The sequence below is a fragment of the Allobosea sp. TBD101 genome (assembly GCF_059817965.1).
The window spans coordinates 4,721,938-4,947,040 of the sequence record NZ_CM187543.1 but is presented as its reverse complement, the minus strand read 5'-3'; the positions used below and the strand labels follow the sequence as shown (position 1 = coordinate 4,947,040).

Here is a 225,103-nt window from a genome sequence, read left to right as displayed (position 1 = left end):
GCCTGTGCGGGTTCGGCAGGATCTCCCGGCCGTCACGCCAATGCGGGATCGGCCAGCCATCCCAGCTCAGCACCGCGTCCCGCTTGTAGATATGGTCGAGCTTTTCGAGGATCGGCTCGCGCGGCGCGTGGGGGCGGGTGCGGAAATGCCATTGCAGATGGCCGATCCAGAGCACGAGGTCGGCGATGGCCACCGCCCGGCGATTGGTCTCCATGCCCAGGAACTGGTGCGGCCCGACCTGATGCGCGGCGAAACCGGAGAGCTCCTCGTTGCGGCCGAGTTCGCCGGCGGCATCGAGCACCTCGCCTTCCAGTTTCTTCATAAGCTCTTGTGAAACATGAAGGAAATTTCCCGTCCCGCAGGCAGGATCGAGAATCCGCGTCGTGCAAAGCGCCTCGTGAAAATCCTCGACCAGCGCCAGTGCCTTTCGCGCGTCGCCGCTGTCGCGGGCTTGCTGAGCGGCGCCCAGAACCGCGCGCCAGTCTTCGCGCAGCGGCCCGATCACCGTCTCGACGACGAGTTGCTCGACATAGGCGCGCGGCGTGTAATGCGCGCCAAGGCGTGCCCGTTCCTGCGGGTCGAGCGCCTGCTCCAGCAAGGTGCCGAAGATCGCCGGCTCGACCTCCTTCCAGTCATGCTCGGCCGCGGCCAGTAATTCGCCGATCTCCTCGCGCCCGAGCGGGAAGACCTGCGCATCCTCGTAGAGCTTGCCGTTGAAGCGTTTCATCCGCTCGCGCACGGAGGTGGAATAGGCGCCCTTGTCCATCGCCTGCCACAGTTCCGAGACCAGCGGCAGGAAGGAATCCGGCGCGTCGCGGCAGTCCCGCAGTAGGGCCTTGAAAGCATCCTTGCGGATCAGCCCGACATCCTCGGCGAACATCGTGAACAGGCAGCGCATCAGGAAAAGCGCCACCTCTTCGGGATCGTGTTCGCGCTCCAGCACCTTCGAGACCGCAGCCAGCCGCTCGGCGATGGCGCGGGTGACACGGGCCGCATGGCGGGCGGGATCGAGCGAGAACGGCTCGCTCCAGATCGTCGCGAGGCGCTGGCGCAAGGCGGCATCGCGCAGGTCGTCGAGATAGACGCGGTAGCTCTGGCGATCCGGAAACTGGACGTAGTTCTTACCCTGCCCGGTGAAGTCCGCGTAGAATTCGAAGCAATGCCCGACATCGCAGACGATCAGGAAGGGCGGCCAGCCATGGCTCGCCGGCAGCGCCTTGGCATAGTCCTCCGCCTGGCGGCGGGCATTGAGCATCAATACGTCCCAGGCGCGATCGGCCCCGCGCCGGCCGCGCGGTCCGGCCGGCTCCGCGAAGGGCAGGGCGCCCTGCGCCGGCAGTACCTCCTTGGCCTGTCCCTTGAGGCGGCTCTGCTTCGCTTCGAGGACGAAGGCGCCCTTCCGGTAGAGGTCGATGCGCCCGGTGCTGTGTCCGCCTTGCCCATCCGGAAAGCGCACGGGGTATTCGAAGCGATAGGTCACGGCGCCGGAATCGCTGGTCGGCGGCTGCGGCGGCTCGATGCCGATCAGCCGGCAGAATTCGCTGAGGAACTGCGCATAGGCCGCCCGCTCCGCACCTTCCGAGAGGCGCCAGCGGGCGATGAAGGCCTCGACCGCCGCCGCCTCGGACCCGCCCCCCGACATGGCCCATCTCCACAGGTTGTTTTGATCTAGTTTACACAACTTAAAGTTGCGTTACGTCACCCTGTCAACTCCTGTCACCAATCATGGCGGCAGAGCGCTGCGCCCCCTCGCATCGCGGCCCGTTCCGCCCCATATTGCGGCCATGCCGAAAAGCTCCGACACCACCGCGACCAGGCCGAAAGCGGCGAAGAAGCCCTCTTCGGCCCGTACGCCGAATTCCAAGGCGACCAAGCCCGAGCTGAAGCCGCTCGAAGGCTATCTCGCCGATCTGCTGAACCCCGCGATCAACCGCGGCACGGCGGTGCCCGGCGGCGCCTCCGGCTTCAGCGACCAGCCGCAGGCCGGCTACGAGGCCAAGCCGAGCTACGCACTGGAACGGCCGGGCGGCGAGGAGAGGCCGAAGCGCAAGCTCTCCAAGAAGGCGGATTCCGCCTTCATCGGCGCCGAGGGCGCGGCCGCCGCGACCGCGAGCTCGCTGCAGCATTTGCTCGAAACCGGCAGCCCCTTCATCCAGCCCGGCAAGCCCTGGACGCCGCACCGGCCCGAGCGCCCCGAGAAATCGGAAGGCGGCATCGCCTTCACGATGAAGTCGGACTTCTCCCCGTCAGGAGACCAGCCGACCGCGATCGCCGATCTCGTCGACGGCATCCGCCGGCAGGAGCGCGATCAGGTCCTGCTCGGCGTCACCGGCTCGGGCAAGACCTTCACCATGGCGAAGGTGATCGAGGAGACGCAGCGCCCGGCGCTGATCCTCGCGCCGAACAAGACGCTGGCCGCCCAATTGTACGGGGAATTCAAAAGCTTCTTCCCCGACAACGCGGTCGAGTACTTCGTCTCCTATTACGACTATTACCAGCCGGAGGCCTATGTCCCGCGCTCGGACACCTATATCGAGAAGGAATCCTCGATCAACGAGCAGATCGACCGCATGCGCCATTCGGCGACGCGCTCTCTGCTCGAACGCGACGACGTGATCATCGTCGCCTCGGTCTCCTGCATCTACGGTATCGGCTCGGTCGAGACCTATACGGCGATGACCTTCTCGGTGAAGCTCGGCGAGCGCATCGAGCAGCGCCAGCTCATCGCCGATCTCGTCGCGCTCCAGTACAAGCGCACCCAGCACGACTTCGCCCGCGGCACCTTCCGGGTCCGCGGCGACGTCATCGAGCTCTATCCGGCGCACTATGAGGACCGGGCCTGGCGCATCGGCCTGTTCGGCGACGAGGTCGAGTCGATCGCCGAGTTCGACCCGCTGACCGGCCAGAAGACCGGCGAGCTCGAATTCATCAAGGTCTACGGCAATTCGCACTACACCACACCGCGCCCGACGCTGACCCAGGCGGTGAAGTCTATCAAGGAGGAGCTGAAAGCCCGCCTCGACGAGCTCAACCGCATGGGCCGCTTCCTGGAGGCGCAGCGGCTCGACCAGCGCTGCACCTTCGACATCGAGATGATCGAGGCGACCGGCTCCTGCAACGGCATCGAGAACTATTCGCGCTATCTCACCGGCCGCAAGCCGGGCGAGCCGCCGCCGACGCTGTTTGAATACCTGCCCGACAACGCCCTCGTTTTCACCGACGAGAGTCACGTCTCCGTGCCGCAGATCGGCGGCATGTACCGGGGCGACTTCCGCCGCAAGGCGACGCTGGCCGAATACGGCTTCCGCCTGCCCTCCTGCATGGACAACCGGCCCTTGCGCTTCGAGGAATGGGACGCGATGCGGCCCCAGTCGGTGCATGTCTCGGCCACGCCCGGCGGCTGGGAGATGGAGCAGACCGGCGGCGTCTTCACCGAGCAGGTCATCCGCCCGACCGGGCTGATCGACCCGCCGGTCGAGATTCGCCCCGCCAAGCATCAGGTCGCGGACCTGCTCGACGAGGTCAAGGAGGTCACCGAGAAGGGCTATCGCACGCTGGTCACAGTGCTGACCAAGCGCATGGCCGAGGACCTGACCGAGTACCTGCACGAGAACGGCGTGCGCGTGCGCTACATGCACTCGGATATCGACACGATCGAGCGCATCGAGATCCTCAGAGACCTGCGCCTTGGCGCCTTCGACGTGCTGGTCGGCATCAACCTGCTGCGCGAGGGCCTCGACATTCCCGAATGCGGCTTCGTCGCCATCTTGGACGCCGACAAGGAGGGCTTCCTGCGCTCCGAGACGTCCTTGATCCAGACCATCGGCCGTGCCGCGCGAAACGTCGACGGCAAGGTCATCCTGTATGCCGACCACGTCACCGGCTCGATGGAGCGGGCGATGGCGGAGACCAACCGCCGCCGCGAGAAGCAGGTCGCCTATAACGCGGAACACGGCATCACGCCGCAGACGGTGAAGAAGAATATCGGCGACATTCTCGGCTCGGTCTATGAGCGCGACCATGTCACGGTCGACAAGGGGCTGGTGGCGCCGGCCTCGGGCCACAATCTCAAGGCCGCGATCGCCGATCTCGAGAAGCGCATGCGCGAGGCCGCGGCCGATCTCGAATTCGAGACGGCGGCCCGCCTGCGCGACGAGATCAAGCGCCTGCAGGCGACGGAGCTGGCGATTGCGGACGATCCGCTCGCCCGGCAGGGTGAGGTCGAGGCCTCCGCCGGCAAGTACAAGGGCGAGCGCAGCTACGGCTCCAGCGCCAACCTGCCGCCGACCCGCGCAAAAGCCTCGCCGGCAGGCGACGGCGTCTCTACCAGAGCCAGAAAGCCCACGGACGAGGATATGGGCCCGCATAACTGGGGCGGCGGCGAGGGCAAGCCGAAATCGTCGCGCGAACGGCCGCGCAAGCCGACGCTGGACGAGATGGGCCCGAGGCCGGATGTGCGGCCGAAGGGCGCTGGGGAAAGGCGGGGGCGGCGCGGTTGAGGGCTGTTTCCTTGACAGCCAAAGCGCGGGAAACCCCTCTCCCGCATCGAACTCGGCTGTTGCCGAGTTCGACACTTCAGGTGCTGATCTCGGGCAAGCCCGAGATCAGTGAGAGGGGCAGGGGTGAGGGATCGCCGCTGATCGTCAGGCCGCAACGACGCCGCGGCGCCTTATCTTGAACCGCACACCCTCATCCGGCGCTCCGCGCCACCTTCTCCCATCCGGGAGAAGGAAGAGGCGTTGCGGTTCCGACGCCTCGCGTCATGCTCGGCCTTGTGCCGAGCATCCACGTCTTGCGACGGTGCCGATGGGCGGCCTTATCGGGATTGGCTCGCGCAGACACGGCAAAGGCGTGGATGGTCGGGACAAGCCCGACCATGACGGCGGCGCCATCGCCTATCCTCGCAGCCATGACCGTCCCCTCCACCTTCGTCCATGCCTCACGCGACCTCGAACGCTTCCTGCTCGATGCGCGCGATGAACTCGGCCATGCCACCACGCATCAGACCTGGCAGTCGGTGCTGGCCGTGCTCGTCACCTTCCGAGCGCGCCTGACGCCGGCCGAGGGGCTCGCCTTCGCCGATGCTCTGCCGCCGCTACTCGCGACAATGATCCTGCAGGACTGGGACCTCGATCAGCCGTCCAAACCCTTCGCCGAACGGGTGGCGTTGGCGCGGGAGGCGATGGCCTTTCGCGGAGACCACAGCATCTTGCCGGAAAGCGGTATCGCCGATGTCGCCCGGGCGCTGCGCCGGCATGTCGAGCCGCAAGCCTTCGAGCGCGCGCTGGACAAGCTTCCGCCCGGCGCGCGGGAATTCTGGGCGGTCTGAGCCTCAAGCCCCGTCGAAAGCCGCGTGATAGCGCACCGTGCCGGCCGGCAGCTCCGCGCCGAAACCGAGGCGCATGAAGTACTCTGGCGGCACGCCCTCCAGCACCAGCGCCGGGTCGTTGGCGAAGCCGAAGCGGCCGTAATAGGCGGGGTCGCCGAGCAGGACGCAGCCACCGCCGCCATTCTCGCGCAGGCGCCGCAAACCATCGCGGATCAGGCCCGAGCCGATGCCGCCGCGCTGCCGGCCGGGCTGTACCGAGACCGGCCCGAGCCCGAACCAATCGCGCTCCGCCCCGTCGATCGTCACCGGCGAGAAGGCGACATGGCCGACGATCTCTTCGCCCTCGACGGCGACGAGCGAGAGCGTCAGCGCCCCGGCCGCGCGCAGGCCGTCGACGATCGCCGCTTCGGTGCCGCTGCTATGCGGCGCCGTCGCGAAGGCCTCCGTGGTCAGGGCGCGGATGGCGTCGGAATCGGCGGGCTGTTCGGGGCGGATGTGCATCCGGGGCTTATGCCATGCCGGTATCGCCGATGAAAACTAATCCCCGCCCGCGCGTCCCCGCCTATTCTCTGTTCACCTCACCCCGAGGGGCGGCCATCCGGAGGCATGCTGCATGGCGGGGCGGGGGCGGCGCCCTGCGGCCGGGTTTGCACCCCGGACTCGGGAGGCTGCGGGAACCGCCCTGGGGATAATACGGTCCCTGCGCGAGGAGCCTCGCTAGGAGAGGCGGCGCGGCGGTGGCGAGGCGGCAGGCGCGCGACGACCCGTTGAGGGAAGCTGGCACGCCCCGTCCGTCCGCGATCGACGCTCCGCCCAACGGAAGCGCGGCCCGCAGTTTTCAAGAACGCCGACAAGCGGAGCGCCACGGGGCGTGCGGATGGTGGCTCAATCCATCCGCGCCGCATCCTGGCTCAACGGAAGCGGCCGATACTCCGCGCCTCGCGGCGCTCCGCTGCCCCTCGTCATCCACGAACGCCCGCGCGCGAGCCGGGCGACTGAGGACCTATGAGCTTTCGCGCAGGCGCGCGATGCAGGAGCGGATCATGGCGAAGCTGGACTGGCAGACGCCGGAGCAGGCGCAGTGGCAGGCGGATTACGAGGCCCGGCGGGCGCGGCAGCATCGCAGCCTGGTGGACCGGCTGGAGATCTGGTCGTTCTGCCCGCGCAAGGGCTGCCAGCGGCAGAAGAGCTGCGGCCACGAGCAGCCGTCGCTCTGTTTGAATGCCTTCTTCGCGACGATGCCCGAGGAGGTGAAGCAGTATGTCCGGCTCGTGGTCGATGCCCGGACCGGCGGCGCGAGCCCGGCCGAGGCCGATCGGATCGCCTGCGAGCGCATGATCGCGGTCGACGGCCGCACGCCCTTCGACGATCTCTGATACGGAAAAGTCAGGCGGCGACGGCGAGCTGCGTGTCGAGCTTGCGGATGGCGGTGCTCAGCTCGGGCTCGTCGACGATGTCGGCGGCGTCGGCTAGCTTGAACCAGTGCAGGTCGCGCTGGTGCTGCTCGGCCCAGCTATCGAGCTGCTGCTCGACCTCGAGCAGGTAGAGCTTCACCTCGCAGAGCGCGAAATGGTCGTTCATCCGCTTCCAGTAGGTATAGCGCCCGGCGGGCTTCTCGCTGACGCGGCCGATCACGCCGGCCTCCTCATAGGCTTCGCGCGCGGCGGCGTCGCGGTCCTTCACGCCCTTCATCGGCCAGCCCTTGGGCACGATCCAGCGGCGCGTCGTGCGCGAGGTCACGAGCAGGATCTCCGTCGAGCCGTCGGCGGCGTGGCGGATCGGCATGGCGGCGATCTGCGACCGCTTCTCCCCCGGTTTCCGCTTGGCCTTCTTCATCGACGCTGAGAGCCCTTTCCTGGCTGCACATTCGTCCGGCTCCGAATCACAGATGTTCGCCGGAGCGAATAAATATTGCATCGATTCGCAGAAATGGAAGGGGCGTTCCGCTGAATCGCATCAGGCTTTCGATTCGTGCATGGCCTCCGGTTTGGCCAGCCGCAGCAGCAGCCAGCCGCAGATGCCCGATAGCAGCGATCCCGCGAGCACGCCGATCTTGGTCTGGTCCTGCAGGGCTTCCGAGGCGGGGAAGGCGAGCAGCCCGATGAAGAGGCTCATGGTGAAGCCGATGCCGCAGAGCAGGGCGATGCCGTAGAACTGCGCCCAGGACGCTCGGGCCGGCAGATCGGCGAGCCCGGCGCGGATCGCCAGCCAGCCAAAGCCGAAGACGCCGATCTGCTTGCCGAGGAACAGCCCGAGCATGATGCCGAGCGGAACGGCCTGGCCGAGCGTCGCAAGTCCCAGCCCGGCGAAGGAGACGCCGGCATTGGCGAAGCCGAAGATCGGGATGATCAGGAACGCAACCCAGGGGTGCAGCCCGTGCTCCAGCCGGTGCAGCGGCGAGGTGGTGCTGTCGGGCCTGGCCGGCGAGGGGGTGAGCGGGATGGTCAGCGCCAGCGCGACGCCGGCCAAGGTCGCATGCACGCCGGATTTGAGGGTGAAGTACCAGAGCGCCGCGCCGAGCAGGAGATAGGGCGCAAGCCGCATCACGCCGAGCCGGTTCAGCGCGACGAGCGCGACGAGCGTCGCCACCGCGAGCCCGAGATAGAGGCCCGAGAGCTCGGCGGTATAGAAGACCGCGATGATGATGACCGCGCCGAGATCGTCGAGGATCGCCAGCGCCGTCAGGAAGATCTTGAGCGAGGCTGGCACGCGCGAGCCCAGCAGCGACAGCACGCCGAGCGCGAAGGCGATATCGGTCGCGGCGGGGATCGCCCAGCCGCGCAGCGTGTCGGGCGAGCCGAGATTGAAGCCGACATAGACCAGCGCCGGCGCGATCATGCCGCCAAGCGCGGCGAAGCCGGGCAGCGCCCGGCGCGCCCAGCTCGAGAGCTGCCCGTCGAGCATCTCGCGCTTGATCTCGAGTCCGACGAGCAGGAAGAACACTGCCATCAGCGCGTCGTTGATCCAGTGCAGGACCGACAGGCCCAGCACATAGCTCTTCAGCACGCCGAAATAGAGCGGCGCCGCCGGCGAGTTGGCGACGACGAGGGCCAGCGCCGCGACGACCATCAGGACGATGCCGCCCGCTGCTTCGCTGTGCAGGAAGTCCCGCAAGGCGGAAAGGGGTTTCGTCCGGGTCGCGGGGGCGGCCATCAAGCTCTCCTTCGTCGATTAGACGAGAAGAGATACGACAGGTGGCCGTCGATGACCAAGTTTGCCGATGCCGCAGGCGGAATCAGGACTTCTTGCCGTCCTTGTCGAACTGCTTGAGGAAGGCGATCAGGTCCTTGATCTCCTTCTCGTTCTTGATGCCGACGAAGATCATCTTGGTGCCGGGGATCCTGGCCCTGGGGTCCTTGATGTACTCGGCGAAGGTCGCCTCGTCCCAGGTCAGGCCGGAATTCTTGTTGGCGTTCGAATAGCTGTAACCCTCGACCGCGCCGGAATGCCGGCCGATCAGCCCGTTCAGCTCGGGCCCGACGAGGTTGCGCGCGCCCTCGCCGACCTGATGGCAGGCCCGGCATTTGGCGAAGGAGCGCTCGCCGGCCGAGATGTCCTGTGCCATCGCGGCGTGGGTCAGGACGGGGAGGAGGAGAACAAGGCTGGAGAGAATGGCTCGCATGATCGCGTCTTTCGACTTGGAGGCATTCTCAGCTTAGCGCCGAGTCATCAGGCGATGGCATGAGCCATTTCGCCGCGCGTCGTGCTGTCCGCTCCGTCGATCGAACCGGACGGCCTTGCTCCGGGCTCAGAGTTCGCCGATCCACTCCGCCACGGTGGCGGTGAAGGCATCCGGCCGCGAGATCGGGAAGAGATGTCCGCCGGTTTCCATGATCGCCCGCCGACAGCCGGGCAGGGCGGCGGCGAGTTCTTCCTGATGATAGACCGGCACGACCATGTCGTCGCGCGTGCCGAGGACGAGCACCGGCATCATCAGCGAGTCGATATCGGCGGTGCCGTCGAAGGCGAGCAGCGCGTCGAGACGTTCGCGCGTCACCGTCCGGGCCTGCTCGCTGACCGGCGCGGCGGCGATCCCGGCGTCGTAGATATGCCAGTTCGCCTCGATCCAGCGCGGCTGGTAGGCGCTCAGCACCGAGGTGGCGGCATAGGCGTAGGGATCGCAGGCGAGGATGGCGCGCCGGGCGCCGAAGACGGCGTTCAGGTAGCGGCCGGACTTGAGCCAGCTCGCGCTCAGGATCAGGCCGTCGAGCCGGCCGGGCGCCTGCTTGGCGATGGCCTGCGCGATGCAGCCGCCGGTGGAATGGCCGAGCACCACGGCCCGCGCGACGCCGGCAGCGTCGAGAACGGCAAGGCTGTCCTGCGCCAAGAGGTCGATGGAGCACGGGGCTTCGCCGCGCGTGCTGGCGCCGATGCCGCGCTGGTCGAAGCGGATGACCTGGAAGGAGCGGGAGAGGGTCGCGGCGATGTCGCTCCAGAAGGCGGCGCTGCCGCTGAGCCCGCTGACGAGCAGCAGAGGCTGGCCATGCCCTTCCTTGAAAGCGTGCAGCGTTGCGCCGTCCGGCGTCTCGACCTTGAAGTCGATGATGTCCGTCGTTGCCGTCATGCGTCACCTCGCAGATGGAGATGCCGAAGGCTGCGCTGCCCGCGCATGATTTCGTCCATGGCCCCATCCTCCCTGGAATATTGGGTCGCCCACCCCGATCGCTCGGCCTTGATTTTGCCGATGGGATCGCTTCGTGGCAGGATGGCGCATCGGAACCGCCCCCGCCATGGCTTGAGCGCAGGGGGCGCAATGTCTTTGACGCAGATCAAATGGACCAAAGACTAATTGGCCTGCGTCTGATGCATGTCTTTGTGCGCGATGCGGCGGGCTCTTGGCATGTCGCCATGCTCGGTCACGGGGTCAGGACGGGTTGAGTCCCTCGCTCAGGGCGTAGGGCGCGAGCACGTCGCGGATGTCGCGCTCGATGCGCGGCGTCAGCAGTGCGCGGGTGACCACGGCTCGCAGGTGGTGATCCATCAGGTCTGCGGCCCGGGCGGCGTCGCCGGCGCGCAGCGCGTCGATCAATTGGCGATGCTCGGAGACGGCGCATTCGCTCGAATGCGGGCGCCCGTAGATCGCCAGGATCAGCGAGCAGCGCGAAGAGGCTTCCTGGACATAGCGCAGCAGCAGCGCGTTGCCGGTCATCTTGGCGAGCTTGATGTGGAACTCGCCGGAGAGGCGGATCGATTCCGGGCCGTCCTGCTCATGCGCCTTCTCTTCCTGGCGGACATGGGCTTCCAGCTCGGCGACCTGGGCGGGGGTGATGCGGCCGGCGAGGCTTTCGGCCACGAGCCGTTCGAGGCCGCGCCGCACCTCGAAGACGTCGCGTGCCTCTTCCAGCGTCGGGTAGGCGACCGAGGCGCCGCGATTGGGCTTGAGCTCGACGAGGCCCTCGACGGCGAGCCGTCCGAAGGCCTCGCGCACCAGGGTGCGGCTGACGCCGAGCTGCTCGCCGATCGAGTCCTCCGGCAGCTTCATGCCGGGTTTCAGTGCCTGCTCGATGATCGCCCGCCGCAGTGCCCGATAGACGGATTCGGCGCGCAGAACCGGGGCTCGCTTCTCGGCCATCGTGGCTTTCCCTCGTGCAGGAACGGTCTTGTCCGGGGGGTTCAATGTCACGATAGCGGGCTCCGCGCCAGTTTCCGCTTGTGTTCAATAATCGCATACAATACGCTTCTCATATCGTATGCAAGTATGCCTTATAATCGCACACGAAAATGACGCGCAAAGCGTCAGGTGCATAACGGGACGGCAGAAAGTGATCGAGACTCGGCGGAGCCGCAGGCGCGCCGACGCAAAAGGGGAGAAGTCGATGAAGAAGGCCTGGTTGCTGGCGGCCGTTGCCGCCTTTGCGCTCACCAGCGCGGCGGAAGCCAAGACGCTGAAATGGGGCGCCTCACGCGAGATCGCCTCGCTCGATCCCTATTCCTATGGCGAGACTTTCACACTGTCCGTGCTGAATCACGTCTATGAGGGGCTGGTGCGCTACACCGGCGATCTCAAGATCGAGCCGGCGCTGGCGGAATCCTGGGAGACGGTGTCGCCGACCGTCTGGCGCTTCAAGCTGCGCCAGGGCGTCAAGTTCCATAACGGCAACCCCTTCACGGCCGACGATGTTCTCGCCTCGCTGGCCCGCGTCACCCATGAGACCTCGCCGCTCAAGGGCAATCTGCCGGCCTATAAGAGCTCGAAGAAGATCGACGACTACACGATCGAGCTCGAGGTCAACGGCCCTTATCCGCTGCTGCTGAACGATCTCACCAACATCTTCATCTTCGACAAGGAGTGGATGGAGGCGAACAACTCGCTGCTCCCGACCGATTCCGGCAAGGGTGTGAAGGGCTACGCCACCGATAACGCCAACGGCACCGGCCCGTTCAAGGTCGAGAGCCGGCGCGCCGATTCCAAGACGGTCTTCGTCAAGAACGCCGGCTGGTGGGACAAGCCCAAGCACAATATCGACGTGATCGAGTTCTCGCCGATCACCTCGTCCTCGACCCGCGTCGCGGCGTTGCTCTCGGGTGAGATCGACTACACCAACGTCGCCCCGCTGCAGGACCTGCCCCGCCTTTCCGCCTCGCCGGACGTCAAGGTGCTGCAGACCAACGAACTGCGCTCGGTGTTCTTCGCGCTCAATCTCGGCGACAAGCTGATCGAGAGCGACGTCAAGGACAAAAACCCCTTCAAGGACATCCGGGTCCGCGAGGCGCTCTATCGCGCCATCGACATCGACGCGGTGCACAAGCGCGCCATGCGCGGCCTGTCGCGCAATACCGGCGCCCTCGTCGCCCCGGCGATCCCCGGCTACGAGCCCTCGCAGGACGAGCGCCTGCCCTTCGACCTGAACGGCGCCAAGAAGCTCCTGGCCGATGCCGGCTATCCCAACGGCTTCTCGTTCCAGATCAACTGCCAGAGCGACTCTCTCGTCAACGAGGAGGAGTTCTGCCAGGCGGTCGCGGCGATGTGGTCGCGCGCCGGCCTCAAGCCGAACCTCAGCATGGCCCCGCGCAGCCAGCAGACGCCGAAGCGCGTCAAGGGCGAGTTCGACGTCATCTCCTTCGGCTGGGCCAACGAGCCGATGATCGACGCCTACTCCCTGCTCGTGCAGGTGCTGCACTCGAAGAGCGGCACGAGTGGCGTCTTCAACTGGGGCAACTGGGGCGATCCGCGCATCGACGCGCTGATCGACAAGGCTGGTGTCGAGCTCGATACGCCCAAGCGCATCGAGATGATGAAGGAAGCGCTCAAGATCGCCAAGAAGGAGCAGCTCTTCATTCCGCTGCACCAGCAGCCGATGGCCTGGGCGATGCGCAACACCGTCGTCTCGACCGTGCAGGCCTCGGACAACAAGCCGCGGCTCTGGCTGACCATGATGAAGTGAGGCGGTCGCGGTCCAACCGTCATGGCCGGGTTTGATCCGGCCATCTCGGCAACCAGCGCCTTCTCCTGAAGTTCCCGGGTCTTCGCAGGACGAAGCCCGGGAATGACGCCGGAACGCAGGAGTTCCCATGCCGGCCTTTCTTTTCAAGCGACTGCTCAACGCCGCCGGCGTGATGCTGGCGGTGGCCTTTCTCGCCTTCCTGATCTTCCGCTTCGTCGGCGACCCCGTGGAGCTGATGCTGAACGAGCAGGCGAGCCAGCAGCAGCGCGACGAACTGCGCGTTCGCCTCGGCCTCGACAAGGGCTTCGTGCTGCAATACGCGACCTTCGTCGGCAATGCCGTGCGCGGCGATTTCGGCATCTCCTACCGCAACCAGCAGGATGTCTTCACGCTGATCTCGGAGCGCTTCCCGGCGACCTTCGAGCTGGTGCTGGTCGCGACCTTCCTGTCGCTCGCCGTCGGCGTTCCCCTGGGCGTCTACACCGCGATCCGACGAGACAGTTTTCTCGCCAAGACCCTGCAATTCGTCTCGGTGCTCGGGGTGTCCCTGCCGAGCTTCGCGCTCGGCATCCTCTTCATCCTGATCTTCTCGGTGACGCTGCAATGGCTCCCGGCCTTCGGGCGCGGCGAGGTCGTGCAGATCGGCTGGTGGAGCACCGGCTTCCTGACAGCCTCCGGCCGCAAGGCGCTGATCCTGCCCGGCATCACGCTCTCGCTCTTCCAGATCACGCTGGTGATGCGCCTTGTCCGCGCCGAGATGCTGGAGACCATGCGCACCGACTTCATCCGCTTCGCCCGGGCACGGGGCCTGCCGTCCCGCGCCGTCCATTTCGGCCATGCTTTGCGCAACTGCCTGATGCCGGTCATCACCGTCACCGGCCTGCAGATCGGCAACCTCATCGCCTTCGCGCTGGTCACCGAGACGGTCTTCCAGTGGCCGGGCATGGGCATGCTCTTCGTCCAGGCCGTGACCTTCGTCGATATCCCGGTGATGGCGGCCTATCTGATCGTCGTCTCCTTCATCTTCGTCACGCTCAACACGCTGGTGGACCTGACCTATGCCTGGGTCGACCCGCGCCTGCGCGAGGATGCGCTGACGGGAGGCGCAAATGCCCGCTGAGAAGAACCGGCCCGCTGACACCGTGACAAAGCCCGGCCGCCTGCGCCGTTTCCTCGACAGCGATATCGGCTGGAGCTTCTGCCACACGCCCGTCGCTTGGCTCTCGGCTCTGGTGCTGGCGCTGCTGGTGCTGAGCGCGCTCTTCGCCCCGCTGATCGCGCCGCAGAACCCGTACGACCTCGCGCAGATCTTCATCGACAAGGCCGAGATTCCGCCGATCTGGCAGGAGGGCGGCGAATGGCCCTTCCTGCTCGGCACCGACCCGCAGGGCCGCGACGTGCTCTCGGCCATCCTCTACGGCTCGCGCATCTCGCTGATCATCGGCTTCTCCGCCGTGGTCGTCTCGATGCTGATCGGCGTTTCGATCGGGCTGACGGCCGGCTTCTATGGCGGACGCATCGACAACCTGCTGATGCGGCTGGGCGACACCGTGCTCTCGATTCCGACGCTGCTGATGGCGATCCTGGTCTCGGCGATCTTCCGCGAGATGCTGCCGCCGGCCCTGCGCGAGCCCTTCTCCGCCGTGGTGCTGGTGCTCTCGATCGCGCTGACGAGCTGGGTGCAATACGCTCGCACCGTGCGCGCGCTGACCATGGTCGAGCGCCGCAAGGAATACGTGCTCGCCGCCCGCATCATCAAGGTGCCGGCGACGCGGATCATGGGCCGCCACATCCTGCCCAACACGATGACGCCGGTGCTGGTCTCGGCGACGCTGAGCCTCGGCCTCGCCATCCTCTCGGAGGCGACGCTCTCCTTCCTCGGCGTCGGCATGCCGATCACCCAGCCCTCGTTGGGCACGCTGATCCGCATCGGCAACCAGTACCTGTTCTCCGGCTCCTGGTGGCTCGTCGTCTTCCCCTCGCTGCAGCTCGGCCTGATCGTGCTCTCGGTCAACCTGCTCGGCGACTGGCTCCGCGACGCGCTGAACCCGAAGCTGCGCTGACCATCATAAGAAACCACGAGGATACGCCTGCGATGACTGCCTCACTCCTGATCCGCAATATCAGGCCGAATGCCGGGCCGGCTCTCGATATCCTCATCGAGAACGGCCGCATCATCCGGATCGCGAAGGACATCGTCGCGCCAGCCGGCGTGACGGTCGAGGATGGTCGCGGCGAGATCGCCATCCCCGGCCTGGTCGAGGCCCACGCCCATCTCGACAAGAGCCTCCTGGGCATGACCTGGTACGTCAACGAAGTCGGCCCGAAGCTGCTCGACAAGATCGACAACGAGCGCCTGAGCAAGAAGCGCCTCGATCTCGACCCGGCCCGCCAGTCGGCGCGCCAGACCGTGCAGTCCTCGGCGCTGGGCTCGACCCACACCCGCAGCCATGTCGATGTCGACACCGATCTCGGCCTCTGGGGCGTCGAGGGCATCATGAAGACCCGCGAGGATTACGCGGACATCATGGACATCGAACTCGTCGCCTTCCCGCAATCGGGGCTGCTGCGCCGGCCGGGCACGCTGGAGCTGATGCATGAGGCGATGAAGGCCGGCTGCGAGATCGTCGGCGGGCTCGACCCTTGCGCCATCGACCGCGATCCGAAGGGCCATCTCGATGCGATCTTCGGGCTCTGCCAGACCTATGGCCGGCCGCTCGACATCCATCTGCACGAGCCCGGCGAGATGGGCCTGTTCTCGCTCGACCTGATCATCGAGCGCACCCGCGCGCTCGGCATGAAGGGCAAGGTCACCGTCAGCCACGCCTTCTGCCTCGGCACCGCGCCGGAACTGGTCGACCCCGTGATCCCGCAGCTCGCCGATCTCGACATCGCGATCATGACGACGGCGCCGGCCCGCAACACCGCGCCGGCCGTCAAGAAGCTGCTCGATGCCGGCATCCGCGTCTGCTCGGGCTCGGACGGCATCCGCGACACCTGGGGCCCCTATGGCAATGCCGACATGGTCGAGCGCGCCATGTTCATCGGCCTGCGCAACAATTTCCGCCGCGACGACGAAGTCGAGCTGGGCCTCCATGTCTGCACGACCGGCGGCGCCCAGGTGATGGAGATCGCCGATTACGGCCTCGCCGAAGGCAAGATCGCCGATCTCGTGATCATGCCCGGCCAGAGCCTGACGGATATCGTCGTGACCCGTTCGCCCAAGCGCCGCGTGATCAAGCGCGGCAAGATCGTCGCCCGTGACGGCGTTTCGGTGAGGACTGCCCCGTGAGCCTGCAAGCCAAGAAGCGGCCCGAAGGCCGCATCCTGATGACCGCCCGCTGGGTGGTCGGCCACAAGGACGGCCGCCATCGCCTCTACGAGAACGGCGAGGTCGTGTTCGAGAACGGCGAGGTCGTCTTCGTCGGTTATGGCTTCCCCGGCGAAGTCGCACGCCGCATCGATTACGGCCATGCCCTGATCGGGCCGGGCTTCGTCGACTGCGACGCGCTCTCCGATCTCGACACCACCATCCTCGGCTATGACAACCAGCCGGCCTGGAAGAAGGGCCGTGTCTGGCCGCGCAGCTATCTCGAGGCTGGCCCCTACGAGATGTACACGCGCGAGGAACTGGCCTTTCAGAAGCGCTATGCCTTCTCCCAGTTGATCCGCAACGGCATCACCACCGCGCTGCCGATCGCCTCGCTGTTCTACCGCGCCTGGGGCGAGACGGTGCAGGAATTCGAGGACGCTGCGGTTGCCGCCGCCGATCTCGGCCTGCGCGCCTATCTCGGCCCGGCCTATCGCACCGGCAATCAGGTCGTCGAGAGCGACGGGCGCGTCGTCACCTATTACGAGGAAGAGCGCGGGCTCGCTGAGCTCGATGCCGCCATCGACTTCGCCAAGCGTCACGAAGGTGTGGCCGGCGGCCTGATCCGCGCGATGTTCGCGCCGGACCGGATCGAGACCTCGACGGCCGAACTGCTGCGCCGCACGGCGGCAGCCTCGCGCGAGCTCGATATCCCCGTCCGGCTCCATTGCTGCCAGTCGAAGATCGAATACGATCTCGTCCTCGCCCAGCACGGCATGAGCCCGCCGGAATGGCTGGAAAGCCTCGGCTTCCTCAACGAGCGTTGCCTGCTGCCGCATGGCACCGTCGTCTCCGGCAGCCGCCTGATCGACCGCCCCGGCCGCGATCTCGAGATCATCCGCGATTCCGGCGCCAGCATCGTGCATTGCCCGCTGGTCTCCGGCCGGCACGGCAACAGCATCAATCATTTCGGCAGCTATCGCGCCATGGGCCTGAACATCGCCATGGGTACCGATACCGCCCCGCCCGACATGATCATGAACATGCAGACCGGCATGATCCTCTCCCGCACCATGGCCGGCAATGTCGGCGCCGTGCGCTCCGAGGATTATTACGACGCCGCGACCATCGGCGGCGCGGATGCGTTGCAACGGCCCGATCTCGGCCGTCTCCAGCCCGGCGCCCGCGCCGACATCACTGTCTTCGCGTTCGACCGGCCGCATAGCGGACAGGTCATCGACCCCATCCAGACGATGATGCTGACCGGCCATGGCCGCGATTTCGCGACCGTGGTGATCGACGGCCGCTTCGTCATGGAGAACCGGGCCATTCCCGGCCAGGACGAGGCCGCCGACAATGCCCGCGCCCAGAAGCAGTTCGAGGGCGTGATGGCGCGCTATCCCGAGCGCACGCTCGGCCACCCGCCGATGAGCGAGATCTTCTCGTCGAGCTACCCGATCGAACGCAGCGAGGCCTCTGCATGACCGCAACCGCCGCCGCGCCTCTCCTGTCCGTCCGCGACCTGCGCATCGTCTTCGATGGCCGCCACGGCCCGTTGACCGCGCTGGACGGCGTTTCCTTCGATATCGCGCCGGGCGAGATCCTCGGCGTGGTCGGCGAGTCCGGGGCGGGCAAGTCCCTGACCGGCACGGCGGTGATCGGCCTGCTCGATCCGCCGGGCCGTGTCGCCGGCGGCGAGATCCATCTCTCCGGCCAGCGCATCGACAACCTGCCGGCCGAGCAGATGCGCAAGCTGCGCGGCCGGCGCATCGGCGCGATCTTCCAGGACCCGCTGACCTCGCTGCACCCGCTGCTCAAGGTCGGCGACCAGCTCGTCGAGACCATCCTGACCCATCTGCCGGTCAGCCGTACGGAGGCGCGCAAACGCGCGCTCGACCTGCTCAAGGAGGTCGGCATTCCCGCCGCCGAGACGCGGATCGACCATTTCCCGCACCAGTTCTCGGGCGGCATGCGCCAGCGCGTCGTCATCGCGCTCGCACTCTGCGCCGAGCCCTCTCTGATCATCGCCGACGAGCCGACGACGGCGCTCGACGTCTCCATCCAGGCCCAGATCACCACCTTGCTGAAGCGGCTCTGCCGCGAGCACGGCACCGCGATCATGCTGGTCACCCACGACATGGGCGTCATCGCCGAGACCGCCGACCGGGTCGCGGTGATGTATGCCGGCCGCATCGTCGAGATCGGCCCGGTCGCGGAGGTGACGCGCCGGCCGAGCCATCCCTATACCGCCGGGCTGATGGCCTCGATCCCCAGCGTCCATGTCCGCCACGAGCATCTCAACCAGATCGACGGCGCCATGCCGCGCCTCAACGCCATCCCGCCGGGCTGCGCCTTCAACCCGCGCTGTGGCCGGGCCGAAGCCTTCTGCCGCGAGAACAAGCCCGGCCTGCCTCTCTCTGGGCATGCCGCAGCCTGCCATTTCCCTCTGAAGGAGGCGGCCCATGCTTGAGCAAGCCACGATGCCCGCCCCAGCCCGAGCGGCTGGCGACGACATCATCCTCGATGTCGCCGCGGCCTGCTGCCGCTTCGATGTCTCGGCGCCGGCGCTCTCGCGCCTGTTTTCGCATGAGCCACGGCGCATCCTGCGCGCGGTCGAGAACGTCTCGTTCACGGTCAGGCGCGGCACCACCTTCAGCATCGTCGGCGAATCCGGTTGCGGAAAATCGACGCTCGCCCGCATGGTCGTCGGCCTGCAGCGGCCGACCGAGGGCCAGCTCAGCTTCCGCGACATCCGCCGCGCCGACGGCACCATCGGCCCGCCGCGCGTGCAGATGATCTTCCAGGACCCTTACGCCTCGCTCAATCCACGCTGGCGCGTTGGCGACATCATCGCCGAGCCGATCCGCGAGTTGGGCCTGCGCGCCGACGAGGTCGCGATCCAGCAGCGCGTCGGCGATCTCCTGGAGACCGTCGGCCTCTCGCGCACCGATGCGAGCCGTTACCCGCACGCCTTCTCGGGTGGCCAGCGCCAGCGCATCTCGATTGCGCGTGCGCTCGCGACCGAAGCCGATTTCCTCGTCTGCGACGAACCGACCTCGGCGCTCGACGTTTCCGTGCAGGCGCAGATCCTCAACCTGATGGTCCGGCTGCAGAAGGAATTCGGGCTGACCTATCTCTTCATCAGCCACAATCTCTCGGTCGTTCGGCACATGTCGGACGATATCGCGATCATGTATCTCGGCCGCTTCGTCGAGGCGGGTCCGGCCGAGCAGGTCTTCACCCGGCCGCAGCACCCCTATACGCGCCTGCTGCTCGACACGATCCCCGATGTCGAGCGGCCGAACCGGGAACGCCGGCCAATGTCCGGCGAGGTGCCGAGCCCGATCAGCCCGCCAGCCGGCTGCACCTTCAACCCGCGCTGCGCGCAAGCCGCCGACCGCTGCCGTGTCGAGCGGCCGGAGCTGCGGCAACTGGGTGGTGTCCGCGTTTCCTGCCACTTCGCCTGAGGTGTGGGCACCGCTGACCCGACCTCAGTGGCATCGAGCCACAGCCTTGTCATTCCGGGGCGCGCCGCAGGCGTGAACCCGGAACCCACGACCGGGTTAGATATCGGGTATGCTGTTGCCGGTAGCCCGCCCGGTCGTGGGTTCCGGGTTCTTCGCTCCGCGAAGCCCCGGAATGACAAAGGTGGTTCAGCCGCCCGCTCAGCTTAGCCGACCAGCGTCGCTTCCAGCGTGATCGGCGCCTTGAATAGCTTCGAGACCGGGCAGCCGGCTTTGGCCTTACCGGCCAGCGACTCGAAGGTTTCCTGGTCGGTGCCGGGCACCTTGCCTTTGAGCGTCAGGTGGATCGCGGTGATGGCGTAGCCGTCATCGAGCTTGTCGAGCGTCACCCGGGCCGAGGTGTCCAGTGCATCGGCCTTGAGCCCGGCTTCGCCGAGAATGAGCGAGAGCGCCATGGTGAAGCAGGCGGCATGCGCGGCGCCGATCAGCTCCTCGGGATTGCTGCCGGGCTTGCCTTCGAAGCGGCTGGCGAAGCCGTAAGGGTAGGCGTCGAGCGCCTTGGTCTCGGTCGAGATCGTGCCCTTGCCGTCCTTGATGCCGCCCTCCCAATGGGCCGCGCCGGTCTTGTTGATCGCCATGATGCTGTCTCCCGTTCTGGTTGGATCGGTATCCTGCGGCAGGAACGCTACCCTTCGACAACGGTCGAGCGCGAGTCCGGTTCACCGGCACGCGACCGCCAGAGGACAAATATGTCGAATTGCCCTAAGGTCATCATCCCGAACGCTGGAGGCTGCCATGACCGCATTCAATGCCGTTCGTTTCAAGGTGAAGCCGGGGATGGAGACCGCTTTTCTGGACGCCCATCGTCATGTCGCCGCCGATTGGCCCGGCCTGCGGCACGCGAACATCATCGCGGCCGGCGAGGGGCGTTATTGCATCATCGCGGAATGGGAGAGCATGGATGCGATGGCGGCGGCCCGCCCGCAGATGATCGCCACGCTCAACGGCTTCCGTCATACGCTCGATGATCTCGGCAACGGGCTCGGCGTCACCGATCCGATCGCCGGTACGGTGGCCCTGTCGCTGAAATAGAGCCCGCACCCGCGCGAGGCCGCGCCGGATGTCACAAGCGAAAGGCCCGCACCGATCGCTCGATGCGGGCCGTCTGATTGGCCGAAGATGTCGTCGCTCAGCGGAACAGGGCCAGCGACTTCGACAGCGTGATCCAGACGCCCCAGGCGATCGGCAGGCCGACCACGGCCCAGGCGAGGAGAGCGGTGCCGTCGAAGCCGCCCTTGCCGATGCCGTAGGAGCCGTAATGGGCCGTCGCGTCGACGCTCGCCGACCGCTTCTGGAGCGCTGCGACCTCGGCATCCTTCATGAACCATTTGGCCGCGACCGGACGGACCAGCAGGTTGCAGAGGAAGCCCAGCACCAGCATGCCGGCGAGGATGTACATGGTGCGGTCATAGACCTGCGCGCGCGGCACGCCGGCCGCGATCTGCGCTTCGCGGATATAGTTCACCACGACCGGGCCGATGATGCCGGCGGTCGACCACGCCGTCAGCAGGCGGCCATGGATGGCGCCGACGAACTGCGTGCCGAACATGTCGGCGAGATAGGCCGGCACCGTCGCGAAGCCGCCGCCATACATCGACAGGATGATGCAGAAGAAACCGACGAAGAGCGCCAGAGACCCGGCATGCGCCGCCCAGGGCGAGAGCGCATAGAGCAGGATGCCGAGCCCGAAGAAGGTGGCATAGGTCAGCTTGCGGCCGAGCTTGTCCGAAAGCGAGGCCCAGAAGAAGCGCCCGGCGATGTTGAACAGCGAGAGCAGGCCGACGAAGGCCGCCGCGATCGTGGCGATCTGCGTCTTCTGCGCGGCGTCGAGCGCGGAAAAGCCGATCTCCGGCTTGCCGATCAGCGAGCCCGCGAATATCTCCTGCAGCATCGGCGAGGCCATGCCGAGCACGCCGATGCCGGCCGAGACGTTGAGGGTCAGCACCGACCAGATCAGCCAGAACTGCTTGGTCTTGTGCGCGTTCTTCAGGTGGACATGGCCGGAGGTGATCATGGCGTTCTGCGTTGCCGGCGGCGTCCAGCCTTCCGGGCGCCAGTTCGCCGGCGGCACGCGATAGCCGAAGGTACCGGCCATCATGAAGACGAAATAGATCGCGGCCATGGCGACGAAGGTCTGCCAGACGCCGACCGATTGCGCCGTCTTGAAATGGTTCATCAGCATGTCCGCCAGCGGCGAGCCGATCATCGCGCCGCCGCCGAAGCCCATGATCGCCATGCCGGTCGCCATGCCGCGCCGGTCCGGGAACCATTTCACCAGCGTCGAGACCGGCGAGATATAGCCGAGACCGAGACCGATGCCGCCGATCACGCCGGAGCCCACCCACATCAGCCAGAGCTGGTGCCAGTAGACGCCGAGCGCCGAGATCAGCAGGCCGCCGCACCAGCACAAAGTCGAGACGAAGGCCGCCTTGCGCGGGCCGACCCGCTCGAGCCAGCCGCCCCAGATCGCGGCCGATGAGCCGAGCAGCACGAAGAACAGCGTGTACATCCAGCCGAGATCGGCGACCTTCCAGTCGCAGGATGTGGTGAACAGCGAGCCGATCAGGCCGACATCCGCCGCGCAGGCGACGGGCTTGGTGATGCCGATCGCCTGGCTCAGCGGCAGCCAGAACACCGAGAAGCCATAGGCCATGCCGATGCACAGATGGATGCAGAGCGCGGCCGGCGGCACGAGCCAGCGGTTGAAGCCCGGCTTGGCGATGGTCCGTTCGCGGTCGAGCAGGCCGATGCCGCCCCCGACCTGTCCGATATCCTGTGCGACACTCATTCCCCGGTTCCTTTCCCCATGGCTTCGCCGTTCGGGCCGGGTAGGGTCCCAGCTCGCTTGTGTCTTCTCATCGCCGGCAGAACCGGCGTCTGGCTGCTAACCTCCGCGCCCGGGCCTGATCTGCGGCAAGGCTTGCCGCAGCAGGGGCGTGAGGTCCTCCGGCCGGTTGGCGAAGGCGGCGAGGAAGTCCTCGCGCATGCGCCCGGTCCAGAACTGGTTGATATGGTCGGAGACGGAAGCGGCCGCTTCCGTCTCCGGATACGCCTTGAAGAAATCGGCGATCTGCCCGGCCATGCGCCGGAGCTTCTCGACGTTCTCAGCGTGGTGATCGGTGGTCAGGCCGGCCTCCGTCATCGGGCGATGGTCTCGGTTTCGGGCGCGAGAGCACCGGTGAAGACGATGCAGCCGTCGCGCCGCGCCACGGCGGCCAAGGTCAGGCCGAGATGTCGGGCGCGCTCGATCGCGAGCGAAGTCGGTGCGGAGATCGCGACCAGCGTACCGGCGCCGAAGATCGCGGCCTTCTCGACCATCTCGAACGAGGCGCGGCTGGTGACGAGCAGGAAGCCTTCGCTGGCATCCGCTCCGGCGCGGAGCCGCGCCCCGATCAGCTTGTCGAGCGCGTTGTGGCGGCCGACATCCTCGCGCACCGCCAGGATCGCGCCGGAGGCATCGCACCAGGCGGCGCCATGGACGGCGCGGGTGAGCTGGTTCAGCGGCTGATGCTTGTCGAGCGCGGCGAGTGCAGCCTCGATCGCTGCGGCAGATACGGCACGAGAAGCCCGCGTCGCCGCATCGGCCATCGGGATTTCCTCGATGGTCTCGACACCGCAGAGCCCGCAGGAGGTCCGGCCCGAGAGATTGCGCCGCCGCGCCAGATGCTCGCGGAAGCGCCCCGGCGCGAGCTCGACCGTGACGATGACGCCCTCGTCCTTCGGCTCGACGGCAATGGCGCGAATCTCGTCCGCGCCGCGCACGATGCCTTCGGTCAGGCTGAATCCGGCAACGAAATCCTCAAGATCCGACGGGCTCGCCATCATCACCGCATAGGGCATGTTGCCGTAGACGATGTTGATGGGAGTCTCGACCGCGACCTCGATCTCGCGCGCGCCCTCCTGCGCCGCGCCGAAACGCAGCGGCTCGGCCGTGACGGCGGCCGAGGCCGGCGGCTGGGCTTCGCGGTTATTCCGCGGCATCGGGCAGGCGCTCCGCGATCCGGCGCAAGGTCACGTCTTCCTCGAAATTCTTCTCCTGCCAGGCGGAATACGCGTTGGTGCGCCGGACCTCAACGGCGGTGACCTTGTATTCCGGGCAGTTCGTCGCCCAGTCCGAATAATCGGTGGTGATGACGTTGGCGCCGGTCTTGGCATGATGGAAGGTCGTGTAGACCACGCCCGGCTGCATCCGCTCGGAGATCACGGCACGGAGCGCGATATCGCCCGAGCGGCTGGCCAGCGCGACGAGGTCACCGTCGCGGATGCCGCGGCTCTCGGCGTCGAAGGCATGGATCTCCAGCACGTCCTCGTCATGCCAGGCGCCGTTCTCGGTGCGCCGCGTCTGCGCGCCGACATTGTATTGCGAGAGGATGCGGCCCGTCGTGAGCAGCAGCGGGAAGCGCGGTCCCGTGCGTTCGTCGGTCGGGATGTATTCGGTGATCATGAACTTGCCCTTGCCGCGCACGAAGCGGTCGACATGCATCAAGGGCGTGCCGGTCGGCGCTTTGTCGTTGCAGGGCCACTGCACCGAACCCAGCTTCTCCAGCTTGTCATAGGAGACCCCGGCGAATGAGGGCGTCAGCCGCGCGATCTCGTCCATGATCTCGCTGGGATGGCCGTAGGCCATCTCGTAGCCGAGGGCGCGGGCCAGATCGATCGTGACCTGCCACTCGTCCTTGCCGGCGAGCGGCGCCATCACCTGCCGGACGCGGTTGATGCGCCGCTCGGCATTGGTGAAGGTGCCGTCCTTCTCCAGGAAGGAGGCGCCCGGCAGGAAGACATGGGCGTATTTCGCCGTCTCGTTCAGGAAGATGTCCTGGATGACGACGCATTCCATCGAGGCGAGGCCCGCCGTGACATGCTTGGTGTTGGGGTCGGACTGGGCGATGTCCTCGCCCTGGACATAGAGGCCCTTGAACGTGCCCTCGACCGCCTCGTCCAGCATGTTGGTGATGCGCAGACCCTGTTCGGCATCGAGCGGCACGCCCCAGAGCATCTCGAAGACCTGCCGGGTCGAATCGTCGGAGACGTGGCGATAGCCCGAGAACTCGTGCGGGAACGAGCCCATGTCGCAGGAGCCCTGGACATTGTTCTGCCCACGCAGCGGATTGATGCCGACGCCGTCGCGCCCGATATTGCCGGTCGCCATGGCGAGGTTCGCCATCGCCATCACCGTGGTCGAGCCCTGGCTGTGCTCGGTGACGCCGAGCCCGTAATAGATCGCGCCATTGCCGCCGGTGGCATAGAGCCGCGCCGCCGCGCGTACATCGGCCGCCGGCACGCCGGTATAGGTCTCGCTCGCCTCCGGCGAGTTCTCCTCGCGGGCGACGAAGCGGGCCCAGTGCTCGAAATCTCCGAGATCGCAGCGCTCCCGCACATAGGCCTCGTCGATCAGCCCTTCGGTGACGACGACATGGCTGAGCGCATTGAGCAGCGCGACATTGGTGCCGGGCCTGAGCGGCAGGTGGTAATCCGCCTTCACATGCGGCGACTGCACCATGTCGATCTTGCGGGGATCGGCGACGATCAGGCGGGCGCCCTCACGGATGCGCTTCTTCATGCGCGAGGCGAAGACGGGGTGTCCGTCGGTCGGGTTGGCGCCGATGATCAGGATGACGTCGGATTTGGCGACGGACTTGAAGTCCTGCGTGCCGGCCGAGGTGCCGAGCGTCGTCCGCAGGCCGTAGCCGGTCGGCGAATGGCAGACGCGGGCGCAGGTATCGACATTGTTGTTGCGGAAGGCGGCGCGCACCAGCTTCTGGACGAGGAAGACCTCCTCGTTGGTGCAGCGCGACGAGGTGATGGCGCCGACCGATTCACGGCCGTACTTGCTCTGGATGCGCTTGAACTCGGAGGCGGCGTAGTTGATCGCCTCTTCCCACGACACTTCGCGCCACGGGTCGGTGATCTTCGCCCGGATCATCGGCTTGGTCATGCGGTCGGTATGGGTGGCATAGCCCCAGGCGAAGCGGCCCTTGACGCAGCTATGGCCCTCATTGGCCTTGCCGTCCTTGTAGGGCACCATGCGGATGACGCGGTCGCCCTGCATCTCCGCCTTGAACGAGCAGCCGACGCCGCAATAGGCGCAGGTCGTGACCACCGAATGCTCGGGCTGGCCATGCTCGATGACCTTGTTCTCCATCAGCGTTGCGGTCGGGCAGGCCTGCACGCAGGCACCGCAGGAGACGCATTCGGATCCCAGGAAATCGGTCGGTCCGGCCGCGACACGCGAGTCGAAGCCGCGGCCGGTGATCGTCAGCGCGAAGGTGCCCTGCACCTCCTCGCAGGCGCGCACGCAGCGATTGCAGACGATGCATTTCGACGGATCGTAGGTGAAATAGGGGTTCGACGTATCCTTCGCGAGCCAGTTCTCGTTGGCGAGCCCGTCTGAACCCTTGGCGAAGACGTGGTTCTCGCCCTCGTAGCCGTAGCGCACCTCGCGCAGGCCGACAGCGCCGGCCATGTCCTGCAATTCGCAATCGCCATTGGCCGAGCAGGTCAGGCAGTCCAGCGGATGGTCGGAGATGTAGAGCTCCATCACGCCCTTGCGTAAGGACGAGAGGTTCTCCGACTGAGTGCGGACGACCATGCCCTCTTCAGCGGGCGTCGTGCAGGAGGCGGGTGTGCCGCGCCGTCCCTCGATCTCGACGAGGCAGAGCCGGCAGGAGCCAAAGGGTTCGAGCGAGTCGGTGGCGCAGAGCTTCGGAATCGCCGTTCCCATGCTCATCGCCGCCGCCATCACCGAGGTGCCGGCCGGCACCGTGACGCTCTGGCCGTCGATGGTCAGCGTCACCGTCTTCTCGGAGAGACGGATCGGCGTGCCGTAGTCGATTTCCTTGATCAGGGCCATGGCGGCATCCTCATATCCGGCGCTCGGCGGTAGGCTCTCCTTCTCCCCTTGCGGGAGAAGGTGGCCGCGCAGCGGCCGGATGAGGGGGCGCGCTGCGGTCCCCGCTCTGCAATCTGGAAGGTGCAAGACGGGCGGCGTCGCGCGACCCCTCACCCCAACCCTCTCCCGCAAGGGGAGAGGGGGCAGGGCAGGGCCCCTCACGGTCGAAATCTTCGGGGAAATGGTTGAGCGCGCTCAGCACCGGCATGGGGGTGAGCCCGCCCATCGCGCAGAGCGACGCGTCGGTCATCAGCTTCGAGAGATCGCGCAGCACGGCGATGTTCTTGGGAACCTCAGTGCCGGCGATGATGCGGTCCATCGTCTCGACGCCGCGTGTCGCGCCGATCCGGCAGGGCGTGCACTTGCCGCAGCTTTCCTTGGCGCAGAAGGCGAAGGCGAAGCGGGCCTGCTTGGCCATGTCGACGCTGTCGTCGAACACGACGATGCCGCCATGGCCGAGCATCGCCCGCATGGCCGCCAATGCCTCGTAATCCATCTGCACGTCGAGCTGCCCGGCCGTCAGATAGGCGCCGAGCGGCCCGCCGACCTGCACGGCCCGGATCGGCCGGCCCGAGAGCGTGCCGCCGCCCATATCCTCGATGATCTCGCGCAGGCTGATGCCGAAGGCGAGCTCGATCAGCCCGCCGCGCTTGACGTTGCCGCCGAGCTGGATCGGCAGCGTGCCGCGCGAGCGCCCCATGCCGTAATCGGCATAGGCCTGCGCGCCGTGGTCCAGGATCCAGGGTACGGCGGCGAAGGAGAGCACGTTGTTGACGACGGTCGGCTTGCCGAAGAGGCCTTGCAAGGCCGGCAGCGGCGGCTTGGCCCGGACGATGGCGCGCTTGCCTTCGAGGCTTTCGAGCAGCGAGGTTTCCTCGCCGCAGATATAGGCGCCCGCGCCGAGCCGCACTTCCAGGTGGAACGCGTGCTCCGAGCCCAGCACCGAGGCGCCGATCAGCCCGGCGGCTTCGGCCTTCAGGATGGCGCGCTGCAAAGTGCGGTAGGCATGCGGATATTCGGAGCGCAGATAGATGTAGCCGCGCGTCGCCCCGACCGCGATCGCCGCGATCGTCATGCCCTCGATGGTGAGATAGGGGTCGCCTTCGAACAGCATCCGGTCGGCAAAGGTGCCGCTATCGCCCTCGTCGGCATTGCAGACGATGTATTTCTGCTCGGCTTTCGCGTCGTGGACGGTCTTCCACTTGATGCCGGTCGGAAAGCCGGCGCCGCCGCGTCCGCGCAGGCCGGAGGTCTTCACCGCCTCGACGATCTCGCCGCCGGTGAGCGCCAGCGCCTTCTCCAGTCCCTTGAAGCCGCCATGGGCGCGATAGTCCGCGATCGAGAGTGGGTCGATGACGCCGACGCGCTCGAAGGTGAGGCGCTGCTGGCGCTTCATCCAGTCGAGCTCCTCGGTCTTGCCGAGGCGCAAGCCATGCGCGCCGCCTGTGACGAGGCCGGCATCGAAAAGCGAGGGCACGTCCTTGGCCGCGACCGGCCCGTAGGCGATGCGGCCCTCGTTGGTCTCGACCTCGACCATGGGCTCCAGCCAGAGCATGCCGCGCGAGCCGTTGCGGACAACCTCGATGGCAAGCCCGCGCACCGCCGCTTCGCTGGCGATGGTCTGTGCGACGGCCTCCGCGCCGACTGAGAGGGCGGCAGCGTCGACGGGAACGAAAATCCGGACCGGGTTGGCGCTCATGAATGCGCACTTCCGTGCTGGCAGAGCCCGGCGATGCGGGCGGCATCGACGCGCCCGATCAATTCGCCATCGACCAGGGCGGAGGGCCCGAGCGCGCAATTGCCGAGACAATACACCGTTTCCACGACGGCGTCGCCGGCATGGTGGCCGTCGACCGTGATGCCGTGGTTCCGGGCGAGGTCATCGACGACGTGTTCGCAGCCCAACGACTGGCAGGCTTCGGCCCGGCAGAGCTTGATGACGCGCGTCGGCTGCGGGGTGGTCTTGAAGTCGTGGTAGAAGGAGATCGCGCCATGGACCTCGGCGCGCGACAGGTTCAGTACCTCGGCGATCAGAGGCACGGCTTGCGGGTCGACATAGCCGAACTCGTCCTGAAGGGCGTGCAGCATCGGCAGCGTGGCGCCTTCAAGCTGCGCCAGCCCTGCGACGATCATGCGCGCGCTGTCCTGATCCCAGGCCGGATAAGCCGCCATGTTTCCTCCATAGGCCCGGTTCGCCGGGCGCTCGTTAAGGGGAGGGTGGTTGAAACTGGAATGATTTCAAATCGTTTCTTTCGAAGGCGTGATAGGTTTTGACTATCAAAACGAGGCGATGGCAGCTGGTGTGGCGTGAAGGACCAGATTTCATGGCTTGAAAGTTTCGGAAAGCTGGGATTTTGCGCTGCACAATGCGGTGGTGGTTCTAAGACGATAGGCGAAGTCTATCGTACGATCGGGCGCCGCGGGAGCCCGGCATCGGCGACGGGCTTCGTCATCATCAGGAGGTTGCGCGCGAGAGGCGCGACGGGCTGCCGGTCGGCCACGATCAGCCCGATCGTGCGCTGCGCCTCGGGCTCGACCAGCGACAGCGCCCTTGTGCCGAGCGGCACGCCGAAGAACTCCAGCAATTGCAGAGAGACGATGCTGGCGACGCCCTGGATGCCGGCATGCGAACATAGGTTGAAGATCGAATTGGTCTCGATCATCGGCCGGGGCGCCGTGCCGACCGAGCGGAAGATGCCGTCGATGATGCGCCGGTTCTGCATGTCGCCGGTGAGCAGGCAGAGCTTCTGCTCGGCCGCTTCCGCCCAGGTGATCGTATCGCGCGCACCGAACGGCCCGTCCTCGCGCGTCAGCAGCACATAGGATTCCTGGTAGATCGGCTTCGAGATCACCCGGTCGAGCGGCTCGTTGTCGAGATAGGTCAGGCCGACATCGAGCTCGAAATCGTCGATGCCCTGCTGGATCTCCTGCGAGGTCAGCGAGAGCACGGTCAGCGACACCGCCGGGTAGCGTTCCGAGAAGGGCGCGGTGATATGGGCGATCATCGGCAGCGCGGTCGGGATCGCGCCCAGCCTGATCCGGCCGGAGACGCCCTCGCGCAGTTCGGCGATCGAATCCTTCATCACCTCGGCCTCGGCCAGGATGCGCCTGGCATGGGCAAGGACGACCTCGCCCTCCTTGGTGAAGCCCTGGAAGCGCCGCCCGCGCTCGACGATCATCACGCCGAGTTCCTCCTCGAGCTGCACGATCGCGGCCGAGAGTGTCGGCTGCGAGACATGGCAGGCCTCGGCCGCGCGGCGGAAATGCTTCTCGCGGGCGAGCGCGTCGAGATAAACCAGTTGGCGAATGATCATGATGTCGTGTCGGCCGCGGCACCGGTCGCCGCGGGCGCGAGCATCGGCATAGCCGCGCGCCGTTGCAAGGGCGGCGGTTGCATTCCTGCAAACAGCCTGTTGCTGCCGGGGCAACGCTCTGAGAATTGCGTTGCGGCAATCCCGCCCCTACCTCCCGGAGGCCGGGATGGCCGGCAGGCAAAGGGCTGCGTCGCGGCCTCAGGATGATCATGGCACAGGAACTGGAATTCGGGCTCGACACCTTCGGCGACGTCACCAACGGGGCGGATGGCAAGCCGCTGCCGCATGCGCAGGTGATCCGCAATCTGGTCGACGAAGCCGTCCTGGCCGATCAGGTCGGCATCGATTTCATCGGCGTCGGCGAGCATCACCGGGCCGATTTCGCGGTCTCCTCGCCGGAGACGGTGCTGGCCGGCATGGCGACGCGCACCAGCCGGATCAAGCTCGGCTCGGCCGTGACCGTGCTTTCCTCGGACGATCCGGTCCGCGTCTTCCAGCGCTTCGCGACGGTCGACGCACTCTCGAACGGGCGCGCCGAGGTCATCCTCGGCCGGGGCTCCTTCACCGAATCCTTCCCGCTCTTCGGCCTCGACCTGCGCGATTACGAGAAGCTGTTCGAGGAGAAGCTCGATCTCTTCGCCGGCCTGCTGCCGCAGGAGCCATTGACCTGGCAGGGCTCGATCCGTCCGCCGCTCAAGGACCAGCTGGTCTATCCGCCGGTCGAGAACGGCCCGCTCAAGACCTGGATCGGCGTCGGCGGCAGCCCGGAATCGGTGGTGCGCGCGGTGCGCTACGACCTGCCCTTGATGCTCGCCATCATCGGCGGCGACCCGTTGCGCTTCAAGCCGTTCGTGGACCTCTACCACCGCGCCTACGGCCAGATCGGCAAGCCGGCCAAGCCCGTCGGCGTGCATTCGCCGGGCTATGTCGCGGCGACCGACGAGCAGGCCAAGGAGGAGTTCTTCCCGGCCTTCAAGCAGATGCGCGACCGCATCGGCGCCGAGCGCGGCTGGCCGCCCATGGGCCGGGACGAGTTCGAGCAGGAGGTCGCGCGCGGCTCGCTCTATCTCGGATCGCCCGAGACGGTGGCCCGCAAGATCGCTGCGACCGCCAAGGGGCTGGGCATCGCCCGCTTCCAGCTCAAGTACAGCGCCGGGCCGCTGGAGCACGAGAAGGCGATGGAGTGCATCCGGCTCTACGGCGAGAAGGTCGTGCCGCTGGTGCGGGAGATGCTGGCCTGAAGGTCCAATGCCGCAGCGCTCCCTCCATGGTCATCCCGGGCGGAGCGCAGCGGAGACCCGGGATCCAGGCCTGAACCTTCTGCGGAAGCGCTCCGGAATGGATCCCGGATCGGCGCGGCTTCGCCGCTTGTCCGGGATGACCGCATACGGGATTGGGCCGGAGTGCTTAGGGCGCCTTCAACGGATCGACCGAGAGCGTCCGCTTCAGCGCTCTCAGGCCGAAGGTCGTCCGCGTCTGCCGGACACCCGGAATGCGGTAGATCGTTCCGCGCAGGAACCGCTCGTAATGGTCGGTGCCGCTGACCACGACCTTGGCGAGATAGTCGTACTCGCCGGTGACCAGATGCGCCTCGACCACCTCCGGCGCGCGGCTCAGCGCCTCGCCGCATTGGTCGAGCACCTGATCGTCATGCTTGTCGAGCGTGATCTCGACGAAGACGATGTTGTTGTAGCCGAGCGCCTTGTGGTCGAGCAGCGCGACGTATTTCTCGATCGCGCCGGATTCCTCCAAGCGCTTCACCCGCGTCCAGCAGGGCGAGGGGGAGAGCCCCACCTTCTCGGCCAGGGCCTGCGTGGTCAGGCGCCCGTCATCCCGCAACGCAGCGAGAATCTTGCGATCGATCAGATCGAGAGCAGGACCGTTCTGGCTCTTTTTATTCATCGGGTGATCATTCTGCAAACGAGGTAGATTGCGGCAATTTCTTCTGCCTGATTTCATCGTTTCCGGCAAATTCGGAATGAACCTCTGAGGCTCCCCCGCTAGCGTTGGTTGCAAGGGGAACGATCGCCGGCGGGCTGTGCGTCCTGCCGCATCACGAAGAGCGCGACAGGCGCTTGCGGGATGCGCGCGAAGGCGGAATGCTGGTGGCGTCAGGGATGGAGGCGCTCATGAGCAGCGACAAGTCAGGCCAGGCGCCGACAGCAACCCAGCCACTGCAGTTCCATGTCCCGAAACCAGCGAGCCGTCCGGGTGAGAAGCCGGATTTCTCCCATGTCGTGATCCCGAAGGCGGGCTCGGTCGCGCGCCCGCCCGTCGATGTCGATCCCAAGGACATCCGCGACCTCGCCTATTCGATCATTCGCGTGCTCAACCGCGAGGGCGAGGCGGTCGGCCCCTGGGTGCCCGATCTCTCGCATGACGACCTGATCCGGGGTCTGCGCCACATGATGACGCTGCGCACCTTCGACGGGCGCATGCAGATGGCGCAGCGCCAGGGCAAGACCTCGTTCTACATGCAGCACACCGGCGAGGAGGCGGTGAGCTGCGCCTTCCGCATCGCGCTCCAGCCCGGCGACATGAATTTCCCGACCTATCGCCAGGCGGGCCTGCTGATCGCCCACGACTACCCGCTCGTCGACATGATGTGCCAGATCTACTCGAACGAGCGCGACCCGATGAAGGGCCGGCAACTGCCGGTGATGTACTCCTCCAAGGAGCACGGCTTCTTCTCGATCTCCGGCAATCTCGCGACGCAATACGTGCAGGCCGTGGGCTGGGCGATGGCTTCGGCGATCAAGAACGACACCCGCATCGCCGCTGCCTGGATCGGCGACGGCTCGACGGCGGAATCGGATTTCCACGCCGCGCTCGTCTTCGCCTCGACCTACAAGGCGCCGGTCGTGCTCAACGTCGTCAATAACCAGTGGGCGATCTCGACCTTCCAAGGCATCGCGCGCGGCGGCTCCGGCACGTTTGCTGCGAGGGGGCTCGGCTTCGGCATCCCGGCCTTGCGCGTCGACGGCAACGACTACCTCGCGGTCTATGCGGTCGCGCAATGGGCGATCGAGCGCGCCCGCCGCAATCTCGGGCCGACGCTGGTCGAGTATGTCACCTATCGCGCCGGCGCCCATTCCACCTCGGACGACCCCTCCGCCTACCGCCCCAAGCACGAATCCGACGATTGGCCCTTGGGCGATCCGCTGATCCGCCTGAAGCAGCATCTGATCGCGGTCGGTGCCTGGTCGGAAGAGCGCCACAAGCAGGCGGAAGCCGAGATCCTCGCCACCGTCATCGCCGCGCAGAAGGAGGCCGAGAGCTTCGGCACGCTGCATTCCGGCGGAAAGCCCTCGGCGCGCGACATTTTCGAGGACGTCTATGCCGAGCTGCCGCCGCATCTGCGGCGCCAGCGCCAGCAGATCGGAGTGTGACGCCATGGCACGCATGACGATGATCGAGGCGATCCGCTCCGCCATGGACGTCTCCATGGGCCGCGACGACGATGTCGTGGTCTTCGGCGAGGATGTCGGCTTCTTTGGCGGCGTCTTCCGCTGCACCCATGGCCTCCAGCAGAAATACGGGGTGTCGCGCTGCTTCGACGCGCCGATCAGCGAGGCCGGCATCGTCGGCACCGCGATCGGCATGGCCTCCTATGGCCTGAAGCCCTGCATCGAAATCCAGTTCGCCGATTACATGTACCCGGCCTATGACCAGATCGTCTCGGAGGCCGCCCGCCTGCGCTACCGCTCGGCCGGCGACTTCACCTGCCCGCTGGTCATCCGCATGCCGACCGGCGGCGGCATCTTCGGCGGTCAGACCCATAGCCAGAGCCCGGAAGCGCTCTTCACCCATGTCTCGGGCCTGAAGACCATCGTCCCCTCGAACCCCTATGACGCCAAGGGCCTGCTGATCTCGGCGATCGAGGACCCCGACCCGGTGATCTTCCTCGAGCCGAAGCGACTCTATAACGGCCCCTTCGACGGTCATCACGAGCGCCCGGTGACGGCCTGGTCGAAGCACGAACTCGCCGACGTGCCGGAGGGCCATTACACCGTGCCGCTCGGCAAGGCGGTGACGCGGCGCGAGGGCTCGGCCGTCACCATCCTCGCCTATGGCACCATGGTCCATGTCGCACTGGCGGCGGCCGAGGACACCGGCATCGACGCCGAGGTGATCGACCTGCGCACCCTCGTCCCGCTCGACCTCGAAGCGATCGTCGCCTCGGTCCAGAAGACCGGCCGTTGCATCGTGCTGCACGAGGCGACGCTCACCTCAGGCTTCGGCGGCGAGCTTACGGCGCTGGTGCAGGAGCATTGCTTCTATCATCTGGAGGCGCCGGTGATGCGCGTCACCGGTTGGGACACGCCCTATCCGCATGCGCAGGAATGGGACTATTTCCCCGGCCCCGCCCGCCTCGGACAGGCGCTGCGCGACATCATGGAGGCACGCTGATGGCCGAGCGCATCATCAAGCTGCCGGATGTCGGCGAAGGCATCGCGGAAGCGGAACTCGTCGAGTGGCACGTCAAGGTCGGGGACATCGTCCGGGAGGACGACCTGCTCGCCGCCGTGATGACCGACAAGGCAACGGTAGAAATCCCGTCGCCTGTCGAGGGCGAGGTGACTTGGGTCGGCGCCGAGGTCGGCGACACCGTCGCGATCGGCTCGGCCATCGTGAAGCTGAAGGTCGCGGGCGAGGGTGCCGCGGCCGAGGAGCCGGCGATGGATAACCTCAGCCCTCATCCTGAGGAGCCGCGCAGCGGCGTCTCGAAGGATGCTCCAGCGGGTTCCGGAGCCTCTTCGGCCATCCTTCGAGACGCCGTTCCCAAGGGAACGGCTCCTCAGGATGAGGGCTCGCGGAGTGGGCAGCGCGCGCCGGCCAAGCCAGTCGCACCGCCGCCGCCGAAGCTCGCGCGTGCCGACGCAGCCCCGGCCCAGCGCCGCGCGCCGGGCGAGAAGCCGCTGGCTTCGCCGGCCGTGCGCCTGAAGGCGCGCGAGGCCGGGGTCGATCTGCGCCAGGTCCAGGGCACCGGCCCTGCCGGCCGCATCAGCCATCAGGATATCGACGCCTTCCTGCTGCGCGGCCCGGAGCCCACCCGCGGTGGCGGGCTCGTCGAGCAGAGCGCCGTCACCGAGGTCAAGATCGTCGGCCTGCGCCGCCGCATCGCCGAGAAGATGGCGCTGTCGAAGTCGCGCATCCCGCACATCACCATCGTCGAGGAGGTGAACGTCTCAGCCCTGGAGGACCTGCGCGCGACGCTGAACAAGAAGCCGACGCCGGAGCGGCCGAAGCTGACGCTGCTGCCCTTCCTGATGCGCGCCATGGTCAAGGCGCTCGCCGAGCAGCCGGCGCTGAACGCGCTCTATGACGACGAGACCGGGATCGTGCGCCAGCATGCCGCGATCAATATCGGCATCGCCACGCAGACGCCGACCGGCCTGATCGTGCCGGTGGTGAAGCATGCCGAGGCGCGCGATCTCTGGGGCTGCGGCATCGAGCTCGCCCGACTCGCCGAGCGCGGCCGCGACGGCACTGCGACGCGCGATGAGTTGACGGGTTCGACGATCACCATCACCTCGCTGGGCGCGCTCGGCGGGATCGCGACCACGCCGGTGATCAACTATCCGGAAGTCGCCATCGTCGGCGTCAACAAGATGGTCGTGCGCCCGGTCTGGGACGGCACCACCTTCGTGCCGCGCAAGATGATGAACCTCTCCTCCAGCTTCGACCATCGCGTCATCGACGGCTGGGACGCCGCCGTCTTCGTGCAGCGGCTGAAGGAGCTGCTGGAGAACCCGGCCACGCTCTTTGTGGATCTGTGACGTGATGGTTGTGGTGCCTGAACAGAACGGGTCATCCCGGACGCAGCGAAGCGAAGATCCGGGATCCATGCCTGAACCTTTCCTGGGAATGCTCCGGCATGGATCCCGGGTCGCCCTTCGGTCGCCCGGGATGACGGCGTGGTTCGGGCGAGACATTCTCCCCTGCGGTGGTGGAGCGAACGCATGACCGAAATCACCTGCAAGCTCCTCGTCATCGGCGCCGGCCCCGGCGGCTATGTCTGCGCTATCCGCGCCGGCCAGCTCGGCATCGACACCGTCATCGTCGAGAGCACCAAGCTCGGCGGTTCCTGCCTCAATGTCGGCTGCATCCCCTCCAAGGCGATGATCCATGTCGCCGAGGAGTTCGAGAAGGCGGCCGAGGCCGCCGCCGGCAAGACGCCTTTCGGCCTGACCGCGGCCGAGCCGAAGCTCGACCTGAAACAGGCCGTGGCCTGGAAGGACGGCATCGTCCAGCGCCTCAACAACGGCGTTGCCGGCCTGCTGCGCAAGGCCAAGGTCAAGATCGTCCATGGCAAGGCCCGCTTCCGCGACGGCAAGACCGTCGTGGTCGAGACCGAGACCGGCCCGAAGACGATCCAGGCCGAGGCCATTGTCATCGCGACCGGCTCGGCGCCGGTCGAGCTGCCCTTCCTGCCCTTCGGCGGGAACGTGATCTCCTCGACCGGTGCGCTGGCGCTGACCGAGGTGCCGAAGCGCCTCGTCGTGGTCGGCGGCGGCTATATCGGGCTGGAACTGGGCACCGCCTTCGCCAAGCTCGGCGCCAAGGTCACGGTCGTTGAGGCGCAGGACAAGATCCTGCCGCTCTACGATGCGGAACTGACCGGCCCGATCTCCAAGCGCCTGACCGCGCTCGGCGTCGAGGTGCTGCTAGGGGCCAAGGCGCTCGGTCCGATGCCCAAGAGCGACGCGCAGAAGGGCGACGGCCTGCGCATCGAGACGGCCGATGGCAAGGAGCGGAGCCTGCCGGCCGACAAGATCCTGGTCACGGTCGGCCGCAAACCGGTCACCGACGGCCTCGGCCTCGAAAACCTCGTGCTCGATATGGATGGCCGCTTCATCCGCATCGGCGAGCGCTGCGAGACCGCGATGCGCGGCATCTACGCCATCGGCGACGTCACCGGCGAGCCGATGCTGGCCCATCGCGCCATGGCGCAGGGCGAGATGGTGGCGGAGATCGTCGCCGGCCTGCCGCGGGCCTGGGACAAGCGCGGCATCGCGGCGATCTGCTTCACCGATCCCGAGATCGTCTCGGTCGGCCTGTCGCCCGAGGAGGCCAAGCGTGCCGGCCATGAGCTGAAGATCGGCCAGTTCCCCTTCGCCGCCAATGGCCGCGCCATGACCCGCCATGCCGAGGCCGGCTTCGTTCGCGTCGTCGCGCAGGCCGGCAGCGAGCTGGTGCTCGGCATCCAGGCGGTCGGGCAGGGCGTCTCGGAATTGTCGGCCGCCTTCGGGCTCGCCATCGAGATGGGCGCGACGCTGCAGGACATCGCCGGCACGATCCACGCTCATCCGACGCTGGGCGAGGCCTTCCCGGAAGCGGCGATGAAGGCGCTCGGCCACGCACTGCATATCTGAGCGGGCCCGGCGCTCTGCTCCAGGAAAAGGCGCGTGTCATCCCGGCCGTAGCGCAGCGAAGAGCCGGGATCCATTTCGGAGCGCTTCCGACAGAGGTTCAGGCATGGATCCCGGGTCTCCCTTCGGTCGCCCGGGATGACCCGCGTTCGGCTCTGGCAGGGGCACCACAACCCCCCGCGACCGATCCGCGCAGGCGGTCGGCTATGATGCATACAATCTTGACATTGTCTGTATCGAGCGCGATCTGAAGAGCGACGTCGAACGAACGGCGCCGCCCCGAGGAGATATTCCATGTCCGGCGAGCACTGGCCGCCACTCTCTCCGCTCCAGACCGGCCTGCGCGGCCGCTGCCCGCGTTGCGGGCAGGGCAAGATGTTCGAGAGCTTCCTGAAGCTGAAGCCGAAATGCGAGAATTGCGGCCTGGATTATGCCTTCGCCGATCCCGCGGATGGCCCGGCCTTCTTCGTGATGATGTTCGTCTGCATCCCGGCCGCGGCTTTCCCGCTTTGGCTGGAGCTGTCCTACAATCCGCCGACCTGGGTGCATCTGGTCACGACGCTGCCGCTGATCCTGCTGACCTGCATCCCGCCCTTGCAGCCGCTCAAGGGCTGGCTGATCGCCTCGCAATATTTCCACAGGGCCGAGGAAGGCCGGCTCGCGCGCCCGGTACCACAGGACAAGCCGGTCACTTCAAGCTGAGCTGATCGGCGCGCTCAGCCTCCGTCGCGGATCAATCCGGCGAGCAGGCTGAGTGCTTCCGCCAGTCGTGCTCGCTCAGGGATCGCGCCGAGCGCGATCCGGATGGCATCCGGCGCAACGCCGCCCGTGCTGAACGCATCGGCGGCCATGACGCCGAGCCCGGACTCGCGAGCGCGTTCGATCAATCGGTCGCGCGCCCAATGCGCTGGCAGGAGCTGCCAGACATGCAGTGCGTATGGGTGCGCTTGCATCGTCTCGGGCAAAATCTCGCGTGCCAGCGACTGCCGCTCGGCCGCCTCGCGCCGCACGCCCTCAAGCAAGTCTTTTGCCGCGCCGATCCGGATCCAGTGCGCGGCGAGCGCCGTCATCAGGGGCGCGGGCATCAGGGCAGTCGCGCGCAGGGCCGCAAGGAAGGAGGCACTGTCGGTGCCTTCTGGCATGACGACGAAGGCTGTGCGCAGGCCGGGCGTCAGCACCTTTGACAAGGTGGCGACATGCCATGTCCGCTCCGGCGCCAGCGCTGCGAGCGGCGTGGGCGCATCGCCTGCGAGCAGGCTGTAGGGATCGTCCTCGATCAGGATGAGATCGCGGCGGCGGGCGATGGCGACGAGGTCCTGCCGGCGCCGTTCCGGAATGGTGATGCAGGTGGGGTTCTGCAATGTCGGCGTCAGCGCGAACAGCTTCGCGCCATGCCGGTCGGCGGTTTCTTCGAGAGCGTCGGGCAGGGGGCCGGCATTGTCGCTTGCTACCGGCACGACTGAGAGCCCGCGCTGCCGCGCCGCGCCGATCAGCCCGGGATAGGTCAGCGGCTCCATCAGGATCGTGTCGACGGGCTGCGCCAGCAGCGAGAGCAGGGCGTTGAGCGCGGTCTGTGCACCGGGAACGACTGCAATACGCTGCGGCGGAACCGCGCCCATCAAAGGCGCGAGCCACGCGGCCCCGGCCGCGCGCTCGGCCAGAGAGCCTGCACCGCCATGGTAGTTCATCAGCTGGTCGGCATCGCTGCGCGCCAGGATCTCGGCGATGCCGCGTTGCATCAGCTCGCCCAGCCGCAGGCCCTTCGGCGCAGGCGGTATGGTCATGCTGAGATCGAGCGGCGGCCCTTCCTGCTCACGCCTGGCCGAGATGAAGGAACCGCGCCCCGTCACCGCGTCGATCAGCCCGCGCTCGCGCGCTTCGCCGAAGGCGCGCGTCACCGTGGTGAGATCGACCGCCAGATGCTCGGCGAGCCGGCGCTGTGGCGGCAAGCGGTCGCCCGGCCGCAGCAGCCCGTTCGCGACGGCCTGTTCGAGTTGCGCGACGATCTGCAGGTAGCGCGGTCCCGCAGCCGGATCGAGCCTGCCGATCCAGCGGATCGCATCGTCGGTTTCGGCCATCGCCAAGCTGGTTTCCATACATTCATTGGATTGTAGGTATCGCATAGCGCGCCTCGACCCCTCGCGCCAGTGGCATGCCGTCGCCGCCCTGTGCTTTCGCGGAGATGCCGGTGGTGGCGGGCTTCCTCTCCTGTCATAGAGCGATTTCAGCCGGGACCGGAGACAGGGTATGGCACGCCTGCGCCTCGATGCGCTCGACCGCAAGATCATAGGGGAATTGCAGATCAATTCGCGCCTCTCGGTGCAGGATCTGGCTGAGCGCGTGGGCCTGTCGGCCTCGCCCTGCGCGCGGCGCATCCGCATCCTGGAGGAGGCCGGCGTCATCACCGGCTATGCCGCGATCATCGACCAGACCAAGGTCGGCCTGCCGATCAGCGTCTTCGTCTCGATCAAGCTGGAGCGCCAGCGCGAGGACGAGCTCGACCGCTTCTCGCAGGCCGTGGCGCGCTGGCCCGAGGTGGTCGACTGCTACCTGATGACCGGTCAGCGCGATTACCTGCTGCGCATCGTCGTGCGCGATCTGCCGGCCTATGAGCGCTTCCTCAAGGACAAGCTCACCCGCCTCGACGGGGTCGCTTCAATCGAGTCGAGCTTTGCGCTCGGTCAGGTGAAGCGCTCCAGCGCGCTGCCGATCGCGGCGGTGCCGGAGGAGGATTAGGCGCAGCTCTCACCGGCCGTCATCCCGGACAAGCCGCGAAGCGGCGCCGATCCGGGATCCATGCCTGAACCGTTCCGGACTGGATCCCGGGTCTCCCTTCGGTCGCCCGGGATGACGGCGGAATGGTGGGAAGGCCTTCTACCGCTCCGCCGAAGCCGCCCAGATATTGATCCCGCCATCGACGGCATGCCGGTCGATCGCTGCCAGCTCTTCCGCCGAGAATTCGGGGTTCTTCAGCGCCGCGACGCAATCGCTCACCTGCTCCGGCCGGCTCGCGCCGATCAGAGCCGAGGTGACGCGGCCGCCACGCAGCACCCAGGCGATCGCCATCTGGGCGAGGCTCTGGCCGCGCGCCGCCGCGATCTCGTTCAGCGCGGCGATGCTCCTGAGATTGGCCTCGCTCAGGAAGCCGTCGCGGAAGGAGGGGGCCTTCTTGTCCGCGCGGCTGCCGGCCGGAACGCCCTTCAGGTACTTGTCGGTCAGCATGCCCTGCGCCAGCGGCGAGAACACGATCGAGCCGATGCCCTCGGCGTCAAGCGTGTCGAGCAAACCGTCCTGCTCGATCCAGCGATTGAGCATCGAATAGCTTGGCTGGTGGATCAGGCAGGGCGTGCCGAGCCGGCGCAGGATCGCCGCCGCCTCCTGCGTCCGCTTCGCGTTATAGGAGGACAGGCCGACATAGAGCGCCTTGCCCTGGCGCACGATCGAGTCGAGCGCACCCATCGTTTCTTCCAGCGGCGTGTTCGGGTCGAAGCGATGCGAATAGAAGATGTCGACATAGTCGAGCTTCATCCGCTTCAGGCTCTGATCGAGGCTGGAGATCAGGTATTTGCGGCTGCCCCATTCGCCATAGGGGCCGGGCCACATCCGGTAGCCGGCCTTGGTCGAGATCACCAGCTCGTCGCGATAACCCGCGAAATCCTGGCCGAGGATTTCGCCGAAGGCGGTCTCGGCCGAGCCGGGCGGGGGGCCGTAATTGTTGGCGAGGTCGAAATGGGTGATGCCGAGATCGAAAGCCGTGCGGCAGATCTCGCGCATATTGGCGTGGCTGCCGGTCTCGCCGAAATTCTGCCAGAGGCCGAGCGAGAGCGCCGGCAGTTGCAGCCCGCTGCGGCCGCAGCGGTTATAGCGCATCGCGTCATAGCGGTTCGGATTGACCATGGCCCAAGCCTCTCAATCGATTGAAACGAGCTTAAAATGAAGGCCCGGTGGCTTTGCGTCCACCGGGCCTCGTTGTCGTCAGATCGCTATCCGATCAGGCCGCGGCGTAACCGACCGTGCCCTTGATCTCGAGGAACTCCTCGAGGCCGAAATCGGCATATTCGCGGCCGTTGCCGGACTGCTTGTAGCCGCCGAAGGGCGCGCCGGCGTCCCAGGCCGGATAGTTGATGTAGACATTGCCAGAACGCATCTGCGCCGCGATGCCGCGAGCGCGCTCCTGCGAGCCGGACTGGACATAGGACGCCAGGCCGTAAGGCGTGTCGTTGGCGCGCTCGACCACTTCGTCGTCGCTCTTGTAGGGCAGGATCGACAGCACGGGGCCGAAGATCTCCTCGCGGGCGATCGTCATCTCGTCGGTCACGCCGCCGAACACCGTCGGGCGGACATAGTAGCCGCGGTTCAGGCCTTCCGGGCGGCCCGTGCCGCCGGTGACCAGCGTCGCGCCTTCCTTGATGCCGGCCTCGATCAGGCGCTGGATCTTCTCGTACTGGACCTCGCTGACGACGGGGCCGAGGAAGACGCCATCCGCCGAGGGAGCGCCGACCTTGAGAGGCTCGGCCACCTGCTTGGCGATGGCGAGCGCCTCCTCATGCAGCTTCTCCGGCACGAACATCCGGGTCGGCGCGTTGCAGGACTGGCCCGAGTTGCGCATCACGCTCTCGACGCCGAGCTTCACCGACTTCTTCAGGTCGGCATCATCAAGGATGATGTTGGCCGATTTGCCGCCGAGTTCCTGGTGCACGCGCTTGACGGTATCCGCCGCCGCCTTGGCGACGAGGATGCCGGCCCGCGTCGAGCCGGTGAAGGAGACCATGTCGACGCCCGAATGGCGCGAGATGGCTTCGCCCACGGTGGGGCCATCGCCGTTGACGAGGTTGAACACGCCCTTCGGCACGCCGGCCTCTTCCATCGCCTCGGCGAAGATGATGGCGTTGAGCGGCGCGATCTCGGAGGGCTTCAGCACCATGGTGCAGCCGGCGGCGAGCGCGGGTGCGACCTTGCACATGATCTGGTTGAGCGGCCAGTTCCACGGCGTGATCATGCCGACGACGCCGATCGGCTCCTTGGCGATCAAGGTGGTGCCGCGCAGCTCCTCGAACTCGAAGTTTTCGAGCGTCTCGATCATCTTGGCGAGATGGGCGGTGCCCATGGCGGCCTGCGCGCGGTGCGCCAGCTCCTTCGGCGCGCCCATTTCGCGCGACAGGATATTGGCGATGTCGTCGTAGCGCTTCTTGTAGGCCTCGGCGAGACGGCGCATCAGGGCGAGGCGCTCGGCCTTCGAGGTCTTGGCGAAAGCCGGGAACGCGGCGCGGGCCGCGGCGACGGCCTTGTCGACATCGGCCTGCTCGCCGAGCGCGATGGTGGCGAAGACCTCTTCGTTCGACGGATCGATCACGCCGAGCGTGCGGTTGCCCGACGGCTTCACCCACTGGCCATCGATGTAGAATTCGAGCTCATGCGCCATGGTCTGGTCTCCTGCCTCGTCTTGGCTCGGGAGCACGGACAACCTGCCGGAAGCGGCCGGATATCGATGCCCCGAGCGGGAACTGTGGGTGTCCGACGCGAGCGGGCGGCCTTGCGCGATCATGCATCGCCGGCCGCCACCAACGCTGTATCTGACAGGGCACAACGTTAGGGGGCGGATGCGCGCCTGTCACGGGGCGCCGCGTCGCGTTTGCGGATGGCCGCCATGCAGCGACGCTTCTTGTGGGCATGTGGTGGGGGCGACTTTCGCCTGATCCTCGGCGCCATCCCGGACAAGCCGCGTTAGCGGCGCCGATCCGGGATCCATTCCGGAACCCCATTTGGAAAGGCTCCGGAATGGATCCCGGGTCTACGCTTCGCTTCGCCCGGGATGACGATGGAGGTTGAGTCCGCTCAGAGCCGCGCCTTGACGCTGCGCGGCGTCGCCAAGAGCAGGCTGGTCTCGCTGTTGGTGACGCCGGGGATCATGCGGATGCGCCGGAGCACCTGGTCGAAGGCGATCAGGTCGGACGTGCCGAGTTCGACGACAAGGTCCCAGTTGCCGTTGGTGGTGTGGATGCTGGAGACCTCGGTGAAGCCCGAGAGCGCATCGATCACCGTATCCGCCGCTTGGCCGGCGATCTCGATCATGGTGATGCCGCGCACGGGCAGGTCGATCGCGTCCGAACGGAGGATCACCGTGAAGCCGATGATCTCGCCGGATTGCTCCAGCTTCTCCAGCCGCGCCCGCACCGTCGCCCGCGTCAGGCCGAGATCGGCGGCGAGGTCCGAGATGCTGCGCCGCCCGTCATGGCGCAGCAGGGTGATGAGCTTGCGGTCGAGATCGTCCATCGTCCGAAATGGATAGATGACTTTGCCATATCGATCAATCTTGGTCCCGATCTGGTCATTTTGGCTTCTATCGCCTGCCGCCGAAAACAGAGACAATCGCTCCTTCAACGAGAACAGCGCGGGGACCCATGATTCAGCAGCTCAACGTCGTGCCTTTCGTCAGCGTCGACCACATGATGAAGCTGGTCCATGCGATCGGTATCGAGCGGATGCTGTCCGAGATCGCGGGTTACATCGAGGATGATTTCCGGCGCTGGGAAATCTTCGACAAGACGCCGCGCATCGCCTCGCATAGCCTCGAAGGCGTGATCGAACTGATGCCGACCAGCGACGGCAAGCTCTACGGCTTCAAATACGTCAACGGCCACCCGAAGAACATGAAGGCCGGCCTGCAGACGGTCACGGCCTTCGGCCTGCTCTCGGATGTCGCGACCGGCTATCCCGTCCTGCTCTCCGAGATGACCATCCTGACCGCGCTACGCACGGCGGCAATGTCGGCGGTGGCGGCGAAGCATCTCGCCCCGAAGAACGCCGCGACCATGGCGATCATCGGCAATGGCGCGCAATCCGAGTTCCAGGCCTTCGCCTTCCGCGCGATCCTCGGCATCGAGAACCTGCGGCTCTATGACGTCGATCCCGCAGCGACCGAGAAATGCGCCCGCAATCTTGCCCGTCATGGCTTCAAGATCACCCGCTGCGCGACCGCGATGGAAGCGGTCGAGGGGGCCGAGATCGTCACCACCGTCACGGCCGACAAGCAGTACGCGACGATCCTGACCGACAACATGGTCGGCGCGGGTATCCATATCAACGCGGTCGGCGGCGACTGCCCCGGCAAGACCGAGATCCATCGCGACGTGCTGCTGCGCTCCTCGATCTTCGTCGAGTATCCCCCGCAGACCCGTATCGAGGGCGATATCCAGCAGCTCGACGCCGACCATCCGGTCGAGGAACTCTGGAAGGTTATCGCCGGCACCGCGCATGGTCGCACCGACGCACGTCAGATCACGATGTTCGACTCGGTCGGCTTCGCGATCGAGGATTTTTCGGCGCTGCGCTATGTTTATGAGCGCATCCGCGAGGCCGGCACCTATGTCGACCTCGACTTGATCGCCGACCCCGACGATTCCCGCGACCTGTTCGGCATGCTGATGCGCGCGGCGCCGGGCACTGCTGCTGCGGCCTGAGCGTCAGATTCGGTTGTCATTCCAGGTTCGTCGCTATGCGAAGCCCCGGAATGACAAAGGCGGCCGGCTATTGGCGTTTCCGATCAGTTGGCCTGACTGAGCGCGAGGAACGCCGCCGCCGCCTTGGCGAGGTAGCGTTCCTTGTGCCGAAGCGCGAGGAAGCGGCGTTTCGGCAGCGGCAGGGCCACGGTGGCGAGCCGCCCGGCGGCGATGGCATTGGCGGCGACGAGTCGCGAGATCGCGGTCGCCCCCGCGCCGGCCGCAACGGCGGCGCAGATCGCCTCGTTGGACGGCAATTCCATTGTCACCGTGAGATCGTCCGCGCCGAGGCCGAGCCCCGGCAGCGCCGCCTCGAACATCGCCCGCGTCCCCGAGCCCGACTCGCGCAGGACCCAGGCGCCTTGCTTCAGCTCGGCAGGTGAAGGCGGCGTCTGCGCCCACGAATGGCCGGTTGGTACGACGATGACGAGTTCGTCCTCGTCGACGGCCGTCATCGTCAGTGACGGATCGTCGATCTCGCCTTCGATGAAGCCGAGATCGGCCATGCCGTCACGGATCGCGGCGCTGACCGTCTCGGTATTGCCGATCGCGAGCGACACGGCGATGCCGGGATGGTCCCGGCGAAAGCGCTGGATCAGGGGCGGCAGCCAGTAGTTCGCGACGGTCTGGCTCGCCATCAGCGCGAGCGAGCCGCGCGCCAGTCCGGAAAGATCGGACAGCACCGCTTCGGCCGCCGCTGCGCGCGCCAGCACGGCACGGGCCTCGATCAGGAAGAGCTTGCCGGCTTCGGTCAGGGCGATGCGCCGGCCGATCCGGTCGAACAGCTTCGTCGCATAGCGCGCCTCCAGCGTGGTGATCGCGGAGCTTACCGCCGACTGCGTGAGATTGAGGACGCGGGCGCCTTGCGTCAGGTGCTCCCGTTCGGCGACGGCGACGAAGATGCGAAGCTGTTCGAGCGTCATGCTTCCATCCTACGCGGATTCACGGCGCCGGCATCTCCGCCAGGAACGAGAGATAGGCCGGGTTGTCGCTCTCGCTCCAATAGGGATAGCCGAGCGCATCGAGCCGCTTGGCGAGCTGGCCGCGCTGGGCCGGCGGGATCTGGATGCCGGCGAGGATGCGGCCGTAATCGGCGCCGTGGTTGCGGTAGTGGAACAGCGAGATGTTCCAGTCGGCCGAGAGGCTGTTGAGGAATTTCAGCAGCGCGCCCGGCCGCTCCGGGAACTGGAAGCGGAAGATCAGTTCGTCGCCGAGCCCCGGCGCCTTGCCGCCGACCATGTAGCGGATATGCAGCTTGGCAAGCTCGTTGTCGCTCATGTCGAGCACGGGATAGCCGTGTTCCGAGAGCATCGCGATGATCTGGCGCTTCTCGGCATCGCCCTCGGCAAGCTGGACGCCGACGAAGATGCGCGCCGCCTTGGGGTCGGAATAGCGGTAGTTGAACTCGGTGATCGCGCGCCGGCCGAGCAACTCGATGAAGGCACGATAGGCGCCGGGCTTCTCCGGGATGGTCACCGCCAGCAACGCCTCGCGATGCTCGCCGATCTCGGCCCGCTCGGCGATATGGCGCAGCCGGTCGAAATTCATGTTGGCGCCGCTGTTGATCGCGATCAGCGCGCCGGTGCGCTTCGCTTCGCGCACCGCATAGGCCTTGAGGCCCGCGAGGCTGACCGCGCCCGAAGGCTCGGCGATGGCGCGGGTATCCTCGAAGATGTCCTTCACCGCCGCGCAGATCTCGTCGGTCGAGACGGTGACGACTTCGTCGAGCAGTTCGCGGCAGAGCCTGAACGTCTCCTCGCCGGCCTGCCGCACCGCGACGCCGTCGGCGAAGAGCCCGACCTGATCGAGCACGACGCGCTCGCCCGCCGCGATGGCGCCGGCCATCGATGCGGCGTCCTCGGGCTCGACCCCGATCACCTTGATCTCGGGCCGCAGGAATTTTGCGTAGACCGCGACGCCGGCCGCGAGCCCGCCGCCGCCGATCGGCACGAAGATCGCCTCGATCGGCTCGGAATGCTGGCGCAGGATCTCCATGCCGACCGTGCCCTGGCCGGCGATGACGTCCGGATCGTCATAGGGGTGGACGAAGGTCAGCCCCTTCTCGGCTTCGAGCTTGCGGGCATGGCCGTAGGCCTCGTCGAAGCTCTCGCCATGCAGCACGACGCGCCCGCCGAGGCTGCGCACCGCCTGAACCTTGATGTCCGGCGTGGTGCGCGGCATCACGATGGTCGCCTTGATGCCGAGCTTCTTTGCCGCCAGCGCCACGCCCTGCGCATGATTGCCGGCGGAGGCGCAGATCACGCCGCGCTCGGCCTCGACCGTGGAGAGACCCGCGATCTTGTTGTAGGCGCCGCGCAGCTTGAACGAGAAGACGGGCTGCAGATCCTCGCGCTTGAGCAGGGCGCTGCCGCCGAGCCGGGCGGACAGGCGCGGCAGCGGATCGAGCGGGCTTTCGATCGCAACGTCATAGACGCGCGCCCCGATGATCTTGCGGATGTAGTCTTGCATGGCCGGCCCGTCCTTCGGACGCGGCGATAGTCCTCCATGCCGGGATGTCAACCGCGACAGTTGCGTGCGGCGAGGGGCAGCCGGCGTCGGCCATGCGCCGGGCGGGATTGCCAACCCCCCGGCCGGCGCGCCAAAGCGTTGGGTGAAACAAGGCGCCGCGCAGCGAAGGTGCCGCAGAGGTGGAGACGAGCATGAGCTGGGGCAATCGCGATTTCATGGTGCCGGGCCGGCCGGTGGCGGTCGGTGATCGCGGCATGGCAGCGACTTCGCATCCGGCCTCGACGCTGGCCGCAGTCGAAATCCTGCGCAATGGCGGCAACGCCATCGACGCCGCCATCGCGGCCGTAGCGGTCCAGGCCGTGGTCGATCCGCACATGACCGGCATCGGCGGCGACTGCTTCGCGATCTATGCCCCGGCCAATGGCAAGATGGTCGCGATCAACGGCTCGGGCCGCTCGGCCGCCAAGGCCGAGCTCGGCTGGTTCCTCGGTCAGGGCATGACCGCGATCGCGGCGGATTCGCCCCACGCCGTCACGGTGCCCGGCGCCATCGACGCCTGGTGCCGCCTTGTCGCCGACCATGGCAGCAAGAGCCTGGACGAGATCTTCGCGCCCGCGATCCGCGCCGCCGAGGAAGGCTTCGTGGTGACGCCGCGCGTCGCGCTCGACTGGGCCAAGGCGCGTGGCCGCATCGAGAAGCACGGCCTCGGCAATGCCGTCTATCTGCCGGGCGGCAATCCCCCGGCCGTCGGTGACAAGATGGTCCATCCCGCGCTCGGCAACATGCTGCGCCGCATCGCCCGTGAGGGCCGCTCGGCCTTCTACGAGGGCGAGCTGGCTCAGGACATGGTCTCCGTGCTGAACGCGGCCGGCAGCCTGATCAGCCTCGAGGATTTCGCCGCCTCGAAGCCGGACTATGTCGATCCGATCGGCGCCGATTATCGCGGCCACCGCCTCTGGGAATGCCCGCCGAACGGCCAGGGCATCGCGGCGCTGCTGATCGCGCGCATCCTCGAAGGTTTCGACATGAAGGACGGGAAGCTCGGCGAGGCCGACCGCATCCATCTGCTCGCCGAGGCCAGCAAGGCCGCCTATCGCCAGCGCGATGCGCTGGTCGCCGACCCGGCTGTCAGCCCCTTCGACACGGATGCCTTCCTCTCCGACCAGTTCGTCGGCCGCATCCGCCAGCAGATCAGCCTGGAGAAGGCGGCAGCGCCCGAAGTCTTCGACATGCCGCTGCACAAGGACACGATCTATCTCTGCGTCGTCGACGGCCAGGGCAACATGGTCTCCTTCATCAACTCGCTGTTCTCCGCCTTCGGCAGCGGCATCTATGCGGCCAAGGCCGGCGTCATGCTGCAGAACCGCGGCTCGGGCTTCCGCCTGATCGAGGGGCATCCCAACGCCATCGCCCCGCGCAAGCGCCCCTTCCACACGATCATTCCCGGCATGCTCGCCAAGGACGGCAAGCCGATCATGCCGTTCGGTGTGATGGGCGGCCAGTACCAGTCGACCGGCCATGCCCATTTCCTCTCCGGCATCCTCGACCGCGGCTTTGACCCGCAGCAGGCCTCGGATGCGCCGCGCAGCTTCGCCTATGACGGCAAGCTCTCGCTGGAGACGACGATCCCTGCGAGCATTGCCGCCGACCTGAAGGCGCGCGGCCATGACGTGGTCTGGTCCGAGGAACCGCTCGGCGGTTGCCAGGCGATCTGGGTCGACCACAAGCGCGGCGTGATGTTCGGCGCCTCCGACCATCGCAAGGACGGCTTCGCGCTCGCCGTCTGAGGAACCCGGCCTTAACGCCCCTCCGCTATCGCTCGTCATCAGCGAGGGAGGGGCGCTTGGCGCAGGACAAGCCATTCGGCTGGGGGATCATGGGCACCGGCGCCATTGCCGGGCTCTTCGCCGCCGATCTCGGCCTGCTGCCGCAGGCGCGTGTCGCCGCAGTGCACTCACGCTCCCTTGAGAAGGCGCGAGGCTTCGCCGCGCGTTTCGGCGAGGCGAGGGCCTATGACGACGAGGCCGCCTTCCTCGCCGATCCGGCGATCGAGGCGGTCTATATCGCGACGCCCAACCATCTCCATGCCGCGCAGGCGCTCAAAGCCCTCGCCGCCGGCAAGCCTGTGCTGATCGAGAAGCCGATCGCGCTTGCCAGCGCCGATGTCGAGGCGATCGCGCGGGCGGCAGGCGAGCATGGCGTCTTCGCGATGGAGGCGCTCTGGAGCCGCTTCCTGCCGGCGGTGCGTCGGGCGCGCGAGCAGATCGCCGCGGGCCGCATCGGCAAGGTCCGGCGCATCAGCGCCGATCTCTCCTATCTCCATCCCGAGGAGCCGGGCAGCCGCTTCTTCGATCCGGCCCTGGGCGGCGGCGCTGCCTTCGATCTCGGCGTCTATCCGCTGTCGTTGACGCTGCATCTGCTGGGTGAGCCAACGGCCGTAGACGGAAGCTGGCTTGCGGCCGGAACCGGTGTCGACCGGCGCAGCAGTTTCCGGCTGGATTATCCGGCTGCGATCGCAGAGCTGTCCTGCGGCTTCGACCGGGACGGCACGAACCGGCTGCTGGTCGAGGGCGAGCGCGGCGGAATGATCTTCGAGGCGCCGTTCCTGAAGGCCCAGCGATTGAGCTGGTATGCCGAAGCCGGCCGTGCAGTGGCAGCCTATGAGCGCGGAGCGGGGGGCGTGGCGCGCCTGCTAGACCGTATGCCTCGGTCAGGGCGGGTCAGCGAGGGCTACGCCTTCGCCGGCAACGGCCTTCAATTCCAGGCGGAAGCGGCGATGGCGGCGATTCGTGCAGGAAAAGTCGCTTGCGCGGAGATGCCTCTCGGCGAAAGCGCGGCCGTCCTGCGGATCATCGAAACAATACGGGCGCAGTCGGCGACGGCGCCCTGATCCGTCAGTTCAGTGCCGCGTGCCGCAGGTGAAGGCGCCGCAGCGGACCTTGTCGGCCAATGTCTCGGCGAAGGTCGCGGTCGCGTCCTCGCCATAGGTCGCGACCAGCGTGCGCAGGGCCGCGAACAGGGCGGCATGGGCCATGGCGTCGGGATCGAGCCCGTCCTGCTGCGCCTCGTTGAAGGCATCCTCGACATAGCCATAGGCCACGCGGCGGACGTCGCCATGGTCCTCGGCGAGATTCGGGTCGAGCATCGTGTCGTCTGGCTGGATCGGCATCGAAACGGGACTCTAGGCCTTCTGTCTGACGCGAATCGCGGCGCTTCTGCCCCGGATCGCGACGGTTGGGCGATACTCAAGACATAGGCCGTGCCAGAGCGGCACGCTACCGCGCAGTTTAAGAAAGGTTAACGCGACCGGGAAAATCCGGTGGAAGAAGCCTTAGGGCAACAGCTGTTGCCTATCCGCCATAGCGCCCGGCGAGCGCCCGCGACAGCGCCTCACCCTCGGCGGCGAGGCGCGAGGCGGCTTCCTGGCTCGCCTCGGTACAGGAGCGATGCGTCAGGGAATAGGCCTTGAAGCCGCGATTGAAGGCTGCGGTTAACCGGTCGCGGCGCTGCGGCGTCCGGCCTTCCGCCTCGATCAGCGCCGCCATCCGCGTGCGCCAGTCCTGTGCCTCGCGGCCACCGCAGAGCGTCCTGAGATAGGCGAGCGAGCCCATGATCTCGGAGAGTTGCAGGAGTTGCGGCTCATAGGGCGGGGCAGCAGGTTCAGCCGCCGGCTGCTCGGCGGGCTTGGTCGCGGGCGGCTTCGCGGCCGGCTGCTGGGGCCGCTGCTGCGCTTCCGCCGTGATCGGCAGCAGGAGCAGGGCGGCCAGAAGCGCCGGATAGCGAATCCGGGCGATCATGAGGAGGGCGCTCCGGCCGCGAAGAGCTGATGGGCGCGCCGCAGTACGTCGCCGAGTTCGCGCGTGGTCGCGAGGCCGCCGAGCTTGAGCGGATCGGCCCACATCACCGCTCCGGCTTCCGGCCCCGTGCGCGGTTCGCCGGAGAGCCATTCGCCGACGAAGGAGGCGACGACGAAATGATGCGTCACCGCGCCCTTGGCGTCGCGGCCGAAGATCTCGACATGACGGTTGAAGCCGAGGATGCGAGCGGCGACGCCGACCTCCTCCTCCAGCTCGCGCAGGGCCGCCTCTTCAAGCGTCTCGCCGGCTTCGACCTTGCCGCCGGGCAGCGACCAGAGTTGATCGGCTGGCGGTTTCGTCCTGGTAGCCAGCAGAACTTTCCCGTCGCGGAAGACGGCGACGGAGGCCGCCAGCACCGGCCGCGCCGCGGCCCGGCCGGGCGTGGGGAAGCGGATGACCTGGCCACCATCCTCGCTCATGCCAGCGGCTCACGCATCAAACGTGCTGCCCGCCATTGATGTGCAGCTCCGAGCCTGTGACGTAGCTCGAGGCGTCCGTGCACAGGAAGTAGATCGCCTTGGCGACCTCGTCGGGCCTGCCGAGGCGCTGCATCGGCAGGGTCGCGACGATCTTCTCGGTGCCGGGCGACAGGATCGAGGTGTCGATCTCGCCGGGCGAGATCGCGTTGACGCGCACGCCGAGCGGGCCGAAATCGGCGGCCATCTCGCGGGTCAGGCTGGCGAGCGCCGCCTTCGAGGTCGCATAGGCCGCGCCGGCGAAGGGATGGACGCGCGAGCCCGCGATCGAGGAGACGTTGACGATCGCACCCTTGGCGGCGGTGAGTTCGTCGAGCAGGCCGCGCGCCAGCATGATCGGCGCGAAGAAGTTGACCTGGAAGACCTTGTGCCAGTCGTTGAAGGAGGTGGTTGCGGCGCCGAGCCGCTCGCCGTTGCGCCCCTTCGGCGAGATGCCGGCATTGTTGACCAGCGCATGCAGCTTGCCGCCTTCGACGGCGAGCCGCTTCTTGATCTCGGCGATGCCGCGCATCGTGTCCTCGGGGTCGCCGAGGTCGATCTGGACATGGTCGTCGGCGCCCGACGGCCAGGGGCATTTGTCTGAGAAGGCCTGGCGCGAGCAGGACAGGATGCGCCAGCCCGCCATGGCGAACTGCATCACCGTGGCATGGCCGATGCCGCGGCTCGCCCCGGTCAGCAGCATGACCGGGCGCTTGCCCGGTTCGGTCTTCGGAAAATCGAACTTGGGCATCGCCATGGGGCAGGTGTCCTCAGGGGTAGAAGCGCGTCTTGGTCCATGCGTCGCCAGTAGCGGCGCGCCGGAAGACGATGCGGTCATGCAGGCGGAAGGCGCCGTCGCGCCAGAACTCGATATAGGTCGGGTTGATGCGGAAGCCGCGCCAGTAGGGCGGACGCGGAATCTCGCCGATGCCGAATTTCAGCGTGTAGCTCGCCACCGCCTTCTCCAGCGCGAAGCGGCTCTCCAGCGGGCGTGACTGCTGCGAGGCCCAGGCGCCGATGCGGCTGTCGCGCGGGCGGGACTGGAAATAGGCATCCGATTCAGCGTCGCTCACCAGCGCGACCGAACCACGGATGCGGATCTGCCGGCGCAGGCTCTTCCAGTGGAACAGCGCGGCCGCCTTGGGCTGGCCGAGCAGTTCCTGGCCCTTCTGGCTTTCGGTGTTGGTGTAGAACACGAAGCCATCGGGATCATGGCCCTTGAGCAGCACCATGCGGCTGTTCGGCATGCCCTCGGCATCGACCGTCGAGAGCGCCATGCCGGTCGGGTCGTTCGGCTCGGATTTCGTCGCTTCGTCCAACCACTTCTGGAACAAGGCGAAAGGCTCGTTTTCCTCGGTGAAGTCACCGCTCGTTAACGGTTGCACGTTCTAATCCTCGGGTAGTGAGAGTGGGCGTTGGGCGAGCGCAAAAGTGATCCGGGTTCAGTCGGCTGGTCTATATAGGGCAGGGGCGGGGGCGTTCCAAAGCCTCAACCGTTGCGCAGCCCCCATGCGCCCGCTGGCTGCCGCGATGCTGCTGGGGCTGATCAGCGCCGGCTGCTCGGTGTCCTTCCCGATTCTGAGCCTGTCGAGCAAGAGCGAGGACGAGGTCGCGGCCTCGGCGATGACGACCTCGGCGGTTCTGCCTGCGCGCGGTGGTGATCGCGCCGGCCCGTTCGCCAGCCTGGCATCGGAACTCGGGCCGGAAGACATGCGCCGTGCCGACGGCGCGATGGGCGTGGCGCTCGATCCGCAGGGCAATGGCGCCGCCGTCTCCTGGGATAATCCCCAGAGCGGTATCAAGGGTTCCTTCATCCCGGTCGGCGGCCCGTTCCTGCGCTCCGACGAGATTTGCCGGGCCTTCATCGCCAGCGTCCAGACGCAGGTCCGCCCGGTCAAGCTGCAGGGCACGGCCTGCCGTCCTTCGGGCGGCGAGTGGGCGGTCAAGGACATGGGGCCCTGGAAGGGGCTGAGCTGAGGCTTTTCACGCTGCTTGCCTTGTTGAAGCGCCGGGTGCAGAACGACCTCGAAGAGGTGTTGCGCACGCGCCACACCGCCCCCACATAGGGCGAGACGGGCGGCTGGCGGCTGAGGCGCCGGCCGTTCGATTTTGCGTGGAAACGAGGTTTTGGATGCGCGATCCCTATCAGGTTCTGGGCGTCGCCCGCGGCGCGAGCGATGCGGAACTCAAGAAGGCTTTCCGTCGCCGCGCCAAGGAGCTGCACCCGGACCGCAACCGGGAGGATCCGAAGGCGCAGGACAAGTTCTCCGAACTCAACACCGCCTATGAGATCCTGGGCGACGAGGCGAAGCGCAAGCAGTTCGACCGCGGCGAGATCGATGCGGAGGGCAAGCCGCGCTTCCAGGGTTTCGAGGGCATGGGCGCCGGCCGCGGCGGGCGCAGCGGCGGCTTCGAGTTCAATTTCGGCCAGGGCGGCGGCCATCCCTTCGGTGGTCGCGGCGGCCCGGGCGGCGCCAGCGGCGATGCCGGTTTCGACGCCTCCGACATCTTCTCCTCGCTCTTCGGCGAGGCCGGGCGGCGCGCCCGTGGCAAGCCCGAGCCGCAGAAGCCGCCGGAGCAGAGCTTCACGCTGGAAGTCACGCTGGCGCAGGCCGCGACCGGCGGCACGCGCCGGGTCAAGCTGCCCGGCGGTCGCGAGGTCGAGATCACCATTCCCGAGGGGGTGAGCGACGGCAAGGTGATGCGCCTGCGCGGGCTCGGCCAGACCGACCCGTTCTCGGGCGAGGTCGGCGACGTGATGATGACCATCAAGGTCAAGCCGGATTCCCGCTTCATCGTCGACGGCAACGACCTGCGCACCCGTGTCGCGGTGCCGCTTGCCAAGGCGGTGCTGGGCGGGCCGCTGCATGTGCCGACGCTGACCGGCGCCGTCGAGATGAACATCCCGGCGATGACCGGCACGGCCCGGCAGTTCCGCCTGCGCGGCAAGGGCCTCAAAGGCGAGAAGGGCGCGGTCGGCGATCTCTTCGTCGCCATCGACATCGAAATGCCGGCGAGCGACGCCGAGTTGACCGCCCTGATGAAGGCGCGCGACGAGGCGAACTGAGCCGGCTCGGGTGTCGGCGCGGCCGAAAACGGGTCGCGCGGGCCACGGATCGCGGCCTTATGCATGATTCAGCCGTGGAGGCGGGCATCAAAGCGGTTCCCGTTTTCCTACGACTGTTCTAAGAGACCTGCTCATCGTTCATCTGCGGGTCCCCCATGCCTGATTCCAACGCCGTTTCGCCGACCGCCAATCTCCTCAAGGGCAAGCGCGGGCTCGTGATGGGCGTCGCGAACAACCGCTCCATCGCCTGGGGCATTGCCAAGGCGGCAGCCGATGCCGGCGCGGAACTCGCTTTCACCTATCAGGGCGATGCGCTGAAGAAGCGGGTCGAGCCGCTCGCCAAGGAACTCGGCGGCCATGTCGTCGGCCATTGCGACGTCACCGACGGCGCCACGATCGACGCGGTCTTCGCCGAGGTCGAGAGGCTCTGGGGCAAGCTCGACTTCGTCGTCCACTGCATCGCCTTCTCCGACAAGGACGAGTTGACCGGCCGCTATGTCGAGACCAGCGAGGCGAACTTCACGAAGTCGCTGCTGATCTCCTGCTATTCCTTCACGGCGATCACCCAGCGCGCCGAGAAGCTGATGCCGGATGGCGGCGCCATGCTGACCCTGACCTATTACGGCGCCGAGAAGTGGATGCCGCATTACAACGTCATGGGCGTCGCCAAGGCCGCGCTGGAATCGAGCGTGCAGTACCTCGCCGCTGATCTCGGCCCTTCGAAGATCCGCGTCAACGCGATCTCGGCCGGTCCGATCAAGACGCTTGCGGCCTCCGGCATCGGTGATTTCCGCTACATCCTGCGCTGGAACGAGTACAACTCGCCGCTGCGCCGCACGGTCACCATCGAGGAGGTCGGCGAGACCGCGGTCTTCCTCGTCTCCGACATGTCGCGCGGCATCACCGGCGAGATCATGCATGTCGATGCCGGCTACCATGTCGTCGGCATGAAGGTGCCGACAGCGCCGGACATTTCCCTCGACAAGGGCGAGTGACGCCACGCATCGGATCGACCAGCGGCTTCCGCTCGATCGACCCGGTGTCGAAGTGGTGAGCTAGCCTGCCAGCAGAGCCTTCAACCGATCCGTCGCGGCATCGTCGCGGCGGATCGTTTCGTCGGTGGCGGCTGCCAGCAGCTCTGTGACGCTGCGCCCGCCGATCCGGCGCTGCGGCATGATCTCGGCCAGCGGCGTCAGCACGAAGGCGCGCTCGGGGATGCGCGGATGCGGGATCTGCAGGCGCGCCTGGTCGATGATCGCATCGCCATAGGTCAGGATGTCGATATCGAGCGTGCGCGGCCCCCAGCGCTCGCGGCGCTCGCGCCCGCCGGCGCGCTCCAGCTCGAGGCAGAAGGCGAGCAGATCCGCTGGTTGCAGCGAGGTCTTGACCAGCGCGGCCATGTTGAGGAATTCCGGCTGGTCGGTCTTGCCCCAGGGTGGCGTGCGATAGATCGAGGACAGGCGGCCGAGCGTCACGCTGGAATGCTCGCGCAGCCCCTTCAGCGCCGCGGCGAAGGCCGCGACGGGGTCGCCGATATTGCCGCCGAAGGCGAGTGCGGCTTCAACCTTCACGCTGGAACCTCAGCTGGATGCCGACCGAGCCGAGCGTCGCCGGGATCGGCGGCGCGGGCTTGCGCAGCGTGACCTCGACGCTCGTGACAGGGGGGAAGGCGTCGAAGATCGCCAGCGCCACGGCGCGCGCCGCGCCTTCCAGCAGGTGGTAGCGGCGGGCCGTGAAGGCTTCGGCGACGATGGCGACCGCACGGCCGTAATCGACGGTGTCGGCCAGGTGGTCGCTGGCGGCGGCGGCGCGCAGGTCGGCATCGAGCACGAGGTCGAGCACGAAGCGCTGGCCGAGTCGCTCCTCCTCCGAGAAGAAGCCGTGATAGGCGTAGATATCGAGTTTCTCGATCAGGATGCGGCCGGTTTCGCTCACAGGTCTGCTTTCATGCTGTCTTCGATGGCGGCCCAGGTCTTGAGCGCGTCAATATGCGGGGCGACGTCGTGGGCGCGGATGATGGCGGCGCCGCGGGACGCGCCATAGAGATGCGCGGCGATGCTGGCGGCGAGCCGCTCGGCCGGAACCTCGCGGCCGGTGATGCGCCCGAGCGTCGATTTCCGGGAGGCGCCGAGCAGGACCGGGCAGCCGAGCACGGCGAGGCGATCGAGATGGCGGATCAGGTCGAGGTTCTGCCTGATCGTCTTGCCGAAGCCGATGCCGGGATCGACCACGATCTGGCTCGGCGGCACGCCGGCCTCCGTCGCGATCGCGATCGAGCGTTCGAGGAAGCGCAGGACATCGTCGAAGATGTCGAGCGAGGCGTCGATGGTCTCGCGGTTGTGCATCAGGATGATCGGGGCGCCGGCCCGCGCCGCGACCTCGGCGATGCGCGGGTCGCGCTGGGCGCCCCACACGTCGTTGACGATCGAGGCCCCGGTCGCGAGCGCCGCTTCCGCCACCTCGGCCTTGTAGCTGTCGATCGAGATCGGAGTGTCGACCTCGGCCTTGAGCCCGGCGATCACCGGGAGCACGCGGCCCATCTCGGTCGCGGCGTCGACGGTGGCATGGCCGGGCCTTGTCGATTCGCCGCCGACATCGACGATGGCTGCGCCCTCAGCCGCGAGGCGCACGCCATGGGCGATCGCTGCCCCGGCATCTGCCAGCAACCCGCCATCCGAGAACGAATCGGGTGTCATGTTGACGATGCCCATGACGAGCGGCATCGCGGGAAGCGCGAGGCTGCGGCCGTCTGGCAAGGTGAGGGCAGGGGGCATGTGGTTCCGCTGGTGACGAGGCAAGGGCGCTATACACAGCCCGTGTAAATTCGGCCACAGAAAGCGGCCGATTGTCGCCATCGCCGGAAAGCGCCGGGAAGAGCTTTGACCGTGCCGGTGCCAGCGTGCAGAAACCCCGCATGGTCCCGCTCTCGCTGCCTCACCGTCTCATCCTCGTCCGTCATGGCGAAACCGACTGGAATCGGGAGGGCAGGCTGCAGGGCGCCCAGGATATTCCGCTGAACGATCTCGGCCGTCGCCAGGCCGCAGAGGCTGCCGACCGGCTGAAGGCGCTGGAGCCGGCCTATGCCGATCTCCCCTATATCGGCTCGCCGATGCAGCGGGCGCGCGAGACCATGGATATCCTCCGGCGCGAACTGGCCCTGCCGGTCGGCGAATACCGTATCGACGACCGCCTGCGCGAATTGACCTTCGGCGAGTGGGAAGGCTTCACCTGGCGCGACATCCGCAAGGCCGAGCGCGAGCAGGCGCATCTGCGCGAGCGCGACAAATGGGGCTTCGTGCCGCCGGGCGGCGAGAGCTACCGCATGCTGGCTGAGCGCGTCCGTCCGGTTCTGGAGGAACTCGAGCGCGAGACGGTGATCGTCAGCCATGGCGGCGTGGCGCGCGCCATTCTGGCGCTGGTCGGGGCGGTGGCGCCGCGCGAGGCTTCGATGGTCGAGATCTGGCAGGGCAAGCTGCTCGTCGTCAGCGGGAACAAGGCGGACTGGCTCTGAGTTTGCTCAGGGCTGGATCACGACGGGGCTGGCGGCATTCATGGCCGGTTCAGGCGTGATTCCGCAGGGAGAGTATGCTAGCGAGGAGGCGTGATGCGGCGGCCTGCCCGGCCGGGGACACACGCGGAAGTCGCGAGGCGAGGGCGACGATTCCGGTTTTCTTCACGAGGTGCGTGATAAGGCGCCATACGGCCGAAGGCAGGGGCTGCCGCGGTGTCAACGACGGGCCTTTCAGCGCAGCGGGGCGCGATGAACGATATGACGAAGCTGTCCGCGGCGTCTGACGCGGCTGCCGCCAACACCCTCGCCATTCTGGTCGGCGAGAAGCGGCCCGATCTGATTCGGGACGAGGTTCTGGCCGAGATTTTCGCGGCCACGGTCGCAGCGCGTCCCGATCATCCCGCCCTCACCGATCTCGAACGCCGGCTGAGCTACGCCGAGGCCTGGGCTGCCGCTGGCAAGCAGGCGCGCGGCCTGCAACTCGCTGGCATCGGGCCGGGCGACATGGTCGGCCTGTGGATGCCGCGCGGCATCGACCTGCTGGTCGCGCAGATCGCGATCACCCGGGTGGGCGCCGCCTGGATTCCCTTCGATGCCGAGGCGCCGGTCGAGCGCATCGCAACCTGTCTGGACGATGCCGATGCCAAGGGCATCGTCACCTGCACCGGCTGGGCGGGGCGGGCCGAGGCAACGGAGCGCGCCGTCTGGACGCCCGAGGGCCTCGCCGCCAATGCCGATGGAGTTGAACCGCCGGCGCGCCCCGCCGGGCTGACGGTCGAGCACCCCGCCTATCTGATCTATACCTCGGGCTCGACGGGCACGCCGAAGGCGATCGTCATCAGCCACCGCAACATCTGCCATTTCCTGCGCTCCGGGAACGCGCTCTACGGCTTCGGGCCGGACGATGTCGCCTTCCAGGGCGCCTCGGTCGCCTTCGACCTCTCGATGGAGGAGATCTGGACGCCCTATCTCGTCGGCGCGACCCTCTTCGTCGCCTCGCCCGAGATGATGGGCGATGCCGAGAAGCTGCCGGCGATCCTGAACGAGGCCGGCGTCACCATCATCGACACCGTGCCGACGCTGCTCGGCATCCTGCCCGCCGACGTGCCCTCGCTGAAGCTGATCCTGCTCGGCGGCGAGGCGCTGCCGCCCGCGATCGTGCAGAAATGGTCGAAGCCCGGCCGGCGCATCCTCAACACCTACGGTCCGACCGAGGCGACGGTGGTCGCGACCGCGGCCGAGGTCGTGCCCGGCGAGACCGTGACCATCGGCAAGCCGATCCCGAACTACACGGCTTACGTCGTCGGCGAGGACATGCACCTCGTCCAGCCGGGCGAGCAGGGCGAATTGCTGATCGGCGGCCCCGGTGTCGCCAAGGGCTATCACGGCCGGCCGGAGCTGACGGCCGAGAAGTTCATCGCCAATCCCTTCACGGGCGTCGCGGGCGAGGGCGATCCGATCCTCTACCGCTCCGGTGACGCGGTCAGCCTCGATGCCGACGGCAACATCGTCTTCCACGGCCGCATCGACGACCAGATCAAGATCCGCGGCTTCCGTGTCGAGCTCGGCGAGATCGAATCGAAACTCGCCGACGAGCCCGGCGTGGCGCAGGCCGCTGTTGTTCTGCGGACCGATGACGGCATCGAGCGTCTCGTCGCCTTCGTCGTGCCCGAGCCCGGCGTCGCGGTCGACGGGCCGGTGCTGCGGGCGGCGCTGCGCGAGCAGCTGCCGCCCTATATGGTGCCGGCGCATTTCGAGGCGGCAGGCTCCCTGCCGCGCATGGTCTCCGGCAAGGTCGACCGCAAGATGCTCAAGGCGGCGCCCCTGACGGCGCCCAGCGCCGATGGCGAGCAGGAGCCGCCGCGCAACGCGACCGAAGCTGCGCTGCTGGAGGCGGCCAAGCGCGTGCTCGGCACGGCGAGCCTGCCGCTGGAGGCCGATTTCTTCATCGATCTCGGCGGCCACTCGCTGTTGGCGGCGCGTTTCATCTCGATCGTACGCGAGACCCCGGCCTATGCCGGCATCACCTTGCAGGACGTCTATGCCGCCCGGACCTTGCGGGCGATGGCGGCGCTTCTCGACGAGCGCGGCGTCGCCGTGGCCGAGGACCTCTCCTTCACGCCGCCGCCCTTCCTGCGCCGCTTCCTCTGCGGTCTCGCCCAGGCCGTGGCGCTGCCGGTCATCATTGGCCTCGCGACCGCGCAATGGCTCGGCGTCTTCGTCACCTACATGCTCCTCTCGGGCGAGGACCTGCCGCTGCTCGGCCAGATCGCCGCGCTGCTCGGCGTCTATGTCGCGATCATCGTCGTGACCGGCCTCATCGCGATCGCGCTGAAATGGTTGGTGCTCGGCCGGACGAAACCGGGCGTCTACCCGCTCTGGGGCGTCTATTACTTCCGCTGGTGGTTTGCCGCCCGCGTCGCCGGGCTCGTCCATATCAAGTGGCTGCAAGGCACGCCGGTGATGCGCTTCTACTGGCGCCTGCTCGGCGCCAGGGTCGGGCGCGACGTCATCATCTCCGACTACGAGGCCGGCGCCATCGACCTGATCGAGATCGGCGACGGCACCAGCTTCGGCTCCAAGACCACTTTCGCCAATGGCGAGGCGATCGGTGACAAGCTGGTCATCGGCCGCATCACCATCGGCAAGGACGTCTCCGTCGGCGCCTCCGTCGTGCTCGGCCACGACTCGGTGATCGGCGACCACGCCGAAATCGGCGACCTGACCGCCATTCGACCCGGCGCCCATGTCGGCGAGGCCGAAATCTGGGACGGCACGCCCGCTCGCAAGATCGGCATGGTCGATGTCGCGGCCCTGCCGCCGCAGGCCGAGGCCTCCGCTGGCCGGCGCGCGCTGATGACCTGCTTCTACATCCTGATGCTCGTCGTGCTGCCGCCGGTCAGCCTGCTGCCGATCTTCCCGGCCTTCTGGCTGTTCGACAAGATCGACTACTTCATCGCCGGCTGGACCGATGTCAGCTATCTCTGGTTCCTGCCGCTCCTGACCTGGCCGACAGCGATTGGCCTGATCGCCTTCACCGTATTGCTGATGGCGGCCTTGCGCTGGGCGATCCTGCCGCGCGTGACCTCGGGCTCCTGGTCGATCCATTCCGGCTTCTACGCCCGCAAATGGACGGTGGCGCTGGCGACCGAGGTGACGCTGGAGACGCTCTCCTCGCTCTTCGCCACCATCTACATGCGCGCCTGGTACCGGCTGATGGGCGCCAGCATCGGCAAGGGCGCGGAGATCTCGACCAATCTCTCCGGCCGCTATGACCTGACCGGCATCGGCGCCGGCAACTTCATCGCCGACGAGGTCGTCTTCGGCGACGAGGACATGCGCCGCGGTTATATGCGCCTCGACGCGACGCGCACCGGCGAACAGGTCTTCGTCGGCAACGACGCCGTGGTCCCGCCGGGCGCCGTCATCCCCGACCGCGTCCTGATCGGCATCAAGTCGAAGCCCCCCGCCAATGACCGCATGCAGCCCGGCGACACCTGGTTCGGCTCGCCGCCGATCCGCCTGCCGACGCGGCAGAAGGTCGATCTCGGCGCCGACTGGACCTACAAGCCCTCCGCCGCCAAGCAGTTCGGGCGCGGCCTGTTCGAGGCGCTGCATACCTCCTTCCCGGCGATGCTGTTCATCACCTTCGGCACGATCGCTGTCGACCTGGTGCTGCAGCAGCGGATCAACGAGGGCGACTGGATCGGCCTTGTCCTCTCCTTCATGGCGGTCGCGGTCGCGATCGCCGTGGTGCAGGCGCTGATCTGCGCCGCCGTGAAATGGTTGATGATGGGCGTCTACAAGCCGGTCATGAAACCGATGTGGTCGTGGTGGGCGATGCGCACCGAAGCCGTGGCGGTGATGTATTGGGGCCTCGGCGGCAAGGTGCTGTTCGACTATCTGCGCGGCACGCCGTTCCTGCCCTGGTTCCTGGCGCTGTTCGGCGCGAAATACGGCAAGGGCGTCTGGCTCGACTCGACCGATATCACCGAGTTCGACTGCATCAAGGTCGGGGATTTCTGCACGGTCAACGCCCATTCGGCGCTGCAGACCCATCTCTACGAGGACCGGGTGATGAAGGTCGGCCGCGTGCGTCTCGGCAAGGGCGTCTGCGTCGGCGCCGGCGCGACCGTGCTCTACGACACCCATGTCGGCGACTACGCCCAGATCGGCCTGCTCACCGTCATCATGAAGGGCGAGAACCTGCCGGCGCATACGCGCTGGGAGGGCGCACCCGCTGCGCCGGCGAAGGGGCCGGCGCACTGATCCGCATCCTCTAGGCGGGATGGACCTTTGGCTCTCCGGGAGGGTATCCGGCGAGCGGCAATGCCGTCTCCTCGGACGGCAATTCGCGGACCGCACCCTTGGCGAGATCGCCGAGTTCGAGTTCGCCGATCCTGACCCGGACGAGGCGCAGCACCTCGGCGCCGGCCGCCTCGACGATCCGCCTGACCTGCCGGTTGCGGCCTTCGTCGATCACCATCTCGATCCAGGCATTGCGCTCTCCGCAGCGCAGCAGCGCGGCCGAGCGGATCGACAGCACTTCGTCTCCGTCGACCGCTCCCTGCCGCAACCGGGCCATGAAGGTCTCGTCCGGCACACGGTCGATCTGGACATGGTAGGTCTTGTCGACCCCGGAAGCGGGATCGAGGATGCGCTGTGCCCAGCGCGTATCGTTGGTCATCAGCAGCAGGCCCTCGCTCGCCATGTCGAGACGGCCGACCGGGGCGAGATGCGGCAGGTCGAGCCCCTCCAGGCAGGCATAGACGGTCCGGCGACCTTCCGGGTCGCTGGCCGTGGTCACCATGCCGCGCGGCTTGTTGAGCATCAGGTAGATGCGGCGCGCCGCCGTCACCGGCTGGCCATCGACCGCCAGCCGCGCCCGCTGCGGATCGAGGCGCAATTCGGGGTGGAGCGCGGCGCGACCGTCGACCGTGACGCGCCCCTCGCGCACCAGCTTCTCGGCCTGCGTCCGGGAGCAATAGCCGAGCTTCGACAGCGCGCGGGCAAGGCTGACGGTTGCCGTCGATGCGGGGGCGGTACGCTTGCGAAGAAATCTCATGATGAGTCTGGTATGGCTCGCGGCAGCGCGGGCAGGCGCGCCGGCCGCCCGCGCTTGAACGGCAACGGCCGGTCGCTGCCATGCTCGGCGGCGGATGGCTTCGATGCGGAAGCCTGTCGATGTCGGAAAACGCGTGGCTCGCCGCCTGCGGGCAGGCTGGTCGAAAGCCGGATCGACCCCGAAGCGGCCCTGCCGGGCGGCTCGGGGCTAGGCTCCCGCGATGATGGGGCTCCCGGGGCGCCAGGAGCGCGAAGGGCTGGGCGTCCGGCTCATGGCCGTGCTTGAAGCCGGTAGCGCCCGGCCTTGTCAATGACCATCGCGACCGTTGCGGGGTTTCGCCGCGCGCCGATCCGGCTTAAGAGCCGGTAGGAAACGCAATCGGGCTCCCATGTCGCATAACAGCTTCGGCCATCTCTTCCGCGTCACTACCTTCGGCGAGAGCCATGGGCCCGCCATCGGCTGCGTCGTCGATGGTTGCCCGCCGCTGCTGCCGCTGACCGCGGCCGACATCCAGGGCGATCTCGACCGCCGCCGGCCCGGCCAGTCGCGCTTCACCACGCAGCGCCAGGAGCCGGACGAGGTCCGTATCGTCTCCGGCGTCTTCGCCCGCGAGAGCGACGGCGTTCAGGTCACGACCGGCACCTCGATCGGGCTCCTGATCGACAATGTCGACCAGCGCTCGAAAGACTATTCCGACATCAAGGACAAGTACCGGCCCGGCCATGCCGACTACACCTATGACGTCAAATACGGCATCCGCGACTATCGCGGCGGCGGGCGTTCCTCGGCGCGCGAGACGGCGATGCGCGTCGCCGCCGGGGCCATCGCCCGCAAGGTCGTTCCCGGCATGATCGTGCGCGGCGCGCTCGTCCAGATGGGGCCGCACAAGATCGACCGCGCCAATTGGGACTGGGAGGAGGTCGGCCGCAACCCCTTCTTCTGCCCGGACGCCAAGGCCGCTGCCTTCTTCGAGGGCTATCTCGATGGTATCAGGAAGTCCGGCTCCTCGATCGGCGCCGTGCTGGAGATCGTCGCGGAAGGCGTGCCGCCGGGGCTGGGCGCCCCGATCTACGGCAAGCTCGATTCCGAGATCGCCGCCGCGCTGATGAGCATCAACGCGGTCAAGGGCGTCGAGATCGGCGAAGGCTTTGGCGCGGCCGAACTCTCCGGCGAGGAGAATGCCGACGAGATGCGCGCCGGCAATGACGGTAAGCCGCTGTTCCTCTCAAACCATGCTGGCGGCGTCCTTGGCGGCATTTCGACCGGCCAGCCGATCGTCGCGCGGTTTGCAGTCAAGCCGACCTCCTCGATCCTGGCGACGCGCGCGACCGTGACCCGCACCGGCGGCGAGGCAGAGATGTTCACCAAGGGCCGCCACGACCCCTGCGTCGGCATCCGCGCCGTGCCGGTCGGCGAGGCGATGGTCGCCTGCGTGCTGGCGGACCAGTATCTGCGCCATCGCGCGCAGGTCGGTGTCGTCGAGCCGCGCTGGCCGTTCCAGGAGTGACGGAAGGCGTCATGGTCGGGCTTGTCCCGACCATCCACGCCTTCGTTTATCGAAGGTGGTGGTCAAGACGTGGATGCTCGCCACAAGGGCGAGCATGACGGTTCAGCATCTTGCATTTAAGCAATACTGAAAATACATCGATCATTCATTGCGGATGAAGCGGCGCCGTATTAGCTTCACGGCATGAAGCTCGACGTCTGGCTCCGGCAGAACAAGATCGCGCGCAGCGCCTTCGCGAAACAGGTCGGCCTGTCGCCGGCCAGCGTGACCGCGCTTTGCAACGATCCCGCTGCCTGGATTTCCCGCGAAAGCGCCGAGCGCATCACCGCCGCCACCGGCGGCGCGGTCACCCCCAATGATTTCCTCGGCCTGTCCAGGCCGCGCGAGGCTGCCATGTCCAACAATGTCGCCGAGACCATCGATGCCTTCGCCCGCGGCGAGATCGTCATCGTCACCGATGACGACGATCGCGAGAACGAGGGCGATCTCATCGTCGCCGCCTCCCTCTGCACGCCGGAGAAGATGGCCTTCATCATCCGTAACACCTGCGGCATCGTCTGCGCGCCGCTGACAGCTGCCGAGGCACGGCGCCTGCGGCTCGACCCGATGGTCTCGTCGAACGACGCCCCGCTCGGCACCGCCTTCACCATCACGGTGGACGTCAAGCACGGGCTGACCACCGGCATTTCGGCCGAGCAGCGCACCAACACGGTCCGCGCGCTCGCCAACGGCAACATGGGTGCCGCCGATTTCGTCCGGCCCGGCCATGTCTTCCCGCTCATCGCCAAGGACGGCGGCGTTCTGATGCGCTCCGGCCATACAGAAGCGGCCGTCGACCTCTGCAAGCTCGCCGACCTGCCGCAGGTCGGCGTCATCTGCGAGCTCGCCAATGACGACGGCACGGTGATGAAGGGCGCGCAGATCACGGCCTTCGCCGAGAAGCATGGCTTGAAGCAGATCACTGTCGCCGACCTGATCGCCTATCGCCAGTCGCGCGAGAAGCTGGTCGAGCGGGTGCATTCCTTCCCAGTCAAGACCGAGTTCGGCGACGTGACCGGCCATGTCTATGTCACGCCCTTCGACAGCACCCAGCATTTCGCCTTCGTCATGGGCAAGCTCGGCGATGGCGAGAAGGTGCCGGCTCGTCTGCACCGTGCCGATGTCGTCGCCGACGTGCTCGGCGGCGCCGGCTCGATCCAGTGCGCGCTGCGTCGCTTCCAGCAGGAAGGCAAGGGCGTGCTGATCTATCTGCGCGACGGCAGCGCCGGCGTGCCGATCAAGGCTGTCGATGACGAGAACTCCGACGCGCTGCGCAGCCAGCAATGGCGCGAGGTCGGCTTGGGCGCGCAGATATTGCGCGATCTCGGCGTCCGCTCGATCGTGAACCTCGCCTCCTCGCCGCGTTCCTTCGTCGGCCTGGGCGGTTTCGGTATCGAGATCGCCGGGACGGCGCCGCTCGAATAGTCGCTAACAGAAAGCGCGGGTCATCCCGGGCGACCGAAGGGAGACCCGGGATCCATTCCGGAGCGTTTCCGATAAAGGCTCAGGCATGGATCCCGGATCGTCGCTTCGCTCCGTCCGGGATGACTCGTGCTTGTTGACGCGGAATGGGAGTTCGGCTGCGTTCAGCCTTCCATCAGCGCCGAGACATGGGCGGCTGTCGATTTCGCCAGCGCGTCGAGATCGTAGCCGCCCTCCAGCACCGAGACGATCCGGCCGCCGGCATGGCGGTCGGCGGTCTCCATCAGCTTTTGCGTCGCCCAGGCGAAATCGGTCTCGCGCAGGTTGAGGTCGGCGAGCGGGTCCCGCCAATGCGCGTCGAACCCGGCCGAGATCACCACGAGATCGGGGCGGAACGCATCGAGCCGCGGCAGGACCACCGTCTCGAAGGCTTCACGGAACTCGTCGGAACCGTCCCCGGCCCGCAAGGGGGCGTTGACGATCGTGCCCTGCGTGCCGCGCTCCATGGCAGAGCCTGTACCGGGATAGAGCGGCATCTCATGCACGGAGGCGTAGAGCACCGAGGCATCGTCCCAGAAGATGTCCTGCGTGCCGTTGCCGTGATGCACATCCCAGTCGATGATGGCGACGCGCTCCGCCCCATGCGCCTTCTGCGCGTGACGCGCCGCGATCGCGGCATGGTTGAAGAAGCAGAAGCCCATGGCGCGCTCGCGCTCGGCATGGTGGCCGGGCGGGCGCATCGCGACGAAGGCGTTGCGGGCCTTGCCGGTCATGACCTCATCGACGGCGGCGACCGCGCCGCCGACACCGCGCAGCGCCGCTTCGATCGTGCCGGGCGACATCAGCGTGTCCGCATCGACCTGGACGAAGCCGGCGGCAGGAGAGGATGCGATCAGCGCCCGTGCATAGGCTTCCGGATGGCAAAGCGCGACCTGATCGAGCGTGCCGAGCGGCGCCTCCAACCGAATCAGTGCTGCGAAACGCTCGGCTTCGAGCGCGTTCTCGACCGCCTTGATCCGGTCGGCGCATTCGGGATGGCCCGCTGGCATCGCATGCGCGAGGCTGGCCGGATGGGTGAAGAGCAAGGTCGTCAAAGCCGGCTATCCCTGTATGAGGGCAGGCTGCAACGCCATGCGTGGCCGCTTTGCCACGCCAAACGCCCTTCTGGACAGTGCGGCGGGAACCGGATTGCACCATCGCCGTTTGAGGCCTAGTGCTTCGCCGAGCCGCCGCTCGTGGGGAAGCGCTCTGGCGACACGAAGCGTTAACGTTCGATTCATCATAAAGGCTGCCTTAGGGTCGGCTGGGTGGAGGCTATGAAGAAGACCGCTTTCGTTGCACTGGCGCTGTCGGCCCTGTTGGGCGCCTGCCAGTATAAGAGCGTGGCTGCTCCGGAGCTGTCAGCCCGTGACGCGGAATATATCGCGCTCGTCCCCAAGTTCGACACCTACCTGCCCTATCTTCCCTACGAGATCGCCGATCCGACCGGGCAGCCGCCCGGCACGGTCTATGTCGATACGAAGGAGAAGTTCCTCTATCTCGTCCTGCCGAACAAGAAGGCCATCCGCTACGGCGTCGCCACCGGTGACGAGGCTTTCGGCTGGACCGGTGAAGCCGTCGTGCAGCGCAAGGCGGAATGGCCGCGCTGGACGCCGCCGGCCGAGATGGTCAAGCGCTGGCCGCATCTGAAGCCGGTTGCCGGCGGGATGAATGGCGGGCCGGAAAACCCGCTCGGCGCGCGCGCGCTCTATCTCTACCAGAACGGCCACGACACGCTCTACCGCATCCACGGCACCAACGAGCCGGAGACGATCGGCCGCTCGGCCTCGTCCGGCTGCATCCGGATGCGCAACATCGACGCGATCGACCTGTTCAACCGCGTGCCGGTTGGCGCGAAGGTCATCGTCGTCTGAGCGATCGGACGATCCGGAGAATTCGGCGGGCGGCCTCGGGCCGCCCGTTTTCGTTTGGGTATGCTTTTGGTTGAACCCCTTTGTCATTCCGGGGCTTCGCGCAGCGAAGAACCCGGAACCCACGACTGGGCGAGCGCTTGCCCGATCAGTGAAGCCGAGCGTTGCGCCCAGTCGTGGGTTCCGGGCTCATGCCCGCGGCATGCCCCGGAATGACAAATGGCTCGCTCTGGGGTGAACTTGGAGATAGCCCAAGAAAAAGGCCGGTGAGAGCAAGCTCCGCACCGGCCAAGTGAAGGGTCTCGAAGGGGAGGTTTCAGTCGTAGAAACCGTGGCGGAGAACGCCGGGCAACTCGGCCTTGCGCGCTTCACCGTGCTGCTTCAACGCAGGTGACATCTGTCGGGTTCCCGCGGCGACCGCCTGAAGTGCGATCGGGCGGAAGAAGGTCGCATAGATCACCCGCGCCGTGGCGTCGTGGAAACCCTTGCTGACCGGTGTCGGGGAATGGGCGTCGCGTTGAAGCATGGCTTCTACTCAAGCTGTGGACCTCGCGCCGGCGGCTCGCGCCTGCCGACTTCGCTTGTCTGACGCCGGATCGGGACGGCGCCGGGGCGCCTCTGTGATCTGTTCGTGGCGTTTTCGGGCGGTGATCCCGGATTTCGCCACATTGCCGGGCACGAAAAAGGCCGGGCGCTGCCGCCCGGCCTTGTGTCTTCTGGCGATGTCGGTGCGCTTAGGCCAGCAGGCCTTCGGCCTTCGCCCAGTTCAGGGTCTTGTCGAGGGCGCGCTCGCAGCGGTTGAACATTTCCTCGATCTCGGCCTCGTTGATCACGAGCGGCGGGCAGAAGGCGAGGCGGTCGCCCATGGCGCGGGTGATGAAGCCCTCTTCCAGCGCATAGGCCACGGCCTTGGCGCCGACGCCCTTCTTGGTCTCGAAGGAGGCCTTGGTCTGCTTGTCCTTGACCAGCTCGGCGCCGCCGATCAGGCCGACGCCCTTGGCTTCGCCGACGAGCGGATGCTCGTTCAGCTTGGTGAGGCGGCGCAGGAAGGTCGGCGAGACCTTCTCGACATGGTCGACGATCTTCTCGCGCTGGTAGATCTCCAGCGTCTTCACCGCGACGGCGCAGCCGACGGGATGGCCGGCATAGGTGTTGCCGTGGCCGAAGGTGCCGATCTTGCGGCTCTGGTCGACCAGAACGTCATAGATCTTGTCGTTCATCATCACGGCGCTGAGCGGGAAATAGGCCGAGGTGATCTGCTTGGCGAGCGAGATCGAGTCGGCGTTGAGCCCATAGGTCTCGGTGCCGAACATCTTGCCGGTGCGGCCGAATCCGGTGATGACCTCGTCCGAGATGAACAGGATGTCGTACTTGGCGAGCACGGCATTGATCTTCTCGAAATAGCCTGCCGGTGGGATGATCGCGCCGCCGGCGCCCATCACCGGCTCGGCGATGAAGGCGGCGACCGTGTCAGGCCCTTCGCGCAGGATCATCTCTTCCAGCTCGGCGGCGAGGCGCGACGAATAATCCTGCTCGCTCTCGCCCGGCTCCGCGAAGCGGTAATGGTGCGGGCAGGAGGTGTGCAGGATACCGGGCAGCGGCAGGTCGAAATCGATATGGTTGTTCGGCAGGCCGGTCAGCGAGGCCGATGCGACCGTAACGCCGTGATAGCCCTTCAGCCGCGAGATGATCTTCTTCTTCTGCGGCCGGCCGAGCGCGTTGTTGAGATACCAGACGATCTTGACCTGGGTGTCGTTCGCGTCGGAGCCGGAGGCGCCGTAGAACACTTTGGAGATCGGAACCGGGGCGATCTCCTTCAGCTTCTCGGCCAGCTCGATCGCCGGATCATGGCTGCGCCCGCCGAAGATATGGGTGAAGGGCAGCTTCTTCATCTGCTCATAGGCGGTCTCGACCAGTTCCTGGTTGGAATAGCCGAGCGAGGTGCACCAGAGCCCCGCCATGCCCTCGATATATTCCTTGCCGGCGGAGTCGTAGACATAGATGCCCTTGCCGCTTTCCAGCACGAGCGGGCCCGTCTGCCGATGCGTGGCGAGGTTGGTATAGGGATGGACGAGGGTCTCGATATCCCTGACGGCGACATTCGACAGCATGATGGGCTCCCGGTTCTGTTTAATATTCTTGCCAGTGTAATCTGAATTGACCGCAAATGTTGAGCGATTTTGATGCAAGGGACGGTAGACTCTGCCGCAGGGCGAGCGCAACGGAAAGGCTTCGCGCCAAACGGGCGAAGGGGCCGCTCACGCGGCCTGAAAACAAGCCGAGCCCCGGGGAAAGCGCGCGTCATCCCGGACGCAGCGAAGCGGAGATCCGGGATCCATCATTGAGTACGACGCCTTTCGATGGATCCCGGGGCAAGCCCGGGATGACGGTGTGGTTTCTCAGGAAATGACCTATGGTGCGACCGGCGGCGGGGCGAAACGCCCGCCCAGCTCCTCCAGCATGGCGCCGACGGCGATGGCGGTGCGGTCCTCGCCGAAGGGCGCGATGATCTGGACGCCGAGCGGCAGGCCGTCGCGCGTGCGCGTGACCGGCGCCGAGAGCGCCGGCAGGTCGGCTCCCGTCGCCAGCGCCGCCCAGAGCAGGAAATCGAGATAGGGCCGCGGCTCGCCGTTCACGATCAGGCGCCGCGCATGGATATCCGGGCCATGGTCGTGCGGGATCGCGGCGACGGGCGCCGGCGGGCAGAGCACCACGTCGTAACGCGCAAAGAAGCTCGCCCATTGCCGCTTCTGGGCGCGGCGGCGCTGGTCGATCTGCTGATAGAAGCCGGGTGTCATTCGCGCGCCGCGCGCCTGAAGAGCCTGATGCGACAGGTCGTTCGGGCTGAAGCGCGCGGCTTGCGCCTGGATGCGGGCGCGCACCTTCGGCGGCAGGCCATAGGCCACGACGGCATGGTTCAGCAGCGCATAAACCTCGAACGCGTCGGCGAAACGGATCGAGGGGCGGGCCGTCTCGTCGACGATTGCCCCCGCCTCGGCCAAGCGGTGGGCCGCTTCGCGCACGGCATCGGATACCTCCCGATTGACGGGCGCGAAGGGATCGTCGGCCCAAACAGCGACGCGCAGGCCTTTCGCGCCAGTCTGTCGCGGCTCCGGCAGGGCGGGACCGGGCAGGGCGGTGTCGCGCGGTCCCGCGATCACCGGCAGGGTCAGGTCGAGATCTTCAGTGGCGCGGGTGATCGGCCCGGCGACCATCAGGTCGACATTGCGCAGCGTGCGCCGCTCGGGCGGCGGCGGGATCGCACCCCAGGTCGAGACCAGCCCCCAGCTCGTCTTCAGGCCGAAGACGCCGCAGGCATGGGCCGGCCAGCGGATCGAGCTGCCAAGATCGGAGCCGAGCTCGAAGGCGCTCATGCCGGTCGCGACCGCGACCGCCGCGCCACCCGAGGAGCCGCCGGGCGAGCGCGTCTCGTCCCAGGGATTGTTGGTCACGCCATGGGCCGGATTGTAGCTCTGGAAATCGCCGGAGAAGACTGGGACGTTGGTCTTGCCGATGATCACCGCGCCGGCCGCCCGCAGCCTTGCGACTGCGGCAGCATCCTCAGTGGGGACACGCTCGCGATAGGCCGGCAGTCCACCCGATGAAGGCAGGCCGGCGACGTCGAAGGCATCCTTGATCGTGATCGGCAGCCCTTCGAGCGGGCGAGCCGTGCCGTTGGCGAGGCGCTCATCCGAGGCTTTCGCCATCGCACGGGCGGCCTCGCGATCCTGCGCAACGATCGCGTTGAGGCGCGGGTTCAGCGCATCGATACGGGCAAAGGTCGCCTCAAGGAGATCGGTGGCGCTGAAGCGGCGGGCGAGCAGCGCCGCGCGCAACGTGGTGGCGGAGGCGGTCAGATCGATGCCGTCGGCCATGCCCGCTCACTCGGCATCGACGGCGCGGGCGAGATCGCGCCAGAGCAGCACGAGCCGGTCGAGCTCGGCGAGGTCGTCCGGCTTCAGCTTGCCGAGCGTGCTTGCGACGAAATCGCGCTGGGCGGCAATGCCGGCCTCGGCGAGCCGGCGGCCTTCCGACGTCAGGTGCATCGCATAGGAGCGCCGGTCGCCGGCGATGGCGCGGCGCTCGACCAGACCGGCCTGCACCAGCCGGTCGACGAGGCCCGAGACATTGCCCTTGGTGACATAGAGCTTCTCGGCCAGCTCGCTCTGGCTGATGCCCTCCTGCTCGGTCAGGGTCGAGAGCAGGTCGAATTGCGGGATCGAGAGCCCGAGCGTGCGGATGCGCCCGGTCATCTGCATCAACATGCGCTGGTGCAGCCGCATGAAGCGGAACCAGACCCGGTCCGGTTCCGTCGCTGCCTGCGGCACGGCTTTCGCTGCGGTCATGGCGTTCCCCCCGCTTTTGACGGATTAGACCTAAACCATCTCGCGCGTGCAGGCGAGCCTTCGATGGGATGACTTCCCTTTCCCGGAAGCCCCTCGCTATCCTCTCGGCAAAACGGATCTGGGAGGACATGCGCATGCTCGGCCTGATGCAGGACTGGCCCCTTCTGCTCCACCGCATCATCGACCACGCCGCGATCCAGCACGGCACGCGCGAGGTCGTGAGCCGTGCCGTCGAGGATGGCGCCCTCAGGCGACGCAGCTATGTCGAGATCCGCAGCCGCGCCTTGAAGGTTGCGAAGCGGCTCCAGCGCCAGGGCATTGCGCTCGGCGACCGGGTCGCGACGCTCGCCTGGAACACCGACCGCCATCTCGAACTCTGGTACGGGATCAGCGGCATCGGCGCGATCACGCATACGGTGAATCCGCGGCTGTTCCCGGAGCAGATCGCCTGGATCGTCGATCACGCGCATGACCGGCTGCTCTTCCTCGACCTCACCTTCGTGCCGATGATCGAGGCGCTTCAGGACAAGCTATCGAGCGTCGAGCGCTATGTCGTCCTGACCGACGCTGCCCATCTGCAGCAATGCGGTCTCAAGAACGCCGTCGCCTATGAGGATTGGCTGGCGGAGGCGGACGACGATTTCGCCTGGGGTCGCTTCGACGAGAATACGGCGGCCGGGCTCTGCTACACCTCGGGCACGACCGGCGGGCCGAAGGGCGTGCTCTATTCGCATCGCTCGAACGTGCTGCATGCGCTCGCCTGCGCCGCGCCGGATTTCATGGGCCTGTCGGCGCGCGACACGGTGCTGCCTGTCGTGCCGCTCTTCCACGCCAATAGCTGGTCGCTGGCCTATTCGGCGCCGATGACCGGCGCCAAGCTGGTCATGCCTGGCGCGAAGCTCGACGGCCCCTCGCTGCACCAGTTGCTGGAGGAGGAGGGCGTGACCATGACGGCGGCGGTGCCGACCGTCTGGCTCGGCCTCCTCCAGCATCTGGAGGCGACGAACGGCACGCTCTCGACGCTGAAGCGCGTCGTCATCGGCGGCTCGGCCTGCCCGCGCGCGATGACCGAGACCTTTGAGCGCAAATACGGCGTCACTGTCGCCCATGCCTGGGGCATGACCGAGATGAGCCCGCTCGGCTCCTTCTGCTCGCTGAAGCCGGTCTATGAAGGGCTCTCGGGCGATGCGCTCTACGATCTCAAGGTCAAGCAGGGCCATCCTCCCTTCACCGTCGAGTTCCGGCTCACCGACGATGCCGGCGCGGACCTGCCCTGGGACGGCAAGACCTTCGGCCGGCTCAAGGTGCGCGGGCCGGCGGTCGCGGGCGCCTATTACCGCAGCGAGGACGGTATCCTCGACGATCACGGCTTCTTCGACACCGGCGACGTCGCGACCATCGATCCCGCCGGCTACATGCAGGTCACCGACCGCTCGAAGGACGTGATCAAGTCCGGCGGCGAGTGGATCTCCTCGATCGACCTCGAAAACCTCGCCGTCGGGCACCCCGATGTCGCGGAAGCCGCGGTGATCGGCGTCGCCCATCCGAAATGGGACGAGCGGCCGCTGCTGGTGATCGTGCCGAAGCCGGGGCGCAAGCCGGGCAAGGAAGAGATGCTCGCCTTCATGGCCGGCAAGATCGCGAAATGGTGGCTGCCGGACGATGTCGTGCTGGTCGAGGCCATCCCCCACACCGCGACCGGCAAGATCCAGAAGACGAAGCTGCGCGAGATGTTCAGGGATTATCGGCTGCCGGGGTGATCGGAGGGGGCTTCCCTCAGCATCCTCAAAAGGAGCACGTCATCCCGGACGGAGCGCAGCGGAGATCCGGGATCCATGCCGGAGCGCTTCCGATGAAGGTTCAGGCATGGATCCCGGGTCTCCCTGCGGTCGCCCGGGATGACCGTCGTGTTTCGATGCGTAGTCGAAGGGCACTGGCTGGCGCCTTGAAACGCAAACGGCGCCCTTTTGGGGCGCCGCACATGTCGTGTTCGAGGATGGTTCGGAGGCTGGTTGCTCTCAGAACTCCTCCCATCCGGAGTCGCTGGCCCGGCCGCTGCCGCCATTGGCGACCTTGCGCGGGGCGGGCATGGCCTTGGATTGGACGAAGGCGGCCTCGGCCAGCTGGCGCAGCCGCGCCGGCTCGCCGGAGTCGGACACGGCAACGGGAGCAGGCCGCGCCGCCCGCATCGGCGCCTTGACGGCGCGCGGTCCCGTCGCCGGCTGGGCGTAGGCCGTCTGGCCTGCAGCCTCACGGTTGGTCCGGAAGGTTGCGACCAGCGCGTTGAGCTGTTCGATCCGGCCCGAGAGCGAATTGGCGGAAGCGGCGCTCTGCTCGGACAGGGCCGCGTTCTGCTGGGTCATCTCGTCGAGATGCGCCACCGCCTGGCTCATCTCGTCGATGCCGTTGGCCTGCTCGCCCGAGGCTGCCGAGATGTCGGCGATCGTCGCCGCGACCTTCTGCGAGGCCGCGAGGATGCGGGCGAGCTGGTCGCCGGCCTGACGCACCAGCTTCACGCCCTCGCCGACCTCGGCATTGGACGAGGAGATCAGCCCGGAGATGTCCTTGGCCGCCTCGCCCGAGCGCTGCGCCAGGGTCCGCACCTCGGAGGCCACCACCGCGAAGCCCTTGCCGGCCTCGCCGGCGCGGGCCGCCTCGACCGCCGCGTTGAGCGCCAAGAGGTTGGTCTGGAAGGCGATGTCGTCGATCACCCGGATGATGTCGGAGATCTTCTGCGAGGCGGTCTCGATCCTTGCCATGGCGTCGACCGCCTGGCCGGCGATGGTGCCGCCGCTCTCGGCTGCCTGCATCGCCTCGTCGGCGATCCGGGCCGCGTCCTTCGAGGCCTGGGCCGAGGCCTTGACCGAGGCTGCGAGTTCCTCGGTCGTGGCGGCAGTCTCCTCCAGCGAGGAGGCCTGCTCCTCGGTGCGCTTCGACAGGTCGTCGGCGCCCATGTTGATCTCGCGCGCGGCGAGGCCGACATCCGCCGAGGTCGTCTGGATCGTCGCGACGGTGTCCGAGAGGCGGTCCACCGTCTCGTTGATCGCGCCCTTCAGGTCGGCGAAGCGGCCGCGATAGCCCGTCTCGATCCGGTTGGTCAGGTCGCCGCCCGCGATCGCCGAGAGCGCTTCCGCAAACTCCGTCGTCGCGCCGTCGACAACCGCGTTGATCTCGTTGATGCCCTCGACGAGTTCCTTCAGCGGGCCTTCCATGCCGCCGACCTGCGCCTTGCCGGAGAAATTGCCTTCGCGCGCATCGGCGACGATGTTGGCGACCTCGCCCAAGAGCTTCTGGACATGGGCGGCCTGCTCGGCATCGGCGAGCATGGCGAGCTCGCGGTCGCGCCGGTTCTGCTCGAGGGCGAGCGCGTTCTCGCGGTAGATTTCGAGCGCGCCGCTCAGCGCGCCGATCTCGTCCGGCGACGGGGCGGCCGGGATGGCCTGGGCGAAATTGCCCTGCTGCATCTCGTCGAGCGCGGATTTCAGCGAGACCAGCGGCCGCGCGATCCGGCGCTGCACGCCGCGCAGGCTCATCACGCAGATCGCGAGCAAGGAAGCCAGCAGCGCGCCGACGATGCCGAGCTTGATCCAGGCGGCGGTAAGCTTCTTGTCGGTCCGCACGACCATGTCGTCGAGCGACTGGGTGACGGCCGAGACGATGGCCGTGAACGGCGCGTTGCACTGCTTCGTCCACTCGTCGGCCGCGATGACGGGGCCGGCGCCCTGGCCGAGCTTGCCGATCAATTCGTCCATCTTGCGGTTCGAGGCCGCGACCTCGGCGGACATGACGCCGACCTTCCGGGCCAGCTCGCTGCCGACGCCGGGGCGGGACGCCAGCTGCTTCAGCGTCTCGCCGGAGGTGTTGGAGACGCCACGCAATTCGCCGAGCTTGCGGATCTGCGCGGTATCCAGCGCCTTGCCCGAGCCGAAGGCCGGGCGGAGCACCGAGCATTGCGTCCCGTAATTCGAGCGGACGTCCCAGCCGGCCGACTTGAAGCTCTGCAGGTCGGCGAGGATCGGGTCGGCGAGGCGGGCGGCGTTGGAGGTCTCGTCCGAGGCCTTGACGATCGCGGCTTCGATCGCGCCGATGCCGTTATACCAGGGCATGGTGGCGGCGAGGCTGCGCTGCGCCTTCGGTTTGGCGGCCTCGGCATAGAGATCGGCCATCCTGGCGTCGGTCAGCTTCTGCTGCTGCAGGATGCCGGCGATCAATTCCTTGCGGCCGGGCAGGCCGGTTTCGTCGAGCTGGGCGACGGCATCGGCGATGCGGTTGCGGTTGCTCTCCTCGATCTGCTTCAGCGTCGCCGCCGGGTCATCGGCGACCTGGATGCTGGTCTGTGCCTGTCCGCGCGCGGTGCGGATCGCATTGCCGGCGAGCAGCAGGGCCTTGTCGGCCTGGACCAGCTCGCCCAGCTCCATGTTGGTGCGCACATCCGAGATGGATTGATAAGCCATGTAGCCCAGCGCCCCGATGCCGGGCACGCACAGGCAGGCCATGGTGGCGACGAGATAGTTCTGGATCGACGAGGGGAAGAATTTCACGGCGGGACTCGGGGCGTGACATGCGGCGATAAGGCGGTGATGAAGGCCGGGAGGCAGGCAGCGGGCGAGCCTCGTCCTGCCGTCTTATGGCTGACTTGATTAAGATTGCGCTTCGCCCCGCTCCCCGACTTGCCTTCCGGGTCCGCCACGGGCACGAAAGGGCGATGCACCGCCGTCTCGTCTTCGAGGAACCGGTTTCGCGCGCCGCCATCTGGAGCCGGCGGCTGGCGTGGTTTTCCTGCGCGGTGCTGCTCCTGTCGCTGCTGCTGGTGCGCTTGCGGGAGCCGAGCATCGAGGGGCTGGCGCCGGTTCTCGGCGCTTACGCGCTCGTGCTCGCGGCGCTCGGCCTCGCCATCCTCGCCTTCATTCGCATCTGGTATTCCGGCCATCGCGGCGTCGGCATGGCGGCCGGCGCGATGCTGCTTTCGCTCATCCTGCTTGCGCCCGCCGGTTACATCGCCTTCAGGCTTGCGACCAGGCCGGCATTGGCCGACGTCTCGACCGATATCGACGATCCTCCCGCGTTCAGCCGCTCGCAGGCCGCGCTGACGGCCCGGGCCGGGCGGGTGCCGCCCGATATCCCTGCCGCGCGCCGGCGCCTGCAGCGGCAGGCCTATCCCAAGGCTGTGCCGATCCTGCTCGAACTGCCGGCCGATGCCGCTTTCGACCTCGCCAGGCGGGCGGCACTCGGTCTCGGCTGGCAGGTTCTGGAGACGGCGCGGCCCGGCGGGCGCAGCGGCGCGGGGCGGGTCGAGGCCGTCGCCCGCGGGCGCATCCTGCGCTTTTCCGAGGATATCACCATCCGCGTCAGGCCCCGCGTCGATGGCAGCCGCATCGACATCCGCTCGGCCTCGCGCCTCGGCAGCCACGACCTCGGAGCGAATGCGGCACGCGTCGCGGCCTTTGCCGGCGAGATCGAATTGCTGATGGACAGCCGCTGAGCGGCCAGCGTCAGGCGAGCCTGTAGCGACTCGCGAGCGCCGGAATGGTGTCGCTGGACTGGACAGCGCCGCGCAGCACAAGGTCCTCGAGCTGGGCCAGCACCGAGAGCGCGGCCGCGCCATGCAGGGCAGGGGCCAGGCCTTGGTAGATCACCGGCACCATCGCGGCGATCGTCTCGTCACCCTGACTGAGGCGGTTGAGCACGGCGGCCTCGCGTTGGCGGCGGTGTTGGACGAGCCCGCGCAGGAAACGCTGCGGCTCGTTCACCGGGCCGCCATGGCCCGGCCAGTAGCGGGCATGCTCCAGTCCGCGCAGCTTCTCGATCGAGGCCATATAGGCGGCCATCGAACCATCCGGCGGGGCGACCACCGAGGTCGACCAGGCCATGACATGGTCGCCGGAGAACAGGGTTTCTTCCTCGGCGAGCGTGAAGGCGAGATGGTTGGCGGTGTGGCCGGGCGTCGCGACGGCGGCCAGGCTCCAGCCGGGCCCGGAGACGGTATCGCCGTCGCCCATCTCCTGGTCCGGTACGAAATCGGTATCGGCAGCGGCATCGAGCACGCGGCCCTCGCCCGGCCCGAGCTCCCGCGACGGGCGATGCGGCCCGCAGCCGACCACCGTCGCGCCGGTCGCGGCTTTCAGGGCCGGCACCGCAGGCGAGTGGTCGCGATGGGTATGCGTGACGACGATATGGCTGACCGTCTCGCCGCGAACCGCCGCCAGCAGGCGCTCGACATGACCGGGGTCGTCCGGGCCGGGATCGATGATCGCGACCGTGCCGCGGCCGACGATATAGGAGCAGGTGCCGGTGAAGGTCATCGGCCCGCCATTGCCGGCGACGATCCGGCGCACCAGCGGGGACAGGCTCGCGACCGTGCCGGCTTCCGTTGTCGCGCTGCGGTCGAACTCGATCTCGTCGCTCATCGCTGCTGATGCGCGTCAGCTGTTCGACTTGCCGCTGCAGCTCTTGGTGTCATAGGGCCCGAACAACGGGTTGAAATTGCCGCATTTGTCGCAACCGGACAGAAACACGGCCAATCCGAGGATGCCGGCAAGGAGGGTGATGCGCTTCATGGCCCCGACCGTTCGATTCGATGAGACCGCACTTTAGAGGCTGTCTGGGCCCGGCGACAGAGGCGGGCAGCCGGGGATCGTGTTCAAAGGCCGAGGTCGGCGAGCCAGCCCAGGATGCAGATCGCCGAAAGGGCGATCAGGGCGAGCGTGGCTTTCGCATCGGTCGGGCAGTCGCGCAGCATGGTCGTCTCCGTTTCGGAGGCGACGCAATAGACATGCCATTTGACGGGTGCGTGACGGTGTCAGGCTAGGGGGAGGGCGAGAGCGACAAGAAAAAGGCCCCGAAGGGCCGTCGTCTCAACTGCTTGAACTATCTCGGGAAATTTTGGTCGGAGTGGCAGGATTTGAACCTGCGACCCCCTCGTCCCGAACGCTCGCCGGCTGAAAAAGGGTGCGCGGGATCGCCGTGTTTACTGGGCTTTCGTGGAAGGCCGTTCCCGCTCGGTTCTTTCGTTCCTGTCGGTATCTGTCGGTCGTTCGCGTTTCGGCCTCAACGCGATGGCAGCAGCCGCGGCCCTGTTATGGTCGGGGTGATGGTGGCCATAGACGTTCTGCAGCGTCTCCAGCGTCATGCCGAGCATGCCCGACAGGGCATAAGGGTCGGCGCGGTTCTGCATGCCCCAGGTCGCGGCTGTATGCCGGAGGATGTGCGGGGTCACGTCCGGACCGAGTCCTGCCGCCTCGCGCACCGCGCGGAAGGCCTTGTGGACGCGCTCGACCGGCTTGCCGTTCCACTCGACCACGAAGCTCTTCGACAGACCCTTGGCCTCCCAGCGGCGCAGATGAGCGAGCAGGCGGGCATCCAGCCCGACGGGTGGCGTGCGCTTCTTGGTTTCGCGAGTGCCGGGCGGGCGCCGGTAGAACACGCCCCGCTCCGTGTCGACGAAGCCATGGCCGACCGTCGGGCGAATGGCGGCCGAGCAGACGGCGCCGGCGCGCGTGCCGGTGTAGAGCGCAACCAGGATGAAGCGGGCGACGTGGCGGGCCGTGCGGCGATCGGTCTCCAGCGCGGGGCCGCCATTGTCACCGCGGCCGCGCTTCTGCTTCTCGCGCAGGCTCCAGGCTGCCCAGAGCAGGCGGGCCACTTCCGAGCGGGTCAACCAGCGCTCGCGTGGCGGGCCGGCCTGCGGCAGCTCGACAGGAATCGGGTTGGCCAGGATGCGCTCTTTCCAGCCGTGGCGGAGAGCGGCGCGCAGATCCTCGAGCTCGCGGCGGGCGGCGCCGTCGCCGCGTTCCTTGGCATAGGCCTGGCAGGTGCTTGGCCGAACCTCCGAGCAGCGCCGGATGCCCCACCATGCCAGAAGGCGCGCCACGCGGGCGCGCACCTCGGCCGGGCGCTTCTGCTTGTCCGCCTTGTGGTCGAGATAGATCGCGAGGATATCGGCGATCAGCGGATCGTCTGAGCGGGCCTTTGCGGCTGCTTCGGGATCGCGCTTTTGGACAAGATAATCCCGGAGGGCGTCTTCGGCTGCTGACAGCGCCTCAGCGCCGCAGCCAGTGCTAATCTTGCGTCCTCGGTCTCGGATGACCCAGACGGCTTCATTTCGCATGCCGCGTCGTTCGTCGAAGCGCTCGGGCTGGAGCCAGAGGCGCGGACCTTTCGAATGGCGCGGCATTGTTCCGTCATCTCCTCGATCGCGGCGAGCGAGGTATATTCCTTGCCCGCCGTGATCCAAGTTTCAAGGCGTCCCGCATCCCGCTCGCGACGCAGTCCGGAGACCTTCATCGAGCCGTCGGGGAAGGCGAGCGCAGCGGCTGCTTCCAGGCGAAGCGGCGTCGCGGTCGAGATCTGTGATTTGTCGGGGACGTGCATGGCCATTCAGAACGGGATGTCGTCATCCAGGTGGTCGGACGAGCTGCCGGTCGACGTGCGACCGAACGAGCCGCTGGCGCTGTCCTGGCTGGTCTCGCGAGTACGGGTGGTGCCGTAGCTATCCGGATCGGGCGCCTCTCGCTTCTGCGTGTCGAGGATCGTCAGCTCGCCTCGGAAGCGCTGGAGCACGACCTCGGTCGAGTATTTCTCGACGCCCTGCTGGTCGGTCCATTTCCGGGTCTGTAGCTGGCCCTCGATGAAGACCTTCGATCCCTTCTTCAGATACTGCTCCGCCACCTTGGCCAGCGCTTCGTTGAAGATGACGACGCTGTGCCATTCGGTGCGCTCCTTCCGCTCGCCCGACTGCTTGTCGCGCCAGGTCTCGGAGGTGGCGATGCGCAGGCTGGCGACAGGCTCGCCGCTGCCGAGGTGGCGGATCTCGGGATCGCGCCCGAGATTGCCGACGAGAATGACCTTGTTGACGCTGCCGGCCATGTCAGGCTCCGATCTGGCTAAAGAGGTCGCCGGTCTCGCGTCGCGCCGCCTGGGCGCGCAGGAGCGGGGCAGCGATACGGTGGTTGATCTCGGCCCGGATGATGGCGGCCGTGGCGCGGATGAAGTCGCGGCGGGCTTCGCCGCGGCCGCGCTTCTTTGGGCAGGCCTCGGCCTTCGCGAGCGCCAGCTTCGCGTCGAGGCGGCGCCGGTGGAGGGTTTCGAGCGTCGCCATCACGCCGCCCTCGGCATGGCGCTATGCTCGACCCCGTCAAGCAGGCGACCAGTGATGGCCTTGGTGGCGCGCAGGCGTGTGCCGCAGCCGGGCGACCAGACCTTGCCGTTGGCCATGGTCTGGCCGGCGGGAATGTGGCTGCCCCATTGCTTGAAGAAGAATGCCGTTCCGGCTGCTGCACATTGATCGCGGATCTGCTGCGCCCACTCGGCCAGCATCGGCCGGGGGCCGTTCTCGCCGCCGACGATGATCCAGTCGAGCCGGTTGGTGTCGCTGTGGTTGGTGAAGAACTTCTGTTCCTCGCCGGGCTGAGCTGGCCGAAAGAACGGCTTCTGCGACCACGACCCTGCCCTCAGCACGTCTTGATAGTGGATGCCGGTCTCGTATCGAATCGTGGGCATCGCGATGCGTAGGAAGTCGATCGGCCCGATCAGCGGCTCGGCCGAGACAAAGCGGACCGCAGCTGGCGTTTCGGTCAGATCAGGAACGCGCTCATCGGCTCGCCTCTGATCTTCGGCCGAGACACCGAGCCAGAGGTTGGGGAGGGGCCATCGCCCGCGACTGGAGCAATAAGCCCGCATTCGCGCCGCTCGCTTGGTCAGAACCTGAAAGGTGTGCTGCGGTGCCTGCGCCATGATCGCGAAGACGCGGTCGATCCATGCGTCGGGCACGTCTTCGTGGAAGAGGTCACCATGGGCGCAGGCGAAGACCATGCGCGGGCGCTTCCAGGCGAGAGGCTGCGTGAGCCATTCCTCGTTGAAGCGCACCGTGCCGTTCCAGACCGGGCCGGCCTTTGTCTCGCGGGTGAGGCCGGCTCGGCTGGGGTGATGCTGCAAGCGCGTGCCCGCCAGCTTCATGGCGTAGCAATGCGTGCAGCCGGGCGAGACGACGCTGCAGCCGGTGATCGGGTTCCAGGTCGCATCGGTCCATTCGATTTTGGTGCCGTCAGACACGGGCGGGCTCCTCGAATGTCGGGACGAAGAAGCCGAGCATGCCCTTGCAGGGGCGGAACGGCAGCGGTCGGGCACTCCGGAGCACGATGCCGAACGGGCCGACGAACCACGGATCGTCACTGCGCTCGACGCAGTCGACGATCTCGGCCTCCCCGACGATGCCGCCGAAGTCCAGGCCGAAGGGCGGGTCGATCTCCTTGGCCAAAGCTTCGCCAGTGACCGGGTGCCAGCCGATGCAGAGGTCTTGCCACGGCTCCTTGTCCAGCTTCTTGCCGGCGTGGATCAGGACCGGCCCGCGGTAGTGGCAGCGCCAGGTCCGGTTCTCGATCGACTTGTGGCCGCTGACGATTAGCCAGGCCCAGGGCTGCATGATGGAGAGCGCCTTCATGGCGTCGCCTCCAATGCCTTCGCTCCGACGATCTCGCGGGCGCGATTGATGGCTGGAGCCATCTCGTCGATCAGCCAGGCCTCGACGACTTTCATCGAGTAAAACTTGCCGCCTGGAAGGCTTTCCCAAGCCTCGATGAGCGCGGTCAGAGCATTGGAATGCATATCGAGCGCTGGAGCGGGCGGCAAGGCGCCGGCGGTGTCTGCCACCATCATCGCCATATTCGCTACATCAGCGGCTTCTTCGGCGCCGGCGGATCGAAGCGCGCTTTCGCTATGCGCGACGTGCCCCATCCAATTGACTGCAGCTAGGCGAAGTTCTTCCGCTTCCTCCTCGACGCGCTCCGCAAGAATATTGGGGTCGTCGCCCTTCCAGCCGCCCTTATGGTCGTTGGCTCGCAGCTCGCGTTCCATCAGCAGTGCGAACGATAGAACTTCGGGCCGGCAGTCATTCAGGCTCAGCGTTTTCATGTGAGGGACCTTCCGCTGTGAGCGTGAGCGAGCAGCGCGCTAGACGCGCATCGGCATGAGCACGACGAGGAGGCTGTCGCCTTCGCGCCGCTGGAGGATGGCGGGGGCGCCGGGTTCGGAGAGCTTGAGCTGGAGACTGTCGCCGCCAAGCACGCCGAGTACGTCAAGCAGGTATCGGGCGTTGAAGCCGATCTCGATCGGCGCGCCATCATAGTCCGGCGTCAGTTCCTCGGTGGCCGAGCCGCTGTCGGGATTGGTGACCGAGAGCGTGAGGCCGGCATCCGTCAGCGCCAGCTTCACGGCGCGGCCGCGCTCGCTGGAGATGGTGGCGACGCGGTCGATCGCCTGCTTGAAGGCATCGGCCTCCAGCGTGACCAGCTTGTCGTTCCCGCCTGGGATGACGCTCTGATAATCCGGGAAGGTGCCGTCGATCAGCTTCGAGGTCAGGGTGGTGGCGCCGGCAGTCACGCGGATCTTGGTTGGCGAGAGCTCGATCTGAAGCTCGCCGTCATGGTCCTTGGCGATCTTGCCGAGCTCGGCGACCGTCTTGCGGGGCACGATGACGGCCGGCATGCCCTCCGAACCGGAAGGCGCCGGCAGTTCGATGCGGGACAGCCGGTGGCCATCGGTCGCGACGGCGCGCAGCTTGGTAGCGCCTTCGATGGCCAGCGTGTGCATGTGGATGCCGTTGAGATAGTAGCGCGTCTCCTCGGTCGAGATGGCGAACTCGACCTGGCCGAAGGTCGTGGCGAGGTCCTTGGCCGGCAGGGCGAAGCGATGCGAAAACTCGCCAGACGTGATGTCGGGGAAATCCGATTCCGGCAGGCTCTGCACGGTGAAGCGCGAGCGGCCGGAGCGGAGCGCCATTGGCTTGTCGCCGGCGCCTTCCAGAGTGACCGAGGCCTCGGCCGGGAGCTTGCGAACGATATCGGAAAGGGTGTGCGCCGGCAGCGTGATGGCGCCGCCCTCCGCAACCTCGCAGGGGAGGCTCGTCTCGACCTGAATGTCGAGATCGGTGGCGCGGAGCGTCAGCCGATCGCCTGCGGCGCTCAGCAGGATGTTCGACAGAACCGGGATGGTGTTGCGGCGCTCGACCACGCGGCTGAGCGCGGCAAGGGCCGGGGCGAGCGTGTCGCGTGCGATGGTGAGCTTCATGGTCGAGCGCTTTCCGTGGGATCGGCGGTTGATCAGCGCGCCGGCGGCGCAGGACGCTGGGGCGCGGATCGATCCCCGCCCGGCAGGTTGGTGCGAGGCGTCGTTTCGAGGATATTCGGGCGATCGAGGACCACGAGCTGCTGCTCGTCGATTACGGCGCCTTCCGAAGGTTTGCCGTCCTTGTGATCACGCGGCTGCACCATGATCCGCGTGCAGCCAAAGAGGTATTCGAAGCGGCCGGTTGCGACGCCTTCGAGGCCGGAAATCGCGTCGCGAACGGTTTCGCCAAGCTTGACGGTTGCCATGTCATTTCTTTCTGCTGGGAGGGAAAGAGGCGGGGCCGAAGCCCCGCCAGGTGAGGCCGGGAGGTCAGGCCTCGGGAGAACCTTCGAAGGTCGGGAGCGCGGTCTTCTGCTTGACCGTGTCCAGATCGTTCTTGACCTGGTCGCGCAGCCAGAACTGCCAGCGATAGAGCTGGTAGAACCACATGATGCTGCCGCTCTGGATGCGGTATCGCAGCCGGGCCGGGATGCGGATCGTCTCACCGTCGACGAAGGCGGGCACGGCGACCATGAAGATGCCGGGAATATCGACCTTCTCGCCCTTGGTGTTGGTGTGTTCCTCGACGAATTCGACGGTCCGCTCGCCGCTCGCCAGACGCTCCTGGCGCTTGACGCGGGCGCCGACAAAGACTTCGAGGCTCCGCGAAAGCGCGATCAGATCGGCCGGAGTGGCGAACTTCTCCTTGAACAGCGTCTCGTATTCGGCCTGCTCGGGCCCGTAAGCAGCAGAGAGCTCGGCGGCGTGCTCCTCGAGGAATGCCGCGAAATCCGCCTGTTCCATCGCCTTGCCGTTCTTCTCGATCCAGACCTTGAATTCGTCCGTGACCGGGAAGGCGTAGCGGATCTTGTGCTCGGCCCAGCGCGGGGTGCCGGCCAGAGTGTGATAGTCGATGACGGCCGTCAGGGCCGGCTCGGGCCAAGCTGTCTTGGCGAAGACCGCGCTCCCTTCATCCTTGTGACGGTTGACCAGGTCGATGAAGCTCTGGAGCGTCGTGGTCTCCGCGCAGCCTTCCCGCGCTTCGGGCTGCAGCCGATAGCGCTCGACCAGCTCATTGAGATCGGTGGCCTTGCCGCCGGCGCGCTGGTCGATCAGAAGCGGGATCGTCTCCGGCAGGCCCGCACCGAGGCCCTTGGTCGGAAGCGACACGATCCTGATCTCGGTGGCAGACTGCGTCAGGCCGACGATAGCGTCGATACCTTCCCGGCGATCGGGCAAGGTGTTGCCGGACGTCGCATGCAGAGGCGCTGCGGTGGCTTCGAGAGTGAGGGTTTCGGCCGCATCGGCCGTCTTGCTTGCCATGAGAGGCTCCTGTGAAGTGAGGCGGAGGAGGTGAGACGGTCAGGCCATCTCGCGATCGCGACGTTCTCCGGCCTCGCGCGGCCCGGCGAACATGTCGATCTGGCTCGGGTGCTGGACGGAAAGGGCGCCGTCGAGCGTCCAGAACGGAGTGTCGGAGAAGGCCTTTTCCTTCGGCGGCTTGCCGTTGACCTTCGGTCGGATATCGAGCCGCCCGTTCTGGTAGTTGAGCGCCAGCGTGATCTCGATCGACGCAGACCCTTTCTCCTCGGGCAGGTTTTCGAGGGCGGCGATGCACTTCTCCAGCTCTTCGTCGAGCCGTTCGGAAAAGCGGCCGCGGCTGAGGATGCCGAGGATCTCTGTGACGCTGCGGATGGCACGGGCGGACATGGTTTCAGGCCTCCATGGGGATGCGGCGCGCGGCTTGGCGCGGGCCGGGCTTCGGTTTGGGACGGGACGGGCGGGCGCTGCAGAGATCGGGCAGGTAAGCCTTGATCCGCTCGCGGAACTCATCGGCGGCTTCCGGCCAGGGCCAGACGCGGAACTTGCCGACCAGGCGGATAGGCTGGGCGGCCTCGACGACCGGGTTCCACGGCTTCGGCGCGCGGCCGAGCAGATGGCGCCGCTCGGTCGCCAGCATCGCGAGGTCGACTTCCGCGACGATCGGCCGGTAGCGCAGCGGGCAGCCGTCATCACCGAGGCCTGCCGCGGCGTAGATCGCGAGATCGATGCGGCGCTTCATCGCCTTCTGCATGTCGCGGACGAGTTTGCCGCCGATGCCCGGCATCATCTGCTCGGCCAGCGCGACCTCGGCCTCGGCGATCGGCGTCGCCTTGTCGCCGAGGACATGCTCATGCGCGTCATGCAGGAGGAAGCAGGCGGCGGCCATCCGGTCGCCGGTCTTGCGATAGATCGCATCGGCGCCGTGCACGCTGTGCTGGGCGACCGAGAAGACGCCGCTGCGGGTGTGACCGGTGTAGCGGGTGATGCGCGCCAGCGCCTCGGGAATGGCGACATCGAAATCGACGCTCGCCAGCTCGGGTGTCAGAAGGTCGAAAGCACGATCGACCGGGCCATTGGAGCAGATCTGCAGCCAGGTCACTGCGGGAAATCCTCCGGGCAGAGGGTTTCCCGCTTGTCGAGCGCCAGCTCGGCTCCCTTCCGGGTGAGATAGAAGGCGAGCGACGCCGTCTTGTGACCGGGCTCGCCACCCTCGGCTTCGCCTGCCGCGACCATGCCCTGCCATTGCTCGGCGGCCGGGCCGCCGGCTCCGGCGAAGTAGCGATTGCGGTAGGAGCGGCGAGCCGAGTTCGGCAGGCCAAGCGCATGACGCGCCAGTTCGCGCTGGGCTGGCGTCACTTGAGCACCCCGCCGAAAGCGACGAGCAGTGCGAGGATGACCGGCGCGCAGGCGAGTGCGACGCCGCCGGTCAACAGGATCCAGAAGGCAATGACGATGCCGAGGGGAGGCGCGTTCTCGCCTTCCATCAGACGACACCCGCGATCAGGGCGCGTGCCCAAAGGGCCAGCGGGATGGCGAGCAGCGCGAGGGCCGCGGCTTCCTGGCGCCAGCCGGTGCGGCGAACGGTGGAACGGTTGCCGGTGACGCGGCGCCGCGGCTTGCGATGCGCAGCCTCGTAGAGCGCGAAGGCGCGGGCGCCGAAGAGACGGGTCTGCTCGGCCAGCCAGCCGGAGCGGGTGAGATCGTCGAGGGTGACGACGGCATCGGCGCCGCCATCGTTCACCAGCGCGCCGATATCCTCGACCATGCGCTCGGTGATGTGCTCGGCGACGACCATGCAGTCGCGCTTGAGCGGCCAGATAAAGCCGTCATGGACGGCCTGGCGGCCCTCGTTTCCGGCCTGAAGGGAGTGATCGGCAGATGCGCGCAAGGCGACCTCCATCGGTGTGCGATGAAAATCACCATATGCGGAAAATGAACCGCGTCAATCCCTAAAGCGGAAAATAAACCGCTCAGAAAGTGCGGGCGCGTTTTTCATTCCGCCTGTCTGGGGTGTTCTGCCTTCTGCTTGAGCGGCGATGGCGAGAGCTATTTGGCGTGTGTCTTCGGCGGCAAAAATTCAAGGAGGCCCCCGAAGACGGTTACCCTCTGAATTGAGCCATCAGGCGTATCGATCATTTCCAGAATCGATGCTGTTGGCTCGAACTCAACCGACATTGTGCATGCCGGCGATCCAAGATTCGCGGTGCCTTTGCAGTCACCGCTAAGAAGCTTCGCGATTGACGGTGCTGTACGCGGGCCCATGACGGCTCCGTCCACTAACAGCATCTGGCCACCGACGCGCTTCAGGCATTTGAAGCCCCTCGTTCCAGGGTCGACGCACGATATCCCATCGAGCCGTACCATCGTCCCATGGAACTTGCGTGGGTTGGCGACCAGCTGCCGCTCGGGAGTTGGTGGGATTGATTGGGCCGATGCTGGCGAGAACATGGCCGCCGCGAGTAAGGCGAAGACGTATCTAGCCTCGCGCGACCTTGCCTGTCTTGATCTGGCGAATGACATTGCGCCTCACTTGATCGGTGACCGTACGAACTTGGCTCGCTGGAATGACCGCGATGACCGAGCTGAATGATACAACGTGGACGTCCGGCATCAGGGGAGCATTGTAGCTTTCCAGATGGTAGAGCCCGGGCCTGGTGCCATTGAGAACGCGCTTGAGGTACCGGCTGCCGTCGATCGTCTCTACGCCCGCAGGGAAGCCGATCACTCCATCAGGATGCTCGCTGAAGCGAGAGCAGATAATGACGTCACCATCGTCGTAGCGCGGCCACATGCTGGGGCCCTTAACCTGGAATGCCAAGGCATCATCGGGCACGGGGAAGGGCACTTTGACCTCGAACAGAGGATCAGCGCGATTGATCTGTTCGCTCGATGTGTCGATCGATCCGCCGGCGGCAATGTAGCCGATTACGCCAACTGTCCCGCCTTGCGTCTCGGTCTCCGGTCCATCGCCGTGTCGATAGGCCAGCCATTCCGGTGAGACATCGAGCGCGAGCGCAATCTTGCGGATGGTCTCGACGGTTGGCGACGAGCCGGGATTGCGCAGGATGCCACGGATCGCATCGGGGCTCATTCCGGCGGCGATGGACACGGCGCGGGGGTTCGTTTCCCGCTCCTCAATTGCCTGCAAGATCCTGTCAGCAACTGTCTCCGTCATGTGCGGAATTCTATCCGCATCACGGTAAAGACGAGAGCGGAAAATAAACCGTTGACACATGCGGAAAATGAACCGCATATAATGTCACGATGATTACGCAGCTCCTCTCTCTGGTCGATGCTTTCTGCGCCGCACGGGGCATTTCCGAGGCCCGAGCGTCGACGCTGATATTCAACGGCGGCGCGCGGGTCGCGCAAATCCGTGGGGGCGCTGATATCGGAGTGCGGCGAACAACCGCCGCCATGTTCTGGCTTTCTGAGAACTGGCCAGAAGGTGCCGAATGGCCGGCCGACGTTCCCCGCCCTGACCCTGTGCGGGAGGACCCGTGATGTCAGTATGGCAGGCATTCGTGCGGTCAATTCTGCCGTGTTCGCGTTTGGGCGAGGGCCGCGAAGAAAGCGCGGAGTTCCTGCTTTGCAGCTGCGACGGCGGGTTCCACTTCGTATTGCGGAAATTCCTCCGCAGCCGCTGCGGCGCCACCCACCAGATCGATAGTGCGGCGCTCGATGACGGCGATGTCGGCATTACTCAGTCGGCTTTTCCAGGCTGCAGCGGCGAGGTCCGCATAGGCGCGGCCCATCGCAAGATTGAACAGGAAATTTCGCATTTCGTCCGGCGTCTTCGGCATCGGAAAGTCGCGTTGGGCCATCCGGTCTTCCTTGCTTTCGTGCTGGGCATGCTTTCGCCCGGCAAGCGCCGTCGCAGTGGCCCGGATCTCTACGCCGCCTATGTGCGCTGGTCGGCGGCGCAATCATGACGCGCGCGCTTTGCTTTCGCCAGCCCGATCAAGGCCTGTTTCAACGCCGCGCGGGCGGCGCCGCGTCGGAGTTTCCGCTCCGCCGCATCGCCGCCGCCACTGCGTTCCACCTGCCGGGAGACCACTGAGATGTCCGTCTCGTCTCCCGCCTTGTCCACGTCTTCCGTCTCCTGTTCGCCGCGGCATCAGCGCCGCGCATCCCCGATGGCTCAACCATCGGGGATATCCATGCACAGGTCTGCGGGAAAACACGCCAGCATAGGGGCAATCGACCACCGAGTCTGGTGCCGCCTCTTCAGGCATGCCCATCCGGTCAAGACGGCCGAAGCGGTGGCTGCGCGCCTCGGCGCGCCGGTTCGCACGGTCGAGAACTGGATGAGCGGCATATCCGCGCCTTCGCTCGGCTGGTTCGTCAAGATCCTCGACGTCTTCGGGCCCGGTGTCCTGGCCGAGGTGATGCCTGGACCGTGCGAGTGGCTGTCCGCCGCGGTGCGGGCCGAGCGGCGGGCGCAGCTCGAGGTCGAGCAGCGTCGGATCGAGCGCGAGATGGCTGCTCTCGACGCGGTGCACCCGTGACCGCCGTCGCCATCCTCCATCACGCGCTCTGGAGCGCCTGGCACCGCGCGCTGGCGCGGCGGCATCAGCGGCTCGCGAAGAAGCACATCGCCAGCGCCCGCCTGCATGACGAACGCGCAGCCGAGGCCGAAGCCGCCCTCAAGGAACGGGGACAGGGTTGATGAAGCGTCGGTTCCGCCTCGAAAAGGTCGGCAAGTGGCGCCGCTCGGCGGCACGCGGCATGGCGAAGGCCGGCATTCCGGCCGCCATCATCGCGCTCGTGCTCAAGCTCAAGCGCAGCACGGCCGATGACATCGTCGCCGGCAAGAATGCGCCCGGTGCCCTGTGGAGCGCGGCCGAGATCGCGCTGTTCCGGGACGCCGCCTGATGCGCGAGCGCGATCCCGATTTCGATCTCTGGGTGGAAGAGGCCCGCGCCGGCTCGTTCGCGCTGGCGATGCAGCTCTGCGGCTTCTCGCCGGCCAAGGGCAAGGACAAGGGCAACGATATTGCCGGGCCATGCCCGGCTTGCGGCGGGCGTGATCGCTTCGCCGTGCACTTGGTCAAGCGCAAGTTCAACTGCCGTCATTGCGAGGCGAAGGGCGGGGACGCGCTGGGGCTTGCCCTGGTCGGCGAGCGCGCCGCCTTCGTCGATGCCTGCGAGAAGCTGTCGGGCCGCGAACGGCCGAAGCGGGTTTCCGCCGAGAGCGAGACGGAAAAGGCCGAGCGTCAGGCACGGCGCGAGGCTCTCGACCAGCGCATCGCGGCCGAGCGGGCCGAGCGCGAGGAGGAGCAGAACCGCTACCGCGAGCGCAAACGCGCCGCCTGCCGCAGGATCTGGGAGGCCGGCCGCGCTCCGTCACCCGACAAGCTCGGGCGCTATCTCGACGCGCGCCACCTGATGCTGCCCGGTACTGCACTGATCCGCGAGGCCGACGATGTCGCCTTCTTCCATGGCGAGGAGATCGACGACCGCGGGATGAGGCATCCGCGCGTGATCTATCGCGGCCCGGCCCAGCTCGCGGCCATGCTGGACAATGCCGGCGAGATGGTCGGGCTGCACATCACCCATCTGAAGCGTGACTGGAGCGGCAAGGCCGAAATCTTCGACCCGGAAACCGGCGAGCTGCTCAACGCCAAGAAGATGCGCGGGTCGAAGAAGGGCTCGCATATCGTGCTGCGCACCCCGCCTTCGTCCGCGATCGAGGCGGCGCGGCAGGCTGGACAGCCGATCCGACTGTTCATCGGCGAGGGGATCGAAACGACCAGCCAGGTCGCGACCTCGCTCAAGGTTTCCCGCCGCTTCCTGCCCTGCGACATCTTCTGGGCCAGCGGCGATCTCGCCAATCTCGGCGGCGATGCCGTCGGCACGGTAGCGCATCCGAGCCTGAAGACGCCGAAGGGGCGTGCGCAGCGCCTGCCTTCCGCCGTACCGAATCTTGATGCTCCCGCGATCGCGATCCCGGCCTTCGTGACGCATCTCTGCCTGCTCGGAGACGGCGACAGCGAACCTTTCCTGACCCGCACCACGCTGGAGCGCGGCCGGGCCCGTTACGCGCGCCCAGGCCTGTCGATCGCCACGCCGATCGCGCCCGAGGGCGAGGATTTCAACAGCATGGCGAGGGCCGGCCAATGAGCGACGCCTATCTCGCCTTCCTCAAGGCCAAGGCCTGCATCGCCGTCGCCGGCGGCATCGAGGTCGCCGATCACGAGATCAATCCGATCCTGCTGCCGCATCAGCGCATCATGGTCCGGTGGGCGCTGCGTCTCGGCCGGGCCGGGCTGTTCGCCGCCTTCGGCCTCGGCAAGACCTTCATGCAGATCGAGTTCTGCCGACTGCTGGTCGAGAAGCTCGGCGAAAGCGCGCTGATCGTGATCCCGCTCGGGGTGCGGCAGGAGTTCATGCGCGACGCCCGCACGCTGGCGACGGGCGACCATCCGAAGATCTCGGACGAGACGCGAGACGCGCTGGCGGCCTGGCAGAAGGACCGGCCGGACCGGGTGCCGACACTCGCCTTCATCCGCAGCCTGGCGGATGCGGCCGCGCGCGGCATCTACCTGACCAATTACGAGACGATCCGCGACGGCAAGCTCGATCCGCGGGCCTTCGGCGCGACCTCGCTCGACGAGGCCTCGTGCCTGCGCGGGTTCGGCGGCTCGAAGACCTTCCGCGAGTTCATGCGGCTGTTCGACGCGGTGCGGTTCAAGCTTGTCGCCACCGCCACGCCCTCGCCGAACGAATATATCGAGCTGCTGGCCTATTCCGCCTTCCTCGAGGTGATGGATGTCGGCGAGGCGAAGACCCGGTTCTTCAAGCGCAACAGCGAGAAGGCGGACAGCCTCACCATCCATCCCCACAAGGAACGGGAATTCTGGCTGTGGGTGTCGAGCTGGGCGCTGTTCGTGCAACGCCCGAGCGATCTCGGCTGCGACGATACCGGCTATGACCTGCCTGAGCTCAAGGTGCATCACCATAGCGTCGCCTCCGACCTCGCCACCCGAGAGACCGAGCGCGACGGCCAGGGCATCCTGATCGCGAAGGACGCGCTCGGCGTCGTCGGCGCCTCCCGCGAGAAGCGGGCGAGCCTCCCGCGGCGCATCGCCAAGCTCGGAGAGATTCTCGCCGGCGCGCCGGCGGAGCACTTCCTGATCTGGCACGACCTGGAGGACGAGCGGCGGGCGATCGAGGCCGCGGTGCCGGGCGTGCGCTCGGTCTACGGCACACAGGACCTCGACAGCCGCGAAGAGACGATCATCGGCTTTTCCGACGGCGCGTTCCAGTACCTGGCGGCCAAGCCCGTCATCGCCGGCTCGGGCTGCAACTTCCAGCGCCATTGCCACCGGGCCGTGTTCCTCGGCATCGGCTTCAAGTTCAACGACTTCATCCAGGCCATTCACCGCATCCAGCGCTTCCAGCAGGAGCGGCCGGTCGAAATCCACATCATCGCGTCCGAAGGCGAGCAGGCGGTGCTGCGCACGCTTCTGACCAAGTGGGAGCAGCACAAGCACATGGTCGACCAGATGAGCCAGATCATCCGCGAATATGGCCTGAACGAGCAGGCCCTTGCCGCCTCGCTCTCCCGCTCGATCGGCGTCGAGCGCGTCGAGATCCGGGGCGCCAACCATCGCATCGTCAACAACGACACCGTGCTGGAAAGCGCTGCGTTGGCCGAGAACTCGCTCGGGCTGATCGTCACGTCGATTCCGTTCTCGACGCAGTACGAATACACGCCGAGCTATAACGACTTCGGCCATACCGACAGCGACCCGCATTTCTGGGCGCAGATGGATTTCCTGACGCCCTCGCTGCTGAAGGCGCTGATGCCCGGCCGCAACTGCGTCATCCATGTCAAGGACCGGATTATTCCAGGCGGCATCAACGGGCTCGGCTTCCAGACCGTCTCGACCTTCCATTGCGACGCGATCCAGCATTTCCGCCGTCACGGCTTCGCCTTCCTCGGGATGAAGACGATCACCACCGATGTCGTGCGGGAGAACAACCAGACCTATCGTCTTGGCTGGTCGGAGCAGTGCAAGGATGGGAGCAAGATGGGTGCCGGCTTGCCGGAATACCTGCTTATCTTCCGAAAGCCGCAGACCGATCGCTCGGTGTCCTATGCCGATACCCGTGTGGTGAAGGCGAAGAAGTGGTTCGGCGCCGCCGATCAGGAGGCCGGCGACGATCTGACCGATGATGCCGACCAGATCGAGGGCGGCTGGATCAATCCGGACGGCTACAGCCGCGCCCGCTGGCAGATCGATGCGCATGGCTATCTGCGTTCGGGTGGCGATCGGGCCCTGAAGGCGGACGATCTGCAGGGTGTCGACGCCGCCACGGTCTATCGCATGTGGAGGCGCTTCAACCTCTCCAGCGTCTACGATTTCGAGTATCACGTCGCGATCGCCGAGGCGCTGGAGACGCGCGGGCGCCTGCCGCCGACCTTCATGCTGCTGCCGCCGCATTCGCCCGACCAAGCCGTCTGGAGCGACGTCACGCGCATGCGGACGCTGAACGGCGTGCAGCAGGCGAAGGGCAAGGAGATGCATCTCTGCCCGCTGCAGTTCGACATCGTCGACCGCGTGATCGCGCAGATGTCGATGCCGGGTGAGACCGTCTTCGATCCGTTCGGCGGGCTGATGACCGTGCCCTATCGCGCGATCCTGCAAGGCCGCTTCGGCGTCGGGGTCGAGCTCAACCCCGGCTATTTCATGGACGGCGCCTTCCATTGCGCCGCCGCGGAGGAGCGCGTCGCGATCCCCTCCCTGTTCGACCTCATGGACGCCGAGCGAGCTGACGCTCCGGCGCTCGAAGCGGCGGAGTAATCCTCATGGACGGATTGATCATCGACAGCTTCGCCGGCGGCGGCGGGGCCTCGCTCGGGCTGGAATGGGCACTCGGCCGATCGCCCGACTTCGCTATCAATCACGATGATGACGCCCTGCTGATGCACGCGGCGAACCATCCGAACACGGTTCACCTGAAGGAGAACATCTGGAAGGTCGATCCCTATGCCGTGACGAAGGGAAAGCCCGTCTTCGTGCTCTGGGCCTCGCCGGACTGCCGGCACCATTCGAAGGCCAAGGGCGGCGCGCCGGTTTCAAAATCGGTGCGCGGGCTCGCCGATGTCGTGCTCGTCTGGGCCGAGACTGTTTCTCCGCAGATCATCATGCTGGAGAATGTCGAGGAATTCGCGCAGTGGGGTCCGCTCGGCGAAGACGGCAAGCCCTGCCCCTATCACAAGGGGGCGGAATTCGCCCGCTGGGTGCGGCATCTGGAGCGTCTCGGCTATGCCGTCGAATGGCGCGAGCTGCGGGCCTGCGACTATGGCGCGCCGACGATCCGCAAGCGCCTGTTCCTGGTGGCGCGGCGGGATCGCAAGCCGATCCTCTGGCCGAAACCGACCCATGCCAAGCCAAGCGACCCACGCGTCGTCGCGGGCGAGCTGAAGCCCTATCGCACCGCGGCCGAGATCATCGACTGGTCGCTGCCGTGCCCCTCTATCTTCCTGACCCGGGCCGATGCGAAGGCGCAGAAGCTCCAGGTCGTGCGCCCGCTCGCCGACAAAACGATGGCGCGGATCGCGCGTGGTTTCAAACGCCATGTGCTCGACCGGCCGGAGCCGTTTGTCGTTTCGTATTACGGGGAGGGGGCTGGCGGGCTGAACCGGAGCCAGCAGACGGCCGAGCCGCTCCGCACAGTTACGACTGAGAATCGTTTCGCGGCCGTGACCCCTTATCTTGCCGGGGTAGGTGGTCGCATGGGGCAGTCCGGCGAGCGGCCGGTCGACAAGCCGTACCACACCAACACCACGAAGGCGGACACGGTCGTCGTGACACCCTTCCTGTCCTATGCCCAGCAGGGCGGCGGCAACCGCCCTGCCGATGGGCCCCATCACACGATATGCGCCAACGCCAAGGACCAGAACCAGATCGTGACCGGCTTTCTCGTGCCACGCTATGGCGAGCGGCCGGGGCAGGAGCCGCGCTCGCGCAGCGTCGAAGAGCCGGCTCCGGTCGTCGTGCCGACCGGCAACGGCGGCAATCTGGCAGCCTGCTATCTGGCGCAGCACAATCTCAACGCCATTGGCCGGCCGGCCGATGAGCCGGTCGCGACGCTCGCGACGGCCGGCGCGCAGGTGCAGCCGGTCATGGGGTATCTTGCCACGCTGCGCCGGAATACCCGCTCCGTTGGGCCGGGAGAGCCGATAGGTACGATCTCGACGTCCGGGGCGCATCACGCGCTGATCGCCCCGCATCTCACGGCCTATTACGGGACCGGCGAGGGCGCATGCCATGACGAGCCGAGCCGCACCGTCACCACCCGTGACCGCTTCGCCCATGTCGAGGCGGCGATCGCTCTCCCGCCTCTCACGCCCGAGATGGCGGCTCGTGCCCGCGAGGTCGCGACTTTCTTGCGCGATCATGGCGTCTGGGATGGGCCGGGCGAGTTCGTCACCATCGGCGACTTCATCGTCTGGGATATCGGCATGCGAATGCTGGTGCCGCGCGAACTGGCGCGGGCGCAGGGCATGCCCGATTCCTATGACATCACCGCCGGCGGCCGCCTGACCGAGACGGCGCAACGCCACAAGATCGGCAACAGCGTCTCGCCGCCGCCGGCCGAGGCTCTCGCCTATGCCAACTGCGTCGAAGCGCTGTTGCAGCCCGACGTGAAGAAGCGCCGACGCGCCGCCGTGCCGACCTGGCCGGGGCTGCCGCGTGCCTCCCGCCAGCAAGACTTCCTGATCGCAGCGGAGTGATCGTGACCGACGACCCGCATTCCCGCATTGCCGATATCGTCGAGGGCGCGTTCGGTGCGATCCTCGAGCGCCCCGCAACCCCTGCGGCCGCGGTCCCGGCTTCCCAGCAACCGCGCCTGCCCGATCGTGGCCGGGACCATGTCGACCGGCTGGAGCGCGCCTGCGCGCTGCTGCAGAACGACACCGACAATGGCCGCCGCCTGATCATGTGGCGCGGCGACGACCTGATCTATGTGCGCGATGTCGGCTGGCATGTCTGGACCGGCCGCGTCTGGGACCCGCTCGGCGGCGCCGAGGCGGCGCAGCGGCTCGCCCAGCAGGCGGCGCGATGGATCTCGGCCGAGAGCTACGTCATGCGCCCTACCGAAACCGAGGAGCTGGCGATCGAAGCCGGTCGCGAGGCGCGCCGCATCCCGGAAAAGGAGCGCGAGAAGGCCGATCTGCTCGCGATCGAGGAGGGCATGAAAGCCATGTCGGCCTGGAAGAAGCGGCGCGGCAAGCGGCGCGACTTCTCGGTCTCCTGCGGCAATGGCGACAGACTGGCGCAGATGCTAAAGCAGGCAGCACCGCACCTGACCATCAGCGTCGAGCAGATGGATGCCGACCCGCTGCTGGTCAATGTCGAGAACGGCACGCTCGTCTTCGAGCGCGTGATCGACCAGGAGGCGCGCGCAGACGTCAAGACGCCGTATTACTGGCGCGTGCGGCTGCGGCAGCATGACCGGGCAGACCGGCTGGCGAAGCTGGCGCCGGCGATCTACGACCCCGATGCCGAATGCCCGCTCTGGCAGGCCTTCCTCGACCGCTTCCAGCCATCGACGGCCGTGCAGCAGTTCCTGCAGGCCTATTCCGGCTATTCGCTGCTCGGCGTCATCGGCGCGCAGAAGCTCGTCTTCCACTATGGCGAGGGCGCCAACGGCAAATCGACCTTCATCGAAGCGCTGGCGCGGCTGTTCGGGCCCTATGCCCGCACGCTCAATGCCGAGACGCTGACCGGCACGACGTCGCGCAGCGGCTCGCAGGCCTCGCCGGATCTCGCCCAGCTGCCGGGCGCGCGTATGGTGCGCATCTCGGAACTGGCGCGCGGGGAGCCGCTGCGCGAGGCGCTGGTGAAGCAGCTCACCGGCGGCGAGCCGATGATGGTGCGGCACAATTACGGGAATTTCTTCGAGTTCCGGCCGGCCTTCAAGGCCAGTATGTCTGGCAATGATCGCCCCCGAATCGACGGTGTCGACCACGGCATCTGGCGCCGCATCGCGCTCGTCGTCTGGGGGGTGACGATTGCCGACGAAGAGCGGCGCGAGATGGAGGCCGTGCTGGGCGAGTTCGCGGCCGAGCGCGCGGGCATCCTGAACTGGCTGATCAAGGGGGCGCTCGCCTATCTCGAGGGCGGGCTGATCGAGCCGCCCGAGGTGAAGGAGGCGACCCGGGCCTATCGCGCCGACATGGACCAGGTGCAGGGTTTCATCGACGCCTGCGTGACCAGGCTGCAGCCTTCGACGCCGCCGGACGAGCCGATCCAGTTGCCGTCGCGTGTGCTGTACGAGGCCTATGAAACCTGGTGTCTCGCCAACGCGATGAAGCCATGGAGCGAGAAGGCCTTCAGCCAGACGATGGTGAAGAAGGGCTTCGTCAAGATCGAAGGCCGCATTCGCTACTTCATCAACCTGAAGCTTCACGACCTGCCGGAGCGCCCTGCGCCCCGCAACCCCCATCGCGAGGACGACCGCTGATGCGTAACGGTCGCTTGTCCCATGCTGTCAGTGCGTCGCGAGCAGCGTTTCTCGCCGCCGTTATGCGTTTGACGCTGCGAGGGTCGCGAGGGTCGCGCGAGCATTTCCGGCAACCCTCGCGTGGCGATTATCGAAGCCAGATCAATGAGTTAAGCGATGGCTTGCGAGGGTTGCGAGGGTTTCTGCGCGCCATATGAAGATATGGGGGTTTCGGGGGAGCTTGGATCAATCGTTTCCATGCCTATACCCGACCTAAACCCTCGCTACCCTCGCATATTCTCAATCAAAGTATTGAAATAAAACAGAATTTTGCTTTGCGAGGGTTGGTTTTTACCCTCGCTCAACCCTCGCAACCCTCGCTGATCATCAGGAAGACAGGCCATGGCTGGGACGGAAACGATCGATATCGAGATGCTGCTCGATTGGGCCTATCGGGTTCAGGCTGTCGACAAGCAAGTGAAGGCGCTGGCGCCACGCGGCCCGGCCGGCTCCGCTTCGGGGTCGCTGGGGCAGTATGCTGAGCTGGGAACCAAGGTCGACAATAGCGGCGCGGCCTTGAAGGCGCTCGGGATGAAGGTGGCCGACGATGCCATGATCGTCCATGACGCGGTGCTGTCCGCCGGCGAGATGTGGATCGAGTGGAAGCGCGACGACGAGGTCGAGATCTGGGACCGGGAGCGCGCCGCGGCCGCCGGGCAGGACATCGGCAAGTATGAGGGCCAATGGCTGCGCCGTCCCATCACGCCGAACGGTCGCGTCGCCGCCTTCGGTGTCCGGCTGGAGCAGGCGGCGACCGTGGCGCTGCTGATCACGCATGCCAAGAACGGGACGCGGCCGGACTGGTTCGAAGGCTGGGCGGCGCCCGAAGGGCGCGCGGCGCAAGATGGTCTGCGCTCTGATCGTTGGGGGCGCGTCCGCAAGAAGACCGAGGCGGCATCGGTCGAGGACGTCATGCACGGTCGCGCGCTCTATGCCGTCTGGCGCGCTGCGCTGGTGCTTGTTGCGGTCGACCTGGCGGGCGCGCTGCGCCGTTACGAGGTCACTGGCCCGGCCGCGCCCGAGCATCCCTGGCTCAAGGCGCCGAAACGGGTGCTGGAAGGCTTTCGTTTGCAAAACTTGATTGGTGATAACCCGTTGAAATTGCTCGCTAAAAAATAGTTCTTGACGTTTTTCGGGCTTGCGGCTTACCTTCAACACGCTAAATCAGCTTCGAAACGCCTCGGCTTCGCGCCGGGGCGTTTTGCGTTTCGGGACTGCGATGCTCAAGATCACCTTCGATCTCTCGCAGTTCGAACGGCTCGCCAATCTCTACCAGGCGGCCGGCGAACAGGCGCCGCATGCGGTCCGACGCGGCCTGAACAAGGCTGGCGACAAGGCCCGCACGCAGATGAAGCGTGCCCTCGTCAAGCAGACCGGCCTCAAGGCTGGCGTGATCGAGAAGGCTTTGAAGGTGACGCGGGCCAACTATGGCTCGGCCGCCTATGTCATCCGCTCGCGTGGTGGTGATATCTCGCTCAAGCACTTCGGTGCGCGCGAGACCCGCAAGGGTGTGAGTGCTGCGCCGCGTGGCCAGCGCTCAGTGTTCGCAGGCACGTTCATCAAGGGCGGCCTGTTCCCCAACCGCGTGTCGCTCAAGATGGGCGATCATCTCTTCTCTCGGACCGGCAAGGGCCGCACCCCGATCGAGAAAGAGAAATCGGGTGTGTTCATCCCGGTCGAGATGGTGACCGGCGCCACAGCCGCGACGTTCTACGAGACGGCAGGCCGCAGCCTGGGCGACGATATCGCCCGCGAGCTGCTCGCCATCCTGACCGGCGCCGCCCCCCGAGGGCGGTGACCCCGGCGAGGGGTGGGGTCGCGGGTCCCTCCCGCACCCCCCGACCCCTGCGGCTCTAAAGAGGCGCGGGTTTTCTCTAGTGGCCGATCCGAAAACGGGTGCAACGGTCACCGTTTCCGCAACGATTGGCGCAACGATGGGCGATCGGGTCACCTTGCGCGACGCGGTCGGGATGCTCGCCCAGCGCGGCGACGTCGTCTCGAAATCCGCCCTGTCGCGATATCTGAAACAACATGCCGAGGCCTTGCCGGTCGAGCGCGAGGGTCGAGACCTGTTTCTCGACTTCGAGCTCCTGGCCCGCCATCGCGCCGAGAATATTCGACTGATCGACGCCACCCCGCGGGCGGCGCTCCCCTCGGCTGGCGCCAGCAGCAAGCTGCAGCGCTCGTCGACGCAGGCTGAAGGCGCCGCCCGCAAGGTGACGGCCGAGGCCGAAATCAAGGAGCTGCAGCTCGCGAAGGAGAAAGGCCTCCTCACGCCCACAGCGGAGGTCCAAGACGCGGCCCGCGAAGCGGTAACGCAGATGCGGGCCGCGCTCGATCTTGCCGTCAACCAAACCGCCGAACAGATCGCGGCCAAGCTGGGCGGCGAAGCACGGCTGGTGCGGCCTCTGCTGAAGAACATGGTCCGCTCCGGCTTCGAGGAATTCTCGCGGGCGATGACCGAGCTGATGGTTGCTGCAGAGGAGCCGCCCCCGACCTGAAAGACACCGCATGACGCCGGCAGAATTGCACGATCGGCTTCCGGGCCTGTCGAGCGGCCGGCGCGTGATGTTCACGACGCTGGCCGACCAGGCGAAGCCGGAGCAGGAGCTGACGGTCTCGGAATGGGCAGACCGCTTCCGCAAGGTGTCCGCAGAATCGGGATCGCGCTACCCTGGCGACTGGTCGACGGCGCGCACGCCCTATCTGCGCGAGCCGATGGATTGCCTGCATCCGGATCATCCCGCCCGCCGGGTGACCCTGAAGTTCTCCGCGCAGACCGGAAAATCGGAAATCCCGGTCAACTGGTTCGGTTTTATCGTCGATCGGGCGCCGGGCACCATCCTGATGGTGCTTCCCAGCCTGGACGAGGCGATCAAGTTCAACCGGGTCAAGATCCAGCCGACCGTCGACGCGAGCCCGCGGATTCGGCATCGCGTCAGGCCCGAAAATGCCCGCGATGAGGCCGCCTCAACGACCTCTTTCAAGCGATTTTCGGGTGGTTTCGCCCAGATCGTCACGGCAAGCAGCTCGAAAGGGCTGCAAATGGTCTCGATCCGGTATCTCGTCATGGACGAGGTCTCGGAATACCCGCTCGACACCGATGGCCGCGGTTCGCCGATCGACCAGGCGCGGGCCCGCCAGAAATCCTATGGCGACCTCGCCAAGGAATTCGCATCCTCGACGCCGGGGTTGGCCGGCACCTGCCGCATCAGCCTGATGTTCGAAGAGGGCGACCGTCGGCGCTATTATGTGCCTTGCCCGGATTGCGGCGAGTACCAGACGCTTCGCCGCGGCACCTTCGAGAAGCCCTCGGAGGCCTCTCGAAACCGCGTCACCTTCGCCTGCCAGGCCTGCGGCGTGCTGATCGACCAGATCAGCCGCGAGACCATGCTGGCGCAGGCACACTGGATCCCGACGCGGTCGAACGATCCGGGCCAGGATGTTCCCGGCGCGATACTTGAGCCGGTTCCGGAGCATTTCCCGCCCGAGGACCTCGTCAAATGGCGGTGCGACCCCTGTGAGGGCAGGTGCCGCGACTGGCAACCGTCCTACGCGCTCTGGTCGGCCTATTCGCCGATGGAGAGCTGGGGCGACATCTATGCTCGCAGCGTCGCCGCCAAGGGCGACCCGCTGAAAGAGAAGACGTATTGCCAGCAGGACGAGGGAGAACCTTACGATCCGACGTCTGACGCTCCCGACCATGAGCGTTTGATGAAGGAGCGGAAATTCTGGCCGCGCGGCACAGTGCCCTATCCGGCCGCCGCGCTGACCGGCTTCATCGACGTTCAGGAGGCGGGCACCTTCGAATGGGGCGTATGGGCCTGGGGACCCGGCTTCCGGGGCTGGCTGGTCGACGCCGGCATCATCATCCGCACTGGTGATATCGATGTGGATTTCGCGACGCTCGATGCGCTCGGCGCGCGCAGCTTCCCGACGGAGGCCGGCATCGAGCTCGATCCGATCGCCTGGGGCATCGATACCGGCAACGAGACGCAGCTGCTCTATGACAAGGTCGCCGGCCGCCCCTGGTTGCGCGCGACGAAGGGTGTCGCGAAGAGCAAGGCGCCACCGCTGGCGATGACGAAAGGCCAGCTGAAGGACGCCTTCGGGCGACCGATCGCCGGTCGGATCATCGATCTCGGCCTCATCGGCACCTTCGATCTCAAGGGTGCAGTCTACAAGGGCCTGAAGGCCTTGGTGGCCGGCGCGCGAGAAGATGGCAGCTTTGCCCATGGCACGCTGCATCTGCCCGACTGGATCGGCGAGGACTATTGCCGACAGCTGACGGCCGAAGTGCTGGTCGATCCGCAGGCCGAGGCCAAGGGCAAGGCTAAGCGGGCACTGCTCGAGCGTCCCGGCGACCATCGCGAATGGCGACGATTGCCGGGCCGCCCCAACGAGGCGCTCGACATCGTCGTCGGCGCCAAGGCGCTGGCTTGGCAGGAAGGCGCCGGACAGATCTCGGCCGCGCGCTGGGAGGAACTGGTCGCCGCGGCTCATCGGCCAGCAAAGCCCTCCGATCCAGACTTGTTCGCCCGGCCGGACCTCCTCGAGGCTCCGATCGCGCCGGCACCCAACGAACCGTCAGCCCCGGCAAAGCCGGCCGGCTGGCTGGCCAAGCCCCGCCGCGGCTGGCTGCAACGCTGACAGGATGCTCCATTGGCCTTTTCGCAGGACGATATCGACGCCCTGAAGGCGGCCATCGCGACCGGCGCCCGCAAGGTCGTCTATCGGTCGTCGGGCGAGGAGCGCGAGGTCACCTATCGCAACCAGGACGAGATGGAGCGCTCTCTCCAGATGATGGAGGACGCGCTCAATCCGACGGGCAAAACCCGGGTGACCGTCGCCCGTCACAACCGGTTCTGATCATGTCTCGCTGGCTCAAGGCTCTCGCAGTCGTGGCGCCGCGGGCTGCGCTTCGGCGCGCCCAGGCTCTGCAGGCTCTTCGCTACTACGACGGCGCGCGGCGCAGCCCCCGCGCCAATTCTCTCGCGAGCCGACCAGGCTCGGCGAACACGGCACTGGAAGGCGAACTTCAGCGGCTCACCGCGAGGGCGCACGACCTTGCGCGCAATACGCCCGAAGCCGCGCGTACGATCGAGGTCCTGTCGAGCCTCTCGGTCGGTACCGGCATTGGCGTGTCGTTCAAGACGGGCTCCGACCGTCGTGATCGCCAGCTCAACACGATGTGGAAGCGCTGGTGCAAGATCTCGGACATCGAGGGCGTTCTCGGCTTCGGTGGCCAGCAGCGCATGGCCGTCGGAGGCATGTTCGAAGGCGGCGACACGCTCACACGGCTGATCGACATCCGGCCACCCGAGAGGGGATCGCGCGGGTTTGGCCTTCCGCCGCTGCGCCTTCAGGTTCTCGAAGGCGAGCAGATCGACACGACGCGCGACAGCGCGCCGGCTTCCGAAGGCGGCACCCGGACGCGCTTCGGCATCGACCTCGACGAGTGGAATCGCCGCCTGGCCTTCCATGTCGGCGATGGCGATGGCCGCCGGGTCATGTCGAGCGTCAACTCGCATAAGTTGCCGGCTGCGGATGTTTGCCACCTGTTCCGGCCGCTGCGTCCGGGCCAGCTGCGCGGCGTCACGGTCTTCGCACCGGTGCTGCTGACGGCGCGAGACCATGCCGACCTTATCGAGGCCTTGACGGTCAAGGCTCGGATGGAGGCCTGCTTCGGCCTCGGGATCGAAAGCCCCGATGCGGGCAAGATGACCCTGGCACCGACCGATCCGAATGCGACGACGCCGGATGGCAAGCCGATCGAAGAAATGCATCCCGGCATGATGCTGTATCTTCGACCGGGCGAGAAAATCCAGCCGATTTCGCCGACTGGAGGCCTTGCGGCCGAGCCCATCATGCTCGCCAACCTGATGCGGTTTGCGAGCGGCGTGAACCTGTCGCATGACATCGTCACGGGTGATCTTCGGCAGGCGAATTACTCCAGCCTCAAGGCCGGTGATCGGTTCGTCCGCCTGTTCATCGAGCAGTTCCAGTGGCTCAACCTCGTACCCATGCTGATGGATCGGGTCGTCGAGCGTTGGCTCGACTGCGCGATCCAGACAAACCTCTTGGCCGACCGGCGCGAGGGCTATGGCTACGACTACGTGATGCCTGCGCGCCCGCCGGTCGATCCGAAGAAGGACCTCGAGGCCGATATTCTCGCTGTCCGTGCCGGCCGTATGACGCCGCAGGAGTTCATCGAGGAATGGGGCCGCCCCTGGCACGAGGTGATCGACGGTCTGGGCGAATTCCTCGCGGAGATCGATCGCAAGAAGATCGTGCTCGACATCGATCCGCGCCGAACGACCCAGATGGGGGCGGCGCAAGGCCGGCCAGATGGCCAGAAACCCGGAGACGAAAACTCATGACCGTGCGCACGCTGCCGATGCAGATTCGCCGCGGCGAGCTCGCGAGCGTGAATGTCGAGGCCCGGACGCTCGACGTCGTGTGGACGACCGGCGCCAGTGTCGACCGCATTCGCTGGGAGGGCTGGGACACGCCTGTCCCCTTCGTCGAGGAGCTCCTCGTTTCCGAACGAGCGATCGACCTGACCCGCATGAATGCCGGGGCGCCGGTCCTCGACAGTCATTCGACCTGGTCGACCCGATCGCAGGTCGCGGTGGTCGAGCGGGCCTGGATCGACGGTGGTCGCGGATTGGCGACCATTCGTTTTCCCAAGGCCGGTCTCGATGAGGCTGCCGATCGGCTCTTCGCCCTGGCGTCGGACAAGATCGTCCGGAACATCTCGGTCGGATATTCGATCGATCAGATTCGTGTCGTTCGTCCGGAGAAGCGTGACGAGAAGGAACGCCGTATCGTCGAACGCTGGACGCCGCACGAGATCAGCTTCGTGACGGTGCCGGCCGATCCCGGCGCGCAGGTTCGGGCCCAGGAGGATCGCAGCTTCCCCTTCGCTGTCGAGATTACCGGCGGGGCCTCGGCTGCCGCTGCCCGCATGCGGATGCGATCGCTGCAAGCCAGCCTCTGAAACTCTTCGCCACCTGCGCCAACCGGCATCGCAGGAGCGGCACTCCTTTGATGCCGGATCACCAACATCGGAGTTCAACCCATGAAGGGTCGTTTCCTTATGCTGGGCGCCGTCTGCGCCCTGGCGGCGCTTGCCGCCGTCATGCTTCTCGCCCCCGATGCCGCCCATGCCGCCACCGGCGGCCATGCTGCGGCTCACGCCTCCTGGGGACAGCTCGCGATCGAGGCCTCTCCTGCCCTGATTGCGCTGCGCGCCAAGCTGAAGGAGGTCTCGGACCATGCGACTGCCAAGATCGCCGAGCAGGTCGACGGACTTCCGGCCGAGCGCGTTTCCGCGATCGAAACCGAGCATCGGAGCCTTCTGGCCGAGGTCGAGAGCATTCAGGGGCAGATCGCGACGGAAGAGGCTCGCCTTGCCGCTCTGCCGCCGTCCGACCCCGCAGCGACCGCGACCGCGCGCGCCGCGGATATCCTCGCGGTGGGGCGTCGGGCCGGCTGGTCTCATGACGATATCGACGCCGCCATCCGCGGGGCCGAAACGGTCGACCAGGTCCGCCTGCGCGCCTTCGAGCAGCTGACCGGCCGCGAAGGGCAGCAGCCGATCGTGCCCCGTGCCCAGATCCAGCGCGATGAAGGGGACACCCTTCGCCGCGGCATCGAGACCGCCATCTTCCTGCGCGCCAACCCGGGTGCTGCGCTTGCCGGCGAGGTTGCCGAGCAGCGGGCCCAGCGCGAGCAGGCGCAGGCCTATCGCGGCATGAGCCTGCTGGAGACCTTCCGCGAGTTCCATGAGCGCTCGACGGGTCGGCGCCTGACGGGTCTCTCCCGCCGCGAGCTTGCGAGCCTCGCTCTCGGCCGGCCCGCGAGCTTCGCCCTGCGCGCCCAGTCGACGAGCGATTTCCCGATCATCCTCGCCAATGTCGCGAGCCGTCGCCTGCGCGACGCCTATGGCGTGGTGCAGCGCAGCTGGGTTGGCCTCGGCCGGCAGAGCAACGCCCCGGATCTCAAGAACAAGGATGTGATCGCCCTGTCCGGCCTGCCGAACTTCAAGCAGATCCAGGAAGGCGCCGAGTACACCTATGCCAGCTTCGGCGAGAGCAAGGAGACCTACGCGCTCGCCAAGTACGGCCGCGCGATCACCATCACCGAGGAGGCGCTGATCAATGACGATCTCGGCGCTTTCAACCGGCTGCCGGAGATGATCGGCCGTGCGGCCGCGGAGGTCCAGAACGACATCGTCTGGGGCATGCTCACCGATCCCTCGACGATGAGCGATGGCGTCGACCTGTTCCACGCCAACCACAAGAACCTCGGCACCGCCGGCGACATCAGCGAGGCCTCGCTGGCCGAGGCCGAGAAGCTGATGGGCGAGCAGCTCGACGCGTCCGGCAAGACGCCGCTCAATCTGCGGCCGCGGACGCTGGTGGTGACGCCGAAGCGCAAGGTGGCGGCGCAGAAGATGCTGGGTTCGATCGTCGCCACCAAGTCGGGCGACATCAATCCGTATCAGAACGCTTTCGATCTGATCGTCGAGGCCCGCCTGAAGCCGACGTCCGGCACCGAGCCGTGGTTCCTGTTCGGTGATCCCGCAGCCCTCGACACCTTCGAGTTCGCCTATCTCGACGGCGAGGATGGCGTGATCATCGAGACCCGCAACGGCTTCGACGTCGACGGCCTGCAGATCAAGGGCCGCATCTTCTTCGCGGCCAAGGCGATCGACCACCGCAACATGGTGAAGAACGCCGGCAACTGACGGCTGACGCACCACCACCGCGGCGCGCATGCCGCGGTGGCCTCGCGGATTTCCTCCAGCAAGGATCATCACCATGAAGAATTTCGTGCAGCCGGGCAGCACCGTCACCCTGACGGCACCGACCGGCGGTGTCGTCAGCGGCAATGCCTACCTGATCGGCGCGCTCTTCGTCATCGCCGTGTTCTCAGCAGCGGAAGGCAAGCCCTTCGCCGGCAAGACGGTCGGCGTCTACGAGCTGCCGAAGACCGCGGGTCAGGCCGTGACCGAAGCCGCGGCCCTCTATTGGGACAACACGAACAAGGTGCTCACGACGACCGTCGGCAGCAACACCAAGGTCGGCGCCGCGACCCAGGCCGCAGCCTCCGGCGACGCCACGGCCCTGATCCGCCTCAACGGCTCGATCTGACGCCATGCCGTCGCCGTTCGATCGGCTGGCGGCGGTGGCGGATCGGACCCTGGCGCGTGTCATGGCCGAGCGCCTGCGCCTGATCGCGCGGAGCGCGGCTGATCCGAACGGGCGCTCGGCCGACGACGACAGCCGGCCGCCCTTCGTCGTGTCGGGGGAGGTCAACCTTCCCTCGACCGCCGCCAAGCCGCAGGGCAGAGGCATCGCCAACAGCAACGCCCATGGAATGGTCAGGCCGAAGCCGACCATCACCTTGCACGGTGCGCTGCCCTGGCTTCCCCGCAAGGGCGATCGCGTTCAGCGGGTCGATACGGACGCCATCTTCGAAATCGCCGAGGCTCACGCGATCACTTATGCCATCACCCGCCTGGAGCTTGTCGCATGAGCGCCGCAGCTCGCCTCGGCCTTCGCCTCGCCGCAGTGCAGATGCTGCGCGAGGATCCGTTCATCGCCACCGGCACCGGCGGCCAGGTCCTCGATAGCAGCTCCGGCGCCACCGAGCCGGCAGAGCTGCCGATCATACTACTCCACACGGAATCGACCGTGGGTAAGGCATGGTCGGACAATAACGGCGGTCCGCCGTTCGGGCTCGACCAGGAGCTGGTCTTCGAGATCACGCATGTCGCGTCGATCGAGAACGATGGCGAGCTTGTGCTGTATCGGCCGGTCACCACGGCCGAGCTGGAGGCCGGGCTCGACCTGCTGGAATGGCGCATCGCCACCGTGGTCGCGCATGCCGAGACGCCGCTTGGCGCCGTCTGCAGGCGCAATCTGCTGAAGCGCATCACCGGCTATCAGTCGGAGCGCTTCGAGGATGACGAGGGTGTCCGGCGAGCGTCGCGCCTGCTCAAGCTGACCTGCGAACTGGTCGAAGACCTCGAAGAGAGCCTGGCCGATCCGCCGGCGACCGGGCCTTACGCCGCGCTGCCCTCTTGCCTGCGGCTGCTCGCGCCTCTGCTTCCGGCGGGCAGCTACGGCCGATCGGTTCTCGATCAGGCTGCGGCGGCCGTCGCGGGCCCTGTCGCCTCGCCGGGATACCTCGCCGGCATCGACATGACCATCAGGCCCGGCCCGAAGCCGCGCCCCGATCCGACAGACGGCGCCGAGTTCGGCGCGCGTGCCGATCTCAGCTGAGGCCCATCCATGGACAATTTCTACATCCGCCCGGCTTGCCCGGGTGCGGACATCCGCGACCCGTCGACGGGCGACCGCCTGCCGGATGGCGGCGATACCAAGCCGCGCGACCCCTACTGGATCGCCCTGCAGCTGCGCGGCGACGTCGTCATCGGCGAGCCCGACCCCGTCGCCGCGCCGGAACCGGAGGCTACTCCGGCGCCGCCGCCGAAGCCCGACAAGAAGCCCTGATCCCGCCCTCTCAAAAGGAGCTCCGACGCCATGGTCGTCGCCTTCAACGCCATTCCGGGCGGCCTCAAGGTGCCGCTGTTCTATGCCGAGTTCAACTCGGCCGGCTCGCCCTATGCCGGTCGCTCCCGCCAGGTCATCCCCGGGCACAAGCTGTCGGGTGGCATCGCCCCGGTCGGGATGCTGATCAATATCGGCGGCACCGATCCGCGGCTGCTCTTCGGCAACGGCTCGATGTTGTGCGACATGGCGGTCTACGCCCGCGAAATGGACCCCGTCGGCGAGCTCTATGCGCTTGTCGTCGCCGAGCCGGGGGCGGACGCGGCTGCGGCGGGTACGATTGTGTTTTCGGGCACCGCCACCAGCTCGGGCGCGTTCGCTCGCTGGATCGCCGGCGAGCTGGTCTCGATCCCCTACGCCGTCGGCGACACGGCTGCGCAGCTCGCGGCCCGCTTCGCCGCTGCCGTCTCGGCGGGCTACGTCAAGTTCAACAAGGTTTTGCTGTTCCCGGTGACCACGAGCGTCTCGACGGGCACCGTGACCCTGACGGCCCGCCACGGCGGCTCGCTCGGCAATTCGATCCGGATCGATGCCGATCTCGAGCCCGGCTTCTCGGATCCTGCGGGCATCACCGTCACCGCCGCGGCTGCGCTGACCGGCGGTTCCGGCGACGTCGATTTCGCGGCGGCCCTGGCTCAGTTCGGCTCCGCCCCGGCGGAATGGCTCGCGGCACCCTTCGCGACGGCGACGCAGCTCAATGCCGCGCGCGCCTTCCTGGCCGATACCGGCTCCGGCCGCTGGGCGCCGCTCCAGCAGCTCCACGGGCACTACACCACCGTCAAGGACGATACGCTCGCCAATCTGACGAGCTTCGGCGCCGGCCGGAACGACCGCCACACCACGATCGTCGGCGTGCGCAACGCGCCGCATCCGCCCTGGTGCTGGGCGGCCGCCGTCAATGGCGCCCTCGGCTTCTCGAAGAACCTGGGTCGTCCGCTTTCCGAGGCCGTCGAGATCGCCCGGCCGATGCAGACGATCGTCCTGTCGGGCCTGCGCGGACCCAAGCTGGAGACGGATCGCTGGTCGGTCCCCGATCGCCAGAGCCTCTACAGCAACGGCATCGGCGCCTGCTATGTCCGCCCTGACGGCCAGGTCGCGCTGGATCGTCTGGTCACGACCGAGCAGCTCAACGCCTTCGGCCAGCCCGACGCGACCTTCCTCGACGTCGAGACGTTGGCGCAGTCGGCCTATGTCGGGCGCTACATGCGCTATGTCGTCGAGACGACCTTCCCGCGCCATGTGCTGAAGGATGACAACCCGCGCAAGCTGCAGGGCGTGGTGACGCCGAAGGCGGCCCGCGACGTCATCATTCACGCCTACGGTCAGCTCTGCGACGAGGCCGGCATCTGCGAGGGCAAGGACCGCTTCTCGCGCGATATCATCGTCGAGCGCTCCTCCGATCCGAACCGGCTCAACGCCTATCTGCCGGTCGACACCGCCAACCAGCTGCGCGTCTTTGCCGCGAATATCGCGGTTTCGACCCAGCTCACCAACTGATCCCGCAGGAGCGCATCCATGGACAAGAAGGGGGGCCGGATCTCGATCGAGATCACCGGCCGCAATTTCACGGCGCGGTCGAGCGTTTCGATCTCGCCCACGACGGTCACCCGCACCAACGGCGCCAACCGGGATGGCAGTGGTTATTCCACTGTCGCCCCGAAGCTCGCCAAGGCGGATGTCAGCTTCGATCGCGGCGAGCGCAGCGGCATCGTCTTCAACGACGCTCTGCTCCTCGAGAACTTCAACGCCACGATCTACGAGGAGGATGTCGGTATCACGCATTTCTTCACGAATGCGAGCTGGAGCGGCGATCCGACGATCGACACGGAGAGCGGTGAGGTTTCCGGCATGTCGATCGAGACGGATCGCAACAACTATTCGTTCCGGGCGGAGTAATCGGACATGGCTGATCCCGTCATCGTCAAGGTGCCTCTGCCGGATCCGGTCGAGACGCATCAGGGGATGTGCACCGAGATTGAATTTCGCGAACCGACGGGGCGCGATTTCTTCAGCCTCGGCGAGCCCTTCCAGATCGTCCAGAACGGATCGAGCGGCGGCTTCCTGATCGAGCGCGACGAAACGATCCTCGCGTATATGGAGCGCTGCGTTCGCCCGCCCTTCAACCCGATCATCCTGGCCGGGCTTTCTCTCGCCAATGCGATGGTCTGCCGGGAGAAGTTCCTCGGTTTTTTCGAACAGGCGCGGGCTCGGATGTTGAGCACGCTTGCGATCTCCTCGTCTTCGACCTCCGGTTCCTGACACTGAACGAGTTCGGCGACATGAGCTTCTCCGAACTCGATTTCTGTCTGGAGCGCGGCTTCGCGCGAAAGCTCCTCACAAGGTAGGATCATGGCGAAGATCATCGAAGCCCGTGCGCTGCTCACGGCTGAAGATCAGGCCTCGGCCAAGATCCTCGCGATGGCCAAGAAGGTCGAACAGGTCACGAAGGCACAGCAGCAATTCGCACGCGCAGGCGGCGAGCAGCTGAGCGCCATGGCCAAGCGTGCGGACGAACTCAACGCCAAGCTCGGTAAAATCGACGGCTTCAAGAAGGTTTCGCGCGATCTCGACAAGGCATCCATCGCCAATCGTAGGGCTCAGCAAGAGGCCAACCGGCTGAAGGCTGCGCTCGACGCCGCTGGAGGTTCAGGGGGGCGTCTGGCTCGGGATTACGAGCGTGCCGCGCGCGCGGCCGATACGGCCCGCACGGCTTTCATGCTGCAGGGCAGGGCTGTTCGTCAGGCACGTTCAGACCTTGAGGCTGCCGGCATCCCGGTCAATCGACTTGCGCAACGCCAGCGAGAGCTGGAGCAGCGCGTCAAGGGAGCGACGGCTGCCTTGCAGCGTCAGCAGCAGGTCGCGGGCTCGGGGAAGATGGCGGCGGCCGCAAATGCGCCTATCCGCAAGCAGGCTGGCGAAGCGGCCCATGGCGTCGCGCACGCGATCGGTGGCGGATACCTCGCCCATAAGGGAAAAGAAGCTGGCCGCGTCATTCTTAACAAGTCGGGTGAGTTTGATTATGCCATTCGCCGTCAGCGCGCGTTTGCCGACATGTCCGCCGAGGAGCAGGCGCGTGTACTGATCCCCCAGGCCGAGCGCATCGGCGCCGATACCAAGTTCACCAACGCCGATATCGTCGAGGCGCAGACGACGGTCGCCAATCGCCTGCCGGCCCACATCAAGAACGCAAACACGATCGCGCCGCTCGTGGCGCAGATGAAGAATTACGCCCTCGCCATGAAGGGCACGACCATGGAGGACGCGGCGCAAGCCGTGACCGGCTTCCTGATGTCGACCGGCAAGGATATCAGCACGCCTGAGAAGGCCGATGCCGAGTCCCGCCGCGCTTCTAACTTGCTTCTCCGCATGTCGAAGCTGGCAAACATGTCGCACAACGACGTCATGCCTTTCGTCGAGCGCGGTGTTTCCGCTGGTCGCATTGCCGGTCTCTCTGACGAGACCATGGCGGCTCTCGCTGTTGGGCTCAAGCGGTCGAACATCAGCGGCGACCAGGCGGGCACAGCGCTACGTACCCTCGCGGCAAAGCTGGTAGCCCCGACCAACAAGGGAATGGCCGCACTCGCAACGGCCGGGATCAACTATAGCGATTTCACGAAGCTGCCCGGTGGCCTGTCCGTCGATAGCCTCGAAGGCAAGTTCAAGCAGGATTTCGGTAAGAGTTTCACGCCCTCCATTCGCGAAAAGCTATCGGAAACCCTGTCGGACGAGGAAATCATCGGCGACAGGGGGCGGTTTACCGAAGCCGTAACGGACGCCGTCAGCTCTCTCTTCACGCCCAAAAAGGACGGGAAGATGCGGGCATCCGACCGGCAAGCGCTCGCCAAGAAGATCGGAGAGTTCCACAAATTCAGTGTTGAGAATGTCGATACTGAAGGTCTTCTCGCCGCCATCCTTGGCAAGGATCCGACGCTCGGCGTTCTGAACGCCTTTGCAACCGACAAGCACGGCAACAAGCTGGGCGTCATTTCGAAGTCGTTCGAACAGTTTCAGCGTGATCGCGATGCGATCAAGAGCACGCCAGGGGACTTCGGCGACAAGATTTCAACGACCATCACCGGTGGCTTGGGTGGCGCGCTGGAGCGTCTGACGGGTGCGGTGGATACGGCGGCGAACAGGATCGGCCGCGCCAACGAAAGCTGGCTGACGCCGACCATTGACGCTATGGGCAATGCGATCGAGGCGATAGCATCGGCGCCGCCCAAGCTGATCGAGTTCACCACGCAGATCGGTCTGGCCGGCGCAGCGCTACTCGGTTTGCGTTCGGCTTCGCTTGTGGCGAGCGGCGCTGCGGCGGGAGCGTCCGCTCTCGGTGTTGGTGGGGCTGGCGTGGCAGCGTTGGCTACTTTGGGACGCTGGGGCGGTGTAGCATCGGGGATCGGCGCCCGTTTACTAGGTCCGATCGGCTTGGCTTATGGCGCCTATCAGGGCCTTGAGTATGCCAAAGAGAACGTCACGTCGCCGCAGGGCTGGCGGTATCGCAACGACCAGGTCATCGACCCGGCCGATTACGAGCGCAGTATGCGAGTTCAGCGAGAGCGTCAGCGCGATCCGGAAGCGGCTCGCGGCCGTGCCTTCAGCCGACTTGGCGATATCTCTTCGATCAAGGCCACGGTCGACCGCCCCATCGACGTGACAGGCAAACTGGAACCCGTCGAGCTGAAAGGGCAGGCCACGGTCAGCATCACCGTCAAGGCGGCGCCCGGTTCGCAGGTCTCCGGTCTTGGCGTCACATCGAGCGGCGACATCAAGGCTGAAGGCACGGCGATGATCGGCACTCCGGGAGCTTACTGATGCGCGATCCTCGCCCGCTGCTGAAGGCGTCCTTCAAGGGCATGACCTTCGAGGTCGACAAGGAAACGGCCGAGGGCGGGCGCTATGTGCCCGTCCATGAGTATGTCCGCTCGGAAGAGCACGATACCGAGGATACTGGCCGGAAGGCGATGACGGCGAGCCTCACCGCCTATCTGGCCTCCGATCTCGTCGACGTTGAGGCCTCCGCCCTGTTCGCCGTCTGCGGCAGCCCGGATCCGGGCATGCTGATGGTGCCGGGTATCCCGTTCGGGATGTATCGCTGCACCAAGGTGAAACGGTCCAGCGGCAAGGACGAGATGGGAAAGGTCGCCTTCGATCTCGATTTCGTCGCTGCCGGCGGCGGCGGCGATTTCGTCCAGACCATCTTCGATCTTGCGGCCTCGGCCGCCGCGGCCGCACTGACCGCGCTGGTCCGGCCCGCTCTCCAGGCTATCCAACGATGACCGATCGCTACCAGCTCTCGGCCCTGGCCTCGGCCGTGCCGCTCTTCGTCATGGCCTTGCAGCCGGTTGCGCTGCTTGCCGACGATGCGGCCGATCAGCTTGCGACGCTCGGGGCCCAGGTCCTCGCGACGCCAGAGCCGATCGACCAGGTCGCGGCGATCGTTGCCGGCATCCGCACGCTCGGTGCGAGCGGGGCCGGGTCGTTCTCCGACTGGGTGGCTGTTGCCGGCGCCATCGCACTGATCCCGCAGGCGACATTGTCGCCGGCTCTCACCCGGGCCCAGGACCTCGCGCAGGCGGCCTCGCGGCTGGTCGCTGCGGCGTGCTGGCAGGAAGCGGCCGTGACGGCCATCACCTCGCCGCCGGCCTTCCGCGACGATGTCGAGGTCATCCGCGCCACGTTGGCCACTGGGATCGAGCCGATCCTCGACGGGCTGGCGATCATGGGCGCGCTGGAGGCGCATGCCGCCGTCGGCAAGACGGTCGACCTCGCGATCGCGGGGCTCGACGAACTCGCGCTGACAGTCGCTCCGCTGGCCCAAGTCCAGACCGGACGCAGCTGGCCGGCGCCTGTCCTGTCCTGGCTGCTCTATGGCGATTGCTCGCGCGACGAGGATCTGGTCGCGCGCGCGGGCACACTGACGCCGCTCTTCATGCCGACCGATCTCACGGTACCGGCTCCGACCGCTATCTGACCGAGGCCGCCGATGCCCTTGACCGAAGATGTAGCCCTGAAGGTCGACGGCCAGAGGCTGCGTGGCTTCCAGGAAGTGAACATTACCCGGTCGATGAAGGATGCCGCGATCGCCTATGGCCTGCGCGTCACCAACCCGGACTGGTCGGCGGACGCCTTCGCAGTGCGCTTCGCCCGCGAGGTCGAGCTGATGACAGGGAGCGAACTGCTCTGCCGCGGCACGGTCGACGAGTACGAGAGCGAGCTCGATGAGGACAAGCGCGAGGTCCGCATCTCCGGCAAGTCCAAGGGCGTGCTTGCGGCCCGCCACCCGCCGGTGAAGCACAAGACAGGGCGGGTCGAAAACAAGGACCTGCTCGCCGTCGCGAAGGAGTTCACCGAGACTGGAGTGGAGTGGCGCAGCGACGTGAAGCTGCCGCCCATTGCGATGGTGCAGCGTCATCCGGCCGATACTGTGTTCGCCACGGTCGAGCGCTATGCCCGGCAACTCGGCGTCATGCTCGTCGGGCAGCCCGATGGGGCGATCCTGATCACGCGCGGCAGCGACAAGCGTCATACCGACCTGGCCGAGGGCCAGCGCCCGGTGACGGGATACAAGGTCAAGATCAGCCAGAAGAATAAGGCTTCGCCGAGCGTGGTGCGCAATCAGCGCCGTCTCGGCACGGCCTCGAAGGATCTGCGCGACGAGCAGACGGTCTACGATCCGAATGACGGGCGATTTCGGCCTGCGATCATCTTCGGCGAGACCGACCAGGACAAGCAGTCGGCGAAGAACCGGGGTGAATGGCAGCGGCTGCGGCAGGGATCGTTTGGCGGGCTTTCCGCCACGGTTGACGTAGCCGGCTGGCGCGACGGTGACGGCGTGCTTTGGGAGCCCGGGCGCCTGGTCTTCCTTTCCATCCCGAGCGAGCGGATCGAGCAAGAGATGCGGATCGAGAGCGTCACCTTCACGCAGAACCTGAAGGACGGCACGACAGCCGAGTTGACCTTGGTCGACCCTGTCACCACCGGCGCGAAGAGCAAAAGCGGGGCCGCCGGAGCCAAACGCAACAAGAGCGACCCCGGGTACGGCATCGCCGCGCCGGACTGGACCTTGGATCAGGGCCTTTGAGATGGATATCTTCCGCTTCGAGCTGACATCCACGACCGATGACGGCGATCAGCAGCAACTGGCGGGCAAGGGCCTGCCGGGCGAGGAATTCGCCAAGGTGGCGCGGGTCCAGCCCTTCGGCTTCGCCGGGAATGTGCCTGACGGCGCTCACGGAATCGGCGCTGCCTTGAATGGGCATCGCGACGAGGTCGTGGTGCTCGGCCTCGAGGCGCCGCAACATCGGCCGCGCAACCTGCCCAAGGGCGTTGCGGCCTTCTACAACGCCTTCGGCATGCTCTGGCGGCTGCTCACTGACAAGGCCGATCTCGACCATGGCGGCAAGAACCATCACGCCCGCAATGTCGGGAAATTCAAGGTCGAGGCCTCCGACTGGGTCCAGTTGGACGGCAAGGCGGTCTATCTCGGCAAGCCACCGCATTTTCCGGTCATGACCATGGCCGGGCCGTCCAAGCACGTCTTCGCAGGTATCGATCCGGCCGCTCCGGACACGCCGGAAGGAACGATCTAGGCATCATGCTCACCATCACGCTGCCGCAGCGGGCGACACCGAAAGGTCTCGCGCCTCCCGATGTCGCATGGGCATCGACCTCCGGCGATTTCGTCGCCGATCCCGTCTATGGGCTGACCTCCGACAATCCGATCCGCTCGGCGATCGTGCAGCTGCTGTTCTCGCACTGCGCCTGCGAGCGCTCGCAGCTGCGCTTCGAGCACGGTGGCGATCGTCGCGGCTGGGCCGGGGACAGCTTCGGTGTCGATCCGCGCCGCGGCGAGCAGGCTCTCGGCTCGACGCTCTGGCTCCTGAGGCGGGAAAAGCTCGATGCAAGGATCGCGCGGCAGGCGGAGATCGAGGCCGAGCGCGCCCTCCAGCCACTGATCGCGCAGAAGATCGCGGCGAGCGTCCACGCTGTCGGAACGATCGCCGGTCGCGGCGACCAGCTCCAACTCGCCATCACCCTTTCCGCCCGCGACGGGCGCCCGGTCTATTCGGACCGGTTCGACGTTCTGTGGAAGGCGCAGGCCTGATGGCACTCCCAACCGATACCGTCGACGGCTGGTTTTCGAAGTTCAAGGGCTTCTATCGCCCGATCGTCGGCGCGGTGGTCGACCTCTGGCCGAATAGCCATGCCGTCATGGCAAAGGTTCTGGCGCAGCTGGCGCGCACGATCGACCTTCGCTTGATCGTGCTCTATCGCCAGATCTTTGCATCCTCGGCCGATGCCACCTGGCTGCGCCGCCACGCCTTCGAATATGGCATCGTCAGCCTCGCGGCCGGTCGTGCCGGCGGTCAGGTCATCGTCCAAGCGCAGGGCTCGGGCACTTTCCCGGCCGGGCTCGCCTTCCAGCGTGACGACGGGGCATTGTTCCTGACAGTCGCCTCCGCGATCGCAGTGCCGGGCGCGGTCTCCCTGACAGTGCTGGCCGATCAGGCCGGTACGGCGGGCAATACAGCTGACGGTGCCATCCTGACGCTGATCTCGACGTCTCCCGTCGCCATTGCCGGCGGCACCGGCGCGGTCTCGGGCGGCCTTGGGGGCGGCTCGGCCGCCGAGGGCACCGAAGCGCTCCGGCAGCGCGTTCTCCAGCGCAAGCGCAATCCGCCGCAGGGCGGTTCTGCCGGCGACTGGGAGCGCTGGGCGAAGGAAGTCGCCGGCGTCGACCGCGTCTTTGTCGATTCCTACTCGAACACGGACCGGCGCGTCTGGCTCGCCGTCACCTTTGCCGACCGGGTCAACGGCATTCCGAATGGCGGGGACATCGCCGCGGTCCAGGCGCATCTCTCCGATCCGAACCTGCGACCGGTGACGGCGCGGGTCACGGTGGTCGCGCCGACGGCCGTGCCGGTGAACATCACTGCGACCGGGGTGGAGCCGCTCACGACGCAGGTGGAAGCCTCGATCGCGGCCGAACTCGATGCGCTCTTCGCCGAGCGGATGCTGGTCGCCCGGCCGAACCATCCGTTCGTGCTGCCGCGCGCATGGATCAGCGAGGCGGTATCCCGGGCCACCGGCGAGGATCGCCACACGCTGACTGTTCCGGCTGCGGACATCACCTACACGACGCCCGGTCAGCTGCCGGTGCGAGGCACCCTCACACTGAGCTGATCGATGGCGACGACCTGGCCCTGCGATGCCCTTCCGAGCGATCCTCCCTCGGTCGACGATATCCTGTCGAACCCGAGCGGCGAGCTGCTTCTGCCGCAGGTCCTGGCCTGCGCCCCGCGCGGCGAGGCCTGGGGCACGGATGAAGCCGACGATGGCCGCGGCGCAGCTCCCGAGCAGCGCAAGAGCTGGCTCGGCATCGCGACCTGCCTCGGCGAGATCTATCGCTGGGTCTTCGAGGTCACGACGCAGGTTTTCCCGACGGCCATCACCTTCAGTCTGGCCGATTGGGAGGAAGAGCTTGCCCTGCCGGATCCTTGCGGAACGGCCGATGCCGGTTTCGCGGCCCGCAAGGCTGCGGTTCGCGCCAAGCTGTCTGCCCATGGCGGAGCTTCGCCCGGTTACTTCATCTGTGTCGCGCGGGCCGGTGGCTACGACATCACCATCGACGAGCCGACCGGCTTCGAATGCGGCGCCTCCGAGATCGGCGGGCCCGATGAGCTGACGGCGACCGATCCCGAGACGATCTGGATCGTCCGGCCGGACGATTACCGCATGTACGAATTCGAGCTTGGCGCCGGCTGCGGCGAGCTTGGCCCGGGCGGTACGCGCCTCGTCAGCTACAGCGATATCGCCGGGCTGGAGTGCCTGCTGCGCGCGATCTCGCCCGTTCACACGCAACTCGTCTTCGCTTCAGCCTGAGAGGCATCCATGCAGTATATCCAGCCCGTCGGCGCGCAGGGCCCGGCGAATGCGTTCGGCAATGACTATGTCGACAAGAACGCCGGACTTGGCATCGCCGGCTCGTTTCTGGCGGCCGACATGCCGGAGCACGTCCAGATCGAGATCCTGAACGCGATTGCGAGTTCGGGGCAGACGCCGTCGGGCGCGAACCTCAAGCAGCTCGCCTATGCCATCCAGAAGGGCATGAACTATTCGGTTGCTACCGGCTCGGCGAACGCCTGGACGGTTGGCCTCTCGCTCGCGCCGATTGCCTATGGCGCCGGACTGAGCTTTGACATCATCGCCCCGGCGACGAACACGTCGACGACCGTCAACGCCAACATCGCCGGTCTGGGCAACCGCCGTATCAAGAAGCGGGATGGCTCCGACCCCGCGATCGGCGACCTCGTCTCGGGCGTGGCCTACACGACGATCGATGACGGGACGAATATTCGCATCCTGTCGATGCTGCCAAGCGACATAGGCGCTTCGCTGACTGCCGAGGGCGGTCGTATCCTCAACTACCGGGTCTACAGGACGACGGCCCGATCGGTTCTGACCGGCGCCTTCAACCCCGGCATCGTCCTGTGGTCTCAGACCTATCCGAAACTGAAGGCTTCGACGAAGCTGATATTCGAGGCGCTCCCGTCGCTTCGTCTGGCCGATACGTCGTCGACGACCTATGCGCGAGCGAGGCTGAACGGCTCGTCTGGAACCGACCAGTATCAGAACCACTACCTCCTCTATAACAATTCCGGCGTCAGTTTTCAGTCGCCGCAGGCCAACAAGTACTCTTGGGATGGCATCGCGGCCGGCGATGTCGCGATCGAGTATCGCGTCGGCCAGGCCCTTACCAATGTCAGCACGGTCGTGGTCAATCCGTCTTCGGCGGATGGCGCAGGCTGGGTCGACGGCTTCTCCTCCACATTCACCGTCTATGAGGTCGAAAACGGATGATGGGACTTGATCGAGCAGAGGTCCGCGCGTTGCTCGCGCTGGGCGCCGAGACTGTGACCGAGGGCGAGGGCGGTGCGATCTCGCACCTGCCAGCGGATCTCGATCTTGCCGGCTACGACGCCGCCCTCGTTGCGGCAGCCGCGGCCATCGCCGCAGAGGCGGCGGTCAAGCTGGTGGCCTATGCCGCCGATATCCGCTGGCGCCGGGAGGTTGGCGGCATCGTCGTCGCCGGCGTTCCGGTGGCGACCGATGATCGCTCCAAGGTGATGATCACCGGCGCCCGCGTCGCCGCGATGGCCGATCCGGACTGGTCGACCGTCTGGCATGGCGCGGATGGCGGCACCTATCCGGTGAATGCGCCCATCATGGTGTCGATCAGCGACGCGGTCCAGGCGCATGTGAACAGCGGCTTTGCCACCTTCGCCGCCGTCAAGGCGGCGATCGAGGCCGGGGCGATCACCACCGCCGCCGAGATCGACGCCGCCTTCGCAATCTAAAAGCCGCACCACCGCGACCCTTCGCGCTGAATTCTAGGAGGGGCTGATGCCCGCATCCGACCGCACGCCTATGGACAGAAACTCTTCGCAGGGTCCGGCCCGCAAGCTGCTGGCAGTCACGCCGCACGACACGAACGAACTCGATTTCCTGCCCAACGCGCTCAGCATCGGCGCCGATGGCACCGTTTCGATCATCGCCCAGGATGACACGGCGCCGGTCTCCATCACCGTGAAGGCAGGTCAGATCCTGCCCGTCCGCGCTCGCATCGTTCGTGCAACCGGCACGACCGCGACCGGCATCGTCGCCCTGATCTCCTGAGGTTTCGCCATGCTCGGACTGGGGTTGTCGATCCCGCAATGCGCGGTGCGCCTTGGTACGGGTGGTGGGTCCGGCCCTGTGCCTGCGGACTACGTCGTCAGCAATGATTCAGAGTTCACCGCAGCGCATTCGGCGGCGACGTCCGGGAAGATCATCGAATTGGCAGATGGGGGGGCTTTCTCGGACCTCACCGTCACGAAGGCCGGGCTCATCGTTCGAGGGGCATCCGTCGCGGGACACGTCCTGCGCTCGATCTATGTGAATGCGGCCCAGAATGTCTCCCTGCTCAAGCTGCGGGTGCAACCGAATACTGCCCCGCCCGCCTGGGGAAGCCAGCCGCCTCCACTGATCGCTGCGAACGGCAACGTCAACGGCCTCTTGGTCGACGGTTGCGACGTGCGCGGTGGAGACTGGACGCGCGGCTTCATCGCCTTCGATCCTACGTCCGATAGCGCGACATACTCTCAGTTTGGATCGTCGGGTAGCTTCTCGGCGCAGAACAACCTGTTCCAGGCGTGGTACGGCTTCGGCTCCGTGAAGGGGGCCGGCTCGACGATCACCGGCTCGATCACGATCCAGAACAGCACGTTCGCCGACATGTGGGGGCTGATCAAGTTCAACCATATCGGCAACGGCGGCTCGATCACGATCCGTAAGAACAAGCTCCTCCGCCCCTATGGCGACTTCATCTCGTTCGGCTACACCGCTGCCGCGACCTCGGCAAACGGTCCTGTCGACATTTCCGGCAATGTCTTCGCCGACATGTTCTGCCAGCCGCAGGACAACGCCAACCCGCACGGCGATATGGTCCAGATTTTCGCGGCGCAGCCTGGCTATAACTTTCCGATTGCGGGCCTCCTTCTGGCTGGCAATATCGCCCTCCAGCGGCCTGGGGCGCGCGGCCAGCCGCAGCGCGTCTTTATGTCGGACATCAATGGCGGATACCCGTTCCTCGCGCCGCGCCTCATCGACAACTTGCTGTCGTCGCGCATCACATCGAAGGGTATCCAGTTCCGCGAAGCCAACACGGGAGCGGCGTGGGCATACATCTTCCGCAACACCCTCCTAACCAACCCTCGCAACAACGCGCCGATCCAAAACGAACTCGTCACGAACTCCGTCTCCGGCGTTACCGCAGAGAACGGAACCGCCCTTTCAACGATCGACATCAACGGCGATACCACTTACCCGGATCACCAGTTCATTGATGGCAACTTCGCTGAGGCTTTGATCGCAGTCGGCGGCGCAGCGGGCGCGCTCGGCAACGTCATCACGGGGCGGGGTAATAATACCGCGTCCTACAGCACATGGTTCGATGCCAATGATGCGGTATGGGATGCCGCTGATACCGAGGACGAGATCGTCGCGGCCCTGCGCCCGAAGGTGGCCTTTGCCGCGCTTGGAGCTGTGCGCCCGGCTGATACTGCCGCCACTCTGCTGGACCGTTGGGGCGTGCCGGCTAACCGCCCGTGGCCGAGCTTGCCTAGCTTCGCTGCGTTTGCGCCCGTGACCGGGGCCACTGTTTCGACGGTCTACACGTCGGAGTGGAGTTTCGTTCACTGCTTTGAAAACCGCGCGATTTCGGTCCCTGCCGGCGTCAGGTATCGCACGGCTGACGACAAGAACGGGACGAATGCGACGGCTTGGACATCGACCGCAGGCACCATAGCGGACGGCCGATATCTACAGCTTGAAGTGACCAGCAGCGCGAGCGGGTCGACCGCCGTCAACGCCAATTTCACTATCGGCGGCGAAACGTTCACTTGGAGCGTCGCGACCGCATCGAGCGCTGTCTTCCCGGTCGTCTCCTTCGCACATACCGATCCTGACAGGTTCACGGTAGCATCGGCCGTAGCGCTGGATACGGTCGACAGCGCTACCGGCACGCTCTTTATCCCGAAGCTCAGGGTCGCGACCGCGCCTGCTGCCAATGTCGTTCTCTATGGTTCGGCTTCCGGCACGGCGGCGATCACCGTCCAAGTGCTCACAACTGGATTTCTGCGCGTCACCCTGCGCAACAACGCGGGGACGACGATTGGCATCATCAATTCCAGTGTTAGCGTCTCCGACAACGTTGAGCGCGATATCTACGTCGCCTGGGATACGTTGCAAGCCGTCGCGGCGAACGGCGTAAAGGTCTACCTCGATAGCACGGATCGAACTGGCTCCATCACGTCTTGGGTTGGCGCAAACTCGGTTGGATACACTCGCTCGGCAAGTATCGTGATGGGCTTCGGCGGCGTCGTCTCGGGATCTAGCGCGTCCAACTTCAGTGGCCAGTGGGGCGGCTTCGTCCTGAACACCCAGGTCCGCGCCGACATCACTGACCCGGCTGTTCGGACGCTCTTTACCGCCGATCACATCGGGTCTGACGGCAGTGGGCCGTTCGGTGCTCCGTCTCGCGTCTGTGCTATCGGAAACGCTGCACAGTGGAACGACGCAGGCGGGATCAATCGCGGGACTGGCGCGAAATACATCGCGATATCTCCGGCCGCCGTCACGGATGTCGGAGCGGGGACGCCATGGCCCTGATCTGAACCCACCACCCTTACTGCCGCAGCTAAGTGGAGGCCTCATGGCTGGGGAGACGTTTGCCGCCGCCGTCGCCAGCTATGAGGCGCTCGGCGGCGAGGTGAAGTATCTCGGCCGCGTCATCGCGCGGATCGGCGATAAGCCGGTCTCGGAGGTGACCGCCGGTGAGATCAAGTTTCTCGCGCTCGACATCTTTCCAAATGCGAAGAACTCGACGCGCAACCGTCATGTCATGACGCCGTGCCGGGCGGTGATGAACCACGCGCATGAGATGGGCTGGTGTGCCTATCTCAGGATCCGGGCATTGCGGGGCCAACCGCCGCGGCGATATCCGCCACCCGATCAGGAATGGATTTCGACCTTTGTCGAGTTCTGCGACCGGAACCGGCTGCAGAAGATCGCGGCGCTGATCCTGTTCATGAACCATACGGGCGCGCGGGTCTCGGAGGCTGTCGATCTCCGAGGGGAGCATGTCGATCTCGAAAGCCGTCGCGCTCTTCTGGTGAAGACAAAGACCGATCGAAATTCCGAGCGGCACCTGTCGCAGGAGCTGGTCCGTCGCATCCGCATGATCGGGTTGAAACAGGGCGAGCGCGTCTTCGGTCAGCGCTGCCGCCACAATGTCAATGACCGCCTCAAGAACATCTGCCGTCGTGCGGGCCTCGAATACAAATCGAGCCACGCCGTCGGCCGTGCGGCTTTCGCAACCAATGCGCTGAACATGGGCCTCGGCATTCGGACGGCCATGGATGCGGGCGGCTGGCGCACCGCCCGGGTGTTCCTCGAGGTCTATATCCATACTGCCGCGGCAGGCCGGACGGTTGCCGCCCAGATCGACCAGAATTTCCCGCCGCCTCGGCGCGACTATCTGCTGCTCGCCGCAGTCTGAGCTGCCGCCGCGCTCTCCGGAGATCCTCATGCACACTGTCATTCTGGTGCTCGGCCTGAGCGCCGGGCTCAATCGCGCGCGCGGTGATGCCCGCTGGATGCCGGCCTGGCTGCCGGGGCGGGCACTCTGGTATGTCGCGCCGGCTATCGGTCTCCTGGCCCTGCTGGCCCAGCCTCCGCTCGCAGCTCTGGCGATCGCTCTGGCCTATTTGCTCTGGGGCGTGCCGGCCTGGGCCGAATTCTACGATCTTGGTCGCTTGCCCGGAGCCCGCGGCGATCATCTTCGCTTCTTCCTGCGGATGATGCTCGCCGTGCCCGTCCTGCTCGTCTTCGGCTGTTGGGGCGCGCTGCTCGGCGTGCTCTTCGCCGCCCTCTCGCTGTCCGCCTATGAGCTTGCCTGGCGCTGGCGACCGGACAATCCGATCTGGCTTGCCGAGCTCGCCACCGGCGCGCTCTGGGGCGGCCTGATCCTCGCGCTCTGAGACCGGGATGACCCGCCTCATCGTCGCGGCCGTGCTGGCCGCGCTGCTCTCCGGCTGTGCCGGGGAGGCAGCCCTCATCCGCTGCGCGCTGGTGCAGCACGACATCAACCGCCGCTGTACCTGAGGCTCCGATGCGTCTCGTCCCGAACTGGCGGCGTGTGCTGCTCTATTCGACCAATTTCTGGCTGAACGTCTTCGCCGCGGGCCTGACCGGCGCGGAGTTCCTCTTCCAGGTCTTCATGGACAGTCCGCCCGTCCCGCGCGGCACCTTCGCCGCGGCCGGCTTCGTCACCACGGTGGCCGCCGCCATCGCCCGCTTCATCGCGCAGGAATCTGTTTCGGGGGAGCAGCCATGAGCCGCGTCAAGAAAAGCGGCGCGGTCGCTGCCCTGGTGATGACGACCTTCGTCAGCGTCGAGGGGCTCAAGCTCTATGCCTATCCCGATCCGGCGACGAAGGGCTATCCTTGGACGGTCTGCGTCGGAGAGACGCGGACAGCGGACGGCGCACCGATCCGGCCGGGCATGAGCTTCACGCTCGATCAGTGCAAGGCGATGCTGATCGCCCGCGCCGACCAGTTCGGCGATGCGATCGAGCGTTGCGTGCCGTCGCTGAAGGATGCGCCGGCGCCGCGTTACGTCGCGCATCTCTCGCTGGCCTACAACATCGGCACGGGCGCCTACTGCAAGTCGAGCGTCGCCCGCCTGCAGAATGCCGGACACACCCGGGCGAGCTGCGACGCCTTCCTGAAATGGAACAAGGCAGCCGGCATGGAAATGCGCGGCCTGACGCGCCGGCGCGAGCATGAGCGCGCCATGTGCCTGGAGGGCCTGTGATGCTGGCTGGCCTCTTTGCCTCCCGGGCGGCCAAGCCGCTCCTGATCGCCGGCGCGTTCGCCCTCGTCCTCCTGCTTGCCGGCTTCGCCTTCTGGCGCGGTTTCGCCGTGATCGAGCGTATGCAGGACAAGGCGGTCAAGGCCGCCGTCGCCCTTCGCGATGCAGAGTGGAAAGCCCAGATTGACGCCGCCAATGCCAAGGCCTCGGCGGCGCGGGAGGCGCAGGCTGTGAAGGCCGATGCGGCCTCGCGGGTCGCCGCCGCCGAAATCTCCCGCCTCTCCGACAGCCTTGCCGAAAAGGAAGCCCGCAATGCGGCTTTGCCGAATGCTGATGCTTGCGGCCTCGACCATGATCGTGTCCGCCTGCTCAACCAGGGACGATAAGCCGGTGGTGAAGGTCGAGTTCATCCGGCCGGTTCTCCCGGCCGAGGCGCGCGTCCCTTGCGCGAAGCCGGTGCAGACGCCCGATCGCGGGCTGACGGCAGGCGAGGTCAAAACCTACTGGGATCGAGACCGGTCCCATCTCGAAATCTGCGAGCAGCGTCGGAGCGCCGCCGTCAACGCGGTGGAGGCTGCGCGATGACCATAACCACCGAATTCGTCGGCTTCGTCGTCGGAATTCTCGGCTTCGTCACCACCGTCTGGGTGCGAATCGAATCGATCGTCAACCGGGCGCGGGCGGAAGCCATGGCCTCGGCCGCCTCGGCCAATGCCCGGGCTGAGATCCTTGGCAGCGAGCTTGCCGCGTACAAGCTGCATGTCTCTGAAACCTATGTCTCGAAGACCGGGCTGCGCGAGCAGATGGACCGGCTGATGGGCGCCATCGGCGGGCTGCATGATCAGCTCGGCAATATGAGCGATCGCATCGACCGCGTGATCGAGCGGCAGGAGCCGCCGCCGCGTCCTGCCCGCCGGGGGAGTGGCTCCTGATATGTCGGTCCAGCATCTGAACAAGCCGCTCGGCCGTGCCGAAGCGGAGGCCGCCGTGCGCGCCGTCGAGGCGGCGATCGCGAACGGCGCGATCTATCCCCTGAAGCGCGGCTATGCCGGGCGCTCGGCCCTCGGCGAAGCGGCCGCGGCGCTCCGGCTGGCGTCCAGCACCGTCGCCAACCGCTTGCGCCAGGCCTCGACCCTCTATGGGCTTTCGCCTAACGGCATTGCCCCGGCCGATCGTCAGCCCGCCAAGGGCAAGGCGGCCGAGCCGGACACCGCGCTCCAGCGCAAGCTGACGGGCCTACAGGACGAGGTCGTCGCCCTGCGCAAGCAGCTCAAGGCCGAGCAGCGCGCGGATCTCGACACCGAGGCCGTGCGCATCCTGCTCGGGCGGATTGCCGCCGCTTCGACCACCCCGCCGGCCTGGACGATCGAGCCCGGCGCCAAGCGCGGCCGCGGCACGCCCGAGGTGCCGGTGGCCGTGTGGTCCGACTGGCATATGGGCGAGGTCGTGTCGGCGGCTGAGACCGGCGGCAAGAACGCCTTCGACCCGACGATTGCTGAGGCGCGCGTGCGCCGGCTGGTCGCGGCGACGATCTCGCTCGCGCAGAAGCACGGCCCTGGCGACTATCCCGGCATCGTCGTCAACCTGCTTGGCGATTTCGTCTCCGGCGGCTTGCATCCCGAGCTCGCCAAGACTGATGCCGAAGAGGTGTTGCCGACGGTCCTGCGCTGCGTCGATCTGCTGATCTGGGGCCTGCGCCAGATCGCCGATGCCTTCGGACAGGTCTATGTGCCCTGCGCCTCCGGCAACCATGGCCGGGCGACGCAGAAGCCCGAGTTCAAGCGCTATATCTTCAAGAACTATGACTGGCTGATCTATCAGCTCGTCGCGCGCGCCTTCGAGGGTGACCGGCGCCTGCATTTCGACATTCCCGATACCAACGAAGTGCATTACCGGGTCTTCGGCCAGCGCTATCTGGCGATGCATGGTGACATGCTCGGCGTGAAGGGCGGCGACGGCATCATCGGCTCGCTCGGGCCGATCGCGCGCGGCGAGACCAAGGTCGGCAAGCAGGCCGCCGCGCTGGGGCTGGACTACGACGTCCTGGTCATCGGCCATTGGCACCAGATGATCTGGCTGCCGCGCGTCATCGTCTCCGGTACGCTGAAGGGCTGGGACGAATATGCCCGCTCGGCCCTGCGCGCTCCTCCGGCTGCGCCTTCGCAGCCGCTCTGGTTCGTCCATCCGCGCCGCGGCATCACCTCGCGCTGGGAAATCAAGCTCGAGGAGCCGGACACGGCGGCGGGCGAAGACTGGGTCAGTTTCAGGAGGGCGGCATAATGTCGATCGAACCGACCTGCGAATTCTGCGGCGTATCGGTCAAGCCGCGATGCCGGACGTTGGCCTCCGCCTCGGTCTGCTCTTCGTTCTCGGCCGAGCGGCAGACCGCCTATCTGGACCGGGTGACCGGCAAGAGCGAGGTTGCCGCTGACCATTCTGTTGACCCCAACAAAATGGTGAAGGCGACCAATCCGAAGGACCGGATCGCCAGCAACAGGCTGCCGCTCGACCTGGTGCCAGACAGCCTCGCCGTGTTCGCGGCGCTATCCTTTGCCGAAGGCGCCGCCAAATACGGCGCGTATAACTGGCGCGTGGCCGGGGTTCGCGCCTCCGTCTATCGGGGGGCGCTCGATCGGCATCTGAAAAGCTGGTGGAACGGCGAGGACAAGGACCCGAAGACCGGTGTGCCGCACCTGGCTTCGCTCATCGCCGGCGCGGCGATCCTGCTCGATGCCGATCTGGCGGGGAAACTGACGGATGATCGGCCGCCGACAGTCGCGCTCGGCGCGTTGATGCGCGACCTCGAGACCGAGGTGGCGCGCATCCGCAAGCTTTTCGAGGATCATAATCCGATCCATTGGACGGCGGAGAACGCTCTTGACGCGAGCGGGCGAGAGGGCGGCTGATAGTCGCGACATCGGCGCCTTTGCCGACACTCATGACGTCACAACTTGCCCCGTCGGCTCGCGCCGGCGGGGCTTTTCGCGTTTTGAGGGCTCGTTTTCGGGCGCCTTGACTCTCGCGGGGCTTGGTGTTTGTTCTCTTTCTGTTCACGTTGGAGAACGGCCATGCCCCCGACCAGAAGGTTCCGTTTCGAGGTTGTCACCGAGCGTCCCGATGGGCGTCGTCAGCTTGTTTCCCGGCATCACGCGCGTCGCCGCGCGGATCGCCGGCTGCTTCGCTTGCCGCTCTTGCCGGGGTATCGGGTTGATATTCTCGACAACGGGAAGGTCGTGCGCACAAGCTGGTGCCCGGGGCCGGCCGATCTTCCCGATATTCCGTTCTGAAGTGGGCCGCATGTCATCGTCGGGCGATTGGAAGCCCCCGACGGAGGCGACGATGCTGCGCGATTATCCGTGGGTTGTGGTCAGGATGCGCTGCCACTTTTGCCAGCGCGGCGGGGACGTGCGCCTGGCGGTTTATGCCGCGAAATACGGGCCTTACATCACCCTCGGTCGGCTCGTCGTCGAGTTCATCAAGGGTTGCCACTGGGCGCCCTGGAACCCGACGAGGCGACCGCAGAAGTACGGGATGAAATGCGGTGGCTTCTGCCCCGACCTGCGCCGGCCAGATCCTCCGGACCTGCCGCCGGGCATGCAGGGCTTGCAGATCATCGAGGGTGGGTTGAGCGAGAAGTTGCCAGCAGCGCCAGCCCAGATCGAGCGGCGGAAGCGTGTCGGCGGTGATTGAAACTGTCGGTATTTCTGTCGGTCAAAGAAAAAGGCCCCGAAGGGCCGTCGTCTCAACTGCTTGAACTATCTCGGGAAATTTTGGTCGGAGTGGCAGGATTTGAACCTGCGACCCCCTCGTCCCGAACGAGGTGCTCTACCAGGCTGAGCCACACTCCGATCCGCTGGTGGGCGGCTTATAGCCAGCACGCGGCTCCGGCGCAACAGGCTCTTTGCAGGTTGTGGAGGAATTCTTGCCGAGCGGGCAAAAGATGCGGTGGCTTGACGGTTGCGCGTCGCGCCGCCGCGTTCTAGAAGGCGCCGCACATTGGGGCGTCGCCAAGTGGTAAGGCAGCGGTTTTTGGTACCGCCATTCCCAGGTTCGAATCCTGGCGCCCCAGCCATGCATTCAGCTGAACCGTGCCCTCTGGGCGACTGAGCAGTTTCTGCGACCGTGTTTGTAGCCCGGCGCGATCCTTGGCGGAATCGCCAGTGCCGGTAGCGTCGGTCCATGGCACCCTTTGCTTCGCCGCTGCGGATACAGTCATGCCGCAGAGCGGGCTGAAGGTCGGGGGCAGCGAGCGCGCAGCAGGACTGTGCATGCGTCAGAGTCCGCGACAATGGGCCGTTGCTATGGCCCCTCGAAGGCCCCGAGGCTGACAACCTCCCCGTTCGAGGGCACGTTGGATGGCAGCCCGAGCGTGCTTCCTGCGCCGACCAGCCTGCTCCCCTTCGCCAGTCTCAAGAAGTCCGAGACCGGCAGGGAGCCGTCCGCCTGCCGGGGACCGCGCGCAATCGCATCGTCGATGGACTGAAAGTCGTTCAAAGACACTTTGAAATTCGTTGGCGAGAAGGACCTTAAGGCCGCACCGTTGCTTGCATTGTGCGATTGAGACGCAAGCTCAATGTCGAAGTCGTGCCTTCCGCCTTTTATGAAGACTATATTGTTCCGAAGCACCGTGCTCGCATTATGCTCAATGATGAAGGCGTAACCCACCTCGCTGCGCGCATCGTTGAACGAGACATTGTTGAAGATGGCCATCGGCAGCATTCCGCCATTATAGCTGTTGTCATCAAAACCGCTTGTCTTGTTGCTCCAAGAAAGGCACCGGGTCACCGTGTGGCCGCCATAGAGGCCGGTGGCGCCTGAGCGCCGCCCTCCCAGCTTGAAACCGCAGCCGTCGCCAGCCTCGGTAGGGTTGATCGAGCCGTCGGAGTTGTATCCGTTCTCGAAGGACCAGTTCTGATCGATAAGGCATGGTGAGGTGCTGAGGCTGTCCTTGGCCCGCGAGGTGTTGTAGAAGTCGAAGCCGTCGTCCGTGTTGCGCCAAGCGCGGTTACCGGTGACGATGGTGCCGGTGCTGTCGTTGAGCGAAACCGAGATCCCATCGGCATTTCCGCCCGTTGCGCCCGGCCCTCCGCCGTGATTGCCGAAGGAATCGCAATTGCGCACGATGTTGTGATCGCCTTTCCCGAGGATTCCCAGGCCGGTGCCATACTCGTCGTTGAGCCAGCCATTGTCGCGAAAGACGCAGCGCTCGATCAACAAGTTGTGATGTGTGCCGTTGACGAAGCACCCGCCCATCGGGCCATGGCGAACGGTAAGTCCGCGCAGGGTCAGGTGGGACGCATCCATGATAACAAGCGCAAACCCGCCGGCTGAATTGCGCGAAGGCCACGCCTGATACCGTTGTGTCGGGGGCCTCATTGCGGCTCCGTCGATCACGGGAACCTCGCCGGGATAGTTCTCGATGACGATCGGACGTCCCGGCTCTCCGCCGCGACCAGCGAGAAGCCATCCTTCGGCGGCGCCGTCGAAGCCGTATTCTCCCCCTCGCAGCAGGATCGTATCGCCGCCGTAGGCGTGGGCGAAGGCGCGAGGAAGCGTGGCGAACGGGCGCTGGACGGTGCCCCGCTCCGGGTCGTCGTCGTCCTCGCCGGTGGGGGCGACGTACAACCTACGGCCGGTTCCGGGCGCCTCGCTCTGGGTAGGCGCGCTTGAAGTCTTGCGGCTCAATGCCGAATCTTGGCCGAATGCCTCCAATCCATGAAGCCCTGAGGCTGCGAGGCTACCAGCGGCGAGGAGAAAACTGCGGCGAGACGCCATTGGGAAATCCTCCAGGGTCCAAAGCCGGGATCCACCGGCGGCGGCGCGTCAGGTCCCGCGTGGAACCAACCACGCAGTAGCGGGTTAACCTAACTGGCCCTTAGAATTGTTTTATTGACAGAAATCAGTTATTGTTGATTGCGGCGATGTCCATCAACCGAGGATTTCGCATGGACTCAGGTTCGTCTCGGGTTAAGTCGAAGTCTGCGATCGTAAAGAGGCAGTCATCATTAAGGATTCGCTCGAAATTTTCGGGTTTGAATACAAATTTGCTACGATCAAAACGTATTTTTCATTCATTTTCTATGTTTTATCAGGTTATTTCTAGTTTTAACGAAGAATTGATTAATTCTCATCCAAATTCTTTTGAAGATCTTATTGATAAATTCTATTTTCTTAATCTAAATAATAAAGAGCTTCGGCATCGTCTCGATAATTTCGTGCCTCTGGTGCTGTCGATCATCAAGTTGACAGCGGAGAGTAGCGCGACAGTGACGGAATTATGCGAGGCGTTGGAAGGGCGCCTTCGCGCTATCGCAAACGCTGACGTATCCACGCGAAAGGGCGTGGATCATTGCTCGTTGGAGGAGCTCGTCCGCCTTGAGCTTTCTCCATATTGCCGCTCCAATCAGTTCGACTTGATCGGGCCGTCGGTTGGGATCCGTAGCGAGCTTGCGCAGTCGTTCTCGATTATCATTCACGAACTCACGACAAATGCCGTCAAGTATGGAGCATTGAGCTGCCCAGCAGGCAGGGTGCTGGTCCGTTGGAGCGTCCAACCCATTGACAGAACCCGCGCGAGCCTGTGCCTGCAATGGCTTGAGCGGAACGGACCTCAGGCGACGGGAAGCTGCAAGCGCGGGTTCGGCACGTCAATTTTATGTGATAACGGTAAAGCGATCACCGGCGGGACCTCGACGCTGGGACTCTCGCCGGAAGGCTTGGAGTATGTCCTCACCACGACTCTGGAGCTGTAGGCTCAGTATTCCGTCGGAATAGGGGCTCCCGATCACGAACCTCACTCTTTTCTTTCAAGCCACTGCTGAGCATACAGCGCCGCGGAGGCCCTGTTCGTGGCTCCAAGCACACGGATGACCGCCGCCGCATGGATCTTGACAGTCGCCTCCGCGATGGCGAGTTCGCGCGCAATCTCCTTGTTGGACTTACCCCGCGCCAGGAGGGCGAGGACATCCCGTTGGCGGTTCGTCAGGCGGATAACTTGCGAGCGGCTGGACTCGGTCGCCTTTACCATCTCGCGCCATGAGGCAAGTCCCTTTGTAAGGGCCAAGCGCGGCGTGACGTAGATTTTCCCGGCAAGGACGTCCTCTATGCCCGCAATGATTTCCTCGTCAGTCTGAAGTTTCGAAATATAGCCGTGAAATCCGCAAGCAAGGCATTCCAGAATGTCAGTAGCGGCTTCGGACGCGGACAGCGCGACCAGATGGATGTTCCGGCAGTTTGCGCTGAGGTCGCAGAGGCCCTCGATCGGAATGCGGTGCGGCATATGCAGGTCGATGATCAGAAGATCGAGATCCGGATTTTCCTCGACTGTGGACAGGATTGTCGGAAGCGAGTCCGCTGTCAGGAGATCGGCATCGGGAAACGCGCGCTGAAGGGCCAAGTGAAGGCCCTTGCGATAAATCCCGTGGTCATCGGCTAACAGGATACGCCACATCGTCGTGCCTGGCTCCCTGGCGTCTGCGGCGCCGTCGGATCAGCACATGCCCCTCGGCCTATTATGTCGCTCATATATCACAAATTTTGGGAATTGTCGCAAGCGGACGGCCATGGCCTTAGGCTTCGGCATCTTCCCATTTGGGTGATTGAGCGACCCGAGCGAGCTGCGCCATGTCTCGGTAGCAAATGGTTTTCCGGGTCGGGAGATCGATCAAACCGCGCGCCCGGAACGCTGCCAGTGTTCGACACGCGGTTTCCATCGACATCCCCAGGTAGTCAGCGACGTCATTGCGGGGGATTGTGAAACGGAGCGCGTTTGCACGCCTGGGATCCTGCGGAAGGTGTTCGTAGATCTGAAGCAGGAACCACGCCATTCGGCTCGTGGCGCTCTTCTTGCCGGTGGCGGCAAGGAGGCAGATGGACGCCTGAAGCGCCTGGTCCGTGCCCGACGACTCGAAAGTGCTGACCTCCTCATGGCTGCGCGGCCTGAGCACACAGCGCGTGACGGCCTCCGCAGTGTAGCGTTGCAGAGCCGCAGCCTGGATAATGTCGCCAGGCCAAAAGAATGCCAGGATTTGGCGCGAACCATCGCTCCAGAGGCGCGCGGCCCGAACGGTACCCTCGACAATCTCGATGGCTTGCGGCTGTCGCTCGTCCTGCCAGAAGAGGACGGCGTTGCGAGCGAGCACTCTGTGCCGGACATCCCTCGCGCTTGGCGAGCGTTCCTCCAGCAGCGAATGAGAAGCTGTAGCGATCTGAAGCATGGTGCGACCCCTCGATCGCAACCACGGTATTCGTTCTCTCAACCCTGCCAATCGTGCAGAAGGACTACACCCAACGGTCTAGGCGTAAGCCTTCGGTCTAAGGCAAACGTCGTAGCTCGCCACTGGCGCGTTGATGAAGGGATCGCTGCCGGCGCTACCGCGAATCATGCAGGTGAAATCTTAACACAGTGTTAAACGGGGCAAACTCGCCTAAAGAGTGCGATCAAGGGGTCCCCAACAAGGGCCCGGAGGGAACCAAGCCCATAACTGAGGTGAAGCGTAGCCAACGCAACCGGGAGGAGCAGCAAATACGCGCCGCGTTCTTGTCCAGCCGCGAGGAGGGTGGCGACAGCCAGAACGCCCAGGTAGGCCAGCACAGAAATCAGGCCAAGAAGCCCCCCTGGCCACGCAATTGTGATCAGGGCGGAGCAGCCCAATGTGAGGACTAGCGCCAGCGGAGCGAAATGCCGCCAGCTAACGGCATCTGGCCTCTCCCGCGCAGCTCTGACCACCCCGATACCGTTGGCGAAATACTGCCTCCAGAGCGATCGCAGTGTCTGCCGCGGCAGGTACCAGGCCCGTATTGCCGGCGACAGGTAGAGGCCATACCCCAAGCCCTGGATGCGCGCGTTGAAGTCGTTGTCCTCCGCGCGATGCAGATCTTCCCGCAGCAGCCCCACGCGATCCACGATGTGCTTCCAGTAGCAACCGTTCCAGATCGCATCGGTCCAGCCTTCCGCGCCGTCTCGACGGAATTTCGCGACGCCTACTCCGAAAGGGCTCTTATGCGCGGCGACGATGGCACGGCCGATCAATGTCCTGCCGGCAGAAGGGCGTGCGATGGCGCCCACGCCTGCGGCGCCCGTTGCCAGCAGCGCCTCTACGCTGTTCGTCACGACATCGGGTTCATAGCGCGCATGCGCATCGAGCCGGTTTACGATGTCTCCCGTCGCCAGCTCCAGGGCCAGGTTGATGCCGGCGGCCGGTCCGCGTTTCGGGTTCCTGATCACACGGATCCTGTCATCCACTTCGCTGAGCCGCAGCAGAGCCTCGTAGGTTCCGTCTTGCGAGCAACCGTCCGCGAACCAGAATTCCACAATCCGTTCGTAATCCTGGGCGAGCAAGTCTGCCACGAGCCGGTCAAGGCAATCGATCTCGTTGTAGACGGGCACGATAACGCTGACCGTCGGGCGACACGGCGGAGGTGTGGTCGGAAGGTCGCCGATTGCGCAGCGATAGTTATGCTCGACGGCGAGCGATCTCATCATGAACACCCCCGAGGACACGGGCTCGATTCACTTCAAGGATGTTATCCTGCATCAGCGCTCGCCCATTTCGCCGCAGGCGCTCTCGAAGGTCGGGCGAGCGCACCAGCCGCTCGATCGCCCCGGCCAACGCAGGGACGTCCCGTGGAGGCACCAGCAGGGCGGTTTCTCCGTCCGTGAGAAACGAGGGAATTCCCCCTACGGTTGTCGCCACCGTTGGAAGGCCGATGGACAAGGCCTCATTGATGACCTGGGGGAGACCCTCGCTTGTGGAGGACAGGACCATCGCTCCCGCCTTCTCGTAGAGGTCGAATAGCGGTCGACCGTAGGGAACATAGCCGTGAAATGTTACCTGCGACGCAACGCCGAGTTTTGAAGCCAATCCCCGGAGTTCCTGGTCCATCGGGCCTGTGCCGACGAGATCGAGATGACAACCCAGGCCGCGCTGGTTGAGCTGCGCCAACGCCTCGAACAGGAAACGAAGGCCCTTCTCCGGTGACAGCCGGCCCACGTTGATGAGACGTTTGGGGTCGGCTCCGGCGCTGATCTTCGAGAACGTCTCGAACTGCGCCCGGTCGACGAGACAGGGAAAATGGCTGTGCACCCGGTCGCTGGATTGGCCGTAGACCTCTGTCATTTCCTTGCCGACGGTAAAGACCGTCCGGTCGCGGGCTATCCGCTTGAAGTCCCATTCGAGGAGGCGGGCAGCGAGCATCGCGGCCTGACGCTTCAGCCCGCGATGGGTGCCCATCTGCTCGACGAAGTTCTGGCGCACCATCGGGAGCACGGGGATGCCCAAAGCGATGCATTCCCGGGCGATGAGCTGGCCGATGGGGTGAGGCCCGCTGATCACGATCGCATCCCACTTGCCCGCCTCCCGACGCACAGCCGCGCGAATCCGGCGGTGCAGGCGTGGATACGTCCGCCAGAGGTGGTACAGGTTGGAGTAGAACGGCATCGCACAGAGCGAGATGGCCGATCCGTCCAGAACGTAAGGCGCACGCCCGGGGGCGGGCGCCTCCCGCCCAATGAACGTGATCTGATCGACGTGCCCGGCAAAGCTGGCCGGGAACAGGACGTACGACTCGTCAGTCGATAGCACGGGGCCGTCTCGCCAGAATACCTGGTCGAGAAAGAAGGCTAAGCGCATCGGTTTCGCCCCTCGGTTACTTCACTCGCAGAGTGACCAAAGCCTGTGAGCGATCTCGGTCGGACTTCGCGTGCGCCCGACAGCCCGCCGGGCCGCTTCGCCCACGCGTCGGCGCAGATCCGGATCGGCGACGAGACGGGAAACGTGCCGCGCCAGCTCCGACGCATCCGGCGTCGCGGTGAAGCCGGTTACGCCGTCCTCGATCAACTCACCGACTCCGTTGACACGGGTCGCCACACAAGGCCGCCCGGCGGCCATCGCCTCGAGGATGACATTGGGCGTGCCCTCGTGATCGGAGGTGAGAAGAAAGATGTCGGCGGCGCAGATCAGCTCGCGAGCATCCGGCACCGTGCCGATGAGGCGTACGATGTTATCAAGGCCCAGGCCTTCGATCTGGCGCTCGAGATCGCAACGGCAGCCGAGATCCGCGCCGGCGATGACAGCCTGCACCGGACCATCCGTTTTGACTTTGTCGATGATATCGAGAAAGCGGTCGAAGCGCTTCTGGCTCGCGAGCCGACCCACCCCTATGATGAGGACGGTGTCCTCCTGAAGACCAAGCCGGCTCCGCCACTGCGCGCGCAACGCAGCAACCTCGCTCGGGCTTGGCGCCTCGACCCCGTTCGGCACGTAAGTCGCTTTCGGCCTCAAAGCTCTGCGGCTCGAAAGCTGCTCGAAGGTGTCGTGCGAATTGCAGACGGCCGCGGAGATGCCGGCAAGGCTCGCCCAGGCCCAGACCGACCGCAAACGGGTCGGAAGATCCGCGAACATCGCATTGCGGTAGGATCCAACGCGCCGAATGCCAGTCCCTAGCAGAGCCAGACCGAAGGGGTTCGTGTAGGAAGACCAGGAGAAGAGGCAGGTCGCGCCCTGCGCCGCGCACGCGGCGCGCAGCTGCCGCATCTTGGCTACCCGATGCCCGACCAGCAGCACGACGGGAATGCCTAGGGCCCGGATGGGGCCTTCCCAGAAACCCAGTTGCCCGGAGACATAGACGGTCGGCGTCCAGCGCGTGCGGTCACAGTGGGCAAGGAACATGTAAAGCTGTCTTTCGCTGCCGCCTTGCGCAAGCTGCCCGATGAGGACCGCGACCGCCCTCGGGGCGCCGGGGCGTGCGGCAGCAGCGGTGCCGGTAAGGTCTGCAGCGTTGAGAAGGCTTCCCTGCATCATGAGAGGGCTTCCCTGGAATGTTCTGGGCGATCGGCGCCGGCTGTGGCGGGGGACCCGAAGACCGCCGGCGAGAGCGCGGCGCAGACAGCTTCGAGGCTGTGCCGGCCCCTGACATAGGCGAGCGCGCGGACGCCGATCTGATCATTCAGCGACGCACGGTGCGTCAGCAACCGCACGTCGTTGCACAGTTCGAGATCGCTTCCGCTGAGAAAGCCGATACCTTGCCGCTCGATGATGCCACCAGGATCCACTGAAAGCGAAACGACCGGCACTCCCAGACTCCACGCCTCCAGCATCGAATTCGGAAAGCCTTCTCCGCTCGAGGTGTTCACGAGGACTTTGCTGCGGGCGAGCAGCGACATCACGACATCCGCCGGCTGCGGCCCCCAATAGGTGACGTTGCTCAACAACTGTATCCGTTGCTCGAGTTCGGCACGGGCGGCTGCGGGCAGCGTCGGATCGAACCCGCCGACGACGCTGCATGAGAGGTCCGGCGCCGATGCCGCGAGATCGAGGAATCTCTCGAGACGTTTCTCCGGACGGATCTGAGCGACCCAAATGGCGTCGATCGACGCGCTCTCGAAATCTCTCGGGGCAGAGGCGAAGGACCGCACCAAATTCGGCACGCAGGTCGTCCGGCCCTGCAAGCGACGGGAAAGTCGGACCCGCTGCCCCTCGTGCTGCGCCAGGATCGCCTCGGCGCTATGAAGGCCCAAGGCGTAAAGCGGGGCGTGCAGCCAACGCTTGTAGGAATAGGCCTGCCACGGCCGGCAGTGGTCGTCGTGAGCGAGCGCGTAAATGAAGCGTGCTCGCCCGTGGAGACGGCCAAGCAGCCCTTGCAACGCCAGAAAGTCGCTCGGCAGCCGCGCATATATCACGTCTGGCGAAGCGTGCCTCAAGGCGCGCCAGAACGCTGCGATGCTCGAAGGTTTCCGCCATTGCGGCGCGGCGTCGATGCAGGTGACGGAGGCAAGTTCCCTTGGGGGACAGCGTTGGCTTCCGTCACCGTAGATCAGGCTCACCTGATGGCCGAGCTCTGCCATCGCAGCTGCGAGATGGGCCACCTGGGCCTCGGCCCCGCCAGAGGTCCGTGAATCGCCGCCGAGCACGTCGATCGAACGGCGGCCGGGCGAGAAGAAGCACCACCGCAGGCTCTGACCCTTTAACGAAGGTTGCATCGAGCACGTCTCCCGATCACATCCCGGACCCGGGTCCACTTCCCCGGCGCCATGCAGGAGGTTGTCCTCAGGCCTAAGCATGCTTCTTCATGCACCCTGCTGACCGCTGCTTCGGAGCACTCCGCTCCGTGATTGCGAGGCGGCTATCTGCGCGGGTCAGTTGATAGAGGAAGTACCTCTGAACCGAGTTGACGCGCGTCATATTCAGTTTGCTGCCGATGGCGCCTACTCGGTTGACGTCAGACAGGCTTGACCCGCTCGGGTCTGTGGCTGGCGTCGATGCGCTTCCATCCCGGAGGCGTGCAGGCGAGCAAGGCGAAGCAGAAACGATGTGCGGCATTTGCGGCTGGTTTGGACCGGCACAAGCGGCAGGCCCCGAGCTGACCGCCGCAATGACTGTGCCCCTGCAACATCGCGGCCCGGACGATCTTGGAATCGAGGGAGGAGACGGCTGGAGCCTCGGCTTCCGCCGCCTCAGCATCCTGGATCTCAGCCCCCTTGGGCATCAGCCGATGCGAAGCCCTGACGGGAGTTGCTGGCTGGCGTTCAACGGCGAGATCTACAACTATCTCGAGCTGCGCCGCGAGCTCGAGCGCGCAGGCGAGGCGTTCCAGAGCGGATCCGACACGGAGGTGCTGCTGCGATTGCTCATGCGCCTCGGGACGGGCGCGTTGCCGCTTCTGAACGGCATGTTCGCACTGGCCTTCGTCGACACGAAGCGGCGGAGCTTCCTGCTTGCCCGTGACCGGCTGGGCGTAAAGCCTCTCTACTACAGCGACCAGGACGGCCACCTGCGGTTCGCCTCGGAACTCAAGGGCTTGCTGGCTTGCCCTGACGCCCCCCGGGAGATCGACCGCTCCGCGGTGGCGCAGTACCTGGCGCTCGGCTACCTGCCGGGCGAAACCTGCATTTTCGAGGGATACCGGAAGCTGCCGCCGGGCCATGTCCTTGCAGGCTCGCTCGACCGGCCCCATGCGGCGTCGCCGGCACCATACTGGGACCTGACTCTCAACGACGATCCCGTTCGGCGACCCGCCAGCCCCGCCGAACTGGATGAACTCGAGAGTTTGCTCTTCGACGCGGTCCGCATTCGGCTCCGCAGCGACGTTCCCGTCGGTGTTTTCCTGTCGGGCGGAATCGATAGCGGCCTGGTCGCGGCCATGGCGGCGAAGACGGGACAAGCCCCGCTCGCGCTGACGGTCGGCTTCGCGGAAGAGAATTGGGACGAAAGCGCGCTCGCTCGCACAACCGCGGCCCATGCCGGGCTTGAGCACCGCGTGATCCCGCAACGCGCCGGCGGGCTCAGCGATATCGACCGGCTGGCCTGGCTCTTCGACGAACCCTTCGGCGATCCGTCCGCCTTGCCGAGCTTCACGCTCTGCGAGGCGGCAGCGAGCCATGCGACGGTGTTTCTCTCCGGAGACGGCGGCGACGAGGCGTTCGGTGGCTATCGCCGCTATGTCGAGAGCACTCGCCGGGAAGGCTTGATCCGGGCAGCCGGCCGTTTCGGCCCCGCGCTGGGTGCGGCGAGCCGCCTTTTGCCGCGGGCATCGCTCGCCCGCTACCAGCTTTCCAAGCTCAGCCTGCCGGACTGGGGGTGTGCGGCGGTTTTCGACGAGCTGCCCGACGATCCGGTGATGGACCATTATGTTCACCCGGATCTGCGGCCGCTTCTGCGGAACGCCAGCAGCCCGGTATGGGAGAGATGGCGGATGAGCCGCGGCGCTCCGCTGACGGCGCGACAGCAGAAGCTCGACTATGGCCTCTATCTTCCCGACGATGTGCTGGTGAAGGTCGATCGGGCATCGATGGCCCATTCGATCGAGGTTCGGTCGCCGCTGCTCGACGTCCGCATCGTCGAATGGGCCGCACGCCTGCCCCGCGCATGCCTGCTGGATCACGCCCAGGGGAAGCTGCCTCTAAGGGCTCTCGCCGCCCGATTTCTCCCGGAGGTTACTGGCCAGAGCCCGAAGCGAGGCTTCGGCGTTCCCCTGGGCGACTGGTTTCGTGAACCGGCCGGCCGCGCCATGGTCAGGGAAAGGCTTCTCGACCGCGGCAGCGAAGAGCTGGGGTTCTGGAGCCTGAATGGGGTGGAGCGGATACTTGATCTGCACAGCTCGGGGCGGGGCAGGGATTTTGGTCTGCTGCTGTGGCGCCTGCTCATGCTGGAAGCCTGGTGCCGCCATTATGCGGCAGCTCCAACTCAGCCTTGGCGAGCGCAGTCTCCTTTGCAGGGGGCTGTCGCGTAAGGGCATCAGGGCGTCACCTGTGCTGTGGCATCCCAAAAAACCGGCCGCTGTTCCATGAGTCCGCCTGCTCAGTGCGCTGCCGGGCGAGTGAAACGGCGGTCGGTTCTTGCCGGTGTCCAGCTGGCCGACCCCCAATCGCGATCAGGATCAAGAGAACCGCGCGAAGACAGTCTTTTTCAACGGCTCCAGATGCAGATCTGCATGATCTGGGTTGTCCGGGCGATCACCTTCTATGGTCGCTTTACGAGTGAAACGACGTAGCTGTGCTTTCCGGATTTCAGAGGGGGAATTTCCGGCAGCGTCTCGAAACTGATGTTGCATGACTGGCCCAGCAAAATCCGGAGCGAGACGGCGATCTCGTCCAAAGCGGATTGTGTCGGGGCCGTCTTCACGACCATCTTGACGACGACGTCGTCATAGTCGCGCTGGACGATCTGCGTCTTGAGAAGCCAACCGGCCTCGTGAACGACTGTGAGAAAATAGACGAAGAAGACTCCCGATACGGCCGTTCCATCCCTCAAGATAAACGCGTCCGTCTGGCGTCCCGACACCGTCTGCAATCGTTCGACAAACGGCAAGGGACCGTCCGCGGACTTGCCGACCACGGCGCGATCCCCAAGCCTGTACCTGATGAGCGGCATCGCGAAATTCGTGAGATTGGTGACGAGGACCTCACCCTCTTCTCCTTCCTCGCAGGGCTGGCCGTCTGCCTTCACGACCTCGACGAGGTTGCAGTAGTCAAACACCTCCAGGCCACCGTTCACTGTTCGCTCACCGGCAATGTCGCCAACTTCGCGGCACCCGTATCTGTTGAGCGTCGGACAGCCGAACGCGCGCGAAATCTCCTCCCTCATGAACGGGTGCAGCGTGCCCGCGCTGGTGATGACGTGTCTCACGCCGGAGACCCGGGTCTCGCGGGCATTCGCGAAGCGAGCAAGCTCGAAGGCGCTGTCCGCGTAGGCCTCGATGAGAACGGGACGATATTGCCGAATCCAATCCAGATAACGCAACATCGCCGTCTGGCTCATCTTGAAAGAGTTCGCCCATTTCTGATTGCGAACGAAGCCGCTGATCTTGTTGCGCCACCCCAAAGTACCGGTCAGCACGTCCCGATCGGACCCCCAAAGCCTGACCAGCGACTCGCCGACGTCCCTTCCGGTCCAGCCGTGATACGTCTCGGTCATGGCGATACCCATCGCGTTGTAATCCTGGTCCTGGATCACGGCGACGGGCTCTCCCGAACTTCCCCCGGAACTGTTCTTGTACCAATCCCGCGAACTCAAGTCGTCGCTCTTCAAACTCTCAGGGGAGTTCTGCAGGAAGCTCCTGGTGAGAGGCGGGACCTTCCCGAATTTCGTGAGATCGATGGCGTCACCACGCACGATCTCTTGATCGACCAGCAACTTTCGGTAGTGCGGCACGTGTCGCGCGGCGTGCCTGAGCAGTTGCGTCAGACGCTGATCCCGCAGGTTTCGCCGCGCTTCACCCGGCAGGGCATAAAACTCCGAGATCAGGGTGCGGCATCGCGGGATCGGGCGGTTCATGACGCGCTCGTCGTAGAACTTCAGCACGGGTTGACGCCAATTAATCATGTGCCCTCCGAAGTATGAGCCGCGAGATCAGCCTGCGATCGTCGGGGCGGATGATGAGGCCTATGAGTATGATCAGGTATAGTGCCGATATCGCACCAGCCATTGCCGCGAGGCCGATCCAATCGCGCGGTGGCCATAGGGCGGCAAGTGCCCTGCCAGCCAGCGCTATCCCGAGCACCGCCGCGGCTCCTCCCGCGAGCCGGGGCAGGAACGCCCACCAATCCAATCCGAGCACGCGTGCGGCGTATACCGGAAGGATGAGTGTGTTCTTCAAGGTCCAAACGATCGCCGCCGCCGCCGCGATGCCGAGCACGCCCCAGTTGGCCCAGAGGGCGAGCGCGACCGCCAGCACAATGTTCACGACGCCGAGCACTAGTGTCACCAAACCCTGCTGCTTCACTTTGTTATGCGCGGTGAGGAGGTAACCGATCGGGCGGCCCGCCAGATTCACCGCGAGGTGAGCCACGAGGACGATGAGGAGCGTGTCAAGTTCGGCGAAGTCCGGCCCGAGCCACAACGACAGGAGCGGCCGACCGAGTCCGCAGAGGAGCCCGACCGGCAGGGCCAGCCCGAAGGCGAGAAACCCGACGGCGGATTCCAGCAGTCCGCGCAGACCCGTGGAATCGCCGGTGGCGTAGCGGGCCATGATCATCGGGCTGAAAATCGGTATGACCACCTCGGCCAGCGTGTGCATGAGCACTGCGAAAGCCAGCAATGCGCCGTAACGACCGGTCATGGTCGAGCCGAACAATGCGTTCACGATGATCAGGTCGACCTGCATGAGCAGCAGCATCCCGGCCGTGTTCACCGCCGACCAGGCGCCGATATTCAAGAGCGGCCGGAAGTGGTGGGAATCCGCATCCGTGAGGCGCAGGCGCAACTGCGGCGTCAGCCGCCGCCACGCGATCACGCACCCGCCCAGGCCAAGGAGGGCGGAGGCGATCAGGCCGAGTCCGACGTGCATGAGGCTGGCCGGCCAGAAATAGAAGCACAGGGCCACGATCCCGACCCTGCTCAGGGCGACCGCGGACCGAATGGCGTTGCGGATATCGAACCGGTGAGTGATCAGGCTCGATGCGTCGAAAGGGCTGCCGACGAGGAATGTCAGGGCGGTGAAGAAGGAGCCCGCGAGCAGGAACCGCGCCGCGCCCTCGAGGTCCGGCGGCACCGCGAAGAGCTGGGGAAAGAGCCAGACCGCCGGGGCCATCGGAACCAGCAGGAAGCAACTGACCGCGACCGTCAGCATCACGGCACTGTTGAACGTTCTTTGCGCGGCGAAGAGCTCTCCACGGTTCAGATCGATCGCCAGGTTGCGGTAGATCGCACCGTTCACGCCCTCGCAGACGATCATCGCGAACATGACCAAGGAGGCCGACAGGGGGACCATCCCGTAGGCCGCCACCCCGAGATGCTTCAGCAGGAAGGGGATGTACCAGAACATGATGCCGGTATTCAGCACGACGTAAACGAGGCTGCTGCCGACATTGACGACGAACCGCCCGCTGGCCTCGTTACGCGGCAGGGCGGCTGCATGCGCGTTCATCGTCCCCTCGCTAGCCGCGGTCATGACGATGCTTCGACGGCCAGGGGCCGCGCTCCCGTGCGCTTCGATCGTCGGCCTCCTGCACCAAAGACGGGATCAGGAGCAGGGCGAACATCACGATGAGGCTGGTATGGTTTTCCAACCCTCCCCCCTTGATCCATGTGGCCCCGTACGCGGCCGCCACTCCAATCACGGTCAGATAGTATCCGTCCGGACAGGAAGGAGAGAGCAGCCAGCGGGAGCGGGATTGCACGAAACTCCATATCGCTGATCCGATCACGCAGACGTAGATGATCAATCCGACCAGACCTGTATCCACGCCGACTTCGAGAAAGGGCTGGTGGCTGGGCAGATCCATTCGATGGTTGGTCGCGCTCGTCAGCGACGCGATATAGGGGTGCAGCCTGAAGGGGCCGTTTCCGATGCCGGCGCCCAGCAGGTGGTCGCGCATGAACAGAAGGCTCGCTTCCCACAGGATGGGACGTCCGCCGAGCTCGCCCCCCTCTCCTTCGATGGCCCTTTGAATGAGTGTGTCGAAGAGGAACGGGGCGAAGAGGAACAGGCAAAGAATGACCGCGACGCCGCCGACGGCCCATTTCCGCGCGGGTCTGAAGAACAGCAGCATCAGCAACAGCAGACCGACGGAAATGGCGCCTCCTCGCGATCCGCTGAGCGCGATCAACGCCACGGCGCACAGCATGTAGGTTATCGCCAGGATGAGCATGGATCTCCGGCGAGGCCCGACGCTCCGCATGATCGGCCAAACGACCCCGGGAAGCGCCACAATCAGCATGACGCCCAGAGTGTTCTCATTCATGCCGAAACTCTTCAGGCGGGTTCCAAACACGAAACCGGTGAAGAGGAGCGTGTAGGTCCCGCACAAGATCATGAGCCAGCCCATCAAGCCCAGCATCCGCATGAAGCGGTCGACGGCCGGCAGCGACCTCACCTGATTGCAGATCAAGAACAGCAGGATAAAGCTGAAGGTCCAGGCGATCAGCTTACGGCGTCCTTCGACCAGATCTGGCGCCCAGAGCAGCGTCACGACCCCCCATGCGATGTAGAGCGCGAAGAGAAGGCAGGTGGGGTTCCATTTGATCGTTTCGTTCCCGCTCAGCACCCGGACGAGCCAGACCCCAAGAGCGGCCACGATCGCGCCGTTGCTGGCGGCCATGTAGATCCCCGCCACCTGAAGGTCCCCCGGTGGCAGCAGGAGCACGAACACGGCGAGCAGGGTTGCGGTGAGCGGGTTTCGCAGCAGCAGCAGGCCGATCGGGGCTACGACGGCCAAGCCTATGAGCATTACGGGCGCGGATGGGTTCTTCAGGATCAGGAGCGCGAGGGCAACGAGCAACAGGAGACCGGCACCGCCGATCCAGAGCGCGGCATGCACGAGCGATTGCCGCGCCGCGCGGGCCGTCATGGCGCAACCTCCCGAGGCGGCTCGCTGGTTCCGCGCGGTGTCCGACGGCGGGGCATGTCCATGGCGACGGGCAGGCTGTCGAGGGGAACCGCCAAGTCATGGTGGCGGGTCACAAGAGCGAGCGCGCGCTTGTCCGCTTTCCGGCTCATGGCGTTCCCGGCAAGTGCTCGCAGGTCGCATGCCAGCCGTGCTTCAGAGCCATTTGCGAGGCCCAGCCCATGCCGCTCGATCACGCCGCCGGGATCGACCGTCAGCGACGCGACAAGCACACCGACACTCCAAGCTTCGAGCATAGAGGTCGGAAGGCCTTCCGTATCCGAGCTTTTGACCAGGATCTCGTCGCCACGGAACATCGCTGACGCGTCGTCCGATCGGCGGAGATCAGTCAGGACGTCGCGGTTCAGCATTAGAAGCGTGCCTTCGATCTGGTCGCACGGGAGTGACTGCAGACCGGGATGCGAAGTGGTTTCAGCTCCTGCGCATGGATCATGGTACCCCATCGGCGGCCGTCGCTGCCGAAGCTGCGAATGAGATGATCGAGATCGCAGGCCGTGATGGAGACATTCTCGACGTTGCATCGTCGTAGCCAGCGCAGCAGGAACTCCAGCACAGGCTTGGCGCTGATGGGCATCGGCCGCTTATGCCGGGCACCTGCTTGGATGACAGCTTTCATCGCCGGCCTCCTCTTGCTGCGATCGGAACCCTACGTCGGTCGGGCCTGGCGGTCTTGATGAGGGTCAATTCGCCGAAACGTTCTGCCAATAGTGTCCGGGTGTGGGGCCGGGCTTTCGTTCGTCAGGGGGGCGAAGCTCGGGAACGCCGTGGGCAGTCGCCTCCCAGCTGCATACCCCAATCGGGGGACAGCGGGGGCATTCGGGGGGAGGTCATCAAACTCGGATCAGGCGTGCCGCGCGTCCCATTGCCCCGAGCAGATGACTTGGTCGAGCGTATCGTCGCGTTGAAGGCGGATGCTGAAGCTCGTGGCTTTGGCGCGCTGGCCTACTTCCTGGAAATGCCCGCATCGAAACACAGATCGAAGCCGACCGCATTGCCGAAGAGCACGAGACCGGAAAGCCCATCTCTGACGCAGTGTGGCGCCCCACGACGGTACGGGACCAATGGCGAAGAAGCCGATATTGTTGCCCGAGATTGACCTTGACGTCGTCGATGTCCAGGCGGTCGCGATAACGGCCACCCCTGAAGGCGAGACGATGGTCAGCCTTGAGATGGCCGGCGGCCAGATCATGAATTTGATCTTCTCGCCAGCGACGCTCGCCCAGCTTGAGGCAATGCTTGCCATGGCGAACGAGGCCCACGCCAGGGAACGCCCGATCCAGTAAAGGCAGACGCCCATATGCGTGCCGCCGGTCCAGCCACGCATACCTCTGGCAGGGGATCGTCGCGTTCAGCCAGCCGCTGGTGAACAAGCTGCCGGCTGAGGCGGGCAATCTGCAGCCGTCGCACAGTTGCTTGGCCTCAAACCCGGATGCGGCAAAGCCCCGTTCCTGAGACCCGCGATCAGCCTCAGATCACCTGACGACTGACGCTCCCCGGGCGGCGTCCCGGGACGGCCGGGGGGATCGTGTTCAGCCGGCCGAGTGCGCCGGCGATTTCGTGCTCAAGCTCGCTGACAATGCGCCGATGGCCGTCCCCGACTGCGACTGGCTCCGGCTTTGCCTTGCCGCACCAATGGATCGGTGCGGCTCAGGCCATATCGCTGGGTCTCCGGAGTGGGCTCACTGCACCGCTGCCGTCGAAGCATCTTCACGCCGGAATACGACTTCGACGGTGTCGCCCGGCATCAGCTCTGTGTCCTCCGACGCGGGAATACGATCCCAGTTCGCTTGAGCTTTGCGGATGATCGTGACGCCCGGCCGCACGGCGTTGCCGCTCGACTCGAGGACGACCATCTGCCCAAGCACACGGAGCTTCTCTGTCGCGCCGTCGAGGCGCGCTCTCAGTTCGGTCATGCGCAGCTGAGATTCTCTGCTTTCGCGTAGCGCGTCGAGGCGCCTCTGGGTGTCGACCTTGTCCAGGCGCCAAAGGAATTCATCCCGCTGTTGTTTGACCAGGGTTAGGTTGGCAATCGTCTGAAGGCGCCGCGTCGACGAAAGCAGGACGGCTCGGCGACTGTCCGTGACGCGCGGGCTCGGCAAGCTGCCAGTGCCGAAGAGCTTGTTCACGCGATCAAGCTCTTCCATGTCGGCCTGGAGGCCGCTTTGCTCCCCCTGCACTTGAAGGGTAAGAGTCGCGATCTGCTCGCCGGCCTGTCGCACCATGCTCTCCAAATAGGCCCGCTCGCTCTTGGCTTCCTTCAGGCGAACCTGCAGGTAACGGGTCTCGACGCGCAGAAAGTCGGCGAGCGAAGCGGCCGATATGGACAGGTACGCGAGGGGCTGTTCCTTGATCGTTTCGGAACCATCGAGTTCCGCGGCAAGCCGCCAGGAGACGACATGTTCTTTGGCCAGCGCGCTTGTGGCCGTTCGGTATTCGCGCTCCGCCTCCGCGGTGTCGACACCTGACTGCCCGGGACGACCCCGTACCGTGCTCGGGCCACCCGAGAGGGCAATGGCGTGGCGCGCCGTCATCTGTGGCCGGTAGGCGTACTGCCCCGGATTGAGTACGTCGCCGCTCACATAGATGGGCCGGTACTCGACGACGGCCGTGGTGACATCGCCAGGCTGAATCAACACGACCCGCTCGCGCCCGTCGGGCATGCGCTGGCGGAGGATTTTCGCTGCGAAGGCTGTCTCGACCCGGTCCTGCAGCGCCAGTGGGGTCGATCCTGCCGCCATCACTGCCCCTAGCATTGGGATGATGATGGTCCCATCGGGCTGCACCGGTATGCGCTGCCGCAGCTCCGGCATTGGCACGACGGCGATTTCGACCACGTCGCCGGGAGCGAGCTGGTATTCGGCTCGGCAAGCTCCATGCGCCCAGAGCAAGGTCATGCCGGCCATGAGCAGTGTCGCTGCCCAGCTCCTGCGCGCAGATGGATGTCCCATCGAGAGCCTCGTATCGGTTCTGGAGCCGGCGCCACGCGACGGTCCGGGCAGGGCGGTGAGATCAGGTCATGAAATTGCTCTGCGAGCGCACCCTGCCCATCGCAAGGCGAGCTCGCCACCATTCGGTTGTGCGCCCGATGCCCTCGCGGAGGCCGGTCCGCGGCCGCCAGCCCGTAACTGCCGCGAAACGGCTGCAGTCGGCCAGAAGCGCACGCACTTCCGAGTTGGCGGGGCGCATCCGGACGACCTCTTGGACCACCGGTTTGGAAGTGCCGGAGAGCTCGAGCACCAGGTCGATCAGGTCGGCCACTGTCACGCCCTGCTGACTGCCAGCATTGTAAGCGCGGCCGAACTCCAGATCCGGGCACGACCCTGCCATCATAAAGGCAGCTACGGTGTCTTCCACGAAGGTGAGGTCGCGCACCGGCGTCGTGTCGCCGACCCGTATGGCGTCGCAGTTCGGATCCAGAGCCTGTCGGATGAGCGTCGGAATGATCGCCCGCTCGCTCTGCCTGGGACCAAATGTATTGAAGGGACGGAGCGTCACTACAGGCAACCCGAAAGACCGGGCAAAAGCTTCCGCCATCATGTCGGCGCCGATTTTGGACGCCGAATAGGGAGATTGGCCCTGCAACGGGTGCTCTTCCGAGATCGGCATCTTCAACGCCGTTCCGTACACCTCGCTCGTCGAGGTGTGGACGATCCGATCCGTCCCGCTCTGACGGGCAGCCTCGAGGATGTTCAGGGTTCCGAGAATATTCGTTTCGACATAAGTCTGCGCGGCCGCGTAGGAGTGCGGGATCGCGATCAGCGCTGCGAGGTGGAGGATGATGTCCTGACCCGGCACGACGCGCGAGATGAAGGCCGCGTCGCGGACATCGCCGCGGACGAGATCGAGCCGGCCTTTGGTCGCCTCCGGGATTTCGTCCAGCCAGCCATGGCTGTCGAAGGAGTTGTAGAGGGTTAAAGCTGTGACCCTGGCGCCAGCATTGACGAGCGCCTCGGTGAGATGCGAGCCGATGAAGCCGTCGGCGCCAGTCACAAGCACCTTTGCACCATCATAGGACATGGCATGACCTCCTGGACTAGACATTGCAGGCGTGCACCGGCTCAGGCGCGGCGTTCGACTTGCCTGAGGCCCGCGCTCGCGGCTGAAGCCCAGCCGCAGATCGCCAGGAAGCTCCTGATCATGATCACGACATCCGATGCGAGGCTTCTGCTGCGGAAGTAATCAAGGTCGATGCGCGCCTTCAGCGGAAACACGACGGCGCGATAGAACTCGTCGACATCGACGCCTTTCGGGAAGGCGGCGGCCTCGTTCCGGAAGATGATTTGGCACGGGCCGACCAGGCCGGGCTTGTATCTGAGCAACTCTTCCCAGCCGTTATGGAAGCAATCCGCAAAAGCAAGGCTCTCCGGCCGTGGTCCGACGATCGCCATGTCGCCTTTGATCACGTTCCAGAACTGCGGCAACTCGTCGAGCTTCGTCTTCATCAGCAGGCGCCCGACCCGGGTCATCCGGGGGTCCTGTTCGAGCGTCAATGGGCAGCCCGCCTGGCCCGCGTCGACATGGAACTTCCTGAATTTGTACATGCGAAAACGCCTGCCATCCTGTCCAAGTCGCGTTTGACAGAAGAGCGTCGGCTGCCCGGATTCCAGCCATATGGCGATCGATATGAGCAGCATCAGCGGGGTCAGCAAAAACAGGGCAGTGCCGGCGATCAGAATATCGGCGGCTCGTCTGAGCCTGGTTTGCGCCGCTTCGGATACTGGCAGTCCCAGGAAGCCTCGTCCGTTCATGTGAAGGAACTCCTCAGCCACTTGCGAGGTTGGCGTGCTTGCTTTCGTCTCGCATTACGAACGCCGCGGGCGGAACGCGCTCGCCAAGCGCGTCGGCAAGTTCCGATACAACTCTTTCGACATCATCGAGCCCCATGCGCGGATGCAACGGCAGCGTCAGCTCGTGATCGGTGAAGGCCTCGGTCTGGGGAAGATCTACGTCCGGATAGAGGCCGCGATAGAAGGAAAGACGATGGATCGGTGGATAGTGGATCGTGGTCTGGATGCCCTTCCCACGTAAGTGATCGATCACGTCCTGACGGTCGCAGGAAGCCGGCAGCACAACTGGCATGATGTGATGGACGGAAGGTCGCCGCGTTTCGAAAGGAACGACGACGCTCGGGCAATGCTCACCAATGCGACGCCGATAGAGCTCCGCCAGGACCTTCCGTTTCGCATTCCACTCTTTAAGATGGCCGAGCTGAACGAGGCCGATGGCGGCCCTCAACTCGTCGAGCCGGTAGTTGAAGCCGAGCATCGTCACATCGTAGATCGGCGTCCGGCTGGAGCGCCGCTGGAAGGTGCCGCTCGTCAGCCCATGACCGCGCGCACGCCGGATGGTGTCGAGCAGGGAGGCATCGCGGGCGAGGACCACGCCACCTTCCGCCGTCGTCATGTTCTTGTTTCCGTAGAAGCTGAACGCCGCGGCGTCGCCGATTGCGCCTGCGCCCGGAAGCCCGGAGGCATGAGCGGCGTCCTCGATCAGCATCAGGCCCCGCTCACGTGCGAAGGCCTGCCACGGCTCGGGATCGACCATGTAACCTGCGAAATGAACGAGGATGACGGCTTTCGTCCGGGAGGTGCATTTGGCGGCAGCGTCCTGGATGGACATCAGCGGCTGCGCCGAAGACTCGATGTCCACGAAAATCGGCGTACCACCGACATAGAGCACGCAATTCGCCGTCGCCACGAAGGAGAGGGCCGGCACCAGCACCTCGTCGCCCGGGCCGATCCCAAGAGCATGCAGGATGAGATGCAGCCCGGCTGTGCAGGAATTCACTGAAACAGCATCGTCGGCTGCGTGCGCCTCGGCGAAAGCGCGCTCGAAGCTGCTCACCCGCTCACCCATTGTGATCCAGCCGCTGTCGATGACATCGGCGAGAGCCGCCTTTTCTTGCGGTCCGAGGATAGGCTCCGAGACGAGAAGCATGGGCTCAGCTTTCATGTCCTCTGCTTTCCTGACGAGTGTTTCGGGCGTCGTACGGAGGTGGGGTGCTAGCCGGCCACTGCGAGCAGCGAAGGCGCGCGCTCTTCCCACTTGATGTCCTGCGCGTTGTGGAAGTCCTCGACGCGTCCGATGTCGAGCCAAAGTCCCTGATGCTTGAAGACGTGGATGGGAACGTCTTTCTCGAGCAAGCAAAGCGCCAGATCATCGAGGCCGAAGGGGATGCCGGCCGGGATGTACTTGATGACATCGGGCTCCATGCAATAGACGCCCATGCTCACGCTGTTGGAGAGCGTAGGCTTCTCCGTGAAGCTTGTGATGCGGTTGTCCCGATCTTCGATGATTCCGAAATCCATGCGGGTGGATCGGACCGTCGTGGCGATCGTCAGCGGGCCGCCATGCTTGCGGTGCGCCAACCCGAAGGCTGGAAGGTTGAGGTCAGTCAGCACGTCACCGTTCAACATCAGAAAGGTGCCGTCCAGATGCTCCCGCAGCAGCGTCAGCGACCCGACGGTGCCCAGCGGTTCGACCTCTTGTGAGTAGGTGATCTTGAGGCCCCACTGCTGACCGTCGCCGCAGAAGCTGCGGATCAGGTGACCGAGGTAGCCCGTCGTGATGTAGACGTCCTCGATGTTGTTGCGGCGAAGCCACCGAAGCAGGAGCTCGAGAACCGGCCGCGCCCCGATCGGCATCAGCGGCTTCGGAAGAACGGATGTGTAGGGCATCAAGCGCGTGCCCTTGCCACCTGCCTGAATGACTGCCTTCATGCCAGCCTCCTTCGATGCTGCATGAAGGCTAAGCGCGCTGCCACAACTCGTCTTGATTTCGGTCAACTTGCAAATGACGGTGCCGCAATAGCGTTCGGTCGACAGCTGGCCCGCTTTGCGGCGCCAGTTCGATGAACGAAAGCAGAGTCGATCAGCATGAGCCAGAACCCAGGCGAGTTCATCCCGATCGCGAGATTGTCCAGTCGCGCGGCCCTCAGGGCCGACCCGGAGCCGTCTCCACAGCCAGAGCAGATGGTCTACGAGATCATCAATCTCGTTCGTCGACGCAGGCTTTTCATCGCGAAGTTTGTTTTGGCCGGCACGCTTCTGACCGGCGTCGCTGCCTTCGTTGTTCCCCCTGTTTATACGGCCACCGCGCAGTTCATGTTTGAGCCCACCCAAGCTCAGATGGCGGCCGGCCTGCTCGATTCCGTCGTGGACACGCACATCGCGACGATCACGTCGGACGCCCGCCTGCGCGACGTACTGAAGGCATTGCCTGACCTGCCGCAGTACAACGCGGTGTCAGCGCGTGCCTTGTTCGAGATGACGCACCCGACGCTGGGGGATCGGCTACGGGGCTCGCTTGTCGCGATCGGGAAAGGCCTCAAGAACGTCGTTCTTCCGAGTTCAGGTCCTCCGGAGCCCGCGCAGGCTCCCAACGGGCTGCCAAGCCTGGACAAGATGAAGGGCTCCCTGCTTGTGCGGCAGGAACGGCGCTCCAATGTGATCACCATCAGCTACAATGACGTCGATCCCGAAAGAGCATCGATCATCGTCAATCAGGCCGTGCAGACGCATGTCGAGCGCTTGACGGATAGGATGCAGCAGCAGGCGGACGCGCTTCGGACATGGCTCGATAATCGCCTGATCCAATCGCAGGCCGAACTCGAAGCCGCGGACGAGGCGCTCCGAGCGCACGTCTCGGCGCACGGAACGCCAAGTGCGGACGCAGCAGCGGGTGAGCTGACCGCTGAGACGTCCCGTCAGTTGGAGTTGGTGCGATCCGAGTTGCTGCGCCGGCAGGAACGACTCGAGCGGGTTCGACAGCTGCAGCTTTCGGGGGCGCCGCCGGAAACGATCGATGCGCTTCTGCGTGAACCCTGGACCGGCACTCAATTCCCGCGCCCCGCCGCGCCGATCACGACGCCCGAAGGCCAAGCCGATGTGAACTCCGGAACGATAGCGGCCAAGCCGACGGTGCCGCGCGCGGACTTCGAGCAGCGCTTGCAGCGTCTGGAGCATGATGTCGACGTCTTCCGCCTGCAGGAGCACTCCCTCGCCGAGCGCATCGCTTCGCTGCAGACCGCATCCGGCGCCGTCCTCGCTCAGCGCCGCGAGCGGCAGGCTCTCGAGCGGCGTGCTGCGACGGCCGCCGATGCCGTCCGGGATCTCCTTCGTCAGCAACAGCAGGTGAAGGATCCGACCTCGACGGGAGTTCAGATCCTGGCTCAAGCTTCGGTGCCGCAGCGCCCGAGTTCGCTCAGCCCGTTCCTCTACATCCCAGCCGCGATGATCGCGTTCGCGGCGCTCGGAGGGGGCGCGGCTTCTGCTTTGGAGCGCCTGGATCGCAGCTTGCGAAGCGAGCGTGAGCTCGCGACCACCTTGGGTATCGGCTGCATCGGCCTGGTCCCGGAGCCCCCGGGGGGGCAGTACAGTGGCCGCTGGCGGCTGCCTGAATGCCCGTCTCCGCCCTATGACCAGGCGATAGAGGCTGTCGCGGCGGTGGCGCTCGAGGTCATCCAGCATCGGGGCGATGGAAAGATCCTGGCCGTCACGTCCAGTGGACCGGACGAGGGAAAAACGGCGTTGGCGGTCGGCATCGCGACGTACGCGGCCCGCTTCCAACGACGGGTACTGCTGATATGTGCTGACGCTCCGCGCCAGGACGTGAAACTGGCCGGCCTCAGCTGCGAAACGAACCTGGATGGCGACGTTTCGGCCCAGCGCGCTACCTTGGAAATTCGTCGTGACCCGGCTCTCGGGTTCGACTGCCTCGCCCTCGATGAGATCGGAGATGCCAACACGGCTTCCCTTGTCGGCAGTCAGCTTGCAAACAGCCTCGACAAACTGCGTGACCGCTACGATTACATGATCATCGTCGCGCCGGGCGTTTTTGAATCCGCTGGTATCCGCATTCTCGCGACACGGGTGGACGGCGTTCTCTTTGCCGTCCGTTGGGGCAGCACCCGCCGCGATGTTGCTGCAAACGCACTCGAACTGCTGATGAAGCCCGCGCTGCTGAGCGGGGGGCCACGACCTAACGTCTTCGCCGTACTCACGCGTGTGAACCTGAAGGCTCATGCCGACTACCAACGGGGCGACACAGGAGAGTTCCTCGGGAAACGCCCGCAGCGCTCCGGCGGCTCACGCCTGCAGGTCTGATAAATGAGGTCTTCGTGATGTGCCGGCCTCGGTGAACGCATGTTTCATGTCATGTCCCAGATAGGCGGGCTGCTCGCACCCTCGAACGTAATGCCAGTGATGGGGCTTCTGGGCCTGATCGTCTTGGTGGCGACTCCTTGGCGACGGATGGGGCTGGCGCTTGCGGGGGGCGGCATTTGCGGGATCCTGGTGGCTGGCCTCCTGCCCGTCGGCAACTGGGCGATCTTTCCACTGGAGCAACGATTCCCTGCTTTCGTCGACGACGGCCGCCCCATCACCGGCATTATCGTGCTATCGGGCGCGCTCGAGTTGACGCGGACCGCGGCGCGACGCCAGTTCACGGTCAACGGCGCTGCGGAGCGCCTTTTCGCCTTTATGGATCTCGCCCGGCGTTATCCGGGTGCGCGGCTGGTCTACTCCGGTGGCAATTCCAGGATCGGATCGAGGTTGCCGCCGGAAGCATGGACGGCAACCGAGTACCTGAAGACTCTCGGACTGCCGGGAAGCCGTCTCACCATCGAGACTCGGTCCCATAACACCTGGGAGAATGCTCGCGAGACCCGGAATCTCGTGCGGCCTGGCCCAGGCGAGCGTTGGCTGCTGGTGACGTCCGCTTGGCATATGCCGCGAGCGATGGGCAGCTTCGAGCAGGCAGGTTTCCACGTGATCCCTTATCCCGTCGACTTTCAGACAAATGGAGCTCGGGATCTTTGGCAGCCGCTCACCGTCGTCGGTCAGGGCCTTGAGCGTCTGGATCTCGCCGCAAGGGAATGGCTGGGGCTGATCGGATATCGTCTGAGTGGTCGGACCGGCGCCTTATTCCCTGGTCCTCGTGCCGAACTGAAGTCCGGCGAAGCGAAACTCGCGACAGCGAAGTGATGAAACCTGTGTCGTCGACAGCCAGCCATTGTTCGGCGCGATAATATCCGGACGAGAACCAGAACCCGCCTCCCGCTTGGCGCGAAATCGCGACCGGGGGAAAATTCCGCCGCGTGGACCGGAGGCGGCAGGGATTCCGATGCGTCATTCTGTTTGACGAACGCTTCATCGCCGAGCCCCACGCGACTTGATACCGGTCAAGTGCTCCACGGGGGCGTTCTATTTAACTCAATCTCGGGTCGGAGATCCGCACAACCAGATGTCTGCCATCGGGTGGCTGGCCGGGACGGCGGAAGGGCTGGAAGCTTCAGCCCGGCTCGGACGGCAGACGACCTCTGTGCGGACGTGGCGGCTCTGTTGGCGATCACCGACGATCAGCCGGTGCGTAATCGTCCAGGAATCGTCGGCGACGACTGTTAACGCGCTTTGACGCAGCGCTGAGCGCGGAAGGATAGCTTCGGCCGCACGCAGCGGAGCTGGAGGCAGTCAAGGCGCGCTACGGGCGTTGCCGGAGTGAGCCTTCGAACGAAGCCGTGCCGATACGCATCTGTCCGTCAAAGTTAGGCCTGGCCTGCAATCTGGACTCGTCTGCTCCTCATTCGCCTGTATCGAGAAAGCCATGTTTCCGCTGCCCGGATCGTCGACAGAGCGCGGGCGTGAGCAGGCACCGACCACGGTCGGGGTGCTCACCAGGTTGGCCGCGGCTCAGCTTTCCGCTCAGGGCATCGATCCCGAGCCGCGGATGATCGAGGCCGGGCTATCTCCTTCGCTGTTGGGCAATCCCGACGAGCGCGTCCCCGTGCGTCGGCAAATCGCGTTCCTCAACATGGCGGCTGACGACCTGGGCGATGATCTCCTCGGCTTTCACCTCGCGCAGAGCTTTGATCTGCGGGCGCTTGGCTTCGTTCACTACATCATGGCCTCGGCCGAAACCCTCGCGGAGGCTCTGACGTACCAGGAGCTGTATGGGGTGTCCGTGAACGAGGCCTTGAAGATCCGCGAAGGCAGCGGGGAAGGGGCATCCCTTGAGCTTAGCTATGCCGGGGTTGAACGGCACCTCGATCGCCACCAAGCCGAATTCTGGCTGACAACCACGTTGCGACAATGCCGCTTGTTCACTGGCCGCGAACTCGTACCGATCTCGGCGTCGATGATTCACTCACGCCCGGGCCGGGTCGCTGAGATGGAACGCTACTTTGGACTTCAGATCGACTTTGGCGCGGAGCTGGACCTTCTGGCCTTCGCTCGGGACACGAAAGAACTGCCTCTGACGACCCGCGATCACTTCCTGAGGGAGCTCCTGGCAGGGCTGCATCAGAAGGCGTTTCCATATTCTGCCGGGGAGGCGAGCTCCCTGCGCACCCGGGTCGAGAATGCGATCATGCCGCGGCTACGACATGGGACGCCAAAGATCGAGGCAATCGCGCGAGACCTCGGCACGAGCGCCCGCACCTTGACCCGTCGGCTGGCTGATTTGGGCATCAGCTTCAGTGAGGTCCTCGACGAGTTGCGCTACCAACTCGCGGTGCAATATCTCCGGGACGGAACGTCGACGGTTTCGCAGGTGACATGGCTGCTTGGATACCGTGAGCCGAGCGCTTCCGTGCGGGCCTTCAAGCGATGGACAGGCAAGACGCCGACGGCGTTTCGCCGGGAGTTGAGGCGCGGCACCGGCAGGTGAATGGCGAGGCAGCGCACGGTCCGTATCGCACTTGGCTGGAAACTCAACGGATATGGCGGGCAAGGCCAAGACGGCTGCGCCTTCATGCCCTATGTTTGATTCGGCTGCCGGGAAATCGAGGCAGCCATAACTCCGCTCCCTGGAAACCATCCAGGGCATACCATGCCGATGGCTACCCAATAAATGGAATCGTAGTCGCGACTAGCGGCTGCTTTTTCGCCATGCGAGGGATGCTTGACGTCGTGGCGCATGCTCACTCGTCAGCATTCAACAATCAGCAAGCATGGCTTGTGAGTTTGCTGATGTTCGGTGTCGGGCAGCGTTCATCACCCGATGCCTCCTCGTCCGCTTAAGCGGGAGTCAATCCCATAACGCGGCTCACTGGCCCTGCATCTGCGGGGCGGCGAGCTTTTTACTGATCAGGGGCCGGAGGCACGTCGAAACGGCGCGGCGCCGGATGTTCCCCTGTTGAGAAAGGGCGCTATGACTATCTTCTACGTTTCACCCACGGGCTCCGATAGCCAGGCCGGCACTCTCGACCGGCCTTTTGCCTCCCTGCAGTATGCCCACGATATGGCAAAGCCGGGCGACACCATCTATCTGCGGGGTGGCGTCTATAACCTGAAAGAAGGCATCCAGCTGACGAACGACGGGGAAAGCGGCCGGCCGATCACGGTCACGAACTACCCGGGCGAGAAGCCGATCCTGGACGGGTCGCAGATGACGTCGAGCGAGTATTATGGCAGCTCAGGCGCCGGCGGCTGGGTGCTCGATGGGTCGAGCATTTCCTGGAACCACATTTCCGGACTGGAGATTCGCGGCGGGCCGATGGGCGGCATCGTGATCCGTGACGAGTCCCACTACAACATCATCGAGCGGCTCGACGTGCACGATAGCGGCCGGCTTTCCCAATGGGAAGGCAAGGGCGTCTCGCTCTTCGGGCCGGCCTCGAACAATCTCCTCCAGAACATCGACTCGCACGACAATCGTGACCTGAGCGGCGACAACGCCGACGGTTTCCAGATCAGCGTGAGCGGCGCCGGCAACGTCCTGCGCGGCAACCGCGCCTGGAACAACTCCGACGACGGCTTCGATTTCTACAATATCCAGAATGGCACGAAGGGCGCCGGTGTGCTCATCGACGGAAACTGGGCATTTCACAACGGCTACGACGCCTCGGGCAAGCCTGAGGGCGATGGCAACGGCTTCAAGCTTGGTGGCCAGCGGGCGGGGAGCGGCGGCGAATCCGGCGGCCACACCGTGATCAACAATGTCGCCTGGGGCAATCTGACGAACGGCTTCGACCAGAACGCAGCCAACATCGACAGCGTTCTCTACAATAATTCGGCCTACAACAACGGGTCGTATAACTACGCCTACGATTTTGGAGCCACCCACAACAGCTTCGTCAACAACGTCTCGGCGGGTAGCGGCAGGGTTGCGGTCTCAGGCGCCGGAACCGCGTCGAACAACTCCTGGAACTATGGCACCCCGACGAGCAGCGACTTCGTCTCCCTCAACGATGCGGGTGCGCGCGGCGCGCGTGCTGCCGACGGCTCGCTTCCCACGACGGACTTCCTTCACCTCTCATCCGGCAGCTCGCTGGTCGACAAGGGCAAGGATGTCGGGCTCTCCTATGCCGGGAAGGCTCCGGACCTCGGGAGCTTCGAGAGCGGCATGGCGACGGGTTCCAAGCCCCTGCCCGATAATCCCGGTACGGGAACCCAGCCCGACACCCCTGTAACCAACCCGGACACCCCCGTAACCCAGCCGGACAAGCCTGCCGAGGGAGTCAAGGTTTCCGGAACCGACAATGCCGACAAGTGGGTCGGCACGAGCGGAAATGACTGGTTCCACGGGAACATGGGTGCGGACGTCATCGACGGTGGTGCAGGAAACGATACGCTTCTCGGCGGCAGCGGAGCAGACAAGCTGATCGGGGGCCTGGGGGCCGATACGATGTCGGGAGGCGCCGGGCGCGACACGTTCATTTTCCGGTCGGTATCGGAGAGCCTTCCGGGAGCCGGAAACCGGGACATGATCCAGTGGTTCGAGCGCGGCGCGGACAAGATCGACCTCAGCCTGATCGATGCCAACACGGCTGTCAGGGGAGATCAAGTCTTCCAGTTCGCCGGCAAGACGAGCGCGGTCGAGGCAAACTCGGTGTCCTACTTCCATAGCGACAACCACACCATCGTCCAGGGCGATGTGGATGGGGATGGGAAGGCTGATTTCCAGATCGAGCTCAACCAGGTGATCAATCTCAGCCGAGATCATTTTATTCTCTGACGGGATCGACCATCACGATTATTCCGGCTCGCGCTCGCGCGAGCCGGTAAAAAAACAGCCTCCCGTGGTCTCTGGGCTCGGGATAGCGAAAACGCCCCGGGCGACGCGCAGCCTCGATCCGGGGCGTCCAAGTGCCTGAATGGCTGGTGCGGGGTGCCACCGCCAAGAATCTGTTTCGGTGGAGTCGCCGGTCTTGAGCGGCGCACCTTTTCCCTTGAACCGACGAGGTTCCATTGCTTCATCTCCTCCCGGCCCGCAATCTCCAGCATGCCGCTTCAACTCTTCTCGTTCACAGCGGCGGCGCGCTGAGGGCATGCGGACGTGCGCTTTTCGGGCGCCTTGCCAGCCTTTCGCATTCCGCCCAGGGCACGACGCGTGTGCCCGCAGGGCGAGAGATCATGGCTGCTTTCGGCATCAGACAAGGGCAGGCGCTCGCGCGGTCGCCGCTCACCGCAGCGATCTCCCAATGGCGCGGGGCACTTGTGGCGATCGCGGTCTTGAGTGGGGCCCTGAACCTGCTGACGCTCGCCAGCTCGCTTTACATGCTGGAGATCTACGACCGGGTCCTGCCGAGCCGCAGTGTCCCGACGCTCGTGGGCCTCACCCTGCTGATCGTCATGCTGTACCTGTTCTACGCGCTCTTTGACATCCTGCGCGGTCGCCTTCTGTTGCGGATCGGCAGCGCTCTTGACGAAGGGCTGAATGGCAGGGTCTTCCGGGCGATCCTCTCGGGGCCGCTCCAGGCCAAGAGCGCTGGCGAGGGCCTGCAGCCGATGCGCGACCTCGACCAGGTGCGCTCCTTCCTGTCAGGCAGCGGGCCGGGAGCGCTGTTCGATCTCCCCTGGATTCCGCTTTACCTGGGCCTGTGCTTTCTATTCCACTTCTGGATTGGCGCTACGGCTCTCATCGGCACCATCGTTCTGGTCGCGCTGACCATACTGACCGAGCGGCTCACCAAAAAGCCGTCGACGGCGGCGAGTGGGGCTGCCGCCCACCGGATTTCCATCGCAGAAGTCGGGCGGCGCAACGCCGAGGCGGTGCATGCGATGGGCATGGGCGGCGAGATGGGCGCGCTCTGGAAGGTGGTCAGCGACGAGCATCGGCGTCAACACCAGCGCGCTGCCGAAGTTGCAGGGGGCTTTTCCTCCACGTCCCGCGTGCTGCGCATGCTGTTGCAGTCGATCGTGCTCGGCGTCGGCGCCTACCTCGTCATTCAGCAGGAAGCGTCGGCTGGCGTCATCGTCGCGAGCTCGATCCTGACCGCTCGCGCGCTCGCTCCCGTCGATCTCGCCATCGGCAACTGGAAAGGATTTGTCAGGGCGCGCCAAGGGTGGGGCCGGCTGACGGAGATGTTCGAAGCCCAGTCGGCTCCGACGCCCGTGCTCTCGTTGCCCGCTCCGACGGAGCTGATCACCGTCGAGGCTGCGTCCGTCTCTCCGCCGGGGGGGCAGCGCCTGACGGCGTCCAATGTCAGCTTCGCGCTTCGGGCGGGGCAGGGGCTCGGCGTCATCGGGCATAGCGCGTCCGGGAAGTCCTCGCTGGCCCGTATGCTCGTCGGCGTCTGGCAGCCCATGACCGGCACAGTCCGCATGGATGGCTCTTCTCTGCGTCATTGGCGGCCGGAGGAGCTTGGGCATCATGTCGGCTATCTCCCTCAGGAGGTCGAGCTCTTTTCAGGCACCGTCGCCGCCAATATCGCCCGTTTCCGCAGCGACGCGACGGCCGAACGCATCATTGAAGCCGCCAAGGCGGCGGGCGTCCATGAGCTCATCCAGCGCCTGCCGGAAGGCTACCAGACCCAGATCGGCGAGCGCGGAACGGCTCTTTCGGCGGGGCAGCGGCAACGCATCGCCCTTGCGCGAGCCCTCTACGGGAACCCCTTCCTGGTTGTGCTCGACGAGCCGAATTCGAACCTTGATGCCGAAGGCGAGCAGGCCCTGACCGACGCGATCTTCCACGTTCGCCGAAGGGGCGGCGTCGTGGTGGTGATCGCCCACCGGCCGAGCGCCCTGACAGCTGTGGATCAGGTGCTCGTGATGGCGGAAGGACGCGCCCAGGCCTTCGGTCCCAAGGACGAGGTGTTGTCCACCAGCCTGAAGGCGGTGCCGAAATCCGCTGGCGTTTTCGATCGCGCCGCGAGCCGAATCTAATGGAGCTTAGAAATTTGGACGACGTCTCTCACCCCACCCGGCTTTCGATCCAACGCCATGTTCTTGCAGTCGGAATCAGCCTTGGAACCCTGCTGATCGGCGTGGGCGGATGGGCTGCGACAACCGAGTTTTCAGGCGCGGTCGTTGCGCATGGTTCGCTCGTTGTCGAGTCGGAAGTGAAGAAGGTGCAGCACCCCACCGGCGGGGTCATCAGCGAGTTGCGCGTCCGGGACGGTGACCGCGTCACGGCAGGCGACATCATCGTCCGCCTCGACGAAACCGTGACGCAGGCCAACCTCGCCGTCGTGCGCAAGGCTCTCAACGAAGCCCTCGCGCAGCAAGCTCGCCTCGAATCCGAGCGCGACGGAGCTACGGAAATTGTCTTTCCCCGCGAGCTGTCGACAGCAGCGGAAAGCTCGTCCGATGTCGCAGCGCTCCTGAGCGGAGAGCGCAAGCTCTTCGAGCTGCGAGGGGCAGCGCGGTCGGGCTTGAAGTCCCAGCACCTCGAGCGCATCGGCCAGATGCGGGATCAGATCCGGGCCTTTTCGGAGCAGATCGTCGCGAAGGATCGCGAAGCCGCCCTCATCGCGCAGGAACTCGAGGGTGTGCGTGACCTTCACAGCAAGAAGCTCGTTTCGATCACCCGATTGAACGCGCTGGAGCGGGATGCTGCACGTATCACCGGCGAGAAAGGCACCTTGGTCTCATCGGTGGCTCAAGCCAAAGGCAAGATCACCGAGACCGAGCTGCAGATCCTTCAGATCGATGAGGATCTTCGCACCGAAGTCGGCAAGACGCTCGCCGATCTTCGTGGCAAGATTTCCGAGCTGGTTGAACGGAAAGTCACAGCGGAGGACCAGCTCAAGCGTGTGGATATCCGGGCTCCCCAATCCGGCACCGTGCACCAGATGGCGGTTCACACGATTGGCGGCGTCGCCTCTCCGGGCGAAACCTTGATGCTGATCGTGCCTGCCTCTGATCGCCTGACGGTACAGGCGAGGGTGCGGCCTCAGGATATCGAGCAGGTGTACTCCGGGCAGCGCGCTGGGCTGCGTTTCTCGGCCCTCAATCAGCGGACCACGCCTGAGATCGAGGGCGAAGTGTCCCGCGTATCTCCCGATCTCACCGTCGATCAGCGAACGGGGCAAGATTTCTACACGCTTCGCGTCGCCATCCTGGACGGCGAGCTCGAACGGCTCCAGGGGGCAAAGGTCGGGCCGGGCATGCCTGTCGAGGTTTTCGTGCGTACGCAGCAGAGAACGGTTCTGTCCTATTTCGCCAAGCCGCTTTCGGACCAGATTGCGCGAGCATTCCGGGAGAGATAGGCGCCGGGGCCTCAGAGGCGAACGCGCGGTTCTTGGAGGCGGGCGGCTATTTCGGAGACGCCGCCCCAACTTCCCCCTCCCGGGTCAGCCATGGCCCCGGCCTCGAAAGGTCGGCCGGTTCACGATCGAACCGGTCATCCGTGTTCTTGCCAACCATCAAGAATTTTTTCTTGGGATCGGCTCGACTACGGACTTGGTCGCAATGGGCGCTGAGGTTGCCTCGGGACATGCTGGGAGACGCACATGCTAGGTGTGACAACCCTGTCGAATTTCGCGTGCGATAATTGTGGTAGCATCTCGGTCATTCTTCCTGCCGAGCTGATCGACTCGGCCCTTGTCAAGTGCAGCGGCTGCGGTCGCGAGTACGTTTGCTGGGGGGAGTTCAAGCAAGAGGTGGAGCAAACCCTCTCCGGAGAACCGCGTCGGATGAACGGCAACAATCATTACTTTCAGGTTCGGCCGGATTCTTAGGGCGACGGTTTCCGCGATGCATCACTGCAGTGAGATCGCCAGAACGCCATCCGGCGCCTTTGGAAGCTCCTATGCGCCGCCGAGTTTGCTGCTGGCTGGTTCGCGGTGGCGACAACCCGTCGAGGGGCGTTGCTTTGAACAACCGGCGCGAATATCTCGGTATTGGTCCGCATAGCCGCGCAGTTTCGGCCATTTCCCTGCATTTTCCCAGTGGGCAGGGAAATCGGCACAGACCGGTTCCGTCGAGACTGCGTCGTCAGCCATGCATTTCCGGTTCCTGCGGACACGGTCTGGCTTGACCGTCGTTGCGGCGGTGCCGCAGGCCGGGTGGATCTCGTGAGAGATCAAGCAGATGCTCGCGCGGCCGAGCATGCCACGCCCCCGCCCCAGTCCCGGGTTCAAAGCGACCTTGCAACACGTCGAGCCCCGCAGGGCATCCGGCGGTCAGGCCTTGATGAACGCTGGGCTTGATGAACATAAGCCAACAATGCGGTTCATGAACCGTTGGTGTGCTGGCGCGTTTAATGCGGTCAGCTCAAGGAGAAATATATGCGTAAATTCCTCATGCTCGCTGCTCTGGGTGCCGGCCTGTCGCTGGCGGCGCCGGCGATGGCCTCGGAGGAACTGCCGGCCTCGACCGCTCAGCGGCTGGACAAGCAGGCCGCGGAATACACATGGTCGGCGGCCGCCGAACGGCGCCACATGATCATGCGCGAGACGATGCGGCAGCAGCGCCATGGGCGGGGGGGCGGCTATGGCCGCGGCTACGGCTATGGTCCTCGCCCCGGCTATGGGCCGGGCTATGGCTATGGTTACGGCCCGCGCCGCGGATACGGCCCGCCTCCGGGCTATTACCGCCGTCATCGCGGCTGGTGAGCGGCTGCCACTGTCATTCGCTATCGATCAGCGGCCCGATATCGGGCCGCTTTTCATTGTCGAGATGCCTTTCAGAGGCGTGTGGCGCGAGCCGCCGCCTCTGTCGCATTTACGATAAGTTCACCATCTTGTTTCCGTAGCGTCATCTGCGCGCTAGACCTGCCCCATCGGTGATGGAGCAGGTCATAATCGCAATGGATTCAACGGCCGTCGGCACCACCAAGGGCGAGCGCAGCACGACTTTGATGCTCGCGCTGTTCCTGGGCGCGATACAGATCGGCTGGCTCGGCCTGCTCCTATGGGTGACGTGTCAGGTCGTCGGGGCGGTCTGATCCGCCCCGCAGGCCTGTACCGGGAAGCCGCGCCGTGCCGCCATGGCGGCGCAGGACATCGTGTTCCTGGCGGACGATCTCGCCGACCTGCACGAAATGCTCGGCCAGCGGGTTCGTCTTGCGCCAGACCAGGCCGATGCGGCGCCGCGGTCGCGGCTCCGCCAGTCGGGCGATGCTGACCTCAACGGCCGAGGTTTCCGCCGCGACCGCCATTTCCGGGACCAGCGTCACGCCCATGCCCGCGCCGACCATGCGCACCAGGGTGGCGAGCGAACTGCCCTCCATCGGGTCCTGCGACAGGCCTGACGTCATGTTGCAGAAGGCCAGCGCCTGATCGCGGAAGCAGTGTCCTTCTTCCAGCAGGAGCAGGCGCATCGCGCGCAGCTTCTCCACGCTGGGCGGCGGCTTGTGCCGGTCGGCCAGGGCGCGCACCAGGACGAACTCCTCGTCGAACAGCGGGTGATCCTGCAAGGAGGGTTCGGAGACGGGCAGGGCCATCACCGCGACATCGAGGCCGCCGGTGATGAGGTCTTCCGTCAGCTTGCCGGTCACCGCCTCGCGCGGGCGCAGGTCGACCGCCGGAAAGCGCTCCGTCAGGCGCCGGATCACCGCCGGCAGGAGATAGGGCGCGACCGTCGGGATCATGCCGATGCGCAGCCTTCCCCCCAATGACGGGCTCGAAGCCCGCGCCAGATCCGCCAGTTCGTCCACCGAGCGCAGGATATGCTGGGCTCGTCCGGCGAAGGCTTCGCCGAGGCTGGTCAGCCGGATCTGTCGGCGGTCGCGCTCGACCAGCTGCGCGCCGAGCAGATCCTCCAGATCCTTGATCTGCAGCGACAGGGCCGGCTGGCTGATGGCGCAGGCATCCGCGGCCCGGCCGAAATGGCGGTGCTGGGCCAGGGCCGCGAAGTAGCGGAGGTGTTTGATCGATATCATTTGAAAAAATTATCGTAGTGATTTGAAAATTCAAGTTCTCATTATGATGGCTTTTCCCTAGAACCATTCGAATGGAACGGCGCGGCATTGGCTTCGAGCGGGTGCGGGACGCGCCGCCTTCCGGCGCGAGGCGTCAGGCGCCTTCCGGAAAGACCCGATTCAGCAGGCTCCGAAGGGGGATATCATGGACGGCAACGACGTGAAGACGGCCGGCAAATGCCCGGTCATGCATGGCGGGGCGACCCAGTCCGGGGACACCGTCACCGGCTGGTGGCCCAATGCCCTGAACCTCGACATTCTCCACCAGCACGACGGCAAGACCAATCCGCTCGGTAAGGACTTCAACTATCGCGAGGAGCTGAAGAAGCTCGACGTCGCGGCGCTGAAGAACGACCTCCGCGCGCTGATGACCGACAGCCAGGACTGGTGGCCGGCCGACTGGGGCAGCTATGTCGGCACCATGGCCCGCATGACCTGGCATGCCGCCGGCACCTATCGCATCTCCGACGGCCGCGGCGGTGCGGGCACCGGCAACCAGCGCTTCGCCCCGCTGAACTCCTGGCCGGACAATGCCAATACCGACAAGCCGCGCCGCCTGCTCTGGCCGATCAAGAAGAAATACGGCAACCGCGTCAGCTGGGCCGACCTGATCGCGCTCGCCGGGACGATCGCCTATGAGGTCGCGGGCCTGAAGACCTTCGGCTTCGCCTTCGGCCGCGAGGACATCTGGCACCCCGAGAAGGATATCTACTGGGGCGAGGAGAAGGAGTGGCTGGCGCCGAGCGACAATCGCTATGGCAACGTTGCCGACGCCAAGACGCTGGCGAACCCGCTGGCGGCCGTCCAGATGGGCCTGATCTACGTCAATCCGGAAGGCGTCAACGGCAAGCCGGATCCGCTCAAGACCGCCGCGATGATGCGCGAGACCTTCGCGCGCATGGCGATGGACGATGAGGAAACCGTCGCGCTCACCGCCGGCGGCCACACCATCGGCAAGGGCCATGGCAACGGCGACGCAGCCAATCTCAGCCCGGCGCCGGAAGGCGGCGCCATCGAGGATCAGGGCCTCGGCTGGATGAACCGGAAGGGCCGTGGCATCGGCCGCGATCAGGTCGTCAGCGGCATCGAGGGTGCCTGGACCACCCATCCGACGCGCTGGGACAACGGCTTCTTCGAGATGCTGTTCCGCCATGACTGGGAGCTGCGCAAGTCGCCGGCCGGCGCCTGGCAGTACGAGCCGGTCTCGATCGCCGACGCGGACAGGCCGGCTGACGTGGAGGACGCCTCGATCCGCCACAACCCGATGATGACCGATGCCGACATGGCCCTGAAGGTCGATCCGGCTTATCGCGCGATCTCGGAGCGCTTCCTCAACGATTTCGACGCGTTCTCGGATGCCTTCGCCCGCGCCTGGTTCAAGCTGACCCATCGCGACCTTGGCCCGAGGTCGCGTTATCTCGGCCCGGACGTCCCGTCCGAGGAGCTGATCTGGCAGGACCCGGTCCCGGCCGGCCGCGTCGGTTACGATGTCGCCGCCGTGAAGGCGAAGATCGCCGCGAGCGGCCTGTCGACCGCTGATCTGGTCTCGACCGCCTGGGATAGCGCCCGCACCTTCCGCGGCTCCGACAAGCGCGGCGGCGCCAATGGCGCCCGCATCCGCCTGGCGCCCCAGAAGGACTGGGCCGGCAACGAGCCGGCGCGACTGTCGCGGGTTCTGGCTGCGCTGGAGCCGATCGCGGCTGCGAGCGGCGCGAGCGTCGCCGACGTCATCGTGCTCGCCGGCAATGTCGGCGTCGAGCAAGCTGCCAAGGCTGCCGGATTCGATGTGACGGTGCCCTTCGCGCCGGGCCGTGGCGATGCCACCGACGCGCAGACCGATGCGGCTTCCTTCGCGGTGCTGGAGCCGCTCGCCGACGGTTTCCGCAACTGGCAGAAGGAAGCCTATGTCGTCACCGGCGAGGAGATGCTGCTCGACCGCGCCCAGCTGCTCGGCCTGACGGCGGCGGAGATGACGGTGCTGCTCGGCGGCATGCGCGTGCTCGGCACCAACCATGGCGGCACGAAGCATGGCGTGTTCACCGACCGGGTCGGCGCGCTGACCAGCGACTTCTTCGTCAACCTCACCGACATGCACTACAGCTGGGTGCCGACCGCGAACGGCCTCTACGAGATCCGCGACCGCAAGACCGGCGCGGTGAAGTGGACCGCGACCCGCGTCGACCTCGTCTTCGGCTCGAATTCGGTGCTGCGCGCCTATGCCGAGGTCTATGCCCAGGACGACAACGCCCGGAAATTCGTCGACGACTTCGTCGCGGCCTGGGCCAAGGTCATGAACGCCGACCGCGCCGACGCGGCCTGATCCGTTCCAGCGCGAGCCTTGCTCTGCCACAAGCCCCGCCGGCCCAACCGGCGGGGCTTTTCGTTGGGATGGTGCATTTGGCCAGGCTTGGAGCCGCCCGGCGGGTGCGATAGACAGGGCGCATCCGCTGCGGAGGGCCTGGTCCTTGCGTATCATCGTCGAGCGTGCGCTGCGCCAGAACTGGGAGCGCCTGTTCTCCTATGCGCTGCGCCTGAGCGGCAGCCGCGACCGCGCGGCCGATCTGCTGCAATCCTGCGCGACCAAGGCGCTCGCCGCCGCGCCGCCGGATGAAGACGAGCGCGTTCGGGCCTGGCTCTTCGCGATCCTCCGCAATATCTGGATCGACGAACATCGCCGCGGCGAGGTCAGCGCTGTCGCAGCCGAGGAGGCGCTGGAAGACGAGCAATGGCGCCATGATGATCGGATGATCGCGGTCATCACCGTCCGGCAGGCGCTGGAGCGTCTCGAGCAGCCTTATCGCGAGATCGTCGAACTGGTCGATCTCGCCGGCTTCCGCTATGGCGAGGCGGCGGATATTCTGGGCGTGCCCGTGGGAACCGTGATGAGCCGCCTCAGCCGGGCGCGGCTTTTGCTTCTGAATGCGATCGAGGGTGGGAGTGTCCGCCCCTTCGCTGTGCAGCAGCGCAAACGAGCCAGCAATTAAGTGACCGGACGCGAACGCCTTTCCTGGACTACGCTCAACGCCTATGTCGACGGCGAGCTGGAGCCCGATCAAGCCGCCAGGGTCGCGGCGGCGCTCGCTCATGACCGCGAGGCTGCAGCGCAGGTCGCGACGCTGACGCGGCTGCGTGCGACCGTGAAAGCCGCATCGCCCATGCCCGCGCCACCGCCCCTGGCTCTGCCGCGAGCCCGCCCGCGCTGGGCGCCCTGGGCTGCGGCTGCCTGCCTCGCTCTGCTCGCCGGCGCGGCCTCGCTCGGCATCGGCCTGCGGACAGTGAATGATTCATCGCTCTCCGTTGCGATTGCCGCGCATCAGCTCTGGCTCACCCAGTCCCCTCCCGGCACGGCGCCGCGCCTCGGCGTCGAGCTCGCCGGTGCCGAAGCAGGAGCCTTGCCGGACCTGTCGCTCGCCGCGCTGCGCCTCGTCCACCTCTCGCTCGACCCCTCTGGGCGCCGGGGCGGTGGCATGCTCGCCGGCTATGTCGGGCCCAATGGCTGCCGCGTCGGGCTCTGGATTGCCCCGGTCGAGGCGGCGCTGCCGCCGCAGCCGGCGGTGCAGGACCGCGACGGCCTGCTGGTCCGCGCCTGGCGCGGCGAACGGGCGAGCTATGCCCTGCTCGGCCGCGGGATCGATCCGGCCCGTCTCGACGGCATCGCCGCGCTGGTGGCAAGGATCACGCGGGACGAGCCCGGCGTCCCGCGCGAGCAGGTCGCGGCGCTCGCCGAGGCCCGCAGCGTCGGGCCGGCCTGCGTCGGCTGAAAAAAGATTCTCTTGGGTTGGAATAAATCGAAGCCCTGATGCGTCGTCTCCAACGAGGAATATGTCCTCGGGAGAAACGCCATGCTCAACGAAGCAGACCTGCGCGAGGGCGCAGCTGATACCGATGCCGTGCCTGCTGCCGGCGCCACCGATACCCCCCGTACATCGCGACGTCTTCTGCTTGGTGGCAGCCTTGCTGCGCTGGGCCTCGCTGCCGGCGGCCTGCCGCGCTTGCCCATGATTTCACCAGCTGCCGCGCAAGGCGCTGCGCCGGCCGCGGCGCCGCCCAAGGGGCCGCAGCCTTTCGACTATCCCGGCAAGGACAAGGGCCTGACCCTGCTCGGCGACCGTCCCCTCGTCGCCGAGACGCCCGAGAACCTGCTCGACGACGACACCACGCCGATCGCCAAGTTCTTCATCCGCAACAACGGCCAGATCCCGGAGCCGATCAAGGATATCGATGGCTGGCAGCTCAAGATCGAGGGCGAGGTCGACAAGCCGCTGACGCTCACGGTCGCGGAGCTGAAATCCCGCTTCACCCCGCAGACCTTCCGCATGGTCCTGGAATGCGGCGGCAACGGCCGCTCCTTCTACACGCCGGCCGCCCGCGGCAACCAATGGACCAATGGCGGCGCCGGCTGCGCCGAGTGGACCGGCGTGCGTCTCGCCGACGTGTTGAAGGCGGCCGGCCTGAAGGCCTCCGCCAAGTTCACCGGCCATTACGGCGCCGATCCGCATCTCTCGGGCGACACCACCAAGGACGCGGTCTCGCGCGGGATGCCGATCGAGAAGGCGCTGGAGCCGCATTGCCTGATCGTCTGGGCGATGAATGGCGAGCCGCTGCCGCATATCCATGGCGGCCCACTGCGTCTCGTCGTGCCGGGCTGGCCGGCCTCGCTCTCGTCGAAATGGCTGAACCGGATCCTGGTCCGCGCGACGCCGCATGACGGGCAGGGCATGGGCGGCACCTCCTACCGCGTCCCGACGGTGCCGATCGTTCCCGGCTCGAACGCAGACGGCAAGACCAATTTCGCCGATCTGACCTCGATGCCGGTGCGCTCGATCATCAGCGCCCCCGCCAACGGCACGCGCCTGCCGGCGGCGACGCGCGAGGTCGCCCTGCGCGGCGCGGCCTGGGCCGGCGATCACGAGGTCGCGAAGGTGGAGGTGTCCTTCGATGCCGGCCAGCGCTGGCATGTCATGACGCTCGCCAAGCCGAAGAACCGCTATGACTGGGTGCGCTGGACCGGGAAGGTGACCTTGCCGAGCGAGGGCTATTTCGAGCTCTGGGCCCGCGCGACCGATTCCCGCGGCGTTGCCCAGCCGCATGTCGCGACGAACTGGAACCCGCAGGGCTACGGCTCCAATCCGCTCCATCGCATCGCGGTCCTGGTCGGCTGATGATGCGGTTTGCCTTTACACTCCGGATGGCCGCTCTCGCGGCCATCCTCCTCGCCCCCTCCGCCGGTTTCGCGCAGGAGGAAACCCCTGAAACGCTGCCCGATTTTCCCGGCCGCGAGGAGACTTTCGGCTATTGCATCGCCTGCCATTCGATGAAGGTCGTCGGCCGGCAGGGCATGGATCGCGCCCGCTGGGACGAGACGCTCAACTGGATGACCGAGAAGCACAGCATGCCGGAGCCCGATCCGGAGATGCGCAAGACCCTGCTCGACTATCTCGCGCAGGCCTTCCCGCCGAAGGCGCCGGCCCAGGGCGGCGGCTGGGTCAACCCCTTCGCTCCGAAGCCATAGGATTCTCCAAGATGAAACTCTCAATCCTCGCCGGCGCCGCCTTGCTCGCGGCCGCCATCCAGCCTGCCCATGCGCAGGACGCTGCCGCCGGCGAGAAGGTCTATGCCCAGTGCCGCGCCTGCCATCAGGTCGGCGAGAGCGCCAAGAATCTGGTCGGCCCCGCCCTCAACGGCGTCATCGGCCATAAGGCCGGAGCACGCGACGGCTACAGCTACAGCGCGGCGATGAAGGATTCCGGCCTCACCTGGAACGAGGCGACCTTCGCCGAATACATCCAGAACCCGCGCGCCAAGGTTCCGGGCACCAAGATGATCTATGCCGGCCTCAAGGACGAGAAGCGCATCGCCGACCTGCTTGCTTATCTCAAGCAGTTCGACGCCGCCGGCAAGAAGGCGGAGTGAGGCCTGCTCTCAGGCCATGACCAGCCCGCCATCGACATGGAGCATTTGGCCCGTGACGAAGCGACTCCAGTCGCTGGCGAGGAAGAGCACCGGGCCGGCGACATCCTCCGGCGTTGCGATCCGGCGCAAGGGCGTCTGCGCGATCAGCATCTCGCGGACCTCCTCCGGCGTCGTCGCGCTCGCCTGCGTCGGGTAGACCAGCCCCGGCGCGACGCAGTTCACGCGGATGCCGAGCGGGCCGAGCTCGGCTGCGAGATTGCGGCTGAAGCCCATCAGCGCCGCCTTGGCCGTGGTGTAGTCGTGATAGGGAATGCTCGGCCGCGTCACCAGATCGCTGGCGAGATTGACGATGCTCCCGCCGCTGCGGCGCTGGAGCAGCGGCAGCATCGCCCGGCTGACCGTATAGGCCGCCTTCACCGCACCTTCGAACTGCTGCTCGTAAGACTCCCACGGCGTCTCCCAGAAGCGGGCGCGGTTGCCCGGGTCGAAGCGATAGGGCGCGAAGGCATTGTTGACGACGACGTCGAGCCGGCCAACCTCCTCCGTGATGCGCGTCGCCATGGCGGAGACGGCCTCGGGCGAGGTGACATCGGCCGCAATAGTCAGCGCCTCGCCGCCGAGCGCGCGGCATTCCGCAGCGACGGCCTCGGCCGCCGCCTTGTTCGTGCGGTAATTGACGATGACGATTCCGCCCTCAGTGGCGAAAGCCTTTGCGATCGCGGCGCCGATGCCGCGACTCGCACCGGTGACGAGGATGGCCCGGTCGCGGAATTTCACGGCGCGCCGTCCTTCGCCGGGATCAGGTCGCTCTTCACGACGGCCTTCATGTCGATCCGGCTCTTGATCAGGCCGAGGCTGCGGAACGTGTCGGCGCCCTTCTGCAGGGCGTCGAGATCGAAGCGGCCGAGGCCCTCGCGTTCCGTCGTGGCCGAGACGCTCGACGCATTGCGCAGCCTGATGATCTCGAGATTCACAGCCTCGTCGCGTCCGTTGATGGCGCGGGTGACGGCGATGCGCGCGGCTTCCTCCGGCTTCGCGATCATCCAGGCAGCGGAATCGCGATAAGCGGCGAGGAAGCGCTTCAGCAGCGGCTTGTTCTGCTCGTAATAGCTTTCCTTCACGACGAAGATGTCGCTCGGCAGGTTGAGCTGGTCGCGGACCTCGATGACGTTGGCCTCGCCCAGTCCCTTGGCGCGGGCGACGAGCAGGCCGGTATCGGTCGCGGCGGTGGCATCGACCTGGCCCTGCATCAGCGGCGCGAAATTGAGCAGGCCGGTCGGCTGGATGGTGACATCCTTCTCGCCGAGACCGACCTGATGCAGCAGCACGAGCAGGTTCTGGTAGGTGCCGCTGGCGAGGCTGTAGACGCCGATGCGCTTGCCCTTGAGATCGGCGGCGGAGCGGATGCCGCTGCTCTTCAGCGCGACGACGTTGAAGACGTTCTGCGGATAGATGTTGTAGATCGCGACGAGCTTCTCGCCCTTGTCGAGCGCGAGATAGAGCGCGGCCGGATCTGTGAAGGCGATGTCCGCCTGCCCGGCGAGCATATTCTGCAGGGCCGCGCCGCCGCCATTGCCGGGGACATAGTCGAGCGCGATGCCCTTGGCCTTGAAGAAGCCCTTGTCCGGCTCGGCCAGCAGATTGGTGATCTCGCTGATCGGCTGGCTCCAGCCGGCGACGGTGACCTTGTCGAGGGGCTGCGCCTGAGCCGACGTCCAGGCGGACAGCAAGATCGCCGTCGCGACCGCCACGCTCGCCGTCATCCCGGACAAGCTGCGAAGCAGCGCCGATCCGGGATTCATCGCAGAGCGCGGCGCCCTATGATGGATCCCGGCGCTCCGCTTCGCTGCGGCCGGGATGACGAGCCCTGTTCTCAGGAGGCGAGCGAGCGTGATGAAAACGGACATGGTCTAGCCTTTCGAGAAGCGATGCAGGACGCGGCGCTCGATCAGGCGCACGGCCTCGTAGAGCAGCATTCCAAGGGCGGTGATGACGATGAAGAGCGCGAAGATCAGGCTCGAATCCATCACGCTCTGCGCGGCGATGATCGAGGCGCCGAGCCCGATGCGCCCGCCGATGAACTCGCCGACCACGGCGCCGACCAGCGCGAGCACGACCGCGACGCGCAAGCCGGCCATGATGACGGGGAGCGCCGATGGTAGCTTGAGCCGAAACAGGGTCTGGAGGCGGCCGGCGCCGAGCATGCGGAAGAGCTCGCGCCGGGAGGCATCGACCTCGCCGATGCCGGTCAGGGTATTCTCCATCAGCGGGAAGAAGCAGATCAGCGCGGTGATGACGACGGTCGGCGTCATGCCGAAGCCGAACCAGATGATGAAGAGCGGGCCGAGCGCGAGCTTGGGCACGAGCTGGCTCGCCAGCACGTAGGGTCGCAGCAGCCGGCTCAGCGCCGGGAACTCCGCGAGCAGGATGCCGACACCCAGCCCGACGACGGCGCCGATGCCGAGGCCCAGCGCCATCTCCGCGGCTGTCATCGCCAGATGCGGCCAGAGCCTGCCGGTCGCGATCTCGCTCCACAGCGTCGTGAGCACGGAGGAAGGCGGCGGCAGGACGAGCGGCGACAGGCCGCCGAGCCGGCACCAGGCTTCCCAGCCGGTGAGCAGGGCGACGAACAGCAGGAGTGAGGGCAGGCGGGCGATCATGCCGCCGGCCTCTGGCTGGCCGTGGCCGCACCGTCCATGGCGTCGCGCAAGGCGCGGCAGGCGGCGATGAAGCCGGGTGCATAGCGCATGTCGCGATGGCGCGGACGGGCCAGCTCGATCCGGCGCACCTGCGTCACCCGGCCGGCCGCCATCACCGCGACCGTATCGGCGAGATAGGCGGCCTCGCCGATATCATGGGTGACGAAGAGCGCGGTCGTGCCGTTGAGCGCGCAGAGTCGCAGCAGATCGTCCTGCAATTCCTCGCGCGTCAGGGCGTCGAGCGCCGCGAAGGGTTCGTCGAGCAGCAGCAGATCGGGGTTGCCGATCAGCGCGCGGGCAACCGCGACGCGGCTCTGCTGCCCCCCGGAGAGTTCGGCCGGCCGTCGCATCGCGAAATCGGCAAGGCCGACACGCTCCAGCAGGTCGAGCGCGGCATCCTTGTCGGCTGCGGTCGGGCGGCGCTTCAGCGAGACCGGCAGCAGGACGTTGTCGAGCGCGCTCAGCCAGTCGAGCAGGGTCGGCGCCTGGAAGACGAAGCCGGCGCGCGGGCTCGGACCGGTCAGCGCCTCGCCGCCGATGCGGATCGCGCCCTCGCGCGGCATCAGCAAACCGGCGGCGAGCTTGAGCAGCGTGGTCTTGCCGCAGCCGCTGCGACCGAGCAGGCAATGGATTTCGCCGCGCGGGATGGTCCAATCGACTGTATCGACCACGGCCGGGCCGCCCGCGCCGTAGCGATAGCTGGCGCGCTCGATGGTGACGAAGCCGGTCCTGGCAGGATCAGTCGACATAGGGAGCGAACCCTTCCGCCGCGGCTTCGGCCGATTGTTCGATCTCGGTGAAGGTGACGAGATCGAGCAGGCTGAAGCGCCCGTCATGATGCCAGCCGGCCTCCGGCGCGGTCATCCGGCCGAGCGGGGCGATGCGGCTGACGCCGACCTCGCCGAGCTGCCCCGAAAGCCGGAAAAGTCGCTCCGGCGCGGCGGCGATACCTACAGTCTGCAGGAAACTGCGATAGGGCGCGACGAGGGCAGGGACATCGTCGAGGCTCTCGACTGCGACCAGCTTGAGCGTTCGGTTCAGCCCGGTTGGGCTCAGGGCTTCCGGTGCCGCGACATGGACGACGCTCCAGGGATCGGAGGGTTCGCCGAGAAGCTCCGCGGCGCCGTCCATCGCGCGCGTCTCCTGCGCGCCGCGCCACGATGCGATCGAAGCCGCTTCGCCTTGCGAAAGCGCGCGGCGCGGATAGCGGGAGGCGAGGGCGGCAAGCTCCTGCGCTACGTAGCGCGCGAACTCCGAAGGACCGACCTTGCCGCCGCGCTCGACGAAGAGCATCTGCGGCGAGTAACAGCCCTGCTGTTCGTAGCGGGTGACGTCATGGGCCGCGAGCCGGGCGAGCGCCGGGGCCTTGCGGCTGTCGAGCGCCTCGCGTGCGATGACGCCGAAGCCGATCTTGTGGCCATGCGGCAGGAAGCGGGTGGTGATCGGCAGCTTCGCGCGCAGGGTCGTGAGCGTCTCGTTGCCGCCATAGGCCATGACGGTGTCAGCCGCGCGCAGGAAGACCGGCTCGGCCGCCGCTTCGCCGCCCTTCCACCAGGTGATGGCAAGGCATTCGCCGATCTCGGGATCGATCTCGGCGAGCAGGCTTGCGAACCAGCCCGCCGTCAGCGGCTCGGCCGAAGCGAGCTTGCCGATGCTGCCGGCCTTGACCAGCAGGCCGCAGATCAGGCTCCAGAGCGAGAGCGCGGGAACATTGCCGGCCCAGACATGGAGCAGCAAGTCTGGGCCATAGGCGCGCAGATAACCGCCCTTGGGCGTCGGCTGAAAACCGTCGAGCATGCCGGGATTGGCGAAATCCTCGGCCAGGAAGCGCAGCAACTGCGGCTTGCGGAAGGTCTTGAGATAGCCGGTGAGGCCGAGCCGGACCGTCTCGCGATCATAGCCGGTGACGATCGGCAGCAGGTGTTCCGCCTTGCGCCGCAGCGGGTGCTCACGGTCGAGCAGGCGCGCGATGGCTGCGTCGATCGCGGTGATGATGCGCGCGGTCTCCATCCGCTTCAGCCGGGCGCGGGCCTTTTCGCGCACATGCGCGCAGAGCGCAGCGGCTTGCGCCTCGTCCAGCTCCGGCAGCGCGATGGTAGCGCTTTCGCCCCAGGCGCTGTGGCTGACTTCGCGCCAGCGCAAAGTCCTGGCGTTCAGGCCCGGCAGATGGCCCGCATGCTCGATCACTGGCTTCAGCCTCGTGCCGCTGCGAGGAATTCGGCGACCGCGACCGAGCAGCCCTTCGAGGCCTCGCCGTCGACGCGGCCGAGCAGCTTGAAACCGCCCGGCACGATCTCGCCGGCATCCTCGGTCAGGATCGCCGCGACGCAGTTGAAATGGGCGAGGTCGTGATGGATGATCACGCCGCGCTGGCCCTCGGGCAGGTCGGTGCCCGTCAACGGATCGACGACGCGGCTGCGGATCCAGTGCGGCCCGGATTTGACCGACGGGCAGACGGCGTTGCCGTCGTCATAGAGCTGCGAGCTCAGCTCGGTCATCCCGTACATGTTGATGCAGGACGAGCGCGGCACTCCGAAGGCGGCACTGAGTCCGTCATAGAATTCGTCGGGTCCGAGTTCGCGCGACTGGCCCTTGAAGCCGCCGGTGTCGAGGATGCGGCTGCCTTCCGGCAGGGCGAAGCGCCGGCCGCTCGCGGCGAGTGCGTCCAGCACGGGAACGAAGGAGTAGCTCGCGCCGAGCAAGGCATAGGGTTCGCCGCTCTTCTCCGCCTGCTCCAGCGCCGACAGAAGACCGCCCAGATCGAGACCCGCCGCGTTGATGAAGGTTTGCGAGTCCGGCGTGCCGCATTCGCGCTTGGCGAGCGAGAGATAGGTGGCGAGCGAGGAGTTCGGCAGCTCCGCCTCGTCGGGGAAGAGGATGCCCATGCGGATGCGCTCGCGGCCCTGCATGAAGCGCGCGCGGAAATTCACCAGCATCGAGCGCCGCCAGACGTCGAGCGTCGGGTGATAGCTGCGCCCGCGGATGCCCTGAGTTGTGCCGCTCGTCATGAAGACATGGCTGGCCTTCTCCGGCGGGCTGCAGCTCAGCGTCAGGTCCTTGAAGGCGGTGATCGGCACGGCCGGAATATCGCGCCAGCGCCGGACGGAGAGCGGCGTGCGGCCGCGCTGCAGGCAGAAGCGCTTATAGGGCTCGTTGTTGCGGAACTGATAGGCGAAGACCTTCAGCGCCATCGCCTCGAACTCGGCTTCCGATGCATCGGGAAGCGCGATGAACGCCAGGAGCGCCGCGATGATCTCGGCTTGCGTCACTTGAAAGCCCACTCCGTTCCGGCGCCGACGGACAAGCCGGAAGCGTCGTTCGCAACAGGATCATCTGCGCAAGCTGGAATCAGGGCCTTGGGTGGCCGCATGTCCCGCATCCCTACGCCGGTATGATCCGGATCAGGTTCGGAGGGTCACCGCGTTGCTCGGGCTCGAAAGCCCGGCCGGCGGAATCTCAGCCTCCTAGCGAGGCCCCCCTGGGAACGGATGCAGATGACGAGCGGCAGTGCCTGCTGTCAAGCGATAACGGAGCGGGGCGGGTATCCCCGTGAACGGGGCGTCAGCCGGCGATGTCCTTGGCCATGCGCAGGAGATACTGGCCGTAATCGCCCTTGGCGAGTTTTTCGCCGAGTAAGGTGAGCTGCGCTGCGGAGATCCAGCCCTGTCGCGCCGCGATCTCCTCCGGGCAGGCGATGCGCAGGCCCTGGCGGCTTTCGAGCGTGCGGACGAACTCGCCCGCTTCCAGGAGGCTGTCGGGCGTGCCGGTATCGAGCCAGGCGAAGCCGCGGCCCATCGATTCAACCGAGAGCGCGCCGCGTTCGAGATAGATGCGATTGACGTCGGTGATCTCGAGTTCGCCGCGCGGCGAGGGCTTGAGGCTCCGGGCGATCTCCACGACCTCGGCATCGTAGAAATACAAGCCCGTGACGGCCCAGTTCGACTTCGGGACCTTCGGTTTCTCCTCGATCGAGATCGCCTTGCCGGCCTTGTCGAATTCGACGACGCCATAACGCTCGGGGTCGCGGACATGATAGGCGAAGACGGTCGCGCCACTGCTGCGGGCCGTCGCCCGGGCCATCATCCCCGGCAGGCTGTGGCCGTAATAGAGGTTGTCGCCGAGGATCAGCGCGGAGGATTCGCCGGCAACGAACCCGGCGCCGATCTGATAGGCCTGCGCCAGCCCGCCCGGATGCGGCTGCTCGGCATAGGTCAGGCTCATGCCCCAGTCCGAGCCGTCGCCGAGCAGGCGCCTGAAGTTCGGCAGGTCGTGGGGTGTCGAGATGATCAGCACCTCGCGGATGCCGGCGAGCATCAGCGTCGAGAGCGGGTAGTAGATCATCGGCTTGTCGTAGACAGGCAGGAGCTGCTTCGACATCGCCAGCGTCATCGGGTGCAGGCGCGTGCCGGAACCGCCGGCCAGGATGATGCCCTTCATCGTTACCTCTGATCCTTGGCCTGATCTTTGAGAAGCCGCGCGACGCAAGGCCGGAGCGAGCTTTGCCATTCGGGCAACCGCACGTCATGGGCAAGCGCAAGCTTGCCGCAATCGAGCCGGGAATTGGCGGGCCGGCGCGCTGGCGTCGGATAATCCGTCGTCGCGATGCGCTTGATCCGGACCGGCTTGCCGCCCTGCCGCTCGCGCTCGGCGAAGATCGCTTCGGCGACATCGGCCCAGACGGCCTCGCCCGCCGCGCTCATATGGAACACGCCGCGTAAGCCGGCCTCGTCTGTCCGCTGGGTCAGGTTGCGCGCGACGGTGAAGATCGCATCGGCGATGTCGAGCGCGCTGGTCGGGCATCCCGCCTGATCGGCGACGACGCCGACCTCGTCGCGCGTCTCGGCGAGGCGCAGCATCGTCTTGACGAAGTTCTTGCCGAAGGGGCTGTAGATCCAGGCCGTGCGCAGGATCGCATGGTTCCCGGTGGCCGCCGCGACCGTCTGCTCGCCGGCGAGCTTGCTCGCGCCATAGGCCGATATCGGGCCGGTCGGGTCGTCTTCGCGATAGGGCCGGTCGAGCGCGCCGTCGAAGACATAGTCGGTCGAAAGCTGGATCATGGGAATGCCCAGTGCCGCCGCGGCGCGTGCCGCTTCGCCGGCGGCCTCGCCATTGACGCGCATGGCGAGTTCCGGCTCGCTTTCGGCCTGATCCACGGCCGTATAGGCGGCGGTGTTGACGATGACGTCGGGCCTGGCTGAGCGGAGGGCCGGCGCGACCGTCTTCGGGATAGCGAGGTCGATATCCGGGCGGCGCAGCGCGATGACCTCGACGCCAACAGGCACGCGCTCCAGCATGGCGCAGACGACTTGGCCGGTCCAACCGGTGACGGCGATGCGGAGTGTCATCAGTCGAAATAACGCAGCATCTCGGCGAAACGCGGGTGCTTGCGGTCCTTGTCGGAGAGGGTGAGTTCGGAGAGCGGCAGGCGCCAGTCGATGCCGAGCGCCGGATCGTCAAAAGCGAGCCCGTGGTCGTTCTGGGGCGCGTAAGGAGCGGTGACCTTGTAGAGCACCTCGGTATCCGGCTCCAGCGTGACGAAGCCATGGGCGAAGCCGATGGGGACCAGCAGCTGTTTCCAGTTCTCGGCGGAAAGCTCGACCGCGACATGCTTGCCGAAAGTCGGGGACGAGGCGCGGATATCGACGGCGACATCGAGGATGCGCCCGCGCGTGACCCGCACCAGCTTGTCCTGAGCGAAGGGCGCCGACTGGAAATGCAGGCCGCGCAGCGTGCCGACGGGGGCCGACAGCGACTGGTTGTCCTGCACGAAATCGAGATCGAGCCCGGCGTCGGCAAAGGCCTTGCGGTTCCAGGTTTCCGAGAAGAAGCCGCGATGGTCGCCGAACTTCTTCGGCGTGACGATCTTGACGGCCGGGATCGCCGTTTCCTCGACGCTCAGCATGCTCCGGTCTCCGCTCAGGCCGCGCCGAGGCGTTCGCCACGATAGACGCCGGAACGGATATCGCCCCACCATCCGGGATTGGCGAGATACCATTCGACGGTGCGGCGCAAGCCCGTCTCGAAGGTTTCCTTCGGCGTCCAGCCGAGCTCGCGGCCGATCTTGCCGGCATCGATCGCATAGCGCGCATCATGGCCCGGCCGGTCGGTGACGTAAGCGATCAGGCGCTCGCGCGAGCCCTTGGGATCGGGCCGCAGCTCGTCGAGGAGGGCGCAGATGGTCTTGACCACCTCGATATTGGTCTTCTCGTTATGGCCGCCGATATTGTAGCTCTCGCCCAGCTTGCCGGCGGTCGCGACGGTCAGCAGCGCGTCGGCATGGTCGTCGACATAGAGCCAGTCGCGCACGTTGAGCCCGTTGCCATAGACCGGCAGCGGCTTGCCCTCGAGCGCGTTGATGATCATCAGCGGGATCAGCTTCTCGGGGAAGTGGTAGGGCCCGTAATTGTTCGAGCAATTGGTCATCACCACCGGCAGGCCATAGGTGTGGTGCCAGGCGCGGACGAGATGATCGGAGGCCGCCTTGGAGGCGGAGTAGGGCGAGTTCGGCTGATAGGCCGTGTCCTCGCGGAAGAAGCCGTCGCTGCCCAGCGAGCCGAAGACCTCGTCGGTCGAGATATGGTGGAAGCGGAAGAGCGCCTTGCGGTCCTCCGGCAGCGCGCGGAAATGGCGCAGTGCCTCCTGCAGCAGCGTGAACGAGCCGACGACATTGGTCTCGATGAAGGCGGCCGGGCCGTCGATCGAGCGGTCGACATGGCTCTCGGCGGCGAGATGCATGACGATATCGGGCTGGAAATCGGCGAAGATCGCCTTCATCCGCAGGGCGTCCCCGATATCGGCCTGCTCGAAGCGGTAGCGGTTGCTGCGGGAGACCGGCTCCAGCGAGGCGAGATTGCCGGCATAGGTCAGCTTGTCGACGACGCAGACCTCATGCTCCGTCTCGCCGATCAGCTTGCGCACCACCGCCGAGCCGATGAAGCCGGCGCCGCCGGTCACGAGAAATCTCAGGGACATCCGTAGCAATCCTGAAACGATACAGAGCAGAGATCGGGGCTTGAAACGGGCAAGGCAAGCAATCCCCTGCGAAACACAGAACGCCTGCCCGGATCGCTCGATATCACTGCCCGCGTCAACTCGTTTTCCTTGTTTACCTTACGACGCTTCCTGCGAAGCACTTCGGCGCGACAGCAGAACCACGGGATCGAGGCAAGAAGAGAGCCAATGCGTGGCCTTCAGGTGCTCATGCGCGTTCGAGCGCAATCGCGATACCCTGGCCGACGCCGATGCACATGGTGGCCAGCGCACGCTTCTGAGCCGTGAGCGACAGCTCCAGCGCGGCGGTGCCGGTGATGCGGGCGCCGGACATGCCGAGCGGATGGCCGAGCGCGATCGCCCCGCCATTCGGGTTCACATGCGCGCCGTCTTCCGCGATGCCGAGCTCGCGAAGCACGGCGATGCCCTGCGAGGCGAAGGCCTCGTTCAGCTCGACCACGTCGAAATCGGTGGGCTTTAGGCCCAGCCGCTCGCAGAGCTTGCGCGTCGCCGGGATCGGCCCGAGACCCATCACCCGCGGCGCGATGCCGCCGGTGGCCCCGCCGAGAATGCGGGCGATCGGCGTCAGCCCGTATTTCGCGGCCGCCTTCTCGGAGGCGATGATCAGTGCCGCCGCGCCGTCATTGACGCCCGAAGCATTGCCGGCGGTGACGGTGCCGCCTTCCCGACGGAAGGGCGTGCCGAGCTTGGCGAGCTTCTCCAGCGTGGTGTCGCCACGCGGATGCTCGTCGATCTCGACCCGGATCGGGTCGCCCTTGCGCTGCGGGATCAGGACCGGGACGATCTCCTTGGCGAGACGGCCGTTCTGCTGGGCGGCGACCGCCTTCAATTGCGAGCGCAGCGCGAAGGCGTCCTGGTCGGCACGGCTGATCTGGCAGTCGGCCGCGACGTTCTCGCCGGTCTCCGGCATCGAATCGACGCCGTACTGCGCCTTCATCAGCGGGTTGACGAAACGCCAGCCGATCGTGGTGTCGTGGATCTCGGCATGGCGCGAGAAGGCGCTGTCGGCCTTGGGCAGGACGAAGGGCGCGCGCGACATGCTCTCGACGCCGCCGGCGATCATCAATTCGGCCTCGCCCGCCTTGATGGCGCGCGCCGCGGCGATGACGGCATCCATGCCCGAGCCGCAGAGCCGGTTGATCGTCGTGCCCGGCACCTCCTTGGGCAGGCCGGCGAGCAGGAGCGACATGCGCGCGACATTGCGGTTGTCCTCGCCCGCCTGGTTTGCGCAGCCGAAGATCACATCGTCGACCGCGCCGAAATCGACGCCTGGGTTGCGCTCGACCAGCGCCTTCAGCGGAACGGCGCCGAGATCGTCCGCCCGCACGGACGACAGCGAGCCGCCGAAGCGGCCAATCGGCGTGCGGACATAGGCGCAGATGAAAGCTTCGGTCATGTCACGGGTCCTGCTGTCTCGAAGGCGACGCTGATCGGCTCAGATACGATAGAATTCGCGATACCAGGCGACGAAGCGAGCGATTCCTGTCTCGATCGGCGTATCCGGCCGGAAATCGACGCTGGCAGTCAGGTCAGCCACATCGGCATAGGTCGCCTGGACGTCGCCGGGCTGCGCGGGCAGGTGCCGCTTGATCGCCTTGCGGCCGCAAGCGGCCTCGATGGTCGCGATGAAATGGTCGAGGCGCACCGGCGTGTGGTTGCCGATATTGTAGATTCGCCAGGGGGCGGCTGCGGTGGCCGGATCCGCCTCGACGATGCCGGCATTCGGGTTCGCCTGTGGCGGCAGGCCCGCCAGCCGCACGATCGCTTCGCGGATATCGTCGACATAGGTGAAGTCGCGGCTCATCGTCGCCTCGTCATAGACGTCGATGGGCCGGCCTTCGAGGATCGCCTTGGTGAACTTGAAATAGGCCATATCCGGCCGGCCCCAGGGGCCGTAGACCGTGAAGAAGCGCAGGCCCGTCGTCGGGATGCCGTAGAGATGGGCATAGGAATGCGCCATCAGCTCGTTGGCGCGCTTGGTCGCCGCATAGAGCGAGATCGGATGGTCGGCCCCGTCATGTTCGCTGAACGGCACCTTGGCATTGGCGCCGTAGACCGAGCTCGACGAGGCATAGACCAGATGGTCGACCGGGTTGTGCCGGCAGGCCTCGAGGATCGAGAGGAAGCCGTCCAGATTCGAAGAGGCATAGGCGTGTGGGTTCTCGAGCGAGTAGCGCACGCCGGCCTGCGCCGCGAGATGGATCACCGCCTGCGGCCGGAAGGCGGCGAAGGCGGCGAGCACGGCATCGTAATCGGCGATGTCGGTTGGCTCGAAGGAGAAGCCGTTGCGGGCGAGGAGCTGGTCGAGGCGGGCCTGCTTGAGGGCGGGGTCGTAATAGGGCGTGAGGTTGTCGAGGCCCAGGACCTGCACGCCTTTGTCGAGCAGAGCCTGCGTGACATGAAAGCCGACAAAGCCGGCTGCACCGGTCAAGAGCACGCGTTCAAACGAAGGGGCTTGGTCCAATTGGGCTTCCCGTAGAGCGGTTGCGGGCCTGTCGCGCCGTATTCCGTATGATATTCTTTGCCGGCTGTTCTGGCCGGCCTGTCGATCCTAGCGAGTCTGCGCTGCCGCGAAGGCGAGATTTTCGGCGAGCAGCGTTTCGGCCGCTTTCGGCGTCGGTGCCTCGACATAGACACGCAGCTCCGGCGCGTTGCCGGAGGCCCGGAAATGCACCGTCGCGCCGTTCCCGAGCGTCAGCCGCAGCCCATCCCGGCGGTCGCGTGCCGCGACCGCGCCATGAGCCGCGAAGGCCGTGTCACGAAAGCCGGAATCCTCGGTGTCGAGCCGGGCGATCAGGGCCGCGGTCCGGTCCTGCGGAACGTCTTGCAGGCGGTTCGACAGCGCGATGGCGAAGCGGGCTTCCGCCGCGATGGCGCTCAATGGCTTTCGCGCGGCGCGGGCCAGCGCGAGCGTCGCGACGATCGGCAGCAGCGCGTCGCGCGTCGGCAGGGCGGCAAGGCGCCGGCCGTCGCGCGCGACATCCGAACCCAGCAGGACGCCGCCATTGGCTTCGAACCCGATGACGACCTTGGCGCCTTCGGCCCTGGCCTGCTCCATGCCGGCGATCACATAGGGTGAGCCGACGCGCGTGCGCAGGACCTTTTCGAAGGATCCGGGGCGGTCGAGTGCCGAGTTCGATGTCACCGGCGTCACGATCGCGTCCGCTCCGAGGAAGCGCGCGGTGAGGGCGCCGACGAGATCGCCGCGCAGGAAGCGGCCGGTTTCGTCTGCGACCAGCGGACGATCCGCATCCCCGTCGGTCGAGACGATCGCATCGAGCCTGCGCTCGCCGGCCCAGCGTCGCGCCAGTTCCTCATCCTCGGGACGCAGCGCTTCGGTATCGACCGGGATGAAGGCTTCGCTGCGGCCCAGCGGGACTGGTTCCGCGCCGAGCGAGGCCAGCACATCGCAGATGATGTCGCGCCCGACGGAGGAATGCTGGTAGACGCCGATGGTCAGGCCCTCCAGCGCACGGCCGAAGAAGTCGGCATAGCGGTCGCGATAGCCGGAGACGATGTCGCGCTGCGCCGGCGCGACCGAGATGGGCGGTACGAGCGCGAGGGCGAGCGCGTCATGCGCGGCAAGGATGCGCGCCTCGTCGGCTTTGTCGATCTCCCCCCCGGCGCGGTAGAATTTCAGGCCGTTGCGATCGTCGGGGATATGGCTGCCCGTCACCATCACGGCGGGGCTGCCGGCGGTCATGGCAGCGAGTGCCAATGCCGGCGTCGGCACGGCCCCGCAATCCACCGGCGCGAGCCCGGCATCCGCGATTGCTTGTGCGGCTTGCCTCGCGATGAGCGGACTGGAGGCGCGCAGGTCGCGACCGATCAGAACTTCGCCGCGCGGTCCGGCCGCCTTATCCTCTTGCAGCATGGCGCAGAAAGCCCGGACATGGGCGTAGGTCGGCAGGCCGGCCAGTTCCGTCACGAGACCGCGCAGGCCGGAGGTTCCGAATTTCAGGCTGGTCATGCCTCGAATGTCCCTCGACGAGTCGCTCGGGCGCATACCTAGCCTAGCGAAGCCGTACAAGTCACGCGATCTCGGCCTTGCGATGCCGTTACCTCCATTGTCTCGGGAGGCGATTGCCGTAGATTGTCGCCGCAATCGGCCATGAATGATTCATCGCCCGGTCGGACCCTATGACAGATCGCAGCCTGGCGACACGTTTGGCTTTGGTGCTCGTTGCTGCGATCGCCGCTTCGGCTGCCGTCACGCAGTTCGCGCCTGACCACGGCCAGGTCGAGGTCGCCGATGTGAAAACTGCGCCGGTGACGCCGACCAAGGTCGAATGGCCCAAGCCGCCGCCGAAAGAGGCTGACTCGTTGCTGGCGCCGCCCCGCCGCGCCCCGCGCCTGGCGACACCGATCATGATCGTCGGGCAGATCGATCCGCTCGAGGCGACGGCCTTTCGCAACGCGCAAACCCTGGTCCGCTTGCGTCATCTCGCCGGGCTGGCGCGCGACGCGGTCTGCCATGGTCAGGACGGCTTGCCCTGGAATTGCGGCCTGCAAGCCAGATCGGCGCTGATCACGATCTTGCGCTCGGATCGCGTCCGCTGCCTGACCGCGCTCGACGCGCCGGGCGAGAAGGACAGTTTCCAGTGCTGGGTCGGCGGGGAGGATCTCTCGCGGGCGCTGGTTCGCGGCGGCTGGGCGCGCCCCTTGCGACTGCACGCCGCGACCTATGCCGCCGAGCTCGATGCCGCGATGGCGGCGAAGGCCGGCCTGTGGCGTGGGACCTGGCCGCGCGATGAAGATGCGCCGACGCCCGCCAGGAATGGCGCCGTCAGCGGCAGTCCGTAAGTCCGGCTATGCGGCCTCGTCGACGCCGGCGCGCTTCTCGGCCGCCAGAGCGTCACCCCTTCCGACATCGGCATAGGAGAAGCCCTTGGCCCTGACCTGCTCGGCGCGGTAGACATTGCGGAGGTCGACGAGGACGGGGGCGGCCATGGCGGCCTTGACGCGGTCGAGATCGAGCGCCCGGAAGATGTTCCACTCGGTCACGATGACCGCGGCGTCGGCGCCCGCGACGCATTCATAGGCGTCGCCGCAATAGGTCACGCCGGTCGGCAGCACCGCCTTCGCCTGTTCCATCCCCTCCGGGTCATAGGCGCGGATCGTGGCGCCGCCATCCATCAGCGCCGTGATCACCGAAATCGAGGGCGCGTCGCGCATGTCGTCGGTGTTCGGCTTGAAGGTCAGGCCGAGCACGGCGATCGTCTTGCCCCGGACCGAGCCGCCGCAGGCCGCGATCACCTTGCGCCCCATCGCCCGCTTGCGCTGGTCGTTCACCGCCGCGACCGTCTCGACGATGCGCGAAGGCGTGCCGTAATCCTGCGCCGTCTTGATCAGGGCCAGCGTATCCTTCGGGAAGCAGGAGCCGCCATAGCCCGGCCCGGCATGCAGGAACTTGCCGCCGATGCGGTTGTCGAGCCCCATGCCGCGCGCGACGTCCTGGACATTGGCGCCGACCTGCTCGCAGAGATCGGCGATCTCGTTGATGAAGGTGATCTTCGTCGCCAGGAAGGCGTTGGCCGCGTATTTGGTCAATTCCGCCGTGCGCCGGCCGGTGTTCAGGATCGGCGCGTTGTTGAGATAGAGCGGCCGGTAGATATCGGCCATCACGGTCCGCGCCCGCTCGTCATCGGTGCCGACGACGATGCGGTCCGGCCGCTTGAAATCCTCGATCGCCGCGCCCTCGCGCAGGAACTCGGGATTGGAGACCACGGCGAACTCGGCATCGGGCCTGAGCTCGCGGATGATGCGCTCGACCTCGTCGCCGGTGCCGACCGGAACCGTCGACTTGGTCACGATTACGGTATAGCCGCGGATCGCCCCGGCGATCTCGCGGGTCGCGGCATAGACATAGGACAGGTCGGCGAAGCCGTCGCCGCGGCGCGAGGGCGTGCCGACCGCGATGAAGACCGCATCGGCCTCCGCCACCGGCCCGGCCAGATCGGTGGTGAAGGACAGGCGGCCTGCCGCCGCATTCGTCCGCACCAGCTCCGACAGGCCGGGCTCGAAGATCGGGATCTCGCCGCGCTGCAGCGCCGCCACCTTGCTCTCGACCTTGTCGACGCAGACCACCTCGTGCCCGAAATCCGCAAAGCAGGCGCCCGAGACAAGCCCGACATAGCCAGAGCCTACCATCACGATCTTCATGCGCTGCTCCTGATTGGGGTCGTTCGCGTCGCTACGTAAGGTAGCGCTTGCGAGAGGGTGTTAATTTTTGAACGAACGCAACGTCATCTGTTCGAAGTCGGTATGCCTTATGATCGCGCTTCTATCATGGTAGCTATTTTCCATACCAGCGAACTTAAGCTTCCTGTAAGAAAATGCTTGCTTTGCTTGTTTTGATAGTTAAGGGTTCGATAACCATGTTAGTGTGTGGTATACGAGGATCGGCGGGATGCTGCCTGTTGGTGTTGGTGAGCATTCGGCTGAAGGAGTCGGGCGGGGCATATCCAGATTTTCGTTAGGGTATGGCGCTCTGCAGCCTGCGGCCGCGGTCGCCGATGCGTTCGCGATCATGATGGTCGGCGGCTGCGCTACATGGATTTATCAGGCTTTCATTAGGTCAGGAAAAAAGCTTCTCGACGTCAATTTCCTGAGCGTCGCGTTGATGACCGCGGTGCTGTTCATCACGCTGTCCTATTTGACCGGCGATTACGAGCCGAAGACGCGGGCCGATCGCCGAGACAGCGTCATTTCGGCGATGAAAATCTGGGCGCTGACCCTGGCCTTCATGGTGCTGTGCGCGTTCCTGTTCAAGATAAGCGCTCATTACTCGCGTGCGACCATTCTCTTGCATGCCACGGGCGGAGCGGTGGCGATCACGTTCATTCGCGTGCTCTGGCCTCCCCTCGTTCGCCAGGCGATGGAGAACAATGTCGTCTTCACCACGAATGTGCTGGTCGTACGGATCGGAGAGGATCCCGATGCTGCCAGGGCGACCGATCTTGCGCGCCTGCGCGAGCTCCGCAATAGCGGCTTGCGGCCGGTCGGATCGCGAGTGATGTCGATCGGGCCGTCGGACGGCCGCCTCGATGAGCTCATTGCCCTCGTCGATGAGCGTTTCAGGCTCGGCCATCTCAACGAGGTCATCCTGCTGGCCGGTCACGATGCCCTGTCGCATCTCGAGACGGTGGTCGAGCGGCTACGTGTCGTGCCGGTACCGGTCCGGTTCGTCGTGGATCCGGTGACGCACAAGGTCCTGACGCGCCCGCTGAAGAAGGTCGGCTCCCTGATCCTGGCGGAATGCCAGCGCGCGCCGCTGTCCATCACCGAGCGTTTCTTGAAACGCAGCCTCGACATCGCCGTCTCGATGACGGGCCTGATCCTGCTCAGCCCTCTTTTCCTGATCGCGGCCCTGGCCGTGAGGCTCGACAGTCCCGGCCCGGTCCTGTTCAAGCAGGCGCGGCGCGGCTTCGGCGGTAAGCCCTTCCTGATCCTGAAGCTGCGCTCGATGGCGGTTCAGGACGATGGCGGGGTCGTCGTCCAGGCGAAGCGGGGTGACGCGCGCGTGACGCGCGTCGGTCGCTTGCTGCGCCGCACGAGCATCGACGAGTTGCCGCAGCTCTGGAATGTGCTCGCGGGCCATATGTCGATCGTGGGGCCGCGGCCCCACGCGGTCGCCCATGACGACTACTATTCGCAATTGATCGAGGATTATGCCTTCCGCCATCACGCCAAGCCGGGCATCACCGGCTGGGCGCAGGTCAAGGGGTTGCGAGGCGAGACGCCGCATGTCGAGAACATGAAGGCGCGCATCGAAAAGGATATCTGGTACATCGACAACTGGTCGATATGGCTGGATATCATGATCATTATCCGCACAGGCCTGGTCGTGCTGGGGCAGCGAACCGCCTACTGACCTGCGGCAGGGGCCCGGCGCGACGAGGGCCGCTCCAATTGGCCTTTGCAGCCTCTATCCCTGGCCGGATCCGGGCTTGCGCATGAGCCGCAAGTCCGGGCGAGTTGCCGTGGCGCCCTTCGCGCAGGCGACTTGAGGTCAGGGTGCTAGCCTCTCATAGGCACCAGCCGCCGAAGCCGCGGCACTGCGTGCCGTGCCAGCCAGATCGAAGGCCAGCACGGGCGCCCTGACGCGGCCGATCGCGGGTGAGCCGGCCTGGAGGCTGTAATCGCCGCCGCCAGCGCCGGCTGTCGGCCCGCTCGTCGTGGCCTTGTAATCGGCGAAGAGCGGATCGTTGCGAATGGTCGCGCTTGTACCGATACCGGCATCGAGGCCGGGATAGTCCTGCGCGAAATAGGTCCCAAGGCCGCCGCTATTTGCATCAACGAATTGCGAGAACTAACCCCGGCAGCCGACGCCGTAGAGATAGGCCCAGTTGCCGAGGCGCGAAGAGGCATCGGCCCCGGCTTCGGCGATGCCCCGGAACACGTCGCCCTTGGTGTTGATGCCGACATGAATATTGCCGACGAACGAGTGCAGCTTGTTGGCGCGCGCCGTCGGGCCCTCGTCATAGATCAGGTTGGCCCGACCATGGGTCCAGAAGCCGGCGAACGTGTTGTGGTGAACCACGATATGCGAGCTGTTGCCGGACGTGCCGTCATTCGAGATCGCGAGGAAATGCCCCGCTGCCGCGCTGGTCCACTCGAAAAGATTCTGCAGGATGGCGCAGCCGTTGACGTCCGAGGTCTGGGCAAGCCCGATGCCGATGGTGCCGGTCGGCCCCTTGATCTTGCTGAACGCAAGGATGGCTCCGGAAGCCGATTTCGTGCCGGCGGTGACCGAGCCCGGGCGCTCGAAATTGCAGCCCATGATGTTCCAGAGCTGCAGGGTTCCGCCGTTGAGGTCGCCCGAGACACCGCGCATCAGCAGATGGTCGCCGGCGCTGGCGGGGCCGAGGATGCTGTTGCCGGTCAGCCCTGCGAAGGAGCCGCCAAGCCAGGCGACATCGCTATTGGCGAAGACCGTGGCGTTCTGCGCATTGTTGGCGAAGACGAAATCCTCGACGATGACCCGCAGCCGCGATGATGCCTCGCCCGAAAAGGTCGAGGTGCCGGTCCGATCGAGCGTCACGCCCCTGATCCGCAACCAGCCGCCGGCGGCGCCAAAACGAACGCGCATCGCCGTCGTGCCGAACTGAAGGACGACGCCCGCGCGCGTCGCGTTGGGATCTCGCGTGAAGGTGCACTCACCCGTCGTTTGGGCCCGCGTCGCGGTGATCGCGGTCGTGCTCAAGACATGGGTTCCGGCCATGAAGCGGATCTCGACACCGTCGAGCGAGCCATTGACGGCGACGGCCCGGTTGACCGCACCGGCCATGGTGGCGCAGGGCGCGGCTTCCGCCGTGGCGGCCGTGGTTGAGACCGCGCCGGTCGTGTCATTGCCGGTCGTCGCATTGACGTAGGCGAAGACCGGGTTGGCGGCGCGCGTGACGTTCTTGAGAAAGATCTGGGGGCGGAACTCGCGAACGGCAGACTGGTCGGCCGAGTTGAGGACCGATGCAGCGCCGCCGATCCATGGAAACACGCGGGCATTGGCAGTTACCGGCCCGGCGGACAGGGGGGTGATGTCCAGATCGCAGGCATAGCCGACAATCGCATTGAGATCGCCGGCGCGGCCGAGGACAGAGGGGGCCGAGACGATCTGCGTCACTGTCGTCACGCCATCCGTCGCGCGGAACTCGACGCAGGCGACCTGGCTGCGCGAGCGGGCATTGCGGTGGGCCGCGACCAGTTCGAGCCGCAGGCTGTCGCCGACGACGCGGTGGTCTGGCAATGCCCAGTTGGCAACGGGCTTGGGCGAGACCTCGGCGGCCGCATTCGATGCTCCGCCGATGATCGTGTCGGTCGCATAGACATAGTCGGAGAGCGCGACGCGACTGGTGTCGAGGCTGGCCTGGGCCGGATAGGGCTGCCGCACGCGCCTGGTCAGGATCAGGGCCTCGGCATGGTTCGCCGCGGCGCCTGCCGAGTTGTAGCCGGCGCGGGACAGCGCCAGGTATCGCGGCGAGCCGACCGGGTCCATCGTCGGCGGGGCGATATAGGCAACCGACCAACTATCGGCGTGCGCGCTGGTGATCGACGGATCGGAGATCGGTCCCGCCGGGGCGGGCGTGCCGAGGCGATGGCGACGGCCGATGCCTGTTCCGACCGTGGGCATCAGTAATACCCCCGCAGGCCGGTCGCGGTGGTGCCTGTCGTCTTGATCCGGACGATGCGCCAGTCCAGGGTCTCGCCCGCCAGAACGGGCTCGACCGTTTCGGCCCCGCCGGGCCAGGTCACGGCGATCGTGCCGGCGGTCCCGGTGATGCGGATCTGGCGCGTCGTGAAGGGCAGGTCGGCGCCGTCGTTCGGGGTGATCGCAAATCCGCCGATCAGCGGCGACGACAGGCCCGGGCTCTGGTTGGAAAAGATATCCGGCATGGCACATCTCCTGAATGGGATATAATTCCTATTTCGGGAGGTGCGTTTTGTCAAGAACAAGATAAGAACATTAGGCCCGCGGCCGCGCGCGACCGGGCTGTTGCCATGTGAGGCGCGGCACTGTCCGGCCTCATGATGGGCGGACAACCGAAGCTGAAGCAACGAGCTGGATCGCTCTCGGTCGCTTGATCGGGCGCACGATGATCCCCTCGGAAGCGCTGCGCTGCCGTGGCGAAGATCAGGGCTGGCAGGCGTTTCCCCGGCCCGCGCGTTAACGTCGGCCTGGATCGGCTGCGGCGCTTCGCGCGGTCGGGATCGTCATGCCGATCTTGCGATCGGACAGGGCGCGCTCATAGGCGGCCAGCAGATGGGGGACTTCCACGGACCAGTTCAGATATTTCTCGACCCGGTCGCGGCCGATCTTGCCCATGTGTTCACGCATGGCCGGGTCGTTGATCAGCACCATGATCTGGCGCGCGAAATCATCGGGATCGTGAATCCTGGCATAGAGCGAAGCGTCCTTCGCGCTTTCGCGGCCTTCATCGAGGTCGAACTGCACGAGCGGTTTGGAGAACGCCATATATTCCATGATCTTGTTCATGGTGCAGCGCCGCGTGTAGTCGTTATAGGGATCGGGGCAGAGGCCGATATCGATCGAGCACAGAGCATTGTGCAGGTCTTTGCCGGACAGGTATCCGGTGAACGTCACATGCTCGGAAAGTCCGAGCTCCGCGGCCCGTTGCTTCGATGCCTCGAGCTCCGGCCCGTCGCCGATCAGGACGGCATGGAAATCCGTCACCTGGTGGACGGAGATCAATCGCGCAAGGATGTCGAGCAGCACGTCGATGCCGTCCTGCGAGCCCATGATCCCGACATAGCCGAGGATGACGCTGGCGCGGGCCCGGATCGCGGGGTCGACGACGCCCGTGCGCATCTGATCGGCCTTGGGCGAACTGCGCACCACGAAGACATCCGCAGGCGCCTTGCCCCCGCGGTCGAACGCGATCTGCCGGTATGACTGGTTGGTCGAGATCACGACATCGGCAGCCTTGAATGTCAGCCATTCCGTGGCGCGCATCAGGAAATGGCCGAAGCCGGTCTTGCCGAATTTCTCCTTGTAGAGCTCGGGCGTCAGGTCGTGATGGTCGAACACCAGCCGGACCCTGGCGAGCTTGAAGGGCAGCGCGACCAGGAACAGCACGTCCGGGGGATTGGCGACATGCACCACGTCGAAGCGGTCGCTGCGCCAGACCTTCAGGGCCAGGCGGAATTCATGGAACAGCGCGATTGCGTATTCCCGGATGAAGCCGAGGGCGCCACGCCCTTCCTCGGGCAGCCAATGGCGCAGGATGCGCACGCCGTTGATGGTTTCGTCGAGCGAAGTATAGCCTTTGCCGACGGGGCAGATCACTGTGACCTTGTAGCCTGCCTCCAGGAGCGTCGTCGCCTCCTGCCACATCCGCCTGTCGAACGGCACGGGCAGGTTCTCGACGATCATCAAAACATGAGGAGCCATGTCATTCCCAATGTAGAAGGCGCCGCGATGCGATTGCAGGCAGGAGCGTCGTCCCGGAAAGCTGGAGCTTTCGTAGAGTAACTATAGCAGAGTAGCTACCGTAAAGTAACGGCGCGGCCTGCTTCGTTCGTTCGGCATGCCTGCCGGCTTGCTCCGGCAAGGCCCGGTTATCCGCCCGGCCGTCTCGCTCTGCTCCTGGCCTCTAGCCGCACCGCCGCCGTCGAAACGGTGGCGATGCGAGAGCGAAGGCGTCGCGCCCGTCTCAATAGTTCGGGATGAACCCGCCCTGGATTTCGCGTGCCGACCGCGTCACGAGACCGACCAGTTCCAAGAGCTTGCGCAACTGCGTGCCGGCCGCATTGGAGATGTAGACGACGTCGCCGTGGCGAACCTTGAACTGGTTGCCGACGAAGATGCCGCCGGGCGTATCGTAGCGGATTTGATAGACGGTCGGGACCTTCGCATCGGTGAAGTGGGCGAGGTTCTCGGTATCGGCCGGAATCATCCGGCGATCTTCCATGCGGAGCACGAAGATCGAGCTGATGTCCGCCCGCGTATCGTTGAAGCCCTTGGCCCGGCCAAGTGCGTCCGTCAGGGACATGTTGTCGACGTCGATGTCGACGCGCAGGTTCTCGCCGCTGGCGCCGAATACGTTGAGGCTGCGCGAGACCGGCTGCACGTAGATCGTGTCGCCGGGCAGGACCGCCGCATTCGCCGCCGGATCCATCATCAGTCGCCGCATCGAGACGCGCGAGCTGTGCGAGCCGCGCTGCAGGACGACTTCCAGGCTGCGTGATGTGCCCTCGGGGCCACCGGCCTTGGCGACTGCGTCAAGGATGCGCATCGGCGTATTCCGGACGGGGAACTGGCCGCCGGCCTTGACCGAACCGATGACGCTGACGAGCGAGGCGCGGTCTTCCTGCATGGTCACGACGACCTGCGGCTCGATCGCGCGCTGCCTCAGCTTCTCCTCGATATCCTTCTGCACGGCCGGGAGGCTGCGTCCGATGACGCTGATCTGGCCGGCATAGGGCACCGAGATATTGCCGTTCTGGTCGATCTGCTGGGCCGGCAGGTTGATGTAGTTGCCGCCGCCGCCGGAATTGCCCGCCGCCTGGGGCGAGGTGAACAGGCCGCCGCTGCCGGCTTCGAAGATCGTGACGAGGACGACGTCGCCGACCTTCGCTGAAACCTGCGCCGGTTCGCGCCGGGGCAGGGATCCGAACCGGTCGGGTTCACCGGAAAGGGAGCGAGCCAGTTCGAGCGACGGCGCGACGAGCACGAAAGGAAGATTCATCTGCTCTTGCGTGGAGCCGACCTGTACGGCGGCCGACTGGCTTGCCGCGATCTGCGAGGGGCCGCCTTCGGGGAGGAAGCCGCTCGTGCACCCGCTGAGCGGCAAGCCCAGAAGAGCCGCAGCCGTCACCAAATTACGGAAACTCATTCTTCACCTCGCCGCCCAACGACGTACCCTCTAGCCACAATTCCGCCACACGCAAATCCCTTGCGTCATCATCCCTAACAACGCGGTGAATCGCGTTGGGTCAGCTCTGACCGCACCGAAGCATAAGTCACCAAAGATAAATTGCATACTTGAGAAAACTGGTATCGCGCATCAGCGGCAGCGCCTGAGGATGGAGGTTGTTTCCACAATGTGGCTTCAGAGAAGCGGGATGTTTTTCTCGAAATATCAATTATTTTCTTGTGTTGAAGGTATACAAAAACTTGGATTTATTTGACGCGTGCGGTTGAGTTTCAATAGGGCGCCCTGTCTGCGGCCGTGCTGTCCTCTATAATTTTTACTCCTGTCGCAAAATAGCAACGATAGCTGCCTGCGCTGAGCTCCAAGCGCAGTTTGCAGTCCCTATCCTGTGCAAGACTTCCGGCGGTTCAGATTTGTACGCGCTCCGATATCCGATGCCGCTGGGTCGCGAAAAGGTCGGCAAACGATGTGCCGGGCAAGCCGTGGCTCTGCCCTTCACGCGAGCTTTTCGGGGCCGCGCCCCGATTAATGGCACCGTTTTAAACACAAATTGAGAAAACCAAGGTCTGATCAATCGCGAATGCTATCTTGTGTTGCTGCGATGCGATGATTTCGTTACGTGATGCAAGGTAGGTTGGTCGGAGTTCGTGCAGGGTGGCCCAGTCGGAGAGTTTGGTGCAGGAGCTCGCAAAAAAGAGCGCGACCGGAGCGTTGCCTCAGACGGCGGCCACGCGAGCGGCTTGGAGTTATCCGACGCATGTGACCAGCGAGCTCGCGGTGATGGTGGCGCCGGGCTCGGACACCGCTGAGCGCATGGTCGCGGTTGCTTCCCAACTGCAGCATGTGCATGTGGACCTCGGGGTGAGGTCGTTCTGCTTTATAGGGGACGAGAAGAAGGTCGGTACGACCGTCGTCGCCGCCAACGTTGCCGCAGCCTTCGCGATGAGCGGCCAGCGCACGATCCTGGTAGAGACGAATCTGCGGTCACCGCGGATTGCTGCGATGTTCGGCATCGACGAGACCAAGCCGGGCTTGTCGGAGTGGATGGCCGGCCTGGGGGACGTGCAGTCATGGGCCGGCTACATGCAGCCGGCCTATCCCAACCTCATGGTGATGGCTGCGGGCAATGCCCTCAAGGAAGGCGAGGCTTATCTCGCGACCGAACTGCGCGGGCTCATCCTCGAGATGTCGCGCATGTTCGACGTGGTGATCTGCGATTGCGCCCCGATGTCCGACGTCTCGGGCACGCTCGCAGCGGTGGCGGCCGTCGAGCGCACGATCATGGTCGCCCGTGCCAACCGATCGCGCTTGAACGCGCTCCTCGCGTTCCAGGACGTCGTCAAGAACTGCGGCGGCGTGATCGGCGGCAGCGTTCTGCTGGAGTTTTGACGACTGCAGCCTGGGTGATCCGGCGCTGCCGGAGAAGGTCCTCGGATCACAGTCGTCCCTTGACGGCGCGCAGAGCCGCGCCCAGAAAGCTCCTGAGATTGGCCTTGAGGCCGGACCGCGCTGCAAACGGCCAGAGCGATTGGCCCGAAAAGCGCGTTGCCGGCTTGCCGGCCAATCGCATCGCCAGCAGGCGTGACAATGTCAGGCGGGTGCGGCGAAGCTGGTAGGGCTGCATCAGGGCGATCTCGCGCGTCGCCAGCGGTTCGGTCGCGAGCTGCCCTGTCTGGCGGGCGGCGGCGATGATCGCGGCGCCGAGCGGTGTGCGGCCGAGGACCAGCGAGCGTCCTTCTTGCTCATCGAATGTCGGGTAGCCTGAAGCGTCGCCATACCAGGCATCGGCGCAAACGATGTCGGCCGACATGCCGGTGCCGTCCGCGCAGATCTTGCAGCGCAACTGGACATGTTTGCTGAGGACATTCCCCCAGGACTGAGCATAGGAGATGCTGAATTCCTGTCCTGAAACAGTTCGCGCGACGGCGTTGCCGGGCCAGCCATTGCCGCGGAAACGGAAGGCTTCGACATCGTCCGGAGCCGCGCCCATCTTGCGGATCAGTTGCCGGATGCCGGTGTCGCTGGGGATGCCGCCGCACATGAACCCGATCATCGCCACGACGAGCTGCCCGACGCGCGGGTCATGCTGTGCATAGGCACGCATTGCTGCGATGTCGCAGGGCTTTCCGACCACGACGAAGGGTTGGCCCTCCTCCAGGCACGCGATGATCGCGGTCAATGGTGCCGAGGGCGCATAGCGCGAGCCGCTGGCATGACGGATCTGCCCATCGGTCGTGCTCCGCATCACCCGGTTCAGCCAGGGTACGTCCTCGCTCGCCGCCACCTGCAGCACGTAGCGTGCCTGTCCCGAGAGCAGCAGATGCTCCAGGATAGCCGACAGGGCGCCACCCGAGGACGCCGCCTTGCGCAGGCCTTCATCCGCCGCGTGGCCGGTCGCCACCGTTTCGAGAGGGCCCCATTCCGGGAACTCCGGGTCGATGCGCCCATCGGGGAGATGCACCCGGCTGCCGGGGCATATGTCGGCAATCAGCGCGTCCTCGGCCGGCGTTGGCGTGCCCGTCAGTACCGGACGCAGAAAGCCGGGCTCCGTCATGGCCATCGTCGCCCGCGTGGGGCCGAGCACTGCGGTGCAGAGGCCGCAACCTGAGCAGAGATTGGCCTTCAGGACCGTTGTCAGCAGCATGGAACGCTTTTTCCTGCGTATCTCTCGAAAGCGCATGGCGCGGTGGATGTCGGATCCCGCCGCGCTGCGAGCTGTGAACCGGACCGGGTTCTGAACATCGCAGGCACGGCCCGCTTGAATCGACTGCCTTCCTATGCGTCAGCGCGGGCGGCCGGACAAGCCTCACGCTTGCTCTCCGTGTCGGTGGCCGGGGCCAGCAGCGGGTGCCCGTCCGGCCAGCCCGAAACAGGCAGATTGAGCTCGGCGACGTAACCCTTGAGCTCCTCGATCGGTCTTTCCCACCAGCAGCTGGCCAGGATTCGTGCGCAGATTCCGGGGGCGAAGCGCTTCCGCAGGACCCGGCCGGGATTGCCGGTCACGATCTCGAAGTCGTCGACATCGCGGGTCACGACGGTGCCGGCACCGATCACGGCGCCGATGCCGACGCGCGTGCAGGTTTCGGTGAAGATGACCGACTGGCCGATCCAGGCGTCCGCGCCGATCGAGATCGGCTCGTGCCTGAGCGTGCGCTCTTCGACATGCCCCAGCCTCTCGCTGAAGAAATAGGGATGCATGATGAGATGATCGAGCGGATGATCGAGCCGGCGCATGACGCCGCTCGCTATGGAGACGTATCGGCCGATCCGGGCTCCTCCCGGGAACTGACCGGGCTCGAAACAGGCGCCGTAGCTATGGGCGCCGACCTCCACATTGTGGAAACGTGCGAAGATCAGCCGAAGCGTGGCGCTGCGGAACTGCCCGCCCTCCAGTCTGCCCGCCAATGCCAGCACCCGTCGACGCAGTCGCTTTATCCCATAGAGCCGCAGCAGCAGGGGGGAGAACGCGCTGGTCTTCAGCTCGTCGCTTCCTGTCGTCATGTGCACGGCCCTGACGAAGCGGCGGCATCATGTGCCGCGCAGTAGCCTCGCGATGGTTGGTGCCGGCCGGTGCGATAACCGATCACGAGATTCCGCCTTCTCTTCGTGTTCTGTCCGACGCATGGGTTCGACTAAGCTGGCTCGCTGTCGTCGACGGAAACATGTGGCTCCGTTGCGTCAATCGACTGCATAGCCGCGATCAAGGCTACAAATACAACGGCATGCGTTTCGATTCCGTTGTCTCCCGCAAGTTATCCGAAAACACGCTGCCGCTCGCCTCATAGCGATGATACCGGGCCCATGCTGCGAACCTGAAAGGATGACCCACGCCATTTCCAGGGAGGGAGCACTCCGTGATGGCGTTGCATGTGCTCATGCGACGCGGCCGCCGTTGCCCGGTGCTTGGCGGCCGCGTGAGGAATGCAAGCCGGGGGCAGGCCGGACTTTAGGTCAGTGGTGAATAATGGTATCCGCCGTGGCAGTGTCTCGCTGCAACGCTCAGTCGGACCGGTCGGGCCTTAACAGTGCAGTGGATGTAGGATGACGCTTCATCGGGCTTTCGGGATTGCGCTTTTCTGCCTGGTGACCGTGCTTGCCATGCCGGCGCAAAGTCAGATCCGGGTTTCATCGCTGTCGGAGCTGCTGAGCGCCTTGCAGGCGGCCAGGGGCGGGGAGCATATCGCGCTCGCGCCGGGCGATTATGGCGCGCTTGTCCTGAACGCCAATCGCGATCGTTGGGCGAAATACGGCTCGCCGGTTTCGCTGGTCTCGGCGGATCCAGCTCGGCCGGCCTCGTTTTCGTCGGTTCTTCTGGAAGGCGTCCAGAACCTCACGCTCTCCGGCATAACGTTCAGCTATGTTTTCGCCCAGAACGACAAGATCAATGAGCGGCCATTCTGGCTCCGTAACGTGAAGCGCATTGCGATCACGGATTCACGTTTCATCGGCAGTCTTGCAAGCGGCACCGGCACGCCGGCCGACGGTTTCGCGACCGGAATCGGGTTGTCCGTCGACAGAAGCGAGTCGGTCGATATCTCGCGCAATACCTTCCGCCAGTGGCATAGAGGTGCGGTCTTCCACACGTCGAACGATCTGACCGTTCGTGGCAACGACGTGTCCGAGATGCGTTCCGACGGGATGAATTTCGCGCAGGTCGAAAGGGTTCTGATCGAGCGTAACCACTTTCATGATTTCATGGGCCAGGTCGGCGGCACGGATCATCCCGACATGATCCAGTTCTGGACGAACAAGACCAGGGCGCCCTCGGTCGGAATCACGATTCGGGACAACATCCTTGATCGGGGGGCGGGGACCTGGACCCAGTCGATCTTCATACGCAACGAAGAGGTCGACAGAAAACGGGCCGGGCACGAGATGTTCTATCGTGATATGGTGATCACGGGCAATGTGATCCGCAACTCGCATCTTCACGGCATCACCGTGGGAGAAACCGCGGGCCTCACGATCGCGAACAATACCCTGATGCAGGCCGAGGCTTCACCGCGCCCGCTTCACGTCACTGTGCCGGGCATCAACGTCAATGTCGCCGCCGAGGGCGTTCGCATCGAAGGCAATATCGCGCCGCGCTTCACCGAATTCGGTGAGGCGATCAAGGGATATGCCGAGATCGGCGGAAGCGCCAGGGAGGGCTGGGCCTTTGCCAGAAATGTCCGCGTGCAGCGCAATTTCCCGCGGGCGAAGGATTTCTACACCAACGTCTTCGTCGATGCCCTCGCGGAGGGCCGCGTGCCGCCGCAGAAGTTGCAGCGGCTGCCCCCCGAGGTCGGGGCTACCCCGGCGGATATCGGGGCGGCGCAATCCGCCTTCGATCCGAAGCCGGCGGCCACGACGGTGATCGTCCTGTCGTCGCCCGAGCCGGGGGAGCGCAGTGCCAACCAGCGCCTCGATGCATCGATGGTCTTCGGACCTGCCGGCAAGATCGATACGGCAGGGGCAAGCGCCGAGTGGGATCTCGGGAATAGTGTCACCAAATCGGGATTGGTGGTTTCGCATCGGTTCCCGGGGCCGGGATCGCACCGCGTTTCCGTTGCGGTGACGCTGGCAAACGGTTTGCGCGTAGTCGGTACCCGGACTCTCTTTGTCGAATAGTCGGGTCTGCGGGCGGCGTGGTCGCAGCGGGCGGTGGCGTGAAACGCGATCTCGAGCCGCTGACGATGTGGACGGTTGCTCGAGGTCTTGGTGCTTCCAGCCCTGGCCTGGTCAATCGCTGAGCGCTTGTGGTCGAAGCGCGAGAGCTGCAAGAGCCTGACGAAACCTTCCGGAACGCGCTGCCATTCTGTGGCGCTCGTGTTCCATCATCGGGAGGGCAAGCGGCTGCGCTGACCGACACGGCTTCGCCGCGCAACGAGTTCGCGACCGTCGCGATCGAACAGGGCTCTGAAACGCTCCGCGGGCGAGCATCATTATGCTCAACAGAGCATTAAATCGAGATCAAGGAATTGCTTTAAATGCAATTCTGGTCTCGTATCCAATATTAGAAAATCTATGAAATCTTCTAGGGAAGATGGGGCGTGACGATGAGTTTCTCCGCATCGATGATGTATCTTCTGGGAGAAGTTCATGCCTTCCAAGCACGTCGTTACGGTTTCTAATCAGGCAGAATTGTCTGCGGCTTTGAAAGGGCGTGGAGCAGATACTGTCATTGTTCTCAAGGAAGGGAACTATGGCGACTTCGCTTTCAACGCCAAGGAAAGCCCGCTCGCCGTCAATCTCGTTGCTGCCGATCCCTCGAAGCCGCCGGTCTTCAGCACGCTGTCGATCGCCAATGCGAATGGGGTGAGCATCGCCGGCGTAACCTTCACGCCCAAGGACGACACCAAGTTCGCAAACGGCCTGACCTTGCGTGGTTGTGACGACGTGACGTTGACGAACAACACATTTGCCGGCGGGCCGGACGGCATGAATTCGCAGCAGCGCGGCCTGCTGATCGACCGGTCGTCGAACGTCGTCGTTCATGACAACGATTTTTCCGGGCTGATGCGCGGCGCCGTCTTCACCGAGACCGTCGGCATCGAAGTCACCGGCAACACTCTGCATGATCTGCGCAGCGAAGGCTTCAACTTCGCCGGCGTGAAGGACGTCGAGATTTCCGGCAACGACCTGCGGAATTTCCATCCGGTCGCCGGCGATCATGCCGATTTCATCCAGTTCTGGACCCGCGGCGCGAAGACCGCCTCCGAGAACATCCATATCCACGACAATACCATGATCCAGGCCAAGACCGGTCTTTCGGTCCAGGGTATCTTCATGGACAACGATGACGGCATCGCCTACCGCAACGTCGTCATCGAGAACAACGTGATCCAGTCCGGTTCGCCACGCGGCATCCTCGTGGAGCAGGCCGTCGGCGTGAAAGTGGTCAACAACGCGGCGCTGGCGGTCGAGGGGGCCGACTTGAAGCTCAATGTCTCGGTCATCGAATCGAGCAAGGTGCTCGTTGCCGACAACACGGCCAATGCCTTTACCCTGAAGGACAATGTCGATCAGGTCGACACGGGCAACGCCACGATCCTGAAGCCCGTCGACGGAAGCAAGTGCCTGACTGCCGAGCAGGTTCTGGCATTGCGGCATGATGCGCCGTTCATCAGGGGGACCGATGGCGATGACAAATTGACCGGCACGAACCGGGACGACGTGTTGGTGGGCGGTGCCGGCAACGACACGATCGCGGGTGGCCGCGGCGACGACATCCTGATCGGCGGCGCGGGCAACGATGTGCTGACCGGGAGCACGGGCGCCGACCGCTTCGTGTTTTCCGCGCCGGGGCGCAACACCTGCGAGAACGATCGCGTCATGGACCTGTCCTTCGCTGACGGCGATGTGATCGAACTGAGCGGGTTCGGCGCGAAGGTGTTCGGAAAGGCGGCCGGGGTGGGCCTCGTCTCGGACGGCAAGACATCGGGCGTGGTGCTGGATTCTGTCAATGACCTCGTCGAGCTGTCCAAACTCGATTCAGTGACGATCTCGCGCAAGGGCAAGACCGACCTCATCACGCTTTCGATCCATGATGACAATGGCGGCGTCCTCGATATCCAGCTATCGAACATGTATAACAACTACGCGAGCGTCGGCGGTTCGTTGATCTGATCGCCTGAAAACTCGGACTTGATTGTCACAATTCATGTGATCCGGCCTGTCGGCGGGCATTATTCGGCAAAGCACGGCGATCGGAAAATTAACCGGCCTAGTTTTTGCTGGAGATTGCCCTAACGACAGGTCGGTGGCCGTGTGCGCTTTTCCCGACACTGTGATAGAGGCCTCGAGGGACCGCGGCTGCCGCCCTGGTTTCGGAAGCCGACGAGTAGCACCCGGTAGGTAGGACATGTCGTTCGTCAAGAATATGATAGCAAATCTGGCGAGCCGACGTTCGGGATTTGCATCTGCTGGAAAGGGGCAGCGACAGGATTCCGTGCAACCGCGTGGCCGCGGCCGCTCTGCAGTGGATCTTGAGGAGGAGCTGTCTTTCCGGTTCCTGGCCTCCGATAACCTGCTCGGAGATGTCGGGAGCGAGAAGCTGCTTCGTGCGATCAAGTCCTTCGCGCCGAGCCAGCCGACGCAGAGCATCGCGCAGTTCGCGGGGCGCGCGAATATCCTGACGCAGGTCATCACCGCGATCGAGGAGCACCGCAACCACCTGGTCCTGTTCGGCGGGCGCGGCACGGGCAAGACCTCGCTCGCTCTGGCGATGTCGTCCGTGGCGCGCCGCGTCGGCTACCACTGCTCCTATGTATCCTGTACGCGCGAGAGCACGATCGACTCGATCTTCCGGTCTGCGCTGTCGGAGTTGCCGATCCGCTACGATCACCAGTTCGATCCGCGCAACGAGGATGTCGATCCCAATCTCAGCTTCGAGTCGCTGGCGCCACAGGGCGAGATGACCCCGCAGATCCTGGCGGATGTGCTGGCGCGCATCAGGAGCACGCGGCTTCTGATCGTGATCGACGAGTTCGACCGGAACGAAAACCCGACCCTGACCCGCGATCTCACCGAGATCATGAAGGTGCTGTCGGATCGTGCCATCCCGGTGCAGATCGTCATCGTCGGCGTCGGCGATGTCGTGGATAATTTGGTGGGCGAACACTCCTCGATCGCGCGTGTGCTCTACGTCGTGCGCCTGACCAGCATGTCCGACCAGCAGATCCGGGACACGCTCGCATTGGCGTCCAGGCATGCCGGCGTCGAGATGCGCCCGGAGGTGACGGAGGCCATCGTCAACATCTCCTATGGCCGGCCGTATATTGCGCGCCTCGTCGGGCTCAAGGCCGCGAAGATGTCGCTGTTGCGTGGAGCGGCTTTCGTCGAGATGGAGGATTTCAGGTCAGGAACCGAAGAGCTCCTCGGCTATCTCGATTCCGCCGGTTTCGGTCATGCCGGGCGCTTTATCGGTGCCTCGGCGGCGAATGTGTCGCTCTTCGTCGCGATGCTCAGATGCAAGCGCGATTCCTCGGACCGTTTCACGGTCAGCGATGTCTGCGACGTATTGACGGAGCGGCCGTCGAGCGTCGATTTCCGTCCGAGCGTCGAGCAGGCGATCGAACTTCTGGCATCGTCGGAATTCGGCCTGCTGACTGTCACGCCAGGCCCCGTGCCGCTGTGCCAGTTCGTGGATCCGCGGGCCGAACTCTGTATTTCGATCCTGTGCGGCCGGGCCTTGGGCCGGCTTCCGCGGGCGCATGGCAATGTTCAGGCCCTGCATCCCTGAGGCGACGGAGCGGCAACTGAGTGCAAAGACGCTGCGGGAATGCGGGCGCGCAAGGTTAACCCTGCTGGGCTTTCCATGGTGTGACTGTTGCAACGCAACGTAAAAAACCGTATCAGAATAGAATGGCGGAGAACGCGTCAGAGCTTCCTCTATAAAGTGCGGAAATAGCTGCGCCGGGCCGTCAGGGCGCGCTGGCTGCCACGGAAAACGTGAAAACAGGGTCACCGGCGGGCGAGATTACAGATGAATCTGCACCAGCTTTGGAAAATACTGTTGAGCCGGCACTGGATCATCTGGTGCGTTTTTGCGGCGTCCGTCCTGTCGGCCTTTGTCGGTACGCGTTTCGTCAAGTCGCAATACACCGCGACGACGCAACTCTACGTCAACTTGTCGGAAGCGAATGCCGCGACGAACACGCTGGTCCCCGGCGCCGTCGTCAGAAACTATATCAGCACGCAGATCGAGGCCATCCGGAGCCGCGGCACAGCGCTCTTGGTCGTCGAGCGCGAGAACCTGGCAGCCGATCCGCGCTGGCAGGCCGCGTTCGCGGCTACGCCCGAGAACGGGGAGCGGATCGAGGACTGGATCGCCGCTATTCTCATGCGCGGGCTGGAGGTGGTGCGTCAGGGTGCCAGCGACGTGATTTCCGTCAGCTATCGCAGCGTCGATCGGGAGCTGGCCGCGAAAATGGCCAATGCTTTCGCCAGCGCTTTCCTGCAGAAGGATGTCGAGCTCCGGACGGGGTCGGCTCAAGAGCTTTCCAAGTGGTATGACGAGAGGCTGTCGCTGCTGCGCGTCCGCTTCCTCGATGTCGAGACGAAGCGGTCCGAACTCCGGCTGGAGGCGATCCGCCGGGGCGATGTCGAGGCGGCAGGTGCGCAGGACCCGTTCTCGTCGATGACCACCCAGATGGCTCAGGCGCGCAATGCCGTGCTTCAGGCGAAGGCGGCGCTCGATCTGGCGCGCAGCGGCCAGAGCCCGGCTGCCGAGAATCCCGAGCTTTTGGCTCTGCGGCGTCAGGTCACCGATACCGAGCTCGCGCTGAAGCGCGAATTGCCGCTGCTGGGCGAAGGCCATCGGCGCATTCAGTTTCTGAGGACGAATCTCCAGCAGTCGAAAGTGCAGGTCGACGCTGCCGTCGTCCGGCTGCGTGCGGAACTGGTTGCCGACAAGGAACGGGAACTGGCGACCGCGGAGCGTCGCGTGCAGGAAACCGCGGCGCAGATGAGCCGCGACGAGACGCAGCGGCATGACCAGGTCAAGAGCCGGGCTTCCGCTACGGCGCTCGACCGGGAGCTCGAGAGCCTGCGGTCGCAGATCGATCTTCTGGTGCAGCGGCGGGAACGCTCGATTGTCGAGAGCGCGGTGTCCCAGACCAACACCAGCATCCTGTCTCCGGCGGCGGTTCCGGCAAGCCCGAGCTGGCCCCGCATTCCGCTGGTCATGGCGGTTGCGGCGGCGCTCGGATTGGCCTTTGGCCTGGCGCTGGCATTCCTGCGTGAGATGTTCGACCGTCGTGTCCGCTGCACCGATGACCTGACGGCCTATTTCAATGCTCCCCTGCTCGGAGACATCAAGGGGCCGAAGCTTTCGGCGGGCATGGCCAAGCTGCCGCCGAGTCTCGATCGCCTGGCCGGGCGGTGGGGAGGCGAGGCACCGAGGATGCTCCAGCCTGCGGCCGAGGCGATAAGGTGAGTTTGGCGAGCTCGTCAGGCGCGCGCAGGTCGGTATTCCCAATCTCCGCCGATGCCCGCTGGGCATCGGCGTTCCTGTTGTTCGGTGCGCTCGTCGGGCTGTTCATGCCGGTCGCGCTCGAAGGTGGGCTTGAAGCTTATTTCCTGATCCTGGGGCTCATCATCGTCGTCGTGATTTTCTCGATGCCGAAGAAGAAAGCCTTCAGTGACCGGGCTTGCTGGATCATATTTCTCGTCTTTTTGGCGCTTTACTCGATCTACCCGCACTACATCTCGCTGAGGATCAGCGGATTGCCGTGGGTGAGCCCGGTTCGAATCGCTCTTGCGCTGTTGTTCTTCGTCTGGCTCTACGCTTTCAGGCATTCCCCGGACATGGGAGAGACCCTGCGCCGACACATCCGCGAGAACCGGATGTTCTTCGTTTTCTTCGGGATATTTATCGGGTCGCAGCTTCTGAGTCTGGCGACGTCCCACATGCTCTCGCAGTCGCTGACCAAGTTCCTGCTGTTTCAGTTCACCTGGACATTTCCGTTCCTGGCAACGATCACGCTGATCCGGACGGAGCAACGCCTTAGGCTCGTTGCGGCACTGTTCGTCGTGTTCGCGGCTTTTCAGTGTGCGGTCGGTTTCCTGGAGGCCAGGCTTGAGCGCTTGCTCTGGCTGGATTTCCTGCCGCCTGGCTTCGGCGCGGATTCCGAGATCCTGCTCCGGATCATCCAGGGGCAGTTCAGGGCCGACGGCTACCGCGTTCAAGGCTCTTTCTCGGTGAGCCTGATTTACGCCGAATACCTCGTCATGATGCTACCCTTCGCGATCTTTGCCTTTATCGGTGGGCGCACGCGTTTCGTGCGTCTTGCGGGGCTGATGACGGCGGTCGCGATCCTGCCGGCTCAATTCCTGTCGGGCGCGCGTCTCGGCACGGTGGGAACGATCATCGTTCTCCTGCTCTTCCTGATCGTCCATGTCATCCGGGTGAAGAAGGCGGACAAGCGCAGCATGTTGGGGCCATTCCTCGTGCTGATGCTGCCGTTTGCGCTGGCTATGTTCGGCGCTGCCTATGTCGCGAGCCCGCGTTTGCAGTCGATGACCATCGGCGGCGGGCAGCATCAGGCGAGCACCGATGGCCGGATCGAGCAGGTGAAGAGGGCGATACCGCGGATCGCGGAAAGGCCGGTGTTCGGACATGGTATCGGGATCGGTGCCGAGACGCTCGGCTTCCGAAATCTGGCGGGAGTACTGACGATCGACAGTTATGCCCTGAACCTCCTGCTTGAAGTGGGGCTTGTTGGCACCGTAGGGTTCGTCGGCATGCTCGGATGGACGATCATAGCCGGGGTTCGCACGAGCTTTCGAACGGGTGAGCAGCCGAATTATCTGGGGGGCGCCGTTGCTCTTTCGGCTGCCGTTTTTGTGACCACGAAACTCGTGCTGTCCCAGGTCGATACGCAGCCGCTGATTTTCATCGTGATGGGACTGGGCCTGGTCGTGCGCAACGGGCTTCAGCCTTTGCAGGCGGCAGGTGCAAGCAACACGGTGAGGAGCGAGCCGGGCATCCGGAGGCGGCCGGCACGTATGCCGGTTGGAACGGCCGGCGCTGCGGCATCACAGGCGCGGCTGGAGCGGTTTCGGCCCGGATAAATCGTTTGCGATGCGAGGCGTCGCAGGGAACCCGGGCTGAGCGGGATGGCGTGCTTGCTCCCCGGGATAGCCATCGCCGATCACTTTGGGGAAGGCGTGCCGCGATGCAATTCGGCCGCTGTCATTGCGACGAGACGATCCGATTCACCGCTGGCTCGACCGCGCGGGGAGCGTGTCGCGTGACGTTGAAGAACGATGATACTCGCCCTGTACGCTCCTCAAAAAGCTGAACTCAGCGTGAGCCGCAAAACAAGCATGCACAAGTGCAACATCTATCCGAATGCCAATTAATCTCGTCTCTGGAAGCTGCTATCGTTTGGTCTCGATAACCAAGGCTGGCGCGATAAAATGTTGAGTGGAAAGCTCGGAACGGTCGCTGTCGGCTACGGTCTTTGGCAAGCGCTGACAATGGTTCGCGTATTTGCGCTGGCCATGATCCTTCCGACGGCCGAGTTCGGCTTGATCGCTGCGATCACGATCATTGTCCTCTTTTCCGAAACCGGAATTGATCCCCGCTGGGACAACTTTCTGATCAAGGCCAACCGATCAGAGCAGCGTGAATATCAGGGAACGATCCAGACGCTTTACTTGATGAAAGGCCTTATCGTTGCCGCGCTGATGTACCTGACGGCGGGAGTGAGCTCAAGCCTGTTCCAGGCTGCTGAGCATCGATTCAGCTTTCAGATCATTGCTATCATCCCGATTATGTCCGGATTCATGCATACGGACTACAGAAGGCAGCAAGCCGATAATAATTTCAAGCCAGAAATATTGATGATCAATATTGGTGAGATCGTTTGCGTTCTGGTTTCTTTACCACTTGCTTTTGCGCTGGAGACGCATGTCGCTGGTGTTGCGGGCCTCATTGCGCGGACGGCGACGATGACGATCGTCACGCACGTTACAAGCCAGGAAAAATACCGTCTGGAGTTCGACCGATCAAAAGTGCCAACCTTATTTTCCTATGGAACGCCTTTGATTTTCAATAGCATAATAATGTATTCTTCGACCCAGATAGACCGGGTGACTGTCGGTATCTTCACCGATCCGGCTAAGCTTGGTGTATACTCGTTGCTTCTGCAGGTGATAAGCGCTCCAGCCGCGGTGATCATGAGGGCTACGGGAAATGTCGCGCTCCCGCTGCTCATGGCAGCTCAAAGTGACGCGGAGCGGGACAAGAAGGCGCGGGTTCTGGTCGAGAATGGCCTTATCGGCATCAGTTTTCTGTTTGCCTTGTTCGCGATCCTGTTCGTGGCGGATGTTATCGGCTTGTTGCTGGGGGCTCGTTACAAGCCGGAGGCCATGCTCGTCCTGGTCGTGGCTCTCTCCGCCGCCTTTCGGATCATGCGCGTTTGGCCGACCCAGGTGGCCCTGTCGCGGCAGCAGACCAAGCAGGTTCTCAATAATACGCTGACGCGCGCCGCCGTCATGCCGCTCAGCGTCTTGGCAGGTTATTCCGGCCTGGGTCTCGTCGCGGTATCAGGCGCGATGCTGTTGGGGGAAGCGGTGTCATTTGTCGTCGCGGTTCTGGGGATTACCGAACGTGACCGCGGCGGTTCTTTGTCGATCTGGCGTAATGCGGTTCAATCGATTGCAGTATTAACGTTAGCGGGCATCTTTGTTATCGAGATTGATGCTGGTGTGATCGGATTTGCTATAAAAATTCTGGTTGCGGGCACTTTCCTAGCCTTAATCGGACGTAAGGTTTCAAGGGTGTACAAAATTTCCAGATCCTGAGCCAAGGCGCCGGATTGTAAAGCTCATGCGAGGGCATTGATGATCAAGCTTGCGAGGTTCAAGCCTGTCTTTCTAAGAAACTCTTTGCGCCGCGTCTTTATCCATATGAGATGGGCTTATTATGTGTATTTCTGGAAGATGGACATTCACAAGGAAACACTGATTTCGTTGAAGGCGCATTTGGACAAGTCGCATCCGAGAGGTGTTCATATTGGCCGTGGAACCGCGATCTCGTTTGGTGCGACGATCCTTTCGCACGATTACGTGCGGCGCATGTACGCGGATACGAGAATTGGGGAGTTCTGTCAGATTGGTGCTCGTAGCATCATCATGCCGGGCATCACGGTTGGCAATCACAGTATTGTAGCTGCAGGCGCCGTCGTGACGAAAGATGTGCCGGATAATTGCATCGTTGGAGGCAATCCAGCCAAGATCATCAAGCAGGGCATCGATACGACATACTGGGGCAGGCTGAAGGAGTTCGACGACGGTCGCCACTAGAGCGCGAGCTGACTCGGGAAAACGGGGCGGCCGGACAAGTGGAGTTTCTGCCTGAAGGCGGCATGATTGCCGCGACAGGAGAGACCATGGCGAAACGACCGCGGCGGAACCACACGCCGGCCGAGTTCGCCCTCAAATCCCTGCGAGCCCCATAAATCTCATGACTGCCCGCATGGGAGTGCCTAATGAGCTCCAGCAATCGGGCATCCTCGATGCCGCTATCCTATACCGGGGCATAAAACCCGGCCCTGGCAACCCGCAGGACACGGCACATCAGGGTGACGGCATAGTCATGCCGATGCTCATTCATGAAGCAGTACTTCACTCGGGTTGCCTGGCAAAGTACCGCGCGGCTTTTTTTAGCAGATCGCGCTCTTCCTCGATCCGACGCATCTCAGCCCTCAAGCGAAGAATCTCGCTCCTGGCTTCCAGGAGCTCCTTCGACTGCTGCTCGGATCGGTCGGGTGAAACCGCCTTCACCCACTTGTACAGGCTGTGTGCGGAGACGCCCAGGCGCGTTGCGACATCGGGCACGGAGTAACCCCGCTCGACGACTTGCCTGACCGCCTCCTCCTTGAACTCCGGTGCAAATCTCTGCGCACTCATGACCAACCTCCTGTGCTCAAAGGATGGGTCGGCGGTGTCTAACGGACCGGGGGCAGTCCACATCGCGCCCGGCAGTCCTGGGAGAACGGCTTCATCGAGTCGTTCAATGCCCGATTGCGCGACGAACTCCTCGACGGCGAGATCTTCTACACCCTCGCGGAGGCGAAGATCGCCGTCGAAAGCTGGCGGCGGCACTTCAACACCGTGCGCCCGCATGGCTCGCTCGGATACAAGTCTCCCGCGCCGGAGGCCTTCATCCCCGCCATGACCGCACGGGCGGCTGCGCAAGCCAGATCAGCTACGCCGCTCGCACTGGCGCCGAGGCCAATCGTCCACGAACATCGTAATGGACCTCTCGGCGGGGGCGGATTCACCCCTCCAAACTGCCTAGCTCAAGCCGCTTTCCGCCAGGAACTGGCGCGCAACCTCCTCGATCGGTGTCTTATTGACATCGACCTTCGCATTGAGGCCCTGCAGGACCTCATCGGAAAGCTTGCCGGAGAGCGCGTTGAGCGCCGCTTCGAGAGCCGGATTGGCCTTGAGCACCTCGGTGCGCACCACCGGCACGGCGGCGTAGTTCGGGAAGAACTCCTTGTCGTCGGCAAGCACGCGGAATTTGAAGGCCTGGATGCGCCCGTCGGTGGCGAAGACGAGGGCGGCGTCGACCTGGGAATCACGCAGCGCCTGATAGGTCAGGCCGGAATCCATCGGCTTCAGATTGGCGCGACCGGCCTTGAAGCCATAGGCCGTCTGGAGGCCCGGCAGCCCATCGGGTCGCCCTGAGAATTCGGCGTTGATGGCGATGCTCAGCGGCTTCTTCGTGTTGAAGGCAGCCGCGAGGTCCGACAACGTCTTGACCGAAGCCGTCTTGGGATCATCGGCGCGGACGGCGAGCGCATAGGTGTTGTTGGCGCTCGAGGGCTGCAGCCAGGTCAGGTCGAGCTTGCCGTCGAGTTCCTTGACGCGCTCATAGGTTTTCTCGGTGCTCAGGCGCTCATTGATCTTGTTGTAGGTGACGAGGGAAGTACCGGTATACTCCCAGTAGACGTCGATCTGGCCGCCGATCTGGGCATCGCGCAGCACCTGCGAGCCGAGACCATCGCGCTTGTCGACCTCGAAGCCCTTTTTCTTGAGCAATTGCGTGGTCACCTCCGCGAGCAGCAGTTGCTCCGTGTAATTCTTGCCGCCGACGACGATGGGCTTGGCCTGTACGGGCAGCGCCCAGAGGGCTGCGAGCGCGGCCATGGCGAAAATGCGCGACGAAAGCTTCATGCCTGGTCTCCTTGAAGCTACGGGGGAAGGTCGGAAGGGTCAGCGTGACGGGTTGACGCCTCGCGGAATGGTCCAGAACTGGAGCTGGGCCATGATGAAGTCGATCAGCACCGCCAGCATAGCGGTGGGGATGGCGCCGGCGAGCATGGTGCCGAACTCGTTCAGCGCGATGCCGGTGAAGATCAGTTCGCCGAGCCCGCCGCCGCCGACCAGGAAGGCCAGCGGCACGGTGCCGACATTGATCGCGAGCGCGGTGCGGATGCCGGTGTAGATCACGAACAGGCTGTTCGGCAGCTCGACCTGGAGCAGCGTGTGGCGGGCCGAAAGTCCCATGCCGCGCGCCGCCTCGAGCAGATGCGGCGGCACGGCACGCAGGCCCGCCATCGTATTGCTGACGATCGGCAACAGGGAGGCGACGAACAACGCGAAGATCGCTGAGCCATTGCCGATGCCGAGCAGGCTCATCGAAAGGGCGAGCACCGCGAGCGTCGGAATCGTCGCTCCGACATTCAGGACCTGCAACGCCATGTCGCCGAGCCGGCGAAAGCGCGGCCGGGTGAGAAGAACGCCGAGGGGCACGCCGAGCAGGATCGCGGCGCCGCCCGACAGGGTCACCAGCTCGATGTGCTGCCAGCCGAGAAAGGCGATATCGTCCCATTTCTCGAGCAGTCCCGGCAGCAGGCCGCCGGCCCAGGCCCAGGCTCCGAGCAGGAAGACGGCGAGATGGACGCCATTGCGGCGCAGCCGGGTCAGCATGGGCAAAACGCCGTCAGCCATCCCGGTAGGTCTCCGAGAGCAGGCGCGTCATGCCGCGCAGGGTGATGTAGCCGACGAACATGCCGTCCTCGTCGACACAGGCGAGCCAGGAGACGTCGTGGCGGAACATCGTTGAGACCGCGGTGCGCAGATCCTCATGCGGCTTGATCGTCGTCGGCAGGGTTTCGTGATTCTCGCCGACCATGCCGCCGGCGCTGCGCGCCGCCTGGAGGGAGACGTAGCCGCGTGCCCGTCCGCGCGGCCCGACCATCACAATCGCCTGGTGGCCATGCGCCTCCATCGTTGCGATCGCCTGTTTCAGGCTGTCGGTGGCGCGGACCCGCGGCGGGTCTGCCAGCATGGCGTCGCGCACCTTCAGCAATTGCAGGCGCTTCAGCGTCCGGTCGCCACCAACGAAATCGGACACGAAACTGCTGGCTGGATGGGCGAGGATGTTGTCCGGCGTATCGTACTGGACGATGCGCCCATCCTTGAAGATCGCAATCCGGTCGGCCATTTTCACGGCCTCGTCGATGTCGTGGCTGACGAACAGGATGGTCTTGCGGATCTGCGCCTGCATCTTCAGGAACTCGTCCTGGATGATCACGCGATTGATCGGGTCGATGGCGCCGAAGGGCTCGTCCATCAGCAGGACCGGCGGATCGGCGGCGATGGCGCGTAGCACGCCGATGCGCTGCTGCTGCCCGCCCGAAAGCTCGAGCGGATAGCGGTGCAGGAAGGCGCCGGGCTCGAGCGCGACCATGTCGAGCAGCTCGGCCGCCCGCTCGCGCGACTTGCGCCGGTCCCAGCCGAGGATGTCGGGGACGATGCAGATATTGTCCTCGACGGTCTTGTTGGGGAACAGGCCGATCTGCTGGATGACGTAGCCGATGCTGCGCCGCAGCTGCGTGACGTCGCAATCGTTCGTGCTGCGTCCGTCGATCAGGATGTCGCCCGAGCTCGGCTCGATCAGCCGGTTGACCATCTTCATCGTCGTCGTCTTGCCGCAGCCGGAAGGGCCGAGCAGGACGCAGATCTCGCCTTCGGGCACTTCCAGCGACACGCGGTCCACGGCGGGCGTGGTGCTGCCGGCGAAGGTCTTGCTGACCTCGTGCAGTCTGATCATCTGGTCCTCAATCCCGGTGAGGTGAGCTTCCGCTGCAGCCACAGCAGGGCGAGGTCGGCGACGACAGCGAGCAGGCTGACGGCGAGCGCTCCGGTGATGAGCTGGCGCGGGTCGGTCTGGCTGATGCCGCGCGAGATGAAGGTGCCGAGCCCGCCAGCGCCGATATAGGCGGCGATCGCGGTGACCCCGATGTTCATCACCACTGCGAGCCTCACGCCGGTCATGATCACCGGCAGGGCGAGCGGCAGCTCGACCTCCCGCAGTCTCTGGCCTCTGGTCAAACCCATGCCGCGCGCAGCTTCTCGCAGGGCCGGATCAAGATTGCGGATCGCTGCGTATGTATTCCGGATGATCGGGAGCTGTGAATAGAGTAATACCGCGATCACTGCCGGCAGGTAGCCGATCCCGTGACCGACCAGCGAGAGCAGCGGGATCATCATCCCGAACAGCGCGATCGACGGGATGGTGATCAGCATCGACGCGACATAAAGCACGCCATCCGCCACGCGCCGGTTCTGGCTGAGCGCGATGCCTATCGGCACACCCGTGAGGATGGCCAGAGCGACCGCGACCCCGACGATGGCGATGTGCTCGCCGGTCCGGGTGACGATGAGCCCCCAGTTCAAAATGATGTAATTGAGAATGTCCATTGCGTTGATGCGGCTTTTAGAGCAGGCTATCCCGACTTGGCAACCCATTCTTGGGAATTTTTTATGATAAAATGAAAGTCATTCTTGATGGTGTCTATTCTAAGATTCTATTCATTCTGAAATATTTATTTCTCTTATAACAAGTGCATACTTTCTATGTCTCAAATTAAATTTTTAGCATTCGACGAATTAACTATTTTCCGAAACCTTGTAGCTTTTCATGCGCGGTGCAATCCGGTGCCGGTTGTCGTGAAAAGCCATCAATGAAAAGGACGTTTCATGTGTGGCTTCGTGTGCCTGTGGGAGATCGATGACCAGGGCGGGGCGCTGATCGCAGCGATGCTCTCGCGCCTCGGGCATCGCGGTCCCGATGCGACCGAGATCGCCCAACTGAGTGGGACGCCGGCCGTGATGGGCCATTGCCGGCTCTCGATCATCGGAGCGGAGAATGGCCGCCAACCCATTCGGGCCGGTATGGAAATGCTGGTCGCCAACGGGGAGATCTATAATCATGAGGATCTGAGAGCGATCCTCGGCGCCGAGATCTTCGATACGGCGAGCGACAGCGAAACTATTCTTCACTTGTTCCGCGCCGGTTCGCAGCGCTGGATCAGCCGGCTTGACGGCATGTTCGCCTTCGTATTGGCGACGCCGGACCGGATCATCGCCGCGCGTGATCCGCTCGGGATCAAGCCGCTCTATATGGCCCGCCGTGGCAAAGGTCTGGCTTTCGCCTCCGAACTCAAGGCTTTCGACGGCCTCGGTTTCGAGGAGATCAGCGCGCTTCCGCCCGGGACGCTCTTCGACAGCTGCGGGGGGCTGAGGCAATGGTATCGCGTCCCGTCGGGGGCGGCAAAAGCCGAGCCGGAGCTCGACGTCGACGCGGTGGCGGGTGAACTGCGCCTCGGCCTCGAAGAGGCGGTCGCCAAATGGATGGTCGCCGATGTCGAGGTCGGCTCGTTCCTGTCCGGCGGGCTCGACAGCTCCATCATCGCGGCGCTTGCGCAGAAGATCAGGCGCGATGCCGGGCAAGGGCCGCTCAAGACCTTCGCCGTTGGCACGGCCGGCTCCTCCGATCTGGTTGCGGCGCGGCGCGTCGCCGAGCATATCGGCAGCGACCATCATGAGTTGGTTTTCTCGGCGCAGGACGTCGCCGACAACCTGCCCCATGTGATCTACCATCTCGAAAGCGCCGATATCGACCTCGTCCGCAGCGCGATCCCAACGCTGTTCGCGGCCAGGCTGGCGCGCAGCCGGGTCAAGGCGGTGCTGACCGGCGAGGGGGCGGACGAACTCTTTGCGGGCTATGCCTATCATCACGGCTATGTCGACGAGCCGCGCGCGCTCGCCGACGAACTGACACGCAGCCTCGGCACCATGCACAATATCAACCTGCAGCGGGTCGACCGCATGACGATGGCGGAATCGCTGGAGGCGCGGACCCCGTTTCTCGATCGGGACCTCATCGCCTTGGCCCAGTCCATCCCCGCGCAGCTGAAACTCCGCCGGACCGACCCGGCGATCGTCGAATCGACCGGGCCGACCACCGAGAAATGGCTGCTGCGCAAAGCCTGCGCGGATCTGCTGCCGGACGACCTCGTCTGGCGCAAGAAGGCACAGTTCGACGAGGGCTCTGGAACGGTCGACGCGCTGCGCCAAGCCTTGCGGACTCTGACCGGCGCCAAGGGCGATGTCGATCAGCACAGTGAGGGAGTGCTGTATCGCGAGATGCTGTGCGGTCGATTCAGCGACCCCGACATGATCCTGGGCCAGGCCGGACAGTGGAATGCCAACCGCATCGCCGCCTGACGCCAGGGATTTGGCGGCACTTGCCGGGCCGACTCTCGTAGGGAGAGCCGGCCCGGGAGGCCGGGCGCGGTTTGCAGCTATCTTTCCGCGGCAGCTTGGTTCCCGGGCAGCCTGTTTCGTGGGCGTCCGTTCACGGCGACCTGGGTGACGCACCAAGCAACCGGATCCCAGAACGCCCGCCTGTCCCAGGCGCTTATGATGCTCGCGGCCACGGCCGTGATCGCCACGATGTTGAAGGCGTGGATATCGAACCGGGTCCCGACGAACAGGTTGGCGCTCCGGTTCTGAGGCCGTCGCTTTGCAGCGCATCGCGCCGTTCGGCGGTCGGGGGCATGAGCGCGAAGATCGCCCGCTTCAGCAAGACGAGGGGGGGCTGTTGCGGGAAGGCAACAAGCGTTGATGATCCCCGATGCGGCGAGAATTGTTTCATCATGAGGCCACAATTCGACGATGAACGTTGAGGCGGATCAAGAGGTTTGAAATTTAGCTCCCAAACGTGGAGGTAATGACCGAATCTTTGATTGGGTATGATCGCTCGCGATTCGTCATTTTCTGCTCCGCCGAGGTTCAGAAACGGGATGTTCTAAAAGTTCAGGTTTGATTTGTTTCGTCGTCTAATCTCTGTTCGCAATGTGGTTGCCGGTCTTCTGATCGCGGTCGCCTCTTCCGCGCAAGCGACGCCCTCCCTCCTCGTCGATACCGGTAGTCTCCAGGTCCTTCGGTCGAAGGATGCCGGGCGCGCCTGGTATCCGGCCTCGACCACCAAGCTGATGACGGCGTTCGTCGCCTTCGAGCAGTTGCGAGCCGGGCGTGTCGCGCTCGGCCAGGATGTCGCCTTTTCGCGGAAGGCGCTCGCCCGTGAGTCGGTGCAGTCGGGGCTCAAGCCCGGCAGCGTGATGTCCCTCGAGGATGCGCTATACGCGATGCTGGCAGTGTCGGCCAACGAGGCGGCGGCCGCGATCGCCGAGACCGTCGCCGGCAATGAGGCCGATTTCGTCGCGATGATGAACGATGCCGCCCGACGCCTGGGCATGACCGGCACGCATTTCGTCAATCCGGACGGCCTCTTCGACCGCAAGCAAGTCTCAACCGCGCGGGATCTGGCCCTGCTCGGGGTCGCCATCGACCGGAGCTTCCCGGAGTACCTGCGCTTTTTCGATCGCTCGGAAGTCAGCATCGATGGGCGCGTGCTGAAGTCGAGCGACGAGGTCATCAGACGCTTTCCCGGTGCGATCGGGCTCAAGACGGGCTTCGTCTGCGCATCCGGCAGAAATCTCGTCTCACTTGCCGTCCGCGGCGAGAGGCGCCTGATCGCGGTCGTGCTGGGCGCGACGACCGAACGGGAACGAAGCGAGCGCATCGCCCAGCTTCTGCAGTACGGATTTGCGAAAGCGGACGATAAGGGCCCCAAGCTGCGGGCGCTGCAGAATCAGAAGACCTCCAAACCCGAGGATTTGCGGGTCAGGCTCTGCGGCCCGCAGGCGGCAGCCTATGAGCGACGGCAAAGAAAACTCTACCCGATGGGGCATGCCGGGCAGGCGAGCTTCCTGGGCGCACCCACCGCTCCCAAGACTTGGAAGATCCGCACGCGGAGCACGTCCGTGGCGACATCCTCATCACCACCCAGTCCGGCACCGCGTCCCTCCGCATTGCGGGAGCAGTGAAAACGGGCCGGTCGTAAAAGGCGGCAGTAAGTACGTCCCGGCAGCGGCCTTGACGTTCGCGTGCTTCATTGGATTCACGCTCAATAAATATCATTCTGAAAGTCATAAAATAAAGCAGATAAAGTTCATATACTCAAATTTACGCCATATTATATCGTCATATTAGCCGCATCATGCGCTTTATTCTTCGTTCGATGGCCGGAATTGTCTCATTTCTTTCTATTTTTGCGCTTAGCATGGCTGCTATATTCGGACTTATATTCTTATATTACTCGAATGGTCTGCCGAATTTCGAGAAGCTGCAGGATTATGAGCCTCCGGTCACATCCCGAGTCCATGCGGGCGACGGGCGCCTCATCGGCGAGTTCGCCCGGGAGTGGCGGCTTTATCTGCCGATCTCCGCAGTGCCCCAAAATGTGATCGATGCCTATGTCTCGGCCGAGGACAAGAATTTCTACCGGCATGGCGGCATCGACCTCGCAGGCCTGACCCGGGCCGCGCTCTCCAACCTGCGCAATTTCGGCTCCGGAAGAAGGCCGCAGGGGGCCTCGACGATCACCCAGCAGGTCGCCAAGAACTTCCTGGTCGGAGCGGAGGCCAGCCTCGAGCGCAAGATCCGCGAGGCGCTCGTCGCTCTGCGGATCGAGGGGGCATATTCCAAGGACAAGATTCTGGAACTCTACCTGAATTCGATCTATCTGGGCGCGCCGACACCGGGGCGCGGAAGCTATGGCATCGCGGCGGCGGCGCTGAACTACTTCAACAAATCCGTGCACGAGCTTGAACTGCGAGAGGTCGCCTATCTTGCGGCCCTGCCGAAGGCGCCGACGGATCTGCACCCTTTCCGCAATCGCGAGCGGGCAATCGAGCGACGCAACTATGTCATCGATCGCATGGTGGAGAACGGGTACGCTGAGCGCGAGGCCGGCGAGGAGGCGAAGCGACAATCCCTCGGCGTGACCCCTTACGCGGTTTCGCCAAACAATATTGCGGCCGGCTACTTCGTCGAGGAGATCCGGCGCGAGGCCCAGGATCGCTATGGCGAGAAGAAGGTCGTGGAGGGTGGGCTCTCAATCCGCGCCACCGTCGATCCCGAGCTTCAGTTGATGGCGCGAAAGGCCCTCGTGGACGGGCTGGTGCGCTATGACGAGCCGCGAGGCTGGCGCGGGCCGGTCCGGAAGCTCGATCTGGGCGAAGGCGACTGGGGGCAGGCCCTGGGCGCGCTCAAGGTTCTCGGCGACGTGGCACCGTGGCGACTGGGCGTGGTGCTGAAAATTGCCGGCGATTCAGCCCGCATCGGGCTTCATCCTCTGCTCGACGCAGCCGGGAATCTGCGCGCCGAGCGCCGTGTCGTCTCCCTGGCCAGGGATGGCATTCGCTGGACCCGGCGCACGCGCGTCTCGCAGCTGCTTTCGGTCGGCGATGTCGTCTATGTCGAGCCTCTCGCGGACGACGCCGCCCGGGTCCGCCTGCGGCAGATTCCCGAGATCAACGGGGCGATCGTGGCGATGGAGCCCTTTTCCGGCCGAGTTCTCGCAATGGTGGGCGGCTTCTCTCACGACCAGTCGGAATTCAACCGCGCGACCCAGGCGCTTCGTCAGCCGGGATCGGTATTCAAGCCCTTTGTCTACGCGGCGGCGCTCGATAATGGCTATACGCCCACCAGCCTCATCCTCGACGAGCCGGTCACGATCGATCAAGGGGGCGGTCTCGGCGCCTGGCGCCCCAAAAATGCCGGACGCGCCGGCGGCTCCGGGCCGCAGACGCTGCGCAACGGAATCCAGCGCTCGAAGAACTTCATGACGGTACGGCTTGCCAAGGATATCGGCATGCCCCTGATCGGCCACTATGCGCGGCGCTTTGGCGTCTACGACGACATGCCTTTGGTGTTCTCGGGCGCTTTGGGGGCGGTGGAGACGACCGTGATGCGCATGACGGCCGCCTACGCCATGCTGGTGAACGGTGGCAAGCGCATCCGCCCGACACTGATCGACCGGATTCAGGACAGATACGGCAAGACGATCTTCCGGCATGATCGCCGACTCTGCTCGGGCTGCGAGGCGACGCGCTGGGAGGGGCAGGCAGAGCCGCGGCTGACGGACCAAAGCGAGCAGGTGATCGATCCCCTGACGGCCTATCAGATGGTCTCGATCCTCGAAGGCACGGTGCGGGCCGGCACGGCGCGGGTGGTCCAGTCGGTCGGGAAGCCCCTGGGCGGCAAGACCGGCACGACGAATGGCGCCAAGGACCTCTGGTTCATCGGCTTCTCGCCGGATCTGGTCGTCGGGGTCTATATCGGACACGATCAGCCGACCCCTCTCGGCGCGTCGGCCTGGGGCAGCCGCTATGCAGCGCCGATCTTCCGCGATTTCATGAGCGCCGCCTTGCGCGACAAGCCTGCCGTCCCGTTTCGGGTCCCGCCCGGGATCAAGCTGATCCGCGTCGACCCCCTCTCCGGTCTGCGTGCCGGTGAGGGCGGCATTCTCGAGGCTTTCAAACCGGGCACCGCACCGGCCGACCCGGCCGTTCCGCGCTTCTCCAACGGGCTGGCGGGCGGGCGACAGGATCGCGCGGCGCTGACGTCCGGCTCCGGAGGGCTGTACTGAGGCGCGGCAAAACGAGGCGCTTTCTGCGGCAGCTTACAGACGATTGCGATCTCGGTGTCGTTCTGCGCTCGTTGCGGTGGTGATCCGAGCCCTTAAAGCCGGATCGCTTTGGGTTAGAGTGTCCGTGCCGTTTCCCTTGGGGCTGGGAGGAGCGAAAGCCTTGAGGACGGCGTTCTTGGCCGGACTTTCGAACAGCCTGAACGACAGGATGCTGGCGATGATGGAGACCGCCGTCGCGATAGCGATCGTCGCGACCGTTATCGTTGTGCTTCGAGGAGCGAGCAGGGCGAAGATGATCGTTCCGATCAGATGGTGCCACATATAAAGCCCGTAAGAGGCGTTGCCCAACAGGCGAGACATAGGGCTGTCCGCAGAGGCCGGAGCCATCGCGCCGGCAAGGATGACGGCGGCAAAGGCGACGATGAGAATTTCTCCCGGCACGCGAAACCACATGAGGACGAGAACGCCGGCCGAAAGCGCATAGGTGATCGAGGCAGGGCATTCTCGATCCGACAGCCGGTCCTTCCAGGTCAGCCATAGGGCGATGCCGAGGAAGAAAGCCGGAACAGCGCGGATCATTGCGAACTGATAGGTCCGGTCATTCCACGGCACGAGGCCGAACCGATGTTCCAGGAATCGGATGACGACAAACCACAGGACGAGCAGAGCAAGGCTGAATCGCAGCTTCAGAGCTCTGGCCAGCCAGAACCAGAGAGGAAACGTGAGATAAAGGAACCATTCTGCGCTGATCGACCATGAAACGATGTTGAAGCTCAACCGATCGGAGAAGCCCCAAGCCTGAAGCAGAAGCAGGTTCGCGGGAATAGAGTCGAAGGCGTAACGTTCCGGCGCGCCGAGGCGAATCCGAAGAGCTGTGGCGGCGAGCGCGAGGGCGATGGCCAGGCCGAGCGTCAGGAGATGTAGGGGGTAGATTCTGGCCAGGCGCCGGATGAGAAACTGTCCATAGCCGCGTAACGAACCCACACGGTCCGCCGAGCTATGGGCGATCACGAAGCCGCTGAGGATGAAGAAGAAATCGACCGCGGCATCGAAGCCGTTGAGGTGGCGCTGCGCGCCTGCCGCATCCTTCAGCGCAAAAATCTCGAAATGAAAAGCGAGGACGCAAAGTGCTGCAAGGAAACGCAGCAGATCGAGTAGCACGAACTCCCGGCGCAACCGCATCCCCCTAAAAGCAGAAAATTCTCCCTCGCATGCGAGGGAGAATCTCAGTGGACAGGCTGTCCGGTATTAGACCGGCGGGTTGCTGGCCGCGAGGAAGGCGTCCCAGCCATTCGAGATGATGATCGTCTGCGAGACGCCGCAGCCCATATCGTAGTGCAACACGAGGTTGTCGTTGATCGCGCTACCCGGAGCCTGCTCGGTCGCGGTCCAGCCCGAATTGTTGACCAAAGCAACCAGGTCGGCAAACGACTTGATCACGCCGTTGGCGGCGCTTTCGGCGAAATCCCGGAAGTCGAGGCGGTCGCCGTCAGCGAAGTTGAGGTCGAAGATCTTATCGACATCGGCGCCGGCCGGCTTCTGATAGCTCAGCGCGCCGTTCTCGCCAAAGAAGCGGAACGTATCGGCGCCGCCGCCGCCAAACATCAGGTCGTCGCCTTCGCCGCCGACGAGAATGTCATTGTAGCGTCCGCCCCGGAGGATATCGTCGCCGCCGTTGCCGGCCAGATACGTGCCCTCCTTGTTGTTGGTAGCCCGGATATCGTGGTTGCCACCGTCGTCGTGAACTGCGTCCTTTGCCACGTGCTCAACTCCTTGAGATTGCTTCGAAACCGCCCTAGGCCAGGATATGCCGCCGCCATAAGCCAACCAATTGGTGGGAAGGTTTATCAGGAATTAACGTAACGTTGTCAAGTGACGCGATGTTCGAATATGCGGCTGATTGGAAGAATTTCGCGCGGCTGACCGAGGGGAGTGGTGAGTAAATCCAGAAAAGAACACCGTCGAATGGAGATTCGCCAAATCTTCGGGTAATGTGACGAATGCAAGAAAGCGCCGCTTGATTCCAGCTGTCGCGATACTTCACTGATCAATGTCTGTTTTTCCGCTGCGTCAAAAGAGCTTCTGAGCGCACCATATCGAGCCGTCGATCATGTGACGGAACGTTGCTTTGCCGGGTGGCGCTTCGCCCGTCGGATGGCCTTTGGGGAAGGAACCGTAGCGCCTGCGTCGATATATTCGTCAGATCTTTGCCGGCATGAGTCGGCCGAACGGTTTTCCGGCAGGCTCACTCAACAGATCGGTTCAAATTGGTATCGAGCGCATCAGAGACGTAAGGTAAGCACTATAGATCCCGAGCCGTTCCTGCGCGAGGTCGTTGCTGCGTTGCGCAGCCGTCGCCAGCTCGGCACGGCGGTCGACCGCGCCGAGAGTAAGGGCCACGAGCTCGGTTTCGTCCTGCTTCGTGCAGTCGCCCACGAGCGGATAGCCAACGGCGGCGAACAGGCCGCTGAATTTGCGGCTATAGGCCAGCGGCACCACGGCAATGCCTGACGACACGGCCGCGATCGTGGCATGCATGCGTGAACCGGCCAGGATATCGAGCCCGGATATGAAGCTCTTGGCCTCGCTCGGCGAGGCGAAGCGGGGGGCGATCGTGACCTCCGGAAACGTGTCGGCGATGATCCGCGAGACGTGGATATCGTCCTCGTTGTCACCGGTCGAGGTGATGACATGGGGCACCAGCACGACATCAGTATCGCCGCGCGCCAGAAGTCCGGAGATGATCTGGTCGATCATCGCGCGGTAATCGCCCTTGATGCCGAACTGGTTCTTGCCGGTATAGCCGCCGGCATAGAGCAGGCCGGAAACATTGAGGCCGAAGCGAATGCGTCCGTCCGGCGTCATTGCTTGCCGCTCGAATGGCAGGCGGAAGGCGACGTCGACGGTTTCGGCGGCGATATCGCCGAGCTTCTCCTGGTCAAGCACAGCTTTCGACTGGCCGTCGCGCGCGAAAACCTTGCGGCAGCGCTTCATCGCGAAGCTGGCCAGGCGCGCGGAAAGCGGATGCCTGAACGGACCGATTGTCTGCGGTGCCAGCACCAGCGGCTTGCCCTGCAGCAGGGCCATGAGCTTCGGCACCCACATCCACAGGAAGCGTTTCGCGCCATAGATGTCGGCGAAGCTGTCGCCGGCGCCGATATCCAGGACGATGTCTGCGCGCCCGAGCGCCTTCCACATCGGGAAGCCCGGCAGCAGGTTCTTGCTACCCCTGACGATGGTCTCCTCGGCATCGTTCTCCGCCGGCGGATAATGCGCCGCTCCGCCGAAGCCGATGACATCGAAGGTGACCCGCCGGCCGGCAGCAGTGGCGCTCTCGCGGATGATGCGCATATGCGCGATCGTCAGCGCGCCGACGCCGAGATTGTCGGAGCGAAGCGAATGCCACAGCAGGGCGACGCGCAAGGCCTCGCCGGGAGCGGCGTTGCCTCCGGCATCGGGGGTAGCCATCGTCATGTCGGGCTCCTCATCCAGAGCGGCTTTCCGGTCTCGCCCCGCAGCCCGGCCCACCACCCCGCAAGCGCGTAGCCGAAGTTTCTGACGGCGCCGTAACGCAGATACTGTGTCGTCAGCAGCAATGTCGTGATGAGAACGAACGGATAGATCGAGGCAAAGCGGCGTCTCGTCAGGAGCAGTTTGTTGCGCTCGTCGAGATAGACAGACAGGCGCGAGCGCATCCGCCGGTTCTTACTGGAGCCGATGGTGCTGCCATGGGCGTGATGCACGAGCGAGGCATGGGCGTAGCCGAGGCGATAGCGGCCCCGCGCAAGGCACCAGTCGATTTCCTCGCAGTAGAGAAAGTAGTCTTCCTTCATCAGGCCCACGGTCTCGATGAAGGGGCGCGAGACGAGCATCGACGCGCCGTTGACATAATCCATCTCGCGCTCGACCTGCGCGACATCCGGCATGATGGCGGGGTCGGCCCCCAGGCCGATATTGAGGCCGCGCGCCATCCAGCGCCGCCAGCGGCCGCCATAGAGCTGGACCTGATTGGTCGTCGGGTTGACGAGCCTGCTGCCGACCACGCCGTAATCGCCGGATGCGCGATGATCGACGAGCGCCCGCAAACTGTCGGGATCGGCCTGGGTATCGGGGTTGAGGATCCAGATGGCGTCCCAGCGCGACAGCCTGGCCAGGCAGAAATTGACGCCGCCAGCATAGCCCAGATTGTCGGGCGCGAGATGAAGGGTCGCTTCGAACGGGCCGTGAAGGCCCTCGAGCATGATCGAGATATCGGTCTCGCCGTCTCCGGTATTGGCCATTCCGAGCGCGCGAGCCATGGCAACAAAGGCCTCGCGTCCGCCGTTTTCGCAGATATGGACGGAGAGATTGCGATAGTTCATCCGCTGCAGGCAGCCGACGGCCTGCTCGACATCATCCGCATTGCGGAAGCCGACCATGATGACCGCGACATGGAGGACGGGTGCATGCGTCGAGGGCGCAGTCACCGCGCTTGGCTGCTCGGTCATGCCTGCCCTTCTCGTTTCTCAAATGGGACACGGTGTGCGTCGACGAAGCGATAGGCCCGGATCGCAAGGAGGATGCCAGTGGCCCGCATCCGGTCCATGGGGCTGCCGAGCTTGGGTGAGCGCATGACGCGGGGGAGATGCGCCAGCGCCGACAGCGGCACGGCCCAGCTCCGGACGAGCCACGAGGCTAGACCGCCGGCCTTCTCACGGTGGAGGGCGTAGCCCTCCCGGGTCAGCCTGCGCCATTTTCGGACCAGCTCCGACCAGTCTCGTCGCGCGGGGTGGCCGACACGGGCTTCCGGCGCATAGGCGACCGGGAAGCCGGCATCGCGCGCGCGCCAGCACCAGTCGACATCCTCGGAAATGCCGTCGCGAAACCCGCCGACCACTTCCCAGACGTCGCGCCTGACGAAGAGATTGGCCGAGACCGAGAAGCCCTTGTCGCGAACATAGCCTTCGTTGTTGAAGGCGAAGACCATCTCGAAGGCCTCGGCTGCCGACATCGCCGCCGGGTCCGATACCAGCACATCGACGCGGCCGCCGATGACAGGGGCCTTGGCCAGCGCCGCAAGTCCGTGCTCCAGCCAGTCCGGTGCCGGGCGGCAATCGGAATCGAGAAAAGCGAGAGCCGCACCCCGTGCCTGCGCCACCCCGGCGTTGCGCGTCGGCCCGGCGCCCTTCCGCTGGTTCTCGATCAGCAGGGCCCGTCCGGCGACGATCTCGGCAATGCTCGCGAAGCCCGCGGGCGACATGTTGTCCACCACGATGATTTCGAAACGCTCGGCGGGCAGTGTCTGCTGCCTGAGAAGGTCCAGGCAGATATCGAGATTGGCGAGATCCTGATAATGCGGCACGACGACGGAAACGACGAGATCGCTGCCCGACGGCTTGCCGCCTTCTTGTTCCGGCATCGGTCCGTTCATTGCGGCGGCTCGTCGCGCAGGCGGGCCAATGTGACGGCTGAGGGGTGATAGACCGCTTCCGGCTGCGAGGCCACGAGCGCGGCGAGCTCCTGCCGGTCCAGCAGCCACCAGCGGCTCGCCTCGATCGCAGCAATGGTTTCGGGGTCGAAGCGCATCCGCAACAGGCGCGCGGGATTGCCGGCCATGATCGCGTAGGCTGGCACGTTCCGCGTCACCACGGCGCCTGCGCCGATCACGGCGCCGCGCCCGATATGCTTGCAGCCGGGGG

General features: G+C 65.5%; 210 protein-coding genes, 2 tRNA genes, 2 pseudogenes and 1 riboswitch (2 of these 215 running past the window's edge). Of the genes and pseudogenes, 107 read left to right on the top strand and 107 right to left on the bottom strand.

Annotated features, from left to right (window positions below; all coding sequences use genetic code 11):
• A protein-coding gene (locus AC6RIC_RS24065; protein ID WP_499734229.1) for a class I SAM-dependent DNA methyltransferase crosses the window boundary here: on the bottom strand, positions 1 to 1,642 show its beginning. The gene continues 1,799 nt to the left of window position 1, outside the view; 1,642 of the gene's 3,441 nt are visible here — the first part of the coding sequence; it begins with the start codon at positions 1,640 to 1,642; the stop codon falls past the left edge of the window.
• 142 nt (positions 1,643 to 1,784) lie between these two features.
• On the opposite strand from AC6RIC_RS24065, the gene uvrB reads away from it, so the two are divergent.
• Both uvrB and AC6RIC_RS24055 read left to right on the top strand, forming a co-directional pair.
• The gene (uvrB, locus tag AC6RIC_RS24060; protein ID WP_499734228.1) at positions 1,785 to 4,499 is read left to right on the top strand and encodes an excinuclease ABC subunit UvrB; all 2,715 of its coding nucleotides are present in this window, start codon (positions 1,785 to 1,787) and stop codon (positions 4,497 to 4,499) included.
• Positions 4,500 to 4,876: 377 nt separating this feature from the next.
• Positions 4,877 to 5,329 carry a DUF2267 domain-containing protein gene (locus AC6RIC_RS24055; RefSeq protein ID WP_499734227.1) on the top strand — a complete coding sequence of 151 codons (453 nt, stop codon included), beginning with the start codon at positions 4,877 to 4,879 and terminating at the stop codon, positions 5,327 to 5,329.
• A 3-nt stretch (positions 5,330 to 5,332) separates the two neighbouring features.
• Here the strand turns inward: AC6RIC_RS24055 and AC6RIC_RS24050 are convergent, their stop codons facing one another.
• The gene (locus tag AC6RIC_RS24050; protein WP_499734226.1) at positions 5,333 to 5,830 is read right to left on the bottom strand and encodes a GNAT family N-acetyltransferase; all 498 of its coding nucleotides are present in this window, start codon (positions 5,828 to 5,830) and stop codon (positions 5,333 to 5,335) included.
• 542 nt (positions 5,831 to 6,372) lie between these two features.
• On the opposite strand from AC6RIC_RS24050, the gene AC6RIC_RS24045 reads away from it, so the two are divergent.
• Positions 6,373 to 6,705 carry a hypothetical protein gene (locus AC6RIC_RS24045; RefSeq protein ID WP_454658463.1) on the top strand — a complete coding sequence of 111 codons (333 nt, stop codon included), beginning with the start codon at positions 6,373 to 6,375 and terminating at the stop codon, positions 6,703 to 6,705.
• A 10-nt stretch (positions 6,706 to 6,715) separates the two neighbouring features.
• Here AC6RIC_RS24045 and AC6RIC_RS24040 read toward each other — a convergent pair whose 3' ends face one another.
• From AC6RIC_RS24040 to AC6RIC_RS24020, 5 genes are all read right to left on the bottom strand, one after another.
• Positions 6,716 to 7,165 (bottom strand): NUDIX hydrolase, encoded by a 450-nt coding sequence (locus AC6RIC_RS24040; RefSeq protein WP_499734225.1) that lies wholly within the window; start codon positions 7,163 to 7,165, stop codon positions 6,716 to 6,718.
• Between the two features lie 120 nt (positions 7,166 to 7,285).
• Complete coding sequence (gene nhaA, locus AC6RIC_RS24035) at positions 7,286 to 8,482, bottom strand: Na+/H+ antiporter NhaA (protein WP_499734224.1); 1,197 nt, start codon at positions 8,480 to 8,482, stop codon at positions 7,286 to 7,288.
• A gap of 82 nt (positions 8,483 to 8,564) precedes the next feature.
• A complete protein-coding gene (locus AC6RIC_RS24030) occupies positions 8,565 to 8,951 on the bottom strand; it encodes a c-type cytochrome (protein ID WP_454658460.1) in 387 nt (128 codons plus the stop codon).
• 126 nt (positions 8,952 to 9,077) lie between these two features.
• Complete coding sequence (locus AC6RIC_RS24025; protein WP_499734223.1) at positions 9,078 to 9,893, bottom strand: alpha/beta fold hydrolase; 816 nt, start codon at positions 9,891 to 9,893, stop codon at positions 9,078 to 9,080.
• Between the two features lie 300 nt (positions 9,894 to 10,193).
• A complete protein-coding gene (locus AC6RIC_RS24020) occupies positions 10,194 to 10,901 on the bottom strand; it encodes a GntR family transcriptional regulator (protein WP_454658458.1) in 708 nt (235 codons plus the stop codon).
• A gap of 244 nt (positions 10,902 to 11,145) precedes the next feature.
• On the opposite strand from AC6RIC_RS24020, the gene AC6RIC_RS24015 reads away from it, so the two are divergent.
• From AC6RIC_RS24015 to AC6RIC_RS23985, 7 genes are all read left to right on the top strand, one after another.
• Positions 11,146 to 12,714 carry an ABC transporter substrate-binding protein gene (locus tag AC6RIC_RS24015; protein ID WP_454658457.1) on the top strand — a complete coding sequence of 523 codons (1,569 nt, stop codon included), beginning with the start codon at positions 11,146 to 11,148 and terminating at the stop codon, positions 12,712 to 12,714.
• Between the two features lie 127 nt (positions 12,715 to 12,841).
• Positions 12,842 to 13,834: an ABC transporter permease gene (locus tag AC6RIC_RS24010; protein ID WP_454658456.1), complete on the top strand. Its 993-nt coding sequence runs from the start codon at positions 12,842 to 12,844 to the stop codon at positions 13,832 to 13,834.
• The gene (locus tag AC6RIC_RS24005) at positions 13,824 to 14,777 is read left to right on the top strand and encodes an ABC transporter permease (protein ID WP_454658455.1); all 954 of its coding nucleotides are present in this window, start codon (positions 13,824 to 13,826) and stop codon (positions 14,775 to 14,777) included. The genes AC6RIC_RS24010 and AC6RIC_RS24005 overlap by 11 nt, the downstream gene beginning before the upstream one ends.
• A gap of 32 nt (positions 14,778 to 14,809) precedes the next feature.
• Complete coding sequence (locus tag AC6RIC_RS24000) at positions 14,810 to 16,006, top strand: amidohydrolase family protein (RefSeq protein WP_499734222.1); 1,197 nt, start codon at positions 14,810 to 14,812, stop codon at positions 16,004 to 16,006.
• Between the two features lie 38 nt (positions 16,007 to 16,044).
• Complete coding sequence (locus AC6RIC_RS23995; RefSeq protein WP_454659059.1) at positions 16,045 to 17,508, top strand: amidohydrolase family protein; 1,464 nt, start codon at positions 16,045 to 16,047, stop codon at positions 17,506 to 17,508.
• Positions 17,505 to 18,494: an ABC transporter ATP-binding protein gene (locus AC6RIC_RS23990; RefSeq protein ID WP_499734221.1), complete on the top strand. Its 990-nt coding sequence runs from the start codon at positions 17,505 to 17,507 to the stop codon at positions 18,492 to 18,494. The genes AC6RIC_RS23995 and AC6RIC_RS23990 overlap by 4 nt, the downstream gene beginning before the upstream one ends.
• Entirely contained in the window at positions 18,487 to 19,491 is a 1,005-nt protein-coding gene (locus AC6RIC_RS23985) for an ABC transporter ATP-binding protein (protein WP_499734220.1), read from the top strand. Before AC6RIC_RS23990 ends, AC6RIC_RS23985 begins: the two co-directional genes overlap by 8 nt.
• Before the next feature lie 203 nt (positions 19,492 to 19,694).
• Here AC6RIC_RS23985 and AC6RIC_RS23980 read toward each other — a convergent pair whose 3' ends face one another.
• A complete protein-coding gene (locus AC6RIC_RS23980; RefSeq protein ID WP_499734219.1) occupies positions 19,695 to 20,126 on the bottom strand; it encodes an OsmC family protein in 432 nt (143 codons plus the stop codon).
• Positions 20,127 to 20,283: 157 nt separating this feature from the next.
• On the opposite strand from AC6RIC_RS23980, the gene AC6RIC_RS23975 reads away from it, so the two are divergent.
• Complete coding sequence (locus tag AC6RIC_RS23975; protein WP_499734218.1) at positions 20,284 to 20,580, top strand: antibiotic biosynthesis monooxygenase family protein; 297 nt, start codon at positions 20,284 to 20,286, stop codon at positions 20,578 to 20,580.
• A 97-nt stretch (positions 20,581 to 20,677) separates the two neighbouring features.
• On the opposite strand, the gene AC6RIC_RS23970 is transcribed toward AC6RIC_RS23975, so the two are convergent.
• From AC6RIC_RS23970 to AC6RIC_RS23940, 7 genes are all read right to left on the bottom strand, one after another.
• A complete protein-coding gene (locus tag AC6RIC_RS23970) occupies positions 20,678 to 22,336 on the bottom strand; it encodes an OFA family MFS transporter (protein ID WP_454658449.1) in 1,659 nt (552 codons plus the stop codon).
• 96 nt (positions 22,337 to 22,432) lie between these two features.
• A complete protein-coding gene (locus AC6RIC_RS23965) occupies positions 22,433 to 22,690 on the bottom strand; it encodes a formate dehydrogenase subunit delta (protein ID WP_499734217.1) in 258 nt (85 codons plus the stop codon).
• A complete protein-coding gene (fdhD, locus tag AC6RIC_RS23960) occupies positions 22,687 to 23,529 on the bottom strand; it encodes a formate dehydrogenase accessory sulfurtransferase FdhD (RefSeq protein ID WP_499734216.1) in 843 nt (280 codons plus the stop codon). Before fdhD ends, AC6RIC_RS23965 begins: the two co-directional genes overlap by 4 nt.
• Positions 23,516 to 26,398, bottom strand: coding sequence for a formate dehydrogenase subunit alpha (gene fdhF / locus AC6RIC_RS23955; protein WP_454658446.1), 2,883 nt, complete (start codon positions 26,396 to 26,398; stop codon positions 23,516 to 23,518). Before fdhF ends, fdhD begins: the two co-directional genes overlap by 14 nt.
• Positions 26,399 to 26,408: 10 nt before the next feature.
• A complete protein-coding gene (locus AC6RIC_RS23950; RefSeq protein WP_499734215.1) occupies positions 26,409 to 28,136 on the bottom strand; it encodes a formate dehydrogenase beta subunit in 1,728 nt (575 codons plus the stop codon).
• Positions 28,133 to 28,609: an NAD(P)H-dependent oxidoreductase subunit E gene (locus AC6RIC_RS23945; protein ID WP_499734214.1), complete on the bottom strand. Its 477-nt coding sequence runs from the start codon at positions 28,607 to 28,609 to the stop codon at positions 28,133 to 28,135. The genes AC6RIC_RS23950 and AC6RIC_RS23945 overlap by 4 nt, the downstream gene beginning before the upstream one ends.
• Positions 28,610 to 28,836: 227 nt before the next feature.
• Positions 28,837 to 29,751, bottom strand: coding sequence for a LysR family transcriptional regulator (locus tag AC6RIC_RS23940; protein WP_454658443.1), 915 nt, complete (start codon positions 29,749 to 29,751; stop codon positions 28,837 to 28,839).
• Positions 29,752 to 29,960: 209 nt separating this feature from the next.
• Here AC6RIC_RS23940 and AC6RIC_RS23935 point away from each other — a divergent pair, with 209 nt between their 5' ends.
• Complete coding sequence (locus AC6RIC_RS23935) at positions 29,961 to 30,992, top strand: LLM class flavin-dependent oxidoreductase (protein ID WP_499734213.1); 1,032 nt, start codon at positions 29,961 to 29,963, stop codon at positions 30,990 to 30,992.
• Positions 30,993 to 31,158: 166 nt separating this feature from the next.
• Here AC6RIC_RS23935 and AC6RIC_RS23930 read toward each other — a convergent pair whose 3' ends face one another.
• Positions 31,159 to 31,653, bottom strand: a complete 495-nt coding sequence (locus AC6RIC_RS23930; protein ID WP_257734931.1) for an Lrp/AsnC family transcriptional regulator — start codon at positions 31,651 to 31,653, stop codon at positions 31,159 to 31,161.
• Between the two features lie 227 nt (positions 31,654 to 31,880).
• Here AC6RIC_RS23930 and AC6RIC_RS23925 point away from each other — a divergent pair, with 227 nt between their 5' ends.
• From AC6RIC_RS23925 to AC6RIC_RS23905, 5 genes are all read left to right on the top strand, one after another.
• Complete coding sequence (locus AC6RIC_RS23925; RefSeq protein WP_499734212.1) at positions 31,881 to 33,140, top strand: 3-methyl-2-oxobutanoate dehydrogenase (2-methylpropanoyl-transferring) subunit alpha; 1,260 nt, start codon at positions 31,881 to 31,883, stop codon at positions 33,138 to 33,140.
• A gap of 4 nt (positions 33,141 to 33,144) precedes the next feature.
• A complete protein-coding gene (locus AC6RIC_RS23920; RefSeq protein WP_499734211.1) occupies positions 33,145 to 34,161 on the top strand; it encodes an alpha-ketoacid dehydrogenase subunit beta in 1,017 nt (338 codons plus the stop codon).
• Positions 34,161 to 35,531: a dihydrolipoamide acetyltransferase family protein gene (locus tag AC6RIC_RS23915; protein ID WP_499734210.1), complete on the top strand. Its 1,371-nt coding sequence runs from the start codon at positions 34,161 to 34,163 to the stop codon at positions 35,529 to 35,531. Before AC6RIC_RS23920 ends, AC6RIC_RS23915 begins: the two co-directional genes overlap by 1 nt.
• 183 nt (positions 35,532 to 35,714) lie before the next feature.
• On the top strand, positions 35,715 to 37,127 hold the full coding sequence (gene lpdA, locus AC6RIC_RS23910) for a dihydrolipoyl dehydrogenase (protein ID WP_499734209.1): 1,413 nt from the start codon (positions 35,715 to 35,717) through the stop codon (positions 37,125 to 37,127).
• Between the two features lie 291 nt (positions 37,128 to 37,418).
• Positions 37,419 to 37,826 carry a DUF983 domain-containing protein gene (locus AC6RIC_RS23905; protein WP_454658436.1) on the top strand — a complete coding sequence of 136 codons (408 nt, stop codon included), beginning with the start codon at positions 37,419 to 37,421 and terminating at the stop codon, positions 37,824 to 37,826.
• A gap of 14 nt (positions 37,827 to 37,840) precedes the next feature.
• On the opposite strand, the gene AC6RIC_RS23900 is transcribed toward AC6RIC_RS23905, so the two are convergent.
• Complete coding sequence (locus tag AC6RIC_RS23900) at positions 37,841 to 39,247, bottom strand: aminotransferase-like domain-containing protein (protein ID WP_499734208.1); 1,407 nt, start codon at positions 39,245 to 39,247, stop codon at positions 37,841 to 37,843.
• Between the two features lie 124 nt (positions 39,248 to 39,371).
• On the opposite strand from AC6RIC_RS23900, the gene AC6RIC_RS23895 reads away from it, so the two are divergent.
• Positions 39,372 to 39,860 (top strand): Lrp/AsnC family transcriptional regulator, encoded by a 489-nt coding sequence (locus AC6RIC_RS23895; protein WP_336814057.1) that lies wholly within the window; start codon positions 39,372 to 39,374, stop codon positions 39,858 to 39,860.
• A gap of 138 nt (positions 39,861 to 39,998) precedes the next feature.
• Here the strand turns inward: AC6RIC_RS23895 and mgrA are convergent, their stop codons facing one another.
• From mgrA to AC6RIC_RS23880, 3 genes are all read right to left on the bottom strand, one after another.
• Positions 39,999 to 41,021, bottom strand: coding sequence for an L-glyceraldehyde 3-phosphate reductase (gene mgrA / locus AC6RIC_RS23890; protein ID WP_499734207.1), 1,023 nt, complete (start codon positions 41,019 to 41,021; stop codon positions 39,999 to 40,001).
• A gap of 94 nt (positions 41,022 to 41,115) precedes the next feature.
• Positions 41,116 to 42,546, bottom strand: a complete 1,431-nt coding sequence (locus tag AC6RIC_RS23885; RefSeq protein WP_499734206.1) for an aldehyde dehydrogenase family protein — start codon at positions 42,544 to 42,546, stop codon at positions 41,116 to 41,118.
• Between the two features lie 413 nt (positions 42,547 to 42,959).
• Entirely contained in the window at positions 42,960 to 43,397 is a 438-nt protein-coding gene (locus AC6RIC_RS23880) for an Lrp/AsnC family transcriptional regulator (RefSeq protein WP_047577514.1), read from the bottom strand.
• A gap of 128 nt (positions 43,398 to 43,525) precedes the next feature.
• Between AC6RIC_RS23880 and ocd the strand changes: the two genes are divergently transcribed.
• A complete protein-coding gene (gene ocd, locus AC6RIC_RS23875; RefSeq protein ID WP_499734205.1) occupies positions 43,526 to 44,584 on the top strand; it encodes an ornithine cyclodeaminase in 1,059 nt (352 codons plus the stop codon).
• Between the two features lie 83 nt (positions 44,585 to 44,667).
• Here ocd and AC6RIC_RS23870 read toward each other — a convergent pair whose 3' ends face one another.
• Positions 44,668 to 45,546, bottom strand: coding sequence for a LysR substrate-binding domain-containing protein (locus AC6RIC_RS23870; RefSeq protein WP_499734204.1), 879 nt, complete (start codon positions 45,544 to 45,546; stop codon positions 44,668 to 44,670).
• Between the two features lie 19 nt (positions 45,547 to 45,565).
• Entirely contained in the window at positions 45,566 to 47,092 is a 1,527-nt protein-coding gene (gene ilvA / locus AC6RIC_RS23865; protein ID WP_499734203.1) for a threonine ammonia-lyase, biosynthetic, read from the bottom strand.
• Between the two features lie 191 nt (positions 47,093 to 47,283).
• On the opposite strand from ilvA, the gene ggt reads away from it, so the two are divergent.
• A complete protein-coding gene (gene ggt / locus AC6RIC_RS23860) occupies positions 47,284 to 48,879 on the top strand; it encodes a gamma-glutamyltransferase (protein WP_499734202.1) in 1,596 nt (531 codons plus the stop codon).
• Between the two features lie 89 nt (positions 48,880 to 48,968).
• The gene (locus AC6RIC_RS23855; protein WP_499736653.1) at positions 48,969 to 49,982 is read left to right on the top strand and encodes a Gfo/Idh/MocA family protein; all 1,014 of its coding nucleotides are present in this window, start codon (positions 48,969 to 48,971) and stop codon (positions 49,980 to 49,982) included.
• 9 nt (positions 49,983 to 49,991) lie between these two features.
• On the opposite strand, the gene AC6RIC_RS23850 is transcribed toward AC6RIC_RS23855, so the two are convergent.
• The 5 genes from AC6RIC_RS23850 to pdxH all read right to left on the bottom strand — a co-directional run bounded on the left by AC6RIC_RS23850 (position 49,992) and on the right by pdxH (position 52,789).
• On the bottom strand, positions 49,992 to 50,261 hold the full coding sequence (locus AC6RIC_RS23850) for a hypothetical protein (RefSeq protein ID WP_499734201.1): 270 nt from the start codon (positions 50,259 to 50,261) through the stop codon (positions 49,992 to 49,994).
• Between the two features lie 181 nt (positions 50,262 to 50,442).
• On the bottom strand, positions 50,443 to 50,889 hold the full coding sequence (locus AC6RIC_RS23845) for a TIGR02301 family protein (protein ID WP_499734200.1): 447 nt from the start codon (positions 50,887 to 50,889) through the stop codon (positions 50,443 to 50,445).
• On the bottom strand, positions 50,886 to 51,368 hold the full coding sequence (locus AC6RIC_RS23840; protein WP_454658426.1) for an NUDIX hydrolase: 483 nt from the start codon (positions 51,366 to 51,368) through the stop codon (positions 50,886 to 50,888). The genes AC6RIC_RS23845 and AC6RIC_RS23840 overlap by 4 nt, the downstream gene beginning before the upstream one ends.
• 16 nt (positions 51,369 to 51,384) lie before the next feature.
• Complete coding sequence (locus AC6RIC_RS23835; RefSeq protein ID WP_499736652.1) at positions 51,385 to 52,107, bottom strand: SDR family NAD(P)-dependent oxidoreductase; 723 nt, start codon at positions 52,105 to 52,107, stop codon at positions 51,385 to 51,387.
• A 67-nt stretch (positions 52,108 to 52,174) separates the two neighbouring features.
• On the bottom strand, positions 52,175 to 52,789 hold the full coding sequence (gene pdxH / locus AC6RIC_RS23830) for a pyridoxamine 5'-phosphate oxidase (protein ID WP_499734199.1): 615 nt from the start codon (positions 52,787 to 52,789) through the stop codon (positions 52,175 to 52,177).
• A gap of 124 nt (positions 52,790 to 52,913) precedes the next feature.
• Here pdxH and AC6RIC_RS23825 point away from each other — a divergent pair, with 124 nt between their 5' ends.
• The 3 genes from AC6RIC_RS23825 to fabI all read left to right on the top strand — a co-directional run bounded on the left by AC6RIC_RS23825 (position 52,914) and on the right by fabI (position 55,466).
• The gene (locus tag AC6RIC_RS23825; RefSeq protein ID WP_454658424.1) at positions 52,914 to 53,381 is read left to right on the top strand and encodes an RT0821/Lpp0805 family surface protein; all 468 of its coding nucleotides are present in this window, start codon (positions 52,914 to 52,916) and stop codon (positions 53,379 to 53,381) included.
• A 154-nt stretch (positions 53,382 to 53,535) separates the two neighbouring features.
• Positions 53,536 to 54,471 (top strand): DnaJ C-terminal domain-containing protein, encoded by a 936-nt coding sequence (locus AC6RIC_RS23820; RefSeq protein ID WP_499734198.1) that lies wholly within the window; start codon positions 53,536 to 53,538, stop codon positions 54,469 to 54,471.
• Between the two features lie 155 nt (positions 54,472 to 54,626).
• Positions 54,627 to 55,466, top strand: a complete 840-nt coding sequence (gene fabI / locus AC6RIC_RS23815; RefSeq protein WP_454658422.1) for an enoyl-ACP reductase FabI — start codon at positions 54,627 to 54,629, stop codon at positions 55,464 to 55,466.
• A 60-nt stretch (positions 55,467 to 55,526) separates the two neighbouring features.
• Here fabI and folK read toward each other — a convergent pair whose 3' ends face one another.
• From folK to folP, 3 genes are read right to left on the bottom strand one after another with little or no spacing between them, the layout of a single operon-like run.
• The gene (folK, locus tag AC6RIC_RS23810; protein ID WP_499734197.1) at positions 55,527 to 56,042 is read right to left on the bottom strand and encodes a 2-amino-4-hydroxy-6-hydroxymethyldihydropteridine diphosphokinase; all 516 of its coding nucleotides are present in this window, start codon (positions 56,040 to 56,042) and stop codon (positions 55,527 to 55,529) included.
• A complete protein-coding gene (gene folB, locus AC6RIC_RS23805; protein ID WP_454658420.1) occupies positions 56,032 to 56,406 on the bottom strand; it encodes a dihydroneopterin aldolase in 375 nt (124 codons plus the stop codon). Before folB ends, folK begins: the two co-directional genes overlap by 11 nt.
• Positions 56,403 to 57,245 carry a dihydropteroate synthase gene (folP, locus tag AC6RIC_RS23800; RefSeq protein WP_499734196.1) on the bottom strand — a complete coding sequence of 281 codons (843 nt, stop codon included), beginning with the start codon at positions 57,243 to 57,245 and terminating at the stop codon, positions 56,403 to 56,405. The genes folB and folP overlap by 4 nt, the downstream gene beginning before the upstream one ends.
• Positions 57,246 to 57,370: 125 nt before the next feature.
• Between folP and AC6RIC_RS23795 the strand changes: the two genes are divergently transcribed.
• Positions 57,371 to 57,982 (top strand): histidine phosphatase family protein, encoded by a 612-nt coding sequence (locus AC6RIC_RS23795; protein ID WP_499734195.1) that lies wholly within the window; start codon positions 57,371 to 57,373, stop codon positions 57,980 to 57,982.
• A gap of 258 nt (positions 57,983 to 58,240) precedes the next feature.
• The gene (locus AC6RIC_RS23790) at positions 58,241 to 62,251 is read left to right on the top strand and encodes a Pls/PosA family non-ribosomal peptide synthetase (protein ID WP_499734194.1); all 4,011 of its coding nucleotides are present in this window, start codon (positions 58,241 to 58,243) and stop codon (positions 62,249 to 62,251) included.
• Positions 62,252 to 62,261: 10 nt separating this feature from the next.
• Here the strand turns inward: AC6RIC_RS23790 and AC6RIC_RS23785 are convergent, their stop codons facing one another.
• Complete coding sequence (locus tag AC6RIC_RS23785) at positions 62,262 to 63,047, bottom strand: pseudouridine synthase (RefSeq protein WP_499734193.1); 786 nt, start codon at positions 63,045 to 63,047, stop codon at positions 62,262 to 62,264.
• A 388-nt stretch (positions 63,048 to 63,435) separates the two neighbouring features.
• Between AC6RIC_RS23785 and aroC the strand changes: the two genes are divergently transcribed.
• Entirely contained in the window at positions 63,436 to 64,554 is a 1,119-nt protein-coding gene (gene aroC / locus AC6RIC_RS23780) for a chorismate synthase (RefSeq protein ID WP_499734192.1), read from the top strand.
• A gap of 183 nt (positions 64,555 to 64,737) precedes the next feature.
• The gene (ribB, locus tag AC6RIC_RS23775; protein ID WP_499734191.1) at positions 64,738 to 66,018 is read left to right on the top strand and encodes a 3,4-dihydroxy-2-butanone-4-phosphate synthase; all 1,281 of its coding nucleotides are present in this window, start codon (positions 64,738 to 64,740) and stop codon (positions 66,016 to 66,018) included.
• A 161-nt stretch (positions 66,019 to 66,179) separates the two neighbouring features.
• Here the strand turns inward: ribB and AC6RIC_RS23770 are convergent, their stop codons facing one another.
• Positions 66,180 to 67,109, bottom strand: a complete 930-nt coding sequence (locus AC6RIC_RS23770) for a histone deacetylase family protein (RefSeq protein WP_499734190.1) — start codon at positions 67,107 to 67,109, stop codon at positions 66,180 to 66,182.
• Positions 67,110 to 67,331: 222 nt separating this feature from the next.
• Here AC6RIC_RS23770 and AC6RIC_RS23765 point away from each other — a divergent pair, with 222 nt between their 5' ends.
• The gene (locus AC6RIC_RS23765; RefSeq protein ID WP_454658412.1) at positions 67,332 to 67,928 is read left to right on the top strand and encodes a L,D-transpeptidase; all 597 of its coding nucleotides are present in this window, start codon (positions 67,332 to 67,334) and stop codon (positions 67,926 to 67,928) included.
• A gap of 313 nt (positions 67,929 to 68,241) precedes the next feature.
• Here AC6RIC_RS23765 and AC6RIC_RS23760 read toward each other — a convergent pair whose 3' ends face one another.
• The 4 genes from AC6RIC_RS23760 to AC6RIC_RS23745 all read right to left on the bottom strand — a co-directional run bounded on the left by AC6RIC_RS23760 (position 68,242) and on the right by AC6RIC_RS23745 (position 72,271).
• Complete coding sequence (locus AC6RIC_RS23760; RefSeq protein ID WP_454658411.1) at positions 68,242 to 68,451, bottom strand: hypothetical protein; 210 nt, start codon at positions 68,449 to 68,451, stop codon at positions 68,242 to 68,244.
• 208 nt (positions 68,452 to 68,659) lie between these two features.
• Positions 68,660 to 70,036 carry an aspartate aminotransferase family protein gene (locus tag AC6RIC_RS23755; protein WP_499734189.1) on the bottom strand — a complete coding sequence of 459 codons (1,377 nt, stop codon included), beginning with the start codon at positions 70,034 to 70,036 and terminating at the stop codon, positions 68,660 to 68,662.
• A 300-nt stretch (positions 70,037 to 70,336) separates the two neighbouring features.
• A complete protein-coding gene (locus tag AC6RIC_RS23750) occupies positions 70,337 to 71,800 on the bottom strand; it encodes an amidase (RefSeq protein ID WP_499734188.1) in 1,464 nt (487 codons plus the stop codon).
• Positions 71,801 to 71,806: 6 nt separating this feature from the next.
• A complete protein-coding gene (locus AC6RIC_RS23745) occupies positions 71,807 to 72,271 on the bottom strand; it encodes a MarR family winged helix-turn-helix transcriptional regulator (protein ID WP_454658408.1) in 465 nt (154 codons plus the stop codon).
• A 134-nt stretch (positions 72,272 to 72,405) separates the two neighbouring features.
• Between AC6RIC_RS23745 and AC6RIC_RS23740 the strand changes: the two genes are divergently transcribed.
• Positions 72,406 to 74,031: a long-chain-fatty-acid--CoA ligase gene (locus AC6RIC_RS23740; protein ID WP_499736651.1), complete on the top strand. Its 1,626-nt coding sequence runs from the start codon at positions 72,406 to 72,408 to the stop codon at positions 74,029 to 74,031.
• Positions 74,032 to 74,289: 258 nt separating this feature from the next.
• On the opposite strand, the gene AC6RIC_RS23735 is transcribed toward AC6RIC_RS23740, so the two are convergent.
• Positions 74,290 to 76,812: a methyl-accepting chemotaxis protein gene (locus tag AC6RIC_RS23735; protein WP_499734187.1), complete on the bottom strand. Its 2,523-nt coding sequence runs from the start codon at positions 76,810 to 76,812 to the stop codon at positions 74,290 to 74,292.
• Positions 76,813 to 76,976: 164 nt separating this feature from the next.
• Here AC6RIC_RS23735 and AC6RIC_RS23730 point away from each other — a divergent pair, with 164 nt between their 5' ends.
• Complete coding sequence (locus tag AC6RIC_RS23730; protein WP_454658406.1) at positions 76,977 to 77,753, top strand: DUF1499 domain-containing protein; 777 nt, start codon at positions 76,977 to 76,979, stop codon at positions 77,751 to 77,753.
• A gap of 10 nt (positions 77,754 to 77,763) precedes the next feature.
• Here the strand turns inward: AC6RIC_RS23730 and AC6RIC_RS23725 are convergent, their stop codons facing one another.
• From AC6RIC_RS23725 to AC6RIC_RS23630, 20 genes are all read right to left on the bottom strand, one after another.
• Positions 77,764 to 78,678, bottom strand: a complete 915-nt coding sequence (locus tag AC6RIC_RS23725; RefSeq protein ID WP_499734186.1) for an MBL fold metallo-hydrolase — start codon at positions 78,676 to 78,678, stop codon at positions 77,764 to 77,766.
• A 15-nt stretch (positions 78,679 to 78,693) separates the two neighbouring features.
• Positions 78,694 to 78,828, bottom strand: coding sequence for a hypothetical protein (locus tag AC6RIC_RS23720; protein ID WP_454658404.1), 135 nt, complete (start codon positions 78,826 to 78,828; stop codon positions 78,694 to 78,696).
• 410 nt (positions 78,829 to 79,238) lie between these two features.
• The gene (locus AC6RIC_RS23715; protein ID WP_499734185.1) at positions 79,239 to 80,141 is read right to left on the bottom strand and encodes a site-specific integrase; all 903 of its coding nucleotides are present in this window, start codon (positions 80,139 to 80,141) and stop codon (positions 79,239 to 79,241) included.
• A 74-nt stretch (positions 80,142 to 80,215) separates the two neighbouring features.
• Entirely contained in the window at positions 80,216 to 80,647 is a 432-nt protein-coding gene (locus AC6RIC_RS23710) for an excisionase (RefSeq protein ID WP_499734184.1), read from the bottom strand.
• Positions 80,648 to 81,136, bottom strand: a complete 489-nt coding sequence (ssb, locus tag AC6RIC_RS23705; protein ID WP_499734183.1) for a single-stranded DNA-binding protein — start codon at positions 81,134 to 81,136, stop codon at positions 80,648 to 80,650.
• Between the two features lies 1 nt (position 81,137).
• Positions 81,138 to 81,368 carry a hypothetical protein gene (locus tag AC6RIC_RS23700; RefSeq protein ID WP_499734182.1) on the bottom strand — a complete coding sequence of 77 codons (231 nt, stop codon included), beginning with the start codon at positions 81,366 to 81,368 and terminating at the stop codon, positions 81,138 to 81,140.
• Positions 81,368 to 82,321: a phage Gp37/Gp68 family protein gene (locus tag AC6RIC_RS23695; RefSeq protein ID WP_499734181.1), complete on the bottom strand. Its 954-nt coding sequence runs from the start codon at positions 82,319 to 82,321 to the stop codon at positions 81,368 to 81,370. The genes AC6RIC_RS23700 and AC6RIC_RS23695 overlap by 1 nt, the downstream gene beginning before the upstream one ends.
• Positions 82,314 to 82,709 (bottom strand): ASCH domain-containing protein, encoded by a 396-nt coding sequence (locus tag AC6RIC_RS23690; protein ID WP_499734180.1) that lies wholly within the window; start codon positions 82,707 to 82,709, stop codon positions 82,314 to 82,316. Before AC6RIC_RS23690 ends, AC6RIC_RS23695 begins: the two co-directional genes overlap by 8 nt.
• Positions 82,706 to 83,179: a hypothetical protein gene (locus AC6RIC_RS23685; protein ID WP_499734179.1), complete on the bottom strand. Its 474-nt coding sequence runs from the start codon at positions 83,177 to 83,179 to the stop codon at positions 82,706 to 82,708. Before AC6RIC_RS23685 ends, AC6RIC_RS23690 begins: the two co-directional genes overlap by 4 nt.
• A 39-nt stretch (positions 83,180 to 83,218) precedes the next feature.
• Entirely contained in the window at positions 83,219 to 84,334 is a 1,116-nt protein-coding gene (dnaN, locus tag AC6RIC_RS23680; protein ID WP_499734178.1) for a DNA polymerase III subunit beta, read from the bottom strand.
• Positions 84,335 to 84,366: 32 nt separating this feature from the next.
• Positions 84,367 to 84,639 (bottom strand): hypothetical protein, encoded by a 273-nt coding sequence (locus AC6RIC_RS23675; RefSeq protein WP_499734177.1) that lies wholly within the window; start codon positions 84,637 to 84,639, stop codon positions 84,367 to 84,369.
• Positions 84,640 to 84,703: 64 nt separating this feature from the next.
• Positions 84,704 to 85,696, bottom strand: coding sequence for a DUF2303 family protein (locus tag AC6RIC_RS23670; protein WP_499734176.1), 993 nt, complete (start codon positions 85,694 to 85,696; stop codon positions 84,704 to 84,706).
• Positions 85,697 to 85,735: 39 nt separating this feature from the next.
• Positions 85,736 to 86,083 (bottom strand): YfdP family phage-associated protein, encoded by a 348-nt coding sequence (locus AC6RIC_RS23665; protein WP_499734175.1) that lies wholly within the window; start codon positions 86,081 to 86,083, stop codon positions 85,736 to 85,738.
• A gap of 4 nt (positions 86,084 to 86,087) precedes the next feature.
• Positions 86,088 to 86,795 carry a hypothetical protein gene (locus AC6RIC_RS23660; RefSeq protein ID WP_499734174.1) on the bottom strand — a complete coding sequence of 236 codons (708 nt, stop codon included), beginning with the start codon at positions 86,793 to 86,795 and terminating at the stop codon, positions 86,088 to 86,090.
• Positions 86,792 to 87,052, bottom strand: a complete 261-nt coding sequence (locus AC6RIC_RS23655) for a hypothetical protein (protein WP_499734173.1) — start codon at positions 87,050 to 87,052, stop codon at positions 86,792 to 86,794. The genes AC6RIC_RS23660 and AC6RIC_RS23655 overlap by 4 nt, the downstream gene beginning before the upstream one ends.
• Positions 87,049 to 87,180 carry a hypothetical protein gene (locus AC6RIC_RS23650; RefSeq protein ID WP_499734172.1) on the bottom strand — a complete coding sequence of 44 codons (132 nt, stop codon included), beginning with the start codon at positions 87,178 to 87,180 and terminating at the stop codon, positions 87,049 to 87,051. Before AC6RIC_RS23650 ends, AC6RIC_RS23655 begins: the two co-directional genes overlap by 4 nt.
• Positions 87,180 to 87,584 (bottom strand): hypothetical protein, encoded by a 405-nt coding sequence (locus AC6RIC_RS23645; RefSeq protein ID WP_499734171.1) that lies wholly within the window; start codon positions 87,582 to 87,584, stop codon positions 87,180 to 87,182. Before AC6RIC_RS23645 ends, AC6RIC_RS23650 begins: the two co-directional genes overlap by 1 nt.
• 588 nt (positions 87,585 to 88,172) lie before the next feature.
• The gene (locus AC6RIC_RS23640) at positions 88,173 to 88,871 is read right to left on the bottom strand and encodes an XRE family transcriptional regulator (RefSeq protein WP_499734170.1); all 699 of its coding nucleotides are present in this window, start codon (positions 88,869 to 88,871) and stop codon (positions 88,173 to 88,175) included.
• A 355-nt stretch (positions 88,872 to 89,226) separates the two neighbouring features.
• Positions 89,227 to 89,520: a hypothetical protein gene (locus AC6RIC_RS23635; RefSeq protein WP_499734169.1), complete on the bottom strand. Its 294-nt coding sequence runs from the start codon at positions 89,518 to 89,520 to the stop codon at positions 89,227 to 89,229.
• 77 nt (positions 89,521 to 89,597) lie between these two features.
• Positions 89,598 to 89,786 (bottom strand): hypothetical protein, encoded by a 189-nt coding sequence (locus AC6RIC_RS23630; RefSeq protein WP_499734168.1) that lies wholly within the window; start codon positions 89,784 to 89,786, stop codon positions 89,598 to 89,600.
• A 172-nt stretch (positions 89,787 to 89,958) separates the two neighbouring features.
• Here AC6RIC_RS23630 and AC6RIC_RS23625 point away from each other — a divergent pair, with 172 nt between their 5' ends.
• From AC6RIC_RS23625 to AC6RIC_RS23410, 44 genes are all read left to right on the top strand, one after another.
• Positions 89,959 to 90,204, top strand: a complete 246-nt coding sequence (locus AC6RIC_RS23625) for a helix-turn-helix domain-containing protein (protein ID WP_499734167.1) — start codon at positions 89,959 to 89,961, stop codon at positions 90,202 to 90,204.
• Positions 90,201 to 90,365, top strand: a complete 165-nt coding sequence (locus tag AC6RIC_RS23620; RefSeq protein WP_499734166.1) for a hypothetical protein — start codon at positions 90,201 to 90,203, stop codon at positions 90,363 to 90,365. The genes AC6RIC_RS23625 and AC6RIC_RS23620 overlap by 4 nt, the downstream gene beginning before the upstream one ends.
• Positions 90,365 to 90,571: a hypothetical protein gene (locus AC6RIC_RS23615; RefSeq protein ID WP_499734165.1), complete on the top strand. Its 207-nt coding sequence runs from the start codon at positions 90,365 to 90,367 to the stop codon at positions 90,569 to 90,571. The genes AC6RIC_RS23620 and AC6RIC_RS23615 overlap by 1 nt, the downstream gene beginning before the upstream one ends.
• On the top strand, positions 90,571 to 91,818 hold the full coding sequence (locus tag AC6RIC_RS23610) for a DUF7146 domain-containing protein (RefSeq protein ID WP_499734164.1): 1,248 nt from the start codon (positions 90,571 to 90,573) through the stop codon (positions 91,816 to 91,818). The genes AC6RIC_RS23615 and AC6RIC_RS23610 overlap by 1 nt, the downstream gene beginning before the upstream one ends.
• A complete protein-coding gene (locus AC6RIC_RS23605) occupies positions 91,815 to 94,505 on the top strand; it encodes a DNA methylase N-4 (RefSeq protein WP_499734163.1) in 2,691 nt (896 codons plus the stop codon). Before AC6RIC_RS23610 ends, AC6RIC_RS23605 begins: the two co-directional genes overlap by 4 nt.
• 5 nt (positions 94,506 to 94,510) lie before the next feature.
• Positions 94,511 to 96,442, top strand: a complete 1,932-nt coding sequence (locus tag AC6RIC_RS23600) for a DNA cytosine methyltransferase (protein WP_499734162.1) — start codon at positions 94,511 to 94,513, stop codon at positions 96,440 to 96,442.
• A gap of 2 nt (positions 96,443 to 96,444) precedes the next feature.
• On the top strand, positions 96,445 to 98,175 hold the full coding sequence (locus AC6RIC_RS23595; RefSeq protein WP_499734161.1) for a DNA primase family protein: 1,731 nt from the start codon (positions 96,445 to 96,447) through the stop codon (positions 98,173 to 98,175).
• 411 nt (positions 98,176 to 98,586) lie between these two features.
• Entirely contained in the window at positions 98,587 to 99,333 is a 747-nt protein-coding gene (locus tag AC6RIC_RS23590; RefSeq protein ID WP_499734160.1) for a hypothetical protein, read from the top strand.
• 100 nt (positions 99,334 to 99,433) lie between these two features.
• Positions 99,434 to 100,012: a hypothetical protein gene (locus tag AC6RIC_RS23585; RefSeq protein WP_499734159.1), complete on the top strand. Its 579-nt coding sequence runs from the start codon at positions 99,434 to 99,436 to the stop codon at positions 100,010 to 100,012.
• A gap of 79 nt (positions 100,013 to 100,091) precedes the next feature.
• The gene (locus AC6RIC_RS23580; RefSeq protein WP_499734158.1) at positions 100,092 to 100,715 is read left to right on the top strand and encodes a hypothetical protein; all 624 of its coding nucleotides are present in this window, start codon (positions 100,092 to 100,094) and stop codon (positions 100,713 to 100,715) included.
• A 10-nt stretch (positions 100,716 to 100,725) separates the two neighbouring features.
• A complete protein-coding gene (locus AC6RIC_RS23575) occupies positions 100,726 to 102,864 on the top strand; it encodes a phage terminase large subunit family protein (protein WP_499734157.1) in 2,139 nt (712 codons plus the stop codon).
• 12 nt (positions 102,865 to 102,876) lie between these two features.
• On the top strand, positions 102,877 to 103,083 hold the full coding sequence (locus AC6RIC_RS23570) for a phage head-tail joining protein (RefSeq protein WP_499734156.1): 207 nt from the start codon (positions 102,877 to 102,879) through the stop codon (positions 103,081 to 103,083).
• A gap of 2 nt (positions 103,084 to 103,085) precedes the next feature.
• Positions 103,086 to 104,594 carry a phage portal protein gene (locus AC6RIC_RS23565; RefSeq protein ID WP_499734155.1) on the top strand — a complete coding sequence of 503 codons (1,509 nt, stop codon included), beginning with the start codon at positions 103,086 to 103,088 and terminating at the stop codon, positions 104,592 to 104,594.
• Entirely contained in the window at positions 104,591 to 105,214 is a 624-nt protein-coding gene (locus AC6RIC_RS23560; RefSeq protein WP_499734154.1) for a hypothetical protein, read from the top strand. The genes AC6RIC_RS23565 and AC6RIC_RS23560 overlap by 4 nt, the downstream gene beginning before the upstream one ends.
• An 81-nt stretch (positions 105,215 to 105,295) precedes the next feature.
• On the top strand, positions 105,296 to 106,966 hold the full coding sequence (locus AC6RIC_RS23555) for a phage major capsid protein (RefSeq protein ID WP_499734153.1): 1,671 nt from the start codon (positions 105,296 to 105,298) through the stop codon (positions 106,964 to 106,966).
• A gap of 73 nt (positions 106,967 to 107,039) precedes the next feature.
• Entirely contained in the window at positions 107,040 to 107,372 is a 333-nt protein-coding gene (locus AC6RIC_RS23550; RefSeq protein WP_499734152.1) for a DUF2190 family protein, read from the top strand.
• A gap of 4 nt (positions 107,373 to 107,376) precedes the next feature.
• Entirely contained in the window at positions 107,377 to 107,757 is a 381-nt protein-coding gene (locus AC6RIC_RS23545) for a hypothetical protein (RefSeq protein ID WP_499734151.1), read from the top strand.
• Positions 107,754 to 108,506: a hypothetical protein gene (locus AC6RIC_RS23540; protein ID WP_499734150.1), complete on the top strand. Its 753-nt coding sequence runs from the start codon at positions 107,754 to 107,756 to the stop codon at positions 108,504 to 108,506. Before AC6RIC_RS23545 ends, AC6RIC_RS23540 begins: the two co-directional genes overlap by 4 nt.
• Positions 108,507 to 108,515: 9 nt before the next feature.
• Positions 108,516 to 108,737, top strand: coding sequence for a DUF2635 domain-containing protein (locus tag AC6RIC_RS23535; RefSeq protein WP_499734149.1), 222 nt, complete (start codon positions 108,516 to 108,518; stop codon positions 108,735 to 108,737).
• A gap of 30 nt (positions 108,738 to 108,767) precedes the next feature.
• On the top strand, positions 108,768 to 110,291 hold the full coding sequence (locus AC6RIC_RS23530) for a phage tail sheath C-terminal domain-containing protein (RefSeq protein WP_499734148.1): 1,524 nt from the start codon (positions 108,768 to 108,770) through the stop codon (positions 110,289 to 110,291).
• 18 nt (positions 110,292 to 110,309) lie between these two features.
• Positions 110,310 to 110,690, top strand: coding sequence for a phage tail tube protein (locus tag AC6RIC_RS23525; RefSeq protein WP_499734147.1), 381 nt, complete (start codon positions 110,310 to 110,312; stop codon positions 110,688 to 110,690).
• Positions 110,691 to 110,696: 6 nt separating this feature from the next.
• Positions 110,697 to 111,053: a hypothetical protein gene (locus tag AC6RIC_RS23520; RefSeq protein ID WP_499734146.1), complete on the top strand. Its 357-nt coding sequence runs from the start codon at positions 110,697 to 110,699 to the stop codon at positions 111,051 to 111,053.
• Positions 111,054 to 111,143: 90 nt separating this feature from the next.
• Positions 111,144 to 113,606 (top strand): phage tail tape measure protein, encoded by a 2,463-nt coding sequence (locus AC6RIC_RS23515; protein ID WP_499734145.1) that lies wholly within the window; start codon positions 111,144 to 111,146, stop codon positions 113,604 to 113,606.
• Positions 113,606 to 114,070 (top strand): DNA circularization N-terminal domain-containing protein, encoded by a 465-nt coding sequence (locus tag AC6RIC_RS23510; protein WP_499734144.1) that lies wholly within the window; start codon positions 113,606 to 113,608, stop codon positions 114,068 to 114,070. Before AC6RIC_RS23515 ends, AC6RIC_RS23510 begins: the two co-directional genes overlap by 1 nt.
• Positions 114,067 to 114,765, top strand: coding sequence for a hypothetical protein (locus tag AC6RIC_RS23505; protein WP_499734143.1), 699 nt, complete (start codon positions 114,067 to 114,069; stop codon positions 114,763 to 114,765). Before AC6RIC_RS23510 ends, AC6RIC_RS23505 begins: the two co-directional genes overlap by 4 nt.
• Positions 114,766 to 114,777: 12 nt before the next feature.
• A complete protein-coding gene (locus tag AC6RIC_RS23500; RefSeq protein ID WP_499734142.1) occupies positions 114,778 to 115,875 on the top strand; it encodes a phage baseplate assembly protein in 1,098 nt (365 codons plus the stop codon).
• Position 115,876: 1 nt separating this feature from the next.
• Positions 115,877 to 116,383, top strand: coding sequence for a phage baseplate assembly protein domain-containing protein (locus tag AC6RIC_RS23495; RefSeq protein WP_499734141.1), 507 nt, complete (start codon positions 115,877 to 115,879; stop codon positions 116,381 to 116,383).
• A 5-nt stretch (positions 116,384 to 116,388) separates the two neighbouring features.
• Complete coding sequence (locus AC6RIC_RS23490) at positions 116,389 to 116,898, top strand: phage GP46 family protein (protein WP_499734140.1); 510 nt, start codon at positions 116,389 to 116,391, stop codon at positions 116,896 to 116,898.
• A complete protein-coding gene (locus AC6RIC_RS23485) occupies positions 116,898 to 117,977 on the top strand; it encodes a baseplate J/gp47 family protein (RefSeq protein WP_499734139.1) in 1,080 nt (359 codons plus the stop codon). The genes AC6RIC_RS23490 and AC6RIC_RS23485 overlap by 1 nt, the downstream gene beginning before the upstream one ends.
• 3 nt (positions 117,978 to 117,980) lie before the next feature.
• Positions 117,981 to 118,676, top strand: a complete 696-nt coding sequence (locus AC6RIC_RS23480) for a putative phage tail protein (protein ID WP_499734138.1) — start codon at positions 117,981 to 117,983, stop codon at positions 118,674 to 118,676.
• A gap of 9 nt (positions 118,677 to 118,685) precedes the next feature.
• A complete protein-coding gene (locus AC6RIC_RS23475; protein WP_499734137.1) occupies positions 118,686 to 119,654 on the top strand; it encodes a hypothetical protein in 969 nt (322 codons plus the stop codon).
• Complete coding sequence (locus AC6RIC_RS23470; RefSeq protein WP_499734136.1) at positions 119,651 to 120,151, top strand: DUF4376 domain-containing protein; 501 nt, start codon at positions 119,651 to 119,653, stop codon at positions 120,149 to 120,151. The genes AC6RIC_RS23475 and AC6RIC_RS23470 overlap by 4 nt, the downstream gene beginning before the upstream one ends.
• 46 nt (positions 120,152 to 120,197) lie before the next feature.
• A complete protein-coding gene (locus AC6RIC_RS23465) occupies positions 120,198 to 120,470 on the top strand; it encodes a spike base protein, RCAP_Rcc01079 family (protein WP_499734135.1) in 273 nt (90 codons plus the stop codon).
• Positions 120,471 to 120,479: 9 nt separating this feature from the next.
• Complete coding sequence (locus AC6RIC_RS23460) at positions 120,480 to 123,002, top strand: hypothetical protein (RefSeq protein WP_499734134.1); 2,523 nt, start codon at positions 120,480 to 120,482, stop codon at positions 123,000 to 123,002.
• 43 nt (positions 123,003 to 123,045) lie between these two features.
• Positions 123,046 to 123,891: a tyrosine-type recombinase/integrase gene (locus AC6RIC_RS23455; protein WP_499734133.1), complete on the top strand. Its 846-nt coding sequence runs from the start codon at positions 123,046 to 123,048 to the stop codon at positions 123,889 to 123,891.
• A 28-nt stretch (positions 123,892 to 123,919) separates the two neighbouring features.
• Positions 123,920 to 124,372 carry a hypothetical protein gene (locus AC6RIC_RS23450; RefSeq protein ID WP_499734132.1) on the top strand — a complete coding sequence of 151 codons (453 nt, stop codon included), beginning with the start codon at positions 123,920 to 123,922 and terminating at the stop codon, positions 124,370 to 124,372.
• Positions 124,373 to 124,503: 131 nt separating this feature from the next.
• The gene (locus tag AC6RIC_RS23445) at positions 124,504 to 124,728 is read left to right on the top strand and encodes a DUF7940 domain-containing protein (protein ID WP_499734131.1); all 225 of its coding nucleotides are present in this window, start codon (positions 124,504 to 124,506) and stop codon (positions 124,726 to 124,728) included.
• A complete protein-coding gene (locus AC6RIC_RS23440; RefSeq protein WP_499734130.1) occupies positions 124,725 to 125,207 on the top strand; it encodes a lysozyme in 483 nt (160 codons plus the stop codon). The genes AC6RIC_RS23445 and AC6RIC_RS23440 overlap by 4 nt, the downstream gene beginning before the upstream one ends.
• Positions 125,207 to 125,590: a hypothetical protein gene (locus AC6RIC_RS23435; RefSeq protein ID WP_499734129.1), complete on the top strand. Its 384-nt coding sequence runs from the start codon at positions 125,207 to 125,209 to the stop codon at positions 125,588 to 125,590. Before AC6RIC_RS23440 ends, AC6RIC_RS23435 begins: the two co-directional genes overlap by 1 nt.
• Positions 125,556 to 125,789, top strand: a complete 234-nt coding sequence (gene lysC / locus AC6RIC_RS23430) for an Rz1-like lysis system protein LysC (RefSeq protein ID WP_499734128.1) — start codon at positions 125,556 to 125,558, stop codon at positions 125,787 to 125,789. The genes AC6RIC_RS23435 and lysC overlap by 35 nt, the downstream gene beginning before the upstream one ends.
• A complete protein-coding gene (locus tag AC6RIC_RS23425) occupies positions 125,786 to 126,136 on the top strand; it encodes a hypothetical protein (RefSeq protein ID WP_499734127.1) in 351 nt (116 codons plus the stop codon). The genes lysC and AC6RIC_RS23425 overlap by 4 nt, the downstream gene beginning before the upstream one ends.
• A gap of 1 nt (position 126,137) precedes the next feature.
• The gene (locus AC6RIC_RS23420; protein WP_499734126.1) at positions 126,138 to 127,484 is read left to right on the top strand and encodes a hypothetical protein; all 1,347 of its coding nucleotides are present in this window, start codon (positions 126,138 to 126,140) and stop codon (positions 127,482 to 127,484) included.
• Positions 127,484 to 128,110, top strand: a complete 627-nt coding sequence (locus AC6RIC_RS23415) for a dATP/dGTP diphosphohydrolase domain-containing protein (RefSeq protein WP_499734125.1) — start codon at positions 127,484 to 127,486, stop codon at positions 128,108 to 128,110. Before AC6RIC_RS23420 ends, AC6RIC_RS23415 begins: the two co-directional genes overlap by 1 nt.
• 211 nt (positions 128,111 to 128,321) lie before the next feature.
• Positions 128,322 to 128,894, top strand: a complete 573-nt coding sequence (locus AC6RIC_RS23410; protein WP_499734124.1) for a hypothetical protein — start codon at positions 128,322 to 128,324, stop codon at positions 128,892 to 128,894.
• 81 nt (positions 128,895 to 128,975) lie between these two features.
• On the opposite strand, the gene AC6RIC_RS23405 is transcribed toward AC6RIC_RS23410, so the two are convergent.
• Positions 128,976 to 129,052, bottom strand: a tRNA-Pro gene (locus AC6RIC_RS23405).
• Between the two features lie 149 nt (positions 129,053 to 129,201).
• Here AC6RIC_RS23405 and AC6RIC_RS23400 point away from each other — a divergent pair.
• Positions 129,202 to 129,276 (top strand) — tRNA-Gln (locus tag AC6RIC_RS23400).
• 227 nt (positions 129,277 to 129,503) lie between these two features.
• Here AC6RIC_RS23400 and AC6RIC_RS23395 read toward each other — a convergent pair.
• Positions 129,504 to 130,979: a right-handed parallel beta-helix repeat-containing protein gene (locus tag AC6RIC_RS23395; protein WP_499734123.1), complete on the bottom strand. Its 1,476-nt coding sequence runs from the start codon at positions 130,977 to 130,979 to the stop codon at positions 129,504 to 129,506.
• A 170-nt stretch (positions 130,980 to 131,149) separates the two neighbouring features.
• On the opposite strand from AC6RIC_RS23395, the gene AC6RIC_RS23390 reads away from it, so the two are divergent.
• Positions 131,150 to 131,956, top strand: coding sequence for an HWE histidine kinase domain-containing protein (locus AC6RIC_RS23390; protein ID WP_499734122.1), 807 nt, complete (start codon positions 131,150 to 131,152; stop codon positions 131,954 to 131,956).
• Between the two features lie 41 nt (positions 131,957 to 131,997).
• On the opposite strand, the gene AC6RIC_RS23385 is transcribed toward AC6RIC_RS23390, so the two are convergent.
• The 6 genes from AC6RIC_RS23385 to AC6RIC_RS23360 all read right to left on the bottom strand — a co-directional run bounded on the left by AC6RIC_RS23385 (position 131,998) and on the right by AC6RIC_RS23360 (position 138,183).
• Positions 131,998 to 132,654: a LuxR C-terminal-related transcriptional regulator gene (locus AC6RIC_RS23385; RefSeq protein ID WP_454658401.1), complete on the bottom strand. Its 657-nt coding sequence runs from the start codon at positions 132,652 to 132,654 to the stop codon at positions 131,998 to 132,000.
• 118 nt (positions 132,655 to 132,772) lie between these two features.
• Positions 132,773 to 133,420: a helix-turn-helix domain-containing protein gene (locus tag AC6RIC_RS23380; protein ID WP_454658400.1), complete on the bottom strand. Its 648-nt coding sequence runs from the start codon at positions 133,418 to 133,420 to the stop codon at positions 132,773 to 132,775.
• A 191-nt stretch (positions 133,421 to 133,611) separates the two neighbouring features.
• Positions 133,612 to 134,688 carry a glycosyltransferase family 2 protein gene (locus AC6RIC_RS23375; RefSeq protein ID WP_499734121.1) on the bottom strand — a complete coding sequence of 359 codons (1,077 nt, stop codon included), beginning with the start codon at positions 134,686 to 134,688 and terminating at the stop codon, positions 133,612 to 133,614.
• Positions 134,660 to 135,835, bottom strand: a complete 1,176-nt coding sequence (locus tag AC6RIC_RS23370) for a glycosyltransferase (protein ID WP_499734120.1) — start codon at positions 135,833 to 135,835, stop codon at positions 134,660 to 134,662. The genes AC6RIC_RS23375 and AC6RIC_RS23370 overlap by 29 nt, the downstream gene beginning before the upstream one ends.
• A 21-nt stretch (positions 135,836 to 135,856) precedes the next feature.
• A complete protein-coding gene (locus tag AC6RIC_RS23365) occupies positions 135,857 to 137,005 on the bottom strand; it encodes a glycosyltransferase (RefSeq protein ID WP_499734119.1) in 1,149 nt (382 codons plus the stop codon).
• A complete protein-coding gene (locus AC6RIC_RS23360) occupies positions 137,002 to 138,183 on the bottom strand; it encodes a glycosyltransferase family 4 protein (protein ID WP_454658396.1) in 1,182 nt (393 codons plus the stop codon). Before AC6RIC_RS23360 ends, AC6RIC_RS23365 begins: the two co-directional genes overlap by 4 nt.
• A gap of 218 nt (positions 138,184 to 138,401) precedes the next feature.
• On the opposite strand from AC6RIC_RS23360, the gene asnB (AC6RIC_RS23355) reads away from it, so the two are divergent.
• Positions 138,402 to 140,432 carry an asparagine synthase (glutamine-hydrolyzing) gene (gene asnB, locus AC6RIC_RS23355; protein ID WP_499736650.1) on the top strand — a complete coding sequence of 677 codons (2,031 nt, stop codon included), beginning with the start codon at positions 138,402 to 138,404 and terminating at the stop codon, positions 140,430 to 140,432.
• Between the two features lie 230 nt (positions 140,433 to 140,662).
• Here the strand turns inward: asnB (AC6RIC_RS23355) and AC6RIC_RS23350 are convergent, their stop codons facing one another.
• Genes AC6RIC_RS23350 through AC6RIC_RS23330 form a run of 5 tightly spaced genes read right to left on the bottom strand, consistent with a single transcriptional unit; the run spans position 140,663 to position 145,663 of the window.
• On the bottom strand, positions 140,663 to 142,003 hold the full coding sequence (locus AC6RIC_RS23350; RefSeq protein WP_499734118.1) for a phenylacetate--CoA ligase family protein: 1,341 nt from the start codon (positions 142,001 to 142,003) through the stop codon (positions 140,663 to 140,665).
• A 13-nt stretch (positions 142,004 to 142,016) separates the two neighbouring features.
• Positions 142,017 to 143,567: a lipopolysaccharide biosynthesis protein gene (locus tag AC6RIC_RS23345; RefSeq protein WP_499734117.1), complete on the bottom strand. Its 1,551-nt coding sequence runs from the start codon at positions 143,565 to 143,567 to the stop codon at positions 142,017 to 142,019.
• Between the two features lie 10 nt (positions 143,568 to 143,577).
• Positions 143,578 to 144,990: an O-antigen ligase family protein gene (locus AC6RIC_RS23340; RefSeq protein WP_454658393.1), complete on the bottom strand. Its 1,413-nt coding sequence runs from the start codon at positions 144,988 to 144,990 to the stop codon at positions 143,578 to 143,580.
• Positions 144,987 to 145,397, bottom strand: coding sequence for a hypothetical protein (locus tag AC6RIC_RS23335; protein WP_499734116.1), 411 nt, complete (start codon positions 145,395 to 145,397; stop codon positions 144,987 to 144,989). Before AC6RIC_RS23335 ends, AC6RIC_RS23340 begins: the two co-directional genes overlap by 4 nt.
• Entirely contained in the window at positions 145,397 to 145,663 is a 267-nt protein-coding gene (locus AC6RIC_RS23330) for a hypothetical protein (RefSeq protein WP_499734115.1), read from the bottom strand. Before AC6RIC_RS23330 ends, AC6RIC_RS23335 begins: the two co-directional genes overlap by 1 nt.
• A 445-nt stretch (positions 145,664 to 146,108) precedes the next feature.
• On the opposite strand from AC6RIC_RS23330, the gene AC6RIC_RS23325 reads away from it, so the two are divergent.
• Positions 146,109 to 146,330 carry a hypothetical protein gene (locus tag AC6RIC_RS23325; protein WP_454658390.1) on the top strand — a complete coding sequence of 74 codons (222 nt, stop codon included), beginning with the start codon at positions 146,109 to 146,111 and terminating at the stop codon, positions 146,328 to 146,330.
• Positions 146,331 to 146,726: 396 nt separating this feature from the next.
• On the opposite strand, the gene AC6RIC_RS23320 is transcribed toward AC6RIC_RS23325, so the two are convergent.
• The 5 genes from AC6RIC_RS23320 to AC6RIC_RS23300 form a co-directional block, all read right to left on the bottom strand.
• Entirely contained in the window at positions 146,727 to 147,950 is a 1,224-nt protein-coding gene (locus AC6RIC_RS23320; protein ID WP_454658389.1) for a polysaccharide biosynthesis/export family protein, read from the bottom strand.
• Positions 147,951 to 148,056: 106 nt separating this feature from the next.
• Positions 148,057 to 149,064: an SDR family NAD(P)-dependent oxidoreductase gene (locus tag AC6RIC_RS23315; protein WP_454658388.1), complete on the bottom strand. Its 1,008-nt coding sequence runs from the start codon at positions 149,062 to 149,064 to the stop codon at positions 148,057 to 148,059.
• A 41-nt stretch (positions 149,065 to 149,105) separates the two neighbouring features.
• On the bottom strand, positions 149,106 to 149,795 hold the full coding sequence (locus AC6RIC_RS23310) for a sugar transferase (RefSeq protein ID WP_499734114.1): 690 nt from the start codon (positions 149,793 to 149,795) through the stop codon (positions 149,106 to 149,108).
• Positions 149,796 to 149,808: 13 nt separating this feature from the next.
• Positions 149,809 to 150,984, bottom strand: coding sequence for a DegT/DnrJ/EryC1/StrS family aminotransferase (locus tag AC6RIC_RS23305; protein ID WP_499736649.1), 1,176 nt, complete (start codon positions 150,982 to 150,984; stop codon positions 149,809 to 149,811).
• A gap of 65 nt (positions 150,985 to 151,049) precedes the next feature.
• Positions 151,050 to 151,766, bottom strand: coding sequence for a nucleotidyltransferase family protein (locus AC6RIC_RS23300; RefSeq protein WP_454658386.1), 717 nt, complete (start codon positions 151,764 to 151,766; stop codon positions 151,050 to 151,052).
• A gap of 156 nt (positions 151,767 to 151,922) precedes the next feature.
• On the opposite strand from AC6RIC_RS23300, the gene AC6RIC_RS23295 reads away from it, so the two are divergent.
• The 8 genes from AC6RIC_RS23295 to AC6RIC_RS23260 all read left to right on the top strand — a co-directional run bounded on the left by AC6RIC_RS23295 (position 151,923) and on the right by AC6RIC_RS23260 (position 164,154).
• Positions 151,923 to 154,151: a GumC family protein gene (locus tag AC6RIC_RS23295; protein WP_499734113.1), complete on the top strand. Its 2,229-nt coding sequence runs from the start codon at positions 151,923 to 151,925 to the stop codon at positions 154,149 to 154,151.
• 39 nt (positions 154,152 to 154,190) lie between these two features.
• A complete protein-coding gene (locus tag AC6RIC_RS23290) occupies positions 154,191 to 155,030 on the top strand; it encodes a YdcF family protein (protein ID WP_499734112.1) in 840 nt (279 codons plus the stop codon).
• A 619-nt stretch (positions 155,031 to 155,649) separates the two neighbouring features.
• Positions 155,650 to 156,711 (top strand): AraC family transcriptional regulator, encoded by a 1,062-nt coding sequence (locus AC6RIC_RS23285; protein WP_499734111.1) that lies wholly within the window; start codon positions 155,650 to 155,652, stop codon positions 156,709 to 156,711.
• Between the two features lie 483 nt (positions 156,712 to 157,194).
• The gene (locus tag AC6RIC_RS23280) at positions 157,195 to 159,000 is read left to right on the top strand and encodes a right-handed parallel beta-helix repeat-containing protein (protein ID WP_499734110.1); all 1,806 of its coding nucleotides are present in this window, start codon (positions 157,195 to 157,197) and stop codon (positions 158,998 to 159,000) included.
• 398 nt (positions 159,001 to 159,398) lie between these two features.
• Entirely contained in the window at positions 159,399 to 161,150 is a 1,752-nt protein-coding gene (locus tag AC6RIC_RS23275; protein WP_499734109.1) for a type I secretion system permease/ATPase, read from the top strand.
• A complete protein-coding gene (locus tag AC6RIC_RS23270) occupies positions 161,150 to 162,475 on the top strand; it encodes an HlyD family type I secretion periplasmic adaptor subunit (RefSeq protein ID WP_499734108.1) in 1,326 nt (441 codons plus the stop codon). The genes AC6RIC_RS23275 and AC6RIC_RS23270 overlap by 1 nt, the downstream gene beginning before the upstream one ends.
• Positions 162,476 to 163,495: 1,020 nt before the next feature.
• Positions 163,496 to 163,822 (top strand): hypothetical protein, encoded by a 327-nt coding sequence (locus AC6RIC_RS23265; protein WP_499734107.1) that lies wholly within the window; start codon positions 163,496 to 163,498, stop codon positions 163,820 to 163,822.
• A 194-nt stretch (positions 163,823 to 164,016) separates the two neighbouring features.
• Positions 164,017 to 164,154 carry a hypothetical protein gene (locus AC6RIC_RS23260; protein WP_499734106.1) on the top strand — a complete coding sequence of 46 codons (138 nt, stop codon included), beginning with the start codon at positions 164,017 to 164,019 and terminating at the stop codon, positions 164,152 to 164,154.
• Here the strand turns inward: AC6RIC_RS23260 and AC6RIC_RS23255 are convergent.
• Entirely contained in the window at positions 164,119 to 165,090 is a 972-nt protein-coding gene (locus AC6RIC_RS23255) for a hydrogen peroxide-inducible genes activator (RefSeq protein ID WP_499734105.1), read from the bottom strand. The genes AC6RIC_RS23260 and AC6RIC_RS23255 overlap by 36 nt on opposite strands.
• A gap of 184 nt (positions 165,091 to 165,274) precedes the next feature.
• On the opposite strand from AC6RIC_RS23255, the gene katG reads away from it, so the two are divergent.
• The 6 genes from katG (at position 165,275) to AC6RIC_RS23225 (ending at position 171,042) form a co-directional block, all read left to right on the top strand.
• The gene (gene katG / locus AC6RIC_RS23250; RefSeq protein ID WP_499734104.1) at positions 165,275 to 167,449 is read left to right on the top strand and encodes a catalase/peroxidase HPI; all 2,175 of its coding nucleotides are present in this window, start codon (positions 165,275 to 165,277) and stop codon (positions 167,447 to 167,449) included.
• 145 nt (positions 167,450 to 167,594) lie between these two features.
• Positions 167,595 to 168,113, top strand: coding sequence for an RNA polymerase sigma factor (locus AC6RIC_RS23245; protein ID WP_488850902.1), 519 nt, complete (start codon positions 167,595 to 167,597; stop codon positions 168,111 to 168,113).
• Positions 168,114 to 168,890, top strand: coding sequence for an anti-sigma factor family protein (locus tag AC6RIC_RS23240; RefSeq protein WP_499734103.1), 777 nt, complete (start codon positions 168,114 to 168,116; stop codon positions 168,888 to 168,890).
• An 81-nt stretch (positions 168,891 to 168,971) separates the two neighbouring features.
• Entirely contained in the window at positions 168,972 to 170,291 is a 1,320-nt protein-coding gene (locus AC6RIC_RS23235; RefSeq protein ID WP_499734102.1) for a sulfite oxidase, read from the top strand.
• Positions 170,292 to 170,317: 26 nt separating this feature from the next.
• Positions 170,318 to 170,641, top strand: coding sequence for a hypothetical protein (locus AC6RIC_RS23230; protein ID WP_454658372.1), 324 nt, complete (start codon positions 170,318 to 170,320; stop codon positions 170,639 to 170,641).
• A gap of 11 nt (positions 170,642 to 170,652) precedes the next feature.
• Complete coding sequence (locus AC6RIC_RS23225; RefSeq protein WP_488850909.1) at positions 170,653 to 171,042, top strand: c-type cytochrome; 390 nt, start codon at positions 170,653 to 170,655, stop codon at positions 171,040 to 171,042.
• A gap of 9 nt (positions 171,043 to 171,051) precedes the next feature.
• Here the strand turns inward: AC6RIC_RS23225 and AC6RIC_RS23220 are convergent, their stop codons facing one another.
• From AC6RIC_RS23220 to AC6RIC_RS23160, 13 genes are all read right to left on the bottom strand, one after another.
• Positions 171,052 to 171,819, bottom strand: coding sequence for a glucose 1-dehydrogenase (locus AC6RIC_RS23220; RefSeq protein ID WP_499734101.1), 768 nt, complete (start codon positions 171,817 to 171,819; stop codon positions 171,052 to 171,054).
• Positions 171,816 to 172,805, bottom strand: coding sequence for an ABC transporter substrate-binding protein (locus AC6RIC_RS23215; protein WP_499734100.1), 990 nt, complete (start codon positions 172,803 to 172,805; stop codon positions 171,816 to 171,818). The genes AC6RIC_RS23220 and AC6RIC_RS23215 overlap by 4 nt, the downstream gene beginning before the upstream one ends.
• Before the next feature lie 147 nt (positions 172,806 to 172,952).
• A complete protein-coding gene (locus AC6RIC_RS23210) occupies positions 172,953 to 173,702 on the bottom strand; it encodes an ABC transporter permease (RefSeq protein ID WP_499734099.1) in 750 nt (249 codons plus the stop codon).
• A complete protein-coding gene (locus AC6RIC_RS23205; protein ID WP_499734098.1) occupies positions 173,699 to 174,490 on the bottom strand; it encodes an ABC transporter ATP-binding protein in 792 nt (263 codons plus the stop codon). Before AC6RIC_RS23205 ends, AC6RIC_RS23210 begins: the two co-directional genes overlap by 4 nt.
• Positions 174,480 to 175,928: an acyl-CoA reductase gene (locus tag AC6RIC_RS23200; protein WP_499734097.1), complete on the bottom strand. Its 1,449-nt coding sequence runs from the start codon at positions 175,926 to 175,928 to the stop codon at positions 174,480 to 174,482. The genes AC6RIC_RS23205 and AC6RIC_RS23200 overlap by 11 nt, the downstream gene beginning before the upstream one ends.
• A gap of 5 nt (positions 175,929 to 175,933) precedes the next feature.
• Entirely contained in the window at positions 175,934 to 177,010 is a 1,077-nt protein-coding gene (locus AC6RIC_RS23195; RefSeq protein ID WP_499734096.1) for a LuxE/PaaK family acyltransferase, read from the bottom strand.
• A 92-nt stretch (positions 177,011 to 177,102) separates the two neighbouring features.
• A riboswitch (TPP riboswitch) is annotated at positions 177,103 to 177,231 on the bottom strand.
• 71 nt (positions 177,232 to 177,302) lie between these two features.
• The gene (gene rfbA, locus AC6RIC_RS23190; RefSeq protein ID WP_499734095.1) at positions 177,303 to 178,178 is read right to left on the bottom strand and encodes a glucose-1-phosphate thymidylyltransferase RfbA; all 876 of its coding nucleotides are present in this window, start codon (positions 178,176 to 178,178) and stop codon (positions 177,303 to 177,305) included.
• A gap of 2 nt (positions 178,179 to 178,180) precedes the next feature.
• Complete coding sequence (rfbD, locus tag AC6RIC_RS23185; RefSeq protein WP_499734094.1) at positions 178,181 to 179,086, bottom strand: dTDP-4-dehydrorhamnose reductase; 906 nt, start codon at positions 179,084 to 179,086, stop codon at positions 178,181 to 178,183.
• Positions 179,086 to 179,643, bottom strand: coding sequence for a dTDP-4-dehydrorhamnose 3,5-epimerase (rfbC, locus tag AC6RIC_RS23180; RefSeq protein ID WP_499734093.1), 558 nt, complete (start codon positions 179,641 to 179,643; stop codon positions 179,086 to 179,088). The genes rfbD and rfbC overlap by 1 nt, the downstream gene beginning before the upstream one ends.
• Before the next feature lie 14 nt (positions 179,644 to 179,657).
• Complete coding sequence (gene rfbB / locus AC6RIC_RS23175) at positions 179,658 to 180,713, bottom strand: dTDP-glucose 4,6-dehydratase (protein ID WP_499734092.1); 1,056 nt, start codon at positions 180,711 to 180,713, stop codon at positions 179,658 to 179,660.
• Between the two features lie 226 nt (positions 180,714 to 180,939).
• Positions 180,940 to 182,148: a 3-oxoadipyl-CoA thiolase gene (gene pcaF / locus AC6RIC_RS23170; RefSeq protein ID WP_499734091.1), complete on the bottom strand. Its 1,209-nt coding sequence runs from the start codon at positions 182,146 to 182,148 to the stop codon at positions 180,940 to 180,942.
• 39 nt (positions 182,149 to 182,187) lie between these two features.
• On the bottom strand, positions 182,188 to 183,216 hold the full coding sequence (locus AC6RIC_RS23165) for an NAD-dependent epimerase (RefSeq protein WP_499734090.1): 1,029 nt from the start codon (positions 183,214 to 183,216) through the stop codon (positions 182,188 to 182,190).
• An 87-nt stretch (positions 183,217 to 183,303) separates the two neighbouring features.
• The gene (locus AC6RIC_RS23160) at positions 183,304 to 184,722 is read right to left on the bottom strand and encodes a phosphomannomutase (protein ID WP_499734089.1); all 1,419 of its coding nucleotides are present in this window, start codon (positions 184,720 to 184,722) and stop codon (positions 183,304 to 183,306) included.
• Between the two features lie 170 nt (positions 184,723 to 184,892).
• On the opposite strand from AC6RIC_RS23160, the gene AC6RIC_RS23155 reads away from it, so the two are divergent.
• Entirely contained in the window at positions 184,893 to 185,555 is a 663-nt protein-coding gene (locus AC6RIC_RS23155; RefSeq protein WP_499734088.1) for a thermonuclease family protein, read from the top strand.
• Positions 185,556 to 185,561: 6 nt separating this feature from the next.
• Here AC6RIC_RS23155 and AC6RIC_RS23150 read toward each other — a convergent pair whose 3' ends face one another.
• A complete protein-coding gene (locus AC6RIC_RS23150) occupies positions 185,562 to 186,914 on the bottom strand; it encodes a UDP-glucose dehydrogenase family protein (protein WP_499734087.1) in 1,353 nt (450 codons plus the stop codon).
• A 247-nt stretch (positions 186,915 to 187,161) separates the two neighbouring features.
• On the opposite strand from AC6RIC_RS23150, the gene AC6RIC_RS23145 reads away from it, so the two are divergent.
• Complete coding sequence (locus AC6RIC_RS23145) at positions 187,162 to 188,625, top strand: undecaprenyl-phosphate glucose phosphotransferase (protein ID WP_499734086.1); 1,464 nt, start codon at positions 187,162 to 187,164, stop codon at positions 188,623 to 188,625.
• Positions 188,626 to 189,063: 438 nt separating this feature from the next.
• Here AC6RIC_RS23145 and AC6RIC_RS23140 read toward each other — a convergent pair whose 3' ends face one another.
• The 4 genes from AC6RIC_RS23140 to AC6RIC_RS23125 all read right to left on the bottom strand — a co-directional run bounded on the left by AC6RIC_RS23140 (position 189,064) and on the right by AC6RIC_RS23125 (position 194,104).
• Positions 189,064 to 190,881 carry a hypothetical protein gene (locus AC6RIC_RS23140; protein WP_499734085.1) on the bottom strand — a complete coding sequence of 606 codons (1,818 nt, stop codon included), beginning with the start codon at positions 190,879 to 190,881 and terminating at the stop codon, positions 189,064 to 189,066.
• Positions 190,881 to 191,144, bottom strand: coding sequence for a spike base protein, RCAP_Rcc01079 family (locus tag AC6RIC_RS23135; RefSeq protein WP_499734084.1), 264 nt, complete (start codon positions 191,142 to 191,144; stop codon positions 190,881 to 190,883). Before AC6RIC_RS23135 ends, AC6RIC_RS23140 begins: the two co-directional genes overlap by 1 nt.
• Before the next feature lie 271 nt (positions 191,145 to 191,415).
• Entirely contained in the window at positions 191,416 to 192,660 is a 1,245-nt protein-coding gene (locus tag AC6RIC_RS23130; protein WP_499734083.1) for a glycosyltransferase family 4 protein, read from the bottom strand.
• A 262-nt stretch (positions 192,661 to 192,922) separates the two neighbouring features.
• Positions 192,923 to 194,104 carry a polysaccharide biosynthesis/export family protein gene (locus AC6RIC_RS23125; RefSeq protein ID WP_499734082.1) on the bottom strand — a complete coding sequence of 394 codons (1,182 nt, stop codon included), beginning with the start codon at positions 194,102 to 194,104 and terminating at the stop codon, positions 192,923 to 192,925.
• Between the two features lie 798 nt (positions 194,105 to 194,902).
• Here AC6RIC_RS23125 and AC6RIC_RS23120 point away from each other — a divergent pair.
• Positions 194,903 to 195,532, top strand: coding sequence for a P-loop NTPase family protein (locus AC6RIC_RS23120; protein ID WP_499734081.1), 630 nt, complete (start codon positions 194,903 to 194,905; stop codon positions 195,530 to 195,532).
• Positions 195,533 to 195,578: 46 nt separating this feature from the next.
• On the opposite strand, the gene AC6RIC_RS23115 is transcribed toward AC6RIC_RS23120, so the two are convergent.
• Both AC6RIC_RS23115 and AC6RIC_RS23110 read right to left on the bottom strand, forming a co-directional pair.
• Positions 195,579 to 196,787, bottom strand: a complete 1,209-nt coding sequence (locus tag AC6RIC_RS23115) for a Coenzyme F420 hydrogenase/dehydrogenase, beta subunit C-terminal domain (RefSeq protein ID WP_499734080.1) — start codon at positions 196,785 to 196,787, stop codon at positions 195,579 to 195,581.
• A 131-nt stretch (positions 196,788 to 196,918) separates the two neighbouring features.
• Entirely contained in the window at positions 196,919 to 197,644 is a 726-nt protein-coding gene (locus AC6RIC_RS23110) for a CatB-related O-acetyltransferase (protein ID WP_499734079.1), read from the bottom strand.
• 540 nt (positions 197,645 to 198,184) lie between these two features.
• On the opposite strand from AC6RIC_RS23110, the gene AC6RIC_RS23105 reads away from it, so the two are divergent.
• From AC6RIC_RS23105 to AC6RIC_RS23075, 7 genes are all read left to right on the top strand, one after another.
• Positions 198,185 to 199,753, top strand: a complete 1,569-nt coding sequence (locus tag AC6RIC_RS23105; protein ID WP_499734078.1) for a right-handed parallel beta-helix repeat-containing protein — start codon at positions 198,185 to 198,187, stop codon at positions 199,751 to 199,753.
• A gap of 471 nt (positions 199,754 to 200,224) precedes the next feature.
• Positions 200,225 to 201,751, top strand: coding sequence for a right-handed parallel beta-helix repeat-containing protein (locus AC6RIC_RS23100; protein WP_499734077.1), 1,527 nt, complete (start codon positions 200,225 to 200,227; stop codon positions 201,749 to 201,751).
• A gap of 322 nt (positions 201,752 to 202,073) precedes the next feature.
• A complete protein-coding gene (locus AC6RIC_RS23095; protein WP_499734076.1) occupies positions 202,074 to 203,366 on the top strand; it encodes an ATP-binding protein in 1,293 nt (430 codons plus the stop codon).
• A 243-nt stretch (positions 203,367 to 203,609) separates the two neighbouring features.
• The gene (locus tag AC6RIC_RS23090; protein ID WP_499734075.1) at positions 203,610 to 205,061 is read left to right on the top strand and encodes a GumC family protein; all 1,452 of its coding nucleotides are present in this window, start codon (positions 203,610 to 203,612) and stop codon (positions 205,059 to 205,061) included.
• Positions 205,058 to 206,698, top strand: coding sequence for an O-antigen ligase family protein (locus AC6RIC_RS23085; protein ID WP_499734074.1), 1,641 nt, complete (start codon positions 205,058 to 205,060; stop codon positions 206,696 to 206,698). Before AC6RIC_RS23090 ends, AC6RIC_RS23085 begins: the two co-directional genes overlap by 4 nt.
• A 348-nt stretch (positions 206,699 to 207,046) precedes the next feature.
• Positions 207,047 to 208,435, top strand: a complete 1,389-nt coding sequence (locus AC6RIC_RS23080) for an oligosaccharide flippase family protein (RefSeq protein WP_499734073.1) — start codon at positions 207,047 to 207,049, stop codon at positions 208,433 to 208,435.
• A gap of 39 nt (positions 208,436 to 208,474) precedes the next feature.
• Complete coding sequence (locus tag AC6RIC_RS23075) at positions 208,475 to 208,936, top strand: acyltransferase (protein ID WP_499734072.1); 462 nt, start codon at positions 208,475 to 208,477, stop codon at positions 208,934 to 208,936.
• 139 nt (positions 208,937 to 209,075) lie between these two features.
• Here AC6RIC_RS23075 and AC6RIC_RS23070 read toward each other — a convergent pair.
• Positions 209,076 to 209,542, bottom strand: a pseudogene (locus AC6RIC_RS23070) (transposase); the annotation flags it as partial.
• A 61-nt stretch (positions 209,543 to 209,603) separates the two neighbouring features.
• Between AC6RIC_RS23070 and AC6RIC_RS23065 the strand changes: the two are divergent.
• Positions 209,604 to 209,827: pseudogene (locus AC6RIC_RS23065) on the top strand (integrase core domain-containing protein); the annotation flags it as partial.
• 102 nt (positions 209,828 to 209,929) lie between these two features.
• Here AC6RIC_RS23065 and AC6RIC_RS23060 read toward each other — a convergent pair.
• The 4 genes from AC6RIC_RS23060 to AC6RIC_RS23045 are packed head-to-tail and all read right to left on the bottom strand — an operon-like array spanning position 209,930 to position 213,346.
• Positions 209,930 to 210,814, bottom strand: coding sequence for a glycine betaine ABC transporter substrate-binding protein (locus tag AC6RIC_RS23060; protein ID WP_499734071.1), 885 nt, complete (start codon positions 210,812 to 210,814; stop codon positions 209,930 to 209,932).
• 39 nt (positions 210,815 to 210,853) lie between these two features.
• The gene (locus AC6RIC_RS23055) at positions 210,854 to 211,591 is read right to left on the bottom strand and encodes an ABC transporter permease (RefSeq protein WP_499734070.1); all 738 of its coding nucleotides are present in this window, start codon (positions 211,589 to 211,591) and stop codon (positions 210,854 to 210,856) included.
• Positions 211,584 to 212,696, bottom strand: coding sequence for an ABC transporter ATP-binding protein (locus tag AC6RIC_RS23050; RefSeq protein WP_499734069.1), 1,113 nt, complete (start codon positions 212,694 to 212,696; stop codon positions 211,584 to 211,586). The genes AC6RIC_RS23055 and AC6RIC_RS23050 overlap by 8 nt, the downstream gene beginning before the upstream one ends.
• Entirely contained in the window at positions 212,693 to 213,346 is a 654-nt protein-coding gene (locus tag AC6RIC_RS23045) for an ABC transporter permease (RefSeq protein ID WP_499734068.1), read from the bottom strand. The genes AC6RIC_RS23050 and AC6RIC_RS23045 overlap by 4 nt, the downstream gene beginning before the upstream one ends.
• A gap of 279 nt (positions 213,347 to 213,625) precedes the next feature.
• Between AC6RIC_RS23045 and asnB (AC6RIC_RS23040) the strand changes: the two genes are divergently transcribed.
• The 3 genes from asnB (AC6RIC_RS23040) (at position 213,626) to AC6RIC_RS23030 (ending at position 219,425) form a co-directional block, all read left to right on the top strand.
• Positions 213,626 to 215,155, top strand: coding sequence for an asparagine synthase (glutamine-hydrolyzing) (gene asnB / locus AC6RIC_RS23040; protein WP_499734067.1), 1,530 nt, complete (start codon positions 213,626 to 213,628; stop codon positions 215,153 to 215,155).
• 632 nt (positions 215,156 to 215,787) lie between these two features.
• Positions 215,788 to 216,819: a D-alanyl-D-alanine carboxypeptidase family protein gene (locus AC6RIC_RS23035; RefSeq protein ID WP_499734066.1), complete on the top strand. Its 1,032-nt coding sequence runs from the start codon at positions 215,788 to 215,790 to the stop codon at positions 216,817 to 216,819.
• A 173-nt stretch (positions 216,820 to 216,992) separates the two neighbouring features.
• Positions 216,993 to 219,425: a penicillin-binding protein 1A gene (locus AC6RIC_RS23030; RefSeq protein WP_499734065.1), complete on the top strand. Its 2,433-nt coding sequence runs from the start codon at positions 216,993 to 216,995 to the stop codon at positions 219,423 to 219,425.
• A gap of 33 nt (positions 219,426 to 219,458) precedes the next feature.
• On the opposite strand, the gene AC6RIC_RS23025 is transcribed toward AC6RIC_RS23030, so the two are convergent.
• The 6 genes from AC6RIC_RS23025 to AC6RIC_RS23000 all read right to left on the bottom strand — a co-directional run.
• Positions 219,459 to 220,586 carry an acyltransferase family protein gene (locus AC6RIC_RS23025; protein WP_499734064.1) on the bottom strand — a complete coding sequence of 376 codons (1,128 nt, stop codon included), beginning with the start codon at positions 220,584 to 220,586 and terminating at the stop codon, positions 219,459 to 219,461.
• A gap of 87 nt (positions 220,587 to 220,673) precedes the next feature.
• Complete coding sequence (locus tag AC6RIC_RS23020; RefSeq protein ID WP_499734063.1) at positions 220,674 to 221,186, bottom strand: calcium-binding protein; 513 nt, start codon at positions 221,184 to 221,186, stop codon at positions 220,674 to 220,676.
• A 501-nt stretch (positions 221,187 to 221,687) separates the two neighbouring features.
• Positions 221,688 to 222,899, bottom strand: coding sequence for a polysaccharide pyruvyl transferase family protein (locus tag AC6RIC_RS23015; RefSeq protein WP_499734062.1), 1,212 nt, complete (start codon positions 222,897 to 222,899; stop codon positions 221,688 to 221,690).
• On the bottom strand, positions 222,896 to 223,912 hold the full coding sequence (locus AC6RIC_RS23010; protein WP_499734061.1) for a glycosyltransferase family protein: 1,017 nt from the start codon (positions 223,910 to 223,912) through the stop codon (positions 222,896 to 222,898). The genes AC6RIC_RS23015 and AC6RIC_RS23010 overlap by 4 nt, the downstream gene beginning before the upstream one ends.
• On the bottom strand, positions 223,909 to 224,823 hold the full coding sequence (locus AC6RIC_RS23005) for a glycosyltransferase family 2 protein (protein ID WP_499734060.1): 915 nt from the start codon (positions 224,821 to 224,823) through the stop codon (positions 223,909 to 223,911). Before AC6RIC_RS23005 ends, AC6RIC_RS23010 begins: the two co-directional genes overlap by 4 nt.
• A gap of 8 nt (positions 224,824 to 224,831) precedes the next feature.
• Positions 224,832 to 225,103 carry the 3' portion of a CatB-related O-acetyltransferase gene (locus AC6RIC_RS23000; RefSeq protein WP_499734059.1) on the bottom strand. The gene runs 331 nt beyond the window's last position, so 272 of the gene's 603 nt are visible here — the last part of the coding sequence; the start codon falls outside the window, past its right edge — the gene reads right to left on this strand; the stop codon is at positions 224,832 to 224,834.

Excerpts from the sequence above, each read along its gene's own strand:
- AC6RIC_RS23605 (WP_499734163.1), top strand. The coding sequence starts at position 91,815 with ATGAGCGACGCCTATCTCGCCTTCCTCAAGGCCAAGGCCTGCATCGCC.
- AC6RIC_RS23105 (WP_499734078.1), top strand. The coding sequence starts at position 198,185 with ATGACGCTTCATCGGGCTTTCGGGATTGCGCTTTTCTGCCTGGTGACC.
- AC6RIC_RS23985 (WP_499734220.1), top strand. The coding sequence starts at position 18,487 with ATGCTTGAGCAAGCCACGATGCCCGCCCCAGCCCGAGCGGCTGGCGAC.
- AC6RIC_RS23465 (WP_499734135.1), top strand. The coding sequence starts at position 120,198 with ATGCCCGCATCCGACCGCACGCCTATGGACAGAAACTCTTCGCAGGGT.
- AC6RIC_RS23420 (WP_499734126.1), top strand. The coding sequence starts at position 126,138 with ATGTCGGTCCAGCATCTGAACAAGCCGCTCGGCCGTGCCGAAGCGGAG.
- AC6RIC_RS23365 (WP_499734119.1), bottom strand. The coding sequence starts at position 137,005 with ATGATGCAGGGAAGCCTTCTCAACGCTGCAGACCTTACCGGCACCGCT.
- AC6RIC_RS23450 (WP_499734132.1), top strand. The coding sequence starts at position 123,920 with ATGCACACTGTCATTCTGGTGCTCGGCCTGAGCGCCGGGCTCAATCGC.
- AC6RIC_RS23920 (WP_499734211.1), top strand. The coding sequence starts at position 33,145 with ATGGCACGCATGACGATGATCGAGGCGATCCGCTCCGCCATGGACGTC.
- AC6RIC_RS23360 (WP_454658396.1), bottom strand. The coding sequence starts at position 138,183 with ATGCAACCTTCGTTAAAGGGTCAGAGCCTGCGGTGGTGCTTCTTCTCG.
- AC6RIC_RS24025 (WP_499734223.1), bottom strand. The coding sequence starts at position 9,893 with ATGACGGCAACGACGGACATCATCGACTTCAAGGTCGAGACGCCGGAC.
- AC6RIC_RS23635 (WP_499734169.1), bottom strand. The coding sequence starts at position 89,520 with ATGGCCCAACGCGACTTTCCGATGCCGAAGACGCCGGACGAAATGCGA.
- AC6RIC_RS23740 (WP_499736651.1), top strand. The coding sequence starts at position 72,406 with ATGCTCGGCCTGATGCAGGACTGGCCCCTTCTGCTCCACCGCATCATC.
- AC6RIC_RS23385 (WP_454658401.1), bottom strand. The coding sequence starts at position 132,654 with ATGTGGCGTATCCTGTTAGCCGATGACCACGGGATTTATCGCAAGGGC.
- AC6RIC_RS23600 (WP_499734162.1), top strand. The coding sequence starts at position 94,511 with ATGGACGGATTGATCATCGACAGCTTCGCCGGCGGCGGCGGGGCCTCG.
- asnB (WP_499736650.1), top strand. The coding sequence starts at position 138,402 with ATGGCGCCTACTCGGTTGACGTCAGACAGGCTTGACCCGCTCGGGTCT.
- katG (WP_499734104.1), top strand. The coding sequence starts at position 165,275 with ATGGACGGCAACGACGTGAAGACGGCCGGCAAATGCCCGGTCATGCAT.
- AC6RIC_RS23330 (WP_499734115.1), bottom strand. The coding sequence starts at position 145,663 with ATGAAAGCTGTCATCCAAGCAGGTGCCCGGCATAAGCGGCCGATGCCC.
- ssb (WP_499734183.1), bottom strand. The coding sequence starts at position 81,136 with ATGGCCGGCAGCGTCAACAAGGTCATTCTCGTCGGCAATCTCGGGCGC.
- AC6RIC_RS23510 (WP_499734144.1), top strand. The coding sequence starts at position 113,606 with ATGCGCGATCCTCGCCCGCTGCTGAAGGCGTCCTTCAAGGGCATGACC.
- AC6RIC_RS23540 (WP_499734150.1), top strand. The coding sequence starts at position 107,754 with ATGAGCGCCGCAGCTCGCCTCGGCCTTCGCCTCGCCGCAGTGCAGATG.
- AC6RIC_RS23225 (WP_488850909.1), top strand. The coding sequence starts at position 170,653 with ATGAAACTCTCAATCCTCGCCGGCGCCGCCTTGCTCGCGGCCGCCATC.
- AC6RIC_RS23980 (WP_499734219.1), bottom strand. The coding sequence starts at position 20,126 with ATGGCGATCAACAAGACCGGCGCGGCCCATTGGGAGGGCGGCATCAAG.
- AC6RIC_RS23390 (WP_499734122.1), top strand. The coding sequence starts at position 131,150 with ATGGACTCAGGTTCGTCTCGGGTTAAGTCGAAGTCTGCGATCGTAAAG.
- ribB (WP_499734191.1), top strand. The coding sequence starts at position 64,738 with ATGAAGCTCGACGTCTGGCTCCGGCAGAACAAGATCGCGCGCAGCGCC.
- AC6RIC_RS23080 (WP_499734073.1), top strand. The coding sequence starts at position 207,047 with ATGTTGAGTGGAAAGCTCGGAACGGTCGCTGTCGGCTACGGTCTTTGG.
- AC6RIC_RS23375 (WP_499734121.1), bottom strand. The coding sequence starts at position 134,688 with ATGATGAGATCGCTCGCCGTCGAGCATAACTATCGCTGCGCAATCGGC.
- AC6RIC_RS23005 (WP_499734060.1), bottom strand. The coding sequence starts at position 224,823 with ATGCCGGAACAAGAAGGCGGCAAGCCGTCGGGCAGCGATCTCGTCGTT.
- AC6RIC_RS23485 (WP_499734139.1), top strand. The coding sequence starts at position 116,898 with ATGGCACTCCCAACCGATACCGTCGACGGCTGGTTTTCGAAGTTCAAG.
- AC6RIC_RS23130 (WP_499734083.1), bottom strand. The coding sequence starts at position 192,660 with ATGGCTCCTCATGTTTTGATGATCGTCGAGAACCTGCCCGTGCCGTTC.
- AC6RIC_RS23640 (WP_499734170.1), bottom strand. The coding sequence starts at position 88,871 with ATGACGGAGACAGTTGCTGACAGGATCTTGCAGGCAATTGAGGAGCGG.
- AC6RIC_RS24005 (WP_454658455.1), top strand. The coding sequence starts at position 13,824 with ATGCCCGCTGAGAAGAACCGGCCCGCTGACACCGTGACAAAGCCCGGC.
- AC6RIC_RS24045 (WP_454658463.1), top strand. The coding sequence starts at position 6,373 with ATGGCGAAGCTGGACTGGCAGACGCCGGAGCAGGCGCAGTGGCAGGCG.
- AC6RIC_RS23320 (WP_454658389.1), bottom strand. The coding sequence starts at position 147,950 with ATGGCCGGCATGACCTTGCTCTGGGCGCATGGAGCTTGCCGAGCCGAA.
- AC6RIC_RS23380 (WP_454658400.1), bottom strand. The coding sequence starts at position 133,420 with ATGCTTCAGATCGCTACAGCTTCTCATTCGCTGCTGGAGGAACGCTCG.
- lysC (WP_499734128.1), top strand. The coding sequence starts at position 125,556 with ATGATCGTGTCCGCCTGCTCAACCAGGGACGATAAGCCGGTGGTGAAG.
- AC6RIC_RS23555 (WP_499734153.1), top strand. The coding sequence starts at position 105,296 with ATGAAGGGTCGTTTCCTTATGCTGGGCGCCGTCTGCGCCCTGGCGGCG.
- AC6RIC_RS23915 (WP_499734210.1), top strand. The coding sequence starts at position 34,161 with ATGGCCGAGCGCATCATCAAGCTGCCGGATGTCGGCGAAGGCATCGCG.
- uvrB (WP_499734228.1), top strand. The coding sequence starts at position 1,785 with ATGCCGAAAAGCTCCGACACCACCGCGACCAGGCCGAAAGCGGCGAAG.
- pcaF (WP_499734091.1), bottom strand. The coding sequence starts at position 182,148 with ATGACCGAAGCTTTCATCTGCGCCTATGTCCGCACGCCGATTGGCCGC.
- AC6RIC_RS23750 (WP_499734188.1), bottom strand. The coding sequence starts at position 71,800 with ATGGCCGACGGCATCGATCTGACCGCCTCCGCCACCACGTTGCGCGCG.
- AC6RIC_RS23505 (WP_499734143.1), top strand. The coding sequence starts at position 114,067 with ATGACCGATCGCTACCAGCTCTCGGCCCTGGCCTCGGCCGTGCCGCTC.
- fdhF (WP_454658446.1), bottom strand. The coding sequence starts at position 26,398 with ATGGCCCTGATCAAGGAAATCGACTACGGCACGCCGATCCGTCTCTCC.
- AC6RIC_RS23930 (WP_257734931.1), bottom strand. The coding sequence starts at position 31,653 with ATGAATAAAAAGAGCCAGAACGGTCCTGCTCTCGATCTGATCGATCGC.
- AC6RIC_RS24020 (WP_454658458.1), bottom strand. The coding sequence starts at position 10,901 with ATGGCCGAGAAGCGAGCCCCGGTTCTGCGCGCCGAATCCGTCTATCGG.
- AC6RIC_RS23230 (WP_454658372.1), top strand. The coding sequence starts at position 170,318 with ATGGCCGCTCTCGCGGCCATCCTCCTCGCCCCCTCCGCCGGTTTCGCG.
- mgrA (WP_499734207.1), bottom strand. The coding sequence starts at position 41,021 with ATGGTCAATCCGAACCGCTATGACGCGATGCGCTATAACCGCTGCGGC.
- AC6RIC_RS23545 (WP_499734151.1), top strand. The coding sequence starts at position 107,377 with ATGCCGTCGCCGTTCGATCGGCTGGCGGCGGTGGCGGATCGGACCCTG.
- AC6RIC_RS23720 (WP_454658404.1), bottom strand. The coding sequence starts at position 78,828 with ATGAAGCGCATCACCCTCCTTGCCGGCATCCTCGGATTGGCCGTGTTT.
- ilvA (WP_499734203.1), bottom strand. The coding sequence starts at position 47,092 with ATGCAAGACTACATCCGCAAGATCATCGGGGCGCGCGTCTATGACGTT.
- AC6RIC_RS23125 (WP_499734082.1), bottom strand. The coding sequence starts at position 194,104 with ATGAGTTTCCGTAATTTGGTGACGGCTGCGGCTCTTCTGGGCTTGCCG.
- ggt (WP_499734202.1), top strand. The coding sequence starts at position 47,284 with ATGAGCTGGGGCAATCGCGATTTCATGGTGCCGGGCCGGCCGGTGGCG.
- AC6RIC_RS23665 (WP_499734175.1), bottom strand. The coding sequence starts at position 86,083 with ATGTCCGCCCGTGCCATCCGCAGCGTCACAGAGATCCTCGGCATCCTC.
- AC6RIC_RS23690 (WP_499734180.1), bottom strand. The coding sequence starts at position 82,709 with ATGAAGGCGCTCTCCATCATGCAGCCCTGGGCCTGGCTAATCGTCAGC.
- AC6RIC_RS24050 (WP_499734226.1), bottom strand. The coding sequence starts at position 5,830 with ATGCACATCCGCCCCGAACAGCCCGCCGATTCCGACGCCATCCGCGCC.
- AC6RIC_RS23260 (WP_499734106.1), top strand. The coding sequence starts at position 164,017 with ATGGATTCAACGGCCGTCGGCACCACCAAGGGCGAGCGCAGCACGACT.
- folP (WP_499734196.1), bottom strand. The coding sequence starts at position 57,245 with ATGCCCCCTGCCCTCACCTTGCCAGACGGCCGCAGCCTCGCGCTTCCC.
- AC6RIC_RS23425 (WP_499734127.1), top strand. The coding sequence starts at position 125,786 with ATGACCATAACCACCGAATTCGTCGGCTTCGTCGTCGGAATTCTCGGC.
- asnB (WP_499734067.1), top strand. The coding sequence starts at position 213,626 with ATGTGTGGCTTCGTGTGCCTGTGGGAGATCGATGACCAGGGCGGGGCG.
- AC6RIC_RS23950 (WP_499734215.1), bottom strand. The coding sequence starts at position 28,136 with ATGAGCGCCAACCCGGTCCGGATTTTCGTTCCCGTCGACGCTGCCGCC.
- AC6RIC_RS24015 (WP_454658457.1), top strand. The coding sequence starts at position 11,146 with ATGAAGAAGGCCTGGTTGCTGGCGGCCGTTGCCGCCTTTGCGCTCACC.
- lpdA (WP_499734209.1), top strand. The coding sequence starts at position 35,715 with ATGACCGAAATCACCTGCAAGCTCCTCGTCATCGGCGCCGGCCCCGGC.
- AC6RIC_RS23500 (WP_499734142.1), top strand. The coding sequence starts at position 114,778 with ATGCCCTTGACCGAAGATGTAGCCCTGAAGGTCGACGGCCAGAGGCTG.
- AC6RIC_RS23710 (WP_499734184.1), bottom strand. The coding sequence starts at position 80,647 with ATGGCCATGCACGTCCCCGACAAATCACAGATCTCGACCGCGACGCCG.
- AC6RIC_RS23755 (WP_499734189.1), bottom strand. The coding sequence starts at position 70,036 with ATGCTGTCGAATGTCGCCGTCAGGGATATCGAGACCCTCGTCCATCCC.
- AC6RIC_RS23515 (WP_499734145.1), top strand. The coding sequence starts at position 111,144 with ATGGCGAAGATCATCGAAGCCCGTGCGCTGCTCACGGCTGAAGATCAG.
- nhaA (WP_499734224.1), bottom strand. The coding sequence starts at position 8,482 with ATGGCCGCCCCCGCGACCCGGACGAAACCCCTTTCCGCCTTGCGGGAC.
- AC6RIC_RS23415 (WP_499734125.1), top strand. The coding sequence starts at position 127,484 with ATGTCGATCGAACCGACCTGCGAATTCTGCGGCGTATCGGTCAAGCCG.
- AC6RIC_RS23160 (WP_499734089.1), bottom strand. The coding sequence starts at position 184,722 with ATGACCAGCCTGAAATTCGGAACCTCCGGCCTGCGCGGTCTCGTGACG.
- AC6RIC_RS23550 (WP_499734152.1), top strand. The coding sequence starts at position 107,040 with ATGAAGAATTTCGTGCAGCCGGGCAGCACCGTCACCCTGACGGCACCG.
- AC6RIC_RS23610 (WP_499734164.1), top strand. The coding sequence starts at position 90,571 with ATGCGCGAGCGCGATCCCGATTTCGATCTCTGGGTGGAAGAGGCCCGC.
- AC6RIC_RS23310 (WP_499734114.1), bottom strand. The coding sequence starts at position 149,795 with ATGAACGGACGAGGCTTCCTGGGACTGCCAGTATCCGAAGCGGCGCAA.
- fabI (WP_454658422.1), top strand. The coding sequence starts at position 54,627 with ATGCCTGATTCCAACGCCGTTTCGCCGACCGCCAATCTCCTCAAGGGC.
- AC6RIC_RS23305 (WP_499736649.1), bottom strand. The coding sequence starts at position 150,984 with ATGCTTCTCGTCTCGGAGCCTATCCTCGGACCGCAAGAAAAGGCGGCT.
- AC6RIC_RS23435 (WP_499734129.1), top strand. The coding sequence starts at position 125,207 with ATGCTGGCTGGCCTCTTTGCCTCCCGGGCGGCCAAGCCGCTCCTGATC.
- ocd (WP_499734205.1), top strand. The coding sequence starts at position 43,526 with ATGATTCAGCAGCTCAACGTCGTGCCTTTCGTCAGCGTCGACCACATG.
- AC6RIC_RS23895 (WP_336814057.1), top strand. The coding sequence starts at position 39,372 with ATGGCACGCCTGCGCCTCGATGCGCTCGACCGCAAGATCATAGGGGAA.
- AC6RIC_RS23455 (WP_499734133.1), top strand. The coding sequence starts at position 123,046 with ATGGCTGGGGAGACGTTTGCCGCCGCCGTCGCCAGCTATGAGGCGCTC.
- AC6RIC_RS23745 (WP_454658408.1), bottom strand. The coding sequence starts at position 72,271 with ATGACCGCAGCGAAAGCCGTGCCGCAGGCAGCGACGGAACCGGACCGG.
- AC6RIC_RS23475 (WP_499734137.1), top strand. The coding sequence starts at position 118,686 with ATGCAGTATATCCAGCCCGTCGGCGCGCAGGGCCCGGCGAATGCGTTC.
- AC6RIC_RS23150 (WP_499734087.1), bottom strand. The coding sequence starts at position 186,914 with ATGAAGATCGTGATGGTAGGCTCTGGCTATGTCGGGCTTGTCTCGGGC.
- AC6RIC_RS23325 (WP_454658390.1), top strand. The coding sequence starts at position 146,109 with ATGGCGAAGAAGCCGATATTGTTGCCCGAGATTGACCTTGACGTCGTC.
- AC6RIC_RS23265 (WP_499734107.1), top strand. The coding sequence starts at position 163,496 with ATGCGTAAATTCCTCATGCTCGCTGCTCTGGGTGCCGGCCTGTCGCTG.
- AC6RIC_RS23145 (WP_499734086.1), top strand. The coding sequence starts at position 187,162 with ATGCTGCCTGTTGGTGTTGGTGAGCATTCGGCTGAAGGAGTCGGGCGG.
- AC6RIC_RS23440 (WP_499734130.1), top strand. The coding sequence starts at position 124,725 with ATGAGCCGCGTCAAGAAAAGCGGCGCGGTCGCTGCCCTGGTGATGACG.
- aroC (WP_499734192.1), top strand. The coding sequence starts at position 63,436 with ATGTCGCATAACAGCTTCGGCCATCTCTTCCGCGTCACTACCTTCGGC.
- AC6RIC_RS23100 (WP_499734077.1), top strand. The coding sequence starts at position 200,225 with ATGCCTTCCAAGCACGTCGTTACGGTTTCTAATCAGGCAGAATTGTCT.
- AC6RIC_RS24040 (WP_499734225.1), bottom strand. The coding sequence starts at position 7,165 with ATGAAGAAGGCCAAGCGGAAACCGGGGGAGAAGCGGTCGCAGATCGCC.
- AC6RIC_RS23275 (WP_499734109.1), top strand. The coding sequence starts at position 159,399 with ATGGCTGCTTTCGGCATCAGACAAGGGCAGGCGCTCGCGCGGTCGCCG.
- AC6RIC_RS23140 (WP_499734085.1), bottom strand. The coding sequence starts at position 190,881 with ATGCCCACGGTCGGAACAGGCATCGGCCGTCGCCATCGCCTCGGCACG.
- AC6RIC_RS23205 (WP_499734098.1), bottom strand. The coding sequence starts at position 174,490 with ATGTCGACTGATCCTGCCAGGACCGGCTTCGTCACCATCGAGCGCGCC.
- AC6RIC_RS23315 (WP_454658388.1), bottom strand. The coding sequence starts at position 149,064 with ATGTCCTATGATGGTGCAAAGGTGCTTGTGACTGGCGCCGACGGCTTC.
- AC6RIC_RS23215 (WP_499734100.1), bottom strand. The coding sequence starts at position 172,805 with ATGACGGCGAGCGTGGCGGTCGCGACGGCGATCTTGCTGTCCGCCTGG.
- AC6RIC_RS23670 (WP_499734176.1), bottom strand. The coding sequence starts at position 85,696 with ATGGCAAGCAAGACGGCCGATGCGGCCGAAACCCTCACTCTCGAAGCC.
- AC6RIC_RS23840 (WP_454658426.1), bottom strand. The coding sequence starts at position 51,368 with ATGAGCGAGGATGGTGGCCAGGTCATCCGCTTCCCCACGCCCGGCCGG.
- fdhD (WP_499734216.1), bottom strand. The coding sequence starts at position 23,529 with ATGCCGCGGAATAACCGCGAAGCCCAGCCGCCGGCCTCGGCCGCCGTC.
- AC6RIC_RS23760 (WP_454658411.1), bottom strand. The coding sequence starts at position 68,451 with ATGCTTCAACGCGACGCCCATTCCCCGACACCGGTCAGCAAGGGTTTC.
- AC6RIC_RS23010 (WP_499734061.1), bottom strand. The coding sequence starts at position 223,912 with ATGACCGAGCAGCCAAGCGCGGTGACTGCGCCCTCGACGCATGCACCC.
- AC6RIC_RS23970 (WP_454658449.1), bottom strand. The coding sequence starts at position 22,336 with ATGAGTGTCGCACAGGATATCGGACAGGTCGGGGGCGGCATCGGCCTG.
- AC6RIC_RS23460 (WP_499734134.1), top strand. The coding sequence starts at position 120,480 with ATGCTCGGACTGGGGTTGTCGATCCCGCAATGCGCGGTGCGCCTTGGT.
- AC6RIC_RS23470 (WP_499734136.1), top strand. The coding sequence starts at position 119,651 with ATGATGGGACTTGATCGAGCAGAGGTCCGCGCGTTGCTCGCGCTGGGC.
- AC6RIC_RS23730 (WP_454658406.1), top strand. The coding sequence starts at position 76,977 with ATGCACCGCCGTCTCGTCTTCGAGGAACCGGTTTCGCGCGCCGCCATC.
- AC6RIC_RS23835 (WP_499736652.1), bottom strand. The coding sequence starts at position 52,107 with ATGCTGCTGACCGGGGCGAGCCGCGGCATCGGCCATGCCACGGTGATG.
- AC6RIC_RS23650 (WP_499734172.1), bottom strand. The coding sequence starts at position 87,180 with ATGGAAGGCGAGAACGCGCCTCCCCTCGGCATCGTCATTGCCTTCTGG.
- AC6RIC_RS23060 (WP_499734071.1), bottom strand. The coding sequence starts at position 210,814 with ATGAAGCTTTCGTCGCGCATTTTCGCCATGGCCGCGCTCGCAGCCCTC.
- dnaN (WP_499734178.1), bottom strand. The coding sequence starts at position 84,334 with ATGAAGCTCACCATCGCACGCGACACGCTCGCCCCGGCCCTTGCCGCG.
- AC6RIC_RS23090 (WP_499734075.1), top strand. The coding sequence starts at position 203,610 with ATGAATCTGCACCAGCTTTGGAAAATACTGTTGAGCCGGCACTGGATC.
- AC6RIC_RS23925 (WP_499734212.1), top strand. The coding sequence starts at position 31,881 with ATGAGCAGCGACAAGTCAGGCCAGGCGCCGACAGCAACCCAGCCACTG.
- AC6RIC_RS23395 (WP_499734123.1), bottom strand. The coding sequence starts at position 130,979 with ATGGCGTCTCGCCGCAGTTTTCTCCTCGCCGCTGGTAGCCTCGCAGCC.
- AC6RIC_RS23340 (WP_454658393.1), bottom strand. The coding sequence starts at position 144,990 with ATGACGGCCCGCGCGGCGCGGCAATCGCTCGTGCATGCCGCGCTCTGG.
- AC6RIC_RS24030 (WP_454658460.1), bottom strand. The coding sequence starts at position 8,951 with ATGCGAGCCATTCTCTCCAGCCTTGTTCTCCTCCTCCCCGTCCTGACC.
- rfbA (WP_499734095.1), bottom strand. The coding sequence starts at position 178,178 with ATGAAGGGCATCATCCTGGCCGGCGGTTCCGGCACGCGCCTGCACCCG.
- AC6RIC_RS23885 (WP_499734206.1), bottom strand. The coding sequence starts at position 42,546 with ATGGCGCATGAGCTCGAATTCTACATCGATGGCCAGTGGGTGAAGCCG.
- rfbC (WP_499734093.1), bottom strand. The coding sequence starts at position 179,643 with ATGCTGAGCGTCGAGGAAACGGCGATCCCGGCCGTCAAGATCGTCACG.
- AC6RIC_RS23565 (WP_499734155.1), top strand. The coding sequence starts at position 103,086 with ATGTCTCGCTGGCTCAAGGCTCTCGCAGTCGTGGCGCCGCGGGCTGCG.
- AC6RIC_RS23765 (WP_454658412.1), top strand. The coding sequence starts at position 67,332 with ATGAAGAAGACCGCTTTCGTTGCACTGGCGCTGTCGGCCCTGTTGGGC.
- AC6RIC_RS23615 (WP_499734165.1), top strand. The coding sequence starts at position 90,365 with ATGAAGCGTCGGTTCCGCCTCGAAAAGGTCGGCAAGTGGCGCCGCTCG.
- AC6RIC_RS24010 (WP_454658456.1), top strand. The coding sequence starts at position 12,842 with ATGCCGGCCTTTCTTTTCAAGCGACTGCTCAACGCCGCCGGCGTGATG.
- AC6RIC_RS23870 (WP_499734204.1), bottom strand. The coding sequence starts at position 45,546 with ATGACGCTCGAACAGCTTCGCATCTTCGTCGCCGTCGCCGAACGGGAG.
- AC6RIC_RS23445 (WP_499734131.1), top strand. The coding sequence starts at position 124,504 with ATGCGTCTCGTCCCGAACTGGCGGCGTGTGCTGCTCTATTCGACCAAT.
- AC6RIC_RS23990 (WP_499734221.1), top strand. The coding sequence starts at position 17,505 with ATGACCGCAACCGCCGCCGCGCCTCTCCTGTCCGTCCGCGACCTGCGC.
- AC6RIC_RS24055 (WP_499734227.1), top strand. The coding sequence starts at position 4,877 with ATGACGGCGGCGCCATCGCCTATCCTCGCAGCCATGACCGTCCCCTCC.
- AC6RIC_RS23075 (WP_499734072.1), top strand. The coding sequence starts at position 208,475 with ATGATCAAGCTTGCGAGGTTCAAGCCTGTCTTTCTAAGAAACTCTTTG.
- AC6RIC_RS23480 (WP_499734138.1), top strand. The coding sequence starts at position 117,981 with ATGGCGACGACCTGGCCCTGCGATGCCCTTCCGAGCGATCCTCCCTCG.
- AC6RIC_RS23110 (WP_499734079.1), bottom strand. The coding sequence starts at position 197,644 with ATGACGACAGGAAGCGACGAGCTGAAGACCAGCGCGTTCTCCCCCCTG.
- AC6RIC_RS23520 (WP_499734146.1), top strand. The coding sequence starts at position 110,697 with ATGGCTGATCCCGTCATCGTCAAGGTGCCTCTGCCGGATCCGGTCGAG.
- AC6RIC_RS23880 (WP_047577514.1), bottom strand. The coding sequence starts at position 43,397 with ATGGACGATCTCGACCGCAAGCTCATCACCCTGCTGCGCCATGACGGG.
- AC6RIC_RS23725 (WP_499734186.1), bottom strand. The coding sequence starts at position 78,678 with ATGAGCGACGAGATCGAGTTCGACCGCAGCGCGACAACGGAAGCCGGC.
- AC6RIC_RS23255 (WP_499734105.1), bottom strand. The coding sequence starts at position 165,090 with ATGATATCGATCAAACACCTCCGCTACTTCGCGGCCCTGGCCCAGCAC.
- AC6RIC_RS23290 (WP_499734112.1), top strand. The coding sequence starts at position 154,191 with ATGTTTCATGTCATGTCCCAGATAGGCGGGCTGCTCGCACCCTCGAAC.
- AC6RIC_RS23335 (WP_499734116.1), bottom strand. The coding sequence starts at position 145,397 with ATGCTGAACCGCGACGTCCTGACTGATCTCCGCCGATCGGACGACGCG.
- AC6RIC_RS23115 (WP_499734080.1), bottom strand. The coding sequence starts at position 196,787 with ATGCTGCTGACAACGGTCCTGAAGGCCAATCTCTGCTCAGGTTGCGGC.
- AC6RIC_RS23495 (WP_499734141.1), top strand. The coding sequence starts at position 115,877 with ATGGATATCTTCCGCTTCGAGCTGACATCCACGACCGATGACGGCGAT.
- AC6RIC_RS23675 (WP_499734177.1), bottom strand. The coding sequence starts at position 84,639 with ATGGCAACCGTCAAGCTTGGCGAAACCGTTCGCGACGCGATTTCCGGC.
- AC6RIC_RS23790 (WP_499734194.1), top strand. The coding sequence starts at position 58,241 with ATGACGAAGCTGTCCGCGGCGTCTGACGCGGCTGCCGCCAACACCCTC.
- AC6RIC_RS23210 (WP_499734099.1), bottom strand. The coding sequence starts at position 173,702 with ATGATCGCCCGCCTGCCCTCACTCCTGCTGTTCGTCGCCCTGCTCACC.
- AC6RIC_RS23585 (WP_499734159.1), top strand. The coding sequence starts at position 99,434 with ATGCTCAAGATCACCTTCGATCTCTCGCAGTTCGAACGGCTCGCCAAT.
- AC6RIC_RS23995 (WP_454659059.1), top strand. The coding sequence starts at position 16,045 with ATGACCGCCCGCTGGGTGGTCGGCCACAAGGACGGCCGCCATCGCCTC.
- AC6RIC_RS23940 (WP_454658443.1), bottom strand. The coding sequence starts at position 29,751 with ATGATCATTCGCCAACTGGTTTATCTCGACGCGCTCGCCCGCGAGAAG.
- AC6RIC_RS23300 (WP_454658386.1), bottom strand. The coding sequence starts at position 151,766 with ATGAAGGCAGTCATTCAGGCAGGTGGCAAGGGCACGCGCTTGATGCCC.
- AC6RIC_RS23045 (WP_499734068.1), bottom strand. The coding sequence starts at position 213,346 with ATGGACATTCTCAATTACATCATTTTGAACTGGGGGCTCATCGTCACC.
- AC6RIC_RS24000 (WP_499734222.1), top strand. The coding sequence starts at position 14,810 with ATGACTGCCTCACTCCTGATCCGCAATATCAGGCCGAATGCCGGGCCG.
- rfbD (WP_499734094.1), bottom strand. The coding sequence starts at position 179,086 with ATGACACTCCGCATCGCCGTCACCGGTTGGACCGGCCAAGTCGTCTGC.
- AC6RIC_RS23155 (WP_499734088.1), top strand. The coding sequence starts at position 184,893 with ATGACAGATCGCAGCCTGGCGACACGTTTGGCTTTGGTGCTCGTTGCT.
- AC6RIC_RS23535 (WP_499734149.1), top strand. The coding sequence starts at position 108,516 with ATGGACAATTTCTACATCCGCCCGGCTTGCCCGGGTGCGGACATCCGC.
- AC6RIC_RS23285 (WP_499734111.1), top strand. The coding sequence starts at position 155,650 with ATGTTTCCGCTGCCCGGATCGTCGACAGAGCGCGGGCGTGAGCAGGCA.
- AC6RIC_RS23590 (WP_499734160.1), top strand. The coding sequence starts at position 98,587 with ATGCTGCTCGATTGGGCCTATCGGGTTCAGGCTGTCGACAAGCAAGTG.
- AC6RIC_RS23785 (WP_499734193.1), bottom strand. The coding sequence starts at position 63,047 with ATGAGATTTCTTCGCAAGCGTACCGCCCCCGCATCGACGGCAACCGTC.
- AC6RIC_RS23700 (WP_499734182.1), bottom strand. The coding sequence starts at position 81,368 with ATGGCGACGCTCGAAACCCTCCACCGGCGCCGCCTCGACGCGAAGCTG.
- AC6RIC_RS23825 (WP_454658424.1), top strand. The coding sequence starts at position 52,914 with ATGCGCCCGCTGGCTGCCGCGATGCTGCTGGGGCTGATCAGCGCCGGC.
- AC6RIC_RS23975 (WP_499734218.1), top strand. The coding sequence starts at position 20,284 with ATGACCGCATTCAATGCCGTTCGTTTCAAGGTGAAGCCGGGGATGGAG.
- AC6RIC_RS23850 (WP_499734201.1), bottom strand. The coding sequence starts at position 50,261 with ATGCCGATCCAGCCAGACGACACGATGCTCGACCCGAATCTCGCCGAG.
- AC6RIC_RS23530 (WP_499734148.1), top strand. The coding sequence starts at position 108,768 with ATGGTCGTCGCCTTCAACGCCATTCCGGGCGGCCTCAAGGTGCCGCTG.
- AC6RIC_RS23345 (WP_499734117.1), bottom strand. The coding sequence starts at position 143,567 with ATGAACGCGCATGCAGCCGCCCTGCCGCGTAACGAGGCCAGCGGGCGG.
- AC6RIC_RS23370 (WP_499734120.1), bottom strand. The coding sequence starts at position 135,835 with ATGCGCTTAGCCTTCTTTCTCGACCAGGTATTCTGGCGAGACGGCCCC.
- AC6RIC_RS23055 (WP_499734070.1), bottom strand. The coding sequence starts at position 211,591 with ATGGCTGACGGCGTTTTGCCCATGCTGACCCGGCTGCGCCGCAATGGC.
- AC6RIC_RS23295 (WP_499734113.1), top strand. The coding sequence starts at position 151,923 with ATGAGCCAGAACCCAGGCGAGTTCATCCCGATCGCGAGATTGTCCAGT.
- AC6RIC_RS23685 (WP_499734179.1), bottom strand. The coding sequence starts at position 83,179 with ATGAAAACGCTGAGCCTGAATGACTGCCGGCCCGAAGTTCTATCGTTC.
- AC6RIC_RS23935 (WP_499734213.1), top strand. The coding sequence starts at position 29,961 with ATGGCACAGGAACTGGAATTCGGGCTCGACACCTTCGGCGACGTCACC.
- AC6RIC_RS23900 (WP_499734208.1), bottom strand. The coding sequence starts at position 39,247 with ATGCGATACCTACAATCCAATGAATGTATGGAAACCAGCTTGGCGATG.
- AC6RIC_RS23845 (WP_499734200.1), bottom strand. The coding sequence starts at position 50,889 with ATGATCGCCCGGATTCGCTATCCGGCGCTTCTGGCCGCCCTGCTCCTG.
- AC6RIC_RS23525 (WP_499734147.1), top strand. The coding sequence starts at position 110,310 with ATGGACAAGAAGGGGGGCCGGATCTCGATCGAGATCACCGGCCGCAAT.
- AC6RIC_RS23905 (WP_454658436.1), top strand. The coding sequence starts at position 37,419 with ATGTCCGGCGAGCACTGGCCGCCACTCTCTCCGCTCCAGACCGGCCTG.
- AC6RIC_RS23820 (WP_499734198.1), top strand. The coding sequence starts at position 53,536 with ATGCGCGATCCCTATCAGGTTCTGGGCGTCGCCCGCGGCGCGAGCGAT.
- AC6RIC_RS23490 (WP_499734140.1), top strand. The coding sequence starts at position 116,389 with ATGCTCACCATCACGCTGCCGCAGCGGGCGACACCGAAAGGTCTCGCG.
- AC6RIC_RS23575 (WP_499734157.1), top strand. The coding sequence starts at position 100,726 with ATGACGCCGGCAGAATTGCACGATCGGCTTCCGGGCCTGTCGAGCGGC.
- AC6RIC_RS23560 (WP_499734154.1), top strand. The coding sequence starts at position 104,591 with ATGACCGTGCGCACGCTGCCGATGCAGATTCGCCGCGGCGAGCTCGCG.
- AC6RIC_RS23855 (WP_499736653.1), top strand. The coding sequence starts at position 48,969 with ATGGGCACCGGCGCCATTGCCGGGCTCTTCGCCGCCGATCTCGGCCTG.
- AC6RIC_RS23965 (WP_499734217.1), bottom strand. The coding sequence starts at position 22,690 with ATGACGGAGGCCGGCCTGACCACCGATCACCACGCTGAGAACGTCGAG.
- AC6RIC_RS23280 (WP_499734110.1), top strand. The coding sequence starts at position 157,195 with ATGACTATCTTCTACGTTTCACCCACGGGCTCCGATAGCCAGGCCGGC.
- AC6RIC_RS23410 (WP_499734124.1), top strand. The coding sequence starts at position 128,322 with ATGGGCGTCGTCAGCTTGTTTCCCGGCATCACGCGCGTCGCCGCGCGG.
- AC6RIC_RS23015 (WP_499734062.1), bottom strand. The coding sequence starts at position 222,899 with ATGACGATGGCTACCCCCGATGCCGGAGGCAACGCCGCTCCCGGCGAG.
- AC6RIC_RS23235 (WP_499734102.1), top strand. The coding sequence starts at position 168,972 with ATGCTCAACGAAGCAGACCTGCGCGAGGGCGCAGCTGATACCGATGCC.
- AC6RIC_RS23030 (WP_499734065.1), top strand. The coding sequence starts at position 216,993 with ATGCGCTTTATTCTTCGTTCGATGGCCGGAATTGTCTCATTTCTTTCT.
- rfbB (WP_499734092.1), bottom strand. The coding sequence starts at position 180,713 with ATGTCCCTGAGATTTCTCGTGACCGGCGGCGCCGGCTTCATCGGCTCG.
- AC6RIC_RS23050 (WP_499734069.1), bottom strand. The coding sequence starts at position 212,696 with ATGATCAGACTGCACGAGGTCAGCAAGACCTTCGCCGGCAGCACCACG.
- AC6RIC_RS23945 (WP_499734214.1), bottom strand. The coding sequence starts at position 28,609 with ATGGCGGCTTATCCGGCCTGGGATCAGGACAGCGCGCGCATGATCGTC.
- AC6RIC_RS23270 (WP_499734108.1), top strand. The coding sequence starts at position 161,150 with ATGGAGCTTAGAAATTTGGACGACGTCTCTCACCCCACCCGGCTTTCG.
- AC6RIC_RS23135 (WP_499734084.1), bottom strand. The coding sequence starts at position 191,144 with ATGCCGGATATCTTTTCCAACCAGAGCCCGGGCCTGTCGTCGCCGCTG.